The 230,686-nt window shown below is 43.8% G+C and carries 195 protein-coding genes, 9 tRNA genes, 3 rRNA genes, 1 riboswitch and 1 other annotated feature (2 of these 209 running past the window's edge); of the genes, 156 read left to right on the plus strand and 51 right to left on the minus strand.

Annotated features, from left to right (window positions below; translation table 11 throughout):
• The 4 genes from recJ to ACHZES_RS17990 all read left to right on the plus strand — a co-directional run.
• Positions 1-455, plus strand: the final stretch of a protein-coding gene (gene recJ, locus ACHZES_RS17975) for a single-stranded-DNA-specific exonuclease RecJ (protein WP_395549079.1). It extends 1,270 nt beyond the left edge of the window; only the last 455 of its 1,725 coding nucleotides appear in the window; its start codon lies beyond the left edge, outside the window; its stop codon occupies positions 453-455.
• Positions 456-559: 104 nt separating this feature from the next.
• Entirely contained in the window at positions 560-1,807 is a 1,248-nt protein-coding gene (glyA, locus tag ACHZES_RS17980) for a serine hydroxymethyltransferase (RefSeq protein ID WP_038277745.1), read from the plus strand.
• Between the two features lie 210 nt (positions 1,808-2,017).
• Positions 2,018-2,821 (plus strand): flagellar motor stator protein MotA, encoded by an 804-nt coding sequence (motA, locus tag ACHZES_RS17985; protein ID WP_395549078.1) that lies wholly within the window; start codon positions 2,018-2,020, stop codon positions 2,819-2,821.
• An 11-nt stretch (positions 2,822-2,832) separates the two neighbouring features.
• A complete protein-coding gene (locus ACHZES_RS17990; protein ID WP_038277747.1) occupies positions 2,833-3,618 on the plus strand; it encodes a flagellar motor protein MotB in 786 nt (261 codons plus the stop codon).
• An 89-nt stretch (positions 3,619-3,707) separates the two neighbouring features.
• Here ACHZES_RS17990 and ACHZES_RS17995 read toward each other — a convergent pair whose 3' ends face one another.
• Positions 3,708-3,878: a DUF1540 domain-containing protein gene (locus ACHZES_RS17995; protein ID WP_084719464.1), complete on the minus strand. Its 171-nt coding sequence runs from the start codon at positions 3,876-3,878 to the stop codon at positions 3,708-3,710.
• Between the two features lie 204 nt (positions 3,879-4,082).
• Here ACHZES_RS17995 and ACHZES_RS18000 point away from each other — a divergent pair, with 204 nt between their 5' ends.
• From ACHZES_RS18000 to ACHZES_RS18035, 8 genes are all read left to right on the plus strand, one after another.
• On the plus strand, positions 4,083-5,459 hold the full coding sequence (locus tag ACHZES_RS18000; RefSeq protein ID WP_395549077.1) for a uracil-xanthine permease family protein: 1,377 nt from the start codon (positions 4,083-4,085) through the stop codon (positions 5,457-5,459).
• A 118-nt stretch (positions 5,460-5,577) separates the two neighbouring features.
• Positions 5,578-6,480: an SDR family oxidoreductase gene (locus ACHZES_RS18005; RefSeq protein WP_395549076.1), complete on the plus strand. Its 903-nt coding sequence runs from the start codon at positions 5,578-5,580 to the stop codon at positions 6,478-6,480.
• Positions 6,481-6,672: 192 nt separating this feature from the next.
• Positions 6,673-7,449, plus strand: coding sequence for an FAD binding domain-containing protein (locus tag ACHZES_RS18010; RefSeq protein WP_395549075.1), 777 nt, complete (start codon positions 6,673-6,675; stop codon positions 7,447-7,449).
• A complete protein-coding gene (locus ACHZES_RS18015; protein ID WP_038277751.1) occupies positions 7,450-7,914 on the plus strand; it encodes a (2Fe-2S)-binding protein in 465 nt (154 codons plus the stop codon).
• 1 nt (position 7,915) lies between these two features.
• On the plus strand, positions 7,916-10,189 hold the full coding sequence (locus ACHZES_RS18020; protein WP_395549097.1) for a xanthine dehydrogenase family protein molybdopterin-binding subunit: 2,274 nt from the start codon (positions 7,916-7,918) through the stop codon (positions 10,187-10,189).
• Between the two features lie 193 nt (positions 10,190-10,382).
• A complete protein-coding gene (locus ACHZES_RS18025; RefSeq protein WP_395549074.1) occupies positions 10,383-11,087 on the plus strand; it encodes an ABC transporter ATP-binding protein in 705 nt (234 codons plus the stop codon).
• The gene (locus tag ACHZES_RS18030; RefSeq protein ID WP_395549073.1) at positions 11,087-13,432 is read left to right on the plus strand and encodes an ABC transporter permease; all 2,346 of its coding nucleotides are present in this window, start codon (positions 11,087-11,089) and stop codon (positions 13,430-13,432) included. Before ACHZES_RS18025 ends, ACHZES_RS18030 begins: the two co-directional genes overlap by 1 nt.
• Before the next feature lie 4 nt (positions 13,433-13,436).
• Positions 13,437-14,768 (plus strand): efflux RND transporter periplasmic adaptor subunit, encoded by a 1,332-nt coding sequence (locus tag ACHZES_RS18035; protein WP_395549072.1) that lies wholly within the window; start codon positions 13,437-13,439, stop codon positions 14,766-14,768.
• Positions 14,769-14,824: 56 nt separating this feature from the next.
• Here ACHZES_RS18035 and ACHZES_RS18040 read toward each other — a convergent pair whose 3' ends face one another.
• On the minus strand, positions 14,825-16,243 hold the full coding sequence (locus ACHZES_RS18040) for a cell wall-binding protein (protein ID WP_154525557.1): 1,419 nt from the start codon (positions 16,241-16,243) through the stop codon (positions 14,825-14,827).
• Between the two features lie 372 nt (positions 16,244-16,615).
• Between ACHZES_RS18040 and ACHZES_RS18045 the strand changes: the two genes are divergently transcribed.
• Together ACHZES_RS18045 and ACHZES_RS18050 are read left to right on the plus strand one after the other, a co-directional pair.
• Positions 16,616-17,074, plus strand: coding sequence for a DUF6323 family protein (locus tag ACHZES_RS18045; RefSeq protein WP_038277759.1), 459 nt, complete (start codon positions 16,616-16,618; stop codon positions 17,072-17,074).
• The gene (locus ACHZES_RS18050) at positions 17,064-17,912 is read left to right on the plus strand and encodes a DUF6179 domain-containing protein (RefSeq protein ID WP_395549071.1); all 849 of its coding nucleotides are present in this window, start codon (positions 17,064-17,066) and stop codon (positions 17,910-17,912) included. The genes ACHZES_RS18045 and ACHZES_RS18050 overlap by 11 nt, the downstream gene beginning before the upstream one ends.
• 87 nt (positions 17,913-17,999) lie before the next feature.
• On the opposite strand, the gene ACHZES_RS18055 is transcribed toward ACHZES_RS18050, so the two are convergent.
• On the minus strand, positions 18,000-22,262 hold the full coding sequence (locus tag ACHZES_RS18055; RefSeq protein ID WP_395549070.1) for an acyl-CoA dehydratase activase-related protein: 4,263 nt from the start codon (positions 22,260-22,262) through the stop codon (positions 18,000-18,002).
• 253 nt (positions 22,263-22,515) lie between these two features.
• Here ACHZES_RS18055 and ACHZES_RS18060 point away from each other — a divergent pair, with 253 nt between their 5' ends.
• The 4 genes from ACHZES_RS18060 (at position 22,516) to ACHZES_RS18075 (ending at position 27,184) form a co-directional block, all read left to right on the plus strand.
• Positions 22,516-23,457 (plus strand): magnesium transporter CorA family protein, encoded by a 942-nt coding sequence (locus ACHZES_RS18060; RefSeq protein WP_038277762.1) that lies wholly within the window; start codon positions 22,516-22,518, stop codon positions 23,455-23,457.
• Positions 23,458-23,484: 27 nt separating this feature from the next.
• The gene (locus tag ACHZES_RS18065; protein ID WP_038277763.1) at positions 23,485-24,330 is read left to right on the plus strand and encodes a rhomboid family intramembrane serine protease; all 846 of its coding nucleotides are present in this window, start codon (positions 23,485-23,487) and stop codon (positions 24,328-24,330) included.
• A 15-nt stretch (positions 24,331-24,345) separates the two neighbouring features.
• A complete protein-coding gene (pyk, locus tag ACHZES_RS18070; protein ID WP_038277765.1) occupies positions 24,346-25,782 on the plus strand; it encodes a pyruvate kinase in 1,437 nt (478 codons plus the stop codon).
• Positions 25,783-25,912: 130 nt separating this feature from the next.
• Positions 25,913-27,184, plus strand: coding sequence for a diaminopimelate decarboxylase (locus ACHZES_RS18075; RefSeq protein WP_395549069.1), 1,272 nt, complete (start codon positions 25,913-25,915; stop codon positions 27,182-27,184).
• Positions 27,185-27,692: 508 nt separating this feature from the next.
• On the opposite strand, the gene ACHZES_RS18080 is transcribed toward ACHZES_RS18075, so the two are convergent.
• Entirely contained in the window at positions 27,693-27,839 is a 147-nt protein-coding gene (locus ACHZES_RS18080) for a hypothetical protein (protein WP_395549068.1), read from the minus strand.
• Positions 27,840-28,028: 189 nt separating this feature from the next.
• Here ACHZES_RS18080 and ACHZES_RS18085 point away from each other — a divergent pair, with 189 nt between their 5' ends.
• Positions 28,029-28,307: a hypothetical protein gene (locus ACHZES_RS18085; protein ID WP_038277768.1), complete on the plus strand. Its 279-nt coding sequence runs from the start codon at positions 28,029-28,031 to the stop codon at positions 28,305-28,307.
• Positions 28,308-28,425: 118 nt separating this feature from the next.
• Here ACHZES_RS18085 and ACHZES_RS18090 read toward each other — a convergent pair whose 3' ends face one another.
• Positions 28,426-29,586: a M20 family metallopeptidase gene (locus tag ACHZES_RS18090; protein WP_154525551.1), complete on the minus strand. Its 1,161-nt coding sequence runs from the start codon at positions 29,584-29,586 to the stop codon at positions 28,426-28,428.
• A gap of 157 nt (positions 29,587-29,743) precedes the next feature.
• Here ACHZES_RS18090 and ACHZES_RS18095 point away from each other — a divergent pair, with 157 nt between their 5' ends.
• The 11 genes from ACHZES_RS18095 to ACHZES_RS18145 all read left to right on the plus strand — a co-directional run bounded on the left by ACHZES_RS18095 (position 29,744) and on the right by ACHZES_RS18145 (position 44,934).
• Positions 29,744-30,634 carry a S8 family peptidase gene (locus ACHZES_RS18095; protein ID WP_353655242.1) on the plus strand — a complete coding sequence of 297 codons (891 nt, stop codon included), beginning with the start codon at positions 29,744-29,746 and terminating at the stop codon, positions 30,632-30,634.
• Between the two features lie 215 nt (positions 30,635-30,849).
• Entirely contained in the window at positions 30,850-32,202 is a 1,353-nt protein-coding gene (locus ACHZES_RS18100) for an FAD-binding oxidoreductase (RefSeq protein WP_395549067.1), read from the plus strand.
• A gap of 408 nt (positions 32,203-32,610) precedes the next feature.
• Complete coding sequence (gene recA, locus ACHZES_RS18105; RefSeq protein WP_038277772.1) at positions 32,611-33,705, plus strand: recombinase RecA; 1,095 nt, start codon at positions 32,611-32,613, stop codon at positions 33,703-33,705.
• 64 nt (positions 33,706-33,769) lie between these two features.
• A complete protein-coding gene (locus ACHZES_RS18110) occupies positions 33,770-34,378 on the plus strand; it encodes a regulatory protein RecX (protein WP_038277774.1) in 609 nt (202 codons plus the stop codon).
• Between the two features lie 143 nt (positions 34,379-34,521).
• Positions 34,522-36,063 carry a ribonuclease Y gene (gene rny / locus ACHZES_RS18115; RefSeq protein ID WP_154525613.1) on the plus strand — a complete coding sequence of 514 codons (1,542 nt, stop codon included), beginning with the start codon at positions 34,522-34,524 and terminating at the stop codon, positions 36,061-36,063.
• Between the two features lie 453 nt (positions 36,064-36,516).
• Positions 36,517-37,947 carry a D-alanyl-D-alanine carboxypeptidase family protein gene (locus ACHZES_RS18120; RefSeq protein WP_038277778.1) on the plus strand — a complete coding sequence of 477 codons (1,431 nt, stop codon included), beginning with the start codon at positions 36,517-36,519 and terminating at the stop codon, positions 37,945-37,947.
• 453 nt (positions 37,948-38,400) lie between these two features.
• Positions 38,401-39,918 carry an alpha-N-arabinofuranosidase gene (locus tag ACHZES_RS18125; protein ID WP_395549066.1) on the plus strand — a complete coding sequence of 506 codons (1,518 nt, stop codon included), beginning with the start codon at positions 38,401-38,403 and terminating at the stop codon, positions 39,916-39,918.
• A 22-nt stretch (positions 39,919-39,940) separates the two neighbouring features.
• The gene (gene araA / locus ACHZES_RS18130; RefSeq protein ID WP_395549065.1) at positions 39,941-41,434 is read left to right on the plus strand and encodes an L-arabinose isomerase; all 1,494 of its coding nucleotides are present in this window, start codon (positions 39,941-39,943) and stop codon (positions 41,432-41,434) included.
• Between the two features lie 63 nt (positions 41,435-41,497).
• Positions 41,498-43,096 (plus strand): xylulokinase, encoded by a 1,599-nt coding sequence (locus ACHZES_RS18135; RefSeq protein ID WP_395549064.1) that lies wholly within the window; start codon positions 41,498-41,500, stop codon positions 43,094-43,096.
• Positions 43,097-43,124: 28 nt separating this feature from the next.
• Complete coding sequence (locus ACHZES_RS18140) at positions 43,125-43,823, plus strand: L-ribulose-5-phosphate 4-epimerase (RefSeq protein WP_038277784.1); 699 nt, start codon at positions 43,125-43,127, stop codon at positions 43,821-43,823.
• Between the two features lie 10 nt (positions 43,824-43,833).
• Entirely contained in the window at positions 43,834-44,934 is a 1,101-nt protein-coding gene (locus ACHZES_RS18145; RefSeq protein WP_395549063.1) for a GntR family transcriptional regulator, read from the plus strand.
• On the opposite strand, the gene ACHZES_RS18150 is transcribed toward ACHZES_RS18145, so the two are convergent.
• On the minus strand, positions 44,931-46,244 hold the full coding sequence (locus ACHZES_RS18150) for an MFS transporter (protein ID WP_051835009.1): 1,314 nt from the start codon (positions 46,242-46,244) through the stop codon (positions 44,931-44,933). The genes ACHZES_RS18145 and ACHZES_RS18150 overlap by 4 nt on opposite strands.
• A 174-nt stretch (positions 46,245-46,418) precedes the next feature.
• Here ACHZES_RS18150 and ACHZES_RS18155 point away from each other — a divergent pair, with 174 nt between their 5' ends.
• Positions 46,419-47,234, plus strand: coding sequence for an AraC family transcriptional regulator (locus ACHZES_RS18155; RefSeq protein ID WP_038277788.1), 816 nt, complete (start codon positions 46,419-46,421; stop codon positions 47,232-47,234).
• Between the two features lie 23 nt (positions 47,235-47,257).
• On the opposite strand, the gene ACHZES_RS18160 is transcribed toward ACHZES_RS18155, so the two are convergent.
• Together ACHZES_RS18160 and ACHZES_RS18165 are read right to left on the minus strand one after the other, a co-directional pair.
• Positions 47,258-48,103: an AraC family transcriptional regulator gene (locus ACHZES_RS18160; protein WP_154525543.1), complete on the minus strand. Its 846-nt coding sequence runs from the start codon at positions 48,101-48,103 to the stop codon at positions 47,258-47,260.
• A 475-nt stretch (positions 48,104-48,578) separates the two neighbouring features.
• The gene (locus tag ACHZES_RS18165; protein ID WP_038277793.1) at positions 48,579-48,779 is read right to left on the minus strand and encodes a cold-shock protein; all 201 of its coding nucleotides are present in this window, start codon (positions 48,777-48,779) and stop codon (positions 48,579-48,581) included.
• Positions 48,780-49,078: 299 nt separating this feature from the next.
• On the opposite strand from ACHZES_RS18165, the gene ACHZES_RS18170 reads away from it, so the two are divergent.
• A complete protein-coding gene (locus ACHZES_RS18170) occupies positions 49,079-52,150 on the plus strand; it encodes a glycoside hydrolase family 2 TIM barrel-domain containing protein (protein WP_395549062.1) in 3,072 nt (1,023 codons plus the stop codon).
• 85 nt (positions 52,151-52,235) lie between these two features.
• Here ACHZES_RS18170 and ACHZES_RS18175 read toward each other — a convergent pair whose 3' ends face one another.
• The gene (locus ACHZES_RS18175) at positions 52,236-52,847 is read right to left on the minus strand and encodes a recombinase family protein (protein WP_395549061.1); all 612 of its coding nucleotides are present in this window, start codon (positions 52,845-52,847) and stop codon (positions 52,236-52,238) included.
• 682 nt (positions 52,848-53,529) lie between these two features.
• Here ACHZES_RS18175 and ACHZES_RS18180 point away from each other — a divergent pair.
• Positions 53,530-55,749, plus strand: coding sequence for a methyl-accepting chemotaxis protein (locus tag ACHZES_RS18180; protein ID WP_395549060.1), 2,220 nt, complete (start codon positions 53,530-53,532; stop codon positions 55,747-55,749).
• Between the two features lie 112 nt (positions 55,750-55,861).
• Here the strand turns inward: ACHZES_RS18180 and thiD are convergent, their stop codons facing one another.
• The 13 genes from thiD to ACHZES_RS18245 all read right to left on the minus strand — a co-directional run bounded on the left by thiD (position 55,862) and on the right by ACHZES_RS18245 (position 67,688).
• Positions 55,862-56,662 carry a bifunctional hydroxymethylpyrimidine kinase/phosphomethylpyrimidine kinase gene (gene thiD / locus ACHZES_RS18185; protein WP_395549059.1) on the minus strand — a complete coding sequence of 267 codons (801 nt, stop codon included), beginning with the start codon at positions 56,660-56,662 and terminating at the stop codon, positions 55,862-55,864.
• Positions 56,659-57,300 (minus strand): thiamine phosphate synthase, encoded by a 642-nt coding sequence (gene thiE, locus ACHZES_RS18190; RefSeq protein ID WP_395549058.1) that lies wholly within the window; start codon positions 57,298-57,300, stop codon positions 56,659-56,661. Before thiE ends, thiD begins: the two co-directional genes overlap by 4 nt.
• Complete coding sequence (gene thiM / locus ACHZES_RS18195; RefSeq protein WP_395549057.1) at positions 57,287-58,174, minus strand: hydroxyethylthiazole kinase; 888 nt, start codon at positions 58,172-58,174, stop codon at positions 57,287-57,289. Before thiM ends, thiE begins: the two co-directional genes overlap by 14 nt.
• A gap of 15 nt (positions 58,175-58,189) precedes the next feature.
• Positions 58,190-58,744, minus strand: a complete 555-nt coding sequence (thiW, locus tag ACHZES_RS18200; RefSeq protein ID WP_395549056.1) for an energy coupling factor transporter S component ThiW — start codon at positions 58,742-58,744, stop codon at positions 58,190-58,192.
• Positions 58,745-58,826: 82 nt separating this feature from the next.
• Positions 58,827-60,134: a phosphomethylpyrimidine synthase ThiC gene (thiC, locus tag ACHZES_RS18205; protein WP_395549055.1), complete on the minus strand. Its 1,308-nt coding sequence runs from the start codon at positions 60,132-60,134 to the stop codon at positions 58,827-58,829.
• Between the two features lie 101 nt (positions 60,135-60,235).
• Positions 60,236-60,342, minus strand: a riboswitch (TPP riboswitch).
• Between the two features lie 51 nt (positions 60,343-60,393).
• On the minus strand, positions 60,394-61,167 hold the full coding sequence (gene trpA / locus ACHZES_RS18210; protein ID WP_395549054.1) for a tryptophan synthase subunit alpha: 774 nt from the start codon (positions 61,165-61,167) through the stop codon (positions 60,394-60,396).
• Entirely contained in the window at positions 61,160-62,344 is a 1,185-nt protein-coding gene (gene trpB / locus ACHZES_RS18215; RefSeq protein WP_154525525.1) for a tryptophan synthase subunit beta, read from the minus strand. Before trpB ends, trpA begins: the two co-directional genes overlap by 8 nt.
• Entirely contained in the window at positions 62,290-62,973 is a 684-nt protein-coding gene (locus ACHZES_RS18220; RefSeq protein ID WP_395549053.1) for a phosphoribosylanthranilate isomerase, read from the minus strand. The genes trpB and ACHZES_RS18220 overlap by 55 nt, the downstream gene beginning before the upstream one ends.
• Positions 62,970-63,764 carry an indole-3-glycerol phosphate synthase TrpC gene (trpC, locus tag ACHZES_RS18225; protein WP_154525521.1) on the minus strand — a complete coding sequence of 265 codons (795 nt, stop codon included), beginning with the start codon at positions 63,762-63,764 and terminating at the stop codon, positions 62,970-62,972. The genes ACHZES_RS18220 and trpC overlap by 4 nt, the downstream gene beginning before the upstream one ends.
• Positions 63,761-64,780, minus strand: coding sequence for an anthranilate phosphoribosyltransferase (gene trpD / locus ACHZES_RS18230; protein ID WP_089988677.1), 1,020 nt, complete (start codon positions 64,778-64,780; stop codon positions 63,761-63,763). Before trpD ends, trpC begins: the two co-directional genes overlap by 4 nt.
• Positions 64,781-65,365, minus strand: a complete 585-nt coding sequence (locus ACHZES_RS18235; RefSeq protein ID WP_395549052.1) for an anthranilate synthase component II — start codon at positions 65,363-65,365, stop codon at positions 64,781-64,783.
• Positions 65,365-66,837 (minus strand): anthranilate synthase component I family protein, encoded by a 1,473-nt coding sequence (locus tag ACHZES_RS18240; protein WP_395549051.1) that lies wholly within the window; start codon positions 66,835-66,837, stop codon positions 65,365-65,367. The genes ACHZES_RS18235 and ACHZES_RS18240 overlap by 1 nt, the downstream gene beginning before the upstream one ends.
• A gap of 118 nt (positions 66,838-66,955) precedes the next feature.
• Positions 66,956-67,220 (minus strand) — a binding site (T-box leader).
• Positions 67,194-67,688, minus strand: coding sequence for a GNAT family N-acetyltransferase (locus tag ACHZES_RS18245; protein ID WP_154525515.1), 495 nt, complete (start codon positions 67,686-67,688; stop codon positions 67,194-67,196). Its footprint overlaps the feature before it by 27 nt.
• 362 nt (positions 67,689-68,050) lie before the next feature.
• On the opposite strand from ACHZES_RS18245, the gene ACHZES_RS18250 reads away from it, so the two are divergent.
• The 92 genes from ACHZES_RS18250 to ACHZES_RS18705 all read left to right on the plus strand — a co-directional run bounded on the left by ACHZES_RS18250 (position 68,051) and on the right by ACHZES_RS18705 (position 175,589).
• Positions 68,051-69,358, plus strand: coding sequence for a four-carbon acid sugar kinase family protein (locus tag ACHZES_RS18250; RefSeq protein ID WP_154525513.1), 1,308 nt, complete (start codon positions 68,051-68,053; stop codon positions 69,356-69,358).
• Between the two features lie 33 nt (positions 69,359-69,391).
• Positions 69,392-70,393: a 4-hydroxythreonine-4-phosphate dehydrogenase PdxA gene (pdxA, locus tag ACHZES_RS18255; protein WP_038283893.1), complete on the plus strand. Its 1,002-nt coding sequence runs from the start codon at positions 69,392-69,394 to the stop codon at positions 70,391-70,393.
• 33 nt (positions 70,394-70,426) lie between these two features.
• Positions 70,427-71,827 carry a GntP family permease gene (locus tag ACHZES_RS18260; protein WP_154525511.1) on the plus strand — a complete coding sequence of 467 codons (1,401 nt, stop codon included), beginning with the start codon at positions 70,427-70,429 and terminating at the stop codon, positions 71,825-71,827.
• Positions 71,828-71,947: 120 nt separating this feature from the next.
• On the plus strand, positions 71,948-72,715 hold the full coding sequence (locus ACHZES_RS18265; protein WP_038283891.1) for a DeoR/GlpR family DNA-binding transcription regulator: 768 nt from the start codon (positions 71,948-71,950) through the stop codon (positions 72,713-72,715).
• A 50-nt stretch (positions 72,716-72,765) separates the two neighbouring features.
• Positions 72,766-73,560, plus strand: coding sequence for a pyrroline-5-carboxylate reductase (proC, locus tag ACHZES_RS18270; RefSeq protein WP_395549050.1), 795 nt, complete (start codon positions 72,766-72,768; stop codon positions 73,558-73,560).
• 22 nt (positions 73,561-73,582) lie between these two features.
• The gene (locus ACHZES_RS18275; protein ID WP_395549049.1) at positions 73,583-74,131 is read left to right on the plus strand and encodes an NUDIX hydrolase; all 549 of its coding nucleotides are present in this window, start codon (positions 73,583-73,585) and stop codon (positions 74,129-74,131) included.
• Positions 74,132-74,242: 111 nt separating this feature from the next.
• Positions 74,243-74,845, plus strand: coding sequence for a stage II sporulation protein M (locus ACHZES_RS18280; RefSeq protein WP_395549048.1), 603 nt, complete (start codon positions 74,243-74,245; stop codon positions 74,843-74,845).
• 219 nt (positions 74,846-75,064) lie between these two features.
• Complete coding sequence (locus tag ACHZES_RS18285; protein ID WP_038283888.1) at positions 75,065-75,952, plus strand: site-specific tyrosine recombinase; 888 nt, start codon at positions 75,065-75,067, stop codon at positions 75,950-75,952.
• A gap of 51 nt (positions 75,953-76,003) precedes the next feature.
• On the plus strand, positions 76,004-76,528 hold the full coding sequence (locus ACHZES_RS18290; protein WP_154525503.1) for an adenine phosphoribosyltransferase: 525 nt from the start codon (positions 76,004-76,006) through the stop codon (positions 76,526-76,528).
• Positions 76,529-76,847: 319 nt separating this feature from the next.
• Positions 76,848-78,074, plus strand: a complete 1,227-nt coding sequence (locus ACHZES_RS18295) for an NAD(P)-dependent oxidoreductase (protein ID WP_038283886.1) — start codon at positions 76,848-76,850, stop codon at positions 78,072-78,074.
• Positions 78,075-78,076: 2 nt separating this feature from the next.
• The gene (locus ACHZES_RS18300; RefSeq protein ID WP_154525501.1) at positions 78,077-78,985 is read left to right on the plus strand and encodes an AEC family transporter; all 909 of its coding nucleotides are present in this window, start codon (positions 78,077-78,079) and stop codon (positions 78,983-78,985) included.
• A 328-nt stretch (positions 78,986-79,313) separates the two neighbouring features.
• Positions 79,314-80,516, plus strand: coding sequence for a YibE/F family protein (locus ACHZES_RS18305; protein ID WP_395549047.1), 1,203 nt, complete (start codon positions 79,314-79,316; stop codon positions 80,514-80,516).
• 112 nt (positions 80,517-80,628) lie between these two features.
• Positions 80,629-86,391, plus strand: a complete 5,763-nt coding sequence (locus tag ACHZES_RS18310) for a lamin tail domain-containing protein (RefSeq protein WP_395549046.1) — start codon at positions 80,629-80,631, stop codon at positions 86,389-86,391.
• Between the two features lie 419 nt (positions 86,392-86,810).
• Positions 86,811-88,226: an ABC transporter substrate-binding protein gene (locus ACHZES_RS18315; RefSeq protein WP_395549045.1), complete on the plus strand. Its 1,416-nt coding sequence runs from the start codon at positions 86,811-86,813 to the stop codon at positions 88,224-88,226.
• A gap of 6 nt (positions 88,227-88,232) precedes the next feature.
• Positions 88,233-89,243 carry a carbohydrate ABC transporter permease gene (locus tag ACHZES_RS18320; RefSeq protein WP_395549044.1) on the plus strand — a complete coding sequence of 337 codons (1,011 nt, stop codon included), beginning with the start codon at positions 88,233-88,235 and terminating at the stop codon, positions 89,241-89,243.
• 14 nt (positions 89,244-89,257) lie between these two features.
• Positions 89,258-90,121 carry a carbohydrate ABC transporter permease gene (locus tag ACHZES_RS18325; RefSeq protein ID WP_038283879.1) on the plus strand — a complete coding sequence of 288 codons (864 nt, stop codon included), beginning with the start codon at positions 89,258-89,260 and terminating at the stop codon, positions 90,119-90,121.
• 24 nt (positions 90,122-90,145) lie between these two features.
• Positions 90,146-91,093: a BadF/BadG/BcrA/BcrD ATPase family protein gene (locus tag ACHZES_RS18330; protein WP_395549043.1), complete on the plus strand. Its 948-nt coding sequence runs from the start codon at positions 90,146-90,148 to the stop codon at positions 91,091-91,093.
• A complete protein-coding gene (locus ACHZES_RS18335; RefSeq protein WP_395549042.1) occupies positions 91,071-91,952 on the plus strand; it encodes an ROK family protein in 882 nt (293 codons plus the stop codon). Before ACHZES_RS18330 ends, ACHZES_RS18335 begins: the two co-directional genes overlap by 23 nt.
• Positions 91,949-93,265, plus strand: a complete 1,317-nt coding sequence (locus ACHZES_RS18340) for a 6-phospho-beta-glucosidase (protein WP_395549041.1) — start codon at positions 91,949-91,951, stop codon at positions 93,263-93,265. The genes ACHZES_RS18335 and ACHZES_RS18340 overlap by 4 nt, the downstream gene beginning before the upstream one ends.
• Positions 93,266-93,270: 5 nt before the next feature.
• A complete protein-coding gene (locus ACHZES_RS18345; protein WP_395549040.1) occupies positions 93,271-94,251 on the plus strand; it encodes a GNAT family N-acetyltransferase in 981 nt (326 codons plus the stop codon).
• Entirely contained in the window at positions 94,236-94,952 is a 717-nt protein-coding gene (locus ACHZES_RS18350) for a PIG-L deacetylase family protein (RefSeq protein WP_395549039.1), read from the plus strand. Before ACHZES_RS18345 ends, ACHZES_RS18350 begins: the two co-directional genes overlap by 16 nt.
• An 11-nt stretch (positions 94,953-94,963) precedes the next feature.
• Positions 94,964-96,106: an exo-beta-N-acetylmuramidase NamZ domain-containing protein gene (locus ACHZES_RS18355; RefSeq protein WP_395549038.1), complete on the plus strand. Its 1,143-nt coding sequence runs from the start codon at positions 94,964-94,966 to the stop codon at positions 96,104-96,106.
• Positions 96,099-97,649 carry a beta-N-acetylhexosaminidase gene (gene nagZ / locus ACHZES_RS18360; protein ID WP_395549037.1) on the plus strand — a complete coding sequence of 517 codons (1,551 nt, stop codon included), beginning with the start codon at positions 96,099-96,101 and terminating at the stop codon, positions 97,647-97,649. Before ACHZES_RS18355 ends, nagZ begins: the two co-directional genes overlap by 8 nt.
• A 292-nt stretch (positions 97,650-97,941) precedes the next feature.
• On the plus strand, positions 97,942-98,934 hold the full coding sequence (gene add, locus ACHZES_RS18365) for an adenosine deaminase (protein ID WP_395549036.1): 993 nt from the start codon (positions 97,942-97,944) through the stop codon (positions 98,932-98,934).
• 73 nt (positions 98,935-99,007) lie between these two features.
• A complete protein-coding gene (locus ACHZES_RS18370; RefSeq protein WP_051835313.1) occupies positions 99,008-101,314 on the plus strand; it encodes a bifunctional (p)ppGpp synthetase/guanosine-3',5'-bis(diphosphate) 3'-pyrophosphohydrolase in 2,307 nt (768 codons plus the stop codon).
• Positions 101,315-101,410: 96 nt separating this feature from the next.
• Positions 101,411-102,055, plus strand: a complete 645-nt coding sequence (locus tag ACHZES_RS18375; RefSeq protein ID WP_154525477.1) for an MBL fold metallo-hydrolase — start codon at positions 101,411-101,413, stop codon at positions 102,053-102,055.
• Positions 102,056-102,076: 21 nt separating this feature from the next.
• Positions 102,077-103,531 (plus strand): coproporphyrinogen dehydrogenase HemZ, encoded by a 1,455-nt coding sequence (gene hemZ / locus ACHZES_RS18380; RefSeq protein ID WP_395549035.1) that lies wholly within the window; start codon positions 102,077-102,079, stop codon positions 103,529-103,531.
• 49 nt (positions 103,532-103,580) lie between these two features.
• The gene (gene hisS / locus ACHZES_RS18385) at positions 103,581-104,840 is read left to right on the plus strand and encodes a histidine--tRNA ligase (protein ID WP_395549034.1); all 1,260 of its coding nucleotides are present in this window, start codon (positions 103,581-103,583) and stop codon (positions 104,838-104,840) included.
• A gap of 68 nt (positions 104,841-104,908) precedes the next feature.
• On the plus strand, positions 104,909-106,699 hold the full coding sequence (gene aspS / locus ACHZES_RS18390; RefSeq protein WP_395549033.1) for an aspartate--tRNA ligase: 1,791 nt from the start codon (positions 104,909-104,911) through the stop codon (positions 106,697-106,699).
• Between the two features lie 204 nt (positions 106,700-106,903).
• The gene (locus ACHZES_RS18395) at positions 106,904-108,733 is read left to right on the plus strand and encodes a bifunctional UDP-sugar hydrolase/5'-nucleotidase (protein WP_038283870.1); all 1,830 of its coding nucleotides are present in this window, start codon (positions 106,904-106,906) and stop codon (positions 108,731-108,733) included.
• A gap of 117 nt (positions 108,734-108,850) precedes the next feature.
• Complete coding sequence (locus ACHZES_RS18400) at positions 108,851-109,381, plus strand: GNAT family N-acetyltransferase (RefSeq protein ID WP_038283869.1); 531 nt, start codon at positions 108,851-108,853, stop codon at positions 109,379-109,381.
• A gap of 71 nt (positions 109,382-109,452) precedes the next feature.
• Positions 109,453-110,058 carry a CDP-alcohol phosphatidyltransferase family protein gene (locus tag ACHZES_RS18405; RefSeq protein ID WP_242843176.1) on the plus strand — a complete coding sequence of 202 codons (606 nt, stop codon included), beginning with the start codon at positions 109,453-109,455 and terminating at the stop codon, positions 110,056-110,058.
• 86 nt (positions 110,059-110,144) lie between these two features.
• The gene (locus ACHZES_RS18410) at positions 110,145-110,666 is read left to right on the plus strand and encodes a hypothetical protein (protein WP_038283867.1); all 522 of its coding nucleotides are present in this window, start codon (positions 110,145-110,147) and stop codon (positions 110,664-110,666) included.
• Between the two features lie 321 nt (positions 110,667-110,987).
• Positions 110,988-112,100, plus strand: a complete 1,113-nt coding sequence (locus ACHZES_RS18415; protein WP_395549032.1) for a glycosyltransferase — start codon at positions 110,988-110,990, stop codon at positions 112,098-112,100.
• Positions 112,097-113,215, plus strand: a complete 1,119-nt coding sequence (locus ACHZES_RS18420; protein WP_395549031.1) for a glycosyltransferase — start codon at positions 112,097-112,099, stop codon at positions 113,213-113,215. Before ACHZES_RS18415 ends, ACHZES_RS18420 begins: the two co-directional genes overlap by 4 nt.
• Before the next feature lie 2,139 nt (positions 113,216-115,354).
• Entirely contained in the window at positions 115,355-117,463 is a 2,109-nt protein-coding gene (locus tag ACHZES_RS18425; protein ID WP_404820395.1) for a collagen-like protein, read from the plus strand.
• A 344-nt stretch (positions 117,464-117,807) separates the two neighbouring features.
• Complete coding sequence (locus ACHZES_RS18430) at positions 117,808-118,776, plus strand: helix-turn-helix transcriptional regulator (protein ID WP_038283799.1); 969 nt, start codon at positions 117,808-117,810, stop codon at positions 118,774-118,776.
• 295 nt (positions 118,777-119,071) lie between these two features.
• Entirely contained in the window at positions 119,072-119,914 is an 843-nt protein-coding gene (kduI, locus tag ACHZES_RS18435) for a 5-dehydro-4-deoxy-D-glucuronate isomerase (RefSeq protein WP_038283800.1), read from the plus strand.
• 224 nt (positions 119,915-120,138) lie between these two features.
• Complete coding sequence (locus ACHZES_RS18440) at positions 120,139-120,810, plus strand: response regulator transcription factor (RefSeq protein WP_038283801.1); 672 nt, start codon at positions 120,139-120,141, stop codon at positions 120,808-120,810.
• A 27-nt stretch (positions 120,811-120,837) separates the two neighbouring features.
• Positions 120,838-122,376, plus strand: a complete 1,539-nt coding sequence (locus ACHZES_RS18445) for a sensor histidine kinase (RefSeq protein ID WP_395549029.1) — start codon at positions 120,838-120,840, stop codon at positions 122,374-122,376.
• A gap of 94 nt (positions 122,377-122,470) precedes the next feature.
• Positions 122,471-122,662 (plus strand): YjfB family protein, encoded by a 192-nt coding sequence (locus ACHZES_RS18450; protein WP_395549028.1) that lies wholly within the window; start codon positions 122,471-122,473, stop codon positions 122,660-122,662.
• Positions 122,663-123,166: 504 nt separating this feature from the next.
• Positions 123,167-123,985, plus strand: coding sequence for a flagellin (locus tag ACHZES_RS18455; RefSeq protein WP_395549027.1), 819 nt, complete (start codon positions 123,167-123,169; stop codon positions 123,983-123,985).
• A gap of 86 nt (positions 123,986-124,071) precedes the next feature.
• Positions 124,072-125,406 (plus strand): glycosyltransferase family 2 protein, encoded by a 1,335-nt coding sequence (locus ACHZES_RS18460; RefSeq protein WP_154525449.1) that lies wholly within the window; start codon positions 124,072-124,074, stop codon positions 125,404-125,406.
• A gap of 21 nt (positions 125,407-125,427) precedes the next feature.
• On the plus strand, positions 125,428-126,633 hold the full coding sequence (locus ACHZES_RS18465; protein WP_395549026.1) for a sugar phosphate isomerase/epimerase family protein: 1,206 nt from the start codon (positions 125,428-125,430) through the stop codon (positions 126,631-126,633).
• A gap of 31 nt (positions 126,634-126,664) precedes the next feature.
• Positions 126,665-127,606 (plus strand): sugar phosphate isomerase/epimerase family protein, encoded by a 942-nt coding sequence (locus ACHZES_RS18470; protein ID WP_395549025.1) that lies wholly within the window; start codon positions 126,665-126,667, stop codon positions 127,604-127,606.
• A 1-nt stretch (position 127,607) separates the two neighbouring features.
• Positions 127,608-128,942 (plus strand): Gfo/Idh/MocA family oxidoreductase, encoded by a 1,335-nt coding sequence (locus ACHZES_RS18475; RefSeq protein ID WP_395549024.1) that lies wholly within the window; start codon positions 127,608-127,610, stop codon positions 128,940-128,942.
• A gap of 182 nt (positions 128,943-129,124) precedes the next feature.
• Entirely contained in the window at positions 129,125-130,318 is a 1,194-nt protein-coding gene (locus ACHZES_RS18480) for a CDP-glycerol glycerophosphotransferase family protein (RefSeq protein WP_395549023.1), read from the plus strand.
• 86 nt (positions 130,319-130,404) lie between these two features.
• Positions 130,405-131,292, plus strand: a complete 888-nt coding sequence (locus ACHZES_RS18485; protein ID WP_395549022.1) for a TylF/MycF/NovP-related O-methyltransferase — start codon at positions 130,405-130,407, stop codon at positions 131,290-131,292.
• A gap of 142 nt (positions 131,293-131,434) precedes the next feature.
• Entirely contained in the window at positions 131,435-132,601 is a 1,167-nt protein-coding gene (locus ACHZES_RS18490) for a glycosyltransferase (protein ID WP_395549021.1), read from the plus strand.
• Positions 132,602-132,649: 48 nt separating this feature from the next.
• Entirely contained in the window at positions 132,650-134,008 is a 1,359-nt protein-coding gene (locus ACHZES_RS18495; protein WP_395549020.1) for a glycosyltransferase family 2 protein, read from the plus strand.
• The gene (locus ACHZES_RS18500) at positions 134,001-135,455 is read left to right on the plus strand and encodes a polysaccharide pyruvyl transferase family protein (RefSeq protein WP_395549019.1); all 1,455 of its coding nucleotides are present in this window, start codon (positions 134,001-134,003) and stop codon (positions 135,453-135,455) included. Before ACHZES_RS18495 ends, ACHZES_RS18500 begins: the two co-directional genes overlap by 8 nt.
• A complete protein-coding gene (locus ACHZES_RS18505) occupies positions 135,445-136,446 on the plus strand; it encodes a radical SAM protein (RefSeq protein WP_395549018.1) in 1,002 nt (333 codons plus the stop codon). Before ACHZES_RS18500 ends, ACHZES_RS18505 begins: the two co-directional genes overlap by 11 nt.
• Positions 136,447-136,453: 7 nt before the next feature.
• Entirely contained in the window at positions 136,454-137,251 is a 798-nt protein-coding gene (locus ACHZES_RS18510) for a polysaccharide deacetylase family protein (protein ID WP_395549017.1), read from the plus strand.
• 54 nt (positions 137,252-137,305) lie between these two features.
• Positions 137,306-138,511 (plus strand): hypothetical protein, encoded by a 1,206-nt coding sequence (locus tag ACHZES_RS18515; RefSeq protein ID WP_404820257.1) that lies wholly within the window; start codon positions 137,306-137,308, stop codon positions 138,509-138,511.
• 63 nt (positions 138,512-138,574) lie between these two features.
• Complete coding sequence (locus ACHZES_RS18520) at positions 138,575-139,642, plus strand: glycosyltransferase family 2 protein (protein WP_404820258.1); 1,068 nt, start codon at positions 138,575-138,577, stop codon at positions 139,640-139,642.
• 83 nt (positions 139,643-139,725) lie between these two features.
• The gene (locus tag ACHZES_RS18525) at positions 139,726-140,745 is read left to right on the plus strand and encodes a polysaccharide biosynthesis protein (RefSeq protein WP_395549014.1); all 1,020 of its coding nucleotides are present in this window, start codon (positions 139,726-139,728) and stop codon (positions 140,743-140,745) included.
• Positions 140,746-141,600 carry an SDR family oxidoreductase gene (locus ACHZES_RS18530; protein WP_395549013.1) on the plus strand — a complete coding sequence of 285 codons (855 nt, stop codon included), beginning with the start codon at positions 140,746-140,748 and terminating at the stop codon, positions 141,598-141,600. It abuts the gene before it with no gap.
• Between the two features lie 17 nt (positions 141,601-141,617).
• The gene (gene wecB, locus ACHZES_RS18535) at positions 141,618-142,742 is read left to right on the plus strand and encodes a non-hydrolyzing UDP-N-acetylglucosamine 2-epimerase (protein ID WP_395549095.1); all 1,125 of its coding nucleotides are present in this window, start codon (positions 141,618-141,620) and stop codon (positions 142,740-142,742) included.
• Between the two features lie 59 nt (positions 142,743-142,801).
• Entirely contained in the window at positions 142,802-144,067 is a 1,266-nt protein-coding gene (locus ACHZES_RS18540; RefSeq protein ID WP_404820259.1) for a hypothetical protein, read from the plus strand.
• A gap of 128 nt (positions 144,068-144,195) precedes the next feature.
• Positions 144,196-146,736 (plus strand): hypothetical protein, encoded by a 2,541-nt coding sequence (locus ACHZES_RS18545; protein WP_154525414.1) that lies wholly within the window; start codon positions 144,196-144,198, stop codon positions 146,734-146,736.
• Positions 146,737-146,760: 24 nt separating this feature from the next.
• Positions 146,761-148,998, plus strand: coding sequence for an adenylyltransferase/cytidyltransferase family protein (locus ACHZES_RS18550; protein ID WP_286173511.1), 2,238 nt, complete (start codon positions 146,761-146,763; stop codon positions 148,996-148,998).
• Between the two features lie 290 nt (positions 148,999-149,288).
• Entirely contained in the window at positions 149,289-149,669 is a 381-nt protein-coding gene (gene flgB / locus ACHZES_RS18555; RefSeq protein WP_092243337.1) for a flagellar basal body rod protein FlgB, read from the plus strand.
• 17 nt (positions 149,670-149,686) lie between these two features.
• Positions 149,687-149,998, plus strand: coding sequence for a flagellar hook-basal body complex protein FliE (locus ACHZES_RS18560; protein WP_092243339.1), 312 nt, complete (start codon positions 149,687-149,689; stop codon positions 149,996-149,998).
• Between the two features lie 25 nt (positions 149,999-150,023).
• Positions 150,024-151,622 carry a flagellar basal-body MS-ring/collar protein FliF gene (fliF, locus tag ACHZES_RS18565; RefSeq protein ID WP_154525412.1) on the plus strand — a complete coding sequence of 533 codons (1,599 nt, stop codon included), beginning with the start codon at positions 150,024-150,026 and terminating at the stop codon, positions 151,620-151,622.
• Positions 151,615-152,616, plus strand: coding sequence for a flagellar motor switch protein FliG (gene fliG, locus ACHZES_RS18570; protein WP_395549012.1), 1,002 nt, complete (start codon positions 151,615-151,617; stop codon positions 152,614-152,616). The genes fliF and fliG overlap by 8 nt, the downstream gene beginning before the upstream one ends.
• Positions 152,609-153,412: a FliH/SctL family protein gene (locus tag ACHZES_RS18575; RefSeq protein ID WP_395549011.1), complete on the plus strand. Its 804-nt coding sequence runs from the start codon at positions 152,609-152,611 to the stop codon at positions 153,410-153,412. Before fliG ends, ACHZES_RS18575 begins: the two co-directional genes overlap by 8 nt.
• A gap of 14 nt (positions 153,413-153,426) precedes the next feature.
• Positions 153,427-154,728: a flagellar protein export ATPase FliI gene (fliI, locus tag ACHZES_RS18580; RefSeq protein WP_092243349.1), complete on the plus strand. Its 1,302-nt coding sequence runs from the start codon at positions 153,427-153,429 to the stop codon at positions 154,726-154,728.
• Between the two features lie 22 nt (positions 154,729-154,750).
• The gene (gene fliJ / locus ACHZES_RS18585) at positions 154,751-155,200 is read left to right on the plus strand and encodes a flagellar export protein FliJ (RefSeq protein WP_092243352.1); all 450 of its coding nucleotides are present in this window, start codon (positions 154,751-154,753) and stop codon (positions 155,198-155,200) included.
• 72 nt (positions 155,201-155,272) lie between these two features.
• Complete coding sequence (locus tag ACHZES_RS18590; protein WP_395549010.1) at positions 155,273-156,520, plus strand: flagellar hook-length control protein FliK; 1,248 nt, start codon at positions 155,273-155,275, stop codon at positions 156,518-156,520.
• 11 nt (positions 156,521-156,531) lie between these two features.
• A complete protein-coding gene (locus tag ACHZES_RS18595) occupies positions 156,532-157,122 on the plus strand; it encodes a flagellar hook capping FlgD N-terminal domain-containing protein (protein WP_395549009.1) in 591 nt (196 codons plus the stop codon).
• Positions 157,123-157,142: 20 nt separating this feature from the next.
• The gene (locus tag ACHZES_RS18600) at positions 157,143-157,517 is read left to right on the plus strand and encodes a TIGR02530 family flagellar biosynthesis protein (protein ID WP_092243361.1); all 375 of its coding nucleotides are present in this window, start codon (positions 157,143-157,145) and stop codon (positions 157,515-157,517) included.
• Between the two features lie 81 nt (positions 157,518-157,598).
• A complete protein-coding gene (locus tag ACHZES_RS18605; protein WP_395549008.1) occupies positions 157,599-159,209 on the plus strand; it encodes a flagellar hook-basal body complex protein in 1,611 nt (536 codons plus the stop codon).
• 62 nt (positions 159,210-159,271) lie between these two features.
• Positions 159,272-159,475 carry a flagellar FlbD family protein gene (locus ACHZES_RS18610; protein WP_154525398.1) on the plus strand — a complete coding sequence of 68 codons (204 nt, stop codon included), beginning with the start codon at positions 159,272-159,274 and terminating at the stop codon, positions 159,473-159,475.
• A gap of 33 nt (positions 159,476-159,508) precedes the next feature.
• A complete protein-coding gene (locus ACHZES_RS18615; RefSeq protein ID WP_395549007.1) occupies positions 159,509-160,318 on the plus strand; it encodes a motility protein A in 810 nt (269 codons plus the stop codon).
• Between the two features lie 83 nt (positions 160,319-160,401).
• A complete protein-coding gene (locus ACHZES_RS18620; RefSeq protein ID WP_154525394.1) occupies positions 160,402-161,169 on the plus strand; it encodes a flagellar motor protein MotB in 768 nt (255 codons plus the stop codon).
• A gap of 23 nt (positions 161,170-161,192) precedes the next feature.
• Entirely contained in the window at positions 161,193-162,212 is a 1,020-nt protein-coding gene (locus ACHZES_RS18625; RefSeq protein WP_154525392.1) for a flagellar motor switch protein FliM, read from the plus strand.
• Positions 162,213-162,260: 48 nt separating this feature from the next.
• Entirely contained in the window at positions 162,261-162,620 is a 360-nt protein-coding gene (locus ACHZES_RS18630) for a response regulator (protein ID WP_092243379.1), read from the plus strand.
• 23 nt (positions 162,621-162,643) lie between these two features.
• Positions 162,644-163,090, plus strand: coding sequence for a flagellar basal body rod protein FlgC (gene flgC / locus ACHZES_RS18635; protein ID WP_092243382.1), 447 nt, complete (start codon positions 162,644-162,646; stop codon positions 163,088-163,090).
• A gap of 49 nt (positions 163,091-163,139) precedes the next feature.
• A complete protein-coding gene (fliN, locus tag ACHZES_RS18640; RefSeq protein WP_395549006.1) occupies positions 163,140-164,435 on the plus strand; it encodes a flagellar motor switch protein FliN in 1,296 nt (431 codons plus the stop codon).
• Positions 164,436-164,461: 26 nt separating this feature from the next.
• A complete protein-coding gene (locus ACHZES_RS18645) occupies positions 164,462-164,812 on the plus strand; it encodes a flagellar biosynthetic protein FliO (RefSeq protein ID WP_395549094.1) in 351 nt (116 codons plus the stop codon).
• Positions 164,813-164,821: 9 nt separating this feature from the next.
• A complete protein-coding gene (fliP, locus tag ACHZES_RS18650) occupies positions 164,822-165,484 on the plus strand; it encodes a flagellar type III secretion system pore protein FliP (protein ID WP_154525386.1) in 663 nt (220 codons plus the stop codon).
• Between the two features lie 20 nt (positions 165,485-165,504).
• Entirely contained in the window at positions 165,505-165,765 is a 261-nt protein-coding gene (locus tag ACHZES_RS18655; protein WP_092243395.1) for a flagellar biosynthetic protein FliQ, read from the plus strand.
• A 34-nt stretch (positions 165,766-165,799) separates the two neighbouring features.
• On the plus strand, positions 165,800-166,561 hold the full coding sequence (fliR, locus tag ACHZES_RS18660; RefSeq protein ID WP_395549005.1) for a flagellar biosynthetic protein FliR: 762 nt from the start codon (positions 165,800-165,802) through the stop codon (positions 166,559-166,561).
• 24 nt (positions 166,562-166,585) lie between these two features.
• A complete protein-coding gene (gene flhB / locus ACHZES_RS18665) occupies positions 166,586-167,647 on the plus strand; it encodes a flagellar biosynthesis protein FlhB (RefSeq protein WP_395549004.1) in 1,062 nt (353 codons plus the stop codon).
• Between the two features lie 40 nt (positions 167,648-167,687).
• A complete protein-coding gene (gene flhA / locus ACHZES_RS18670) occupies positions 167,688-169,760 on the plus strand; it encodes a flagellar biosynthesis protein FlhA (protein ID WP_395549003.1) in 2,073 nt (690 codons plus the stop codon).
• A gap of 35 nt (positions 169,761-169,795) precedes the next feature.
• Positions 169,796-170,572 carry a sigma-70 family RNA polymerase sigma factor gene (locus ACHZES_RS18675; protein ID WP_154525603.1) on the plus strand — a complete coding sequence of 259 codons (777 nt, stop codon included), beginning with the start codon at positions 169,796-169,798 and terminating at the stop codon, positions 170,570-170,572.
• A gap of 15 nt (positions 170,573-170,587) precedes the next feature.
• Entirely contained in the window at positions 170,588-171,388 is an 801-nt protein-coding gene (locus ACHZES_RS18680; RefSeq protein WP_154525376.1) for a flagellar hook-basal body protein, read from the plus strand.
• A 13-nt stretch (positions 171,389-171,401) separates the two neighbouring features.
• Positions 171,402-172,178 carry a flagellar hook-basal body protein gene (locus tag ACHZES_RS18685; RefSeq protein ID WP_154525374.1) on the plus strand — a complete coding sequence of 259 codons (777 nt, stop codon included), beginning with the start codon at positions 171,402-171,404 and terminating at the stop codon, positions 172,176-172,178.
• Between the two features lie 30 nt (positions 172,179-172,208).
• Positions 172,209-172,835, plus strand: a complete 627-nt coding sequence (locus ACHZES_RS18690) for a chemotaxis protein CheC (protein ID WP_154525372.1) — start codon at positions 172,209-172,211, stop codon at positions 172,833-172,835.
• A complete protein-coding gene (locus ACHZES_RS18695) occupies positions 172,828-173,310 on the plus strand; it encodes a chemotaxis protein CheD (RefSeq protein WP_154525370.1) in 483 nt (160 codons plus the stop codon). The genes ACHZES_RS18690 and ACHZES_RS18695 overlap by 8 nt, the downstream gene beginning before the upstream one ends.
• 82 nt (positions 173,311-173,392) lie before the next feature.
• A complete protein-coding gene (locus ACHZES_RS18700) occupies positions 173,393-174,301 on the plus strand; it encodes a chemotaxis protein (protein ID WP_154525368.1) in 909 nt (302 codons plus the stop codon).
• A gap of 4 nt (positions 174,302-174,305) precedes the next feature.
• Complete coding sequence (locus tag ACHZES_RS18705) at positions 174,306-175,589, plus strand: EAL and HDOD domain-containing protein (protein WP_154525366.1); 1,284 nt, start codon at positions 174,306-174,308, stop codon at positions 175,587-175,589.
• On the opposite strand, the gene ACHZES_RS18710 is transcribed toward ACHZES_RS18705, so the two are convergent.
• Together ACHZES_RS18710 and ACHZES_RS18715 are read right to left on the minus strand one after the other, a co-directional pair.
• The gene (locus ACHZES_RS18710) at positions 175,586-176,185 is read right to left on the minus strand and encodes a late competence development ComFB family protein (protein ID WP_154525364.1); all 600 of its coding nucleotides are present in this window, start codon (positions 176,183-176,185) and stop codon (positions 175,586-175,588) included. The two genes, ACHZES_RS18705 and ACHZES_RS18710, sit on opposite strands and share 4 nt — an antisense overlap.
• Positions 176,186-176,207: 22 nt before the next feature.
• Positions 176,208-176,981 (minus strand): ParA family protein, encoded by a 774-nt coding sequence (locus ACHZES_RS18715; RefSeq protein WP_154525362.1) that lies wholly within the window; start codon positions 176,979-176,981, stop codon positions 176,208-176,210.
• A 144-nt stretch (positions 176,982-177,125) separates the two neighbouring features.
• Here ACHZES_RS18715 and fliD point away from each other — a divergent pair, with 144 nt between their 5' ends.
• From fliD to ACHZES_RS18730, 3 genes are all read left to right on the plus strand, one after another.
• Positions 177,126-179,555: a flagellar filament capping protein FliD gene (fliD, locus tag ACHZES_RS18720; protein ID WP_195841169.1), complete on the plus strand. Its 2,430-nt coding sequence runs from the start codon at positions 177,126-177,128 to the stop codon at positions 179,553-179,555.
• A gap of 18 nt (positions 179,556-179,573) precedes the next feature.
• Positions 179,574-179,942, plus strand: coding sequence for a flagellar export chaperone FliS (gene fliS / locus ACHZES_RS18725; protein WP_154525358.1), 369 nt, complete (start codon positions 179,574-179,576; stop codon positions 179,940-179,942).
• A gap of 72 nt (positions 179,943-180,014) precedes the next feature.
• On the plus strand, positions 180,015-180,410 hold the full coding sequence (locus ACHZES_RS18730; RefSeq protein ID WP_154525356.1) for a hypothetical protein: 396 nt from the start codon (positions 180,015-180,017) through the stop codon (positions 180,408-180,410).
• 21 nt (positions 180,411-180,431) lie between these two features.
• On the opposite strand, the gene ACHZES_RS18735 is transcribed toward ACHZES_RS18730, so the two are convergent.
• Positions 180,432-181,187 carry a C39 family peptidase gene (locus tag ACHZES_RS18735; protein WP_154525354.1) on the minus strand — a complete coding sequence of 252 codons (756 nt, stop codon included), beginning with the start codon at positions 181,185-181,187 and terminating at the stop codon, positions 180,432-180,434.
• 145 nt (positions 181,188-181,332) lie between these two features.
• Between ACHZES_RS18735 and ACHZES_RS18740 the strand changes: the two genes are divergently transcribed.
• Positions 181,333-182,613 carry a nucleotidyltransferase family protein gene (locus tag ACHZES_RS18740; RefSeq protein ID WP_154525352.1) on the plus strand — a complete coding sequence of 427 codons (1,281 nt, stop codon included), beginning with the start codon at positions 181,333-181,335 and terminating at the stop codon, positions 182,611-182,613.
• Positions 182,614-182,615: 2 nt separating this feature from the next.
• Here ACHZES_RS18740 and ACHZES_RS18745 read toward each other — a convergent pair whose 3' ends face one another.
• From ACHZES_RS18745 to ACHZES_RS18795, 11 genes are all read right to left on the minus strand, one after another.
• On the minus strand, positions 182,616-182,867 hold the full coding sequence (locus ACHZES_RS18745) for a carbon storage regulator (RefSeq protein ID WP_092243433.1): 252 nt from the start codon (positions 182,865-182,867) through the stop codon (positions 182,616-182,618).
• Positions 182,842-183,315 carry a flagellar assembly protein FliW gene (gene fliW, locus ACHZES_RS18750; RefSeq protein ID WP_154525350.1) on the minus strand — a complete coding sequence of 158 codons (474 nt, stop codon included), beginning with the start codon at positions 183,313-183,315 and terminating at the stop codon, positions 182,842-182,844. The genes ACHZES_RS18745 and fliW overlap by 26 nt, the downstream gene beginning before the upstream one ends.
• Before the next feature lie 21 nt (positions 183,316-183,336).
• Positions 183,337-183,945 (minus strand): DUF6470 family protein, encoded by a 609-nt coding sequence (locus tag ACHZES_RS18755; RefSeq protein ID WP_092243435.1) that lies wholly within the window; start codon positions 183,943-183,945, stop codon positions 183,337-183,339.
• A 21-nt stretch (positions 183,946-183,966) separates the two neighbouring features.
• Positions 183,967-184,980, minus strand: coding sequence for a hypothetical protein (locus ACHZES_RS18760; RefSeq protein ID WP_154525348.1), 1,014 nt, complete (start codon positions 184,978-184,980; stop codon positions 183,967-183,969).
• Positions 184,981-184,990: 10 nt separating this feature from the next.
• On the minus strand, positions 184,991-187,012 hold the full coding sequence (locus ACHZES_RS18765) for a flagellar hook-associated protein FlgK (protein WP_195841167.1): 2,022 nt from the start codon (positions 187,010-187,012) through the stop codon (positions 184,991-184,993).
• Positions 187,009-187,437, minus strand: a complete 429-nt coding sequence (gene flgN, locus ACHZES_RS18770; RefSeq protein ID WP_195841166.1) for a flagellar export chaperone FlgN — start codon at positions 187,435-187,437, stop codon at positions 187,009-187,011. Before flgN ends, ACHZES_RS18765 begins: the two co-directional genes overlap by 4 nt.
• Positions 187,430-187,753 (minus strand): flagellar biosynthesis anti-sigma factor FlgM, encoded by a 324-nt coding sequence (locus tag ACHZES_RS18775; protein WP_154525342.1) that lies wholly within the window; start codon positions 187,751-187,753, stop codon positions 187,430-187,432. Before ACHZES_RS18775 ends, flgN begins: the two co-directional genes overlap by 8 nt.
• A gap of 133 nt (positions 187,754-187,886) precedes the next feature.
• A complete protein-coding gene (locus ACHZES_RS18780; protein WP_154525340.1) occupies positions 187,887-188,933 on the minus strand; it encodes a chemotaxis response regulator protein-glutamate methylesterase in 1,047 nt (348 codons plus the stop codon).
• A 147-nt stretch (positions 188,934-189,080) separates the two neighbouring features.
• Positions 189,081-189,893 carry a protein-glutamate O-methyltransferase CheR gene (locus ACHZES_RS18785; protein WP_154525338.1) on the minus strand — a complete coding sequence of 271 codons (813 nt, stop codon included), beginning with the start codon at positions 189,891-189,893 and terminating at the stop codon, positions 189,081-189,083.
• Between the two features lie 14 nt (positions 189,894-189,907).
• Positions 189,908-190,378: a chemotaxis protein CheW gene (locus tag ACHZES_RS18790; protein WP_154525336.1), complete on the minus strand. Its 471-nt coding sequence runs from the start codon at positions 190,376-190,378 to the stop codon at positions 189,908-189,910.
• 29 nt (positions 190,379-190,407) lie between these two features.
• The gene (locus tag ACHZES_RS18795; RefSeq protein WP_195841165.1) at positions 190,408-192,546 is read right to left on the minus strand and encodes a chemotaxis protein CheA; all 2,139 of its coding nucleotides are present in this window, start codon (positions 192,544-192,546) and stop codon (positions 190,408-190,410) included.
• 125 nt (positions 192,547-192,671) lie between these two features.
• On the opposite strand from ACHZES_RS18795, the gene ACHZES_RS18800 reads away from it, so the two are divergent.
• From ACHZES_RS18800 to ACHZES_RS18825, 6 genes are all read left to right on the plus strand, one after another.
• Positions 192,672-194,093, plus strand: a complete 1,422-nt coding sequence (locus tag ACHZES_RS18800) for a hypothetical protein (RefSeq protein WP_395549002.1) — start codon at positions 192,672-192,674, stop codon at positions 194,091-194,093.
• Entirely contained in the window at positions 194,080-194,442 is a 363-nt protein-coding gene (locus tag ACHZES_RS18805) for an EscU/YscU/HrcU family type III secretion system export apparatus switch protein (protein ID WP_154525332.1), read from the plus strand. Before ACHZES_RS18800 ends, ACHZES_RS18805 begins: the two co-directional genes overlap by 14 nt.
• Positions 194,443-194,445: 3 nt before the next feature.
• Complete coding sequence (locus ACHZES_RS18810; RefSeq protein WP_154525330.1) at positions 194,446-195,093, plus strand: PilZ domain-containing protein; 648 nt, start codon at positions 194,446-194,448, stop codon at positions 195,091-195,093.
• A gap of 95 nt (positions 195,094-195,188) precedes the next feature.
• Complete coding sequence (locus ACHZES_RS18815) at positions 195,189-196,553, plus strand: N-acetylmuramoyl-L-alanine amidase family protein (RefSeq protein ID WP_154525328.1); 1,365 nt, start codon at positions 195,189-195,191, stop codon at positions 196,551-196,553.
• The gene (locus ACHZES_RS18820; RefSeq protein WP_154525326.1) at positions 196,541-197,608 is read left to right on the plus strand and encodes an N-acetylmuramoyl-L-alanine amidase family protein; all 1,068 of its coding nucleotides are present in this window, start codon (positions 196,541-196,543) and stop codon (positions 197,606-197,608) included. The genes ACHZES_RS18815 and ACHZES_RS18820 overlap by 13 nt, the downstream gene beginning before the upstream one ends.
• 29 nt (positions 197,609-197,637) lie before the next feature.
• Positions 197,638-198,372 carry a lytic transglycosylase domain-containing protein gene (locus ACHZES_RS18825; RefSeq protein ID WP_353655238.1) on the plus strand — a complete coding sequence of 245 codons (735 nt, stop codon included), beginning with the start codon at positions 197,638-197,640 and terminating at the stop codon, positions 198,370-198,372.
• A 105-nt stretch (positions 198,373-198,477) separates the two neighbouring features.
• Here ACHZES_RS18825 and ACHZES_RS18830 read toward each other — a convergent pair whose 3' ends face one another.
• Positions 198,478-198,858 (minus strand): response regulator transcription factor, encoded by a 381-nt coding sequence (locus ACHZES_RS18830; protein ID WP_038283847.1) that lies wholly within the window; start codon positions 198,856-198,858, stop codon positions 198,478-198,480.
• 21 nt (positions 198,859-198,879) lie between these two features.
• On the minus strand, positions 198,880-200,607 hold the full coding sequence (locus ACHZES_RS18835) for a DUF342 domain-containing protein (protein ID WP_154525324.1): 1,728 nt from the start codon (positions 200,605-200,607) through the stop codon (positions 198,880-198,882).
• Between the two features lie 1,009 nt (positions 200,608-201,616).
• Here ACHZES_RS18835 and ACHZES_RS18840 point away from each other — a divergent pair.
• From ACHZES_RS18840 to ACHZES_RS18880, 9 genes are all read left to right on the plus strand, one after another.
• Positions 201,617-203,148, plus strand: a 16S ribosomal RNA gene (locus tag ACHZES_RS18840).
• 223 nt (positions 203,149-203,371) lie between these two features.
• Positions 203,372-203,489, plus strand: a 5S ribosomal RNA gene (gene rrf, locus ACHZES_RS18845).
• A 7-nt stretch (positions 203,490-203,496) separates the two neighbouring features.
• Positions 203,497-203,570, plus strand: a tRNA-Ile gene (locus ACHZES_RS18850).
• A gap of 76 nt (positions 203,571-203,646) precedes the next feature.
• Positions 203,647-203,719 (plus strand) — tRNA-Ala (locus ACHZES_RS18855).
• Positions 203,720-203,988: 269 nt separating this feature from the next.
• Positions 203,989-206,881, plus strand: a 23S ribosomal RNA gene (locus ACHZES_RS18860).
• Together the 16S, 23S and 5S rRNA genes with 3 tRNA genes alongside form the textbook arrangement of a ribosomal RNA operon.
• Before the next feature lie 92 nt (positions 206,882-206,973).
• A tRNA-Gly gene (locus ACHZES_RS18865) sits at positions 206,974-207,046 on the plus strand.
• A 599-nt stretch (positions 207,047-207,645) separates the two neighbouring features.
• Positions 207,646-209,067 (plus strand): MBOAT family O-acyltransferase, encoded by a 1,422-nt coding sequence (locus ACHZES_RS18870; protein WP_395546238.1) that lies wholly within the window; start codon positions 207,646-207,648, stop codon positions 209,065-209,067.
• A 17-nt stretch (positions 209,068-209,084) separates the two neighbouring features.
• Positions 209,085-210,053 carry a GDSL-type esterase/lipase family protein gene (locus tag ACHZES_RS18875; protein ID WP_395546239.1) on the plus strand — a complete coding sequence of 323 codons (969 nt, stop codon included), beginning with the start codon at positions 209,085-209,087 and terminating at the stop codon, positions 210,051-210,053.
• Between the two features lie 609 nt (positions 210,054-210,662).
• Entirely contained in the window at positions 210,663-211,535 is an 873-nt protein-coding gene (locus ACHZES_RS18880; protein WP_395546240.1) for a damage-control phosphatase ARMT1 family protein, read from the plus strand.
• A 33-nt stretch (positions 211,536-211,568) separates the two neighbouring features.
• Here the strand turns inward: ACHZES_RS18880 and ACHZES_RS18885 are convergent, their stop codons facing one another.
• A complete protein-coding gene (locus ACHZES_RS18885) occupies positions 211,569-212,465 on the minus strand; it encodes an AraC family transcriptional regulator (protein WP_038278723.1) in 897 nt (298 codons plus the stop codon).
• A gap of 285 nt (positions 212,466-212,750) precedes the next feature.
• On the opposite strand from ACHZES_RS18885, the gene ACHZES_RS18890 reads away from it, so the two are divergent.
• The 5 genes from ACHZES_RS18890 (at position 212,751) to ACHZES_RS18910 (ending at position 217,009) form a co-directional block, all read left to right on the plus strand.
• Entirely contained in the window at positions 212,751-213,770 is a 1,020-nt protein-coding gene (locus ACHZES_RS18890; RefSeq protein WP_395546241.1) for an ABC transporter substrate-binding protein, read from the plus strand.
• An 82-nt stretch (positions 213,771-213,852) separates the two neighbouring features.
• Positions 213,853-214,812, plus strand: a complete 960-nt coding sequence (locus ACHZES_RS18895; RefSeq protein ID WP_395546242.1) for a FecCD family ABC transporter permease — start codon at positions 213,853-213,855, stop codon at positions 214,810-214,812.
• Positions 214,809-215,807 (plus strand): FecCD family ABC transporter permease, encoded by a 999-nt coding sequence (locus tag ACHZES_RS18900; RefSeq protein ID WP_395546244.1) that lies wholly within the window; start codon positions 214,809-214,811, stop codon positions 215,805-215,807. The genes ACHZES_RS18895 and ACHZES_RS18900 overlap by 4 nt, the downstream gene beginning before the upstream one ends.
• A gap of 15 nt (positions 215,808-215,822) precedes the next feature.
• On the plus strand, positions 215,823-216,626 hold the full coding sequence (locus ACHZES_RS18905) for an ABC transporter ATP-binding protein (protein WP_395546245.1): 804 nt from the start codon (positions 215,823-215,825) through the stop codon (positions 216,624-216,626).
• 32 nt (positions 216,627-216,658) lie between these two features.
• A complete protein-coding gene (locus ACHZES_RS18910; RefSeq protein ID WP_038278631.1) occupies positions 216,659-217,009 on the plus strand; it encodes an FMN-binding protein in 351 nt (116 codons plus the stop codon).
• A 491-nt stretch (positions 217,010-217,500) separates the two neighbouring features.
• On the opposite strand, the gene ACHZES_RS18915 is transcribed toward ACHZES_RS18910, so the two are convergent.
• Entirely contained in the window at positions 217,501-217,758 is a 258-nt protein-coding gene (locus tag ACHZES_RS18915; RefSeq protein ID WP_395546246.1) for a CD3324 family protein, read from the minus strand.
• A gap of 17 nt (positions 217,759-217,775) precedes the next feature.
• Entirely contained in the window at positions 217,776-218,819 is a 1,044-nt protein-coding gene (locus tag ACHZES_RS18920) for a hypothetical protein (protein ID WP_395546247.1), read from the minus strand.
• Between the two features lie 171 nt (positions 218,820-218,990).
• Between ACHZES_RS18920 and ACHZES_RS18925 the strand changes: the two genes are divergently transcribed.
• The 4 genes from ACHZES_RS18925 to ACHZES_RS18940 all read left to right on the plus strand — a co-directional run bounded on the left by ACHZES_RS18925 (position 218,991) and on the right by ACHZES_RS18940 (position 223,906).
• A complete protein-coding gene (locus ACHZES_RS18925) occupies positions 218,991-219,614 on the plus strand; it encodes a hypothetical protein (RefSeq protein WP_395546248.1) in 624 nt (207 codons plus the stop codon).
• A gap of 199 nt (positions 219,615-219,813) precedes the next feature.
• Positions 219,814-221,544, plus strand: coding sequence for an ABC transporter ATP-binding protein (locus ACHZES_RS18930; RefSeq protein ID WP_395546249.1), 1,731 nt, complete (start codon positions 219,814-219,816; stop codon positions 221,542-221,544).
• On the plus strand, positions 221,541-223,397 hold the full coding sequence (locus ACHZES_RS18935; protein WP_154522765.1) for an ABC transporter ATP-binding protein: 1,857 nt from the start codon (positions 221,541-221,543) through the stop codon (positions 223,395-223,397). Before ACHZES_RS18930 ends, ACHZES_RS18935 begins: the two co-directional genes overlap by 4 nt.
• Positions 223,398-223,477: 80 nt before the next feature.
• Positions 223,478-223,906, plus strand: a complete 429-nt coding sequence (locus ACHZES_RS18940; protein WP_038278622.1) for a MarR family winged helix-turn-helix transcriptional regulator — start codon at positions 223,478-223,480, stop codon at positions 223,904-223,906.
• Positions 223,907-224,054: 148 nt separating this feature from the next.
• On the opposite strand, the gene ACHZES_RS18945 is transcribed toward ACHZES_RS18940, so the two are convergent.
• From ACHZES_RS18945 to ACHZES_RS18975, 7 genes are all read right to left on the minus strand, one after another.
• Positions 224,055-224,906 carry an effector binding domain-containing protein gene (locus ACHZES_RS18945; RefSeq protein ID WP_395546250.1) on the minus strand — a complete coding sequence of 284 codons (852 nt, stop codon included), beginning with the start codon at positions 224,904-224,906 and terminating at the stop codon, positions 224,055-224,057.
• Between the two features lie 211 nt (positions 224,907-225,117).
• A tRNA-Lys gene (locus ACHZES_RS18950) sits at positions 225,118-225,190 on the minus strand.
• Between the two features lie 3 nt (positions 225,191-225,193).
• Positions 225,194-225,265 (minus strand) — tRNA-Gln (locus ACHZES_RS18955).
• Between the two features lie 38 nt (positions 225,266-225,303).
• Positions 225,304-225,379: transfer RNA gene (locus ACHZES_RS18960), tRNA-His, on the minus strand.
• 32 nt (positions 225,380-225,411) lie between these two features.
• Positions 225,412-225,485 (minus strand) — tRNA-Arg (locus tag ACHZES_RS18965).
• Positions 225,486-225,488: 3 nt separating this feature from the next.
• A tRNA-Gly gene (locus tag ACHZES_RS18970) sits at positions 225,489-225,559 on the minus strand.
• A gap of 47 nt (positions 225,560-225,606) precedes the next feature.
• A tRNA-Pro gene (locus tag ACHZES_RS18975) sits at positions 225,607-225,681 on the minus strand.
• A 472-nt stretch (positions 225,682-226,153) separates the two neighbouring features.
• Between ACHZES_RS18975 and ACHZES_RS18980 the strand changes: the two genes are divergently transcribed.
• Positions 226,154-226,633, plus strand: a complete 480-nt coding sequence (locus ACHZES_RS18980; protein ID WP_038278620.1) for a methylated-DNA--[protein]-cysteine S-methyltransferase — start codon at positions 226,154-226,156, stop codon at positions 226,631-226,633.
• A gap of 110 nt (positions 226,634-226,743) precedes the next feature.
• Positions 226,744-227,451, plus strand: a complete 708-nt coding sequence (locus ACHZES_RS18985) for a hypothetical protein (RefSeq protein ID WP_038278619.1) — start codon at positions 226,744-226,746, stop codon at positions 227,449-227,451.
• Positions 227,452-227,513: 62 nt separating this feature from the next.
• Here ACHZES_RS18985 and ACHZES_RS18990 read toward each other — a convergent pair whose 3' ends face one another.
• From ACHZES_RS18990 to ACHZES_RS19000, 3 genes are read right to left on the minus strand one after another with little or no spacing between them, the layout of a single operon-like run.
• On the minus strand, positions 227,514-228,092 hold the full coding sequence (locus ACHZES_RS18990) for an ATP-binding cassette domain-containing protein (protein ID WP_038278617.1): 579 nt from the start codon (positions 228,090-228,092) through the stop codon (positions 227,514-227,516).
• A 3-nt stretch (positions 228,093-228,095) separates the two neighbouring features.
• Positions 228,096-228,839, minus strand: a complete 744-nt coding sequence (locus ACHZES_RS18995; protein WP_395546251.1) for an ABC transporter permease — start codon at positions 228,837-228,839, stop codon at positions 228,096-228,098.
• A gap of 32 nt (positions 228,840-228,871) precedes the next feature.
• On the minus strand, positions 228,872-229,936 hold the full coding sequence (locus ACHZES_RS19000; protein ID WP_154522780.1) for an ABC transporter substrate-binding protein: 1,065 nt from the start codon (positions 229,934-229,936) through the stop codon (positions 228,872-228,874).
• Between the two features lie 325 nt (positions 229,937-230,261).
• On the opposite strand from ACHZES_RS19000, the gene ACHZES_RS19005 reads away from it, so the two are divergent.
• Positions 230,262-230,686, plus strand: partial view of a purine-nucleoside phosphorylase gene (locus ACHZES_RS19005; RefSeq protein ID WP_154522783.1) — the 5' portion only. 406 nt of this gene lie beyond the right edge of the window; the window shows 425 of its 831 coding nt (coding positions 1-425); it begins with the start codon at positions 230,262-230,264; its stop codon lies beyond the right edge, outside the window.

Raw genomic sequence — 230,686 nt, forward strand, 5'->3', positions numbered from 1 at the left:
CCGGCTTATCCCTTCCCAAAGAGAATGTGGATAAATTCAGGAAATGTTTAAATGAACAGGCAAGGCTGACGTATGAGGATTTCATACGAAAGGTATGGATCGATGTTCCCATGCCTCTGGAGTACATAAATGAGCCATTAATCGAAGAGTTGGAGCTCTTAGAGCCATTTGGCCAGGGCAATGAAAAGCCTTTGTTTGCCCAGAAGGGGCTTAATATCCGAAGTGTTCGTGTTTTAGGGAAAAACAGAAATGCCGTGAAGTTTTCACTTGCCACGGATCAGGGGACGCCAATGGATGCCATGATGTTCGCTGACGGAGATTCCTTTTTGGAAGAGCTGGGAGACAGCCGGGTACTGGATGTAATCTATTATCCTGCGGTAAATGAATATAACGGGAATAAGAACCTGCAAATTGTAATAAGGAATTATAAGATTCCAAAGAGTCTTGCAAAATGATTCACTATGAATTAAACTTGTGACAGGAAGTGCAGCATTCAGTCGCAGTTCTAATACAAAACTGCGGTGATTAAATAAACATAAGGAAAGGCGAGGAAGTGGACATGGTAAATGAAGTAATGAAGTTTATCACCGGCTATGACAAGGAAGTGGGAGAAGCCATTGAAAAGGAGTGCGCAAGACAGAGAAGAAATCTGGAATTGATCGCATCGGAAAATATTGTTTCAGAACCGGTTATGATGGCAATGGGTACTGTGCTTACCAACAAGTATGCAGAAGGTTATCCAGGAAAGCGTTATTATGGCGGCTGCGAGGATGTGGATATTGTTGAGACCATTGCCATAGAGCGTGCGAAAGAAATATTTGGCTGTGATTATGCCAACGTCCAGCCTCATTCCGGGGCTCAGGCCAACATGGCGGTTTTTCTTGCCATGCTTCAGCCAGGGGATACGGTTATGGGTATGGACTTAAACCATGGCGGTCATTTAACCCATGGAAGCCCCGTTAACTTTTCCGGCTTGTATTTTAATATTATCCCATACGGAGTAAATGATGAGGGATATCTTGATTATGATGAGATGGAAAGGCTTGCCATCTTGCACAAACCCAAATTAATTGTTGCAGGTGCCAGTGCCTATGGAAGAGCCATTGATTTTAAGAGATTCCGGGAGGCAGCTGACAAGGCGGGGGCTTATCTTATGGTAGATATGGCACACATTGCAGGTCTTGTTGCTGCAGGAGTTCATGAAAGTCCTATCCCTTATGCGGATGTTGTGACTACGACCACTCATAAGACTCTTCGGGGGCCGAGAGGCGGAATGATTTTAGCAAATCAGGAAGCTGCGGATAAATTTAACTTCAATAAGGCTATTTTCCCCGGAACTCAGGGAGGGCCTCTGGAGCATGTGATCGCCGGTAAAGCCGTCTGCTTTGGTGAAGCTTTAAAGCCCGAGTTTAAGACCTATCAGGAGCAGGTGGTGAAAAACGCCAAGGCCCTGGCTGCTGCCTTGATCAAGCAGGGCTTTAACATTCTGACAGGCGGTACGGATAATCATCTGATGTTAATTGACTTAAGAGGGCTTGAGGTAACCGGTAAGGAACTGCAGAACCGCTGTGATGAGGTTTATATTACCCTGAACAAAAATGCAGTGCCAAACGATCCAAGAAGTCCATTCGTAACTTCCGGTGTCCGCGTGGGAACTCCGGCTATTACCTCAAGAGGTTTAAAGGAAGAAGATATGGAAAAAATCGCAGAGTGCATCTGGTTGGCTGCTACTGATTTTGAAAATAAAGCTGATTACATTCGTGATGAAGTAACAAAGATCTGCGAGAAATATCCGCTGTATGAATAAAAGAATATAAAAAAGAGGCTGCGATGAGAGAGGTCACATCGGATTTTGTGCAAGAAATGGATTATTATGCTCAGTATCTGATAAGAACTTTTTCATGGCAGCCTTTTTTATTTTTAACAATTATTTAATACTCCATCAGTAACAAATATATTATACTATAACGGGTTGAGCGCATTGCTCAACCAATATGGATCATACAAAGGAGAAACTATGGAAATAACCACCATCTTAGGAGTTATAGTCGGCGTTATCGCCGTTGTCGGCGCTATGATTTTTAAGCACATTAATTTTTCAGTCCTCATTAACCCAGCTGCCTTTTTTGTTATTATTGTCGGCACTGTTGCTACAATTTTGAATTCTTTTCCCAGCCAGAATATTAAATCCATCGGTTCGCTGTTTCGAGTCCTTTTTACTAAACAAAAAAGATCCTCTGAAGCAGAAATGATTGAATTAATGTATGAACTATCCAAACAAGCCCGCTCAGAGGGCCTTTTATCTCTGGAGGTTAAAGCAGAAGAACTACAAGACCCTTTTTTAAAAAAAGGAATTCGTTTGCTTGTTGACGGTGCTGGAGAAGAACTGATCGAGGAGATTTTGGAAACGGAAATCGCTGCAATGGAAAAAAGACATGAAATCAATGCCAGTATTTTTTCATCAGCAGGTACCTATGCTCCTACCCTGGGTGTTTTGGGCGCAGTATTCGGTTTGATTGCAGCGATGTCATCAATCAACGATACGGAACGAATGGCAGAAGCAATTGCTGCGGCATTTATTGCAACGATTCTCGGTATTTTCACCGGCTATGTTCTATGGAACCCATTCGCCAAAAAGCTTAAAGTAAAAAGCCAGCAGGAAGTCATGGCAAAAGAAATTATTATAAAAGGTGTATTATCCATGCATAATGGGGATTCCCCCTTTATACTTAGAGAAAAGTTACTTGCTGCCCTTCCGAAATCCATGCAGAAAAAAATAACTGAGCAGGACCATGCATCGGATCAGGGCAAAAAGGGATAAGGTGATCACGTATGTCAAAAAAAAGAGAGCATGTACACCAGGAAGAAGAAGCCGGCGAAGCATGGCTGTTGCCATATTCAGATCTAATGACCCTACTGCTGGCAGTTTTTATTGTACTATTTGCTGTCAGTAAGATCGATGCCGAAAAAGCGCAGCAGATTTCCGAACAGTTTTCAGGAACAATGATGAATAAAGGCTATGAAACCGGGGTATCATCGGGAGCTGGTTCAAACGGAAACGGTGCACAGACAGGCGGTCCGTTAAATATTGAGACACAAAGCGAGCTGGAGAGTTTTATGGGAGAGTATGAACTCAGAAAGCTGGAAAATTTAAAAGCCGAACTAGATACAAAACTACATAATCAAGGCATGGATCAGTCCGTATCAACTATGATTGATATGCGCGGCCTTGTAATCAGGCTTAATAATGCCATATTCTTTGATTCAGGAAGTGCGGAGATTAAAAAACAAAGCGAGGATACTTTAGTTGAAGTAGCAGGTCTACTGAATACGATTGATAATTATATACGTGTTGAGGGGCATACCGACAACGTTCCGATTAGACGAAGTAACTATCCTTCGAACTGGGAATTATCTACAGCGAGAGCGGTCAATGTTGTAAAGCTTTTTATTGATAAATGTAATTTTTCGCCGGATAAGCTAATCGCTGTCGGCTATGGAGAATTTAAACCTGTGGCAGACAATGCGACAGCTGAGGGGAGAGCAAAAAACAGGCGTATTGATGTGATTGTCCTAAGTTCAAAATACGACAATCTGGAAGAACAGCTTGTGAAGTGAGAATGAAATTTACCCAATGTAAGATTATATAAAAAAACTGCGCGGCTATATGCCGCGCAGTTTTTTTAGGAGGAAATTAAATTATGCTGTTATGCCTGGTTCTTGAAAGATTCGCAGTCAGTGCATTCTTTTTTAGTGGGATTTTGTTCATGTGTTCCCACTTTAATTTTCTCCAGTGTGCAATAATCTTCGCTTTTTGCATGATAAGCGCAATTATCGATGGAGCATTGGATACATTCGTTTTTTCCGTTTACTAACATGGGTAAACCTCCTTATTGATTATTACATCTATATTGTTGTCAAAATTAACGGAATTATTTTGGCAATTTTTTCTTAAACGGAGTGTGTTATATTTTTGTTAAACAAAAAGTTTTTTAGTTGACCAAAAAAATAATTTGTGTTAATCTTTTTTTCGTCAAAACAGTACAAAATTCGACTGTTTACTAATTATGGAGGTGTAGTATATGGATAATTCAAAGCAATACAATCTGATTTACCAGCTAGATGGCAGGCCACCATTAAAAGTTGCGGTTCCTTTAGGTCTTCAGCATGTTATGGCAATGTTCGTTGGAAACCTGGCCCCAATCTTTATCCTTACCGGTGCTATGAGCACACAGGATGCACCTTTTCCTCCGGAATTACGGATCATGATGATTCAGTGCGCCATGTTCGTATCTGGGCTTGCCACCCTTCTTCAGCTTTATCCACTGAAGCTGGGAATCATCCAGGTGGGAGCACGCCTTCCCATCGTTATGGGAACTGCTTTTGCTTTCGTTCCGACTATGCAGGGGCTAGGGGCAAAGCTGTTGGCGGAACAGATCGCTCCGGTTGAGGCCATGGGCTACGTATTGGGCGGTGTAATCGCAGGAAGCTTGATCGAACTGATCATGGGTATTTTCTTAAAACCGCTGAAAAGATTTTTCCCGCCGCTAGTAATCGGCTCGGTTCTCATTACCATTGGTATCAAACTGCTTACGACTGGCGCTACATACTTTGTAGGAGGTGCAGGCGCAAAGGATATCGGCGCAGGAAAGTACTGGCTTGTTGGCGGCATCGTGCTTTTAGTCATTGTTCTGCTTAACCGTTTTGCGACCGGCATGTTGAAAGCGACTGCTATTTTAATCGGTATCATCGTCGGCTACATTGTAGCTGCCCTTATGGGAATGGTTAACTTTGGAACTGTTTCCAGTGCAGCATGGTTCAGCGTTCCAATGCCATTTATGATTAAGCCTCTGTTCCGTTCCGATATCGTTTTCCCCTTCTTTGCGGTATACGTGGTTGCAGGTCTTGAGACCATGGGGAATGCAAATGGTATCACGATTTCCGCTTTTGGACGTGAAGCCACTGCGGAAGAGATTTCCGGCGGAATTATATCTGATGCTGTCAGCTGTGCATTTGCAGGCATCTTCAATGTTCTTCCAAACACGGCTTTCGGCCAGAATGTGGGTATCATTGCAATGACTAAGGTTATTAACCGGTTCTGTATCGCTATCGGCGCCATAGTTCTGATACTTGCAGGCTTGTTCCCTAAAATCGGTGCGATTTTCAATGCTATGCCTAACTGCGTTATGGGTGGTGCGGTAATTACTGTTTTCGCCATGATTTTCTTAAATGGTGTAAAGATGGTATTAAAAGAAGGTTTAGATGACAAAAACAGCCTGATCCTTGCCATTACTCTTGGCCTTGGTTTTGGTGTGGGGAGTTTAAGCGATTCAGTGAAGGAAAACTTCCCCGCAGTACTCCGCTTTATCTTTGCGGAGCCAGTTGCTGCAGTCTGTATCGTCAGTGTTCTGGCGTGTATCTTTTTAAGACCGGAAGCTTCCAAAGCAACAAAGAAGTAAACTGCATTTAAGCAATTATCATAGATAGAAAAACCCCGTTCGGATGAGATCCGGTCGGGGTTTTTCTTGGAGCCGGGAAGGAGATATGGTATACTGTAAAAAAAGGGGAGGGAAAAGAATGAAGAAAAAAATAATGGTCACAGGTTCTGAGGGTTTCCTTGGAGGAAGAATTGCCGCATATTATGAAAAGGATTATGATGTGATCCGGGTGGGACATAAGAGCCTGGACATCACGGATGAAAAAGCGGTGGTTGAATATATAAAGGATAAAAGCCCTGACGCAGTAATCCATTGCGCTGCAATATCAAACACCAGGGTATGCGAGGAAAATCCTGCACTTTCTGAGGCAGTTAACCGGAGAGGATCCGTCAACATTGCCAAAGCATGCAGGGAGATTGGCAGCAGGCTGCTATTTATGAGCTCGGATCAGATTTATGGGGGCAGCAGGCAAATGGCACCGAATAAGGAATCTGATATAATCCCTCTTATCAATGTTTATGGGGCTCACAAAAAGCAGGCAGAGGATGAGATTCTGGAGATTTTACCAGAGGGGATCTGCCTTCGCCTCACATGGCTGTATGATTTCCCGGTCAGAGGCCTTAAAAGCAACTCAAACCTCCTGGTCAACTTATTAAGATCCATGGTACAGAACCGCCCTATTAAGCTTTCGGTTTCCGATTACCGCGGCATTACCTGGGTACAGGAAGTGGTGAAAAATATGGAGCCTGCCATGGACCTGCCTGGCGGAGTTTATAATTTTGGCAGTGAAAGTACCCTTTCCGCTTATGAAATAGGAAGCAGAGTCTTTCAAATGCTTGATAAAAACGGTAACAGGGGGAACTTTGTGAGCCCGAATGAAACAGTGGACGGGAACAATCCCAGAAACTTAACCATGGATATGGGAAAGCTTAAGGCCTATGGGATCAGTTTTTCTGAAACAGTAACGGGATTTTCAAAATGCCTTGAGGCAAATCCTGAATATGTTTGTGCCTTAATTGGAGAATCTATTGTCGAAATTTGACGAATTTAATAAAAAAACCTTAAAGCCATTGTCAAAACCGGAAGGAGTATGATATACTCTTTTCGGTTTTTCTAATATATAATATGATAATTATAAGTCATACTAATTAATGAAGCGGTGTTTTACTGATAGATAAGGGAAAAACGGATAGCAGACAACGATGAGAGCTTGGGAGCCAGGAGGACAGTTCCAATGATTCGATTTAAAAATTATGTAAAAGCAGAAAACCTGGAGGAGGCCTTTGCACTGAATCAGAAGAAGAGCAGTGTAATAGGCGGAGGCATGATGTGGCTGAAGGTACAGAGCCGGGTGAAAATGACACTGGTGGATTTATCCGGGCTTGGGCTTGATGGGATTGAAGAAAAGGAAGATGAGTTTTCCATAGGTGCCATGTGTACCCTGCGCCAGCTGGAAACCCATGAAGGGCTGAACGCATGCTTTAACGGTGTTTTTAAAGAGTGCACCCGTTCCATTGTTGGAGTTCAGTTCCGAAACGGAGCAACCGTAGGTGGAAGCGTATTCGGCAGGTTTGGATTTTCTGATATCATCACCTGTCTTTTGGCCCTTGATACCTATGTGGAGCTGTACAAGGGAGGCCTGGTTCCTTTGGAAGAATTTTGCCGGATGAAGAGTAACAGAGATATTCTGGTCCGTATCCATATAAAAAAGGATGGAAGAAGAGCAGTTTATGCTTCCCAGCGTATGTCGAAAACAGATTTTCCTGTAATTGCCTGCTGTGCGGCCCAAAAAGCCGGAAAACTCTATATCTCGGTGGGAGCAAGGCCAGCAAAGGCGGAGCTGGTTGTGCTTGAAGAAAACCAGGATTGTCTTAAAGAAGAACTTGCCAAAAGAGCATCGGAACGCTTCACCTATGGTACCAATATGAGGGGAAGCGGTGCTTATCGGAAGAATTTGGCTGAAATATATATAAAAAGGCTTTTAGAAGCGCTGGAACAGGAGGAACGGTAAATGGAGATCGAATTTACACTGAATGGAAAAATGACGTATGAGGAAATCGCAGATGATACCACTTTATTCCATCTCCTTAGAAGAAAGGGCTGCTACAGCGTAAAATGCGGATGCGAAACGGAAAACTGTGGACTTTGCACGGTGTTGGTCAATGGAAAATCAAGGCTATCCTGCTCATTTTTAGCTGCAAGGGCTAATGGCTGTGATGTGGTGACCTTAGAAGGCGTGGAAAAGGAAGCGAAACTGTTTGGATCCTATCTGGCGGCAGAAGGTGCGGAGCAGTGCGGTTTCTGCAGTCCGGGACTTATTATGAATGTGCTGGCAATGGAAAGAGAAGAAATCCTTGATGATGAGGGGATAAAAGAATATCTGGCCGGGAATTTATGCCGGTGCAGCGGCTATATGGGACAGCTTCGGGCCATAAAGAACTATTTAAGCAGAGGAGAAAAAAGGGATGAATTATAAAATGCGTACGGTAAATACTTCTGTGGTAAAGAAGGATGCCATGGCCCTGGTAACCGGAAAGCCTGTGTATACCGATGATCTGGCTCCCGGAGACTGTCTCATTGTTAAGGTCCTAAGAAGTCCTCATGCCCATGCGCTGATCAAGGAAATCCATAAGGAAAAGGCGGAAAAGGTGGCTGGAATTGCCTGTATCCTGACCTATCAGGATGTTCCTCAGAAGAGATTCACCATGGCGGGACAGTCCTACCCGGAACCAAGTCCCTATGACAGGCTGATTTTGGACCAGAGAATGCGTTTTGTGGGAGATGCGGCGGCCATTGTAGCCGGTGAGACGGAAGATGCGGTGGACCATGCCCTGCGGCTTTTAAAGGTGGAATATGAGGTTTTGGAACCGGTATTGGACTTTAAGCAGGCAAAGGATCATCCGGTGTTAATCCATCCGGAGGAGGACTGGCTGAGTCTCTGTCCGGTAGGTGCGGATAATAAAAGAAATTTATGTGCTGCCGGCAGGGAAGAGCAAGGTAACGTAGATGAAGTATTAAAGCAGTGTGATTATGTGGTGGAACAGGTTTACCATACAAAGGCGAATCAGCAGGCAATGATGGAGACCTTCCGGGCCTATTCTTATCTGGATGCTTATGGGCGTCTTAATATGGTGGCCTCCACACAGGTCACCTTTCATGTGAGAAGAATCCTGGCTCATGCACTGGATATTCCCAAATCACGGATCCGTGTGATCAAGCCGCGGATCGGTGGCGGCTTCGGGGCAAAGCAGACGGTGGTGGCAGAGGTATATCCGGCAATCGTGACGATGAAGACCGGCAGGCCGGCCAAGATGATCTACAGCCGCTATGAGTCTCAGATCGCTTCTTCTCCCCGTCATGAGATGGAAGTTCATGTGAGAGTGGGAGCGGATAAGAACGGAATCCTTCAGGCAATCGATGTGTATACTCTGTCAAATACAGGAGCTTACGGGGAACACGGCCCTACTACGGTAGGCTTATCCGGTCATAAGACGATACCACTTTACCGGACAGCCAAAGCCTTCCGGTTTGCATATGATGTAGTTTATACAAACTGCATGTCTTCAGGGGCTTACAGGGGTTACGGGGCTACCCAGGGAATCTTTGCGGTGGAATCTGCGGTAAATGAGCTGGCGGAAAAGATCGGAATGGATTCTGTAAAATTAAGGGAATTAAACATGGTAAAAGAAGGCGACATCATGCCTGCCTATTATGGGGAAACTCTAAATAGCTGTGCCCTGGACCGGTGTATGGCCCGTGCTAAGGAGATGATCCGCTGGGATGAGAAGTATCCCAGAGTTGACATGGGAAATGGAAAGGTGCGAGGCGTAGGTGTAGCTATGTCTATGCAGGGCTCCGGCATTTCCGGCCTGGATGTGGCGTCCGTGGAGCTGCGCCTGAATGATGACGGTTTTTATACACTTATGATCGGCGCTTCCGACATGGGAACAGGTTGTGATACGACCCTGGCTCAGGTTGCGGCTGATTGCCTGGAATGTGATTTAGATGAGATCGTGGTTCATGGAACGGATACGGATGTATCCCCTTATGATTCAGGTTCCTATGCTTCCAGTACCATGTACTTAACTGGAATGGCTGTGGTAAAGGCCAGTGAAGAAATGCGGGAAAAGATCTTAAAAAAAGGTGCCCAGTATCTTAACTGTCCGGAGGATTCCCTGGAATTTGACGGAAAGCGGGTCTACCAGCCATCGGGAGAGCTGGAAATATCCTTAAAAGATATAGGAAACAAAGTTATGTGCTTTAATGAAGACATGCTCACTGCCGGTGCCTGTCATACCTCTCCGGTATCTCCGCCACCTTTTATGGTGGGAATGGCTGAAGTTGAAGTGGATAAGGAGACCGGTGAGGTAGAGCTTTTGGATTATGTGGCGGTTGTGGACTGCGGAACAACCATTAATCCCAATATGGCCAGGATCCAGACTGAGGGCGGAATCGCTCAGGGTATTGGTATGGCCATGTATGAAGAGATTACCTATTCCTCCAAGGGGCAGATGCTGCAGAATTCCTTCATGCAGTACAAGCTTCCAACCAGGCAGGATGTGGGTAATATCCGGGTGGAATTTGAAAGCAGTTATGAGCCTACCGGGCCTTTTGGGGCTAAATCCATTGGTGAGATCGTGATCAATACACCGTCTCCTGCTATAGCAGATGCAGTAGCCAATGCAGTAGGAGTGAGAGTAAGAGAATTGCCTGTTACAGCTGAAAAAGTGTATTGGGGAATGAATCGGTAATAGTTGGCTTGAAGGAAGAAGAATAAAAAAGAGCGCTGGATGCTTGGATTCCGGCGCTCTTTTTTGATTCCATTTTTTCTGGACATATCGATCAAGTCTGTTGATAAAAACAATCATGTTGTGATATAAACAGATGATTGCATTGATAATGGCAAGGGTGTATGATTGGGAAAGAGAAAGGAGGGAGGGATCTATGGAAGCTTTGATAAGGGCGGAAAAGATCTGCAAGGATTATGATGCAGGTGAGGTCAAGGTCCAGGCGTTAAAGCATGTGTCGTTTGAGATTCTCCGTGGGGAATTTATCGTGATTCTGGGGCCGAGTGGGTCTGGGAAAAGCACCCTTTTAAATATATTAGGAGGGATAGAAACGGTTACCAGCGGAGCTGTTTATTATGATGGTACGCCACTCTCCTGGGGAGATTTAAAGAGCCTTACGGCCTATCGCCGTGCCCATGCCGGGTTTATTTTTCAGTTTTATAATTTGATGCCGGGACTGACTGCCCTGGAGAATGTGCAGTTGGCGGCAGAACTTTCTAAAGAACCTCTGGATCCGGAAACGCTGCTTGGGCAGGTGGGACTTTTAGACAGGGCAAATCATTTTCCAAGCAGGCTGTCAGGAGGGCAGCAGCAGAGGGTTGCCATTGCCAGGGCCTTGTGCAAGAATCCAGATATCCTTCTCTGTGATGAGCCCACGGGGGCATTGGACAGCAGCACAGGAAGCCAGATATTAAAGCTGCTGTCAGAGTTTAACAGACAGTATGAAAAGACGGTTCTTCTGATCACCCATAATGAAAATATTGCGGGGATTGCTGACCGGGTTTTTTATTTTAAGGATGGCTGTCTGGAAAGGATTCGTGTCAATGAAAGACCCTTAAAGCCGGAGGAGGTGGTCTGGTAGTGAAAAGCTTCCGCAAGAATGTAGTCCGGTGCGCCAGGCAAAATCCAGGGTCTTTTATGGGGGCGGTTTTCATCATTGCCATCGGTATCTTTGTTTATGTGGCTATGATGGACACATTGAGAAACTTAGGAGACCAGGTGCAGCGTTACTATGACAGCAGTGCCATAGCAGACGTATTCGCCCAGGTCTCAGGAATCTCTGAAGTAGAACTGGAACGGTTAAAGGAGATTCCGGGAATTGAAGAGGTCTCTGGGAAAATGGCCGTTGATGTAAGGCTGTTTGCCCCTTCCCAGACAGAAATCGTAACAGTGCATCTGTTGTCTTATGATTCCTCAGATTCTTTAAACAAACTGATGTTAAACGGGACGGGGACGAGAAAAGACAGCATTTATCTGGGGAACCGTATGGCTGGATTATATGGATACGGAAACGGAATACCTCTCACCCTCATGATTAATGGAAAAAGCGTGCGATGCGAGCTGGCCGGAACCTGTTACGGGCCGGAATATATATACGCCATTCCTCCCGGTGGAGCGATGATCCCCGATGGGGAGATTTATGACATTGCCTGTATAGAAAAAAACAGGATGGAAGAATTAACTGGGAAAAAGGATTCCATGAATGAGCTTGGATTTCGGTTAGCAAAAGGTTATACCTATGAAGACGTGCGTTATCAGCTGATGGACCGTCTTTCCGGGTATGGTCTCATTTCTCTCACTTCCAAGGAAAAACAGGCCAGTTATAATATGGTAAAGGGAGAGATCAATGAGCTGTATTCCATGGGAACGGTGCTTCCCATCCTGTTTATGTCGATTTCTGTGTTCATGCTTTATGTAGTATTAAAAAAGATGATAGACAGGGATCAAAGTCTGATTGGCACTATGAAATCCTTTGGAATGCGAGATGGGGAATTAATCTTGGCATACCTTTATCAGGGGGCTGAGGTGGGGGTTTTAGGTGCTCTGGCCGGAAGTGTTCTGGCGGTTCCTTTTGGCCGGTATATGTTTCTCATGTATGTGGACTTTTTTAATCTGCCTGACACGGTTTATCACAGCTATATGAATACAAGGGTAAGCGGAATGGGGATCGCAGTGGGAACCGGGCTCCTGGCGGTTTATTTAGGGGTCAGGGGAATCTTAAAGATCACTCCGGCTCAGGCCATGAGGGCAAAAACTCCAGCTTCTGCAGGGAATTTAAGGCTTCCCCGTTTCTTGGCCTCCAGGCTTGGGGCCATGGAAAAAATGGGACTGCGCTCCGTGGTGAGGAACCCTTTTCGCGGCTTTCTAATTATTTTAGCCATAGCATTTCCTTTTTCCATGTCTTCCGTGCTTTTTTCCTTTAAAGGAGTAGCGGATCAGATGTATTTTGACCAGTTCAGCAAGGTGCAGACTTATGATATACAGATTTCCCTGGACCGCTATGTGTCAAGCATCCGCGGGAAATCGGCAGGGGAAGAAATCATAGGAGTGGAGAAAAGCGAAGCAGTCATCCAGAAGGCAGTGGAATTAAAACACGAAAACTTATCGGAATTTGCCATGATTTACGGGCTGAACCGTGAGTCCAGCATGTGGAGGATCATGGATCTCTACGGCCGATTTTATGATCCGCCGGAGGATGGGATTATCATAAACAGCCGGATTGCTGAAAAGCTCCATCTGGAGGAAGGGGATGTTATGGAAGTATCCGTTCCCGGCCTGACTGCGGAAGCGGTAAAGGTTCCGGTAAAAGCTGTCATAAAAGAGAGTCTTGGAGGAGGCTGCTATATTTCGGCAAAGGGTTTTTCCCGTTTTTTTGATTCCGTTCCAATGGCTGGAACCATACTTTTAAAGGTGGAACATGGCAAGCTTGACGCCGTCCGGGAGGCGCTTTTAAAAACCAGCCGGGTGACTTGGATGGTGGATACCGGGCGCATCACCCAGAGTTACCGGGATATGATGGGCAGCATGATGGCAATGATCCAGATGTTTTCCTTTATGGCTGTGGCGGCGGGAGGGATTCTTATTTATAATATTTCCATGATCAATATCAGAGAGCGGATCTCGGAGCTTGGAACGTTTATCATCATGGGAGGAACGGATAAGGAGATCGGAAGAATTCTCCTGTTTGAACAGGTGGTCTACTTCATTCTGGGAATTGTCTTAGGAGTGTTTGGGAGCCTTGGGGTAAAATATCTCATGGAGCATCTGGTCATATCGGATTCCTATACCATTGAACTGGCTATACGGCCATCCTGCTATGGGATAGCATTTCTTATCTGTCTTGCAATGGCAGGGGCTTCTTTGCTGGCCCAGACGCGGTTTGTAAGAAGGATAAGACTCACGGATATTTTAAAGGAAAGGGAGTAAGCTTATGAAGATCCGAATGGATGGCAGAAAAAAGAAAATATGTTTTTTGGCTGCAGGAATTATCCTTGTACTGGTCATAGGAATTAATGTAGTTAAAAGTTCCAAGGGGACCCCGGTGCAAACGGTAGCAGCTTCTTATGAAACGGTAGAAGACCGCTATACGGAGGAAGGGATCCTTACGGCCGGAGGGGAGTACCGCCTGGTTTCAGAAGTATCAGGTCCGGTAAAAGAGGTTATGGTTAAGGAGAATGATGGAGTCAAGGCAGGAGATATCCTGTTTACTATTGATGACAGGGATTTATTGCACGAAAAATCCCTTTGTGAAAGCGCTCTGGCGGGGTTTAATGCTAAGTTGGAAGAGAGCCTGATCGGGCAGGTGATGACGTCATCGCCTCAGGAATATCTGGATTCCATAAGATCGGAAGTGTTGGCAAAGGAGGCGGATTATCAGGCTGCAAAGACTCTTATTGACGCTTCCCAGTCTCTGTATTCAGCCGGCAGCATTTCCAGAATCGAATGGGAGAAGGACAGGGCATCTTATGAAAACGCCTCATTAGCATGGGAGCAGGCAAAGAGCCGATATGAGGAGAGCCGCCGGTTTTTAGAGAGCCTAAAGGCGGGGGGCATTGATGAAACAACCATTAACGGTAGGTTTTATGATAGCGTGGAGGAACAGCTAAGAGCCCAGATCAAATCCCAGGAAACGACGATGGAACAATTGGAAGACAGGTTAAAAAAATGTGTGGTAGCTGCAGACAGAGATGGAGTCATCACATCCCTTCCGGTCAAGGATATGTCTTACATACAGGCAGGAGAAACTGCCGTGACCATCAGCGGACGGGGAAAGATCCAGGCAGAGTCTGACGTGCTTACAAGCATTGCGCCCTATCTTTCTCCGGGAGATAAGGTGACGGTGATCCTGCAGCTTAGGAATCAGGACCAAATGTACACTGGAACCATAAACCAGGTCTATGACTATGCGGCCAAAGGGACCTCAGCCCTGGGAATGGATGAATATAGGGTGCATGTGAAGATCGATATGGATGAGGACCAAACTCTGGAAGGAAAGGAAGGATACGGAGCCAACATTCGTTTTACCCTGTATCAGGGAGAACATAAGCTGGTGATCCCTTCAAGCGCCGTTTTTGACCTGAATGACCAAAAGTACGTTTTTGTAATTAATAACGGAAAGGCGGAAAAGCAGCCCGTGGAGGTCGAATACAGGACAGCATCCCAGGCGGTCATAAAAGAAGGGCTGACAGAGGGGCAGAAAATCATTGACCATGTAGATTCAGAAGTGATCTATGAAGGGGCAAAGGTGTATGCAGGTTCGTAAAGAAATAAAAGGGCGGCAGCATGGAAATTCCAATGCTGCCGCCTTATTATTTGATATTATTTAATCTTATCATAGCTGGATTCCTTGATGGTTCCGTCGCTGTTGGTCTTGTAGTATTTACCGTCGCCATCCTGAACGTTATTCTTGCTCTTTGCAAGCTTTCCGCTTGTACCGACTAAGTACTCTTTATCATTGTATTCTACTACTTTATATTTTTCATCTTTGTCAGCTTTGATCAGTCTTCCCTGTACGTAGATGCTGTCATCGGTAATGGAATTGTAGCCGGCTCCCTTGTTGCTTCCAGCCTTGCGGAAGTTGTAGGTGTATTTCTCACCGTCAATGTCAATGGTTGTCTTGCCGGTTGTCATAGCGCCTTCCTTAGGAGATGTACCGAAGTAGTAAACCTCTGCGGCATCATCGGCTGCAGGGAAATCGCTTTCTGTTTCGATCTCGCTGTAGGATGCGATGGTTCTGCCTGATTCAAAGGTCAGCTTATAGAGACCCTGAAGCATTTCGCCCTTTTCGTTGAATGCGTAGCTTAAACCATTAATGGACTTAATCTGGCTTGTTGTCAGCTGTCCGTTGGTGGAAGCGTAGAACCAGTATTCTGTACCGTCATCATAAGCTTCTGCATCAACCTCTTCACTTGGAACGGTCTTGAACCAGCCCTTTGCAAGCCAGCACTGTTCTGGGAGATTGTAATATTGGTTTGCAGAGCTTGCTGTTGAAGGGGTGCCTGATTCATACCATTCGGATTCAGCGGCTCCGTTTTCATTGAAGAGGTATTTTAAACCGTTAATGGTCTTGGTAGTATCCTTTAATTTCTTGCCGTTGGTACCGAAATAGAACCAGTAAGCTCCGTTAAAGTTATCTTTTTCATTTTCAGAATCCTCAACTTCGATGGATTTCCAGCCGATAGACTGAGCACCGTCAGAGGAATCTCCTAAGTAATACATTCCATCTTTCCAAGCGTCGTCTCCGGTCTGGCGTGTGGATTCTTCATTAACCCAGCCAAACAGCATCTTTCCTTCGGAATCAAAGGCATAGTCATGGAATTGTCCATCGGCAACCTTTATGGATTTAAAGGAAGTCTTACCGGAAGTAGGAGCTTTATAGGCTTTTCCGTTGCTTCCAAAGTAGTACCAGTAAGTATCAGGAGCATCTTCTTCATCCTGGTCGGCAGTAATTTCACGCCATTCATTTGTAACCATAGCGCCTGATGAATTTACATAATAGTAATTGTCATCGGATTCGATTAAGCTGCTGGTAGCCAACTCGCCATCTTCGTTAAGATAGAACCAGTTGTCTCCGGATTTGCGCCAGGATTCGGTAGTTACATCTCCATTGGAGTCGTAGTATACCCAGGTGTCATTTTCCTGTGACCAACCCTGTGCGGCGAAGGAGGTCATGGATGCACCTATGGTAAAAATCGCTGCAGCGCAGGGAATAAGCCATCTAAGTTTCTGTTTTCTCATGTTTGTTCTCCTTTCAATAAGAACCCTTTTTGTTAACTTTGTCAGCAGGTCTTGCTGATGGAATGACTTTAAACCATGGAGTAAGTCTAAGGTCAAGCGATGTAAAAAAGGCGTAAGAATGCGTAAGAAAAGCAGGAGAATTTAAGAAAACTGTAATCTCACCATATTCTGGAAGCGGTTCCAGCGGCTGCCACCAGGTTAGAATTGGAATTGCAATTCATATTAGTAATAGGGCAAAAAAAAATAAAAAAGAGACAGGAATCCCTATCTCTTATGCAATAATAATACCACAAAATTTACTTTTTTTCAAGTCTTGTAATTTGGCTCTGCCTGGAGTAGACTTTGTATTTATCAAAGGAATGGAGGGTTTTTATGGATAACGGGAAGTGGTTACAGACTGCAAACGACAGCCTTCAGATTGCTAAAGTAAAGGCGGCCAATGATTATACAAAAAAGTTTGGTCTAGCTTTAACGGATGAGGAGACAGCTTTGCTTATCAGGGAGAGAAAAGATGCGTTAAAGGAACAGGAACGGGTGGAATTTGGTGAAGGTATTCTTCCGAAACTGATTTTTGCGTTTTGTGATTCCCCGTATATTTATCAGGATAATTACGTGGATTCCCTGGGAAGACTTCAGGATATGTTCTACCTATATAAAAATGAATCATTAGATGAAATTACTGATGACGAACTGATTGAATTCATGAAGGACCAGTTTGACGGACCGTGCCAGGGCTCTCTGGATCATCTGGAGGATACTGGATTGGAGGCGTTTGCAAGGCGTGTCCGCCTTGGACTAGATTTATATGAGGAAGAAGACGATGAGTTTTGAGACGGAAGAGTTATTGCCAATCGTGGCGGAATTAGCAGATAAATATACGGGAAAGGAAAGTTCCTCCATTACCTATGAAAAAGCAAGACAGCTCATGGAAGCCGTCCTTTATTGCATCCATGAGTACGAAGATTATCCGTCGGAAAGGCAGGAGCTTCTTCTTACGGATAGAAAGATGGTTGCAAAAATGATTTATGGGCTGGGATATGAGAAAGTGCTTAGGAATGTGAAGGAAACTCAGGTCCTGTATAACAAAACAATACCGGATTTTAAGTATTATGAGAACCGGTGTTATTACGATACCTTTGTTAAAGGCATTCCATCTTTTTTCCTGTATTATGATCCTCGTTTCCAGCCCCAGAATCACATTCTAACGCTGGATTATCCGGTTCTGCATCCAATATACTCATTAAGGGGAATTGATGCCATAAGCGCCTTTGTGAAATGTATTAGTCTGGAACAAGTTTTTTTAAGAAAATTGCCGGATGAATATATCCTTCATGTGCTGAGGGCTTATTCCCCGGATCATGAGGAACTGATCATCAACCTAACAGGCATTGTGCTGCGGAATGTTCTTGGCTGCCGTATGGCAGGTAAAAGGATTAATACACAGGGATATACCCCCGGAGAACTGGGAAGGTTAATAGATTATGTAAATCATAACGATAGTGCCGAATTGGAACAGGATATGGAGGGGCTGGTTGATGAATTGGTAAGGTCCGGATATGATGGCCTGGAAGAATTGGGTGATTACCTGAAGGCAGACCTGCATGATTACTGCTTTGAACTGAAGAATGCTGTGGAGAATCAGTGCCTGGATTCCATTCTCGCTATATAGAATGAACAACAGGGTGATTTTTTGTAAATATTGATAACGTGAAATAAAAAAACCGGGAAGATCGTAGGATTCTTCCCGGTTTCTTTTTTACACCGTTTCCGAGGGATTTTCCCCTCTGCGCATATTTTTCTGGGCAGTGGAGAGCATCAGCTTGATTCGGTTTAACTGGTTTACTTCGCTTGCGCCGGGATCATAATCCACGGCAATGATATTGGAATCAGGATAAGCTTTCCGCAGCTCCTTGATGACGCCCTTTCCAACGATGTGATTGGGGAGGCAGCCAAAGGGCTGGGTGCACACAATATTGTTGGTACCGCTGTGGATCAGCTCCAGCATCTCTCCGGTTAAAAACCAACCTTCGCCGGTCTGGTTTCCGATGGATACAAATTCCTTTGCCATATCCGCCAGATTTCCGATGTAGGCCGGGGCTGTGAAGTGTTTGCTCTTTAACAGCTCCTTCTTTGCAGTCCTGCGGAAATATTCCAACAGGGAGATTACCATATTGGATAAAGCTGCGGTAGTTTTCTTACCGCCTAAATTCTGGGCCTTAAAGTTATTGTTGTAGAAGCAGTATAACAGGAAGTCCATCAGGTCCGGCATAACAGCTTCCGCGCCCTCTGATTCCAAAAGCTCTACAATGTGATTGTTGGCCAGAGGAGAAAACTTAACAAGGATTTCTCCTACGATTCCTACCTTGGGCTTCTGAACGGCATTTCTTGGAAGATTATCAAAATCCCTGATAATTCCCTTAATGTTACGGGAGAAGGTCATCATGTCCGGGGATTTCCTGGACAGGGATTCAATGCACTTTTCTTTCCATTTCTCATGAAGGGAATTGGCTGAGCCGGGCACCTTCTCATAAGGGCGGGTCGCATATAAAACTCTCATAAAGACGTCGCCGTATACGACTGCCTGCATAGCCTTTGTCAGCATAGGCAGGGTGATGGTAAATCCCGGGTTTGTCTCCATGTTGTTTGCATTGACGGAAATAACCGGTATATGGCCCATATCTGCTTTCTCCAAGGCGCGCCTGATGAAGCCGATGTAGTTGGACGCCCGGCATCCGCCTCCGGTCTGACTCATGAACACCGCAGTGCGATCTAAGTCATATTTGCCGGAAAGAAGTGCATCCATGATCTGGCCCACCACGATAAGAGACGGGTAGCAGGCATCGTTGTTAACGTATTTTAATCCGGTATCAATGGAAGAGCGGTTGTCGTTTTGAAGGACCTCCACCCGGTAGCCAAAGGAACGGATAGCTGGTTCAATTAAATCAAAATGAAGGGGTGACATCTGAGGGCACAGGATGGTGTAATCCTTTTTCATCTCTTTGGTAAACATAATCCTGTGATAAGCGCTGGAAACCACCTTCTGTTCGTAATGGCGTTTGTCACGCACCCGCAGTGCCGCAATCAGAGAGCGTATACGGATTCTGGCAGCTCCCAGGTTATTGACCTCATCGATCTTTAAAACGGTATAGATCTTACCGGAGCCGGTTAAGATGTCATTAACCTGGTCCGTAGTAACAGCATCCAGCCCGCAGCCAAAGGAATTCAGCTGGATCAAGTCCAGACGGCTCTCCTTTTTAACGAGAGCTGCGGCCCGGTAAAGCCTGGTGTGGTACATCCACTGGTCAGTAACCACCAGAGGGCGTTCGATTTCAGCCAGATGGGAAATGGAATCCTCCGTGAGCACGGCAAATCCATAGGAGGTAATAAGCTCCGGAATACCGTGGTTGATTTCCGGATCCACGTGATAAGGGCGGCCCGCCAGCACGATGCCATGGCGGTCGTTTTCCTCCAGCCACTTTAAAGTTTCCTCGCCCTTTTTCTCCATATCGGCCCTGGAAGCCATAAGCTCCGCCCAGCCCTTCCCGGCAGCTGCAGCAACCTCAGACGCCGGAATCTGGAATTCCTTTGCAAATACCTCTGTTAAGCGTCCGGTAAGGATTTCTTCGTTGGTAAAGGCCATGAATGGGTTCAAAAAGCGGATATTTTCTGTTTTGATACCTTCCACGTTGTTCTTGATGTTTTCTGCGTAGGAGGTGACAATGGGGCAGTTAAAATGGTTTCCTGCCTCAGGGGTTTCATTCCGCTCATAGGGAATGCAGGGATAAAAAATGGTTTTAATTCCCTGCTTAATCAGCCATTCAATGTGTCCGTGAGCGATTTTTGCCGGATAGCATTCCGATTCGCTGGGTATGGATTCAATGCCCAGCTCATAAATCTTTCTGGTGGACTGAGGGGAGAGCACGGTCCGGAATTTCAGTTCCTTAAAGAAAACAGCCCAGAAGGGGTAGTTTTCATACATGTTTAAGACTCTTGGAATGCCGATGGTGCCACGCTCCGCAAGATCCGGGCTAAGAGGCTCGTAATCAAACATACGGCGGTTTTTATAATCAAAGAGGTTTGGTATTTCTCTCTTTGCTTTTTCCTTACCAAGGCCTCGTTCACAGCGGTTTCCCGTAATAAACTGGCGGCCACCGTCAAAACGGTTAACGGTAAGTACACAGTTGTTGGTGCAGCCCTTGCAGCGGGCCATGGAGGTTTCATAATGCAGCCCCAGAATCTTATCAAGGCTCAGCATAGAGGTGGTTTTGGATTCCTCATAGCGTTCCCTTGCGATAAGAGCGGCGCCGAAAGCTCCCATGATGCCTGCAATATCAGGCCTGATGGCTTCGCAGCCTGAAATCTTTTCAAAGCTTCTTAAAACGGCATTGTTATAGAAGGTACCACCCTGGACTACCACATGCTGACCCAGATCAGAAGCATTTGTAATTTTAATTACTTTAAACAGGGCATTTTTAATGACTGAATAAGCTAGCCCTGCAGAAATATCGGATACCTCTGCCCCTTCCTTTTGGGCCTGCTTTACGTTGGAATTCATGAATACCGTGCATCTGGTCCCTAAATCGGTGGGATTCTTGGCAAATATGGCTTCCTGTGCGAAATTCTCCACCTGGTAATTTAAGGAGTTTGCAAAGGTTTCGATAAAGGAGCCGCAGCCCGAGGAACAGGCTTCGTTTAACTGAACGCTGTCCACGGTACCATTTTTGATGCGGATGCATTTCATGTCCTGACCGCCGATGTCCAGGATGCAGTCTACCTCAGGTTCAAAAAAAGCTGCCGCATAGTAGTGGGAGATGGTCTCCACCTCGCCCTCATCAAGCAGGAAAGCTGATTTTAAAAGGGCCTCTCCGTATCCTGTGGAGCAGGACCATACGATCTGGCTGTCCTTTGGCATCTGTTCCTTGATCTCACCCATGGCCCGGATCGCCGTTGCAAGAGGACTTCCGTTGTTGTTGCTGTAAAATTTATATAGCAGGGTGCCGTCTTCACCTACAAGGGCTACCTTTGTGGTGGTGGAGCCTGCGTCGATCCCTAAAAAGCATTTTCCGTGGTAGGAGGATAAATCACCCTTTTTTACGCAGTGGCTGTTGTGACGGTCTATAAATGCATCAAAATCAGCCTGATCCGAAAACAGGGGCTCCATGCGCTTTACTTCGAATTCCATCCGGATGCCGGATGATAAGCGGTTTATCATTTCCTCCAGAGAGATATCCCCTCCCTGCATTTCCTCTGCATTCATAGCCGCGCCGATGGCAGCAAATAAGTGGGAATGCTCCGGAGCGATGATCTCATCCCCGGATAAATGGAGGGTACGGACAAATGCCTTCTGAAGCTCCGGAAGGAAGTGGAGAGGGCCGCCAAGGAATGCCACATGGCCCCTGATCGGCTTTCCGCATGCCAGGCCGCTGATGGTCTGATTGACCACTGCCTGAAAAATAGAAGCCGCAAGATCTTCCCTGGTCGCTCCTTCATTGATGAGTGGTTGAATGTCCGTTTTTGCAAATACGCCGCAGCGTGCGGCAATTGGGTAAATGGCCTTATAATTGGCCGCATATTCATTTAAACCGGAGGCATCGGTCTGTAAAAGAGCTGCCATCTGATCAATAAAGGACCCGGTGCCACCGGCACAAATCCCGTTCATACGCTGGTCAATGCCACCGGTGAAGTAAATAATTTTTGCATCTTCTCCGCCAAGTTCGATTGCCACGTCGGTCTGCGGGGCATAATCCTTAAGAGAGGTGGCAACTGATACTACCTCCTGGACAAAGGGAACCTTTAAATGGCTGGACAGAGTTAATCCGCCGGAGCCTGTGATGGCAGGACGTAAGTCCATAGGGCCCAACTTATCAAAGGCCTTCTTTAAAAGGCCTGCCAATGTTTCCTGTATGTTTGCATAATGTCGCTCATAATCAGCGAATAAGATCTCATGGTCTTCATTTAATACAGCTATTTTAACTGTTGTGGAACCGATATCGATTCCTAATGTGTGATATGTAATCATATGTGCGGGGTATCCCCTGCCTCCTTTTGTGTAAAAGTAAGTTGCTGACTCACCGAACATCAGTTTAACATAAAATAAGAAATAATACAATTGCCATAACATGCTAAAAAAATGTTAAATCTAGTAAAATTTGTTTAAGTTAACGAAAAGGGGTTCCTTTTCATTTGACAAAAATGGCCTGGGAAATTATAATGTATAAGTCAAAGTCTGCCAACGTTTTTATTTAGATTTTTCAGCGAAAGAGAGAAATGCTATGATTCAGATTTATAAAACAGAAGACGGCCTGATTCAGCAAAAGGATGAGCTTTCTCCTGGTTCCTGGATCGCCCTTACCAATCCGACTGCCACAGAGATCCTGGAAATCGCTAACACCTGTAAAATCGATCCCGATGATTTAAGGGCTCCTCTTGATGAGGAAGAACGTTCCCGTATCCAGACGGAGGATCATTACACGCTTATCCTGGTAGACGTTCCCACCATTGAGGAACGCGGCGGCAAGGACTGGTATGTTACCATACCAATGGGAATCATTACGACAGATGATGCCATTATTACGGTCTGTCTGGAGGAAACCACAGTTCTCAATGCATTTATGGATGGCAGGGTGAGGGATTTCCACACGTATATGAAAACCCGGTTTATCCTGCAGATTCTTTATAAGAATGCATCTTTGTACCTGCAATATTTAAGAATTATTGACAAAAAGAGCGGGGAGGTCGAAGAGAAGCTTCATAGATCCACAAAGAACCGGGAGCTTATTGAGCTTTTGCAGCTGGAAAAGAGCCTTGTATACTTTACCACATCCCTGCGCTCTAATGAGATGGTACTTGAAAAACTGATGAGAAATGAAAAAATCAAGAAGTACCCTGAGGATACGGAACTTTTGGAGGATGTCATCGTAGAGAATAAGCAGGCGATCGAGATGGCAAACATCTACAGCGGGATTTTAAGCGGAACCATGGATGCCTTTGCTTCCGTCATATCCAATAACTTAAATATTGTAATGAAGTTTCTGGCAACCATCACCATTGTTATGTCCATACCAACCATGGTGGCAAGCTTTTACGGAATGAATGTTAATTCCATAGGTATGCCTTTTGCAGATAATCCTCATGGCTTTATCATTGTTTTAGGTTTGACACTGGCCTTAACGCTGATTGTAGCGTGGATTTTTTCTAAAAAGGATCTGTTTTAGCTTTAGCATGGCAGAAAAGAGGAAAGCATGAATTTTTTTAATAATTTCGAACGCAGATTCAGAAAGTATGCAATTCCGAATCTGATGTACTATATCATCGGCATGTATGGTGTGGGACTCTTAATGGAGATGCTCGCACCGGGATTCTACTGGCAGTACTTATCTCTTGACGCAGGAAAAATACTTGGCGGTCAGGTGTGGAGGATTGTCACGTTTATGATTTACCCGCCGGGAGGCGGCACGTTCTTTAGCTTGATCGGCATGTATTTATACTACATGCTGGGAGTGAACCTTGAGAGAATCTGGGGAGCATTCCGTTTTAACGTCTATTTCTTCATGGGAGTCATCGGTCATGTGGCGGCGGCGCTGATCGTGTACATTTTCATGGGAAAGACCGTATACCTGACAACGGAATATCTCAATTATTCCCTGTTTTTTGCCTTTGCCGCCACATTTCCGGATTTGGAATTCCTTTTGTTTTTCGTGATACCTATAAAAGCCAAATGGCTGGCCACCTTTAACGGAATCTATTTCCTGTATGGCTTTATCACCGGCAATATAGCGACCAGAGTCACGATATTCATGTCCTTATTGAACTTTATCATTTTTTTCCTTTTGACACGGAATTTAAGCCGGTTCAATCCGAAAGAGATCAAAAGAAAGCAAGAGTTTCATAAGCAGACGAAGATAAAGCCCCAAGGATGGACACACCACCGGTGTGCCGTTTGCGGACGGACCGAAAAGGATGCCCCAAACCTGGAATTCCGTTATTGTTCAAAATGCGAAGGCAGTTATGAATACTGTTCTGAGCATTTGTATACACATAAACATGTAACACCGTCCAACCCCACAACCGGTGATACGACCAACTAGCTACGGAGGATAACGATGAAGAGAACCAAGATTATTTGCACTATGGGACCTAATACCAACGATTACGCAATGATGAAGGCACTTGCCGAGCACGGCATGGATGTTGCCAGATTTAACTTTTCACATGGTGATTACGAGGAGCAGAAGATGCGCCTTAATTTACTGAAGAGCATCCGTGAGGAACTTGACCTTCCGATTGCAGCGCTTCTTGATACAAAAGGACCGGAGATCCGTACCGGACTTTTAAAGGACGGCAAAAAGGTGAATCTGAAAGAGGGAGAAATCTATATCCTGACAACAGAGGAAATCGTTGGAGATGATACAAAAGGACATATTAACTATGATGGCCTGAATGAAGATGTGATCCCAGGAAACCGTATCCTCATTGACGATGGTCTGATTGAACTGGAAGTTCTTGAGGTAAAGGGTAAAGAAATTACATGTAAGATCATTAACGGCGGCGAGTTGGGAGAGAGAAAAGGCGTTAACGTTCCTAATGTTAAGGTAAAGCTTCCTGCGCTTACCGATAAGGATAAAATGGATATTAAATTCGGTATTGATCAGGGTTTTGATTTCATTGCAGCCTCCTTTGTACGTACAGCAGATGCCATTTACGAAATCAAGAAGATTTTGGATGAGCAAGGTTCCAATATGGCCGTTATCGCCAAGATCGAAAATGCAGAAGGCATTGAAAATCTGGATGATATCATTGAAGCCAGCGACGGCATCATGGTTGCCCGCGGCGATATGGGAGTTGAGATCCCGGCCCAGGAGGTTCCGTTTATTCAGAAGAGCATCATAGAAAAATGTAACGAGGCCTGCAAGCCTGTTATTACAGCTACCCAGATGTTAGATTCTATGATCCGCAATCCCCGCCCAACAAGAGCAGAGGTAACGGACGTAGCAAATGCAGTTTATGACGGAACAGATGCGGTAATGCTTTCCGGCGAAACCGCTATGGGTAAATATCCGGTTGAAGCCCTTTCCATGATGGCTTCCATCGTAGAGGAGACAGAAAAGCATCTGGATTACAGCGCATACAGAGAGCGCAAGGTTTCTGCTGTTAATGTGCATAATGTATCCAATGCCGTATGTTATTCTTCTGTAGCCACTGCTCATGATCTGGGAGCCAGAGTGATCGTAGCGCCAAGCATCACCGGCTTCACAACAAGACTGTTATCCAAATGGAGACCGGAAAGTCTGATCATCGGTCTGTCCCCAAGTGCTTCCGCTCTTCGTCAGATGCAGTTATACTGGGGTGTAAAGCCATTCCATGGAAAGCGTGCGGAGTCCACGGACGTTTTGATTTATTCCTCCATGGAACTGTTAAAATCAAAAGGCATTGTAAAGGAAAATGAAACGGTAGTGGTTACTGCTGGTGTGGTGAATCCGGTGAGAAAAAATGAGCCGGCAGCTCATACCAACATCATGAGGGTCGTAACCGTAGACTAACGTGCTATGAATATTTATACAAAATAAGTGTAGACAAAGGAGTCTATCCCCGGTACAATGTAGCTTACAGCAGATGTGCCGGAGACAGGCTCTTTTTGCATATGGTAAGCTACGAGAGGAGAGGAAAGCTATGGATAAGAGACCATTTGTTACCAAGGAGAAGTTAGAAGAAATCGTAAAAGAATATCCTACACCTTTTCATATATACGATGAAAAAGGGATCAGGGAGAATGCCCAGAAGTTAAAGGAGGCGTTTTCCTGGAATAAAGGATACCGGGAGTATTTTGCGGTAAAGGCCACGCCGAATCCATTTATCCTGAATATTCTAAAGGATTATGGGTGCGGAGCGGATTGTTCATCCATGACAGAGCTTATGATGTCTGATTGCCTTGGCTTTACCGGATCTGATATCATGTTTTCTTCCAATGATACGCCTGCTGAGGAATTTCAGTATGCGGACAAAATCGGCGGAATCATCAATCTGGACGACATTACTCATATCGATTATCTTAAAAAGGCCATCGGGCATATTCCGGAAACCATTAGCTGCCGTTATAATCCGGGCGGAATATTTAAGATCAGTAACGACATTATGGATAATCCGGGGGATTCCAAATATGGGATGACGACCGAGCAGATGTTTGAGGCGTTCCGGATATTAAAAAGCAATGGAGCCAAACACTTCGGTATCCATGCTTTTTTAGCCAGCAATACGGTGACCAATGAATATTATCCCCTTCTTGCAAAAGTGCTTTTTGAACTTGCAGTAAAGCTTAAAGATGAGACAGGAGCCCATATCTCTTTCATTAACTTATCAGGAGGGATCGGAATTCCTTACCGTCCGGGTGAAGAGTCTAATGACATCAAGGCCATCGGTGAAGGTGTCCGAAAGGTTTACGAAGAAATTCTGGTACCGGAAGGAATGGGAGATGTGGCAATTTACACAGAGCTTGGACGTTTCATGCTTGGGCCTTACGGCGGACTGGTAACAAGAGCCATTCATGAGAAGCATACCCACAAGGAATACATCGGCGTGGATGCCTGTGCAGTGAATTTGATGAGACCGGCCATGTATGGGGCTTATCATCATATCACCGTTATGGGAAAAGAGGGAGATGTGTGCGGCCATAAATATGATGTGGTGGGCTCACTCTGTGAAAATAATGACAAATTTGCCATTGACCGGAACCTGCCTGAGATATCCGTAGGCGATTTGCTTTTCATTCACGATACAGGAGCTCATGGCTATGCCATGGGATATAATTATAACGGGAAATTAAAATCTGCGGAGCTGCTCTTAAAAGAAGATGGATCCGTTCAGATGATCCGCAGGGCCGAGACTCCCAGGGATTATTTTGCCACCTTTGATTTTTGCGATGTGCTGAAGGATATGAAATATTAATAATTTTGTAAGGAATTATAAATATAGGAGAGATGGTTTCCGGAGTTTTGGGAAGCTTCTCTCCTGTTTTTTACTCAGAACTCCTGTTTTTTCTTAATTTGGGCAGAAAAATCCCTGTGCCACATGACACAGGGGTGATTTTTCTTAGGATTTTCGGATTTCAAAAAGGGTGAAAGGATAATTGATACATTGTGCATTTCTTATGGTCTTAGTATAACACACCGGCTCTAGAAAAGTTTGTATATTGTTTGAATAGATTATGAAGATTTTCTTAATTCAATCGTTACGTAGAAAATCAGATGTAATTAAAATAGCAAAAAAATCTGGACTCGCCCTCATGAGCTATTTGAAAAATTATAGCTATTACACAACTAGTGACATAAATCTAATCAATTAGTGGCATTATTCGGATGTCCATATCAATTAATTGGAAAAGAGTTTATCTGCATCGTGGGTTCCATATTTTTCATCATTTATACGCTCTTTTACAGGAATCCATGTTTCCAGATCAATAAGGAGTTGTGTTCTTGCGTATTGCTTGGGCGAGTTCTCCGACTTCTTCTGATAATTTTAGAAAATAATCTTTTTTGAGGTCTGGATGATAATCTTTTTCTTTAATATATTTTTGTAATTTTGATATTGTAATATTTTTCATTTTTGACCTCCGATATGCCTGGTTTTTTATTTATTATTTCATATATGACACAAAATAACAAGTGAAAGAAAGGGTGAGTGCTGATAGCGTAGCACTTTAGTGTAAGAAAATTATCGAAATTTGTAGGTAATATTTACTTTCTTTCGGCAAACCTTGGTATATAATATTAATATGGAGGTGAAAGATATAATGGGTAGAACATGGCATTTATTTCCTGGTATTTATAGAAATAAGAGTATAAGGAATTGTTTAAGGGGATTAGAAAGCAATGAAGATTATACAATATTTTATGATGATGGAATTTTTCAGTTTGAACGGAAAAGAGGAAGTAAAAAAATAGTTTGCGAGATTAGTGTAGGTGCGTTTTATGATATTTGTAATGGCTTATATGATAAAACCGAGATTAATAATCGAATAAATGATTTTATTCTGCAGCAATTATATCTAAAAGGTGTTGAATTAGAGTAGCCATTGGTCGGTGGGTGCTTATTTCCCGTTTCGATCCTATTACATAAAAATGAACCCACCATGTTGGTTTTATTCAACATATTGGGTTCATTTCAATTCTGGGCCCAGCAGAAGATATCTAGAAAAGAATGGAGCGTGCCAGTCTGGTGAGCACTTCCTCGCATCTTAAGATATCTTCACAGGGGACAAATTCATCCGGCTTATGGGCCAGTTCCAGATCACCGGGACCATAGGACATGCAGTTGGGGTTGTGAAGCTTTCCGGCGATGACGGCGGTGTCGGTATACCCGGGGAAATAGGAAACAGGGACCGTTTTTCCTGTGGTTTCTTCTGCTGCGGCTTTCAGGGCTTTTAATAAATAGGAGCTTTCATCCTTTTCAATAAAAGGCCTGTCTCCTGTGATCTCATAAGAAGCTGTGATCCCTGGAACTGCGACTGCAGCTTCCCGGATGGCCTGTTCCACAATGGAGATGGCAGCAGCTGTATCTGTGGGAGGTACCAGACGCATGTCGATCCAGACTTTGCATTGGTCAGGAACCACATACGGGCGGTATCCTCCTTCGATCTGGCCGAATGTGACGGTAGATATGCCCAGATCCTCATGGGAAGGGCATTCTCCGATCCGGCGGCGTATGGAAGAGATGATCTCGGCCATAGCGGCAATTGCATCGGCCCCTTTCCAGGGAGTGCTCGCATGGGCGGTTACTCCGGTAACGGTAACTTCAAACCAGGTACGCCCTTTATGAGCAACCTGGATCTGCCCGTTCGTTGGCTCTGTGTCCAGAATAAAGCTTTTTTCCGTCACCCAGCCTTCTCTTATCACATCCTCAACTCCCCGCATGAAATCTTCTTCATCAACAGTACCGATGAAAACAAAGGAATGCCTGGGAATTTTTCCGGAAGCCGCCTCCTTTGCCATAGCGGAAAAGGCGGAGAGGGCGCAGGCCAGTCCGGATTTCATATCACAGGCTCCCCGGCCATAGATCCTACCATTGATAACCTCCGCTCCGAGAGGGTCGGTTGTCCAGCCGTCTCCAATGGTCACCGTATCCATGTGGCAGATATAAACAAGGGCCGGGTCGTCGATTTCCCCTTTGATTTTTGCCATAATATTATAACGGCCCGGGAGGACCTCTTTTTTAATGACAGGGACAGGCAGGGAAGATAACCTGTTAAAAATATATTCGGCAATATTTTTTTCGTATGCACCGGGATCCGTACTGTCGATGCGGATCAGGTTCTGTGTCAGCAAAGTGGCATCGGATCGATGATTTTCCATAATAATCTCCTTACATGTTATTTTATATCCATTATAGGAATGGATTTGCAGAAAGTAAATGGTATTTGACTAAAATCTTCTTTTGTATTTCGGAGGAAAAGAAACCACATGAGCCAAACCGGAATATCCTAATAAAAAAGGAATCAGGTAATGGACTGTGAATCATGTGAGAGAAGCAATACACTGTGATGCTGCCCATCGTATGGGTTATACAGGACGTGGGATTGGAGTTGCAGTTCTCGATACGGGGATTTATCTTCATGAGGACTTTGAACATAGAATGGCGGCTTTTGTAGATATTGTACACCGCAGAAGGGACACCTATGACGATAACGGTCATGGGACCCATATATCAGGAATCATCGGAGGCAGCGGCATCGCTTCCGGAGGAATGTATATGGGCATTGCACCAGAGTGTCATATCATTATGCTTAAGGTATTGGATAAAAAAGGAAACGGCTATGCTTCTGATGTGTTAGCTGGACTTAAATGGATACGTGATAACAGAGAAAGGTATGGGATCAGGATTGTAAATATTTCTGTTGGTTCCTTTTCGAAAAAGGGGATGACAGAGAATTCTGTTCTTGTGCGTGGAGTAAATGCGGCATGGGATGACGGGCTGGTGGTCTGTGTGGCCGCAGGAAACATGGGACCGGGCATGAATACCATCACAACTCCGGGAATCAGCCGGAAGGTGATCACTGTGGGGTGCTCAGATGATTATAAAGAGGTCAATGTTATGGGAAACCGAATGATCGATTATTCCGGAAGAGGTCCCACCGGGGCCTGCATCTGCAAACCGGAAATCATCGCTCCGGGAGCAGGGATTATCAGCTGTGCCAATGAATCAGGGCAATACCTTGCCAAAAGCGGAACCTCAATGTCGACGCCCCTGGTTTCAGGGGCGATTGCGCTTCTCCTTCAAAAATATCCCTATTTAACCAATCGGGATGTGAAACTAATGTTAAGAGAGCGGGCAGTGGATCTGGGGCTTCCCATTAATCAGCAGGGCTGGGGGATGCTTGATGTGGAGAAGCTTTTGATGTAATAGAAAAACGTATAAATATTAACAGGGCTTCTGCGGGAAAGTTTGACCCGTGGAGGCCCTTATATTGTTTAGCACATGCCGGTTCTAATCTTCATGAAGAGGGGGGGACTGTTTGGCAGCGGTGTATGCGCACAGGAAATAAAACATTGTACGAGCCATATATTATAAGAGGAATATGCATAAATTTATGCGTCCAATTATTAAGGAGAGATACAATGAAATATAAAAAGGAACCTGAACTGACCGGACGGATTGTTTTGCCAAATGATCCGCTGTACAACTCCGCCCGTCAGGAATTCAATACGTTTTTTAATAAATTTCCACTGGTTATTGTTTTCGCAAAGGAAACACAGGATGTCATCAATGCAATACGCTGGGCGCGTTATAACGGAGTACCACTTCGAATGCGCTCTGGACGCCACAACTACGAGGGTGTGTCTGCGTTAAATGGCGGGCTTATCATCGATGTCAGCGAAATGAAACAACTGGAGATAAATCGAAAAAAAGGTACAGTCACACTCCAGACAGGGCTTCGGAATATTGAAATCATAGAAGAACTTGGTTCACAGGGTTTAGTCGTTCCACCGGGGCTATGCCCTACCCCTGGCATTGCTGGCGTTACCTTGGGCGGCGGGCATAGCAGCCTTTCCAGGCCTTGGGGGCTTGTTATTGACAATCTTCTGGAGGCAGAGTTGGTAGATGCAGATGGCTGTGTGCTGCATGCAAGTGCAGACCGCAACGCAGACCTGTTTTGGGCTCTGCGGGGTGGAGGCGGCGGTAACTTTGGCGTTTGCACTTCCTTCTGTTTTCGTACGCACGAAATCGATACGGTGGCTTATGCCGCAATCAACTGGGAACTTGAAGACTTGAAGCCGGTGCTAAAGGTCTGGCAGGAATATACGCTTCCCGACGCAGACATCAGGTTTACACCGCTGTTATCGATTATATCAGGAGAGCAGCCTCTTTTGCTTGCACAAGGGGTGTTTCTCGGCTCAGCCAAGGAATTGCGCGAATTGCTTCGTCCCTTACTCCGGACCGGTTCGCCGAGCAGCGTTTTTATTGAGGATATACCATGGGTAGAAGCCGCAGCCCGAATCGGCAGGACCCAGCCCGTCAGCCCGGAGCCATTTAAAAGCGTTGGGCCTTATGTAGATGCATTGCTGCCGGACGAGGCAATTGACATCATACAGCGTTTTATTACAAATCCTCCAACCTCTGCTGTGTCTCTCTTGTTTCATGGCCTGGGTGGGGCGGTAGCCGATATTCCCAGCAGAGCCACAGCGTATTTCCAGCGTAAGGCACTGTCAAATATGTCTATTTACGCCACATGGAATGAGCCTGAAGGCGCTGGCCCTGGTATTCATTGGGTGGATCAATTCCGAAGGGAAATGCTGCCATATACCAATGGTGTTTATATCAACACCCAGGATCTGTCCATTGAAAACTGGCCAAAGGCTTACTACGGCGGTAACTTTGAGCGCTTGACCAGAATCAAGGCGAAGTACGATCCGGAGAATTTTTTCCGTTTTCCGCAAAGCATTCCACCGACTTTCGGCTGCCGCGAATAACTGATAGAGAAATGCATAGGTTTTTAGTGGGAACAATTGCATGGTAATAAAAAACCGTGTTTATCCGGGTATTTTGAGAATAGCACGGTTTTTTTCTGAATGATGCTTATTGCAGGTCAGTTGATAAAGCAAATTCGGATTGATATTCTTGCAAAATAATACTTGCACCTCCATCCCTCCTATGCTATAGTAAATTAACAGTATGAAAGCAGTCTGTCTTTCTCTTCAACTTCCAGGCATTTCGCCGGAACATCCCTATTGAATTCATTAATACGAAATTTTTTGCTGTGTGGGTTAGGAGTGTGGTGCGTATTGAGCTCAGAAGTATAAAATTCTGGTTGACATTTGCCCCGAAGTATACTATGATTATAAACAGAAAAAGAACATTTGTTCGCATCGGAGGATAATATGAATAAAGATGATAAGCTAAAGGCGCTTGATGCCGCCCTTACTCAGATAGAAAAGGCATATGGAAAAGGCTCTGTTATGAAACTGGGCGACTCAGGCACAAATATGAATGTGGAGACCATACCAACGGGAGCATTAAGCCTTGATATTGCCCTTGGACTGGGCGGAATTCCAAAGGGAAGGGTTGTGGAGATCTACGGACCGGAATCCAGTGGTAAGACGACCGTTGCCCTTCATATGATCGCAGAAGTTCAAAAGAGAGGCGGCATCGCAGGATTTATTGACGCGGAGCATGCCCTTGATCCTGTTTACGCCAAGAACATAGGAGTGGATATTGATAACCTTTACATTTCCCAGCCGGATAACGGGGAGCAGGCATTGGAGATCACAGAGACCATGGTAAGATCCGGTGCCGTTGACATTGTAATCGTAGACTCGGTGGCAGCACTTGTGCCAAAGGCCGAGATCGAAGGAGATATGGGTGATTCCCATGTGGGTCTTCAGGCGCGTCTGATGTCCCAGGCTCTTAGAAAGCTGACGGCCATTATCAGCAAGTCTAACTGTATTGTTCTGTTTATTAATCAGCTCCGTGAGAAAGTGGGAGTGATGTTTGGAAGTCCCGAGACCACCACAGGAGGACGTGCCCTTAAGTTCTACGCGTCTGTCCGCCTGGATATCCGTAAGATCGAGACCTTAAAGCAGGGCGGCGACATGGTAGGAAACCGGGTCCGTGTCAAGGTAGTTAAGAATAAGATCGCACCGCCATTTAAGGAGGCGGAATTCGACATCATGTTCGGCAAAGGTATTTCCAAGGAAGGAGATATCCTGGATCTGGCGGTAAAAGAGAATATCGTGGAAAAAAGCGGTGCATGGTTTGCATATAATAACGTCAAGATCGGCCAGGGACGTGAAAATGCCAAAATTTATCTTCAGGACAATCCGGCCGTTTGTCTGGAGGTAGAGAACAAGGTCCGTATAAAATATGGGCTTCATGAAGAAAGCAGTATAGAGCCGGAGCGTGCTGGTGCAGCTGCTGCTAAGGAAAGCAAGAGAATCAAGGCAGAAGAAAGCAAGGACGAAACTTCCAAGGAGTAATCCCACAAGGTCTTGGCCGGCGGACTCATGGGCACCGGGTGAATAATTAAAATAAGGGGCATATATGATAGTTATGGAAATCGTGCCCGTTGATAAACGCAGGAGTAAAGTCATTCTGGATGAAGACTTTACTCTTGTCCTTTATCGAGGGGAACTTAGAAAATTTGGAATTGAGGAAGGAAAGCCGATTTCCGAAGAGACTTATGAGGAGATCCTACGGGAGGTTTTGTTTAAAAGGGCCAGGGAAAGGGTCCTTTTTCTTCTGAAATCCTCAGATAAGACAGAACAGGAACTGAGACGGAAATTAAAGGACGGAGGGTATCCGAAAGAGGCTGCCGATTACGCCATAGAATTTTTAAAAGAGCATCATTTTATTGATGATGAGAACTATGGCCGCAGATACGTAGAATTCAATTCGGAACGGAAAAGTCAAAGGCAGATTCAGTACGAGCTGCAGAAAAAAGGGCTGGACAAAGAGGTGATCCAGGAGATCCTAAGTGAACAGCCTGTGGATGAAGAAGCCCAGATACTAGCCTATCTGAAAAAAAAGTGCATAAAGGCGGAGGAAATGGACTTTAAGGAACGAGGAAAAGTGATGGCCGCCCTGGGTAGACGCGGTTTTTCCTATGATGCAATAAGTCATGTTTTAGGCGGCTTTTATAGTGAGGATTGACAACAAGGAAAATGTGTATAAGTATACCTGAAACACAGGCGAAATACTTGACATAATGTATAAAACAGTTTAAAATTGTAGTGTTGTATTGTTGTACAATGAAAATCTAATAAGGAGGTGCTCCTGTGTCAGTATCAGTATTCATGGCTATATTGATTGCAATTGTAGTATCAGTAGTAGTTGCTTTTATTGCCTGGTCTGCTGCCATCACGTATCGTAAGAACGCTTACGAGAGCAAGATTGGCACTGCAGAAGAAAAATCCCGGGAAATAATAGATGAAGCATTAAAGACCGCTGAGACAAAGAAGCGCGAAGCTCTCCTTGAGGCAAAAGAAGAGTCTTTAAAGACTAAGAATGAACTGGAGAAGGAAACCAGGGAAAGAAGAGCTGAGCTTCAACGTTATGAAAGAAGAGTACTAAGCAAGGAAGAAAACCTGGACAAGAAGTCCGAGGTTATGGAAAAACGAGAAGCAGGTCTGGCTGCTCGAGAGGACGCCCTGAATAAGAGAAATGCCGAAGTGGAATCTCTCTATGAAAAAGGCATTCAGGAACTGGAAAAAATTTCCGGACTTACCTCCGAACAGGCAAAAGAGTATCTTTTAAAATCTGTTGAAGATGATGTTAAACATGACACTGCGAAATTAATTAAGGAACTTGACAACAAAGCAAAAGAAGAAGCCGAGAAAAAGGCGAGGGAATACGTGGTTACAGCCATTCAAAGATGTGCTGCGGACCATGTAGCAGAAACTACTGTTTCTGTTGTGCAGCTACCTAACGATGAGATGAAAGGAAGAATCATCGGAAGAGAAGGCCGCAACATCCGTACGTTAGAGACCCTTACGGGCGTGGAACTCATTATTGATGACACCCCTGAGGCAGTTGTATTATCCGGATTCGATCCGGTTCGTAGAGAAGTAGCCAGAATCGCGTTGGAACGCCTTATTGTGGATGGACGTATTCATCCGGCCAGAATTGAAGAAATGGTAGAAAAGGCACAAAAAGAGGTAGAAACCAATATGCGTGAGGAAGGAGAAGCCGCTGCTCTTGAAGTGGGCATTCACGGACTTCATCCGGAACTCATCAGATTGCTTGGCAAACTGAGATACAGAACAAGCTACGGTCAGAATGCCTTAAAGCATTCCATTGAGGTAGCCCAATTATCGGGGCTATTAGCAGGAGAGATCGGCCTTGATATCCGCATGGCCAAACGTGCCGGTTTACTACATGACATCGGAAAAGCCGTTGACCATGAGATGGAAGGTTCTCATATTCAGCTGGGTGTGGAGTTGTGTAAGAAATATAAGGAATCTGCAATCGTGCTGAACACTGTGGAATCACATCATGGCGATGTTGAACCACAGAGCCTTATCGCTTGCATTGTCCAGGCAGCAGATACCATATCTGCCGCAAGACCTGGAGCAAGAAGAGAGACTCTGGAGACATATACAAACAGATTAAAACAGTTAGAAGATATCACCAATTCCTTTAAGGGAGTGGACAAGTCCTTTGCCATTCAGGCAGGACGCGAAGTTCGGATTATGGTAGTTCCGGAGCAAATCAACGATGATGATATGATTCTTTTAGCCCGTGATATTTCCAAGAAGATTGAAGAATCTCTGGAATACCCGGGACAGATCAAGGTCAACGTGATCCGGGAGTCCAGAGTTACAGATTACGCAAAATAAGATAATGCCCTAAAACCGTAGAAGTTTTTATTCTTACGGGATTAGGGCATTTTTTGTTAATTATGTGAGACTCAAAGTTATCTGGAATCCTTTAACAGAAGCATATCTTCGCCTGCATTTAATTCAAATCGATAGCAGCTGTTTTCCAAGGTATCATATTTCAACCCTTGATCTGACTCGATTACAAATTCTGTTTCGCGATCATTACGCCCTCACAGTATAGGAAAGAGCAAACAAAGACAATATAGTTTTAAATGTTTTTCTTGAATATAGTAAAGAATTGATGTATTATAATATAAATGCCCTTTTTCAGATCAGTCTAAGGTCAGAAAGATGCTTAAAGTTAAAAAATCTCGGGGCAGATTTAAACTATGCGAAGTAATATAATGCCTTAAAACCGTATAATAATCTGAATGCGGCTTTAAGGCTTATTTCATGTCAGGAGGATGATACGTGAATCGAAATATAAAAGTACTGATTAGCTGCATATTGGTCAGCCAGCTGTTTCTAATGACTGTATATGCGAAACCGGACTGGCCGTCTGATACGGGCATCCAGGCGGAAGCCGGGATCGTAATAGACGGGGATTCAGGTGCCGTCATATTTGGCCAGAATATCCATGCTCCTTACCCGCCGGCCAGCATAACGAAAATTTTGACTGCTCTTCTTGTTTTGGAGAACGCAAACCTTGACGACATGGTGACTTTTTCAAAGGATGCCGTTTATAATGTGGAAGATGGCAGCGGAAATAAATTAAATGTGGATACAGGTGACAAGCTTTCGGTAGAAGACTGCCTCTATTCTTTGATCCTCCATTCCTGCAACCAGGCAGCCAATGCTCTTGCGGAGCATGTGGCCGGCAGCAGAGATGGATTTGTAACCATGATGAATGAAAAGATACAGAGCCTTGGCTGTACAGAAAGCCATTTTGACAACCCGTCGGGACTTAATGGAGACAGCCAGTATGTGACTGCCTATGATATGGCGCTCATAGCAAAGGCTGCTTACAGCAATAAAAAGCTTGTGGAAATCAGCTCTGCAATCAGCCATAATATCCCTCCCACTAACAATAATCCGGAGGGGCTTACCATATATAACGAGCACCGTCTGGTAAAGACCAAGGATACAAAGAGTGAATTTTATTGCCCCTCAGCAGTGGCTGGAAAGACTGGATATCTAATTAAGGCCGGAAATACTGTTGTGACCTACGGGGAGCAGGATGGAAAAAGGCTTATTTCTGTTATTTTAAAAGGAAGCCCAAAGCAATATTTTATCGATAGTAAAACACTTTTGGAATTCGGCTTCAGCCGTTTTGAAAACTTCCCTGTCACAGGGAATGAAACCAACTATATATCAGGGGAAGAACCTGTAGAAATTAATGGGACATCTTATAAACCCTCTGATCTGGAATTGGAACCGGACAGCGTCATAACCCTTCCTAAGGGAGGCGAGTTCTCCCAGGCGGATAAGACTCTTGTAACAGAGCTTCCGAAAGGAAGCCCAAAAGGTGCGGTTGCCATGATCCAATATACTTACAATGACAGAAAGGTGGGCCAGGCCTACTTAATGGAAAAGAAGGCCCCGGAACCAACGAGCCAGGAATCAGAACAGGGTTCCACAGATGCAAAACCTGTGGAATCAGAAACAAATTCAGGCGGCAATAAAAAATCACCTGATAATAAGGGAAGCAGAGTGCTTACGATAGCAGGAATTGCTGCTTTTCTTGGACTGGCAGGCGGCGGAACCGGATTTTTCATTTATAAGAAAAAGAAAGAGGCCAGAGAGATTGCTCTCCGAAGAGAAGAGAGAAGGCGGCGTTTAAAAGCAGAAGGAGCAGAAGAAGCGTTTGATAAGATTCTAAAACAACGACGAAATAAAAAGTAAACAGTAGAATAAAAGAAAATGAAAAGGACCAGCTGGGGAAGCTGGTCCTTTTTCGGAGAAGGTATTTCGTTTCTTATGGGGTGTAGCAAAAACTATATAATGTATTGGGGGGGGTTACATTTATTAATATAACTCATTTTTCTGAAAAAGTGTCAACAAACATTCATAAATTTTAAAAATAAAATTGTGCATTTTCTCTTCGTTTATTGAAGGGGTTGTGGAAAAAATATAGAAATCCAGAAAGAACACATGCCTTCCTTGTGCGTTCTCTCCCCGGGCGCTTGAGGAATATTTTTGTAAAACCTGCCTTCTTGTGGTAAAATCTATAAAAACAACTTGTGCAATGGTGCGTACAAGTAATAGATTATAGTTAGAGGATATTTTGTCACTCTTATAAAAAGGTACTTGGAAAATAACATGTCTGGTATAAGACAGGAGGGCGGGATTATATCAATGGAGTATCACAAAGTAAAAATGGTAATTGACAGGGAGTATCCAATTGCACAGGTCGATGAAAGGATCTATGGGTCCTTTATAGAACATCTGGGGCGGGCTGTGTACGATGGGATTTACTGTCCGGAACATGGATCTGCTGATGAAGATGGCTTCCGGAATGATGTGAAGGAACTGATCCGGGAATTAAATGTTCCTATCATCCGGTATCCTGGAGGCAACTTTGTATCTAGCTTTAACTGGGAGGACAGCGTTGGGCCGTTCAATGAACGTCCCAGGCGTCTGGATCTGGCCTGGCGTAGTTTGGAAGAGAATAAGGTCGGTCTAAATGAATTTACCAAATGGGCCAGAAGTGCAGGCTCTGATGTAATGATGGCGGTAAACTTAGGAACCAGAGGAATTGCGGATGCATGCAATCTGCTGGAATACTGCAATCATCCCGGCAACAGCAAATACAGTGATCTAAGGATTAGCCACGGTTATAAGGAGCCTCACAACATAAAGACCTGGTGCCTGGGAAATGAGATGGATGGCACATGGCAGATCGGGCATAAGACCATGGAGGAGTACGGGCGTCTGGCAGAAGAGACGGCAAGGGCTATGAAGATCATTGACCCTGACATTGAGCTGGTTGCCTGCGGAAGTTCATACTTAACCATACCCACGTTCCCAGACTGGGAGGCAGTGACCCTTAAACATGCTTATGACTATGTGGATTACATATCCATGCACCAGTACTATGGGAACCAAAAGGGGGACAGCCAGGATTTTCTTGCTTCCTCCGATGATATGGATCAGTTTATCCGCACCGTCATTGCTACCTGCGATTTTGTAAAGGCCCAAAAGAGGAGTAAAAAGGACATTAAAATCAGCTTTGATGAATGGAATGTATGGTATCACTCCAATGCGGCAGATGATGACATCACGAAAAACCACCCCTGGCAGGTTGCGCCTCCTATGCTGGAGGACATTTACAACTTTGAAGATGCTCTTTTGGTAGGTCTTATGCTTATCACTCTTTTAAAGCACGCAGACCGGGTGAAGATGGCATGTCTGGCCCAGCTTGTAAACGTGATCGCGCCGATTATGACGGAAGCCAAAGGCGGAAAGGCATGGAGACAAACAATTTTTTATCCATTCATGCATGCTTCCCAATATGGACGGGGAACGGCCCTTGTTCCGGTCTTCAGTTCGCCGAAATTCGACACGTCTGGCCATGAAGACGTGACTGCGGTAGAAGCGGTATCCGTATATAATGAGGAACTTCATGAGGTGACTATTTTTGCGGTGAACAGGGATTTAAAAAAGGATGCAGAAATGACTGTGGATGTGAGGAGTTTTGAAGGATACCGGGTCCTGGAGCACGTGGTTTTAGAAAACGATGATTTAAAGGCTGAGAACGGGCCATTTTGCGAACGGGTTGCTCCAAAGCAGACCAGCCAGTCTGCATTAGATGGATATATCATGACAAGCACTTTGCACAAGGCGTCATGGAATGTGATTCGACTTGGAAAATAATAGAGGAGAGGGGTATTAAAACATGGTGAAAAAAGAATATAAATTTTGGTTTGCAACAGGTTCTCAGGATCTTTACGGTGAGGAATGCTTAAGGAATGTGGCGGAGCATTCCGGGATCATTACGGAAAGGCTGAATGCATCCGGAGCTCTTCCTTATGAGGTGATTTTAAAACCAGTCCTGATTGATAATACCTCCATACGCAGGCTGTTTCATGAGGCTAACAGCGATGAGTCCTGCGCCGGTGTGATTACCTGGATGCATACCTTTTCTCCTGCTAAGTCCTGGATTTTAGGGCTTCAGGAGTATCGGAAGCCTTTGCTTCATTTGCACACCCAGTTTAACAGGGAGATTCCCTATGATACCATTGATATGGATTTCATGAATGAGAACCAGTCCGCCCACGGCGACCGAGAATTCGGGCATATGGTTACCAGAATGGGGATTCCGAGAAAGGTGATCGCAGGTCATTGGGATGAGGAAGAAGTCCAGAGACGGATCGGTTCCTGGATGCGGACCGCAGTGGGAATCATGGAAAGCAGCCATATTCGCGTGGTCCGGGTTGCGGACAATATGAGAAACGTGGCGGTTACCGAAGGGGATAAGGTGGAAGCCCAGATGAAATTCGGTTGGGAGATCGATGCCTATCCTGTCAATGAAATTGCGGATTATGTAAAGGACGTGGCAGCAGGTGATATTTCTTCCCTCGTAGAGGAGTACTATAGCAGATACGAAATTTTAACGGAAGGCATGGACCATGCGGAGTTTAAGGCCCATGTGGCGGTCCAGGCTCAGATCGAGCTGGGCTTTGAGCGGTTTTTAAAGGATAAGGATTACCAGGCGATAGTCACTCATTTTGGGGATTTGGGCTCTTTAAAACAGCTTCCCGGTCTTGCCATCCAGCGCCTGATGGAAAAGGGCTATGGCTTCGGGGCGGAAGGAGACTGGAAGACAGCTGCTATGGTGCGACTGATGAAGATCATGACAGAAGGGGCAAAGGATGCAAAGGGAACTTCCTTTATGGAGGATTACACCTACAACCTGGTTCCCGGCAAAGAAGGGATCTTACAGGCCCATATGCTGGAGGTTTGCCCTACCATTGCGGATGGAACGGTAGGAATCAGGGTAAATCCGCTTTCCATGGGAGAGAGGGAAGCCCCTGCACGCCTTGTATTTACGGCGAAGGAGGGGAAAGGAATCGCAACATCTCTAATCGATCTGGGCAGCCGTTTTCGCTTGATTATCAACACCGTAAACTGTAAAAAGACGGAAAAGCCTATGCCAAAGCTTCCGGTCGCCACTGCGTTCTGGACACCTGAGCCAAACCTTACCACAGGAGCGGAGAGTTGGATTTTAGCCGGAGGTGCTCACCATACGGCCTTTACTTATGATCTGACAGCAGAACAGATGGGGGACTGGGCGGAAGCCATGGGAATTGAAGCCGTTTTCATTGATGAAAAAACTACCATCAGGGATTTGAAAAATGAGTTGAGATGGAATTCCATATCGTTTCGTTAATTAAATAACAAGGACTGTCCTTTAGGAAGGTAAGGGGCGGACATCATACAGGAGGGGGTTCAAATGATGGAAAAACAAATAGCAGCTGCGATCCGGGAAGGGAGAACCGCTCTGGGAATAGAGCTTGGCTCCACACGAATTAAGGCCGTACTGGTAGATGAAGAACATAATCCCATTGCTTCGGGCAGTCATGACTGGGAAAACCAGTATGTAGACGGCGTCTGGACCTATTCCATTCCGGATATCTGGGATGGAGTAAGGGAAAGTTATAGAAACATGGCAGAGGAGGTGAAAGAGCGGTATGGGGAGACTCTTACCACCATCGGGGCCATCTGTTTTTCTGCCATGATGCATGGGTATATGGCATTTGACAAAGAAGGGGAGCTGCTGGTGCCTTTTAGGACCTGGAGAAATACCATGACAGAAGAGGCTTCGGAAAAGCTGACAAAGCTGTTTTCCTTCCAAATTCCCCAGAGGTGGAGCGTTGCCCATCTATATCAGGCAATCCTTAACCAGGAAGAACATGTGCCGCAAATTGATTACCTGGTTACCTTAGAAGGCTATGTCCACTGGAAGCTGACGGGTGAACGGGTCCTTGGCATCGGAGACTGTGCAGGGATGTTTCCTGTAGACTGCGCCGCAAAGGATTTTCATAAGCGTATGATGGAGCAGTTTGATGAGCTGGTTGCACCCCGGCAGTTCCCCTGGAAGCTTCGGGATATTATGCCAAGAGTGCTGACGGCAGGAGAGAGGGCTGGGACTCTGACCGAGGAAGGGGCACGGCTTCTTGATGACAGTGGGAATTTAAAGTCTGGAATTCCTCTTTGTCCGCCGGAAGGTGATGCTGGGACGGGGATGACAGCTACCAACAGTGTGGCAAGAAGAACCGGCAATGTATCCGCAGGTACCAGTGTGTTCGCCATGGTGGTGCTGGAAAAGGAGCTTTCCAGAGTCTATCCGGAAATCGATATAGTCACCACTCCTGCCGGTGATGCGGTAGCAATGGTTCACTGTAATAACTGCACCTCGGATTTAAATGCCTGGGTTTCCCTTTTTGAGGAATTTGCGGTTACAATGGGAATGAAAGTCGATAAGAATACCCTGTTTTCCACTCTTTACCAGAAGGCTCTGGAAGGAGACAAAGATGGGGGAGGCATGCTTTCCTACGGCTACTTGTCCGGAGAGCATATTACCCATTTCGAAGAAGGAAGGCCTTTGTTTGTCCGGACGCCGGAAAGCCGGTTTAATCTTGCAAACTTTATGAGAGTCCATCTTTATACCGCTTTGGGAGCATTAAAAATGGGAATGGATATCCTCTTTGAGGAAGGGGTCCGGCTTAATGTGCTTTTAGGCCATGGAGGGCTTTTTAAGACGAAAGAAGTGGGGCAGAGGATCATGGCCGCCGCAATAGGTGTTCCGGTTTCTGTCATGGAAACAGCTGGTGAAGGAGGGGCCTGGGGAGCTGCACTTTTGGCCTCCTACATGCTTCAAAAGGAGGAGGGGGAATCTCTGGATCATTACCTGGCTGAAAAAGTATTTAAGGATGACAGGGGAACCAGGCTGGAGCCTGACCCGGAGGATGAAGCAGGCTTCCGGGCCTTTATGGAACGGTACAGAAGTGGACTTTCCATAGAGAGGTCTGCGGTAGACAACTTGAAATAGTACGGAAAGCAAAAAGGAGGAAGTTGGGATGCTGGAAGAACTGAAAAGGATTGTATACGAGGCAAACATGGAATTGCCCAAAAGGGGGCTTATCACTTATACCTGGGGAAATGTCAGCGGCATAGACCGGGATCAGGGGCTTTTCGTAATTAAGCCCAGCGGGGTGGATTATGAAGAGCTGAAGCCTGAGGATATGGTGGTTATGGATCTTGACGGAAATCAGGTAGAGGGGAAATTACGGCCCTCCTCCGATACTGCCACCCATCTGGAGCTCTATAAGGCATTTAAGGAAATAGGTGGGATCGTTCATACTCATTCACCCATTGCTACAGCCTGGGCCCAGGCAGGGAGGCCCCTTCCCTGCTATGGAACCACCCACGCAGATTACTTCTACGGGGAGATTCCCTGTGCCAGAAATCTCACGGAGAAAGAGACTCGGGACGGGTATGAGAAGAATACGGGAGCCGTGATCATCGAAACCTTTAAGGATAGGAATCCCATGCATGTTCCTGCAGTTTTGTGCAAAAATCATGGGCCCTTTACCTGGGGGACCGATGCGGCAAATGCGGTCCACAATGCCGTTGTACTAGAGGAAATCGCCAGGATGAACCTTATGACCGAACAGTTGAATCCTTCGGTCTTACCGGCACCCCAGTTTATGCAGGATAAACATTTTATGCGCAAGCATGGGCCGAATGCATATTACGGCCAGACTAAAGAATCATAAGGAGCCCAATATGGCGGAGGACAGCGGAAAAGCAAAGTATTATCTGTTGATGGAAGAACTGAAAAAGGATATTATTTCAGGTAAGCGAAAGCCTGGTGACCGGCTGCCTTCGGAAAATGAACTGTCGGCATCCTGTCATGTAAGCCGCCATACGGTGAGAAAAGCACTTTCCATTCTGGAGCAGGAAGGGTTTATTACGGCAGAGCATGGCCGGGGAACCTTTGTTTCCAAAAAGGCGGGAGGAAAAAAGGGATCTGGAAATATTGCAGTCATCACCACCTATTTGTCGGATTACATTTTTCCGCGGCTGATCCAGGGAATCGACAGTGTGCTAACGGCAAAGGGGTATAGCATTATACTGAAAAATACGGGGAACAGCAGGCTTAAGGAAAGCAGATGTCTGGAAGAAATCCTTGAAAAGGACGTTGACGGGCTCATCATAGAGCCAAGCAAAAGTGAGATCATGTGCGGTCATAAGGGGCTTTATGAGAAGCTGGATTTTTATCAGATCCCCTATGTATTCATTCAGGGTTGTTATGCCCATATGATGAGCAAACCTTATATCCTGATGGACGATTGTATGGGTGGGTATCTGGTGACAAAGCATCTGATTGAATTAGGACATCAGTGCATTTTGGGAATATTCAAGGCCGATGACAGCCAGGGAAGGGACCGGCACAAAGGCTATGTAAAAGCCCTGCAGGAGGCAGGATTTTCGTATGATCCGGATATGGTTGTCTGGTTCCATACGGAGGACCGGTCGTCTAAGCCATCTGGTGTGTTAAGGCTTAAGCTGGAAGAAGGAGTGTCCATTGACGGAATCGTATGCTACAATGACCAGATTGCCTTCGAGATTATGAAAACAATTGAAAAGTACGGACTTTCCGTACCTGAGGATATCTCTGTAACTGGCTATGACAATTCCTTTATTGCAGAAAATGGGATTGTGAAGCTAACCACCATCGCCCACCCCCAGGAACGTCTGGGGGCTATGGCGGCGGAGCTTCTTATAGAAAAGATGAACAATATTCCCGATGAAGAAAGCAGAGTGGAGCGGATCTTAAAACCGGAGCTGATAATCCGGGAGTCCTGCAAAGACCGTCGGATTTAAATGGAGACAGATCGGAGTCTTCCCATGTAAAGAACGCATCCAAGGATCAGGATCCCGGAAAGAAGGAAGAGCAGCTGCATTCCGGTTATGGGAAGTCCCCCTATTTCCAGGGAAGGGAAAACCCTAAGAAGAGAGGCCCCAAGCAGGGTGGAAAGAAAGCCGCAAAGCCCTGCATAGGAGGAATTGGCGCTTACATATAGCACTCGTTTCTCCGTTGGGGCATAGTGATACTGAAGGTTAAAGACGGATATGGCAATGCCTCCCCAGGCAGCGCCGGACAATGCCTGCAAAATTGGCTGAAGGGTATAACAGGTTTCCGGAGTCATGAAAAGCCAGCTGGCATGGACAAGTCCCAGCATTCCCATGGAACAGCGGGCTGCCAAAAGCCAGGAAGTAGCATCGGCCAGACGCCCCCAAAGCCAGGCAGCCAAAACCCGGACGGTTGAGGAAATGAGGCCCAAAAAGGTAATGTATGTATAATCTAACTTAAGTCCTGTAACCATGTATACGCTGAAAAATGGGCCTGCTATCTGAAGAGCCAGGTTCCAGAACATATAGGTGAGCATGACCTTCCTGTATTCTCTGTCGGCCAATGGCTTCCATAATGCATCCTGGAGCTTTTGGCGGTGGGGAAGGCTTTCCGGTTCACTGATCGAGGAGAGGCACCAGAAGTCCATACAGGCGACGAAAAAGACTACGGTCCCTACCACTAAAAATCCGGTCTGTTCCATGGAAAAGCTGCGGAACCGGTCCATGACCCAGCCCATGATAAGGCTTAAGATGGTGGAAAAGGCAAAAGCAAAGGAATCTTTTGTCCCCAGATAGTTTCCTCTCATATGCTGGGGAACAAGCTGCAGAATCCAGTTCCCGGTCCCGGTTCCGATAAAGGCTCCAAAAAAATGGGCAGTTCCATAAATACCGATTGCCGCTGCCAGGCGGAGCCCGGGATTTTTTATAAACAGGGGCACAAAAAAGACCGAAGCCAGAAGAAGCCTGTGAATAAACGAAAAACTGGAAATCAGGCATTTTTTCCGGCAGAGGCTTTCCAAAAGGATGGAGGAAAACATCTGAAGAGTACAGAGAAGGACCGGGATGGAACCGATGATCCCGTTTATGGAATCCGTGGCTCCCAGTGAATTGGCATAGCCGGAGAGGAATGCTCCGGTGGTCAGTGTAACGATTCCGTTGGCACAGCACCCTTCAGCTATAAAGAGTCTTCTGCCTTTGGAAAAATCTGCTTCTGTCATCGTGGTTCCGCTAAAATAGGTGCGGGACACTTTTTCTTTTAAGAGTAATACAGCTTCAATCATTGAACTTCCGTGGCATAACTGCCACAATCCCCTTTTCTTTTTGTTAGATATCTGATATTCTGTTTTTAAAGGTTTGTTTTTCCTCTCTCTATATTGCCAGCATAATGGAAGGGATACAAGAGGAAAAAGAAGCGAAAAACTGGAGGATTCCGACCGGGGTGACAGGAGGGAATTATGGAACATTATTTAAATTTAAAGGCCGTACTTCCGGTGAGAGCGTTAAATGCAGGATATCTGGTGACCCAAGGAAAGGGACGCCATGCGGATCGGGTCATGGATTCCTTTGAGATCATCTATGTAAATTCCGGGATTCTGGGGATTGCGGAAGAGGATATAACATATAACGTGGAGGAAGGGGAAGCACTGATCCTTTTTCCTGGAAGGCATCATTGGGGAACAAGAGAGTTTGAGGAAGATTTAAATTTTTACTGGCTTCATTTTCATCTAGAAGAAGAGGCTGTGAGGATCGGACGTGATATTATGTCCCTGCCTCAGCTCATCCGGATCAGGAAACCGGAGCAGTTTGAGGAACTTTTCCGCCGTTTCATTAAGCGGCAGAATGTTTGCAGGGGGGACCGGACCATCTTAAATCTGGTGCTTTTAGAGTTGCTGTGCGAGCTCAGTGACTCCCTTTCTCCAATGGAAGTGAACGGGCAGAAGGTGCTTTTGGCAAATCAGGCGGGACAGTATATCAGAAATCATTTTGAAGAGCCTTTATCCTCTTCCATACTGGCCGATAAGCTGGATTGCAGCCCGGATTACTTAGGACGCGTATACAATGCGGTTTATGGGAAAACTCTTACGGAGGGGATCCACGAGGCACGGCTTAATAAAGCGTGCAGAATGCTCATTGAGACAAACCAGACTGGAAATGAAATTGCCTACCAGTGCGGATATCAGGATGTGGATTATTTCAGAAGGATTTTTAAGAGATATATGGGAATAACACCAAAGGAATACCGACAGACTTATCGTCTGGTGGGAAGATAAAAAAAGCAGCAGGGGAGGGAAGCTCACCTTGCTGCTTTTCTGTATTCTGCGGGAGAAGTACCGGTTGTTTTTTTGAATATGCGGCTAAAATATAAGGGATTGTCATAGCCGACGATGCTGCCGATTTCACCGATGCCGTAGTCCGTACTTTCAAGCAGCTCTTTAGCCTTTTTCACCCGGATGGAGGTTAAGTACCTGCGTGGAGGCATTCCTGCATACTGCTTAAAGCTACGGATAAACCAGCAGGTGCTCATATGGAGCTTTTTCGCATAATGGTCTATTTCAATATCCGTAGATAAGTTTTCATGAAAATAATGGACCGCTTTTTCCATTTCTTTCTGAATTTCCGTTTTTTGAAAACCTCCTTCTTCCCTTTGCCGCTTAACAAGCAGGAAAAGCTGCATGAGGTGGAGGGTCGCCAGTTCCACAAAACATGGTCGGGGAAGCTGGAGTTCGCGGATTATGGTAAGAAATAATTCCTGGTATTTGGAAGATACACCGGTGTATAAGATTCGGCTTTCATCAAAGCCTGCCTGTATGGTGAGTTCTCCGGCTTCTTTGCCTGTAAAATGCAGCCAGTATACCTCTGGCTTATCTTCAAGGTAATAGGCGTATTTCTGGGGTTCGCCAGGTTTATAGAGCACCATATTTCCGGCAGGGACTTCTACGGTCTCATTTTGGAAGGAAAAACATGCCTTTCCTGATGCAATGTATAAAATCTGGTAATCAGGACGTCCGAATGGCCGTATGGTGGACATGACGGGGTGAGTAATCAGGCGGTAGACGCCGCAGCAGTTTACCTTTAGAGGAACAGAGCTGTCCTCCAGCTCATCGTCTGTCAGGTTCATATAACCTGTATTGGTGTACATAGGTAGTCTCCTTTTTTATTTATGGGAAGACAATGGGACAATGTCGTTTGAGTATGACTATAACGTGAGCCCGAGGTGCGCGAGTGAATCTCAAGTTTCACTTGTTAATGCTTTCGTGTACAGTTTATATGTTATTGACTAAAAGTTCAATGATAATTTTGTTATTATATTTGTATATGGGATGTTATTCCGAATAAGAGGAGGAACCCTTTGATAAATATTGAGAGTTTTGTATGCAGAGGGAGATGGGGGTGAAAGATTTTTTTGATAGGTAAATATCATAAGATAATAAATAGATATTTTAGGTTGAGCCAGCAGGGAATATTAAAATAAACCCCGCTGACTTAGCTGTAATAATTAAACATTGCTCTGACTTTTTAATATACAGATTTTTGGTACATATTCACTTTATCAATTTGGTATTTGAAGAAAATGGATAGGCTAGATGTGGGTAATTAATGCGGTGTGAGATTGATTATGCGATGTGAACATTAACAGCCTGAAGGCCACGATTGCCGTTGGTTGTTTCAAAGGTGACTGACTGGCCATCTTCTAAAGATTTATAACCTTCCATAGCAAGACCGGAGAAATGAACGAATATATCGTTACCCTCTTCATCGCAAATAAAACCGAATCCTTTTTGTGCATTAAACCATTTTACTGTACCTTTTTTCATGAAAGATACCTCCTTAATTAAATTTTGTATTTTCCTAAAATCAAAAATCGCATATACTTGTAAATCATCAATAGAATAATGACTTACAAATATATGCGAAATCAAAACTTTATTTAAAATACTGACTCAGTGTAACATGGTATTACAAGGAAGTCAAGCGAAAGATAATAAATGGTAGTACTAAAGGGAAGTCGAAAAACTAACAGTATCATTTTGTGCATAGTTTGTTTAATTGGTGATATGGATTTTCTTACCGTTAATTTTATAATAAATGGTAAGAAAAGAAGGAGGAATCAACCATGATCGTACCCAAACATTATGAAAATCTCCACTTGCTTCATGAAAATACCATGCCAAACAGAGCCTACTACGTTCCGGCTTCCCAGGCGCGGTTTGATCTGGTGGAGCACAGGGAAAATTCCGACCGTTTTAAGCTTTTAAACGGGATGTGGAAGTTCCGTTATTATGATAGTATTTATGATGTGAAAGAGGAATTTTTTAAAGAAGGCTATGATACGGGAAATTATGACGATATCCCTGTTCCGGGCTGTTTCCAGAACTATGGATATGACAAGCACCAGTATACCAATGTCCGCTACCCCTTCCCCATGGACCCGCCTTATGTTCCGTCTGAAAATCCATGCGGGGCTTATGTCCGGCATTTTATCTATGAAAGGGACGAAAATGCTCCCAGGACTTACTTAAACTTTGAAGGCGTGGATTCCTGCTTCTATGTGTGGCTGAACGGAAGCTATGTGGGATACAGCCAGGTTTCCCATTCCACCAGTGAATTTGATGTGACAGGACTGATTCGTGAGGGGGAAAATACCCTTGCTGTTCTTGTCTTAAAATGGTGCGACGGAAGCTATTTAGAAGATCAGGACAAATTCCGCATGACAGGCATTTTCCGGGATGTATATCTTTTAAAGAGACCGGAAGAGGGAATCTTTGATTATTTTTTCACAACCATACAGCAAGAGAACCTGGCTCATATCCAGGCAGCGATCACCTTTTTTGGGAAAGAGGTTCCGATAAAGGCGCTGGTATATGATACCAATGGAAAACTGGTAGCCAGCCAGGAAGGATTCCCGCAAGATGGCAAGCTTCATTTGACCATAGAAAATCCGGTGCTCTGGAATGCAGAGCAGCCCTATCTTTATACCATTGTTCTGGAATGCCAGAATGAGGTGATCGTGGACCGTCTGGGAATTCGGGAAATCACCATAAAGGATGGAGTGGTTTATTTTAACGGGGAAAAGATTAAATTCCATGGAGTCAACCGCCATGACAGTGATCCAGTGACAGGCTTTGTTATCAGCCTGGAACAAATGAAAAAAGATTTAAGGCTCATGAAGGAGCATAATGTCAATGCTATCCGCACCAGTCATTATCCTGATGGACCACAGTTCTACCAGCTGTGTGATGAGTACGGCTTCTATGTCATTGATGAGGCTGATAATGAAAGTCACGGAACAAATAGTATCTACATGGAAGACCATTCCATAGAGGCGATACATGGCCGCTGGAACCGGGCCATTGCAGATAATCCGGAGTTTACCAAGGCCACGGTTGACCGCACGCAGCTTCTGGTGCAACGGGATAAGAACCGCCCAAGCGTTGTGATCTGGTCCATGGGAAATGAATGCGCCTATGGCTGCACCTTTGAAGCAGCTTTGGCCTGGACCAAAGCCTTTGATCCCTCCAGGCTCACCCATTATGAATCAGCTCGTTACCGTGACCACAGCAAGACCTATGATTTTTCCAATCTGGATTTATACAGCCGCATGTATCCGAAGCTGGAAGATATTCATGAATACATTGGAAGAAATGCAGGAAAGCCTTTTATCCTATGTGAGTACAGCCATGCCATGGGCAATGGACCTGGCGATCTGGAAGATTATTTTCAAGTCTTTGACCAGTATGACCAGGTCTGCGGCGGTTTTGTATGGGAGTGGTGTGATCATGCCATCTATCAGGGAAGGACCTTGGCTGGAAAACCCATGTACCTTTATGGAGGAGATCATGGCGAATATCCTCATGACGGAAACTTCTGCATGGATGGTCTTGTATACCCGGACAGAAGGCCCCACACCGGGTTAATGGAATTTAAAAATGTTTACCGCCCGGCAAGGCTGCTTTCCTTTGACCAGAAAAAGAAGGAACTGGTGCTTCAAAACCGCATGGATTTTATCGAACTGAGGGATTATGTGGTGATTGAGTATGAGGTGACTTGTGACGGAGCAATCACCGGTAGAGGCATCCTTGGTGATGGGGATTTACCCGAAATAAAGCCTCATGGAAAAGGCAGCCTGATTCTGGACCTTGAGGTTCCACCAAAGGGAAAATGTTATCTGAAGATTCAGTATTTATTAAAGCAGAATACCGCCCTTTTAAAGGCAGGAAGCCTTTTAGGCTTTGATGAAATACTCCTTGAAAATGAAGATATGAGAAATCAGACCGGGGTTTGTCTGTTAGGGGAAGAGGAATCAAAAGAGGGGGAGCATGGGCACCTTGCAGTCTGCGAGGATGACCGTTACCTTTTTATAGACGGAACAAATTTTGCTTATACCTACAACAAGCTGACCGGCTGCTTTGAGGATATGGCGTTTGAGAACAGAACCCTTCTGGAGCGTCCCATGGAGTATAACATCTGGAGAGCACCTACGGATAATGACAGATATATAAAGAATAAGTGGATGGCGGCTCATTATGACCGGGCCATTTCCAGAGCTTATGAAACCTCTTGCGAGGTAAAGGATGGGCGGGTGGAAATAAGGACTGTACTGTCTGTCACTGCGGCTGTGATCCAGAGGATTTTGATGATTGAAGCCTTGTGGACCATAGGAAAAGATGGGGTTTTAGATGGAAAGCTTCATGTAAAAAAGGATATGGAATTCCCGGAGCTTCCAAGGTTCGGCCTTCGCCTTTTCCTTCCAAAGACCATGGATCAGGTGACTTATTATGGCCTGGGTCCAGTAGAAAATTATATGGATAAGAGAAGGGCTAGCTATCATGGATTATTTACCGCCACGGTAAAGGAAATGCATGAGGACTATTTAAGGCCTCAGGAGAACGGAAGCAGAAGCGATTGTGATTTTGTAACGATAAATGGCGGAGGAGCCTCCCTCTCGGCAGTTTCAAAACAGGCATTTTCCTTTCAGGCATCGGTTTATACCCAGGAAGAATTGACGGAAAGGGCCCATAATTATGAACTGACACCATCGGGATTCACGGTTCTTTGCCTGGATTACCGCCAGGATGGCATCGGTTCCGCAAGCTGCGGACCGGATCTTTTGAACCAATACCGTTTCAATGAAGAGGAGTTTGTTTTTGAAGTGAGATTGGTTCCTATTGCCACTAAGCATATATAAAATAAAATCTGTGTTTGTCTTACCAGGCAGGATCGTTGATGAAAATAAACGGTTCTGCCTGCTTTATGTTATATAGGATTATGGTTTACAGGGGCGTTGTTTTTGATTTGTGTTTTTTAATCATTGTCCGGAACTGGCTGACTGTGATACCTAACTCATTGCTGGCGGTTTCCAGGGTATAGATGCGTTTCTGCCATTTTTCGTAGACCGGGTAAAATTCCTGGGGAATTGGGCTGGGAAAGCGCCCCAGATGCTTTCCCTGTGCTTTTGCAAGGGCAATTCCCTCCGCCTGACGTTGTTTAATGTTTTCACGCTCCGCCTGTGCCACATAAGAAAGAAGCTGCAGGACAATGTCAGAGATCAGGGTGCCGATCAGATCTTTATTTGTTCTTGTGTCCAGAATGGGCATATCCAGGATCACAATATCAGCTTTTTTTGTTTTTACGATTTCCCGCCATTCTTCCTGTATGTCATCGTAATTTCTTCCCAGACGGTCAATGCTTTTAACAACAAGAACATCTCCTTCTTTCAATTTTCTCTTTAACTTTTGATATTGGGGTCTGTTAAAATCTTTTCCCGACAATTTATCGCAGAATATGTTCTTGTCAATAATCCCCCAGCGCAGAAGTTCTACTTTCTGCCGTTCCGTATTTTGCTCCAATGAGGAGACCCTCATGTATCCGTAAAAGCTTTTCATTAAAATAACCTCCTGTCATTCTTAATTATGGCATGAGGTCAAGGGATTATTCTACTATATTAGCATTTGTAAAAAAAATAGTGATAACAATAGTCTTCAAGTCAAAATATAAAAATGATACCTAGATAAGTAAGCGATGCTTATTTGGCTGGAATCTTTGCATACAAAATAATAATTATATCATCAGATTATTTGATAAAAAGGTACACCTTTTTATCAAATGTAAATCTCACAAAAATGCTACATATATTATAAGCACTATTACGACAAAATACAACATATTTCGCACATTTTATTCTTATTTTCTTTACATTTCGCCAGTGATACCAAGGTGTACCTTTTTATTATTAAGGTGTAACCGCAAGAAAAACCAGTATTGCCTACTTCTGGCAGACCGGGATTTCAGAGCGGACTTCATTGATATGGTGATTACAGAGATGGGAAAGTTATAAGATAAGCATGGTAGATTATGGGGGTGGAGATGTAAAGGTGGAAGTATTTTATAATATTAGCAGCAAAAAGAAGATATGTGTTTCAATAATCAAAGGTGTTAAAACGCTTATGGATCGAAAACCATAAAACGGTCCCGTTCATTAATGACTGGCATTTCAATGATACTTAGAAATCCGTTTCATTGAAAGCATCTGAATTTTACGAAAATAATGATACGAGGAAAATACACATGAAAATAGGAAAAGGAAACACGCGGCGAAACAAATACAGGAAAATTTCAGAGAAAATTGCAATCGTGATCACAGCCGCGTTGCTTATGGTTTTTGCCGTTTTAAGTATAGTAACCATCTATTTGTCAGGTCAGACAACCAGTACGGCTGTCAGCGCCGAGCTTACAAATCTGGCTCATGCAAATGGAAACCAGGTACAAGCGATTCTGGATGCCGCGTCCAAAGAGGCATCAGCAATGCAGGATTATCTTGAAAAGTCATTTGACCAGGGAACTGCGGTCATTTCTTCTCCCGAAAACGTTAAGGTAAAAAGCGCAGTATATCACAAGGAAATGTCTGATTTAGATATTGAAGTGGAAAATTATTTAATTAACAGTATGTGTTCTGCTGTTATGGGCGATGAGGATATTGTTGGGTTGGGAATATTTTTTGAGCCGGGCAAGTTTGATAAAAATATCGAGGATTATACGTTGTATGTAAGCGGTGAGGATGCTGCCAAGAATAAAGCACAGTCCTTTGGCGCCTACAGTGATTACAGCAATAAGGAATATTATAAGCCTGTGAAAGAAACCGGGAAGCCTTATTTCACAAAGCCTATCAAATATCAGGGAGTCACCATGATCACTGCTGCATATCCCGTCATATGTAATAATGAGTTTCAGGGGGTAATAGTAGCTGATATTGATGTTGGTAAGTTTAGTAAAATAACCACTTCTTCCGAAGAATATAAAACACTTTATGTCGGTATTCTAACCGATGATTTTACCACGGTATATGACAGCGAATATGCTGATGACATTGGCCATAATTTGGCTGAATTTTTAAAAGATCCAAAGGATATGCAGAAGATTACTGATGGAGCAGCTTTGGGAAAGGCTTTTTCCTGTACCACTGTCCGGGAGGATGGACATAAAGTAGCCCGGTATTTCTACCCCATCGATGTGGAGGGGACCCATTGGTGGGCACAGACGGTGTTGGAAACTTCTGATTTAAATAAAAATACCAAAATATTAACGGCTGCTATTGGGATTGTGTCTGCATTGTCACTGATTGCTGTGGTCGCCATCGTTATCATTGTTTTAAGAAAAGCACTGAAGCCGATTAACGGCGTGGTTTCTGCTGCTGCTTTAATTGCTTCCGGTAACCTGGCGATCCAGGTGGATACAAAAAGCAATGATGAGATCGGGGTTCTTTCCAGAACCTTTACGGAAATGGCGGGGAATTTACGGTTCATCATTCAGGATATTAAATACTTATTGGAGGAAATGAGCAGGGGCAATTTCAGGATCAATACGGAATATGAAGAAAAATACATTGGCGATTATCAGGAGATATTAATTGCCATGCGAACCATTAACCGTAATTTAAGCGATACTCTTGCGGAAATTAATACGGCCTCTGATCAGGTATCGGCAGGAGCGGGGCAGATGTCAGACAGTGCACAGACCTTAAGCCAGGGAGCGGCGGAGCAGGCAAGCTCCGTGGAAGAGCTTACGTCTACCATCACGGAAATTTCGGAAAGAATCAAAAACAACGCAGACAATGCGCAGCAGGCCAGCCGCTTATCAGAGGAATCAGGAGAAGAGGTTGGGGAAAGCAACCAGCAAATGCAGCTGCTCATGAAGGCAATGGAGGAAATCACCGATACTTCCCAGGAAATCGGTAAAATTATCAGATCCATTGATGACATTGCTTTCCAGACGAACATCCTGGCTTTAAATGCTGCTGTGGAAGCAGCCCGTGCCGGTGAGGCAGGCAAGGGATTTTCTGTGGTGGCAGATGAGGTGCGAAACCTTGCAGGAAAGTCGGCCGAAGCTGCCAAAAACACTACGGCATTGATTGAAAGTACTGTAGATGCAATTGAGAAGGGCAGGCTGCTGGCAGATAAAGCAGCCGGATCACTTCTTATGGTTGTAGAAACGTCCAGGAGCGTGGATGAAAGAATCCGGCAGATAGCGAAAGCTTCCGATGAAGAATCTTATGCGGTTACACAGATTGCAGCAGGACTTGAACAGATTTCATCAGTTGTACAAACCAATTCCGCAACATCAGAAGAAAGTGCGGCGGCAAGTGAAGAACTTTCGGGACAGGCGCAGATGTTAAAGAGTCTGGTAAACCGATTTAAGCTAAGAGATGCAGGGGAAAGGATTGTAAGTCATGAGGCCTCAATCTCAGCCATAGAACCAGCTGATGATTATGGCGCTGGCAGTAAATATTAATAGAAACACGGACGGCGGTGCCGGTACCTGAGGTTTTGAATGAAAATACCGGTTATGGCGGGAGCATGTAATGCTTCCCGCCATAACCGGTTAATAAGCCTATTGGTGATTTTTAAGTTCTCCATCCATGCCATAAAGGCCCCCGTCCTTTTCCCAGATTTAATCCGGCTTTTAATGCACCGTTTAGATAGGACTTTGCCATCCGAATGCTTTCTTCTAATTCCATGCCTAAAGCCAGTCCGCAGGCAATGGCAGAAGATAGGGTGCATCCGGTTCCATGGGTATTTGGATTGTCGATCCGTTCTCCTGGAAACCAGGTGACAGTTCCGTTACAGCATAGAACATCGTCAGCTCCCATGGAACTATGGCCTCCTTTTAACAGAAAAGATACTTGAAAGATATGGAAAAGCTTCATTGCGGCTTCTTCCATATCTTTTCTGCTGTATATCCGGCTCCCTTTTGTGGATAAAAGTGCTTCTGCCTCCGGGATATTGGGGGTAACTAAAGCTGCCAGGGGAAACAGCCGGCTTGTTAAAGTCTTAACATCCTGTGGCTTTAAAAGCGAATGCCCGCTGGTGGATATCATGACAGGGTCCACGATCACAGGAGAACGGTTATATTTTCCCAGTTTTTCCGCAATGATTTCTATAGAAGTAGAAGTCCCGGCCATGCCGATCTTTACTGCTTTTGGCGGAATGTCCGTAAATACGGCCTCCAGTTGGGCGGCAAGCATTTCCTGACTAACCGTTTCCGTCATAAAAACCCCTGTAGTATTTTGGGCGACCAGGGCGGTAATAACGCTTGAGCCGTAGACACCCAAAGCCGCGGCAGTCTTTAAATCTGCCTGTATTCCGGCTCCGCCGCTGGGATCGGTGCCTGCAATGGTAAGGAAAGAAGGAAGAATCAGACTCATGGGCTCACCACCTTTAAAAGCTGTTCTTTTAAGTGATGGACGGCTGCGGTTATATCCTTTTGCCCAAAGATGCCGGAAACCACCGCAGCTCCGGCTACGCCTGTTCCTTTTAAGCTGGAAACATTTTCAACCGTAATTCCCCCGATGGCAACTACCGGAATAGGAACACTACGGCAGATCGCAGACAGCTGTTCCAGGGTTAAGGGAATGGCATCCTTTTTTGTAGTGCTTGGGAAGATAGCCCCGGATCCGATATAATCTGCGCCGTCCATAAATGCGTCTTTAGCTTGGCTTACGTTTTTGGCAGTAACGCCCAGGATACGGTCCGGCCCGATTAACCGGCGGACCTCGGAAGGTGATAAATCATCCTGTCCAACGTGCACACCGTCCGCCCCGCACTTAAGGGCAATCTCCACATCATCGTTGATGATTAACGGGACTCCATAATGCTTCGTAAGCTCACGGACAAGTAAGGCTTCTTCCAGGAAAGCACGTTTATCCAGGCCCTTTTCACGGAGCTGGAGAAGGGTCACTCCGGCAGAGAGCGCTTCTTCGATCTGCTCTGTTAAGGTTTTTTCTCCAGTAAATGCCTGGTCTGTTACCCCATAGAGAAAAAGCATGTCTTTATGAAATTTCAATATTGATCCCTCCTTTTAAGGTGCTTTCTTCTAAAAGGCTTACTTCGTCTAGTAAGCAGCAGCGGAAGCTTCCTGTCCCGCCGGAAATCGTTTCCACTCGTTTTGCCGCCCGCTCCCCGCAAAGACCGGCAGCAGCTGTGGCAAGAACAGCTGCCTGGAGTATGTCATTCTGTGAGAGAGTGGGGCCGATGGCGGCTATATAGGCGGCAATTATGCCATCCAGCATGCAGCCGCTTCCTGTAATGCGGGACATTTGAGGGCAACCGTTCCTGATAAGCCAGTCTTCCTTCCCGTTTGAAACAATATCAATGGCTCCTGTCATAACAGTCACGGCACCGGTAACAGCGCTTAATGCCCTGGCGGTTTCCTTAAGAGATTTAAGGGTATCTTCCCTTATCTCATCAGAAAAGGAAGCATCAACTCCCCGGGCGGGAGATACAGAGCCGTTTCCGTCCCCAGCGTTTTGTCCGGTCAGCTCCTTTAACAGAACCCGCAGCTCGGAGGCATTTCCCCTGATAACGGTTACCTTCACTTCCCTTAATAGGGAGAGAGCCGTTTCGGTCCGATAACGGGAAGCACCGATCCCCACCGGGTCAAAGATGACAGGGAGGTTGCGCCGGTTTGCTTCCAGCCCGGCTTTTATCATAGCGGATTTGGTCGTTTCTTTCGGAGTTCCAATGTTCAAAAGAAGGCAGTGGGATAAGGCGGTTATCTCCGAAACCTCTTCCGGCTGGTCTGCCATAATGGGAGAACCACCGCAGGCTAAAATGATATTTGCCACGTCTCCGGCCGTAACATAATTGGTGATACAGTGGATAACGGGCCGTTTTTCCCTGACCAATCCTGTCAGGGAATCATTGATCTTTATGCTCATATCCGGCGTCCCCCCCTATTCATTGATGAGCTGCTCAAAATAGGAAAAAAGCCCAAGGCGGCGCAGAATTGCCAGTAAAATTGCAGCCATAATGGTTCCAGCCAGAGTGCTCATGAAAAATGGAGCAACAAAGAAGAACACAGCTACCTCTTTTCCCATGAGAACGGCGGCCACTGGATAGCAGAGCAGTCCTCCGATCAGCCCGGTTCCGACCACTTCTCCAAGATAGGCGGGCAAAAGCTTCCTGGTTCTTTGATACAGATAAGCTCCAAGAAATGCGCCAGCCATGCTTCCCGGAAAGGCAAGCAGGCTCCCGGTTCCCATGAGATTTCGTATGAGAGAAGTACAAAACGCCATGGAAACACCATAGACAGGTCCTAAGAACACCCCGGCTATAACATTAGCCAGATGCTGTATCGGAAAGCATTTGGAAGATCCCACCGGGATGGAAAAACCTGAGAGTGCCACGGTAAGGGCTGTCAGCATTCCGCTGATCACCAGCTTTTTCACCCGTACTCTTGAACCAGCAGAAGATTTGCTATAAGTTGTTTGTGATATTTGATCTTTCATGAAAGTTCCTCCTATCTATGTAATTCCAACCTGACAAGCAGGGTTGCAGATTGCAAATATCTGATTGACTTTCCACAAAATATCATTCATCAAATATATCAACGATCTCTCCGTCTAGGATCCGGTTCATATTTTTCATGGCGCAGAAATTGCCGCACATGGAGCAGGTATCTTCTTTTTCCGGTTTTGATGCGGCACGGTAGCGTCTGGCCTTTTCCGGATCAATGGCAAGCTGAAACATGGTTTCCCAATCCAGCCGTTTTCTGGCATCGCTCATCTTATGATCCCATTCCTTAGCACCTTGGATGCCTTTTGCAATATCCGCTGCATGGGCTGCAATCCGGGCCGCAATGATACCTTCCTTCACATCTGCTTCATCCGGCAGTCTTAAATGCTCCGCAGGAGTTACATAGCAGAGAAACGCTGCTCCGGCAGCAGCGGCCACTGCTCCGCCGATTGCTGCGGTAATATGGTCATATCCGGGCGCAATATCAGTGACAAGAGGCCCGAGGACATAAAAAGGGGCTCCCTTGCAGATTGTCTGCTGTATTTTCATATTGGCTGCAATCTGATCCAGGGGCATGTGGCCGGGGCCTTCAATAATGATCTGTACATCCTTCTCCCAGGCCCTTCTTGTCAGTTCCCCAAGAGTCACCAGCTCCTCCACCTGGGAAATATCCGACGCATCTTCAATACACCCTGGACGGCAGGCATCTCCAAGGCTTAAGGTCACGTCATGCTTCTGGCAGATTTCCAGTATGCGGTCATAGTGCTCATAAAAGGGGTTCTCCTCCCCGGTCATTTCCATCCAGGCAAAGATGATGGACCCGCCTCTTGAAACAATGTTAGTCAGCCTTTTTGCTTCCTTGAATCTTTTGGCAGTCTGCTTGTTGATCCCAACGTGAATGGTCATGAAGTCCACCCCGTCTTCCGCATGCATCTCCACGATCTTTATCCATTCCTCGGCGGTGATTTCCCGAAGGGGTTTGTGATAATAAACCACAGCATCGTAGATCGGAACCGTACCAATCATAGCCGGACATTCTCCTGTCAGCTTCTTGCGGAATTTCCGGGTATCTCCAAAGGAGCTTAAATCCATAATGGACTCTGCCCCCATGAGAACTGCGTCCTTTACTTTCAAAAGCTCCATATCCAGATCATTCAAATCCCTGGACGTACCCAGATTCACATTGATCTTTGTTCTCAGCATGGAGCCGATCCCGCTGGGCTTTAAGCAGCTGTGGTTTTTATTAGCCGGAATGGCGACTTTTCCTTCCGCTACCAGTTCCCGCAGCTTTTCCGGCTCCCATTGTTCGTGTTCAGCAACTGCCATCAGTTCCTTTGTCAGAATGCCTTTTCTTGCGGCATCCATTTGTGTGGTGTAATTCATGTTTATTCCTCCTTTTTTCTCGCAAACGGAGGGATTGTAAGGGCTTTTGGTAAAGAACAAGAAAAAGAGCCCATACCAACAGGTATAGGCTCGGAAATATGCAATCATCCCATATGAATCCCTACGTTGGCATTACCCAAATCAGGTTATAAAGGTCGAAGTTGATTACTTCCTCTCAGCCCGCCTACGAGCTCCCTCTTGTGGCACTAGTGTAGCATTCCCCCTCCTCCTTGTCAAGGAAAACATCCCTTACCGGCAATCAGCCGGATATGGCGGACTTCATTTCCCTTACGTAGTCGCAGACAGGCTCAACACAGTCTTTTCCATACTTTGCGGCAATTTTTACAATGGCGCTGCCCACAATGACGCCGTCCGCATGCCTACTCATCTCCCTGGCCTGCTCTTTGGTGGAGATCCCAAAGCCGATGGCGCAGGGAATATCTTTTGCCTCCTTTACGAAGGAAATCATTTCGCCAATGTCGGTATTGATTTCTGATCTCACTCCTGTCACGCCCATGGAGGAAACGCAGTAAATAAATCCTTCCGATCCAGATGCAATGGTCCGTATCCGCTCCCTGGAAGTGGGTGCGATGAGGGAAATCAGTTCGATCCCGTACTTCCTGCAGTAGGGCAGCAGTTCCTCCCTTTCCTCAAAGGGCATATCCGGTACGATCAGGGCGTCAATGCCGCAGTCCGCCGCATTTTTTAAGAAACGTTCGCTGCCATATACGAAAACCGGATTGATATAAGTCATAAAAGCCAACGGAACATCGGTTTTTTTGCGTATCCGTTTTACGGTCTCGAAAAGCTTATCCGTGGTAGTTCCTGACGCCAGAGCCCGCATATCGGCTTCCTGGATTACGATGCCTTCTGCAATCGGGTCAGAAAAAGGGATTCCGAGCTCGATTAAATCCGCTCCGGCCTCGGCCATAGCAGGAACCAGCTCTTCGGTGGTGGCAAGGTCAGGATCCCCTGCTGTAATAAATGGAATGAATGCCTTCCCCTTAGAAAATACTTCGCTAATTCTACTCATAGATTTCAACCCCCTTGTAACGGGCAATGGCTGCCACATCCTTGTCACCACGCCCTGATAGATTAATAACAATGACCTCATCCTTTCCCATGGAAGGAGCAATCTTTCTGGCATAGGCTACGGCATGGGCGCTTTCTATTGCCGGAATGATTCCTTCCAGACGGGATAAGTATTCAAAGGCTTCCACGGATTCCTGATCCGTAATGGAAACGTAGCTGGCTCTTCCTGAGTCGTGAAGGGCCGCATGCTCCGGTCCGATGCCGGGATAATCAAGTCCTGCGGAAATGGAAAAAACAGGGGCGATCTGGCCGTACTCATCCTGGCAGAAATAGGACTTCATTCCGTGGAAGATTCCAAGGGAGCCGGTGGAAATGGTGGCTGCGTGCTTTCCTGTTTCAATGCCGTGTCCTGCGGCCTCGCAGCCCACCAGCTTTACGGAAGCCTCGTTTACAAATTCATGGAAGATTCCCATGGCATTGCTTCCGCCTCCCACGCAGGCAATCACCATATCAGGAAGCTTACCCTCTGCTTCCAGAAGCTGAGAACGGACCTCTTTTCCAATGATGCTCTGAAAATCCCTGACAATGGTAGGAAATGGGTGAGGGCCCATGACAGAGCCCAGAACATAATGGGTGTCAGCCACCCGGTTGGTCCATTCCCTCATGGTCTCATTGACTGCATCTTTTAAGGTCTGGGTACCGCTGGTGACCGCGTGAACCTTTGTGCCTAAAAGCTCCATGCGGAAGACATTTAAGGCCTGACGGTCCGTATCCTCCTTGCCCATGAAAACTTCGCATTCCATTCCCATGAGAGCAGCGGCGGTAGCGGTAGCAACACCATGCTGTCCAGCTCCTGTTTCAGCGATGACACGGGTCTTCCCCATCTTCTTTGCAAGAAGAACCTGGCCCAGGGCATTGTTAATCTTGTGGGAGCCGGTATGGTTTAGATCTTCCCTCTTTAAATAGATCTTTGCGCCTCCTAAATCCTCTGTCATCCGCTCTGCATAATAGAGCAGAGAGGGCCTTCCGGTATATTTTTTGTGGAGGTCTGAAAGTTCTGCTAAAAACTCCTGGTCATGGCTGTACTTCTCATAAGCTTCTTCCAGTTCATTCACTGCATTCATCAGTGTTTCGGGGACAAATTGTCCGCCGTGCTGTCCAAATTTTCCTTTTGACATGGCTGTTCACTCCTTACTATTTGTATGATTTCTTTTATTTTTTGCGGGTCTTTTTTACCCTCTGTTTCCACGGAACTGCTTAGATCCAGGCAAATGGCGTTTGTTTTCATCGCCTGCTTTATGTTTGAAATGCTTACGCCTCCGGCTAGAAACCAGGGTTTTTTTATGTCCGGTATCATGGACCAGTCAAAGGTTTTCCCGCTGCCTCCGTAAAGCCCTTTGGTATAAGTATCAAAAAGCAGGAAATCTGCGGGAAGGTGCTCAGCCTCCTTCATATCCTCTGCCTTCCGGACCCGTATGGCCTTTATGACAGGAATGCCGGGGACCAGACGGCTTTTTAATTCCATCATATAATCCCGGTCCTCATCACCGTGAAGCTGGACAACGTCTATGGTACCAGTTTCTGTAAGGGACAGGAGCTCCTCGATGGGGCTGTTTACGAAAACACCCACCGCCGGTATCTCCGGCAGCAGCAGCTCTCTAAGTTCCTGTGCCTTCGGTCCTGTAAGACAGCGCTTTCCAGGGGCAAATACAAAGCCTGCATAATCCGGTTTTAAGATGTTTACTGCCAGGATATCTTCCCTGCGGGTCAGCCCGCATATTTTGATCTGTTTTTCTTTTGGATTCATTGTGCAGCCCTCTTAAATCCGTTTAAGATTTCCTTCTTGTCAGGGGAACGCATCAGGCTTTCCCCGATCAGGACGGCATTGACCCCGGCTTCTGACAGGAACTTAATGTCTGTTTCTGTTTTGATTCCGCTTTCGGCCACGAAAAGCACATCAGAGGGAACCAGGCTCCTTAAGCGGAGGGAATTGTTAAAATCCACTTCAAAGGTTTTTAAATTCCGGTTATTTACACCGATGATCCTGGCTCCCGCGGAAAGAGCGGAGTGGATTTCCTTTTCGTCATGGGCTTCTACAAGGGCGCTTAAGCCAAGGCTCTGGCAAAGCATCAAGCCTTCTTCCAGGGCTTTTGTATTCAGAAGGGCGCAAATGAGGAGAACTGCTGATGCACCTATGGCCTTTGCCTCGTAGATCTGATAAGGGTCCACCGTAAAATCCTTTCTGAGAAGGGGAATTTTTACCTCATGGCTGATTTCTGTCAGGTAGCTGTTGCTTCCTAGAAAGTATTCCGGTTCTGTGAGGACGGATATGGCATCCGCCCCTGCAGTTTCGTAATTCTTCGCGATCTCCACATAGGGAAATTCGCGGGCAATGATGCCCTTGGAAGGAGAGGCGCGTTTTATTTCACAAATAAATGAAATGCCTGGAGAGGAGAGACTGCGTTCAAAGGAAAGCTCTCTTTCTTTTGTTCTTTCCAAGGTTTCAAATGCCAGCCTTTCCATGTCCTTCATTGGGATTTTATCTTTTGCTGCCTTTACCCGTTTTCTGGAGGCAGCAGCAAGTACGTCAAGTATCATAAGCCCACCTCATTAGTCATCGTTACAAACTCTTCAAGTTTTGAGGCGGCTTTTCCCGAATCAATGAGATGGGCCGCTTGTTCAATGCACTGGGAAATGGTACAGTCATCGATTCCCAGGTACAGGCTTAAGGCAGAGTTTAGTATGACGATATCCCGCTTTGGCCCGTGAAGCTTTCCGTTTAAAATATCCCGGGTGATCTGGGCATTTTCTGCCGGTGTGCCGCCCACCAGCTCAGGAAGGGTGCAGCGGTTTAAGGAAAACTGCTCCGGTGTGATCTCATAGGGAGTCAGTTCCCCGAAACGGATCTCGCATACGTGGCTGGGACCGGTGACCGTGGCTTCATCAAGCCCGTCGTCTCCGCAGACCACCAGTCCCCGCTTAACTCCCAGATTGCTTAGTACCTGGGCCAGGGGTTCTACCAGCTTCCGGTCATAGACCCCCAAAAGCTGCATGGTGGCTCCGGCAGGATTGGAAAGGGGGCCTAAGATATTAAAGATGGTTCGAACTCCAAGCTCTTTCCGCACAGGTCCGGCGTATTTCATAGAGGAATGGTATGCCTGGGCAAATAGGAAGCACATGCCCGTTTCTTTTAGTATGGTCCCAGACTGTTCCGCCGTAAGATTTAAATTCGCACCAAGGTGCTCCAACACATCGGCAGCCCCGCTTTTGCTGGAAACGCTGCGGTTGCCGTGCTTTGCCACCGGAACTCCTCCTGCAGCCACTACAAATGCGCTGGTTGTTGAAATGTTAAAGGTTCCTGCCTCATCACCGCCGGTTCCTACGATATCAATGACAGGAAAATCCGGCTCCAGCTTTAATGCTTTTTCCCGCATGACCGTGGCACAGGCGGTGATCTCGTCAATGGTCTCGCCCTTCATACGAAGACCTGTTAAAAATGCGGCCATCTGAGCCGGGGTGGTTTCTCCGCTCATAATTTCATTCATAACCTCTTTTGCTGCTTCAAAGCTTAAATCCTGCCCTGAGATAACTTCATGGATTGCCTGCCTGATCATTTAATCTGCCTCCTTTATATGAATGGATAAAAAATTCTTAAGTATGGTCATTCCATCTGGGGTCAGGATAGATTCCGGATGGAACTGAAGTCCGTAAAGGGGATATTCCTTATGCTTTACCGCCATGATTTCCCCCATATCATCAGTTCCGATGACAGTCATGCAATGAGGAAGAGAATCTTTTGCGGCAATGAGAGAGTGGTACCTGGCTGCCAGGATCTGTTTTGGAAGCCCATGGAAGATGGGATCAGAAACGTCGATGGTAAGAAGGCTCTGTTTTCCGTGCATCAGCTTCCTTGCATGGGTGATCTCTGCCCCGAATACTTCGCAGATTCCCTGATGACCCAGGCATACCCCAAGAATGGGGATCGTTCCTGAAAGCTTTTTCACCACGTCCTCGCACACTCCTGCGTCTTTCGGATAGCCGGGACCAGGGGAGAGGATGATGTGGCTGGGAGATAGCTCCCCTATTTCTTCCGCTGTCATTGCGTCATTTCGTATGACCCTGATATCCGGATTTAAGCTGCCAAACATCTGGACTAAGTTGTAGGAAAAGCTGTCGTAATTATCAATCAATAGAATCATCAGTCATTTACCTCCCTTGCGGTTTCAATGGCCCGGATCACGGCCTTCGCCTTGTTTTCCGATTCATCGTACTCCCGTTCCGGAACGCTGTCAGCCACAATACCGCCGCCTGCCTGAACGTATACCTTTCCATGACTCTTTACCGCCATGCGAATGGCGATGCAGGTATCCATGTTTCCGGCGAAATCAATGTAACCCAGGGCCCCTCCGTAAATGCCCCTTGGCTCAGTTTCCAGCTCTTCGATGATCTCGCAGGCCCGGATTTTTGGAGCCCCGGAAAGGGTGCCTGCCGGGAGAACCGCCTCTATGGCATGGAAGGCATCCCGGTCAGGGGTGATATTAGCTTCCACCTGAGAACAGATGTGCATGATTCTGGAATAACGGTGGATCATTTGATAGCCTGTCACCTCTACCGTGGAAAACGCTGCGATTTTCCCCAAATCATTTCTTCCCAAGTCCACCAGCATGTTGTGCTCTGCAAGCTCCTTTTCATCTGCCAGAAGCTCTTTTGAAAGCCGTTTGTCTTCCTCTTCATCCTTTCCCCTGGGCCTGGACCCTGCTACCGGAAAGGTGGTGAGCCGCCCGTTCTTTAGACGGACCAGGGTTTCCGGGGAGGTGCTTATGATTTCGGTATCATCCATGTGGAGATATACCATGTAGGGGGAGGGATTGGTGGTCCTTAAGACCCGGTAGGCATTGAGAAGACTGTCCTGGTAATCACTTGTAAACTGTCTGGAAAGCACCGCCTGGAAAATGTCTCCGTCCACGATATAATCCTTTGCCCGCTCCACCATGGAACAGTATTCCTCTTTGGTCACGTTGCAGCTGAAGTTTGGCTGGCTGGTGACCGCTGACTTCTTTAGGGGGATATTTTCTCCGATCATGGCTGCAATGCTTTCCAGCTTTGTGCAGGCCTTCCCGTAATTTTCCATGACCCGGTCGGTTTTCATGTTGACCACAAGACTGATTTTCTGCTTTAAATGGTCGTAGGCTATGACCGTATCAAAAAGCATTAAGTCAAAGTCATTGCAGGTTCCCTTTTTGATGGATAGGACCGGTTCCGCATAGCCAACCATGCTGTAGGCAAAATACCCAACAAATCCCCCGGTAAAGGGTGGAAGTCCGGGAAGCTTTGGGGAGCGGTAATCCTTTAAGATATTCCGCAGCACATCATAGGGCTCCCTGGTAAGGATCACCTGATCCTCCTCCGGCAGGCTGTAATGATGTACCCTAACCACATGATCCTTTAAAGTCACCTTAAGGACCGGGTCATAGCCAAGAAAGGAGTAGCGTCCCCATTTTTCGCCTCCCTCAATGCTTTCAAGCAGATAATAACGGCTGCTTTTGGCTGCGATTTTTCGCAGCAGGGTAATTGGTGTGACAATGTCTGCAAAGATCTCTCTGCAGACCGGGATGACGGGATAGGAAGCGGCAAGCGCTTCGATTTCCTTACAGTCCGGCGTGATGTTCATGATTTATTACGCTCCTTTCCTGGTTAATACTCATGTCTTTTGTAGTCGGTAAACACCCTATAGCAGGTGGAGAGTAACATAAAAAAGGCCTCCGTCCCTCCTCCATACTGCTATGGATAAGAGGGACGAAAGCCTGTAAATTACGGTTCCGTGGTACCACCCTGATTGGAGAAGATAGACTTCTCCCGCTTTATAACACACTAACATGTGCCTCCCCTTGATAACGGATAGGAAACCCGTCGACACCTACTCCCGATTATAAAACCGGTTTCAAGCCGCCCTCGCAGGTCCATTCAGACCAGACATCAACGCTTCCTCCCACCAACCGGAAGCTCTCTGTGCATGATGTTAAAATCTTACTTACTCCTGCTCAACAGTTTTTCACTTTGATTTGTTACAGTATATGAGATTAAAATTAAAATGTCAACACTTTTTTTGCGGACGTTGTTTACAAATCCAGCTGCATGAAAACTGCTGTATAAAGTGTCTAAGCGCATATGCTTATATCCGATCTGTCTGGCATCTGCAATCATTTGCTCAATCAGTGCATTTCCTATATGTTTTCCCCGATATCCAGGTCTGACATATAAACGCTTCATTTCACAAAAACGAACATCCAGCTGTCTCAAAGCAACACATCCAACAATATCACGGTTCAGATAAGCAAGATAGAGCCGTCCATTGGGCAAACCATATTTTTCATTCAATTCTTTCACTTCATCATCATAGTGCTGAGAATTAAGGCACTTTGCTACTTCGGTATCTTTAGCAATAATACTATCCGTGTATTCAGTGAACAAGCGGATAATTTCCTGCGGCCGGTCATATGCCAGTTCAATTCTTACTTCCACCTGTATTCACCTTATAAATTTTGATTTATCACCCTGTAAGGATATATGGTTTTGCTGCGTTTCCGGCTTTACTTCCAATGAGAAAATTATACCATACGTCCAGGCTTATTTCCATATCACTTTATATTTTGTATCATTGGACCCATGTTACAAAATACAGGGATTCAGGGGATTACCAACATGCACTTTTTATATTTTATTAATAATTATTAAAAGAAAATAAAAATTATATTGACAATATTAAACAGACAATGTAAGATTTAGAACATAAATGAACATCATTAATGAACATAATCAAACACGAACGATATCGGCACCAATGTATCTCAAGCCGGTACTGGTACAGAGAAGGGAGAGGAATTATGCCTCAATGTATTGTGGTGGCAGATGATCTGACAGGAGCAAATGCCACAGGGGTTCTGCTTAAGAAGATGAACTACAGGACCTACACCGTAATGAATTCAGAACGGTTGAAGCTGTCCCTGTTCGATCAGTGCGATTGTATCATGTATCCAACAGACAGCAGAGCGGTAAGCAGCGAGACCGCTTATAACCGGGTATTTAACGTGACCAATCTTTTGAAAAATGAAGAGGTTAAGGTATATGCAAAGCGCATTGACAGCACTCTCAGAGGAAATGTTGGGAGGGAGACGGATGCTTTTTTAGATGCTTTGGGCCCGGACTATACTGCTATCTGTGCGCCGTGCTTTCCGGCTTCAGGAAGAATCGTGATCGGCGGGTACATGATGGTAAAGGGGCTTCCCCTTCACAAGACGGAGGCAGCCTTAGACCCCAAGACGCCTGTGTTCACATCGGATGTGAAGAAAATTTTTGAAGGTCAAAGCAGATACAAAGTGGGTAGCATCCAGATGAACGGCATGATGGAAGGAAAGCATGCCCTGGCGGAACGGATCAAAGGGCTTATAAAAGATGGGTGCAGGATCATTGTAATGGATTGTGTGACCCAGGAGGATTTAGACTTAATCGCTGACGCAGCCATTACAAGCGGGATCAAATTTGCTGCAGTGGATCCGGGCGTGTTTACTTCCACAATTGCGAGAAAGCGGATTGTTCCGCCGGACAGGGGGAAGGGGAACAAGATATTGGCCGTGGTGGGAAGTGTAAATCCTGTGACAAGAAAACAGATGGAAGAGCTTTGGCTGACCCAGCGGACCGCCCATAACATTTTTGTTTCCGCTGCCAGGTTCCTGGAGAGTGAAGAATGCCGGGAGGAGGAAATCAAACGGACCGTAAAAGAGGTTTTGGAAGCCAGCGAGTCTTATGAGATCCTTACTGTTACAGGGGATGGGATCTATCCGGAAAACAGGGTGGATTTTAACCGATACGAATCCGGCTATCCAGGGGGAGTGGATGAGATGACCAGGCTGATCTGCGATTCCTTTGCGGAAATTACCCGCCGGGTATTTACATATAACGGCGGCTTTCAAGGGATCTACAGCAGCGGGGGAGATATTACGGTGGCTATCTGCCAGAAGTTCCATACCGCCGGCTTATGCCTCCTTGATGAGGTTCTTCCCCTTGCGGCCTACGGGAAGTTTTTAAAAGGGGATTTCGAAGGGGTGTCAATCATAACAAAGGGAGGGATGGTAGGAGAACCTGATGCTGCCAACCGGTGCATCACCTACTTAAAAGAGAAGCTATTTATGTAAACCTTATGCAAACTAAGAAATGGAGGAACAAATATGAGCAAACCACTAATCGTAATACCCATAGGAGACCCGGCAGGCATTGGCCCGGAGATCGTGGCAAAGGCGCTGGCAGAGCCAAGGGTCATAGAGGCGGCCGACTGCATTGCAGTGGGAGATAAAAAAATCATGGAGCAGGCCATCAGGATCACAGGGGTGGATTTAAGGATCAAGACGGTAAAGGGGCCGGAAGAGGGGGAATTTGAAAAAGGAATATTAAACCTCATCAATCTGGATAACGTGGATATGGACCAGTTTGCATTCGGAGAAGTCAGCGGAATGTGCGGCAGAGCAGCCTATGAATACATTGAGGAAAGCATCAGGCTGGCAAACGAGGGAAGGGCGGATGCGGTGGCAACCACTCCCATTAACAAAGAGGCCTTAAGGGAGGCAGGTATACCTTTTATCGGTCATACCGAGATATTCAGCGCTCTGACGGAGACAGAGGATCCGCTTACCATGTTTGAGACCAACGGGCTGAGGGTTTTCTTCCTTACAAGGCATGTATCCTTAAGAGATATGCTTGATATGGTGACCAGGGAGAGGATCAAAGATTATGTGAAGCGCTGCCTTGAGGCTTTAAAGCGGCTTGGAGTAGAGGAGGGGACCATGGCGGTTGCAGGACTGAACCCTCACTGTGGGGAACATGGCCTGTTCGGTGACGAAGAGGTGAGGGAAATCATCCCAGCCGTATTGGAATTACAGGAAGAAGGGTATCCGGTTGCAGGGCCGATCGGGGCGGATTCCGTGTTCCATCAGGCAGCCCAGGGGCGGTTTAACAGCGTGCTTTCCCTGTATCATGACCAGGGCCATATTGCTACAAAAACCCTGGATTTTGACCGGACCATCGCAATTACCAACGGGATGCCCATCCTGCGCACCTCGGTGGACCATGGCACGGCCTTTGACATTGCAGGAACTGGAAAAGCAGGCGCTGTCAGCATGATCGAGGCTATTTTGCTTGCAGCAAAGTATTCCCCCCGTTTTAAAAAAGCGTAACGGGGCAGTTAAAAATTTGAGGAGGGTTTCTTTATGGTAGGAGGACTTAGCGGCGAAAGAATGATGATTGCTCTTGGAATCGGTATTGTGATTCTGATAGTTTTGGTACTGAAAACAAAGATCCACGCATTTCTGGCACTGATCATGGCATCGGTTATCATTGGTGTGATAGGGGGTATGCCTCTTGTAAATATCACATTGGAAAATGGGAAGACCTTTGGCATTGTTAATTCTATAACAACCGGCTTTGGGGGAACGCTTGGGAGTATAGGAATCATCATCGGTTTTGGGGTGATGATGGGACAGATATTTGAACGGACCGGGGCAGCCAAGCGGATGGCCCAGACATTTTTAAAGCTTTTTGGGAAAAAGAGGGAAGAGGAAGCACTGGCACTGACGGGATTTCTGGTTTCCATCCCCATTTTCTGCGACTCCGGATTTGTGATCCTGGCACCCATTGCAAAGGCTATTTCAAGGGTGACGAAAAAATCGGTGATTTCCCTTGGGGCAGCTCTGGCAGCAGGGCTTGTGATTACCCATAGCCTTGTGCCGCCCACTCCCGGGCCTTTGGGCGTATGCGGAATCTTTGGAGTGGACGTAGGAAGATTCATTCTTTATGGCATTGTCATCGCTATTCCCATGACTGTGGCCTGTACGGTTTATGCAAGATGGGTCGGAAAAAGGATTTACCAGATTCCTGATGATAAGGAAGGTTTTGTGCGCCTCCCCTATCAGGAGCCGGATTATTCTCAGGATTTTTCCATTGGCTCTGAAAATCTTCCATCCACCCTGGAATCCTTTGCTCCTTTGTTTCTTCCCATCATCCTCATCCTGATCAGCACGGTTTCCAGTGCTTTGGGAAAAACCACCGGCTTTATGATGGTCTTTCAGTTTTTGGGAAGTCCAATCGTAGCTGTAGGGATCGGGCTGGTTCTGGCAATTTTTACCCTGGGTAGAAGCCTTACCAGAGAAGAAGCGATTAAGGAAATGGAAAAGGGTATGGCATCTGCAGGAATCATCATGCTGGTAACCGGAGGAGGCGGTGCCTTAGGACAGATCATTAAGGACAGCGGACTTGGAACCTATATGGCGGAAGCTCTTGCAGGCACCGCGGTTCCCATCGTCATCCTTCCGTTCCTCATTGCCACAGCCATGCGGTTTATCCAGGGTTCCGGCACGGTTGCCATGACAACGGCGGCCAGCATATCAGCCCCTATCATCCTGGCTGCGGGAGTGAATCCTATCCTTGGAGCCTTGGCGTGCTGTGTAGGCTCTCTGTTCTTTAGCTACTTTAATGACAGTTATTTCTGGGTGGTAAACCGGACACTTGGTGTTGGAGAAGTAAAAGACCAGATCCTTACCTATTCCATTACTTCCACCATTGCATGGGCTGTTGGATTTGTTGAAGTTTTAATATTGAGTATTTTCCTGTAATCATTTATGATATACATAGGGGAATTTGTGCGAAAAGCAGATACCCTGCCGCCGGAGCTTCCGGCGGCAGGGATTTTTATGCTGAAACTGGTACAGGCTCCATGACAGGAGGAATTGTTCATGATGATGGCGGAAAGGCAGATTAAAATTCTGAACATGATACAGGAAGATGGAAGCGTCCAGGTTGAGGAATTGGCAAAAGAGCTAGACGTCAGTCCTATGACCATCCGCAGGGATTTGGAAAAACTCCAGAAGGAGGGACTGATCGAACGCTGCCACGGAGGAGCTGTAAGCAAGACTGAGGTGGCTTATGCAGATAAAAGCGTGAAAAATCATGGGCAGAAGGTGCTGATCGCAGAAAAATGTGTGGAATTCATCAGAGAAGGAACTACCGTATATCTGGATGCCGGAACCACCACCTACGAGATTGCGAAACGTATCATGGACATGGAAAATATGACGGTCATTACCAACGACTTAGAGATCGCCCTTCTCATGAAAAACAGCAAGGCAGAGCTGATCCTGTGCGGTGGTTATGTCCAGAAGTCAACAGGAAGCACCTTGGGCTATTACACCACTCAGATGATAGAGGATTTCCGGTTTGATACGGGATTTTTCGGGGCAGCCGCCATAAGCGGAGAATATTATGTTCTGACGCCTACCACAGATAAAGCATTTTTAAAACGACAGCTTGTAAAGCAATGCCGGCAGTCTTTTCTGGCAGTGGATGATTCCAAATTCAACCGGCAGGGGATGAACCGGATCAACTGTCTGGCTGATTATACGGGAATCATAACAGATCATGAATTTAAGGAGCAGGAAAATGCAGCCCTTCAAAAGAAGGGGGTTCGGATCATTTCCGTTAATCAGGAAGATTTCCAAGATTGACATTCAATGATTCATTGCAGATGTTAAAGCAAAAGCAGGAGGAAGAGATTATGGCGAAAATAGGAATCATCGGAATCGGAAATATGGGTTTTGCAATCTTAAAGGGATTATTAAAGACATACGAAAAGGAAGACATCATTTTTACCGATGTGAATAAAGAGCGGTGCACGCAGATCACTTCAGAGATGGGAGTGGCTCATAGGGAAAGCAATGCCCAGTGTGCGGGTCAGGCAAAATACGTGGTACTGGCTGTAAAGCCTCAGTACTTTGATCCGGTGCTGTCTGATATCCGTAAGGAAGTGACAGAGAACCATGTGATCATTTCTATAGCACCCGGTATCACAACGGCCCAGCTAAAAGAAAAGCTGGGAGAGAAGACCCGGGTGGTCCGTGCCATGCCCAACACCCCTGCTCTCCTTGGGGAGGGAATGACAGGAGTCTGCTACGATGAGAAGGATTTTTCTCAAGAGGAGAAGGAGACAATCGGTGATATCTTCCGTTCTCTGGGAAGGATGCGGATTGTAGAAGAGCGTCTTATGAATGCGGTGGTCTGTGCCAGCGGGAGCTCTCCTGCTTATGTATATATGTTTATAGAGGCTTTGGCAGACGGCGCGGTGAAGTATGGCCTTCCCAGGGATGCTGCCTACGAGATGGCAGCTCAGACAGTCCTTGGCAGTGCCAGGATGGTCCTGGAAACAGGGGAGCATCCGGGAGTCTTAAAAGATAAGGTATGTTCGCCGGGAGGCACTACCATTGAGGGAGTATCAGCCCTGGAGGAATTCGGATTCCGCAATGCGGTTATAAAGGCGGCGGATGCCTGCTTTAAAAAGTGCGAGAAACTATAGTTACGGACATGGAGGAAAGATAATGGAACAAAAGCCTGTAAAACGACTTAACAGAGAATTAAAGTATGAGGGAAATATTTTAAAAATATATGAGGACACCGTGGATGCCAATGGTCATCTGGCTCACTGGGATTTCATTCATCATAACGGAGCTGCGGCAGTGGTCCCTGTAACAAAAAGCGGGAAGCTGCTTATGGTGCGCCAGTACCGCAATGCCTTAGACCGCTATACCTTAGAGATCCCAGCCGGAGCCCTTGACAGCCCTGATGAACCAAAGCTTGACTGTGCCCACAGGGAACTGGAGGAAGAGACCGGTTATAAGACAGATAAGGAAAAATTGGAATATTTGCTCAGCGTCAATACAACGGTAGCTTTCTGTGATGAAGCCATCGATATTTTTGTTGCAAGGGAATTAGAGCCTTCCAAGCAGAACCTTGATGAAGATGAATACATTGAGGTGGAGGAATGGGAGGTAAGTGACTTAGAGCAGAAGATCTACCGGGGGGAGATTACCGACGGGAAGACCATTGCGGCAATCCTTGCATATGCAAGAAAGTACGACGTGAAGTAGGAAAAAGACTGTAGAACGGCATATAGAATAAATGTCCCCTTTCAGGCATAAGGTTGAAAAAAGATGTCTTTCAACCTTGAGTTTATGACAAGACCTGTAGGGGGATTTTTGATGGCCAGTTTATTTCGTACGCTTAGATACCGTTTGAGAAGAAGTCCGAGACCAGGGGGAATGTATGTTTCACTGGAACGAAACATAAGGGCAGAGGACCGCTATCTCCTTTGCTTTTTTGTCGGGCTTATCGCCGGTACGGTTATGGCAAATTTCTGGTACCTGTTATTTATGGAGGAAGCAGGATATTATTTAAGTCTTTTGGACAGAAATATAAATCTGAACAAAGGGGAACGGATTCAGCTTTTTTATCAGGTCTTAAGACAGCGGGGGATTGAGGTTTGGATCGCATGGCTTATCGGCCTGACTGCCTATGCAGTTCCAATGTATTGCCTGCTGACAGCTGGAATTGGTTTTTCCATGGGATTTGTCCTTTCCGTCATAACAGTCCAAAAAGGACTTATGGGACTTCCTGTGTTCCTTATGACAGTCATGCCTCAGGGAGTGTGTTACCTTTTCCTTTGGAGCATCCTTCTTTTGTGGGGAATGCAAAATGGACGGCGGTTTCGGATTCCGGCTTTTTTGGTACTTTTGTTTCTGGTTGCCCTTGGGAGCGCCTGCGAGGCCTGGATCAACCCATTTTTCTTAAAAATGGTTCTTTAACGAGAAAGAATTAAAAAAAAATAATTTGATTCAATTCCCCATATCTTGCGAAAAAATGTCACGCATTACCAATATCTTGTACATGTTATGTAAAGTAACCCTAAAATGTATTGATAGTGGGAAAAATGTGTTTGATTTTATCGAAAATAGTCTATATAATGTTAGGAAGAAGCCTTATTTTAAGGCATTTTTAAAGCCGAAAGGTCAGGGGATATTGAAATGGTAGCAGATATTAATCATTTTATCATTTATTTAAGAGAGATAAAAAAAACTTCAAAAAATACAGAGGTATCTTATCAGAGGGATTTGATGCAGCTGGCCTCTTTTTTAGAGCGGCAGGGAATCACTGAAGTGGACAAGGTGACAAAGACCAGTCTGACTTCCTATGTCCTGTACCTGGAAAAAGAGGGGAAGGCTACCACTACCATTTCACGTTGTCTGGCTTCCATGAAGGCTTTTTTTCATTTTGAATGCCAAGAAGGGCGAATACGGAAGGATCCGGCAGAGCTGTTAAAAGCGCCTAAGGTGGAAAAAAAGGCGCCTACCATATTAACGGTAGATGAAGTGAACAGCCTGTTAAGCCAGCCAAACGGTGAATCTCCCAAAGAACTTCGGGACCGTGCCATGCTGGAACTGCTTTATGCCACCGGAATCCGTGTATCGGAGCTGATTCATCTAAAAAGGACCGACATGAACCTGTCCATTGGATATATCACTTGCCGGGATGAACATAAGGAACGTATGGTTCCTTTTGGAAAAGTGGCCAAGCTGGCTCTTTCCGCTTATATGGAACGGGGCCGGGGATATTTATTGAGAGATCAGGAATCTGAGTGGCTGTTTACCAATTGCAACGGGAAATCCATGAGCCGTCAGGGATTTTGGAAGATTATAAAATTCTATGGAGATAAGGCGGGGATCAAGGCTGACATTACGCCTCATACCCTTCGCCACTCGTTTGCGGCGCATTTGCTCCGCAACGGAGCGGATATTCATGCGGTACAAGCCATGCTTGGCCATTCCGATATGGCTACAACACAGATGTATATGAACTACACTCAGGGGGAAGATCTACGCCGTGCCTATACGGGCGCACATCCAAGAGGATAGGGGAACACCCCCGGACCTGGGTTAGAAACTAAAATAATACGAGGTACGACAATGAAAAAATTAGAAGATTATGTCACAAGCATTCCGGATTTTCCAGAGGAAGGAATCATTTTCCGGGATGTTACTACCATTTTGGAGGATCCGGACGGGCTTTCCATTGCGGTAGATGGCATAAGGGATATGTTAAAAGGGGTAGAATATGATTCCGTAGTGGGACCGGAGTCAAGAGGCTTCATCTTTGGAGTTCCGGTGGCCTATGCAGAGCATAAGAGCTTTATCCCGGTGAGAAAGAAGGGAAAGCTTCCAAGGGAAGTCCTATCTGCTGATTACGAGCTGGAATATGGCACAGCGACCATTGAGATCCATAAAGATTCTATTAAACCGGGACAAAAGGTAGTCATCATTGATGATTTGATCGCTACAGGCGGCACCATTGAAGCCATCATAAAACTGGTCGAGGAGCTTGGCGGTGAAGTGGTGAAAATCTGCTTTATCATGGAGCTTGCAGGATTAAATGGCAGGGACAAGCTTGCAGGCTACGATGTGGAAGCCATGATTACCTACGAGGGAAAATAATCCTAAAAATAGAGAATCCGGGATAGCGGAGTTTGGAGATGTTTTTCCACCCGTATCCGCCGGATTCTTTTTTTATGTAAATGACAAAACACCCATAATTCGATATATTTTTGACAAAATTTATTTTTTTCTGTACATAAATGCTGCCTATTGATTTTATTAATTTGAGTATGATATGATGTGAAAAACAAAACTGTATACAATATGCAAATGCAGATTTATTCAAAGATAAAATCCAGAAGAGAAGAACGTTCGATGTGCCTTCGGCTCATAGAATTCAGGCGGCGTTATGCCACAGAAAGAGAGAGGAAAATAAATTATGGCTGTTCATGTAATTGATGAAGCAAATAGATGCTTAAATTGTAAAAAACCATTGTGCCGGCAGGGTTGTCCCGTCCATACCCCTATCCCCCAGATGATCGCGGCTTTTAAAGAAGGCGGTTTAAACAAAGCCGGGGAAATGCTGTTTGAAAACAATCCCATGTCCCTGGTTTGTTCCCTTGTGTGCGACCATGAAAAGCAGTGCGAGGGTCATTGCATTCTGGGTAGAAAAGGACAGCCGGTGCATATCAGCAGCATAGAAAATTATATTTCTGATACCATCTTTAACAAGATGAATGTGGAGTGCAAACCGAAAAACGGGAAGAAAGTGGCGGTTATCGGTGCAGGTCCGGCTGGAATCACCATTGCTTTTCTTTTGACCAAGGAAGGCTACAGCGTGACAATTTTCGATGCAAAGGATAAGGTGGGAGGCGTTCTCCAGTACGGGATACCGGAATTCCGACTTCCAAAGACTATTTTAGAACGCTACAAAAAGAAGCTTCTGGAAATCGGTGTGAAGATCCGCCCGAATACGGCAATCGGAACTGCTCTGGAAATTAAAGATCTCATCCGTGACGGCTATCAGAGCATCTTTATCGGAACCGGAGTCTGGAGGCCGAAAACCCTGGGCGTAAAAGGAGAATCCCTGGGAAATGTCCATTATGCCATCGATTATCTGGCAAATCCCGATGCCTATGATCTGGGAGATACGGTTGCCATCATTGGCGTTGGGAATTCTGCCATGGATGTGGCAAGGACCGTGATCCGCCACGGAGCCAGGAAGGTAACTCTTTATGCCAGAGGCTTATCCAGCAATGCAAGCGAACATGAAACAGCCTATGCTAAGCTTGATGGGGCTGACTTCCAGTTTGGGAAGCAGATCGTGGAGATTACGGATGATGGTCCGGTGTTTGAAACTATCCGATATGATGGGGAAGGAAAACAGATCGGCGTTGATGAAGAGCGGGAACAGGTTTTTGCAGATTCCACCATCATTTCCATCAGTCAGGGACCAAAAAGCAAGCTGGTGAATACCACTAAGGGCTTACTGGCCAGTCAGAATGGTCTGTTGATGACGGATGAAAAAGGCCAGACAACCATTCCGGGCATATTCGCTTCCGGAGACGTGGTTCTGGGAGCAAGAACCGTGGTAGAAGCAGTTGCCTACTCAAAGACAGTTGCTTTGGCCATGGATGAATATATGAAATCAAAAGAAGAGAGCTAAAAATGGACTATAGTCGTCTTTTAAATCTCCAGGGGATGCTGTTTCTCCTGGTAGCAGCTGGCGTTGTACTGAGAAAGAAAGGGATTCTGCCGGAAGGGGCAAAGGCCATTCTCACGGACCTTGTGATTTATTTAATCCTTCCCTGCAACATCATCAATTCATTTTTTATAGAGTTTAATCTGGAAATTTTAAAGGGTTTTGCTGTGATCCTTACCATCGCTTCCCTGATCCAGATTGGCTGCCTCATGTTCGCAAAGGTTTTCTATAACAGGGAACCGGAAAGCCGTAAAAAAGTGCTTCAGTATGGTACGGTCTGTTCCAATGCGGGCTTTATGGGAAATCCCATTGCAGAAGGGGTTTATGGGGCTGAAGGACTCATGTATGCTTCCATATTTTTGATCCCACAAAGGATTGTTATGTGGTCTGCCGGGGTTTCTTATTTTACAGAAAGTCCGGACCGGAAAACCGTTGTAAAAAAGGTTTTGACTCATCCCTGCATCATAGCGGTCTATATTGGTCTTGCTCTTATGATCACCCGGCTGCCTCTGCCTGCATTCCTTCAAAATACCATCAGAAGCGTTGGTAGCTGTACCACCACCGTGTCCATGGTCTTGATCGGTGCCATTCTGGCGGAGGTGGAACCAGGAAGCATATTAGATTGGGGGATTGTAAAATATGCCGCTATACGACTGTTTTTGCTTCCTCTTCTGGTTTACGTAAGCTGCCGGGCCTTCCATGTAAAACCCCTTTTGGCGGGAGTATCCGTCCTTTTGACCGGAATGCCCGCAGGAAGCACGACCGCCATATTGGCGTCCAAATATGATGGAGATTATATTTTTGCCACAAAATGTGTGGTAGTTACCACCCTGTTATCACTTGTGACCATTCCCCTTTGGTGCATGGTCCTTTAATATACTCTGTTGCCTTTGCAGGTCAGAAATGTCTATATTTACAGACTTTCTGACCTGCTTTTTTTTGATAATTGATGTGTGCCAATCATTTTATTCATAAGGAGTACTTAAGTAGTAGAAGCCGGAATAGAATAATATTGAATGCTATATTTCCAGGAACTTAACGTTTTTTCACTTCCAAAGCTGTATTTGCGAATAATTTTGGACATGTTATCGGCTTTACGGGCTTTGCGGTGTGTCGGTAATGCAACTTAAGTATAAAAACAGGACGAAGGGTGCAGGGGTTGTAACCACATTGGTGCCTTTCGCAGAAAGGTGTACTGTAAAAATGAAAAATCAAAAAACATTCTGCATAAAACTTATCGCTTCATTCCTTTTTTTCGTAGTATTTATTGCAATTCTTATATGGATCAATCAGCCATTGCCAGGGGATGTGCCGACGGCGGCAAGCCAGATAAAATTTGCCAAGGCTCATGTGACTAAACTCATCAGCGACGAGGCGAAAGCAGAAGACTGGACAGAGGGGCTGCGTATAGGCGTGCAGGAAGTCTATCTGCAGATAGACAGCGGTGAGGACAGAGGTAAGATATTGCCGGCAGTTAATTATATGAGTGTATACAACAATGTGGACTTAAAAGTAGGTACGAAGGTAATTGCCAGGCTGGATATAGATGCCAATGGACGTACATATATCGCATCCATACCAAACTATAACAGGGGTCCGGCATTGCTTGGACTGACAGTGATATTCGTGCTGTTTTTAGCTGTATTCGGAGGGAAAAAGGGAATAGCCGCTATACTGGGGCTTGCTTTTGCTATTGTGGATATCTGGTTCTTGCTCATACCCATGATAAGGCATGGCATCAATCCGATCTTGTCTTCCATTGTCATATCAGCTGTTACCACAGCCATTTCATTGGTACTGTTAAATGGCTTTTCAATGAAAACGTTCTGTGCAACCATTGGGTGCGTGGGCGGCGTAGCGATGGCAGGTGCCGCCGCAGCTCTCACGGCAGTTGCTACGCCTATAAACGGTTTTAATATGTCGGAGGCGGAAGAATTGGTTCTTCGTACAGGAGGGACAAGCCTGAATGTCAGCGGATTGCTCATCAGTGCCATACTCATAGCTGCACTTGGCGCAGTTATGGATGTGGCTATGACTATTACGTCTGCAGTTTTTGAGGTACATCAGCTGAATCCAGAGCTAAACAGACAAAAATTGATTCAGTCGGGTATCAATATAGGCAGGGATGCTATGGGAACTATGGCTAACACGCTGATATTAGCATTTGCTGGTTCAGCACTCAATATGTTGATACTGTTCAGGATCTTTGATTATCCGTATCTGCAGATTTTTAACAGTGACATGATGGCGTTGGAGATTATACAGGGGATCTCAGGTTCTATCGGTATTGTTATGACCGTGCCGTTGGTAGCATTCCTAAGTGCATTTCTGTGCAGCAGAAAGAATACGGTGGACAGGACGGTCATGCAGGTGAATGAAAAGCATAGAAAATTGAAGAAGAATTGACGATATTCACATATTTTGTATTAAAATCATCTTTAGAATTGGTACTTATTTATAATTCTATATAATAAAGTTTAAATAGGTGGTATCAAAAAAAGGAAGGAGAGGAAAAGTTATGAACTTAAGGAAGCTGTTAAGTTTGTTTCTGTCAGTTGCCTTGTGTATGAATCTGCTAGTCGTACCTGGTTTTGCTATGAAGACAGATTCGAACCTGACAAACAAGTATGAGGCAGAAAGTTCCAGTGGGGGAGAGAATAAAGCAAGCCCCAGTGAGGCAGACAAGGACACGGATGCAGACATTCCCGAAAAGGTGGAAGAAGATAAGGGAGATAAGGGCGATACAGACGATAAGGGCGATAAGGGCGATACGGGCGAAGTGAAAGAGGAAGCCAGTGCGTTGGATCCAGTAGAAGATAAATCCACACTCAGTGACAGCAGTCTGGCAGACCACATCGTGATCAGTCAGGTATACGGTGGGGGTGGCAATAATGGCTGCATATGGAAGAGTGATTTTATTGAATTGTACAATCCTACGGATGAAGCTGTGGACATAGATGGGTGGTCAATCCAGTGGTTGGCTGGCAACGAGTTTGGTTCTTCAAAAATTCAGTTAACAAACCTTTCAGGGACCATCGAAGCTGGCGGCTACTACCTGATAAAGGAAGCAGATGGGAGTAATAAAGATGCGCCAGAACTTCCAGAGCCTGATGCTGAGGGAAGTATCAACATGTCTGGAACAGGCGGGGCAGCAGCATTGTCCAAAAGCAGTGTGAGGTTAACAGGCAAAGACGATGAGAATTTCGTTGATTTAGTAGGAATTAGTACCACGGCGAAGGAATATGAGACCGAAGCTACCAGTGCAATGTCAAATTCTACCGCCGCAATCCGCAAGGACCCGGCAGTGGATACCGACAACAATAAAGCTGACTTTAAGATTGGAAAGCCTGAGCCGCACAACAGTTCCTATGAGGAAGGCGGCGGGACTTTGCCGGGAGAGACGAAATGCAAGACGCCTACAGCAACACCAGCTGCCGGACCGGTACTGAAAGATACGCCGCTCACGTTTTCTACGGAAACATCAGATGCTGTGATCGAGTATAATACAGAGTCTAAGGATGCTGATGAATGGATAACCTATTCAAGCGATAGCGGGCTGATGATTGATGAACCGGTTACATATTATGTACGTGCAGTTAAGGAAGGGCTTGAGGCCAGTGAAATAGCTGAGTTTTCCTATACAATCCGTGAAGCCGGCAAAGTGATGACGATTAAAGATGTGTTGGAATTAGGACAAAACACAAAAGATGTAACTGTTACAGGGGAACTGTCATATCTGGCCACAACATATGGAAATCCGGTGCTTCAGTCCGAGATAGATGGCAGCCAGTACAGTATCTATATTTATGGAGCAGCCCCTGATGGAGCCAGGGTAGGTGATATACTGGAAATCTCGGGAGATTACCAGATTCGTTATGGTATGCCTCAGATAACATCCACGAAAGATAAAGCAAAAATCGCTGTTAAACAGGATGAGGCGACGATACCGCCTGTGAAGTATACCATCAGTCAGATAAAAGCTATGGCTGGTACTGCTGATATAGAGAAAAGCGGACTTATTAACAGAGTTGTTCTGATAGAGGATGTCAAGCTTGGTAAGCTGAATACATCAGGCAGTACTCCGGTCACTGATGCAACCGGTAAAATTGACATTTATCAGGCAACTCCATATCCGGAAGGTGTCGAAGAAGGAGAAACCGTGGATCTGACTGCCATGATAGGCAGATATAATCAGACGATTCAGCTATACACCGGCACAGAAGAAAAAAATGGTTTTCCTGTTTATTATGTGAAAAATGACAACAAACCGCCGGTTATTACTTTAGGGACCTATATTGATGCAAGACCGGAACAGGCGTATCCCATATCCGTCCAGGTCAGGGACAATGTGGGCGTGGCAAGTGTAGAGGTTCTTTTCGGGCCATCTGAGGATGTACAAGAAAAGTCACTGTCCATGACATTTAATCAGGATACCAATAACTATGAGGCTGTTATTCCGGCAGAAAATTTTGCGAAAGGACAGAAGGCCTTATACATTAAATTCAAAGCAAAAGATAAAACCGGTCTGGAAACAGTGAGTGGGATTGTGACGATCGCTATCAATGACAAGCCACAGGTACTGGCGGTCACTCCTGATAGAAATAAAGCGACTGGGGACGTGAAAGCGCCTGAGATTTCCATCAAGATGGCGAATATTGGAAATAACCCATCGGTAAGCCTCACTCTTAATAAGGCAAATGGCACTGCTATTTATACAGACCAGCCTATGAGTCTTAAAGAGTCAGCCTCTGACGGCACAACTTATGCTTTTTCGCCCAAAGTGTTGGAAGACGGCAATTATAATGCGCAGGTGACGGTTGTTCGGGGAGATAAAGTGTCTCATACCGAAAGCTGGAAATTTACCGTAGGTAAATCCTCTTTTACAGCATATTTCGGACAGCTTCATGGTCATACGAACTATTCGGATGGTTCCGGATCTGTGAAAGATGGTCTTAATTATCTTGCCAATATCCCGGAAGAAGACAATGTACAATTTGTATCATTTACAGATCATTCCAACTATTTTGATACAAAAGATGCACCTAATCCGAAAGAGGCACTTAATGACCCGTCTCTAATGACACCTGGGAGCAGGGCAATATGGGAGGAATACAGGGAGCAGACGAGAGCGTTTAACGAAACCAGTTCCAGAAAGGCGTTATCCGGTTTCGAGATGACATGGTCCGGCGGTCCCGGCCACATCAATACATTTGGCTCAGCAGGATTGGTCAGCCGAAACAATACCGCGCTCAATGACAAGAAAAATGATGCAGGTATGAAGGCGTATTATGACATTCTGACCGCTGATCCAGATCCGCTGGCAAATCTTTCACAGTTCAACCACCCTGGAAAGACGTTTGGTACTTTTTCAGATTTTGCATACTATACACCGGCAAGAGACGCTAAAATGGTCTTAGTAGAAGTAGGCAATGGCGAAGGTTCTATCGGTTCAGGCGGATATTTCCCAAGCTACAATGAATATACGAAAGCATTGGATAAGGGCTGGCATTTAGCACCCGCCAATAATCAGGATAACCACAAAGGGCGTTGGGGAAATGCGAATACGGCAAGAACAGTTATCCTCACAGATGATTTGTCAGAGACCGGGATTTTAAATGCGATGAAAGATATGCATGTATACGCGACAGAAGATAAGAATTTAAATATCATGTATACTTTAAATGATGAGCTTATGGGAAGTATCCTGGATGTGTCAGAGGACGTTAAAACGCTGAATATTTCTGTAAGCGTAGATGACCCGGATCCGACAGATGTCATAAAGAGTGTAGAGGTAGTGACAAATGGTGGCGCAATAGCAGGGAAAAAAGAAGGCACCGGAAATAGTGGAGAGTTCACCTTTGAGCTTCCTGCAAAGAAAGGATATTATTACATACGTGTTACCCAGGCTGATAAAAATATCGCCGTAACGGCTCCTGTGTGGTATGGTTCAGCTGCAAAAGCAGGCATATCTTCCTTTACTTGTGATACAGACGTACCAGTGACAGGCGAACCGGTGAAGTTTACAGTCACAGCTTTCAACAATGAAGAATCAGATGCAACACTTACCAGTCTGACATTTAAAACTGGTGATAAGGTGCTTGAAAGTAAAGATCTGAACGTGAATTTAAAATCATTAGAAACTTACACGGTTAACAAAGCGTTTATATTTGATAAGGTAGGAGTAAGTGAAATAGAAGTCACTGCCCAAATGGAACTGGAAGGCGATCGCAAGACATTCAGCTTTACGCTGCAAATTGATGTACGTGACAGTTCGAAGATGAAATTTTTTGGGATAGATGCCAGTCATTATAATGAATATGTGAATGGAAATTATAAGGTCAGTATGGGTAATTTCACTGCCTTAGCAGGGGATTACAATATCAGGATGGTCACGCTTAACACGGGCGAGGAACTGGTAGCCGCTTTAAAGGATGACAAATATACTGGAATTTTATTAAATGCGCCTTCCAGACGCGATGGTACGAAGCTACGGGAGGATTATAAGAACTACACAGAGGAAGAATTAGATGCTATCAGATCCTTTGCTAAAAAGGGCGGCAAGACGATTATGGTCTGTGCCTGGAGCGATACCTATGAGGCATATGATGGTTTCAAAGGTGATGTGTCCAAGGCAGGGGATCATATGTCAGCTCAGCAGAATAAGATCCTGGAAGCTCTTGGAAGTTCATTCCGGTTTGCAGATGATGAGTTACAGAGCGCTGGCTTTAATGACGGCAGAGTGATTGGAATCCTGAGCACGGATTATAATTTGCTGAACCCATATATGGCTGGAGTGGATGCAGGCCTTAAATTCAACACATATGGCAATGCGGATATTTATGCTATAGATGAAAGTGGAAATCCAGTCCGTGACAGAGCCATGCTTCCATCAGGAGCAGAACCTCTAGTATACGCACCGGCAGATACGAAGAGTGTGGATCATGATGGTGTAGGATTATCAGGAGATGCATTGGCAAAATTAGACGGACGTTTTGTATTGGCAGCTACTCAGGAGCTTTATTTCAGTGATGGCGAATCATCTACCCTATATTTATCAGGATGTTCGACTATGAGTGATTTCCAGCTGACATTTGACAGTGCAGCCACCAATGATTACAGCAACTACCAGATCATGGCGAATCTATTAGAGAAGACGAATCAATTGCAGATTACGCCTATTAAGGAAGTACAGGCAGCAGGCGAGGGCGAGCGGTTTATTATTGAAGGCATAGCTACATCAAACGCCTCTGGTTATGATAAAGATACTGCTTTCTTCGATAGTATCTACGTGCAGGATCATACTGGCGGAATTAATCTTTTCCCTGTATCCGGAGATATAAGAGCGGGTCAGACCATCAGGGTATTTGGAAAAACTTCTTCTTATCAAGGAGAGAGACAACTGGCAGTAGAGAAGGTTATGGTTATTGATTCGAATATCAAGGAACTTCCAGAGCCTGTTAAGGAAACTACGAAAGAAGCTTATGAGGGCAAAAATCTGGGCAGTTTAGTCATGGTAAGCGGTAAGGTTATTTCCATTGATGCGCCGAATAATCTGGTAGAAACGATTATGCTGCAGGATCAGTCAGGTAAGCCCGCAAGAATATTCATTGACGGATATATTACGAAGGATAAGCTGATAAAGGATTTAAAAATCGGTGCATATATGTCGGCAGTAGGACTCTCGTCCAGAACTGTCATAGGTGACTCCGAGGATTCCGTGTCTCGTATACGTATTCGTGACAGAGACGATGTAAAACTAGCAAAAGAACCGGAAAACCCAGAAGGGCCAGAAAATCCGGAAGGACCAGAAAATCCGGGAGGGCCAGAAAATCCAGAAGGCCCGGAGAATCCCGAAAAGCCTGATCGTTCCAGTGACTCAGACAGAGATAAGGATTATGGCATGGCCATATGGAAACAGAATGCCAGAGGCTGGCAGGTTCTTAAGAATGATGGAACATATGCGAAAAATGAATGGTATCAGTGTTCTTATAATGGTCAGATGTCATGGTATCGCTTTGATGCAGAAGGGTATATGGTTTCAGGCTGGTATTTGGACGGAGATGGCAGCTGGTACTACTTAAGCGAAAATCATGATGGCTCATACGGCGCTATGGTCACAGGCTGGAGATGGATTAACGGAAAATGTTTCTTCTTCAATCCGGTTAATCAGGCAACGCAATACAAATATGGCGCAATGCTTAAGAGCACCATCACCCCAGATGGTTATGCTGTTAACGCAAATGGAGAGTGGGTAGTGGATGGAGTAGTACAAATCAGATAATACATAGCTTGACCACAGAATTCATTGCTTTTGCAGGTCAGAAATGTCTTGTATATACAGACTATCTGACCTGCTTCTTTTTACGAAACTATGGAGAGTGATGGAAAAAGATATTCTTAAAGAATGCAATGATAAAAATGCGTAAATAGAATGGGGTATTGTGGAAAAATATAAGAATAAATGTCGAAAATGATGGTGAAATTTGAAACATTATTTCAAGGTGTGAAATAATATTTCGTAATTATCTGAATTCTTTGACAAAAAGAATTCAGAAATATATAATGGAAACAGCCATGAGGAAATGGCAGCACTTGGGGCAGGGATCGCATTCCCATAAAGGCGAGGGAGAAGTTGGCAAAAGCACATAGACATGTGCATTACGCCATAGAGCAGATATAAAAAATAATGGAGGAGAAAACATGAAAAAAAGAAATCTATCCGTACTGTTGGCAGCAGCCATGATTGCCAGTACACTGGCGGGCTGCGGAACTACCGCAAAGGGCACTGCGGTGCAGCAAAACAATGGAAAAGACATTGTTAAGGCATTGCTTCCGCCTGTTTCTGCATCCTATCAGGAAAAACTGATGGAATATGCAAAGGAATTTAACGAAGCCAATCCCGATTTGGAGCTGCAGATCACAACGGCAAGCTGGGAAGACATTACGGAAAAACTGGATGTTCAGGTAAATGCCGGCTCTCCGCCTGATATTGCTTTCATCGGCTCTACCGGGGTTACGAAATATCTGGATACGGAAATGCTGGTAGACATTTCCAAATATGCGGACAAGGAAATGATAGAAGATTACAACGCAGATATTATCAACTATTTTAAAAATGGTGACGGGCTTTATGGATTCCCCGCCTATGTGGAGATACAGGCAATCGGCGGTAATAAGGCCATGCTGGAGGAAGCAGGGATCGACTGGCAGGGAATACAGAAGAATGGCTGGACCTATGAAGAATTTCGGGAAGCTATCAAAAAAGGAGTTGTAAAGGACGGAGATAACTATTCCCGGTACGGCTTTGTTTTTGCCTGTTCAGGCGTAGCGGCAAAGGATTACTTTTCAATCTTTGTAAAAAATGCAGGTATGTCAGCTGCATTTGACAAGGATTTAAAATATACATATACGAGCAGTCATATGGTTCCATTTTTAAAAGACATCAGAGCCTTAATTGATGATGGTTCCATGCCGAAAGAATTAAGCTCCGTGGATGCGGGAAAACGATGGAACATGTTCCTGACCGAGCAGACCATGATCACCGGCAAGGGACTGTCGGTTTTTGAAAAGTTAGCTACCGATAATAATAAAAAGCTGGCCGCAAATGACGGAAGTGCGGTAGAAGGAAGCCAGGAAGTGGAATACATCGTATTGCCGGTTCCTACGTTCCAGGGAAATAAGCAGCAGGCCCAGGGAGCGGTAGATGGATATGTGTGCTTCCGCGGCAAGGATGAACCAAGCCCGGATCATTTAAAGAACGTAGCAAAGGCTGCCTATTTCCTGGCAAGCGGTAAAAGAGCGGCAGAAACCTGTCAGGAGCTTTATATCAGCCCCATATGCAAATCCGGAGAAGAAGCATTTGCTTCCCTTCCTCCGATGGAAGGGAAAAATGAGAATAATACAAATGCAGTTAAAAATCTTGCCACCCAGGTGGCGGAAGCCAGACCTGACATCCCGGCTGATTTAGGAGCAAAGGCGATAAAAATTGAGGATGAGGTTATTCTGCCAAAATTCCAGGGGTTATTAGCAGGCGAAATTACCCCGGAGGAGATGCACGAAGCCATTAAAAAGGCTGCAGTGGAGGCGTTTGGTGAGGAAGGCTGTGTCATGGATTAATGGAATATGAGATCCATAGGTTTTCATGATTTACGGGCATTGGTAATCGTAACAGGTGCCAATGCCCATTTCTTATTTAGGGAATCATTATGCTTTTTAGAACGAAGGGAGAGGGGAAGGAGTATGCAGACAGCTAAAAAAAGAAAGCGGTTAAACAATGATGCCAAATGGGGGTATGTTTTCGTATTCGTGCCCATTGTGTCATTTATTATCTTTACATTGTATCCGGTAGTACAGGCGGCAATTGTAAGCTTTCAATCCTATAAGCCTTTAAAAACAGAGTTTGTGGGATTTTCCAATTACAGTAACACATTAAAAAACGGACTTTTCTTTAAATCCATCTGGAACACAGCCGTGTATACGGCCGTAACGGTGCCCATCTCCATCCTGGTGGCATTTATCATCTCCATTCTGCTGGTTCCCTTTAAGAAAAGAAGCCAGTCATTTTTTAAAGCAGTATTTTATCTGCCCGGGATTGCATCGGGAGTAGCTCTCTCCTTTGTATGGAAATGGATATTTGATCCTCTGCCAAGCGGCCTGTTAAATTCGGTGATCCGGGCATTTGGGATCCAGAATCAGAACTGGCTGGGCAGCTCTCAGACGGCCATGCTGTCACTGATTATCATGACAATATTTTCAGGCCTTGGTTCTACGGTCATTATTTATGTGGCAGCATTGCTTGGGATTGATCCCACCTATTATGAGGTTGCCAATATTGACGGAGCCACCTTTTTGCAGAGAATCAAATACGTCGTATGGCCTATGGTCAAACCGACCACTGTTTTTCTGACGATTACCGGAGTGATCAATGCGTTCCAGGCATTTCAGACGGCGTATTTAATGACAGGGGGAGGACCGGATCATGCCACAACTATGGTAGGACTGCTGATATTTAACAATGCTTTCAAATATTTTAACTATGGGGAAGCATGTGCACAGGCATTATTACTGGCAGGAATCATTGCGGTCTTTGCAGTCTTCCAGTTTAAGGTAATGGCTGCTGATGTTGAGTACTAGGAAGGAGGGCTGGTATGGGTTTATTCAGGCAATATGGGGACAATCAAAAATATAAATCAGTGTTAAGAAACGGGGCAATGACAGCCATCCTGCTATTTTTGGCCGTCCTGACTCTGTTTCCGATTTATTACATGGTCATCTCATCTTTTGGACCGCCAAATGAGATTGGGGCAGCCAGTTATACTCTGTTCCCCAAATATGTAACATTGGATTCCTATAAATTCTTTTTTGGATTCAGCAAAAGTTCATTCCGATGGATTGTAAATTCCATGATCGTTGCGGGCGTCGTCACATTAAGCAATGTGGTTTTTGCCGGGATGGCCGGATATGCATTTGCAAAAGTAAGGTTTCCGGGAAGTAAGTTCTTATTTTTCCTGCTGTTGTTTGCGATGATGGTGCCCTATCAGGTCACGCAGGTACCATTGTACATATTGGTAGCCAATGTGCTGAAGCTGACAGATACTTATACTGCATTGATCGTACCGTCTTTGGTCACCTTCTACAATGTTTTTATGGCGAAACAGTTCTTTTCTTCCCTTCCCACTTCGATTCTGGAAGCGGCAAGAACAGAAGGCTGCAACCAGTTTCAGATTCTGATAAAAATAGTTATTCCTATTTCTAAAACAATTTTATCCGTTATGGCGATCATGACCTTTATGGGCAGCTGGAATACCTTTTTCTGGCCGTTTCTGATATGCAACAATGAGCAGATGCAGACCATTCAGGTCGGGCTTAAAAACTTCAGTTTTGCTAATACCACTTATTTTTCGCCCATGATGGCAGGGGCAACGATTTCGGCATTGCCTATGTTTATACTGTTCTTTACCTTGCAGAAATATTTTCTGGAAGGAGTAACGGTGGGGGCGGTAAAGGGATAACAAAAGGAAAAAGGGGGAAATCAATTGAACGGACCGTTTGTAATAGGAATGGATGGGGGCGGGACCGCCACCACGGTAATGGCAGCCGGACTTCATGGTGATCTGGTGAAAAGTTTTCGTTTAGGACCTTTAAACATCAATGGACAGTCCCGGGAAGCGGCAGAACACACATTAACGGATTTAAAGAGGGAACTGGAAGCGTCAGGTATGAATATGAGTGAATGCAGAGGAATCTGCATTGGCGCCGCAGGAATCAGCAACCGGGATACCGCGGATTTGCTCACCCGGTATTTAAAAGAACAGGGGATGCAGGGAGTGATCAGGCTGGTGGGAGACCATGAAACTGCCCTGGCAGGGGCGCTTAAGGAGCCAGCCGGTGTCATACTCATTGCCGGGACCGGTTCGATTTGTTACGGAATCAATGAGTCCGGAGCTAAGTTCCGGGCAGGCGGCTACGGCCATATCATTGATGATGCCGGAAGTGCCTATGCCATCGGAAGGGATATTTTAAAAGCAGTGGTGAGGTCATCGGATGGGAGACAGGGGCAGACTGTATTGAAGGAAATAACATTCCGCTATCTGAAGATGGATTCTTTGGAGGATCTTATCACCTGGCTGTATCAGCCCGGGAGAAGCAAAAAAGAGATCGCCGCCCTGGCTCCCCTTCTGGAAGAAGGAATCAGGGAGAAGGATCCGGCTTCCGCCGGGATCTTGGATCATTGCGGGGAGGAACTTACGGAGCTTGCGGGAGCTGTACTGACTCATTTTCAGTCTCCAGTCCCCTTAGTTGTAAGCGGAAGCGTATTAATGAAAAACGACGAGATATACCGCCTGTTTTGTAAAAAGGCGAAAAATAAGTTTCCCCAGCTGGAGATCATGAAGATGAGGGGGGAAGCAGCCCAGGGAGCCGTCAGGATCATATTACGGGAGACAGCAGAAAGGAACGGATATGAAACAATACCTGGCAATTGATATAGGGGGTACTTATATAAAATACAGCCTTATGGATCCCGAATACCGGGTTCTTTATGAAGGAAGCACTCCTACGGAAAAACAGCCGGCCGAGTTTCTCCGGCAGTTCATGGGGATCGTTAAAACCTATGCAGATCAGATAAGCGGGGTTGCAATCTGCATGGGCGGATTTATCCATCCGGTAACAGGAGAGAATACGGATTTCAGCGTTGGGGCTAATTTCAGGGCGTATTGTTTAAAAGAAGAGATAATCAGGAACTATCCGATTCCCGTTGTGCTTGAAAATGACAGCAATTGTGCCGCACTGGGAGAAATGGTACGGGGAGCGGGAAGGGATTTCCGGGATATCTGCATGGTCACCTTTGGAACCGGGATTGGCGGTGCCATCATTATAAACCGGGAATTACACCGGGGCAGCCACTTTAAATCCGGGGAGGTAGGATTTACCAGAGTAGGACTGCGGGATGTGGACGGCAACCCGGCTGCAGAAGGAGCAGGGGCGACCTCTCTTCTGGTGAGAAAGGTATCGGAGATCCTTGGCAGGAAGGTGGATGGAACGTTTATATTCAACCATCTGGACCAGCCGGACATTGAACCGGTATACCGGGAATGGCTTTACAAGGGTGCAATGGTGATCGGCAACTTTGCTGTCACGGTGGATCCTGAAATACTGCTGATCGGCGGGGGAATCAGTGAAAATAAAATATTTATAAGGGATATGAAAGAAGCGGTATATGCCCTGTATCCCCATCTGGAACCATATACGGCCATTGAGGCCAGTGAGCAGGGAAATATGGCAGGGAGAATAGGGGCCCTGTATTTATTGCTGCAAAGCGGAGAAGGAGGCGTTCAGTCATGAAAAAAGGTGTGAAAATCGTGGCAATCGGAGGAGGGTCCAGTTACACACCGGAGCTGGTGGATGGATTTTTAAAAAGGTATAAAACCCTGCCTGTGAAGGAACTATGGCTGGTGGATATCCCTGAAGGTAAAGAAAAATTACAGATTGTATCTGAATTTGCAAAACGTATGGTAAAAAAAGCAGGAGTTCCAATGAAAATCCATACAACCCTGGACCGGAGAGAGGCTCTTTCCGGAGCTGATTTTGTCATAACCCAGCTGCGGGTGGGACAGCTGCAGGCAAGAGTGAAAGACGAAAGGATCCCCTTAAAGCATGGACTTCTGGGCCAGGAAACCAATGGTGCGGGCGGTCTGTTCAAGGGAATGAGAACCATACCGGTTATTTTGGATATCTGTAAAGACATGGAGGAACTGTGCCCCAAAGCATGGCTGATCAACTTTACAAATCCGGTGGGCATGGTCATGGAGGGAGTGAACCGCTACAGCGGCTTTAGGAAGTTCATCGGACTGTGCAACGTCCCTTACGGCATGCACAAAGCGGTGGCAGATCAGCTTGGCAGGCCCATGGAAGAGGTGAATGTCACCATGGGCGGACTGAATCATATGGTTTACGTAACCAGAGTGGAAGCAGATGGAAAGGACATAACGGAAGACGTGGTCAGCCATTGGGGAGAAGGCGGCGTTGTAAAGAATATTAAGGCAGTCAGCTGGGACAAAGATTTTGTAAAAGAGCTTGGAGTGCTGCCATGCTCCTATCACAGATATTATTATATGGCGAAAGAATATCTGGAAGAAGCCCTGGAAAAGTATGAAAAACATGAGACAAGAGCTGAGCTTGTGGAACAGGTGGAAAAAAAGCTGTTTGAGCTATACCAGGACCCCGGATTGGATGAAAAACCGGAGTTGCTTTCCCAACGGGGCGGTGCTTATTACAGTGATTCTGCATGTAATCTGATTAATTCCATTTATAATGACAAGGGTGATATTCAGGTGGTAAACACCGTTAACAGAGGTGCCATAAAAAATTTCAGGAATCATGAGATCGTGGAAGTCAGCTGCAGGATCACAAAGGATGGACCGGTTCCGGTAAACGGTGTGGAACTGCCATGGACGGTAAACGGTCTTTTGCAGCAGATCAAATCATTTGAAATAGCCGGGTGCAGGGCGGCCATAACCGGAAGCCCGCAGAAGGCCCTTCTGGCCCTTATGATCAATCCCCTGGTGGGATCCCAGAAAGAAGCAAAGGCCGTTCTTAACGAGCTGCTGGAAGCACATAAAGAGTATCTGCCTCAGTTTTTCAGTCATAAGGAGTGATTTGGATGATGTTTTTTGATCTGAACAGAGAGAATGCAGGAATCGCCTATGAATTGTTTGAAGATGCGATTCGGGCAAAAGAGGTATTATTCCGGCCCTTTGGAAACCAGAATGACTTTTGCAGGTTTTTTATGGAAAACCAGGCAGATGAGGTACACAAAATCACCATTCTGGAGGAACATGGCTGGGGATTTGCGTCAGGCTGCTTTTTAAGCGGAGAGAGCAGAGCCTACCTTTCCATGATTGTTGTGAAAAAGGAAATGCAGGGACAGGGAATCGGAAAAGCAATGCTTGCCTGTCTGGAAGACAGACTACGGAAGGAAAGCGGAGTTTCAAGGATAGAAATCGTCTTCTTTAATCCCATGACCATTCCCTGGTTGATTCCAGGGAAAAAGACGGCGGATCATCCCAATGCTCCGGGAGTTGACGTGGGAAGCAATGCCTACCTTTTCTTCAAAAACTGCAGGTACCGGGATTATTCCATGCAGAACAGCTATTATTTAGACCTTCATGATTATTCTGAGCCTGATTTTGCGGCAGATATCAAAGAGGGGTTGGAAAAAGAGAATATTACGATAGAAATTTATCATTCTGACAGGCATTACGGCATGGAAGAAATGATACATAAGTTTCAAAATCCTTTGTGGGAAAGAGAAATTCTCGGGGAGACGGCAAAGGGAGAAAACAGCCGCCCCATTCTGATCGCAGCATACAATGGCAAAGTGATCGGTTTTACAGGTCCGCTTGATGTAGAAAAGAGCGGAAGGGGATATTTTTGTGGTATTGGTGTGGATCCCGATTACCGGGGGAAAAGGATATCAACCATCCTGTTTTGCAGGTTATGCATAAGTCTGAAGGAAAAGGGTGCAGATTTTATGAGCCTTTTTACAGGAGAAAATAATCCGGCAAGAAATATTTATGAAGCAGCAGGTTTCCGGATCGTGAGGACCTGGGCGGACATGAGGAAGGAATGGAAAGACGGATGAATGAGGAAAGAAAGTGCATCATGGCCATAGGAGGTCATGTGGGAGATGCAGAGCTGACAAGCGGCGGATATCTGGCTACTATGGCACTTAAGGGTTACCGGATCGTTACCGTAGCATTGACCGGTGGAGAAAGAGGGAATCCGCCTGATCGGTCTGTGGAAGAATACAGGATACAAAAAGAAAAGGAAGCCGTTACCTTTGCAGGAATGCTTGGGGGAGAGGCAGTGGTATTCCCTTACACAGATGGAGAATTGCCGGACAATGAGGAGGTAAGGCTTCGGCTCTGTGATACGATCCGGCAATACCGGCCTGCTGCACTGCTGACCCATTGGAAGAACAGCATGCACAAAGATCATGAAACAACCCACAGGATCGTTAAGGATGCTCAGTTTTTCGCAGGACTTTCCGGACTTCAAAGAGAAAACAGCGCTCATTTTGCAAAAGGACCCTACTATGCGGAAAACTGGGAAGATTCCGCAGGTTTTGAAAAATATATTTATCTGGAAGTATCAAAAGAAGGATTTGAACTATGGAAAAAGGCCATTGACACCCATTGGTTTGCCGTGCACAGTCCATCGTTTCCTTATAAAGAATATTATGAGCATCTTATGAGGGTAAACGGCTGTCTGGCAAGAACCGGGTACGCAGAGGCTTTTGATGTGGATCAGGAACAAAAAAAGGTTATCTTATCAGAATTATAAAGAGGGTCAATATGGTGAAAAACGGAATCGATTGTGTGGAGCGCTGGCATAAGGTCTTTGACGGGAAACGTCTTGGTCTGATCACTTCAATTTCAGGCGTTGACAGGCATTTAAATTCTACCATTGACATACTTCATAAAAAATACCGGCTGACAGCTCTGTTTGGACCGGAGCACGGAGTCAGGGGAAATGTGGGCGCAGGAGGTGATGTTGAAGACTACATAGACACGGATACCGGATTGCCGGTATATAGCCTGTACCGGAAAAAGTCAAAGAGGCTTACTGGGGAAATGTTAGATAAAGTGGATGCTGTCGTATATGATATTCAGGATCTTGGAGTCAGATATTACACCTTTATATCAACGATGATCTATGCGCTGGAAGAGTGCGCAAGGTTTGAAAAAGAACTTATTATATTGGACCGCTATAATCCTTTGGGGGATTTAGCGGAGGGCAACTGCTTAAAGCCAGGATTTGAAAGCTTTGTAGGGGCTTATCCTCTGTGTATGCGCTATGGGCTTACAGTGGGAGAACTGGCCTTTATGGTAAATAAGGAGAAAAACCTTGGCTGCAGGCTGACGGTAATTCCCTGTGAGGGCTGGAACAGGCATACCATGCATCCGGAAACCGGTCATGTGTGGGTGATGCCAAGCTCGGGAATTCCAAGATATGAGACTGCCCTGGTATATGCGGGAACCTGTCTTTTTGAAGGAACAAATATATCAGAAGGAAGGGGAACTACGGCACCTTTTGAAATAATCGGTGCGCCATTTGTAGATGCAGGTAAGCTTGTAAAGCATATGACAGAAAAACGACTTCCAGGTGTGTTGTTTTCCCCGGCTTATTTTACACCCTATTTTTCCAAGTTTCAGGGAGAAGCCTGCGAAGGAATCCATATTCATGTTACGGACAGCCGGGCCTTCCGGTCCACGATCTGCGGTCTGGAGCTTCTTGATGCAATAAAAACCATTTACGAAGACCGCTTTGCTTTTCTGAATCCTTATGAGGGAAGCACCAGGCGAATGGAAGATCTTTTGTTCGGATCAGATCAGATGACAAAGAAAACATCATCAAAAGAAGAATTGCTGGCCGGATTTGAGAGGGATGCAAAAGCGTTTTCAGAGCGTAAAAAAGCTTATCATCTTTATGAATGAAAGAGGTGACTGGAGTATGGGGGAAATGACTTTAAAACAAAAGATCGGACAAATGATCGTGGCCGGTTTTCCAACCGGGGAATTAAGTGAAGACATGATACGGCTGATAAGAGAGTATAAAGTTGGGAACGTTATCTTGTTTTCCCATAACATAGAAAGCAGGAAACAGTTGAAGGGACTTTGTGATTCCATTCAAAGGCTGGTAAAAGAAGAAACCGGAGAATATGCTTTTATCACCATTGACCAGGAGGGGGGAGTTGTAAGAAGACTTCCGGAAGGATCGGTCAGCATACCGGGAGCAATGGCTCTTGCACAGACCGGAGATAAGAAACATGCATATGAGGCGGCACTTCTTACGGGGCAGGAATTAAGAGAACTGGGAATCAATTTCAATCTGGCTCCGGTACTCGATATTAATAACAATCCGGATAATCCAGTGATCGGTGTGCGAAGCTTTGGACCGGATAAGGCTGTGGTGACCGAATTTGGCTGTGCAATGGTAAAAGGATATTTAGATGCCGGAATCATGTGTTCGGTGAAGCATTTTCCAGGCCATGGCGATACGGCAGTGGATTCTCATCTTTCTCTGCCCAGCATCCGGAAATCCTATGAAGAGCTGGAACAGGAGGAACTGATTCCGTTTATAGAAGCCTTTCGGCAGGGAGCCACAGCCGTAACTCTTGCCCACATTTTGTTTCCAAGAATCGAAAAAGAGCATTTACCGGTGACCATGTCTGAAACCATGATCCAGGAAATCTTAAGAAACAGGCTGGGATTTAAAGGGCTGGTGATTTCCGATTGCCTGGAAATGAATGCCATTAAAGAATATTTCGGCACTGCTTCCGGAGCTAAAAAGGCCATTAAGGCAGGCGTGGATCTGGTATTCATTTCTCATACTGCAGGACTTGCAGCGGAAGCGGCCAGGGAAATAGAGAGAGCAGTGGAATCCGGCGAGATTCCCATTTCCAGGATAGACGATGCAGTGGAACGGATCCTCGCATACAAAAGAAGATATGCAGCACCCAATACAGCCACGGGAAAGAAATCCCTTAAGGAACCGGGAGAGTTCATAAAATCACTGTTTCGCGACAGCATAAGGTTTACGAACCGGGAAATGGGATATTGCCATCTGCTGGGAGAAAATCCTGTATTTTTAAGCTGTTTTGCCTATCGTTCCACTTTGGCATCCAGCCGTGTGATGGAGGATCTGCTGTTTGCTGCATATATGCAGGAAAGGTTTGGAGGAGCTTCGTATTCTTTTTCCATAGATCCGGATTCAAAGGAAATAAACGAAATACTGGAAAAGATAAAGGATAAGGGGTATACCAACCTTGTACTTGGCACTTACAATGGACATTTAAACCGTGGTCAGAGTTCTCTTGCAAAAGAACTGGAAAAGTTAAAGATACCGATGGCTATGGTGGCATTTCGAAATCCCTATGATCTGGCTGAGGTCGGTGATGAGGTAGATAAAATTGTGGCTTATGAATACAGCATACAATCCTTTGAGGCGGTGGTGTCATTGTTTAAGCAGTGCGGATGAAGACTAGGAAATTCTATAGAACCGCACATGATATTATAATGGCTGACACCGTGCTACTTCTTTTAATGTATGGTTTACGTGCCCTTCTTTTATAGGGCACGTTTTTTATTTTTATGAGAGCTCTTAATTTTGAGCAGGATAATAAAATGAACTGCCCCAAAAGGCTTCCTCTTCAGATTAAACCATCCGACTTATATCAATGCAGCATATACAGCAGGAGTAAATCACGAAATATTTGTTACTTTTCTTATAATATGATAAGATATTTTTATAGAATAAAGGAGGAAACGTTATGAAACTACTGGAAACAGACCTCCATCTGCATTTGGACGGCTCCTTAACCATTGAAACGGTAAGGATGCTTGCAGAGCAGATCGGATATGATTTTGAAGGACAGGGCGGAAGAGAGAGCCTCGTAGCAGGGGAAACCTGTGAGAGCCTTGTGGATTATTTAAAGTGCTTTGACTTACCGGGACAGCTGCTTCAGACGGAAGAAGCACTGGAACTGGCGGCCTTTCATTTAACAGAACGGCTGGCAGCCCAGGGCCTTATCCTCAGTGAGATCCGCTTTGCACCCCAGCTTCATATGAGAAAAGGACTGACCATGGAAAAGGCAGTTGAAGCGGTAATCAGGGGAATAAATAAGGGGACGGCCAAATCCCCTATGAAGGCGGGGGTCCTGCTTTGCGCCATGGTTAACGGGCCCGACCGGGAAAATGAGCAAACCTTTGAAATTGCAAAGGCTTACTTAGGAAAGGGCGTTGTTGGGGTAGATTTAGCAGGGCCGGAAGGAATGATTCCCATGGGACATTTTGATCCCCTATTTAAGGAGGCGGACCGGAACTGCGTACCCTTTACCATACACGCGGGAGAGTGCGGAGATTATGAAAATATTATAAAAGCGGTTCATTACGGAGCAAAAAGGATCGGACACGGATGTGCCGCAATCAAGTCAGAGGCATGTATGGACCTCCTAAAAAAGGAAAAGATTACCTTAGAGATGTGTGTGATCAGCAACCTTCAGACAAAGGCTGTTTCCTCCATAGAAGAGCATCCGTTAAAGGCATTTTATGACAGAGGAATCCGTGTTACCTACAATACGGATAACATGACTGTTTCAGATACCACACTGGAAAAGGAAGCAGAGCTCATTAAGAAACATATGGGATTTACGGAGGCGGATCTAAGGCAGATGAACCGATATGCACTGGAGGGTGCTTTCCTTGAAAAAAGGGAGAAAGAAAAAATAATTGCATTTTTCGACAATAATAATTATAATGAATGATAACTACGTTTAAAAATAGGTGAAAACCAGAAATGCAACAAAAGGGTGACGGCATATGGCAGATAATCCAATAATGGAAAAGAATAATTTGGCGGCTTTGGAAAAGGAACGTCCGGAACAGCGGAAGGTGGATGTGGATCTGGAAGCTCCGGCTGATTTTACCAGCCCGGATGTACTTTATGAAGAACTGGTCCGCAGTATAAGGAGATATCACCCTTCCGATGATATCACCATGATAGAAAAGGCATATCATATTGCGGATGATGCGCATAAGGACCAAAGGCGTAAATCGGGTGAACCGTATATCATTCACCCTCTTTGTGTTGCCATTATTCTGGCTGATCTAGAGATGGATAAAGAAACCATTGCCGCCGGGATCCTTCATGATGTGGTCGAGGACACGATTATGTCCTTAGACGAGCTGAAGGCGGAATTCGGGGAAGAAGTGGCCCTTTTAGTGGACGGCGTCACCAAACTGACCCAGATATCCTGGTCCATGGATAAGATGGAGATCCAGGCTGAGAACTTAAGGAAGATGTTTTTAGCCATGGCAAAGGATATCCGCGTTATTATCATCAAGCTGGCTGACCGCCTCCACAATATGCGGACGCTGCAGTACATGAAACCGGAAAAACAAAAGGAAAAAGCAAAAGAGACCATGGAAATCTATGCTCCCATTGCCCACCGCCTTGGTATTTCCAAAATTAAGATTGAGCTTGACGATCTGTCCTTAAGATATCTGCAGCCGGAAATATATTACGAGCTGGCTGAGAAGATATCTTTAAAAAAAGATGCCAGGGAAACCTTTGTAAAGAGTATTGTAGATGAGGTACAGGAACATTTACGGACCGGCGGGATCGAGGCCAGAGTAGATGGCCGCGTAAAACATTTTTTCAGCATCTATAAAAAGATGGTGAACCAGAACAAGACTCTGGACCAGATTTATGACCTGTTTGCAGTGCGCATTATCGTTGACAGCGTAAAGGACTGTTATGCCGCCCTTGGTGTGATCCACGAGATGTATAAGCCCATTCCTGGCCGCTTCAAGGATTATATTGCAATGCCGAAACCTAACATGTACCAGTCTCTTCATACTACTTTGATCGGAAACAATGGGCAGCCCTTTGAGATCCAGATCCGTACTTATGATATGCACCGTACCGCAGAATACGGTATTGCCGCTCACTGGAAGTATAAAGAGAGCGGAAGCGGACAGGTGGCAGCAGGCAAAGAGGAAGAGAAGTTAAGCTGGCTGCGTCAGATTCTGGAATGGCAGAAGGACATGTCCGATAACAAGGAATTCTTAAACATGGTAAAGGGAGATTTAGATTTATTCTCCGACAGTGTTTACTGCTTTACCCCTTCCGGGGATGTGAAGAATCTTCCCGCAGGCTCTACGCCCATTGATTTTGCATACTCCATACACAGTGCGGTAGGCAATAAGATGGTGGGATCCAGGGTCAATGGAAAACTGGTGAACATTGATTATGTGATTGAGAACGGCGACCAGGTGGAGATCATTACTTCCCAGAACAGCAGGGGGCCCAGCCGGGACTGGCTGAATATAGTGAAAAGCACTCAGGCCAAGAATAAGATCAACCAATGGTTTAAAACAGAGCTGAAAGAAGATAACATCCTTCGCGGCAAGGAAATGGTGGACCGTTACTGTAAGACAAAGGGAATCAATTATTCTGAGATCAGTAAGCCGGAATACCAGGAAAAGGTCATGAAGCGCTATGCGTTCCGTGACTGGGAGTCCGTTCTTGCATCCATCGGACACGGTGGCCTAAAAGAGGGCCAGGTCATCAATAAGATGGTAGATGAGCGGAATAAGAAGCTTAAGAAAGATGTTACGGACAATAGCATCTTAAATGACATTGAGGATATGAGCAATAGGCTGCCGGTTAAGAGACGATCGGGCAGCGGAATCGTGGTAAAGGGAATCCACGACCTTGCAGTCCGTTTTTCCAAGTGCTGCAGCCCGGTGCCGGGAGATGAGATCGTAGGTTTTGTAACCCGTGGACGGGGAATTTCGATCCACAGGACAGACTGCGTTAACGTCTTAAACCTGCCTGAGGACGAGCGGAATCGTCTGATTGATGCGGAATGGCAGGAATCGGAGGGCGATGACACCAAGGAACGGTATTCCTCGGAGATCAAGATATTTGCCAATAACCGGATCGGGATGTTTGTCGACATATCCAAGGTGTTTACAGAGAGGCAGATCGATATCACCTCCATGAACTCCAGAACCAACAAGCAGGGCAAGGCGACTATTACCATGACTTTTGATATTCATGGTGTGGAAGAACTGGGTAAGCTTGTTGATAAGCTGAGACAAATCGAAGGAGTCATAGACATTGAGAGGACTGCGGGATAACGCAGTTTTCTCTTTTTGCGCAAGCAATGGGAAAGGCGAATTCAGCTGAGCTTGTATCAGGATCACATAAAGATAATTTTGTAAGGAGATAGTAATATGAGTGATTTCAGAATAAAGACTTGTCCTGTGGGCCAGCTTGGAACCAATTGCTATATCATATACCGGGAATCCCTTAAAAAGGCTGTAATCGTGGATCCGGGCGCAGACGGGGCATACATCCTGGATATGTGCCGGGAACTTTCCCTGGTTCCGGAGGCGATTTTATTAACTCATGGGCATTTTGATCACATTCTGGCGGTGAAGGATTTGAAAGAGGCATTTCCTGAGGTTAAGATTTATGCCGGAGAAAAGGAAAAAGAGATGTTAGCAGAACCGTCTGTCAATTTGTCTTCCTCTTTTGGAAGGGCTTATACGGTTCATGCAGATGGCTATGAGGAGGATGGAGCCATCCTCTCCCTTGCAGGAATGACTTTTAAGGTTATATTTACCCCAGGCCATACCGCAGGTTCGGTCTGCTATCTGGTGGAATCGGAAGACATACTCATAAGCGGAGATACCCTATTTATGGAGTCTTTAGGGAGAACGGATTTTCCTACGGGAAGTCAGTCTCAGATTTTAAGCTCCATAAAGGAACGGCTTTTTACTCTGCCTGATGATACTCTTGTTTATCCAGGCCATGGGGAGGCGACTACGATTGGTCATGAGAAAGCATACAACCCGGTGGCATTATACAGAGGATAGGAAGCATTAAGAGGAAAACACATGATAGGATTAATATTAGACGACCAGTCCTTTGAGCAGGATATAAGAGAACTTTTAATGGCATTTTATCCGGGAGAGGGATTTGTTCACAAGGAAAGCCAGTCAGAGGAGTACCGTCTTCTTGTCCGGGGCAGGACAGGGGAGGCCGAATTTGAGCTGAAGATCCAGGATTTTGAGAAGGGTATTGTAAATTCCTCCTCTACGGAAGTGGATTTTGCGGACCGTTTTGAAACCAAGAACCGGATCAAACGGATGCTTTACGGTATGGTTAAAGAGCTTACAGGGATAGAACTTCCATGGGGAACTTTAACGGGAATCCGGCCAACCAAAATAGCCATGACAAAGCTTATGGAAGGTTATAAGGATGAGGAAGTCCGAAGATACATGAAAGATACCTATTTAACCAGTGATGGAAAAGTGGATCTAAGCCTGGAGATTGCCAGGCGGGAGATGGAACTCATTTCCGCCATTGATTACAGCCATGGCTATAGCTTGTATATAGGCATTCCTTTCTGCCCAACAACCTGCCTTTACTGTTCCTTTACTTCTTTCCCCATCGGACAATGGGAAAAACGCATGGAACAGTATCTGGAAGCTATATTTAAGGAAATGGATTATACGGCGGAGAAAATGGCAGGAAGGACTCTGGATACGGTTTATATCGGCGGAGGTACCCCTACCTCCCTTTCCGCCCTTCATCTGGATAAACTGATAAGCAGGCTGAAAGCAACCTTTGATTTTACCGGGGTAAAGGAATTTACCGTGGAGGCCGGGCGCCCGGACAGTATCACCATAGAAAAGCTTCAGGTTCTAAAAAATCATGGCGTGACACGAATATCCATTAATCCCCAGACCATGAAGCAGGAAACCCTGGATATCATCGGCCGCCGCCACACCGTAGATATGGTAAAGGACCGGTATTCCATGGCAAGGTCTTTGGGCTTTGATAATATCAACATGGACTTAATCATCGGCCTGCCAGAAGAGGATATGGAAGATGTGACCCATACCATGGAGGAGATAAAGGCTCTTGGGCCGGATGGCATTACTGTTCATTCCCTTGCCATAAAGCGAGCGGCTCGCCTTAACATGTTTAAGGAAAAGTACGGGGATTTAAAGATCACCAATACCCAGGAAATGATAGATTTGACTGCCGACTATGCAAGAAGCATGGGGCAGGAGCCTTACTACCTCTACCGCCAGAAAAATATGGCCGGAAACTTTGAGAACGTCGGCTATTCCCTTCCAGGCAAAGCCTGTATCTATAATATTTTAATTATGGAAGAAAAGCAGACCATTATAGCCTGCGGGGCAGGAACTACCACAAAGGTGGTATTCCCTTCAGAGAACCGTCTGGAACGGGTGGAAAATGTCAAAGATGTAGAACAGTATATTGCAAGAATCGACGAAATGCTGGAAAGAAAAGAAAAAATGCTTGCAAAATTGGAAATGTAATTTACAATAGAGGCATGTTTAAAATTAAGAAAATAACGGAGTGAACGAAATGGCATTGAAAAAGAAACCGGTTACCGGAATGAAGGATATTCTTCCCGCCGAGATGCAGGTACGGGAATATGTGATGAACCAGATACGTGAAACCTATGGCGGCTTCGGCTTTCATTCCATCGAAACTCCCTGTGTGGAGCACATCGAGAACCTTACCAGCAAACAGGGTGGAGACAATGAAAAGCTGATTTTCAAGATCATGAAGCGGGGAGAAAAGCTAAATCTGGAGACAGCACAGGCTGAAAACGATCTGGTTGACAGCGGTCTCCGGTATGACTTAACCGTTCCCTTATCCAGATATTATTCGAATAATGCGGCGTCCCTGACCGCTCCCTTTAAATCTCTTCAGATGGGAAGCGTATGGAGGGCAGATCGTCCCCAGAAAGGGCGCTTCAGACAGTTTGTCCAGTGCGACATTGACATACTGGGAGATTCCACTAGGCTTGCAGAGATCGAGCTGATCCTTGCTACCACAACCTTACTTGGAAAGATTGGCTTTAAGGGATATACCGTAAGGATCAATGACCGGAATATCTTAAAGGGAATGGCTGCCTTCTGCGGCTTTCCGGAAGAAGCTTACGACCAGGTGTTCATCATACTGGATAAGATGGACAAGATCGGTATGGACGGTGTGGCAAGGGAACTGGCAGAAGCAGGTTATGAAGAGGAAAAAATTAAAAAATATTTATCCCTTTTTGAGTCGGTGTCAAACGATGCTGCCGGAGTGCGCAGTTTGGGCAGCGTCTTAAAGGAAGCGATGGATAAGGAGCAGGCGGAGAACCTGGCGGCTATCATTGACAGCGTGAGCCAGATTACCACCAGCCAGTTTCACATCGTGTTTGACCCTACCCTCGTGAGAGGAATGTCTTATTACACCGGAACCATATTTGAGATCCAGGTGGATGGTTTTCCTGGTTCCGTAGGTGGCGGCGGCCGCTATGATAAGATGATTGGGAAATTCACCGGTATGGATACACCTGCCTGTGGTTTTTCTATTGGATTTGAACGGATCATCACGATCCTGATGGATGAGGGCTTCACGGTTCCTGGAAAGGAAGACAAGGTGGCCTTTCTGATCGAAAAGGGTGTAAGTGATGATGTGATGAATGGAGCCATCAAAGAGGCGATGGAAGAGCGTGCTAAGGGTGTGACCGTTTTGGTTTCCCAGATGAATAAAAATAAGAAGTTCCAGAAAGAGGGCCTTGAGAAGGAAGGCTATACACTGTTTAAGGAATTCTATAGGGATGCACTTAAGTAAATTTAACGGGAGGAACGCCCTGGTGGCATACCTATATGCCAAAAAACATGGGCAGGAAAGAGGAAATTATGGCAGAATCAATGTTAGGCTTAAAAAGAACACATAGATGCACAGAGGTTACAAAAGCCAATGTGGGCAGTGAAGTAACAGTAATGGGTTGGGTACAGAAAAGCAGAAATAAGGGAGGAATCATTTTTGTTGATTTAAGAGACCGTTCCGGAATTCTGCAGATCATATTTGAGGAAAGTGATTGCGGAGTTGAAAGCTTTGCAAAGGCTGAAAAGTTAAGAAGCGAATTTGTTATCGCAGTGACCGGCGAAGTGGAAGCAAGGTCAGGAGGAGTAAATGAGAACCTGGCAACAGGTGCCATTGAACTTCGGGCAAAGAGTTTAAGAATCCTTTCCGAATCCGAAACACCTCCCTTCCCAATCGAAGAGAACAGCAAGACAAAAGAAGAACTGAGATTAAAATATCGTTTCCTTGATCTTAGAAGACCTGACATCCAGAAGAACATCAGGGTGAGAAGCCAGGTTGCTACCTTAACAAGGGCATTCTTGGCGGAAGAGGGATTTTTAGAGATTGAAACACCAACCCTTATTAAGAGCACTCCGGAAGGTGCCCGGGACTATTTGGTTCCAAGCCGTGTCCATCCAGGCTCTTTCTATGCTCTTCCCCAGTCTCCACAGCTTTTCAAACAGCTGCTGATGTGTTCTGGTTATGATCGTTATTTCCAGTTGGCCAGATGCTATCGTGATGAAGACCTGCGTGCAGACAGACAGCCGGAATTTACCCAGATCGACATGGAATTGTCCTTTGTGGATGTAGAGGACGTGCTGGAAGTCAATGAAAGGCTGTTAAAGAAATTGTTTAAAGAAATCTGTGGGTTTGAAGTTCAGCTTCCAATTACAAGAATGACCTGGAGAGAAGCCATGGACCGCTTTGGTTCTGACAAGCCGGATATGCGTTTTGGAATGGAACTTAAAAATGTTTCCGATGTAGTAAAAGATACGGAATTTGCAGTGTTCAAAGGCGCGCTTGAAAACGGCGGTTCTGTCCGCGGCATTAATGCCGAAGGACAGGGAGCTATGCCTCGTAAGAAGATAGACGCCCTGGTGGAATATGCAAAGGGCTTTGGTGCAAAGGGCCTGGCTTATCTTGCTGTGAATGAAGACGGAACCTATAAGTGCTCCTTTGCAAAATTCATGACAGAGGAAGAACTTCATACTCTGGCAGATGCAATGGGAGCAAAACCTGGAGACCTGCTTTTATTTGCAGCAGACCGGGATAAAGTGGTATTTGACGTATTAGGCAACTTAAGACTGGAGTTAGCAAGACAGCTTGATCTTTTGAAAAAGGATGACTTTAAGTTCTTATGGGTAACGGAATTCCCGCTTCTTGAGTATTCCGAAGAGCAGGGCCGTTTTACTGCAATGCATCACCCATTTACCATGCCTATGGATGAAGACTGGGCTCTTATCGACAGCAATCCTGGCGCTGTCCGTGCAAAAGCATATGACATTGTTTTAAACGGTACGGAGCTTGGCGGAGGTTCTGTTCGTATCCATCAGAGCGATATCCAGTCCAAGATGTTTGAAGTTCTTGGTTTTACAAAGGAACAGGCTCAGGATCAGTTCGGTTTCCTTTTGGATGCGTTTAAATATGGCGTTCCGCCTCACGCAGGACTTGCTTACGGTCTGGACCGTGTGGTCATGCTGATGGTAGGAGCAGACAGCATCCGCGATGTGATCGCATTCCCTAAGGTAAAAGATGCATCCTGCATGATGACTGAGGCGCCATCAACTGTAGATCCTAAGCAGCTAGTGGAGTTAGGAATAGAAATCAGTGAGGAAATTGAATAATTGATTGATGAGGGATGCCCTTCTGCTAAAAGTGTCAGCTTTTGGCGGATGGGGCATCCATTTTCTATGTTTATAATTCTCATGTCTAAAAGAAACCTGAGAAATAGAAGAAATAATTTTAAAATATGGAAAAATAATATACTATTTTTACATTTATCTGATATAATAGAGGAAAACGTACTTTTCAAAAGGAGGGTTTCAACAATGAAAGGAAGTAAGACAAGAAGGTTTCTGTCACTATGGCTGGCTTTACTCATGGTCCTGTCTCTGACGACAGGCATATCCTTTTCTTCTCTGGCGGCAGACCGGGATATCGTGGTTCTCTATACCAATGATGTCCACTGCGGGGTTGATGAAAACATAGGATATGCGGGACTTGCTCTCTATAAGAAAGAGATGCAGGCCCAGACTCCATATGTGACGCTGATTGACGCCGGAGATGCCATTCAGGGCGCGCCCATTGGGACATTGTCAGACGGAGGTTATTTGATCGACATTATGAATAAGGTCGGTTATGACTTTGCAGTGCCGGGCAACCATGAGTTCGATTATGGGATGCCCCGTTTTCTGGAATTGGCAGGAAAGTTAAGCTGCGGTTACTATTCAAGCAATTTTATGGATTTAAGGACTGGCTCCGCGGTATTTGCTCCCTATAAGATCTTTACATATGGGGATACTAAGGTCGCGTTTGTAGGTGCAACTACCCCGGAAAGCTTTACGAAATCCACCCCAGCTTATTTCCAGGATGGAAATGGAAATTATATTTACGGTTTTTGTGAAGATGAAAATGGACAAAAACTTTATGACCAGATCCAGTCATCTGTAAACAGTGCAAAAGCAGAGGGAGCTAATTATGTAATTTTGGTAGGCCATCTGGGCGAAAACGGGACAACAGACCGTTGGACCTCTGATAACGTGATCAAGAATACTACGGGCATTAATGTATTAATCGACGGCCATTCCCATGAGGAATATGGAAAGTACGTAAAGAATAAGGAAGGCCAGGATGTGCTTCTTACCCAGACAGGTACAAAGTTAAAGAATTTCGGAAAGCTGACACTTCATACGGATGGAACCTTTTCAAACGAACTGGTTTCCCAGGTTCCGGCAGGAGCGGGCACCAGCGCCTATACCGTAAAGAATGGGGATTCCTTAAGCCGGATCGCTAAGAGAGAATTAGGCTCCTATAACCGTTGGAATGAAATCTATGAAGCAAACAGAGATAAAATCAAGGATCCTAATGTCCTGACTGTAGGAGTACAGTTGGTGATTCCCGGAAAAAGCGCTGTCACAGCTGACGGAAAGGCCATTGACTATGATACAGACAAGTTCATTAAGGTGATTCAGGCTCAGTATAATGAGACACTGAAGACTGTGATCGGACATACGGATGTTGAACTTACGGTGAATGACCCGGCAACCGGAAAACGTGCGGTCAGAAGCGCAGAGACAAACCTTGGTGATCTGTCTGCGGACGCATACCGCTATGTGCTTGGAGCAGAAATCGGCCTTTCAAATGGCGGCGGTGTCAGAGCCAACATTAAGGCCGGAAATATAACCTACAATGATACCCTTACCGTGTTCCCATTCGGCAATATGGGATGTGTTGTAGAGGTAACTGGCCAGCAGATCAAGGATGCCCTGGAAATGGCTTCCCGGAATTGCCCAAAGGAGAATGGTGGTTTCCTTCATGTATCAGGTCTTACCTATACAATCGATACTTCCAAGGCCTCCAATGTTCAGGTAGATGAAAAAGATAATTTTATAAAAGTGAACGGAGCATACCGGGTATCCGATATTATGGTAGGCGGCGCTGCTCTTGATGTGAACAAGACTTATACCGTAGCCGCTCATAACTACATGTTAAAGTCTTCCGGTGATGGCATGACCATGTTTAAAGGAAGCAAGATAATCAGGGATGATGTCATGACTGATGTAGATTTACTTTCCACTTATATCCGCAGCAATTTAGGCGGCAATGTAGGTGCTGATTATGCAAATCCTGCAGGTCAGGGCAGAATTACCATTAAATAAAATGAAAAGCAGCCTGCCCCGGTAATTGGGGGCAGGCTTTTCCATTGCTTCTTTCCACTGGAAATGATACACTTAAAGACAGAAACAATTACAGATAAAGATTAGGAGATTGATATTATGTTGTTAATAAACCCGCAGACCCGTTTTGAGGAAATATACCAGATTTATGAGGAATCATTTCCTAACATTGAGCGCCGGACAAAAGACGATCAGAAAAGGGTTTTCGGTAATCCCTGTTATAAAGTCCGGATCATAGAAGAGGAAGGAAAGATTGTGGCCTTTCTGGGATACTGGGAACTGACTTCTTGTGTTTTTATGGAACATTTGGCTACAACGGAGATATGCAGGGGAAAAGGATATGGAAAGCAGTTGGTAGTAGAGGCTATGGAAGAAACGAAGAAGCCAGTGTTTCTGGAAATAGAACCAATCACAGAGAAGGACCCCATGACCAGAAGCAGGGCAGTATTTTATGAAAGGATGGGGTTTCATTCCAATTCCTTTTACTATGAGCAGTTGCCCTTGAAACCAGTGGACAAACCTATTCAGCTGTGGATTATGAGTTATGGAAAACCTGTGACGGAAGAGGATTTTCTGCCTTATAAGAAGGAAATCTATGAAATCGTATATGGCGTGGAAGATTTTGCATAATAATTTAAAGTGCAGCCACGGACTGTCAGAGGAGCCGGCATAATGCCGGCTTCGGCTGTTGAGTAATTGCAATGAACGGATACTTTGGCAAACTATCTGCAGGGAATTTTATTTTTAGAGTACCGGAGGCTCAGATGAAGAATATTCCTAACTTAATCACAATGGCAAGAGTGTTAGGAACCGTGGTTTTGTTTACCATGGAACCATTTTCCAGACAATTTCTCATTGTATACTTTTTATGCGGTATCAGTGATGTTTTGGACGGAATGATTGCGCGAAAGATGAATACCGTTAGCAAAAAAGGTCAGATGCTAGATAGTGTCGCAGATGCTTTCATGTTTATAGTTTTGTTATCCATATTTGTTTCCAGTTTTAAATTGCCTTTATGGGGCATCTATTGGATCGTTGCGATTGCCATTGTTCGCCTGATATCGTTAGGTGTTGGTTTTATTCGTTATAAGCAACTTGCCTTTTTACACACTTATGCGAATAAGTTAACTGGGATTGTTTTGTTCTCCTTTCCATTTCTATATATTGGATTAGGATTTTATGCGTCAGTTATTTTTGCCTGTTTGATTGCAAGCATTTCGGCGATAGAAGAATTAATCATCAATGCTGTTTCTATAGAATTATGGAGAGATATTAAATCCATATTTTCATTGAAAGATAGAAAATAACAAGTTTACCATATGTAAGTCATATGTATGGAGCGGATTTCCTATCATGATTATCGCACATATAATTTTTGAGAGGTGGTACTTGTATGGAAGAAATTTTATTAGTTAATATAATAACAGAGCAGACAACCCGTGCTTTATGGGAAGTGAAAAATATCATTGATTGTGTACCAGATGAGCTATGGAATAAAGAATATTGTGAGATGCCTTGTTGGAAACATATTTATCATATGCTTCACTCATTGGATTTATGGTTTATCAATCCAAGAGATAAGGAATATACAGAGCCTGATATTCATGAAATGGACTTGAATAGCTTAGATGTAATCCCTAGTAAAAGTCTTATAAGAGAAGAAATAAATGATTATTTTGTTAATATTGATATTAAGATAAAGAATTACCTTGCTCAATTAACAGATAAACAGCTATTAGATACTCCCCCGGATTGTGAATATAATAAATTCACTTTGATTTTAGCACAGTTTAGGCATTTACATAGCCACATGGGAATGATAATGGGCTTTATCATTGACGATACAGGCTTATGGCCAAGAGTACTGGGATTAGAGAATCCATTTCCTATTGGAGAATACAAAAGATATATTTAAATCCAAAGAATGGTTGTGGCCGGCATAAAGCTGGCTTTTTTTATTTGCCTGACACGGATATAGAGTTATGTTCTGCCCCTTATTATATCTTACAAACAAATATTGCTTAGTGATCCGGGACCATATAAAGTATGCAGCTAAGAGAAATCTTTTATTTAAAGAATAAGACTATGAATGATAAATAATCCATCAAAAAAGTTTAAGGCAGTGTTTCGTCAAGTATTCACTAAAACCGTTTCTTCACAGGATGGGCTGCAAGTTGCATATATTGATTTTAGTAGAATAAAAAAGCTATTAAAATGACTGGAGGAGTCAGTGGAAGTGAACCAATATAAAATATGTGTATATGCAATCAGTAAAAATGAAGAAGAATTTGTAGACCGCTGGATGGACGCAGTATCCGAAGCCGATGCTGTTATTGTGACGGATACAGGCTCAACCGATCATACGGTTGAAAAGCTCCGGGAAAGAGGAGCCATCGTTTATGAAGATACCATATTGCCATGGCGGTTTGACACTGCCCGTAATGTGGCATTAAGCCATGTCCCAGAGGACATGGATATCTGTGTGTCGAACGATTTAGATGAGGTCTTTGAACCAGGCTGGCGGCAAAAGCTGGAAGACCTATGGAGGCCGGAATACACCCGCGCACGATACTTATTTACATTTACCTTTAATGCTGACGGTACCCCCCAAAAGCAGTATCCCATGGAAAAAATCCACATCAGGCATGGCTATCACTGGGTACATCCGGTACATGAGGTTCTGGAATACAGCGGTACAGGTTCTGAGAAAATCTCATGGATCAATGGGCTGGTCCTCAATCACTATCCGGATTTATCAAAGCCAAGAAGCCAATACCTTCCACTTCTGGAACTATCCGTTCAGGAAAACCCGCTTGATGACAGGTCCATGTTCTGGCTTGGAAGAGAATATGTGTATTATGGAAATTTTGATAAAGGAATTGAAATACTGAAGAGACATCTTTCCCTTTCGACGGCAAAATGGAGTGAGGAACGAAGTGCCTCCATGCGCTTTATTGCTCAATGTTATGAAGAGAAGGGGAATATGAAAGAGGCCAGATCATGGCTCTTTCGGGCTTTGGCAGAATGTCCGGATGTTAGGGAACCTTATCTTGCTCTAGTAAAATTAGCCTATAAGGAAAAAAACTGGCCGTTGTCCTTTGCTATGGCTGAAAAAGGATTATCTATTACAAGAAATTCAGGAAGTTATCTGGTAGACCCAGAAGGCTGGGGATATGCCTTGTTTGATTATGGTGCCATTGGTGCTTACAATATGGGGATGTATGAGAAGGCCAGGGACTATGCCCGTAAAGCCGTGAGCATGGACTCCACCAATAAAAGGCTGCAAAATAATCTGCTATTGATTGAGGATAGGATCAAAAAACAGGAAAAGGCGGAGGTACCCTCATGAATCTAAAAATCTGTGTCTATGCCATTTGCAAAAACGAGGTCCAATTTGTAGATAAGTGGATGGACTCCATGAGTGAAGCTGACTTAATTGTGGTCACGGACACCGGTTCTGATGATGGGACCGTTGAAAAGCTGAAAGAACGTGGTGCGGTTGTATATGTGGACATAGTTAAGCCGTGGAGGTTCGATGTGGCACGGAATATATCTTTGGATCATGTCCCGGAGGATATAGATATCTGCGTCTGTACGGACCTGGATGAATTGTTTAATCCAGGCTGGCGTAACAAGCTGGAGGAAGCATGGCTTAATCATAGACCGGAAGGTTCCATGCCTAGTGCAATAATGGGAAGATACCCTTATAACTGGAGTCTTAAGGAAGATGGGACTCCTTACATTCAATTTTATTATTTTAAAGTGCATAGCCGGCAGGGGTTCCGTTGGAAATGTCCTATCCATGAATATCTCCAATATATGGGAAATTTACCCATTGAAACCATATATATCGAAGAAATGATTCTCAGCCATTACCCGGACCCTGATAAATCCCGCGGTTCATATCTTCCCCTTTTGGAACTTGCTGTGAAGGAAGCTCCGGAGGATGAGAGGATGCGCTACTACCTTGGAAGAGAATATATGTATAAAAGCCAGTGGCAAAAATGTTTAGAGACACTTAAGGAATATCTTGCTTTGCCGGCTGCAGTATGGAGCGATGAGCGGTGCGCTGCAATGCGCTGGATTGCAAAATCCCACTATAAATTAGGAGACTTAAAAGGAGCATTTGCCTGGTATTATAAAGCCATTGCTGAAGTGCCGGATATGCGTGATTCCTATGTAGAGTTCTCTAAAATGTGCTATGAAATAAAAGATTGGGCGATGACGTACTTTTTAACTAAAGAAGCTTTAAAGATAAAGGAAAAATCGAGAACCTTTGTTAATATGGGATATTCCTGGGATTATACACTGGATGATTTTTGCGCCATAGCTGCCTATTGGCTGGGTATGCCGAAGGAATCCCTGGAACACGTAAAGAGTGCTCTTAAATATGCACCCGATAATGAACGGCTAAAAAGCAATTTTAACATCATTGCTGCCGTACAAAAATCAAATAATCCTTAAAAATGGAACGTTTATTGCAGTCATTCTAAAATGTTCCTTTAGGGATTTTAGAAAGGGTGTCATAATATGCAATATGCCAGTGATGGCCATGAAATTAACCCGGCGGCGACAATACAGGAATGTTCAGGAAAAGTTTGCAGATGTAACAGGGGATGCTGTTCTATGGGGCCTACAGGTCCAACGGGTCCCAAAGGTCTTCAGGGAGTAAGAGGTAACACAGGGCCGGAAGGACCGCCTGGCAGCCAGGGTCCCAGGGGGTTAAGAGGCTGTCCTGGTCCAACTGGTCCGACAGGTCCGACAGGTCCACGGGGAGTAACCGGTCCAATGGGCCCAAGAGGAGTAGTGGGCCCAATGGGTCCAACAGGTCCAACGGGTTTGCAGGGAGATACAGGCCCGACCGGCCCACAAGGGATAACAGGTCCGACTGGCCTGCAAGGAGTAACAGGCCCAACGGGTCCACAGGGATTAATGGGCCCAGCCGGCATACAAGGAGTTACCGGTCCGACGGGTCCACAAGGAGATGCAGGTCCAACCGGCTCGCAAGGAGACACAGGCCCAACGGGTCCACAAGGAGTAACTGGTGCAACAGGCCCACGGGGAGCCATAGGCCCACAGGGAATCACAGGCCCAACAGGCCCACAGGGATTCACAGGTCCACAAGGAGATACAGGTCCAACCGGCCAGCAAGGAATAACGGGTCCAGCAGGCCCACAAGGAGTCACGGGTCCACAGGGGGGTATAGGTCCAGCAGGCCCACAAGGAGATACTGGTCCAACAGGCTCGCAAGGATTCATAGGACCGATAGGTCCGACTGGCCCGCAAGGGGACACCGGTCCCACAGGCCCACAAGGAGATGCAGGCCCAACAGGCCCACAGGGAATCATAGGCCCAACAGGTCCACAAGGAGATATTGGACCAACAGGCCCGCAAGGAGTCACAGGTCCAACCGGCCCAACTGGCCTGCAAGGAATAACGGGTCCGACAGGTCCACAGGGGGATACCGGCCCAGCTGGTCCACAAGGAATAACGGGTCCAACAGGCCCGCAAGGAGTTACAGGGCCAACCGGCCCTACTGGCTCACAAGGGGTCACTGGTCCAACGGGTCCACAGGGAGATATCGGTCCAACAGGTTCGCAAGGAGACACAGGTCCAACAGGTCCACAAGGGGACACAGGCCCAACAGGTCCACAAGGAATAATGGGCCCAACAGGCCCACAGGGAATCACAGGCTCAACAGGTCCACAAGGAGATATTGGTCCAATCGGCCCGCAAGGGATAACCGGTCCAACGGGCCCACAAGGAGTTACAGGGCCAACGGGTCCACAGGGAGATACCGGTCCAACAGGCCCGCAGGGGGACACAGGCCCAACCGGTTCGCAAGGAATCACAGGCCCAACCGGTTCACAAGGAGACACAGGATCAACAGGCCCAACCGGCCCACAAGGAGTCACAGGACCAACGGGTTTACAGGGAGATACCGGTCCAACAGGTCTGCAAGGATTCACAGGCCCAACAGGTCCACTGGGGGATATCGGTCCAATCGGCCCGCAAGGGGATACAGGCCCAATTGGTCCGCAAGGAGTCACAGGACCAACAGGTTCACAAGGAGACACAGGATTAACAGGACCAACAGGCCCGCAAGGAGCCATCGGCCCAACAGGCCCACAGGGAGTCACCGGTCCAACGGGTCCACAGGGAGATACCGGTCCAACAGGTCCGCAGGGGGACACAGGCCCAACCGGTTCGCAAGGAATCACAGGACCAACCGGTCCAACAGGCCCACAAGGGGTCACCGGTCCAACGGGTCCACAGGGAGATACCGGTCCAACAGGTCCGCATGGAGACACAGGGCCAACGGGTCCACAAGGAATAACGGGTCCAACCGGCCCACAGGGAGAGGTGGGTCCAACTGGCCCACAAGGAGCCACCGGCCCAACAGGCCCACAAGGAGTCACAGGAGCAACGGGTCAACAGGGAGATACCGGTCCAACAGGTCTGCAAGGAGTCACAGGACCAACCGGTCAACAGGGAGATACCGGTCCAACAGGCCCACAAGGGGTCACCGGTCCAACGGGTCCACAGGGAGATACCGGTCCAACAGGCCTGCAGGGGGACACAGGCCCAACCGGTTCGCAAGGAATCACAGGACCAACAGGCCCGCAAGGAGCCATCGGGCCAACAGGCCCACAGGGAGTCACCGGTCCAACGGGTCCACAGGGGGATACCGGTCCAACAGGCCTGCAAGGATTCACAGGACCAACAGGTCCACAGGGGGATACCGGTCCAACCGGCCCACAAGGAGACACAGGGCCAACGGGTCCACAAGGAATAACGGGTCCAACAGGCCCACAAGGGGTCACCGGTCCAACAGGTCCACAGGGGGATACCGGTCCAACCGGCCCGCAAGGAGACACCGGTCCAACGGGTCCACAAGGAATAACGGGACCAACCGGCCCACAAGGGGTCACCGGTCCAACGGGTCCACAGGGGGAAACCGGCCCAACGGGTTCACAGGGGGATACCGGTCCAACCGGCCCGCAAGGAGACACCGGTCCAACGGGTCCACAAGGAATAACGGGACCAACCGGTCCACAGGGTATCATAGGACCAACAGGTCCGCAAGGAGTTACCGGTCCAACCGGCCCACAAGGAGTCACAGGTCCAACGGGTCCACAGGGGGAAACCGGCCCAACAGGTTCACAGGGGGATACCGGTCCAACAGGTCCACAGGGAGAGGTAGGTCCAACAGGCCCACAAGGAGCCACCGGCCCAACAGGCCCACAAGGAGTCACAGGTCCAACGGGCCCACAGGGAGATACCGGTCCGACAGGTCTGCAAGGAGTCACAGGACCAACAGGTCCACAGGGGGAAACCGGTCCAACCGGCCCGCAAGGGGATACAGGTCCAACGGGTCCACAGGGAATTACGGGCCCACAAGGAGATATTGGCCCAACCGGCCCGCAAGGAGATACCGGTCCAACCGGCCCGCAAGGGATAACCGGTCCAACCGGCCCACAAGGAGTCACAGGACCAACCGGCCCGCAAGGGGATATAGGCCCAACGGGTCCACAGGGAATTACAGGCCCACAAGGAGATATTGGTCCAACTGGCCCGCAAGGAGATACCGGTCCAACAGGCCCGCAAGGGATAACCGGTCCAACTGGCCCACAAGGAGTCACAGGACCAACCGGTCCACAGGGGGAAACCGGTCCTACCGGCCCGCAAGGAGATACAGGCCCAACGGGTCTACAAGGGATAACGGGTCCAACAGGCCCACAGGGAATCACAGGACCAACCGGTCCGCAAGGAATCGCCGGTCCAACAGGCCCGCAAGGAGATACAGGCCCAACGGGTCCACAAGGTATAACGGGTCCAACCGGTCCGCAAGGATTCACAGGCCCAATAGGTCCACAAGGAGCCACCGGTCCAACAGGCCCGCAAGGAGTCACAGGGCCAACCGGCCTGCAAGGAATAACGGGTCCGACGGGTCCACAGGGGGATACAGGACCAACGGGTCCACAAGGAATAACGGGTCCAACAGGCCCACAGGGAATCACAGGCCCAACAGGTCCACAAGGAGCCACCGGTCCAACAGGCCCGCAAGGAGTCACCGGTCCGACAGGTCCACAAGGAGCCACCGGTCCAACAGGCCCGCAAGGAGCCACCGGCCCAACCGGCCCGCAAGGGATAACCGGCCCAACAGGCCCACAAGGAGTCACCGGCCCAACAGGCCCACAAGGAGCTACCGGACCAACCGGCCCGAACTTTGCTACAAATGGCTTTTCCGCGTTCGTGTCTTCCCTGTCAGTATCAACGGATACACAAATAGCAAACTGGACAACAACCGCTCCTTATTATGGAAATGCAAATTTTAATGCTACAACAGGAAACTTTACGGTATCTACGACAGGAAGATATTCTATAAAGGCAACTATTAACTACTCCACAACGGCATCGATAACGGGTTCTATAGGTAACACGGTTAATCCGTCCTTTGCAGTTTCAAGGACATCACCTACAACTACTACGATCGTGAGCGGGCTATTCCCGGTTTTAAACATTAACGTGACTCTCCTGACGTTAAGGGCCATATTGGGTAATGGAACGGTTACTCTGGCTTGCGATGCAGCATTGAACAGTGGTGATGTTATTGGTTTGTTTTATGTATCAAGCGGTTTAACCTTAAATCTCAATCTGGGAGGTGCTAATACTGGAGGAATCATATGGTCTGTTTACCAGATTGCTTAGCATAATAGAATGGCAATCTCCCATTTAATTATTTAATAAAGTTATCTCGAAGTTTAGCCAAATGCTTTATGTAATGAAAGAATACGCAAAAACTTCGGGATAACTTGTTTTGTGTAAATTCTTCAATTTTCATATTAGAAAATGTAATCTTGAATAGTACAGTTAAAGCTTTAGAAACAAAAAGTATAAAAATATAGTATAATAAAATAGGTGGTTTTAGATTCGACTTTGGGTTACAGTACGAATATAATTTTTTTCGGAGTTTTCAGCAAGTAAAATCAAGCAATGCAGGTTCCATTACTCTATAATGACTATAGGGTGGTTGAAACGAGGTGAGCAGACGAATGTACGAGTGGCAGAAGCAAATTCAAATAGTTGTTGATGAAATTGACAAATGTATTAAAAATTACAATGATGAAGCCTTGACACTACGCTTTCTTTCTCGCAGATTGGGTTATTCTGAATTTTATACAACGAGAAAATTCAAAGAAATATCGGGTATGCAATTTAGGGATTATCTGAGGCATAGAAAATTAGCCTTTGCACTAAAAGAGGTTCGGGATAGTGAAAAAAGTATTTTGGATATTGCTTTTGATTATGGTTTTTCATCACATGAAGCTTTTACCAGAGCTTTCAAGGGAACATATGGCGTAACTCCAAGTGAATACCGAAAAAGGCCTAAACCTGTCGTTCTTCGTACAAAAATTAACCCTTTCGACCGCTACTTTTTGGGATTTGGAGAGATTGGCATGATGAAATCTACAGATGATGTTAAAATTTATTTTGTAACCATACCCGCACACAAATTTTTGCACATTAAAAACTATGAGAGTAATGGGTATTGGGATTTTTGGCAGAAGCAAAGTCTTATTCCGGGACAGGATTGCGAAACAATCTGCGGTTTACTCGATAGTATCAAGGGCAAATTGGATGACGATGGTGGGAGCGAATCGAACAGCGGCAGCGGTCAGATCATGGCATACATTAATGACCCGGACGGCAGACTCTGTGATTGGAGAATTCCACGTACAGAGTGTTATGGTGTACGCCTACCTTTTGATTATGAAGGCGAAGTACCACCACAAATGCTTATGATTGATGTTCCCGAAGCCGAGTATATAGTTTTTGAACATGGGCCATTCGATTATGAACAGGAAAATCGTAGTGTAGAGGAAAAGATTGAAAAGGTAATGGCAACATTTGATTTTGAAGGCACAGGTTATTGCTTTGATACTTCACCTGGTAGAATGATTTACTTTTATCATAATCCGGAGCAGTTCTGGAAGTATATTAGGCCGGTACGGAAATTATAATTGATTTATTTACAGGCTTCCAACCATCATCAGTCAGGTGGATAAGGTTCGTAAATCCGTCAACCTGTATTTGCTGCTGCCGAAATGCGTCTAGTTGAGTGTGGCACACTTGATATAGTTACAAATATTTCCGAAAATAATTTTACTAACTATCGTTCATTTTTTAGGCTATAAACAGGATTTTATGTTCTTTTTGACGATTTATCCAAGAAGATATTGAATTAAAAATCTCCTTATGATACGATGAAGCTGGTCAGTTATTTCTAAATTAATTATATAAGGAGGTTTTTTATAAATGGATATCCGCTATTCAGCAAACCAGAAAGATTTCAAACGTTACACAACAGAAGAAACCAGAAATGAGTTTTTAATTGAAAATTTATACGTTGCCAATGAGGTAGTTGCAGTATATTCTCACGTAGACCGTATGGTAACTTTAGGCTGTATGCCAACAACAGAGACAGTTTCCATTGACAAGGGTATTGATATTTGGAAAAATTTCGGTACAAGCTATTTCCTTGAGAGACGTGAGGTTGGTATCTTCAACATTGGTGGTGCTGGAAAGATCGTTGCTGATGGGGAAGAATTTAAGATGGGATATAAGGACTGCTTATATATTACCAAGGGAACAAAGGAAGTGACTTTCTCCAGCGAGGATGGATCCAATCCTGCTAAATTCTACATGGTGAGTGCTCCGGCTCATAAGGCTTGCAAGACCACCTTTATTCCTATTGAAAAGGCAGCTAAGAAGCCTTTGGGCGCTATGGAAACATCCAACAAGCGTGTGATCAATCAGTTTATTCATCCGGACGTACTGGAGACCTGCCAGCTGTCTATGGGTATGACTGTTCTGGATCCGGGCAGCGTTTGGAACACCATGCCTTCTCATACCCATGAAAGACGTATGGAGATTTACATGTATTTCGAAATTCCGGAGAACAATGTAGTATTCCATATGATGGGCGAAGGCAATGAGACAAGACACATTGTTATGCAGAATGAGCAGGCTGTAATCAGCCCATCCTGGAGCATCCATTCCGGTGCAGGTACCAGCAACTATACCTTCATCTGGGCAATGGGTGGAGAAAACCAGGCATTTGATGATATGGATACCATTCCTACAACAGAATTAAGATAGTTTTTTATTTATGATAAGGCAGATGCACTCATTTCAGTGCATCTGCCTTTTGCTTTCCTGAATCGGAATATCATTTCAAGGTCAGGGGAATAATCTGGTGATCAGCTATTTCTTTTCGAATCGTGTGAAATCTCTGTGAAAATGTAGAAATTCGCTTTTTCATTTGATACAATAACACTAATAAATACTTGTGAATTAAAGGATCTGATTTCAGGAGGTTATATATGGAACAGTTAAAGATATTAGTAGTGGATGATGAAACAAGAATGAGAAAACTGGTAAAGGATTTTTTGAGTGTAAAAGGTTTTTCAGTGGTCGAGGCTTCCAACGGTGAAGAAGCAGTGGATGTCTTTTTTGAGCAAAAGGATATTGTGCTTATTATTCTAGACGTGATGATGCCTAAAATGGATGGGTGGGAGACCTGCAAAACAATTCGTAAATATTCTCAGGTTCCCATCATCATGCTGACTGCCAGAAGTGAAGAACGTGACGAGCTCCAGGGCTTTGATCTGGGAGTAGATGAATACATTTCAAAACCCTTCAGCCCTAAGATTCTGGTAGCCCGTGTGGAGGCCATATTAAGACGCAGCAATGCCGTTCCTGCAGATGCAGTAGAAATAGGGGGAATCTGCATTGACAAAGCGGCCCATCAGGTCACCATTGACGGTAAAGACATTGATCTAAGCTACAAGGAGTTTGAGCTTTTGGCTTATTTTCTGGAAAATCAGGGAATTGCTCTATCCAGGGAAAAGATACTAAACAATGTCTGGAACTATGATTACTTCGGAGATGCCCGGACCATAGATACCCATGTGAAAAAGTTGAGAAACAAGATGGGAGATAAGGGAGATTATATAAAGACCATATGGGGAATGGGATATAAATTCGAAGTATAAGGAAAGGATACCATTAGAGGTGAATACATGAAGCAATCCATCAGGGCGCGTTTTGCTATAATTTTTGTATGTTTGATGGCCTTGGTCCTAATTTCTACATGGTTTGTAAATAACTGTTTTCTGGAGAGCTTTTACACCAGCGATAAAGTTCATACTCTGGAGAGAGCCTATACGCAGATCGATAAGTTAGTAGCACAGGCGAATGAGAGCGGGAAAGGGATCATTGATTATTACAAGGATTCCTATGACCCGGATTTTAAAAATGAAGGTCCGGCTCAGAAGCTGTTCCGTACCATGGGAGAAAAATATAATCTGATGGTGGTGTTAATCGACAGCAGCACAGATGAAGCCCTCATGTTCACAAACGGGGATCAGCTGTTTTTGAAGAACAGGGTCGAGGCGTATATATTCGGAAAGAACGTACCGGAAGCCAATATTTTAAAAAAACACGACAATTACATTGTGCAGAAGACATATGACAGGCGTTCGGATTCTAATTATTTGGAAAGCTGGGGGTATTTTTCTGATAATAAAACTATTTTCCTCATATCCGTCCCTCTTGCCAGTATTACGGAAAGTGTGGATCTGGCGAACCGATTTCTAGCTTATGTAGGGGTGGTAGCTCTGCTCATAGGAAGCATAGTTATATATTTTACAACAAAAAGAATTACTTCTCCTATCCTACAGCTTGCCAACTTGTCTGAAAAGATGTCGGCGCTGGACTTTGATGCCAAATACACCGGAAAAGAGGAAGATGAAATCGGAGTACTTGGAAACAGTATGAACCAACTGTCCAACACCTTAAAGGATACCATCGGGCAGTTGCGGGCTGCCAATGAAAAGCTGCAGAATGATATTGATGAAAAGATAAAAATTGATGAAATGCGAAAGGATTTTATCGCCAATGTATCCCACGAATTAAAGACACCCATTGCACTCATCCAAGGATATGCAGAGGGCCTTACGGAGGGAATGGCGGAGGATCCGGACAGCAGAGATTATTACTGTGGGGTCATCATGGATGAGGCAGGTAAAATGAATACCATGGTTCGCCAGCTCCTTAATCTTACTGCCATTGAATTTGGCAATGACAGCATTCAGTTGGAACGCTTTGATCTGACAGAACTGATACGTGGCGTTATTAATTCGGCAGGGATTCTGATCCAACAGAAAGGGGCAGAGGTAAAACTAGAGGATTGCGGTCCGATTTATGTATCTGCTGATGAATTTAAAATAGAAGAAGTCATTACAAACTACTTAAATAATGCGTTGAACCATTTGGAAGGAGAGCGTAAGATCGTATTTACGGCAGAGAAGAATGGAGGGGAAGCCCTTGTAACCGTATTTAACACTGGTCAGAATATACCGGATGAGGACTTGCCAAATATTTGGACCAAGTTTTTTAAAGTGGATAAGGCACATACCAGGGGTTATGGGGGGAGCGGTATTGGCCTTTCCATTGTAAAGGCTATTATGGATTCCCACAATAAGTCATGTGGAGTTCGGAATGTGAAGGGTGGCGTGGAATTTTGGTTTACTTTGGATTGTTGTAAAGAAAATTCGTAGTTTGTTATCTAAGAGAGGAACATTGCCGATATAATAAGAAGAAAGTAGACCAGGAATTACCAAAAGGTCATTCTTTGAAAGGAGAGTGAAAGGAATGGATATTGGTGCAATGAGCATGGAGATGAGTCTTGCAAGAGTACAACAGAGTGCAGGAATCAGCGTTGCAAAGAAAGCTATGGACTCTCAGGAAGTTGCAGCGGAGGGATTACTTAAGATGGCGGAGACGGCGATTCCTAAACATATGCCCAGGAATGGGATTGGGCAGTTTGTGAATACAAGGGCCTAAAAAGAAAGAAGTTAACTATACTCTAATAGTAAGACACAGGGGCAGTTAATTGTGGACGGTAGTAAACCTATTACAGCATATAATTGTCGAAAAGATGGCGCTTTTTATTTTGCTTTGAGGTAAGAGGTGTTTTTTTGGACTTTCTTTATTATGGCAATGAAGACTACTGGCAATAGCCCATCACAACACTGAAGTAACACTGGAAAGCTATAGTATTCAATGAAAAATAGAAATATAATAAAAAAATTAAAAAAAGACTTATCTTTTATTCTCATTAGTACGATAAAGTATGTGAAAGGAAGTTATAAAGAACATATACTTAAATTCATCTGAATTTTATGTTTCGTACGCTTCCAGAAGATACATGTATCAAATATCAGGAATCACTCCTGCGGTCGGTACCCCGCAAGATTCCACAGCAGTATTTTTACTTCCTAATACAGGAAAACACACTAAACAGGGAAAAGGAATTCCCTGAAAACACATTCAAGGAGGAAATTTAATATGAGAATTCAGCACAATATCGCAGCATTAAACTCTCACAGACAGTTAGGAACCAACAATACATCAGTAGGCAAGAACCTTGAGAAATTATCTTCTGGTTACAGAGTTAACCGCGCAGGTGATGACGCTGCAGGTCTGGCTATTTCTGAGAAGATGAGAGCACAGATCACAGGTCTTGAAGTTGCTCAGAAGAATGCTAATGACGGTATCTCTCTGGTTCAGACCGCTGAAGGTGCTTTAACAGAAGTTCATTCCATGTTAAACCGTATGGTTGAGCTGGCTAGCCAGTCTGCTAACGGAATTTATGATACGAAAGACCGTGCCAATCTTCAGGCAGAAGTTAAGGCTTTAAGTTCAGAAATTGACAGAATCGCTACAGAGACTAATTTTAACGGACAGAAGCTGTTGGATGGCTCTGCTGACTATGATCTTCAGATCAGTGATGATGTAGGAGCTACTGGCCAGATCAACGTGAAAATTGGTACTGCAATGAATACTACAGGTCTTGGAATTAATAACGTTGATATCTCAGATCAGACCAAAGCAAAAGCTGCTGTTACAGCTGTTAAATCTGCAATTGAAACCGTATCTACTACACGTGGTAACCTTGGCGCAATCCAGAACCGTCTGGAGCACACTATCAACAACCTTGGTGTAGCTCAGGAGAACATGACAGCTGCTGAAAGCCGTATCCGTGACGTTGACATGGCTAAGGAAATGATGGCATATACAAAGAACAACATTCTTGTTCAGGCATCTCAGGCTATGCTTGCTCAGGCAAATCAGCTTCCTCAGGGAGTATTACAGTTATTAAAATAATCACCAATTATTAAGTATTAACAATACTTCCCTCGGAAGAACATTCTTCCGGGGGAATTTTATCATAAATCAGGAGGAGTTTTAGTATGAAGATTGTGACTCGGCTTTCCCAATGTATGATTGTTAAAAATGAGGAGAAGAATATTCGCCGCGCTTTGAGCTGGGGAAAAGGTATTGTATTTGAGCAAATCGTTGTGGACACCGGCTCTTCCGACAATACTGTTGAGATTGCAAAAGAGATGGGAGCAAAGGTTTTTCATTATGCTTGGAATGATGACTTTTCTGCAGCCAAGAATTTTGCCTTGGAGCAGGCGAAAGGAAACTGGATTGCATTTCTGGATGCGGATGAATATTTTTCTGACGAAGAGACGAAAAATCTCCTGCCCCTATTAAAAAGACTGGATAAAACTCTTTCCCCCACCTTACGGGCCGTTGCAATAAATTGTACAATGGCTAACCTCGATGATTCGGGAGGAGTAATTAACCTGTTTTCTCAATGCCGGATTTTCAGGAACATTCCGGAACTTCGCTTTAAAAACAGGGTACATGAAAGGTTATCCCTGTCTGCTGATATAAAATTAACAACTCTTGATGCATCAGAAGAACTAACAATTTACCATACCGGCTATGCTGAATCTGTCTATGAAGAGACAGGGAAGATAGATCGGAATATTACTCTTTTGAAACGAGAATTAGAAGAAAATCTTTCAAACGGTGATACATGGTCCTATCTGGCAGATTCTTTTTATGCAGCCAATCGGCTTGATGAAGCGGAAGAGGCTTGTTTAAGGGCCATAGAGCGGGAAGCGTCTTCTATTGACAAAAATAGAAAGAGGGAAGACATTACAAAGCTGATTAAGATAAAATATAGAAAGAATTCTGGACAGGAAGAAGATATCGTATCCATTTATCAGGAGGCAAAGGATTACGCAGGTTCCACCCCTGATCTAGAATATTGGACAGGATTGTGGTTTTATCAGCGGGGAGAGATGCAAAAGGCTAGGTATTATCTGGAACAGGCTTTGAATCTGCTTGATCAGAAAAAAGGTGATGGCAAGGTAGCAATGGTGGGGAATCTCGCTGAAATATATCAGATACTTTTTGGAATCTGTAAAGCATACGGTACTCCGTCTGATGTGATCCGATATGGAGTCCTGGCTCTTAGAATGAATCCGTATCTCTTCCCTGTATTACTGGACATGCTGTTGCTTTTGAAACAGGAACCGGGTGAAGAAGAGACTGCTGGTGCTACCTTTGGCTTTTTGTCAAAGTTATATGACCTTTCTTCTTTTAAGAATAAGACTTTTTTATTAAAAGTAGCAGAAAAAGTTCCCTTTCCAGCGTTGGAAAAACAGATTTATCCTTTGATGTCCAAGGAAGAACAGGAAGTTTTTGCTGGAGTTGGTGAAATTTTTGGATAAAATTCAAATAAAGGAAAAAACATGTTGGAAATTGGCGTACAGTCCAGAGGGATTATCAGAGAAAGTGTAATAGAAGAAGGATATAAGAAAATTAAGCAGGCCGGAATCACTTGCGTGGATTACAATATTGTAAGTCCTGAAGACAGCACTGAGAAATTGGATATTAACTATTTTAAAAAACATCGGGAATGCGCGGAAAGGTATGGGCTAAGATTTTCACAAGTTCATGCGCCTATATTCAAGTATGATCTAAACAGACAAGATAAGATGGAATATATTCTGGAGGAAATGAAGAAAAGTATTGCCATATGCAACCTTCTCGGAAGCCCCTATTTGGTAATGCATCCGTTAGAACTGGCATTTGTACTGGGGAGTGCGGATGAGAAAAAAATAAATCTGGAATATTTTGAATCACTGGCAGAAGAAGCCAGACGGCATGATGTAATGATATGCATTGAAAATATGCCTTATCGAAGAGCTGGAAGGGTATGGGAAGGTGCTTGCTCGGAGGCTCGGAAGACAGTGGAATATATTGATATATTGAATAAGAAAGCTGGAGAAGAACGGTTTGGGGCTTGTTTTGACGTAGGACATGCCAATGTGCTTGGGAAAAATCTTAGAGAAGAAGTGAGGGAACTTGGCTCTCATTTAAAAGTACTGCATATTCACGATAATGATGGAGTCACGGATTCTCACCAATTACCGTATAGCTTTTCTGATGCCAGAACCGGGCTTTGTTCTACAGATTGGAGTGGCTTTTTATTAGGACTTAGAGAGATAAGTTTTGAGGGTGTGCTTAGCTTTGAAACTCACCGAAGTTTTACAAGTTTTCCGGGAGTACTGCAAGATTCGCTGCTTCAATTCCTTTACAGAATAGGAGCTAATTTTTCCTATGTCATATGTTTTAATCAACTATTAGATCAGATGGGTTCTAAAAAAAAGATATTGTTTGGAGCAGGCAGAATGTTTGATGTATACATGGGGGAAAATGGAAAAAAACATCCTCCTGTTTTTGCTGTAGATAATAATGCTAGCCTTTGGGGAACTGAAAAGCTGGGGATTCCTATTTGTAATCCGGAAACTATATTGGAGGTTCCAGAAGATGAGAGGATTGTAATTTTATGCAATGCATATTATGAAGAAATAGCTAAACAATTAAATGATATGGGGATCAATCATTACGAATTGACAGAAGAAATAATGAGAATGAACGGCAAACCGATTTAAATGTGGAAAAAAGCATTCAAAGGGAGAATCTATGTTGAAGATAGGAATACAGTCCCGGCTTCTATTCGGGGATAAAGCGGAAGAAAAAGATTTTCACAGGATAAGGGTCGCCGGTTTTGACTGTATCGATTTTAATCTTGACCGTTTTTTGCCTAATAACCTTATTTATCAGGGGAAAATAAATCATTTCTTCGATCAGCCAGAAGAAATGCTATCTGCACATTTTGATGAATACTACCGAATGGCAAAAAGAGAGGGATTGGAGTTTTCTCAGGCGCATGCTCCATATCCTCTGTATGTGTATGGCAGAGAAGAAGACAAGGAATATTTACATATGGTAGTGGAGAAAAGTATTCTTGTCTGTGCTGCACTTCATGCGCCATATCTGGTCGTACATCCTTTTAAATTATCTTATCCTTTGGGAAGAATGGAAGAATATAAGAAAAATATGGCCTTTTTTCAAAGCCTGATTCCTTCATGTAAGAAATATGGTGTAAAAATTTGCCTGGAAAATTTGTATGATGGTTTCGGCGGAAGAATCTGCGAAGGTGTGTGCGCAGATCCTTATCAAGCGGCTGAATATTTGGACAAACTGAATCAAATAGCAGGGGAAGAGTGTTTTGCTTTTTGTTTTGATACAGGCCATGCCAATATTCTGGGTAAAAATATGAAGGAGACGATCCTTACCTTGGGGAACCGAATACAGGCGCTTCACATTCACGATAATGATGGAATCCGTGACTTGCATCAATTGCCGTTTACTTTCACGAAAGAATTGGCTGGTGAAGTGAGTACTGATTGGAACGGTTTCCTATACGGACTGAAAGAAATAGGATTCCGTGGTGTACTGAGCTTTGAGACCTTTGGGGCATTGAAGTGTTTTCCTGAAGAGTTACAGGACAGTGTGCTCAGGCTAGTTGCAGATATTGGAAGGTACTGGACAAAGCGGTTAGAGGAGGGAACAGGGCGATAAAATGAAAAAGGTAATTACATATGGTTCTTTTGACTTATTTCATGAAGGACACTACAAGCTGCTTAAGAGAGCGAAGGCTTTGGGAGATTATTTGATTGTGGGAGTAACCACTGAACAATATGATGAATCCCGGGGAAAATTAAACGTAGTTGATTCCATTATAGATCGGATTGAGAATGTGAAAAAAACTGGATTTGCAGATAAAATCATAGTGGAAGACCACGTGGGGCAAAAAGTGGAGGATATTCATAAATACGGTGTGGATACATTCGCCATTGGCTCAGATTGGACAGGTGAATTTGATTATCTGAAAGATTTTTGTGAAGTAGTGTATCTGGAAAGAACAAAGGAAATATCCAGTACCTTAATAAGAAAACAAAAGTATCCCATTATAAAAATGGGAATCGTGGGAACCGGACGTATTGCAGCGCGATTTATACCTGAAGCGAAGTTTGTCAGCGGTATTGAAGCGGTCAGCGTTTTCAATCCTCGCAGGGAAAGTGCGGAACGGTTTGCTAAGCGTTTCGAGGTTCAGGCAAATTGGGAGAGCTTTGAGGAATTTTTAAATCCGTTAGATGCAGTATATATTGCCTCTTTGCATCAGACACATTATGAATATGCAAAAGCAGCTTTAAGACAGGGAAAGCATGTATTGTGTGAAAAGCCCATGGCCTTATCTAAGGTACAGGCGCAGGAACTGTTTGCAACGGCAAAAACAAACGACTGTTTGCTTCTGGAGGCTATTAAAACAGCGTATTGTCCCGGGTTTAGTCAGCTGCTTGGAGTAGCGAGAAGTGGGATTATCGGGAACATTGTGGATGTGGAAGCATGTTTTACCAGAATTGCGGATACGGATTCCAGGGAAAGTAAGGACCCAAATTACGGCGGCGGTTTTTTAGAATATGGAAACCATACGATGCTTCCTATTTTCAAACTGTTAGGAACGCAATATAAAAGTGTGAGTTTTGACAGTATAAAGAATGAGTTTGGTATTGATTTATATACAAAAGCCTCCTTTTCTTTTGAGAGAGGGCTGGCATTGTCTAAAACCGGTGTTGCTGTAAAATCAGAGGGGCAGTTGATAATTGCAGGAACCAAAGGATATATTCTCGCAGAGTCACCTTGGTGGCTGACAAAATCCTTTGAAGTTCGTTTCGAAGATCCTTACAAGAAGGAACAGTATACTGCCAGATTTTTAGGAGACGGTCTTCGCTATGAATTAAGTGAATTCGTGTCGTTGATTCACAATGGAGAGAGAAAATCCTATAAGTTCACAGAAGAGGAATCCGTTGCTATGGCAGGAGTTGTGGAAAAATTCATGGAGACGAGAAGATGAGGTTATAGTGTTCATCCGGCATGGTACCTTTTAGATAGAGAAGGTACGCTTGCTTCTTTGCATGATAAAGGGATAGAGATAAATATTGGATAGTTACAGTAGGAAAGAAATCGGGCGATTATGCGATATGGGTTTGGCTGGAATTATTAACAATCGACCTGATTTGGGAAGCGAGATAAGAGATGACGGAAGAGAAGTATATAAATAAGAGGAAAAGAAAGGCTTTTTTAACAAGTTTTGCTTATCATTTATTATGGATATTCCCAGTATGTAAGAAAAAGATTGTCTTTACTACTTTTGAGGGGGATGGAGGATATTGCTGTAATCCACGCTATGTTGCGGAAGCATTGCTAAGAAAAGATGAGAACTTTGAACTAGTATGGCTGGTAAATGATATAGAAAAGCAATTTCCTCAAGGAATCAGAAAAATAAAAAATACATTTTGGAATAGAGCATATCATTTAGCAACAGCAAAGGTATGGGTAGACAATAGTAGAAAAGCGTATGGTACAAGAAAAAGAAAAAGTCAGTTATACATACAAGTCTGGCATGCGGCAATCGGATTTAAACCTTTAGGCTTATTTAGAGGAAATCTGTTTCCTAAGATGGCATATTTGGTTAGTGAGCATGATTCAAAACTTGCGGATTATGTAATATCCAATTCAGAGTGGTGTACAAAACTGATTCCGGATCAACTTATCTATACCGGAAGAATCATAAAGACAGGTTCTCCTCGCTGTGATATATTCCTTACAAGGCGGGAAGAGGTATATAGAGAGCTACGTAAACGGTATGAGATTCCACAGGATGCTAGGATTGCCCTATTTGCTCCTACCTTTAGGGGGGGGAGCCAAAAAGGAAATCGGCAGGTATTTGTAGAAGAACCTACTCTCGATTTTGCCCGAATGATAAATGTGATGGAACAGAAATTTGGTGGTACATGGTTTGTATTCCTGCGGCTGCATCCGCAGTTGGCTGCACAGCTTGAGCAGTTTCCTTTAAAAAATGCAATTGCAAATATGATAGATGTAAGCCAAGCCGATGATATGAATGAATTGGCTGCGGCATCAGATGTACTAATAACGGACTATTCCAGTTCGGTGTTTGATGTTATCAATATGTATATGCCGGTTTTCATTTATGCTGATGATCTGGAGGAGTATGTAAGAGAACGGGGACAGCTGATGTGGGATATGTACTCCTTACCGTTTTCGGTGGCCAGAGATAATAATGAATTGGTTAAGAATATAGCAAGTTTTGATGCTGATGAGTATAAAAAAAGAGTTGATGATTTTTCGAAGGAGAACGAGGTACTGGAAGACGGACGTGCCAGTGAGAGAGTTGTGGGAGTGATTGAGAGGTTTATGGGGAAATAGGACAAATATGAAACAGGAGCTTTTTGGGTAATTATAATATCTTAGTAGTTCCTAAAATAACTATGAAGTGAAAGTAGGTTACACTTATGAAGGAAATTATATTTGGAGCAGGGGAAATGGGCGAAAAATATCTAATGGAATGTAAAGATGATACGCAGATTGTTGCTTTTGTCGATAACAATCCTCGAAAGTGGGGAGAACGAATATTGGAGTATCCTATAATGAAACCAGAAGCCCTTCTGCAAGAGGATTATGATAGAGTTGTAATCGCAATCAATGATATGATAACAGGCGGATGTAATATGATAACCGACATATTGACACAACTATATCACATGAATATCTCAATGTCAAAAATAGTATTGTCTGACTGTATACATTACCCGGGGGATCGCAGAATAAATTTTTTACAAAAATTGGCAAATATACTTTTGGAAAGTGGAGTAAATGGGGCGATAGCCGAGTGCGGTGTGTATCGTGGACATTTTGGTGGTCACATGAACGAGTGTTTTCCAGAGAAGATACTGTATCTATTTGATACTTTTGATGGGTTTGATGAACGTGATGTGAAACTGGAAGTGCATCCTGAAAGCCTGGCATGGTATAAAGATGAATCTAATCCATGGAAAGCACATAGTAATGCCGAGATTGCATTGCTGCGTTGTCCACATAGGGAAAAAGTCATCGTTAAAAAAGGGTATGTTCCTGAAACTTTTTCTGGGTTGGAAAACGAACGTTTTGCTTTCGTTAATTTGGACATGGATTTATATGCCCCGATGTTAGCAGCATTGAGATTCTTTGCTCCGCGATTAGAGACGGGTGGTGTGATTCTTTTGCATGATTATTATTATCCTTCTCTCCATGGTGTAAAGCAAGCTGTGGACGAGTTTGCACAAGAGTGGCAGTTTACGATAATGCCTATTGGGGATGACTGTTCTATTGCACTGATTCCGGATAGTCCCATTCTGAGGTGAATCAAATAATATTCAGGCAACATAAGATAGCAGGTTTTATTGGAGAAAGTGCCGAGCTTTCATGCGGTAGACAGGGAAAACAACTGTTGCAAGATAACTATGGAAGGAAAGTATGATTATAATTATTAATCATGTATAAAATATGAGATATAAGGAAAATCCATTAATCAGTGTCATTATCCCCATTTATAATGTAGAAGAGTATTTAAGGGAGTGTTTAAATTCTATTATTAATCAAACATATAGGAATTTGGAAATAATTCTTGTTAATGATGGTTCAACTGACGATTCTCCTTCTATATGTGATGAATATGTAAGTATGGATAATCGAATAAGAGTAATTCATCAGAACAATAAGGGATTGGTTGGTGCTAGAAAATCAGGAATTTCTGTTGCAACAGGTGATATAGCAACTTTTGTGGATTCAGATGATTGGATAGATTTGAATATGTATGAAGTTATGGTTGAGAAAATGATTGAATCAGAGGCCGATATTGTAACTTCTGGACTGATACGGGAATATGGGAGACATTTCATTAATGATGTAGAAACGATAAAACCCGGAGTTTATTCAGGAGATAAATTAGAAAAGGTTATTAAAAGTAATTTAATAGATGAGGGAAAATTTTTTAGAAGCAATGTTTCTATGCACATTTATAATAAATTATTTGAAAGAGAATTATTGCTAAAAAATGAACTATTAATTATCGATGATATTAGTGTTGGAGAAGATGCAGCCTGTGTATATCCGTGTATATTAGATGCCAATAAGATAGCTGTTATAGACCGCTGCTTTTATCACTATAGGATAAGAAATAATTCGATTATGGGACAAACCAATGATGCGGACCTTATAAGTATTAAAAAATTATATCAATATTTATATCAGAGATTTAATAATTACTCCAATAAGCTAAAGTTGGAAAATCAATTACGTTTGTTAATAGTATTTTTCGTTATATTGGCATCTCCGCATCAGCTAATGAATGGTGAGAAAGAGTATTTTTACTATTATCCTCAAGTTAAAAAGGGGTCACGTATTATAATATATGGTGCTGGACGAGCAGGGAAAGCAGTAATGCAAATGTTAAAGGATAGCAAAGACTATAAGATCGTAGGGTGGCTAGATAAAAATAATTTAGAATGTGATTTTAATCAATTAGAATATGATTACATAATTATAGCTGCATATACATATTCTGCGCATGAAGATATATATAAGGATTTAATTAATAAGGGTGTTTCCAAAAGTAAAATTGCCGATTTGGATTTGAGTGAAATTTTAGATATTGATGAAATTTTTTTCTGACAGAAATATTGAATGAAGTGTTATTTGTCCATAGGAGGTTTCGATGTTATGCTAGGAAAGGTCAGCATGGTCATTCCATGTTATAATAAAGAACATTATATCGGCGATATGCTGAAATCTGTACTAGCACAGAAGTGGAATCATCTCGAAGTGATTCTTATCAATGATGGCAGTTCGGATGGCACTCGAAAGGTTATTGAACAGTGTATGCCGAAATTCTTAGCCAGAGGTTTTGAGATTGTTTTGATAGATCAGGAAAATCAAGGGGTGGCGTCAGCTATCAAAAACGGACTAATTCGAGTAACAGGAGAATATGTGTGTTTTCCCGATTGTGATGATCTGTTACATCTTGAATATGTATCGGCTTTGGTGGAGGCGTTGGAACGATTTCCAGAAGTTGACTGTGCTGTGTGCGATGATATGAGGAATCGCTGGAATCTTGGTTTTCCCCTTTTGGAAAAAGTAAGGGAGGAAAAAGGTTTATTACAGAATACAGAAGCTTTAATCCCTGAATGGATTTTGGGTAAAATCATGCCTAGTGTTTGTGTAATGATGATTCGTTCTTCTGTGATAAAAGAAGTGAACATGGTGGAACATTTTATCACAAACATCTGTACAACACAGGAGCCGCAAATCTGGTTGCCACTCTTGGCAGCGGGTAAAGTTATTTATCATATAGATCGACCGTTGTATAAGAGTATTGCACGTACTGGATCCATTACAACTTCTCAGACGACGGTGGAGAAGATTTATTATTATGCGGAAGCAAAAAGAAGGTTGATTCAGGCTACCTTGAAAAACAATGTGATTTCTGATATAAAACTGGAATATTATTGCAAACTGGCTGATCTCGCTTTTTTTGACTTGGTAGCACGGCGGTTAATCCAGACTAGAAGAGGGATACATTTGCAAGAGGAAAATGAGAAAGCATTTGTCACCACAGTAAATCATACAGGATTACTGTCCGATCCATTGGCTGTATCTTCTGCTGAACGTACAGGGTTTCGTATTACATATCGAGCTGTAAGTAATTATTTGTTGGGGTATGTGCCGGAAGAGAAAGGGACGTTGGATGCAATCTCTAATACCCAAGGGCGGTTGATTGCCTATGGAGCAGGAAATGTGGCGAAGCAGATACTTCCTACCTTTCTGCAATGCTATATCATACCTTCTTTTATATGGGACCAAAAAGCCGAGGAGGGAGATCAGTTGCTAGGAATCCCCCTTGAAGTACCCGATTACGTTTCCCTTTCAAAGGATGATACAATCATCCTTCTTCTAAATGGGAATCGAGATGTAGAGGAAGAATTAAAAAAATATGATACAGAGGTCATCTATTATGAGGAAGTGCTGGATGCATTGGCCATCAAGCATTTTCCGGAATTGGCTGTGGTGAAATATGATTAGAATGGAAGTAGGGCATTATGGAGAATATACGGCTTTCCTCTCGCCCCAGGGTTCATTTGATAAATTTGAATTTCCCCAATTTGTACAAGCTACAGCGGAGAGTGGAGCAGGCATTGCATTCTGTGGAGCGATACGGATGTTGCCGGATGGCTCTTTAAATAGGCCATATTTTACAGATGAAAATCTGTATCTTTCAGGGGAAGAAGCATATGAGCTCATGCAACGGGAGCGGTGGATTCCTCCACGATTTTTTGGAATGTTGGTTCGGAATGATTATTACGGGGACATAGATGCTGGAGAGAAAACGGAGGAGGATCGAGTGTTACAACTCGTTCGGAGTGTGGAAAAAGTGTTTGTTTACGGTGGTTACGCAACTTATTTAGACAGTAGATATGATATCACAAGTATCCACTGTGAAGAACCGTTATGGCTTTCCGAAAATTTAACGAAAGCCGTATTCAGGAAGCCATTTGTACAGTTGCCGCCATCAGGCAGCCGCCCACGGGTATGGATTCTTGGAACTCCGGAACACGGCAACCTTGGGGATCATGCAATCGTATATGCAATGCATCAGTTTGTAGCCCGTTCATTACCGGGTATGGACATTGTTGAAATTAGTGAAAGACAGTTAGAGGAACAAATTGATGAATTACGTTCGGCGGTATTACCGAAGGAACTTATCTTACTAGTAGGTGGTGGCAACTTAGGAGATTTATATTTAGGGCCTGAACGAGCAAGGAGAATCGCAATTGAAAACTTTCCTGACAATCGCATGATTCTGTTTCCCCAGTCTGTTTATTTTCAGAATCTGGAATCTATAAAAGAGACTGAGAGATTGTTGGCTTCGCATTCGAACCTAACGCTCTGTGCAAGGGAGCGATTTTCCTTTGATCAGATGAAAGATTATTTTCCTTATAATCATATCCTGCTGATGCCGGATATTGTGCTGTCTATTAATTTGAAAGCAAGTGCGAAGAAGCGTAAAGGAGCAATGTTTCTTATTCGTTTGGACAGGGAAAGTATCCTTTCCCAAGAAGATTTATACGAACTAAGAGCACAGATTTCTAAACGATTTGAAACGATTACCTTTGGAGATACGATAGTCCGGCATTCGTGCTGGGACAGCGAAGAGGAACTGGATAAAAAGTTGGAACAAATAAGGGAGGCAGAACTTGTAATAACTGATAGGCTGCATGGAGCAATTTTTGCGGCGATTACTGGTACGTCGTGTGTTCTCCTGCCCAATCATTATCATAAAGTCCAGGGTATATTTGAATGGCTCAAGCGACTACCATATTTGCGGTTCTGCCGAGAACTTTCGCAATTTGGTACGATGGTGGACGAGTTGCTTACAATGTCTTTTCCTCAATTTAATTGTAACTCATATGCTCGTGAGTTTGTGGAACTGGAATCTCTATTGAAAGGAAGTAATATAAATGTTAGCTAAATGTCATGTTGATTTGGGAATCCCCTTCCATGAATGCAATTTGAATTGTCATTACTGTTATGTAGGTCAGCGAGGAGATAAAGTAGGGCGAGGACATACCTCCGAAACAGAGTTGAGGTATCCCATTCCTCATATGGTGAAGGCATTATCTGTAGATCGTCTTGGAGGGAAAAGTATTATTAATCTATGTGCTTCAGGAGAGACACTGTTGCCTCCATATATATTGGAGCTGATTCAAGGGCTTCTAATGGAAGGGCATTATATAACAGTTGTGACGAATGCTACGCTTACAGAACGTTTTAGGGAAATTGCACTTATGGATGAGATGCTGCTGGAAAGACTATTTTTCAAATGCTCCTTTCATTTCTTAGAGCTAAAGAGAAAAAATTTAATGGATACGTTCTTTCGGAATTTAAAGAGTATCCGTGAGATGGGAGCTTCCTTCACTGTGGAACTTTGTGCTTCCGACGAGTTGGAACCGTATATTGATGAAATCAAGGAAATCTGTATGAGAGAGGTCGGTGCATATCCCCATGTGGTAATACCCCGAACCGATGACACAAAAGAGTTATTGTCAAAACACACTCTTGCCCAGTTCAAAGATATCTGGAAAGTATTCGATTCCACCTTATTTGACTTTAAAGCAAAATATTGGGGCGAAAAGCGGACAGAGTTCTGTCGGGCTGGAGAATATGAGTTCCTTGTGAACGGGGGAAATGGTAATTACTCAAAATGTTATAAACAAGGTGTGACACAAAATCTATTTGAAGATTTATCGAAACCGATCTTGTTTGAACCAGTCGGTTTCGAGTGTAAGATGACCCATTGCTTCAACGCTCATATTTTTTTGGGATTCGGTTGCATCGGTGAAATCCATGATGCAACTTATAAAGAAATGCGTGATCGAATTGATGTCAATACTGGAAAGCATTGGCTGAATCCCACCATGCGTGAAGTGTTTAACCATTTTTTTAGTGAATATGGAGGATAAACTACGAATGATACGTTTTGATCGGTTTCCAGAAGGAAAAACCCATGCGTTGGCATTTAGCTTTGACGATGGGCGAATCGAGGATGTTCGACTAGCTAAAATGTTTGAGCGCCATTCACTAAAGGCAACATTTCATCTTAATTCAGGGAGACTGGATAGGGAAGGATATCTTTCAAAGAGTCAAGCTATCCAGTTGTCCAGAACTCATGAATTAGCTTTACATAGTGAAAATCACGCCAGACTGGTTAACTGTCCTTCCTCGGCTATCGTACAGGAAGTTCTTAGGGACAGACTCTTTCTAGAAGAGAAAACGGGAGAGGTTCTTCAAGGTTTTTCTTATCCATATGGTGATGTAAATGGGGACATCCATAGCTCGGTTTCATCTTGTGGAATTAAATATTCAAGAACGACAAACAGTACTCATTGTTTCGGACTACCCGATGATTTTCTGTTGTGGCATCCTACATGCCATATGTATGAGATGCCTCAAGATGTGCCGCGGTTTTTGGAAAAACTGCCCAGATTAGGACAAGCCCCGCTATTTCTAATTTGGGGGCATTCATATGAATTAGAAAGAGATAACCGTTGGGACGAGGTTGAAACATTTTTCCGTGGAGTTGCAGGTCGAGAGGATATATGGTATGCAACTTGTGGAGATATCTACTCTTATATACAGGCGGTACACAGGCTTCGTGTCTCTGCCGATGAGACGATGGTGGTGAACCCAAGCTTTCAGTCTGTTTGGATATCCTATGATAAAAATCCCTTGGAAATACATGGCGGAGAATTTGTAAAGATGAGGTGAGTTTATGAAATAATAAAAAGTGTAGAGAGTTATGAGATTGCAAAAGGAGATAATATGGAACTAAAGAAAATACTTAATGCATATTTCAGCGAAACGCAGCATGAAGACTCAGAAATAATATGGGTTATATTTGGAGCGGGAAAAAGAGGACAGCGTTTATTATATATGCTTAAAAATAATAATATAGAAGTTAAGTGTTTCTGTGATAATGATATTAAAAAACAAGGAAGTTTTATTTGTGACATTCCAGTTGTAGGTATTGAACAACTTATAGAAAATAAAGACAACTACCATATATTAGTTTCTCCGTATAAGGGTTGGGAAATTGCAACAAGTTTAGAGGAAAAAGGTTTCATATATGTTTTAACACCTGATGTCGTGGAATTGATTGTATATTGGGAAAATATGAGGTGTTCTGCAGATAAATTAAATTTTTTTCCATATGGACATTTTTATTCCCTATATCCAGACTTAGAGGAGATAAAAAATAAAGAAGAATTAATATTTTTCAAGGAGAAAGACATAAGGGATATAGATTTTAATGAAGAGACCCAGATTGAAATACTATATAAAATGAGTCTTCTCTATAATTCTATACCTCAATGGGAAGATATCACAGCATCTGCGGGTACAAGTATGCTGCGCTATAGGTATAATAACCCGAATCTAAGTCCAGGAGACACAATTGGTTTGCACTGTATGTTACGTATTTTAGCTCCCAAGAGAGTCATTGAGGTTGGATCAGGATATACTTCTGCAGTTATGCTTGATACGAACGAATTTTATTTAAACAATCAAGTTAAATTTAAATTCATTGAACCCTATCCGAGTTTATTAAAAACATTGTTAAAGCCAAATGATGAGATTGAATTACTGCCAGTGGGATTACAGGATGTTTCGCTCAGTGTATTTGAAGAATTGGAAGAAGGAGATATCTTATTTATTGATTCAACGCATGTGTCTAAAGTTGGGTCAGACGTTAATTATTTATTTTTTGATATATTTCCAAGACTTGCCCATGGTGTTTATATACACTTGCATGATATTTTTTACCCATTTGAATATCCCAAGGAATGGATTTTTAGTGGAAAGATATGGAATGAACTATATCTATTAAGAGCATTCTTGCAAAATAATAATAATTATAAAATTTTGTTTTTTCAAAATATGATGGAAAAAAGACATAAGGATAGGTTTTTGGAAGGTTGGCCGCTAGATGCCCCTATTCATGGGGGAAGTATTTGGTTACAAAAGAAGTAATAAATTCCCTTTTGTTATTCTACCATAATATTTATTTTTAAATTTAAGGGGAGTGATTTCAGCATGCCGATGTTTAGTATTATAATGCCAGTTTATAATAATGAGAGATACTTTCCGATGGCTGTACAAAGCGTTTTATCACAGGAATATAAAGATTTAGAATTAATTATTATAGACGATGGCTCCACAGATAAAACACCTGAAATAGCAGATTTAATTGCAAAAGAGGATAGGCGTGTACGTGTAGTCCACCAGAAAAACCAATGGATTTATGCAAGCCTTAATAACGGAATTCAAATTGCAAAAGGCAATTATATTTATATAGTTAATTCGGATGACAGATTAAGGCCGGGAAGTTTAAAAAATATGGCGGAAATAGTAGAATGCTTTTATCCGGATGTAATATGGACAAAGGTATTAACACATAAGTGCGATGATAATCAGAGAATCATCGAATATGATTATAGTAATTTTGATAATAAAATTGAAAGGGATATGCTTTTTGAGAATGCAGATGCCTTTCGGGATAATTGGATTTTTTTAAATAAGAGTAGCTTAATGAATAACCAAGTTAATTTATATAAAAGGAGCATAGCCCAAAAATATAAATTTAGAAATGATATTTACGGAGCAGATAGGCTATATAATATAAATATTGCTTCAGAAATAAGCTCGGCTTTTGTAATGAAAGAAGCTGTATATGACCATTTTAATTATGAGTCCGATGAAATGAATGTTTCTATTGGAAAGTATTATGGATATGAGCATGAAATGTTTAATCTATTTTATAATGAAAATAGATTGCTTTTAAGTGATTGGAATCGTTTGGATAATGAAGCACTGTCTTATTTAGCGTCTGCCAGGCTACGTGAGTTAAGTATTGAACTCCGTTCTTTAAATAATAAAGGTTGTGTCTTGAGTTTAGAAGAAAAAATAGAAAAAATTTTTAATTCATTTTTGGATAAAGATATCTATGAACTTGCTGAAGAATCGGGGAAATTAGAAGAATTAGAAGCAAGAGTTTTATCTGGAATGAGAGAGTTATTTATAAAGGAAACGTTAAGTCCTCAAAGTAATTTATACTTTTCATACGAGCTAATTGATTCATTATTAAAAAGAAGATTATGTTAAGATGAAAAATGCAATTTATCATCCTTTTAATAAATATCATATTGGACAATGTTTTTATAAAAAGTTAATAGGAGATATGAAAGATGTTTGAGGATAACATATTATTGATAACTGGTGGCACTGGTTCTTTTGGTAACGCAGTTTTAGAAAGGTTTTTATCTACAGATATCGGCGAAATCAGAATTTTTTCTCGTGACGAAAAGAAACAGGATGACATGAGAAAACTGTATAGAAATGAAAGGATTAAATTCCATATTGGCGATGTCAGGGATATTGCCAGTGTGAAAAATGCTATGTATGGTGTGGATTATATTTTTCATGCAGCAGCACTCAAACAAGTTCCTTCTTGTGAATTTTTCCCTTTAGAGGCAGTGAAAACCAATGTGCTTGGAACTGACAATGTATTGACTTCAGCCATTGATTTGGGAATTAAACGTATAATCTGTCTTTCTACTGACAAGGCTGCTTACCCTATAAACGCTATGGGTATCTCCAAAGCGATGATGGAAAAGGTTATAACGGCAAAGGCGAGAACCGTATCGGCTGATAAGACTACAATAGCATGTACCCGTTATGGTAATGTAATGTGCTCCAGAGGTAGTGTTATTCCATTATTCATTGATCAGATAAAAGCTCAAAAGCCATTGACGATTACTGATCCTAAAATGACTCGTTTCCTGATGAGTTTAGAAGAGGCAGTAGAGTTAGTGGTTTATGCATTCCAAAATGCTACTTCTGGAGATTTGTTTATTCAGAAAGCACCCGCTTGCACAATAGGTGTTTTAGCTCAGGCAATCATTGAATTATTTGATTCAAGCGCTGAAATTAAAAATATCGGCACTAGGCATGGAGAAAAGCTTTATGAAACGCTAATGACAACAGAAGAAAAAGTGAAGTGTGTTGATGAAGGCCAATATTACCGTGTACCAGCTGATAAACGTGATCTAAATTATGAAAAGTTTTTTGAAGAGGGAAATGCCGAGGTTGAAACGATTGAGCCATATACATCTCACAATACAACAAGGCTTAATGTTGAGCAGGTAAAAGAAATATTGCTAACTTTGAGTTATGTAAGAAGTGAATTGGAGGCATGGAAAAAATAGATGAAGATACTGGTATTGGGCGCATCTGGTATGGCAGGACACACGGTTTCTTTGTACTTTAAGGAGTGTGGTCATAGTGTTACAGCATTTTCTACAACACCATTTGTGCATTGTGAAAACATTGTGGGGAATGCTTTTGATACAGTCTTATTAAGAAAGGTTATTACTGAGGGGGAGTTTGATGGCATTATCAACTGTATAGGTATACTTAATCAAAGTGCGGAAGATAATAAGGCGTTAGCAGTATACTTAAATAGCTACTTACCCCATCAGTTGGTTGAACTGTCAAAAGGAACAAGAGCTAAATTGATACACATGAGTACTGATTGTGTTTTTTCAGGGAAGACAGGTAATTATACGGAAGAGAGCTTTAAAGATGGAGAGACTTTCTATGACCGATCAAAGGCTTTGGGGGAGGTTATAGATAATACAAACCTTACTTTTAGAAATTCTATTGTAGGGCCTGACATTAATGAAAATGGAATTGGACTATTTAACTGGTTCATGAAGCAACGTGGCACGATTAATGGATTTACAGGTGCAATGTGGACAGGTGTTACTACTTTGACATTGGCAAAAGCTATGGAGCGGGCATTTCAGGAGAATCTAACAGGGCTTTACAATCTGGTTAACAATATATCTATTTCTAAATACGATTTATTGAGTTTATTTAATAAATATTTTGGAAATGGTGAAATAGAGATTTTAACGAGTGACAAAATCAAGGTAAATAAACAATTAGTTAAAACAAGGGAAGATTTTTCCTTTGTTGTACCAAGTTATGAACAGATGGTAGCAGAAATGTATGACTGGGTAATAGCTCATAAGGAGTTATATCCCCACTATAGAAGATAGGTGTATTTATGAATAATGTGGTGAGATTAAAATTGATGACTATTGTTGGGACACGTCCAGAGATCATCAAGATGTCGGAGATTATTAAATCTTGTGATAAGTATTTTAATCATATATTGGTTCATACAGGTCAGAACTATGACTACACACTTAATGAAGTGTTTTTTAATGATTTGGGATTACGTGCTCCTAATTATTATTTAGGAGTAGTTGGTGACAATTTGGGAGAGACCATGGGGAATATAATATCTCAGTCTTATAGATTGATGCAAGAAGTGAAACCAGATGCGTTGATTGTTTTAGGTGATACTAATTCGTGTTTATCAGTGATTTCTGCAAAGAGACTTAAAATACCGATATTTCATATGGAAGCAGGTAACCGATGTTTTGATGAAAATCTTCCAGAGGAGATTAATAGAAGAATTGTTGATGTTACAAGCGATGTTAATTTATGTTATACTGAACACGCACGCAGAAATTTGGAAAACGCTGGTGTCAAAAAGGAATTTACTTATGTTGTAGGTTCTCCTATGGCTGAAGTTTTAGCAAAATATATCGATCAAATTGAAAATAGTAATGTGTTGGAGCAAATAGGATTAACGAAAGGAAACTATGTCCTACTTTCTGCACACCGTGAAGAAAATATTGATAATGAAGAAAACTTTTTACAATTAATGAGTTCTGTTAATGCAATAGCAGAGAAGTATAATATTCCAGTAATTTATAGTGCTCATCCTCGTAGTGCAAAATATATTGAAAAGAGAAACTTTAAGTTCCATCCTAATGTGAGAACCTTAAAGCCATTTGGATTCTTTGATTATAACAATCTGCAGAAAAATGCCTTTTGCGTGGTTTCAGATAGTGGCACTGTACCAGAGGAGGCCTCTTTTTTTAAATTTCCTGCTATTTCAATAAGAACTAGTACCGAAAGACCAGAAGCTTTAGATAAGGGAAATTTTGTGATTGGAAATATTACTACGGAGCAGGTAGTACAGGCTGTTGAGCTTGTTAGGGGAATGCAGGAGAATAATGAGTTGGGTGTCAATGTACCAGATTATATGGACCTAAATGTGTCAACTAAAGTAGTAAAGCTTATCCAAAGCTATACCGGAATTGTGAATAGAATAATCTGGAGGAAGTAGAAGATATAATGGATAGGTACAAACTTGCTTTCTGCATAGTAACATATGACAGAAGCATAATGATAGAGGAATTTTTGGAACAGTTTTTAGGATTATTCTTTGACTTAGGTATTGATATTTACTATTATGATTCCAGCGAAAATGAAAAGTCCAGACTAGTGGTAGAAAAATGGATGATGCTATATAAGAATCTTCACTACATCCGCATACCAACTACTTGGCATGCCAATAAAAAGGTACTGCACATTATTGAGCAATATGGAATGGAGCAGAAATATGATTATCTCTGGGTCTGTGGAGATTCTGTACGTTTTTCAGAATTAGCAATAAGAAAGATTCTTCCATTGCTTGATCGTAAGTACGATATGTTAATCGTTAGTGGTACTGATGATGGGCAGCTTGGAACACGAGAGTATATAGATAAAAATGAATTGTTTCAGAATTGTGCCTGGTATATGACTCTTTTTGGGGCTGTGATTTTGAATGTAAGTACTATGCTCAAAGGAATTCCGTGGGTGAGCATAAAAGAAAAGTATGAGATTCCTGATCGTATTAATTACTCTCATGTTGGATATTACTTTGAAATGATATGTAATCTTGACAAATTCTGTGCGTATCATCTTACCGTGGACCGAGGGGTATGGACATCTCGGTTTAAGCTTGCAGGAGGATGGTATCATGATACCTTTAAAATTTTATGTGAATATTGGCCGTCAACAATAGATGCATTGCCTCAGTGTTACACAAATAAAAAGGATGTAATTAATAAATTAGGGTATTACTCGTGCCTGACTCCAAGGTCTTTTTTACACTATCGGAGTGGGAATGTTTATAATGTACATACGTTTCTTAGATATAGGAAAGTTTTAAAGGATATGTCCCGTTTAAACACCTTCCAGTTATGGAGCCTGGCTTGTCTGAATCCGAAGTTGGCATATTATATCGCAGTTAATGATTTAAAAGCATGTATGAAGGATACAAAAAAAATCCACCGGCTTCGCAGTTTCTGTAAAAAATATCACACTATATACATTTATGGCGCAGGTAGAATGGCCGAACAGTATGGTAGATATATGCTGAGAAATGGAATCGCTTTTCAGGGCTTTTTGGTAACTCAAAAAGGGATGAACCCGGAAGAACTCCAGAATCATCCAGTTATACCACTGCTAGATTTTAAAGATTCATGGGAAGGTACCGGAATCATTATTGGTTTAAACCAACAAAATATGAAAGAGATCCAGTCTATTTTAAAGAAACAGGGCTTATGGGAAAATACATTTCAAGAATATATTTTGCCGGTTATGCTGGAAGACTGGAAGAAATAGATTTGATCACAAAGACAACCCTAGATGGATTGAAGACAAAAAAGTACGCAGTATCATTATGAGAATGCGTATGGGTAGATATTTTTATCTAGTGAATAGGTATAGAAATGCAAGGGGAGCAGAGAATTATGCGTACAATTATTAAAGAACAGCTCTTGAATCTGCTGGATTCTATGAAGCAATTACAAGGTTCACTATCTTCAATATCGAACAAAGAACAAATAATTCAGATGCTTGCGGATTGTCAAGATGCCGCAATAGCGATAGGTGAAGCACTGGAGAGGGATTCATCAGATCATGAGCTAATCGTCTCTCTTCTTGAAGAATACTGTGAGGAATCCTTTTATCTGTCGGAATTGCAGGAAGAAACTATTAGCAAGGAGAAAACATCGATATTAAATAATTTCACGGATAGGATCAAGGTTCTTCTAACTGACATTCCTTCCACTTATCAAGTGGTTTTTATGCCTTATAAGGCTTCTATGTGGGATAGCCTGGAGAGTATCTGGAGAGCCTGCAGAGAGGACGAGCGGTGCGAATGCTATGTGGTTCCCATACCATATTATGAATTTAATTCACAGGCTAACAGGTGGATATATCACTATGATGGAGATCAATATTCTGAGGAAGTTCCAGTTGTCCATTACAATGACTATTCCTTAGAACAGAGTCATCCTGATTTAGCCTATGTACATAATCCATATGATGATTGCAATTTGGTAACAAGGGTAGATTCGAGATTTTATTCTGGAGAATTGAAACGGCATGTTAGAAAATTAGTATATGTACCTTACTATATTACTAGTGGTCTTGTTCCCAAAGAGCATCTAGCATTTCCTGTATACCAACATATGGATTACATGGTAGCGCAGTCAGAATATAGCAAGCATTCTTGTACGGGCATGTACTACTATGATAAAATATTACCTTTTGGATCACCTAAGCTGGACCAGGTGATTAGGCTTTGTAGGGAAGGAATCATTATTCCTGAAACATGGAAGCCATTGTTGAATGGAAAAAAAATATTGATGCTGAATACCAGTATTGGGTGTTTTTTGCAAGAGGGAAGCGTATATTTGCAAAAAATCAAGAGGCTTTGTGAGGTTATAAGCTCCCATAACCAAGTGGCACTTATATGGAGACCCCATCCTCTTCTAGCCGCAACGATCAGATCAATGAGGCCTCACTTGCTGGCTGAGTATGATAGCCTAAAAGAATATTTTATCGAAAATAAGATTGGTGTACTGGATGAAACACCGGATATCTCAAGGGCAGTCGCCATATCTGATGCTTACATAGGAGAGGAAGGTACATCGGTAATCTATTTATTTGGAGCGGCAGGGAAACCGATTTTCATACTAAATAATCACATTACAAATGCTTTTATGGATGAGGAGAAAAGAAAGGTCCATATTTCCGATATGGTAAAGCTGGAGGATAAAATATGGTTAACAACTAACCGTTATAATGCCCTTTTCTATGCGGATGCCAGTATAAATCTGGTGCATTATGTGGGCCGTGTGAAAGAGCAGCTCAAATGGCATAGTGCATATCCTTTCCTTACGACAATAGGTAAGAGCATTTTTCTTTCCCCATATTTTGCCGGACGTCCTGCAGTATATGATATGAATTCCCAAGAGATGAAGTTGATTGGGGAAGAGGATATAGAGGAAGGCGCAATGCGAAGGTGCATTATACCTTATGGCAACCGGATATTTTATTTACCTTTGATAGATGACTACATCGCAGAACTTAATTCAGAAACGGGAGAATGGAGCTACCATACGGAATGCATGCAAGAACTATGGAAAGAAGTGGGTAAAAATGAAGCTACTAAGCAAGGAACGATTTATGGATATGCAGTAAGTGGCAAAGATATGTGGCTCACTGCGACTTATACCAATCGCATACTACGGTTTAATATGGAGGATGGAACGTATACGATTTATTCTGTAGGAAGCATGGAAAGCGGCTACTCAGGAATCATAGTGGAGGAACGTTACTTATGGCTAGCTGAGGTAAATAGTGGCAATGTAGTCAGATGGGATAGGCGTTCAGGGAAGGTTAAAACGTTCCCCATGCCTGAGGGCTTTCGATGTTGGCATAATGTAATGGGTAGGAGTTTGGCCCACTTATCCTTGATAGATATGGAAAATTGGGTGGTGACTGTACCGGGATTTTCCAACTGCATGGTGAAATTGGACAAGAAAACAGGAAAGTCATCTCTATTATTAGAAGATTTCTGGAAGAAGGCAGAGGAAAAGGCCAATGGCTATAATCCTGAATTTTTCTTATCTTGTGAATTTGGTGCAAAGATAGATCGGGATGTTATTATAGTCCAGAGACATTATGATGATGCCACAGCATTGATCCGTGTGGAGGATGAAACATATGAGATGTACTATCCTGCCCTTGACGAAGAGAACTTCGTAAAACTGACAGAAGGCGAGGATGGTTTTGAAAAGATAGAAAAAAAGTGTGGCTTTTTCCGAAGAGAAAGTAAGATATTCTCATTTGAAGGATTTGTGGAGGATTTGATTAATAATAGATTGGGGGAAGTTAGAGGAAGGCAGTTGGAGGAATTATCCACTTTGGCCGCTAATCTGGATGGAACTTGTGGAGTCAAAGTACATGAATATATGATGAATGTCTTGGAAAATAAAGAATAATCAGAATTTTATACGGAGGCAGCTATGGATGTGGATAAAATGATTTGGGATATGCCTAAAGGATTGCTTAACTGGTATGATTTTTGTGTGGAAGGAGAGGTTCTTTGTATTGAGGACAGGGAGAGCAGTATCAAAGAGCTTTTGCAAAAAAAATGCAAGAAGGTCATCTGCGTAGATAGAACTGCCGCTTTGTGCGAAGGTTTTTTAAACCAACATAAGGAAGCCTTTGATTATATTGTCGTAATTGGTGTCGCAGAGCGTCTTACCGATCCGGTTCAGGCTCTTTCTGCATGGAGAGGTTTGCTGAATAGTAAAGGAAGGCTACTTCTTGGCATGGATAACCGTTTGGGATTGCGTTATTTTTGTGGTGATAGAGACTCCTTCACTAATAGAAGCTTTGATGGAATAGAGAATTACCGCACCCTTTTAAATGGGGATATAAAGAATTTTAAGGGACGGAATTATTCCAAGGAGGAAATATGCAGTATATTGGATTCATCGGGGTGGTCGAATAGGAAATTCTATTCGGTCTTGCCAAACTTGGATCTGCCTCAGTTGATTTATTCAGAAGACTATCTTCCTGTTGAAGAATTAGATATCAGGCTTTTTCCCATGTATCGTTACCCAGATTCTATATTTCTTGAAGAGGAATATCTATATAAGAGTATTATTAAGAATGGAATGTTCCATACGATGGCTAATTCTTTTTTAATAGAATGTTCTATAGACAATACATTTGAAAATGTGAATCATGTAACTGTTTCTATGGATCGGGGCAGGGAGAATGCCATGGCAACGATTATCAGGAACAATCATATGGTAGAAAAACGGGCATTGTTTGAGGAAGGAATACATAAGCTGCGAGAAATCAAAGAGAATGAGGTAGATTTAAGGAATCATGGGCTGAATGTATTGGAAGGAGAATGCTATTGTAATTCCTATCATATGCCTTATGTGGAAAGTGAAACAGCAGTGTCCCACCTTCGTAGGTTGGCGAGAGAAGATCTGGAGTTGTTTAAAGAAGAAGTAGAGAGGTTTCGGGGATTCATCTTGCAGTCTTCGGAGCATGTAGAAGCAGAAGAATCTAAGGAAGAGATGGGGATTCTCTTACGAAGAGGGTATTTGGATCTGCTCCCTCTTAATTGCTTTTATGATAAAGGGAAATATGTTTTTTATGATCAGGAATTCTATGAAGAAAATTATCCGGCCAATGTTATTATTCTCAGGATGATTGAAACAATTTATACTGGTGATTTGGATATAGAAGCAATACTTCCAAGGAAATATTTTTTTGAAAAGTATGGCCTGGAAGAGAAAATGGCATTATGGTATCGTATGTCCTGGGAGTTCATGACAAAACTGAGAAATCAAAGAGAATTAAGAAGCTTTAATGAAAAATTCCAGAGAAATAAGGATGTTGTACATACCAACAGACAGAGAATCAATTATTCTGCCCCAGAGTATCAAAAGATTTTTGTAGATATATTCCGAAATGCAGAAAAGAAGAAGCTGATTCTATTTGGTTCGGGAAATTTTACAAAGAGTTTTCTTGCTCAATTTAAAAACCAGTATGAAATTTATGCTATCGTTGATAATGACCTATCAAAGTGGGGAAGCAGATTGGAAGGTATTGAGATTCAGTCGCCTCATATCATTGAGGAAATACCAAAAGAGGAAAGCAGGATTATTATATGCATTAAAAATTATGTTGCCATTGTTCATCAGCTGCAGCAAATGGGGGTGACGGATTATTGTATCTATGATACGAATTCAGAAATTCCTGGAAAACAGGAAGTGATGCCGGTTACTGTAAAAGATATGGATTCATTGCCAAAAAAGTATCATACCGGATATATTGCTGGAGTATTCGATTTATTTCATATAGGGCATCTGAATATGTTCAAAAGGGCAAAAGAGCAGTGTGATTATCTGATTGTAGGAGTAGTAACGGATGAAGGTGTTAGGAATTATAAAAAAGCGGATCCGTATATTCCATTTCATGAAAGAATAGAGTTAGTCCGTTCTTGTAAATATGTGGATAAAGCTGTTGAGATACCGTTTCATTATAGCGGAACTAGAAATGCTTATCGAATGTATCACTTCGACTGCCAGTTTTCAGGAAGCGATTATATAGATAACCCGGACTGGTTAGGAGAGAAAACCTTTTTGGAAAAGCAGGGAGCTGACCTGGTGTTTTTTCCATATACGGAAGAAACAAGCTCTACAAAAATAAAAAAATTGATAGAAAAATCATTGTTATAAATTTAATTTCCTGATTTCGGATGAGCGACCTGTCTGACATTTTTGAGACAAGATTATCATTTCCGAAATCAGGATTTATTTTTTTTGACATTATCTTAAGATTTAAAGAAAATTTCCTGACAACTTTCTTGACAAAATCTGTAAATAAATGTAGAATATAGTAAGAAAAATTACAGAAAAATTAAAAAAAAAGGAAAATCCTGTTGAATTTAACTGGAGAAGGTAATTTTCTTGTGGTGAAATACAATTCCCATGTATCTTCAAGGGGAATGAAAGTGAGGAGCAATAGGATGGTTGGGATATTTGGAAATAACATTTCCATGGCGGAAAAAACTTTGGATTACCTGTGGTCCAAGCAATCGGTAACATTGGATAATATTGCCAATGGTGAAACCCCAGGTTATAAGGCCCGTTATGTTACTTTTGAGGATGAATTCCGTAAACGCTTAATGGCCAGCAGAGAGGGCACATCAAAGGATATAGGAAGAATCATAGGCAACTCCAGACATTTTATCCATGAAACTAAAGATGAATCAGCGAGAATGGACGGAAACAATGTCAACATGGATGTAGAGAATGTGGAACTGGCTAGGACAACTCTTCAGTATCAGTATCAGCTGAACGCGTTGAATAGTGAAGTAAGCAGGCTTCGCACGGTTATTAAAGGCTAAAACGGGAGGTAAATGAGATGGAGCAGATGTTTATAAGGCCTATGATCCCCATGGAGTCCATTGGGAATATAGGAAGCGAAAAGAAAGTGACAACCGGACAGGATGGAAGTTCGGTATTTCGGGATATATTTAAAGAAGCCATTCAGAACGTAAAAACCACGGATGCGGATTTAACGGTACAAGAATATTTACTGTCAACAGGTCAGATTGACGATGCGCATACCGTGCCGGCAGCGGCAGCAAAAGCCCAGTTATCTGTAGAACTCTTAACATCTCTTCGGAATAAGGCACTGGAAGCCTACAATGAGATTATAAGAATCGGCGTTTAAGTAGATAACAGGGCGGACAGGTACAATGGAGAAGATAAAGGAACTTTTAGAAAAGCTAAATGATAAAGTAAAAAAAGCCATAATCATCGGCGCTGTGGGCGTTACGGTTGTGGTGGGAGCGATTGTGATCGCGTTGTCCATGCGGGAAAAGCCTTACGAGGTGATGTTTCCAAGTGTCAGCAGTGATGAAGCCAAACAGATCATTGGTAAATTACAGGAAGACGGAATCGATTATCAGTATCAAAACGGTGACATTCTGGTGCCTACACCCCAGTTAGACACAACCAGGGCAAAGTTAGTTTCAGAAGGGTATCCAAAAAGTGGTTTTACATATGATGTATTCAGAAGTAATGTAAACTTGATGACGACTGATTCAGACCGGCGTAGGTTTGAACTATATGATTTGGAAACCAGAATTGGTTCTACGATTAAGGTCTTTGATGGCGTGCAGGAGGCATATGTAACCATAGCTCTGGGAGAACCTTCCAGATATGCACTGTCTGATGATAAGACGCAGGAGTCCAGTGCCCAGGCTGTTGTGGTTATGAAAGATGGAGGATCGCCTACGCAAGAGCAGGCAAAGTCCATCCAGCTTCTTATATCCAGAAGTATCCCAGGAATGGTCATTGACAATGTTTCTGTATTTGATGGAAACGGACGAGAAGTTTCCACTAGTTCAGACGACGAGGATATCAACAACGGCAAGGCCGCAGAAGAGATCACCAGGGTAATCGAAGATCAGATTTCAGCAAAGGTCTTAAATGTCCTTAGCCCTGTATACGGAAACGGTAATGTTCGAGTATCCGTAAAAGGCACGGTCAATATGGAAAAGCTGATTCGGGAGAGCATTGTTTACAATACGCCCGAAAAGATAGATGAAAAAGATAAGACGGGTCTTACTTCCGAGGAATCCATCTTTAAAGAATATTCAGGAAGTGGGCAGAACGCTTCCGGTGTGGCCGGTTCAGAGGCCAATGCGGACATCCCACAGTATAATGCGGGAGGAACTGCTGCAGAGAATGCATACGGCTCCAGCAGTCTTACTAGAAAATATCTTTTAAACCAGATAAAAGAACAGGGTCAAGTCAATCCGGGAACTTTGGAAAACCTGACTGTTTCTGTAGTGGTAAATGGGACCGGCTTCGGAAGTATGACGATTGATGACATACGAGATCTGGCTGGAAATGCGGCTGGAATCCCTCAGACAGATCGTGCAGAAAAGATAACCGCCGTAGCGGCACCCTTCTATACTGTAGATGTACCCAAGGCACCTGAAACTCCTGTGGAAGCAAATACCAACGGTATTTTGATTAATCAGTGGATTCTGATTGCAGCTCTGGCGGGAGTCGTTCTTCTCGTTCTGATTATCATTTTGGCAGTAAGACACAGACGGAAGAAAAATGATCTTATGGAAGCCATGGAGATCAGCCAGGAAGATGTACCGGAACTGGCGGTTACGGCGGAATTGCAGGATGAAGATGAAAGAGAACAGGTGATTCTGGAACCTGAAGAAGACAGGGGAGCAGAGCTGCGCCAGTCCGTCCGCGAGTTTGCTGAGCAAAACCCAGAGATATCAGCTCAGCTGCTAAAAACATGGTTGAATGGAGGCGGTAACAATGGTTAATCTAACCCCCGAACAAAAAGCAGCGACAGTGGTTGTTTCACTGGGAGTGGATAAGGCTTCTAAAGTATACAAGTACCTAAGTGAAGACGAGATTGAGAAATTAACTCTTGAAGTAGCTAAGCTTGGACATGTGGAAGCAGAGCAGACAGAAGCCATTTTAGATGAATTTTACAAGACATGCCTGACTCAAAAGGTAGTGACTGACGGTGGCTTGGAGTATGCAAGAACTGTTCTGGAAAAAGCATTCGGTGAAAGTACGGCCAACAGCCTGCTTCAAAAGGTTACGCAGTCTTTGAAATCCAGATCTTTTGGATTTATCCGGAAGAGCGACGTAAAGAACTTGCTTTCCGTTCTGCAGCATGAAAGAGCCCAGATTATTGCTCTGGTTCTCTCTTATACAAATGAAGAGATGGCGGCTAATATTATTTCAGAGCTTGCTCCTGAAAAGCGTATGCAGGTAGTGGAGGCCATTGCCAGAATGGAAAGCGCTTCGCCTGAAGGAATTAAAATTGTGGAAGAGGAGATCAAGAAGCGGTTCTCCGGCATTCTTACTACCGATTATACCAGCGTGGGAGGCGTTGATTACATAGCAAACGTCATGAATCATATAGACCGTGGCAACGAAAAGCTTATCTTCGACGAACTGGGAAGAAAAGATGCAGAGCTGGCAGATACCATCCGCAAGAAGATGTTCGTATTCGAGGATATCATTACCATGGACAATCGCTCCATTCAGCGCTTTATCAGAGAGTGCGATATGCGTGACATGGTTTATGCCCTTAAGAATGCAAACGAGCAGATTACATCTGTTATTTTCTCCAATATGTCAACTCGTATGAAAGAAAGCATCCAGTCCGATATGGAAGTTACGGTTAATGTACGCTTGAAAGATGTGGAAGAGGCTCAGCAGAGGATTGTCGGTATCATCAGGCGTCTGGAAGAAGAGGGCGAGCTGATCATCAGCAAGGGCGGAAAGGATGATGTCATTGTCTAATATTATAAAGTCTGTGCAGATGGCGGAACGTGTTCTGGAATACGGATTTACCAGGGAATTTGAAGATATCATGGTAAGAAGAAACGAGAACCCGGAGAATGAATGGGGGCAGGAGGAATCTGCGGACCAAGGATATGACGGGTATCTTCAAACTACTGAAATGTACGAAGATTCTTTAAAGAAGTCCCAGGCGATTCTGGACCAGGCCAAGGCAGAGGCGGAAGATATCCTCAACCAGGCCATGTCGGACGGCGAAGAACTCCGTGCTCAGGCAATGGAAGAAGGACATCAGGCCGGATATGACGCTGGATATGAGGAGGGCTTCCGTAAAGCCTACGAAGCTCATAAAGAGGTTCTTGATGCACGCCAGGAAGAATTTCTGGAAGCCATGAAAAATGCGATTGAAAGCGTTACGGAAGAGAAAGAGAAGATACTGGATAAATATATTGATGATTTAAAAAGAGTCACTCTGACCATTGCGGAGAAGGTGATTCAGACCAGTCTGCGCTCCAGCGGAGAGATTATCAAGCGCATGATCGTAGCTGCTGCGGGAAAGCTTAAGAAAACCCAGTGGATGAAAATTTATGTATCCCAAAGGGATGCGGGAATGATGATACAGGGAGATGTGGGACTGCTAAGTGAATTGTCCCACATTTCCGGTAATATTAAGATTATTGCTATGGATCATGAGGAAGACGGAGCCTGCATCATTGAGCTTCCGGAGGAGATTATTGATGTCAGCGTGAATACACAGCTGGAAAATATAAAGGGAATACTTAATAACGCCAGACTGTAACAGGAGGAGCCTGCATGTTTAAGGAATTGACGGATCTCATTACTAAGACTGAGACAATCGACCATATCGGGAAGATTGAAAACATTGTGGGGATGTCCATGGAAGCCTCCGGAGGAAGGGCCAGTATTGGAGACATAGCCTATATTTATAATGAAGACCGGCAGGAGCAGATACCGGTTGAAGTGGTAGGCTTTAAAGATGACAAAATACAGCTTATGGCCTATGAAAATATGAATGGAATTGCAGCGGGCAGCTTTGTTCGGAATACAAAACGCAGGTTGAAGGTACCGGTAGGAGATTTTTTAAGGGGTCGAATCATCGATGCAAAGGGAGAACCAATGGATGGAAAAGGACCTTTTGAATCTCCCCGGTACTATTACGTAGAAAATCCTTATATTAATCCCATGACCCGTCCGCCCATTACGGAAAAGCTGGAATTTGGTGTCAAAGCCATTGATGGCTTAAATACGATTGGAAAAGGCCAGCGTATCGGAATTTTTGCAGGTAGTGGAGTTGGAAAAAGTACTTTGCTAGGCATGATTGCCAGGAATGTAAAGGCTGATATTAACGTAGTGGCCCTGGTAGGGGAGCGTGGAAGAGAGGTCCGAGAATTTATAGAAAAAGACTTAGGGCCGGAAGGTATGAAACGTTCTGTGCTGGTGGTAGCTACATCAGACCAGCCGGCCATGCTTCGCATGAAGTGTCCATTGGTTGCCACTACCATAGCTGAATACTTTAAGAATCAGGGCAAGGATGTATTGCTTATGATGGACTCCTTAACCCGTTTTGCTATGGCACAGAGAGAGATAGGGCTTGCAATCGGAGAGCCTCCGGTGGCAAGAGGCTATACTCCCTCTATTTATGCGGAGTTTCCAAAGCTGTTGGAACGGAGCGGTAACTTTGGACAAGGTTCCATTACAGGAATCTACACGGTTTTGGTGGAGGGTGATGACACCAATGAGCCTATTGCCGATACAGTAAGGGGTATTGTGGATGGCCATATTGTACTGAGCCGAAAGCTGGCCAATGCCAACCATTTCCCGGCTATTGACGTCAGCGCCAGTATTTCTCGTCTGATGACAAACATCGTTTCAGAGGAACACCGGAAATTAGCTTCCCAAATCCGGGATATGTTAAGCCTTTATGAGAAAAATGAGGATCTTATCTCCATTGGAGCTTATAAAAGCGGCAGCAACCCAAAGCTTGATATGGCTATATCTAAAATTGATAAGATCAATCAGTTCCTGTGTCAGGGAATACAGGAACAAGCCAGTTATGAAGAGGTCTTAAAGAAAATCAAGATGATCATATCATAAATGCTGAAAGGGGAAGGGGAGCATGAAGAAGTTTAATTTTCCACTTAATACAGTATTAAATTATAAGGACCAGGTACTTGATAATTTAAAAAGCGAACACGCCCAGATCGTGGATAAGGTGGTCAGGCAGGAAAAAAAGGTTGAGGATTTGTCAGACCTAAGAAGAGATGCCTGTGACCGGCTTCAGGAAGAGATCGGCCAGGGTATCGCTGTTAATATGATGAAGGAATATGGAACCTACATAACCTTTATGCAGCAGAAAATTCTTACCGAACAAGGAGTTCTTCAGAAATTGCAAAGAAGAGAGGAACAAAAACGGGAGGAAGTGGTGGAGGCCAGAAAAGAAGTGGTTTCCATTGAAAAGCTGAAGGAAAAGAAGCTTTTGCAGTATAACAAAGAGGTTTTGCGTAGTGAGGAACTGTTCATTGAGGAGTTCGTTTCCAACACAACCTCAGTACATGGAAGCAGGTAATCCTGCCGTAAAACGTTCGGCAGTTACCATACAATCAAATGCTTAACAGCATGAAAAGAAAGGAGTGAGAAGATGACAGAGGTAAAGAACAGTAGTGTTGATTTGTTATCCAGACAGATGACTGGCAGTAAGAAAAAGGAAGAAAAGGCTGTTAACGGTCAATCCGAGTTTAAGGCTATGCTGAAAAGCGGCAATCAGAAGAAGGATGGAAAAAGCCCGGAATCAGGGGAGTCCTCTGAAGATAAGATGTCTGCGTCAGAAGCTGCGGCTCTAGTTGCTGCGGCCGGTATGGCGGGAATTCAGGAACCGGAGGAAAAGTTCCAAATGGCTGGACAGGAACCGACGGATCAGATTATGGAAACCATCGGAGAGGCTGAAGCAACGGTTTTGGCACCGGAAGAGAGTGGAAAAATCCAGACAATGGATTCGTTTAGTACTTTAGATCGGTTCCGTTTTAACCAGCTGACAGAAAACAGTATGGGAACAGATAGCCTTGCAGATGGAAAATTGGGAACCTTGACGGATAATTCAAAAGAAATTCCAGACCCCCTATTCTCGAAGACAATGATGCAAAAAGCAGGAGAGAAAAACCCTGTTATTGAGGATATTGGCGGACAGAATCCGGAAACAGCTGTAAACTCAAAAGAGAAGAATGATACTTTATCGTTACAGCAGCTAATGAAGGCAGCAGAGACCGTTTCAGATTCAGTGGAAGAGGAACCGATGGTAAATCTTCAAAGGAGTGGTTCACAGGAAAAACCAAGCCCTTGGGAAGAAGATCAGGACAAAATCCAGAAAAGCCTTCCGGAAAAACCTTTTGAGCCTGTACGTTTCTGGAATAGTTCTTCTGCAAAGCCAGAGGAAGTCCATATGTCTGTAAGAGCAGATAATTCGGAAGAATTGGAAGCGAAGCTGTCGGAACAGATTTTAAAACAGATTCACGAAGGAAATGGGGAATTGGATATCCAATTGGAACCCCATAACCTGGGAAAAATCAGGATCAGAATTTCCTATGAGGATAATCAGATCAGCGTTTCCCTTCTGTGTACGGAAAGCAGAACTTTAAAGCTTTTATCCCAGTCAGCAGGCGATTTAGGTACCATTCTGGAATCTAATTTAGAACGGCCCTTCCAAGTTTTGGTAGACAAGCAGGAACCAGATTACTTAAACCAGCAGCAGGAACAGGGCAGCAGACAGGAACAGCGTGGACAGCATCAGGAAAGTCAGAGGGAAGAAAACAGCGGGGACTTTTTACAAAAGCTGAGACTTGGGATTTTTGAATCGGAAAGCACTGAAGAAAGCGGCGTTGGTTACAGATAAGGAGAGAAACGATGGCAAATGTAAATGGAGTTGATTCGACTAAATATCTGGAGGCTTTTAAGGAAAGGGCGAAATCCACCAGTAACAGTGAATTAACAACAGAGGGATTTTTTAAGCTTTTGGCAGCACAGCTTCAAAATCAGGACATGTCAAACCCAATGGATAACTCAGAGATGATGACTCAGATGACTCAGATCGCTATGATGCAGGCTATGAACAACTTCTCCACTGCAATGGGAGATTTTGCCCAGGTCAATACAATCAATTATGGAACCTCCATGATGGGAAAAGAAGTTATGCTTGGAGTCCAGGAGAAGAATGGGTCAATTAAAAAAATCACAGGAACTGTGACGAGAGTCGATATTTTTGGAGGTGTGCCAACTCTTTTCATCGACGACGATGATAAGACAGGCTATCCGGTTTCCAGTATCATGTCTGTGTATGAAAAAGGGCATAAACCTTCAGATGGGACAGAAAAGGATGACGGAGTTAAGGATCCAGATACAGATAATAATACTGATGGAGCCAAGGAGCCTGATAAAGGTAATAATGTCGATGGAGCCGAGGATCCGGATGCAGATAACAAAACCAGTACCGATTAGAATGCGGAAGGTGATGATTAATGCTAGGCAAAATAAATCAGCATGAGGAATTAAGGCAGCTAAAGCTGCGGAATGCTGCCGCAATATCAAAACCGGCAGGCAGCTTTAATGAAATCCTTCAAAGCAGGATTGATAAAACGGAAGAACTCCAGTTTTCTCGCCATGCTGCAGAGAGGGTCAATCAGCGCGGAATTGAAATGTCGGATTCATTTATACAAGATCTGCAGTCCGCAGTGGAAAAGGCCCGTTCCAAAGGTGCAAAGGACGTGGTGATCATAAGTGACAGGGGAGCATTTATTGTCAATGTACCCAATAATACTGTGGTAACAACGATGTCCGGCAGTGAAATGAAAGAAAATATTTTTACAAATATTGACAGCGCCGTCCTATTATAGCTGGACCATTTATGGAGGCTTTTCCTGTGTGTCCGATTGACGGCAGGAGGAAGGCGTAAAAAAACAAAGGAGAATAAAGCTATGGTCAAATCAATGTTTGCCGGTGTGGCAGGTCTCAGAACTCACCAGGCCAAAATGGATGTTATCGGTAATAATATAGCTAACGTAAATACATGGGGATTTAAGGCGGGCAGCATGTCATTTAAAGACACCATGTACCAGAATACTTCATCTGGTTCAAAAGGCAGCACAGCTGCCGGCGGCTATGGCGGCACCAATGCCAATCAGGTAGGATATGGCGTGACTACTGGAGTCATTTCCTATGATTTTTCTATGGGAAGCCCTTCACCATCTCCCAGAGGCCTTGACTGCTATATTGACGGTACAGGGTTTTATATTGTAGGTCCTATGGTTGGGGACGGAGGGGGATTTACCCTGGAGGAATCAGATGTCATTGCCTCCAAAGGCCTGTTTCTTTCTAGAGTAGGACAATTTACAGTGGATAATGAGGGATATCTGGTTGATGATTCTGGAAATTATGTATATGGATTTTCAAATACCAGCAGCGATTATTCAGGCAGTGATAGTTTTGATACCACATCATTAAAACCGCTGAGGGTTCCCATGGAATCAGATATGGCAGCGATAGGTAATAAGACTGCAGCGGAAAGGGTAAATGATGCCAGAAAGGCACTGGAGGAAGCAAGGGCAAATTTAAGCAATCTGAATTTGGATCTGGGAAAAGCAAGAGAAGAGTATATTGCAGCAGATAAGGCGTATACGACTGAGGCTGCAGATAATAAGCAGAATATAAAAGGTTTAACGACTGCTCGTGACGATGCAAAGAAAGCAATGGAAAAGGCATACGCCGATTGGATTGATGGTAAAAATGATACGACCAAGGAACCAGGCCTAAAATTGGGTTATGATACGGCAAGAAAGACTTATGAGAAGGCGGTATTTGATCTGACTATAGCCCAGGCGAACCTTCGGGCGCCAAAAGCGCTGGATACTGCAAAGGGTGCTATTAAGAAACCAGACGACATCTGGAAAGCCTATGCAGATGCTCTTGATGATTATAACAATGGTACTGTAACAGATAAGACTGTTTTGGATGCAGCCCGGAAAGATTTGGATGATCTTCAGGCGGCTTTAAGCAAAATCGAACCTGATTCTCTGGAAGGCAAACGGGACTCCGCTAACCAGGCCGCAAAAAAGGCTGAAGCCATGGTGACAGCAGCCGAAAATGCGGTGACAAAAGCAGAAAATAATCTGGCAGCAGCTCAGAAAGATTCTACGGGCACAGAAGTGGGCAATGCCGGTGCAGGCGAAGGACTTGCCAAACTGACAAACTATACAGTTCAACAAGATGGTACCTTAACCGCTAGTACCGAGTTCGGCGCTACAGTTATCATCGGTAAAATTGCATTAGCTGGTGTTCAGAATGTCAACGGTCTGGAAAAGACCACGGGCTATTATTATGTCCCAGGCGGTAATGCTGGTAACATAAGCATTTATGAAGCCGGAGGAACTCAGGGCCGAATCATGTCAAATTATCTGGAAATGGCAAAGGTGGATCTTGCGACAGAGATGACAGATATGATCACTACGCAGAGAGGATTCCAAGCTAACTCAAAGATCATTACAGTTACAGATCAGATGCTGGAAGAACTGGTTAACATTAAGCGGTAATAAGCTTATGTAGATTAAGGGAGGCGGTAACTGCCACTTCCCTTAATGAGAGGAGTTGAGCCATGATTCGTCTTACAAGACTGAATGATGAGGAATTTATAATCAATTGCAGTCAGATTGAGCGGGTTGAAACCATACCGGAATCCAATGTAATAATGGTTAATGGGAAGCATTATGTGGTAAAAGAAAGTGTTGATGAGATCCTTGACCGGGTGATTGAATTCCATGCTCAAATATATGCGCGTGCGCAGAAAAAGAATGTTTAACCCAGGTACTGCCTGGAATATAGGAGGTTACTTATGGATGTATCATTGATCGTTGGCTGGGTGCTGGGATTCGCATTGATTATCTACGGAATCGGTATGGATAAGCTGGTGAACTTCTTGGACATATCCAGCGTTATCATTGTTGTGGGAGGTACAGTGGCAGCATTGATAGCCAGCTTTCCGTTTAAAACCCTGGCACAGATTCCAAAACATATCGGAATAATGATCAGTTCCAATCGGTACAATTCGGAAGACGTCATTCATACCCTGGTAGATATGGCGAAAACGGCAAGAAAAAAGGGACTTTTGGTTCTGGAAGAGCAAGCCTCTACCATCAAAGATCCTTTTCTGAAACAAAGCGTTATGCTGATTGTAGACGCCATGGATGCGGAGAAGATCAGGGAGATGCTGGAGAGTGAAGTGGCAGCCATGATGGACCGCCACGAGCAGGATGTCAGCATCTATGACAGGGGATCAGGAGTGGCTCCGGCTTTCGGTATGATTGGCACATTGGTAGGATTGGTTAACATGTTAAAAAGTATGGATATGTCAGGAAACGGATCAAACAGCCTTGGAGCTGACATGTCAGTAGCCTTGATCACCACTTTTTACGGCTGTATTCTGGCTCATTTAATGTTCAATCCCATGGGCAAGAAACTCCGTATCCGGAATGAGGAAGAAGTCTTATACAAGCAGATTATTATAGAAGGCGTTTTGTCCATTCAGGCAGGAGATAATCCCAAGTACCTGGAGGAAAAGCTGTTATCTTACCTGTCTCAGAAGCAGCAGGGAAAAATCACAAAGAAAAAGCCCGGTAATGAAGGAAGCGTTAATGCTGACTAATTAGATTGCGAAAGAGGAACGCCCTATGGGCATACCTTGATGCTAAAAGAACATGGGTAGGAAAGTGAAAAACAGGTGGTTGTATGATTAAGAGAAATAAGCAGCCGGAGGAATCTGGAAGCTGGATGGATACATATGGAGACATGGTTACATTGCTGCTGTGCTTTTTCGTTCTTCTGTATTCCATGTCCTCCATGGATCAGACCAAATGGAAGAAGCTGGTGCAGAGCTTTAATCCAAGTGCTTTGGAAAGCATTGAGTCCAATGTTAACGAAAGCGAGGGGGAATTCCGTGGAGACCAGACAAAAGAAGAGGTCTCGGATTTTGACGCACTATATACGGCTCTGAAACAGATGGTTGAAGAGAGAGGAATGCAGGATTCCGTAGAGATTACCCGCGGAGATGGTTTCACCTTTATTTCATTCCGCGATAAAGTATTTTTTGACGGGGACAGTTCTGTGCTCCGGCAGGAGGGCAAGGACATCCTTGAGCAGTTTGCTGCCGCAATGACGCAGGTGGATTCTTCCATAAAAGAAGTGCAGGTTTTGGGACATACCTCCCAGGGAGACCCAAACAGGCCCAACAATATCCGTAATGACAGGATGCTTTCCGCTCAGCGTTCCGCAGAGGTTGTTATCTTTCTCCAAAGCAGACATGCTGTTTCACCGGAAAAACTGGTGAGCGCCAGCTATGGCCAGTTCCGTCCTATTGCGCCTTTTGATACGGAGGATGGGAGAGCGCAGAACCGCCGCGTGGAAATATTGATAACCAAGAGTGATACGGTAGAAAAATCCTTGGAAGAGTATTACAACCAGATATATCAGGATTATCAGAACGTGCCGGTTAATTAAAAAATGAAGCGGGAGTGAAACAAATGGCTGAAGTATTATCCCAAAGTCAAATTGATGCGCTGCTCAATTCCCTGCAGGGAACAGATGAGCTAAGCCAGGATATTGATAAAAAAGAAGATGAAATAAAATATAGGAAATATGATTTTTACAGTCCTAAAAAATTTACAAAGGACAGGCTAAAAGTTTTAGGAAGTATATTCGACAATTTTTCCAGAATTGCGGGATCCCAGATAAACAGTCTGTTTAGGACTTCCAGTGAACTATCAGTCGTTACGGTAGAGGAGCAGCGTTATTATGAATTCAGTAACGCCCTCAGCGATAATGATGTCCTTACCCTTGTCAATGTGTCTTTGCCGGATCATTCCAAGAATCCACCGCTTTTAATCAATGCAAGCATGCCATTAATGCTTAGCTTAATCGACCGCATGTTGGGGGGCTTGGGGAAGGAAACCAGTGTTGGCCTGTCTTATTCCTATACGGAAATAGAGATGGCTTTATACCGCAGAGTGATCCAATATGTGATAGCGCCATTAAAGGATTCCTGGTCAAGTTATATTAATCTTAATTTTGAACTGGAGAGGTTGGAAGAAAACCCCAGCATGTTCCAGGAAATCGGTGTGGATGAAACCATAGTAATCGTCGTCATTGATGTGGAAATGGAAGGATGCTCTGGGAGACTAAGTCTCTGTATCCCAGGAAATCTCCTGATAAATATATTCAGTATTATAGACAAGCGAAGAGCCAGTGCTATGGGAGATGAAGAAAATAGTCAGGATACAAAACTTGAAATCCTAAACAACATCAGGGCCACTGACTTAATGGTTCGTGCTAAGGTAGGAGAGTCTGTCATTACTCTGGATGATGTTTATAATCTTCATATAGGAGATGTTATCAACTTAGGTACGCCTAAGGAATCCGACATCAAGCTGTATGTGGAAGACCAGCCATGGTTTAAGGGACAGCTAGGTGTTCACAAAAGGAATACAGCGGTTCGGATTGAAAGTCTTGTAGAAGAAGGAAATTACCAGGCTGGTGAAAACTGAGTCAGGGATTATATAAAGAATTAAGGATAATAAAGGAGATGCAAAAGAATGGCTAAAATATTATTGGTAGATGATGCGGCATTTATGAGAATGATGATTAAGGATACGTTATCTAAAAACGGATATACCGATTTATACGAGGCGTCTGACGGAGCTCAGGCTGTGCAGATGTTTTCTGAAATTACTCCGGATCTTGTAATCATGGACATTACAATGCCTAACATGGATGGACTGGAAGCGTTAAAATTGATAAAGTCAAAATCTCCAGATGCAGCGGTTGTTATGTGCTCTGCCATGGGACAGGAGAGCATGGTAATCGAAGCGATCAAATCAGGTGCTAAAGATTTTATTGTAAAGCCCTTTAAACCGGACAGAATTCTTAAAACTGTCACAGGCATTATCGGTTAGTTTTACCGTAGAGGAGGGGTCAAATGTCATTTTTAAGTTCCATGAACATTAGTGCGTCGGCAATGACCGCCCAGCGACTTCGACTGGATATTGCATCGGAGAACATTGCTAATATTGATACGACAAGGACGGAAGCAGGCGGGCCATACCAAAGAAAAATGGTGGTACTTGAATCCAGGAATGAAAATAACTTCCGAAGAATTATGATGAATGCAGCCGGCATAAGCAGGCAGCAGAGCACAGGTGGCGTCAAAGTTTCACAGATAGTGCAAGACACCAGTCCCTTTAAGTCCGTTTACAATCCGGAACATCCAGATGCGGATGAAAATGGCTATGTGCAGATGCCTAATGTGGATTTGCTAAAAGAAACAGTAGACAGTATGTCTGCATACCGGTCCTATGAGGCCAACATAACAGCATTTAATGCCATAAAGATGATGGCCTCCAAGGCATTGGAAATTGGAAAGTAAAGCGTGACTTGGCATAGAGGGCTAATGAGTATAAAGGGAGAAAAGTTGTATGGATTCAAAGAATTTTAGCGCATTTGAAATTGATGCCATAGGTGAAATACTGAATATAAGCCTTGGTGCCTCGGCCACTGCAGTATCTACCATGCTCAATGCCAGAGTTGATATTACCACACCCGTGGTAAAGGTATTGTCAAAGGAAGAATTTGAAATTTCTAACTTAGAGCCGGCAGTAGGAGTGGAGATTACATATATTGCAGGACTTAGCGGAAGCAACATTATGCTTTTAAAGAGGCATGATGTAAAAGTGATTGTTGACATGCTCATGGGCATGGAAACGCCGGAGGAAGAATTTGAATTAAATGAACTGAACATCAGCGCCATTTGTGAAGTTATGAATCAGATGATGGGGGCTTCTGCGACGGCACTGTCAGAGTTTTTAGGCAAGGTTGTTAATATTTCGACCCCCAGTTCTTTTGAGATCGGCGATGTAAATGATTTCAAAGAAAAATATTATGACAATGATGATTACATGGTTGTGGTCGGATTTACTTTAAAAATTGCGGACCAGTTGGAAAGTGAATTTATTAACGTAATGACCCCCGATCTTGCAAAAGAACTGGTTAGAGGATTTTTACCACAGGAAATGCTGGAACCGATTTCGGAGCCTGAACCAATTCCGGAACCAGTGCAAATTCCGGAACCAGTGCAAATTCCGGAACCAGTCATAGAGACAAGAACGGAACTAAGTGAACCGGCTTCAGGCGGAATCTTATCTCAAGAAGAGATTGAAAAAATGTTGTCAGGCAGCTTTTTAGGTGAGGAGCCTATGAATGCTGAACAGCCTGCCGACAGAGAGATGGCTGGGGGAAGTCAGGAAATACCGCAGATGACAGGAGATAATCAGATGGCAGTACAGCAGATGATGGATCAAATACAGACGCAGCAGCAGATGATGAGTCAAATGCAGCAGATGATATCACAGCTCCAAAGCGAACAGCAAAACATGAAAAAAACAGGGTCTCCGGAGCCTAAGACCATAAATGTGAAGCCTATTCCTCAAAATAGCTTAAAAGACGGAGACATTCGCTATGAGGAGCAGGAGGAAAACCGGGAACTGATTATGGGAGTACCCCTTGAGGTTTCTGTTGAAATTGGCAGAACCAGAAAGTTGGTAAAGGAGATTCTTGAATTTACCAAAGGATCCCTTGTTATCCTTGACAAGCTGGCGGGAGAGCAGGTTGATTTATATGTAAATGGCCGCTGCATTGCAAAAGGCGATGTGGTAGTTGTAGATGACAATTTTGGCATCCGTATTACAGAGATTACTAAAAAAAGCGGAGAATAGAGAGGAAGTGGCTGTATTTGAATAGCGTGATTAGTCTGTTTACTGCGCTGCTCCTAACCGTTGTAATTCTGTATTTGAGTTATGTATTTACCAGAAGCCTTGGAAAAGGAGTCGGGCTGAGACGGGGAGGGACCTGTATGCAGATGTTGGACAGGCTTCCCCTGGGGCAGGATAAAGCAGTGGCGATCGTACGTGTAGGAAATCACTATTTTCTTATCGGCATTGCTTCTTCTCAGATAACCCTTCTTTCTGAACTTTCGGAGGAGGACATTCCAGAGGGTGTTTCTACCCAGACCCAATTGACAGGTGCAGAAGGGTATGAAAGCTTTAAGAAATTATTGAAAAAATATACTGACAGACACAGGGATGATGTGTAAGGAGGAACCATGAATACAGATGCCTTGATTAATATTAATGGCGGCCGGGTGCCGACTCTGGAGCTTTTCCTCATACTGACCATCATTTCCCTGCTGCCATCCATTTTGGTGATGATGACTTCTTTTACAAGGATCATCATTGTCTTATCTTTTACCAGAAATGCATTGGGAGTTCAGCAGAGCCCTCCCAATATGGTGTTGGTTGGAATTGCATTATTTCTAACACTGTTCATTATGGATCCGGTGATAAAGGATGTGAATACCAATGCATACCAACCTTACGTCAGGGAGGAGATAAACCAGCAGGAGGCACTTAACAGGGCGACGGTTCCCATGAAACGGTTTATGCTCAAGCAGACGAAGACGGACACATTGAATCTGTTTATAGATATGTCCAAAACCGAAAAGCCGGAGAACATTGAGGAACTTCCGATGACAGTAGTGATTCCGTCTTTTATGACCTCAGAGTTAGAGCGGGCCTTTACGGCGGGATTTATGATTTATCTGCCGTTTTTACTGGTAGATATCATTGTGTCCAGTACCTTGATGTCCATGGGTATGGTCATGCTGCCGCCGGCTATGATTTCCCTTCCATTTAAATTACTGCTGTTTGTAACAGTTAATGGCTGGGAGCTGCTGTTTTCTAATTTGGTTAACAGCTTCCATTACTGACAGGATTTAGGAGGCAAAATATGACGGATGTAGCAGTGAACAGCTTAATGTATGAGTTGTTCGGATTGGTGGTTAAGATGGCTGGTCCCGTGCTGATCGTCAGCATGGTCATCGGTATCATTATTTCCATTATACAGGCGGCAACCCAGATCCATGAACAAACCATTACCTTTGTTCCAAAGCTGATTGTTATTGGCCTGATGCTTTTGATGATGGGGGATCATATGATGACCACTATCAGTGATTTTACTATCAATATTTTTAATACCATGCTCAGATGAGAGGGCAGATAAAGAAGAGGAAAGGAAGATTTAGATGCCGGAAATAGGACAGATGATGCTGTTTTCCCTTATTCTTATGAGAATGTCAGGCTTTATTCTTTTGAACCCTATTTGGGGCAGAAAAAATATTCCGGCACAGGTCAAGGGCGGCATGATCATGGTATTTACGCTGCTTATTTATTCTTTTTCCTCGGCCCAGGTGCCCGAGCCTGTGAATTCCATTGAATTTGCTGTGCTTTTGTTAAAAGAATTTGCCGTTGGGTTTGTCATTGGCTTTGTTATGGAATTATTTCTTATGGTCATTACTTTTGCGGGGTCAATTATGGATTTCCAGATGGGATTGTCCATGGCAATGATCTATGACCCCCAGACCAACGCTCAGATCGCTCTTACGGGAACGCTTTATCAGGCGTATTTCATTCTATTGTTCTTTGCGGTGGATGGCCATCTGGCACTGTTTCGGCTTCTTATAAAGTCAGCAGAAATAGTTCCTTACGGTCAAGTCACATTGGGAAGCCGTGCCGCGTGGGCAATATTGGAAGTTTTTATTCAGTGTATCATTATGGCTGTTAAATTTGCATTTCCTTTAATTGCCATTGAATTTATAACGGAAATTGCAGTCGGGGTTTTAATGAAAATAATTCCTCAGATTAATGTGTTTATCGTGAACATACAGGCTAAGATCACAATTGGTTTCATTATGCTTATTTTTCTATTTTCTCCTATGTCGGATTACGTAAGCGGCGTGATAAGCCAAATGCTATTAGCGGTTCAAGATATAATCAGACTTTTATAAATGCAAAGGATGTGATGAACGGCAATGCAGGATCCTTCAAAAACCGAAAAAGCCACACCGAAAAAACGGCGGGATGAACGAAAAAAGGGTCACGTTGCCGTCAGTAAGGATGTGGTTATGATAGCTTCCCTTCTTGGGACCTTCGTGCTGCTGAAAATTTTATTTCCTTTCATGTACCGGACCATACGGGATTTTATGATAAAATATGTGAGCCTGGCTCCCGGAGTAGAGAATCTGTCTGATTATATTACCAGAATTTTTGGAGATATAGTGTGGGCGGTTTTAAAAGCTGCTCTCCCCATTCTTTTGGCAGGGATCGCACTGTCTGTACTGGGTACCGGGGTACAAACAAGATTTTTGTTTGCAAAAAGCAATTTAGCCCCTAAGTTCAGCAGACTCAATCCCATTCAGGGAATTAAAAATATACTATCTTTAAAAAGCTTGATAGAGCTTTTGAAAAATATGCTTAAGATTACCATACTGGGAATCATCCTATATCAAATCATAAAAGGGGATTTAATACCTATAGCAAGAACCATTGATATGGACTTAAAAGATTCTTCTGTGTATGTGCTGAATGCCATTATGGATATGGTTCTCAGGGTTAGTCTTGTGTTCCTGGCTGTAGCCGGTTTTGACTTCTTTTATCAGCGGTGGGATTATGAACGCCAGATTAGAATGTCAAAGCAGGAATTAAAAGAGGAATTCAAGCAGACGGAAGGAAATCCTGAAATTAAGGGGCGTATCCGCAGCCTTCAAAGAGAAAGGTCCCGTTCGAGAATGATGCAGTCAATACCGGAAGCGGACGTAATCATACGTAACCCCACCCATTATGCGGTGGCACTTCGTTATGACATAGAGAAGGATAATGCTCCCGTTCTGTTGGCAAAGGGTCAGGATGAACTTGCCTTGAGGATTGTAGCCAAGGGCGAGGAACATGGGGTATATGTGATTGAAAATAAGCCTTTGGCAAGAGGTATTTATGCCGCTACCCAGGTAGGAGCTGAGATTCCTTCAGAATACTACGGTATGGTCGCTGAAATTCTGGTGTATGTATACCGCATGAATAATAAGATCATAGAATAAAGAAAAACAGCAGAGAAACTGAAAGAAATGGTGTAAAAGAATGAAGACTTTACTGAAAAATTCTGTAGTAGTATTTGTAATTATGATCGTACTTCTATTGATTATTCCATTACCCCCGTTTTTGGTGGATGTAATGATTATCATAAATATTTCTCTTTCCATGATTATCTTACTGATAACCATGAACATAAAAGAACCTTTGGAATTTTCTATTTTCCCGGCCCTGCTTTTGGTGACCACGTTGCTGCGTCTTGGGCTGAATGTGTCTTCCACGAGAAATATTTTGTCAAATCAGGGGTCTTCGGGTCAGGTGATCAAAGCCTTCGGTGATTTCGTATTACAGGGAAATGTTGTTGTCGGTTTTATCATATTCCTTATTATCGTTCTGGTAAACTTCCTGGTTATTACAAAAGGAACGGAACGTGTATCAGAGGTTGCGGCCAGATTTACCTTAGACGCTATGCCTGGTAAGCAGATGGCCATTGACGCAGATTTAAGTTCTGGTTTGATAAATGAGCAGGAAGCAAAGCTGAGACGTTATAAGGTTCAGAAAGAAGCAGATTTCTACGGAGCCATGGATGGTGCGACTAAGTTCGTTAAGGGAGATGCCATCATGTCCATGATCACCACTGCCATTAACTTTATTGGCGGTGCCATTATCGGAATGGTGCAGTCGAATCTGGATTTTGGCCAGGTAATGTCCATTTATTCCATTGCTACAGTCGGTGATGGGCTTGTTTCCCAGGTTCCTGCTCTTTTGATTGCCACGGCCACCGGTATGGTAGTAACCAGAGCAGTATCAGAAGGCAGTTTAAATGACGACGTATCCAGCCAGTTTATGGCCCAGCCAAGGGCTATTATGCTCACTGGTTTTGTCATGATCGTATTAATGCTGGTGCCTGGAATGCCTAAGATCCAGCTGGCAATCATGGCAGCGGTGCTTATTATAGCCGGTTATCAGTTAGGACATAGGGTTCGTCAGTCGGCCTCTAGTCTTCAGGAAATGACGGCAGCCGCATCTATGCCTGAACAGGCGACGCAGGCGGCAGCCGATGAAGAGTCTTACTACCGGGATGTGAACAATGTTTATGCTCTTATTAACGTAGAACCTATTGAAATGGAATTTGGCTATAGTCTGATTCCGCTGATCGATGAGAGCAGCGGCGGGAAGATGATCAACCGAATTGTTATTTTCAGAAGACAATATGCTCAGGATATGGGACTTGTTATCCCCTCTGTCAGGCTCAGAGACAGTTCCAGTTTAAATACCAATCAGTATGTTATAAAGATCAGAGGCGAAGAAGTATCCAGGGGAGAGATTCTGGTAGATTATTATCTGGCATTGGAACCACCTGCTGTTTCCGGTGAAGTTGATGGAATTGAAACGGTGGAGCCGGCTTATGGAATTCCCAGTAAATGGATCAGGCCTGAAAATAAAGAAATGGCTGAAATTTATGGCTATACCGTAATTGATCCACTTTCTGTTATGCTGACTCACTTGTCTGAAACCATCAGGCAGCACGCTTATGAGCTGTTAGGACGGCAGGAAGTAATGCAGTTACTGGATAATGTGAAGAAGCACACTCCAGAGCTTGTGGACGAGCTATTCCCGAGCCAGTTTACATATGGCGGTATTCAGAAAATCCTCATTAACCTTTTGAAGGAAGGGGTTCCAGTCAAAGACATGGAAACGATTCTGGCAACGATAGCAGATTCTCTTCCGACCACCAGGGATATGGATGTGATTACAGAGAACATCAGAATTGCTCTAAAGAGGACCATAACCAGAATGTTCTGCGAAGGAGGACAGATGAAGGTAGTCACCCTGGATGCAGAGCTGGAGAAAAATATTATAGGCAGTATGGCAAAAGGAGAACAGGGCATCTATCTGGCCCTCAGCCCGGATGTGATGCAGTCTGTGATTGGACAAATGGGAGAACAGATGAAGAAGTTCACGGACCTGGAGCAGAAGCCGGTGATTCTTACAAGCCAGGTTGTAAGGCTCTATTTCTACCGATTGATCGAGCAGTTTTATCCCAATGCATATGTCCTTTCCTTTAATGAGATTGCAAACAATATTCAGATTCAGGCAATCGGGAATATTACCCTTTGACCGGATTTTGTTACAGAAAGGCAGTGTTAGTCGGAATGGAACAGGATTTAAGCCAATATACCAATGAGGATTTATTAATTAAATACAAACGAACAAAAGACATCAGGATCAAGCATGAACTGGTGATGCGGTATATAAATATGGTCAGGAGCATATCACTCCAAATGCGAGATGTATATTTAAGTTTTGCACAGGTGGAGGATATTGTCAATGAAGGCGTATTGACGATTATGAACGGAATCGAAAAGTTTGATCCGGAATTAAATGTTAAGTTTGAAACTTATATTTCTAAGCGGATTCGTGGAATGGTTATTGATATGGCAAGGAAGCAGGACTGGATTCCAAGAAGCGTAAGAAAAAATGCTAAGGTCATGGACAATGCGGTTGTAGAATTGTGTAATCGTCTGGGACGTTTTCCTACTTCAAAGGAAACAGCGGATTACATGGACGTTACCATGGAAAAATACCAGGAGACTCTAGGCAAGACAAATGTTTACAGCATCATTTCCCTGGACATGGTTCTGGAGGCAGGAAGTGAAGAGAAAAAGTCAATGCAGCTTCCGTCAATGAATGAACATGATCAGCCTGAAAATCATTATCTCCAGAAGGAATTTAAAGAAATTTTGGTTTCTGCCATAAATGGTTTAAAAGAAAATGAACAAAAGGTTATCTCATTGTACTATATGGACGAATTAAATATGAGGGAGATTGCGCAGATCATGAAAGTCAGTGAACCAAGGATCTCCCAGATTCATTCCAATGCGCTTCAAAAGCTCAGATTGAATCTGACTAATTTCATAAATGAGAAGTAGGAAGGGAGATAAAAAATGTTTCAGGGATTCTACAATCTGGCATCAGGAATGCTGTATCAGACCAGGAATTTAAATGTAATCGGAAATAATATGGTCAATAGTGCAACACCGGGGTTTAAGCCTGACCGCATGGTCAGCACCACGTTTCGGGAAGAAATGCTTTACCGGAATGGAAATCGTGACAAAAGCAATCCTGTTCAGATTGGGTCCGTATCAATGATACGTGCATCCAGAAGTACAGTGACCAACTATAATCAGGGAGTGCTTGAGGAAACCGGAGGAAACCTGGATTTTGCTTTGACAAAGCCAGGATTCTTTGCAATTCAGGATTCCGCAGGAAATCAGGTTTATACCAGAAATGGGTCGTTTACTATTGATGAAGAAGGATACCTTTCTTCCCCTTCCCGGGGTAGAGTAATCGGGGAAGATGGAAACCCCATTGAGCTTCCATCAGACCATATTACGGTGGATCAGTTAGGCAATATTTATGAAATGCCTTTAAAAGGACTGAGGACCGAAGAGGACGGTAATGCGGAAGATCAGGAACCGGTTCTTTTAGGAAAACTTCGTGTTGTAGATTTTAATGATTATACCCAGCTTGTAAAAGGAGATAATGGTGTATTCACCACGACGGCCGAGGGCAATGAGGTGGATGGAGGGGTCCATTGGAAGTCACTGGAAAGCTCCAATATCGATCCCATTGAAGAGATGACTCAAATGATGACCAGTCAGAGGGCAACTCAAAGTGCTGCCCAGGTACTTCGAATATATGACCAGCTCATGGGTAAGGTATCCAACGAGATAGGAAGAGTATAAGGGGGAAGAATAGATGAACCAGTCTTTTTATATTGGAGCTTTGGGGGCCTTAAACCAGCAGACAAAGCTTAATGTGGTATCCAATAATATTGCTAATGTAAATACAACAGGCTTCAAACCTCAGTATAGTGTGTTTTCTGATCTTATTTATGCCCAGACGAGAAGTACTCAGGGCGGCGATGCAGCGAAGATGGGCAGTGGGACCAGGGTAGACCTTGTCAAGTCAGATATGACCGATATGCCTTATAAAGAGACCGGTTATGAGAACGACCACGCGATTGAGGGAGAGGGCTTTTTCATGTTAAAGGATCCGGCTACAGGGGACATTACTTATTCCAGGGATGGACGCTTTCAGCTTTCCATGCTGGAGGATCGGTTCTATTTGGTGAATTCTTCTGGAAAGAGAGTCCTTAACATGGACCAGCAGGAAATTTCCTATCCTGTTAAGCCGGCCGTTTATCCCGGAGAAGAGGTAGATACGGAAGAGGAAGAAGACGTACAGGAAGAAGACGGGCATGATCCGAAAGCCATTGGCGTGTATACCTTTGCAAGAAGAGATGGAATTTCCGAAATGGGAAATAACGAATACGCTGTAACGGATAAAAACGGAGCTCCCATTCTCCTTGAAAATGCTAAAGTTATCAAAGGCGCCTCAGAGGTGTCCGGTACGGATTTTGCGAAAGAGATGACAAGAATGATGGAGGCCCAGAGGGCTTATTCTTACTCTTTAAAAATGGTGCAAACCTCCGATGAGATTGAAACAACTATAAATACACTTCGGCAAAGCTGAGAATAGCAGGTAAGGAAGGAGGGTGATATCATGAAGATAACACGTTACGATGAAATGAGCGGATTGGGGCTGGACTTGATTCGGGAGATAGGCAGCATAGGCACAGGCAATTCGGCTACGGCACTGTCCTCCATGTTGGGAAAGACCGTGCGCATGACTCTTCCGGATGTGCAGATTCTCGGTTATAATGAAGCCATTAAATTCTTGGGAGATCCGGAAGAAATTGTGGCGGCTATATTGGTAAAAATGTCAGGAGAAATTAATGGTCTGATGCTGTTTGTCCTGAAGCTGGATTTTATCAACCAGGTCTTATCCATTCTTATGAAGGAGGAAATAGAAGACTATTACCAGTTAAATGTTTTGGAAACCTCTGCACTTGAGGAGGTGGGAAATATTATTATTTCTTCTTACGTCAATGCAATTTCCTCTCTCAGTGACGTCTCCATTAATCTGTCTGTTCCTGATACAGCGGTTAATATGCTGGGTGGAATATTAAGCGTACCCATGGTGGAGTTTGGCTATCAGACGGATAAAATGATGATGATCAGCGGCCAGTTTATCATAGGGGGCAAGGAGCTACATAGCGATCTTCTAATGATGCCGGAGATTCAGTCATTGAACTTTTTAATGGAAAAGTTGGGGATAATCAATGGATAAAAATCTGACGGTTGGAATCGCAGACATGAAGTTTGCCAGGCAGGAGGGGATTTTGATCACTTATGCCCTTGGTTCCTGTATTGGGATAAGTTTGTATGACCCAATGATTAAGCTGGGAGCTTTGGTACATATTATGCTTCCGGAGGTTTTCGGTTCAGGTGATGGGAATATTTTTAAGTACGCAGATACTGCACTGGCTGAAACGCTGCGCAAGATAGAGATCATGGGAGCGAGAAAGCCCAGATTGATTGCTAAGATTGCCGGAGGAGCCAAGATGTTTGAATTACAGGGAAACAGTACTCTTGGTAATATCGGCGCCCGTAATATAGTCAGCGTGAAACAGATTCTTCGCTCAGAGGGGATCCGCCTCGTGGCTGAGGATGTGGGAGAAAACTACGCACGGACCATGACGTTTGATGTCAGTACGGGGGGAGTCCGAATCAGGACTTACGGTAGAGCGGAAATTGATTTGTAAACATTATGAACCGGAGGAATTATGCCGATATTTTATTAGGCAATGTTTTTGCCGGATTATATTGAGATAAAGGAGAAGAAGTATGGCAGAAACAGAAATTTTGTTAGAGTCAGGAACCAATGAGATTGAAATAATGGAATTTACCATTTACGGTGAATTATATGGCATCAATGTGGCAAAAGTACGTGAAATCATGATGTCAGATAAAGTAAAGCCCATTCCTCATGCTCACCCTTCTGTGGAGGGAATATTCAAGCCCAGAGAAATCCTTCTCACTGTAATTGACCTTCCTCATTATCTGACAGGAAGCAAAACAGAGCAGCAACCGAAAGATTTATTTATTATTACTAACTTTAACAAGCTGCACATTGCGTTCCGTGTTCACAGCGTGGTTGGAATCAGCCGCATTTCATGGAAGGATATACAGAAGCCGGACAATACCATCAGCCGGGGGGAAGAAGGAGTAGCAACAGGCATTGCCCAGTGCGGGAAGGATTTGGTGACAATCCTGGATTTCGAAAAAATCGTAGCAGAGATTGCTCCGGAAACAGGGATTCAGATAAATGAGATTAACAAATTTGAAGACAGGGAAAAAAATGGAAGTCCAATTCTGATTGCAGAAGATTCCATATTATTGACCAGGATGATAGAAGCCTCACTTAGGAAGGCAGGCTACCATAACCTGACTTTTAAGAATAACGGACAGGAAGCATGGGATTACTTAAATCAGATTCGAAATGATTCGGACTTTACTAGTAAAGTAAGTCTGATTATTACAGATATCGAAATGCCGGAAATGGATGGTCACCATCTGACAAAGCTTGTGAAGGATGATAAAATATTACAGCACATCCCGGTTGTTATTTTTTCTTCCATGATCAATCAGGAATTAATGATCAAAGGAAAGCAGCTGGGCGCAGATGAGCAGTTGTCCAAACCGGAAATCGGACATCTGGTGGAAGTAATTGACCATTTGCTTCAAAGGAGGTAAAACAATGGATAGATATGTCACCCGGCAGCCTATTAAGGCACTTAAGGAGGACAAGATCATTGGCTACGAGGTGCTGTTTCAAAAGGATTATGACGCACTCTATAATAGTACCGATGTGGCGGCGGCAGATACCATCGCAGGTTTTCTTATGCAGAACACGGAAAGGATTTTCCAGGATAAACTTACGTTTGTAACATTTACTCCTTCTTTATTGTTCCGGAATATGCCGAAAATTTTTGACAAGGATAAATTAATCATACAAATTGAAGATCATGTGATGATTCATCCTTTATCGCCTGCTATAATCAAAAGATACCGCACGGAAGGCTACATATTTGCAATCAATGATTTCCAGTTTTCTCCCAAGTATTTTACCATGCTGGATTATGTTACCTACATAAAAGTGGATATCAGCAGTAAGCACGAAGGAAGAGAACGGACTTCCTTAAATAATCTTATCAACACCATGAAGGGCTTTGATAAGAAATGTATCGCAACCGGTGTCAATACCAAGGAAGACTATGAGCTTGCCATGGAAGTCGGCGCTGACTATGCGGAAGGCAGCTATGTGGCGGAAGCTATGGCCAAGAAAGTGAAACGGATGGAATTCCTGGAAGGGAACTTCTTCCAACTTGTTGTGGAAGTGTCTAAAGACGAACCGGATATTGAACAGATAGAAAAGGTTATAAGCCATGATGCAGCATTAAGTTACGCTCTTCTTAAAATAGTAAATTCTGCTTATTTTGCTCTTCGCAGACGAGTGTCCTCCATCCGCCAGGCTCTGGTTACTATGGGTATCAGTCAGTTAAAGCAATGGGTATACCTTTTAAGCTTTAACAGTGAATTCGAAAATGATGAGTCCCGTGAAGCCATGATGAAGCTGTCTTTCCTTCGGGCTAATTATGCTATGGTTCTTTCTGATAATATCAAGGATCTGCCCATTATCCGATCAGAGGTTTATATGATGGGAATGTTCTCGACCTTGCAGTACATGATTGATGCACCTTTGGAAGAAATTCTGGAAGAAGTACCTGTGGCCCAGGAGATCAAGGATGCGCTGCTTAAGCAGGAAGGAATATGTGGAGCGCTCTATAAACTCATTCTTAGCTATGAAAACGCGGACTGGAAAGCTGTAAAGTCTCTATCAAATGAATTAGGAATCCCTTCTTCTCTTCTAGCACAAACCTATATGGATTGTGTGGAAACCGTAAATGAGATATGGGAAGGCGTTGTAAGTAGTGTTGTAGATCGGGAAACAGAGAATATAATAAAAGAAGCCCACACCTAATGGTGTGGGTTTTCTTTTACAGTAGAACAGGCTTTGGTCAATTCTACAACTACTTGTTGGGTAAAACGGGTGTTATAAAAATTTAAAAGAGGAGACGCGGTGGAATTCTCCGCAACTATGTATTTGGGGGGCAGATGGGACAAAGCCAGGGCCGTGACATCGGCAGTGCACCGATCACAGTCGCAAACATCGAATTTATCCATGTATTCTGATACTGCATTCTTTACGATGTGTTCCATAACATTTAGATATTGAAATGATGGAATCAATTTTTTCGGAGCCTCAGGCTCCGTATCCCGGTCAAGGGGAAGAGCTTCCGGTTCAGGAGTATTATCCACTCCTTCTGCCTCTTCCAACTGCTCCCTGATCAATTCTGCCACCGGGTCGGGGGCAGAAGAAGACATATCTATAATGGAAATAGGAGTTGGTGGAGAAGGTGGCTGATTTGAATCCGTAAGTTCCCTGATTTTTTCTGTGGAATCGGAGGTTTGCCGGGCTGCAAGATTTTCTTTGGCAGCCTCTTCTTTAGAAGATTCAGAATCTTCTCCTGCTAACAGATTCATAACATGAGCTGTTTTACTGCTTTTTCTGGCCATAATTGAAACTCCCTTCGGGTAATTAATTTCTACGTTGTTTAATCAGTTCCAGAACCTCGGAAATCAATTCCTTATAGTCCTGGGCAGGATTGGATCTGGGAGCATAATCCAGAAGATTTACTCCCTGGGCAGGGGCTTCCGCCACGCTGACGCTGGATCGGATATGGGTGTTAAATACCGTAGAGTTGATCTGCAGTGCGATTTTCTGAGCCATTTCCTTAACCTCTTTGGAAAGAAGGGTTCTGGGATTATATTTGTTAAGCAATATTCCAAGGACCACCAAATCCGGATTGACGGAGGAACGGACGGTGTTGATGGTATCTTTAATCTGGGAGACACCCAAAAGGCTTAGGATTTCCGGAATCATGGGGATGATCAGATAGTCAGCAGCCGCATAAGCATTTACAGTGAGAATATTTAATGCAGGGGGAGTATCAATAATTATGTAATCGTAATATCCGGCTACAGTAGAGAGAATATTCTTTAAAATACATTCCCGCTGCTTTCCCGTAAACTCCAGTTCAGCTCCGCTTAACAGAATATTGGAGGCAATTACATCACAGCGCTTTGTAGTCTGGATAGCCTCCTGCAGGGAAGCGGTTCCCTTTAAAACTTCGTAAATGGTTGCGCCGGATTCGATCTGCAGTCCAAGGCTGAAGCCTAAGTTACCTTGAGGGTCTAAATCCACCGCCAAAACTCTTTTATTATTCATGGCGAGACCGCAGGCAAGAGCACAGGAAGTGGTTGTTTTGCCTACGCCGCCTTTTTGATTTGTAATTGCAATGACAGTTGACAACTTCTATTCCTCCAATCGTAAATTGAAATAATGCTATTATCTTTAGTATACAATATGTCGATAAATAAGTATAGTGAAAAACAATAAAAAAGCTGTATTTTAGAGAATCATGTAGATATGTGTCGTTTAGAAAGGAGCTTCAATATGGCATCAGTATACAATAATGTGGCTAGTAATAGTTTATCTTCTTCTGTTCGTGGCTATGGCGGCCTTGCAAGCGGCTTAGACCGTGACAATCTGATTAAAGGAATGACCGCCGCCACAAGAGCGAAGATTGCAAAGCAGGAAAAGAGCAAACAGTCCTTGCTGTGGAAACAGGATGCTTACCGCTCGATCAGTTCCAAGCTGGTTGAGTTTTCAAGAAAATATACTTCCTATTCCTATTCAAGTACCAATCTTTCAAGTCCTGCTTTTTGGGCATCGAACAACGTTACGGCAATAGGGGCAAACAGCAAGTATGTACAGGTTTCAGGAAGTTCTTCTGTAGCAGATTCCATTTCCATTGTAGGAGTGAAACAGCTTGCCCAGAAAGCCTCTGTGATTTCCAATGATAGGGTTTCTGATGGAGCACTGGAAACTGGAATGATTGATTTAAATGAAAACAAAATGATGAGTACTCTGGAGGGGCAGTCTTTAACCTTTCAGTATGGGAACAAAACTTTTTCTGTTTCTTTACAAAGTGGTGTGGATAAGAATGGCGATCCATACGATTATTCCACTGAAGCCAGTACGGTAGACGCTATCAATAGGTCTCTGAAAGAGGTTGCCATTGGGGACGGCAAGACTTTGGCAGATGTTCTGGAGGCAACATATTCTTCTAAGCTGGATTTTAAGTCCGTTGATCCTAATAAAAATGAAATCCGCCTCGCAGGTGGAAGTAAAGGAGCGATGGAAGCCCTTGGTATCAGTGACAGCAATGTGTGGTCGCAGCTGGTAAAGGATGGTAAGACAGTGATTGGTGAGGCCGGAATGTCGGCAGAAATAATGGAGAAGGATCAAACTCTTTATAAAAATAAGTCCTTTGAAGAGCTAGTAAATGAGAAAAGCATGAGCTTTACTTATAATGGGGTTACGAAATCCATAGTCCTATCCAGCCAAGGCAGTATGGCGGAGTTGGCGAAAGACATCAATACTAAGCTGGAAAAAGAATTTGGAAAGGGAAGAATTAATGTGACGGTGGTTCCGGAGCTGGATGCTAATGGTGATCCGAAGGATCCTGCAAGGGGAATGCTTAAGTTTGAAACAATAAAGCCTGATGGAACAACTGATGACTCTTCCAACTTAATGATCAACTATGGCGATGCAGAGGTGAGAGCAGCCTTACAAGTAGTAAACGGGGAATCAAACCGTCTGAACTTGGATGCAGCGGTCGGGGAATCTGGCTTAAAAATCACCGATTCGCTAAGTAATCCGCTAAAAATTGTAATCAATGGTGTAAACATTAATGAGGACGGAACCCTTACTGATAAAAGTACCTTGAATCAAATCATGGAAAAAATCAATCGCTCCGATGCTGGCGTGACTGTGAGCTATATGAGAGATGCTGATAAATTCTCTTTCGTAGCGAAAGAAGAAGGAGCGTCAGGAGAAATTAAATTTGATCTTGAGGGGGCGGATAATGAAAAGCTGTTTGGAGCCATAGCCAAGCCTATCACAAATCCTGATGACAGCCAATCTGCTGCGAAGTATTCTGGTAAGGATGCCATAGTATTAGTCAAATATGCCGGCTCACCGGATCAGGTCGAATTGACCAGAGGAAGTAACACCTTTGATCTGAATGGGTTAAATGTCACCGTAAGCGGAACCTTCAATGAGTCAGGAACGGGAGGGGCAGATCAGGCTGTCACCTTTAACGCTAAAACAGATTCCGATAAGATTACAAAAGCAGTTTCCGAGATGATTAAGGATTACAATGATATCATCAAGCTGGTTAACGATCAGATTTCCACTAAACCAAACCGCAAATATGAACCATTGACTGATGAGCAGAAGGCGGAGATGTCGGAAAAACAGATTGAGCAATGGGAGGCAAAGGCCAAAGAAGGCCTGTTGTTCAATGATCCTGACTTAAGAGGTCTGTCTGACAGTATGCGCTTTATCTTTGAAGGTGGCTCTGAAAAGAAAGCCCTTCTGGAGTCTTATGGAATTTCCACAAGCAATAAATACCAAGAGAACGGAGCGTTGGTATTTGACGAGGTAAAGTTCCGGGCAGCCCTTGAGAAGTCTGGAGAAGACTTACAGAAGCTGTTCACCGATGGTGCGGATACTCTTACTGGAGATAAGGGTGGCGTTATGACCCGTTTAACTGCAATTACAGATAAATACGCTTCTGAAACAGGTGCCACAAAGGGTATCCTGATTGAAAAAGCAGGTTCCTCCTATGCTCCTGTCAGCATTCTCAACAATAATATCAAGAAGTCCGTGGACAGAATTGATGATTATATCGAGCGTCTCCAGTCTCAGCTTAAGTCGGAGACAGACCGCTATATTAAGCAGTTTACCTCTCTGGAAACATTGATTTCTCAAATGAACTCCCAAAGCAGCTGGCTGCAGAGTTCATTCGGCGGTCAATAAAGAATGGCGGTGTAGAACATGAATGCCTATGGTTATCAGAATTACAAAACGCAGGCGGTAAATACCATGACTCCTGGAGAGATGCTTGGTCTCCTGTATGATGAGTTATTAAAGCGTCTGACTAGAGCGGAGCTTGCCCTGGAGAAAAAGGATTATGTGCTTTTTGACCAATCCATGCAGCGTTCCGTTGAAATTGTAAATTATTTAAAAAATACTTTGAATCATAAATATGAAATAAGCTCCGAGCTGAATCGGTTGTATGATTTCTTTCTTTATGAGTTCAGCCGGATTAGCGCGGGAAGAAATCCAAAGGTGATTGAAGAAGTCAGACCCTTGATAGTAGAATTGAGAGATGCCTTCAAAGAAGCGCAGAAGTTAAGCAGTTAAAGAGTGGTGCCGGAGGGAAGATTTTCTCTCCGGCTATTTGATATTCATTTATGAGAATGAGGGAGGATGCACATGGAAGAATCCATTCTGTTTGAAATTCTTAAAGAGATGCAGAAAAAATATACGTTTATTGTCGAAATTGAGCGCATTACCCGGGAGATGGGAGATGCCCTATCTCGAAATGACAGGGAATCGGTTCAACTACTGTTGGGTATGCGCCAGGATGAAATGAACAAAGCAGATGTATGTACCAGGAACGTAGATTGCCTCGTATCCGCCCTATCACCGGAAGACGGCAGTCAGGTTAGAGAATGGCTTAACGGCGATGGAGGCAGGAATCCTGACAGTCCTATGGCAGGGATGTTGGTGGAGAAGAGAAAGAGCATTCAGCTGGCGCTGAAACGGACCATTGAGGCGGATCGCTACATAAGCATGCGGTTATCAGGAAAGGACTCTTTCTATCAATAAAGATCGTAGAAGTACGATTCGTTAATTCGGAGGGCCGATCATCCAAAGAGGCCCTCCATTTGAAGCATGATAGTTTAATTCTTTCAATATAAGTGCGGGGTCCCAGTCTAATTGACAATTATTGTATTGATTGGCATCAGCAATTTTTATCTGGCCCTCTTCTGTAAAGCGGGTAAGAATAATAAAATGCCCATTCTGAGTAAAATGCCCTTTCTTCATAAGGGCTACAATCACATGGCCGGAATTTAATGCATTCTCCAGCCCTTGGACCGTATAATCCTTAACTGGCGCGGCATTTAGGCCATAAGCCAGGGCGCTGTCTAAAATCAGACGGTGATAAGAACCTTGGCCGGGCGCCCAGGACTTATTTGCTGCCGCCCACGCAGCTATATCAGGAGGAAGCACCTGATTACCGGTAAGGCTTGTGACAACCATAGCCATAACGGTAGGGCCGCAGCCATAGGTGGAAAGAGGATCCTTTCCCCCATATAGAAAGCCGCCCCACCTCGCATCATTCTGGTTATAGTAGGTAAGAGGGCCGCATACGCTGTCCAGCATAAGGTCATACCTTCCCTCTTGGGGAAAATCAGCTGCAGCCGCTTCAAGGCTTTCATTTTGAGAATAGTCTGAAACAACTTCTGTTCCACTTCCTGCCGGGATCGTCTGATCGAAGGAAGGAGAGGCCATAAAAGGTATTACAGTCATAAACAGAGTTCGAAACAGGATATATTGGATGGTATTCAACACATTCACCTTTTCTTTATTAATATTATTCATTTCTATTTTATTTATCGAACTACTGTCTGATAAAGTTAAGATTGCTTCAAAAAAACCGATATATAATATAAGAGGTATTATTTTACAGCGGTAAATGATAGGCCGTCTGCAGGAAACCGTATATTGATTAAAGGTGGAATCGTGAATGAGTAAAGGATACGAAGAACGGTATTTAATAACACTGCTGTCATCTGTGATGAACCAGAAGGAATCGCCGGCACCGCTGAGGAACTTAAATTGGGATAAGATGTTTCGGCTTGCTGATTATCATCGTGTGGCTCATGTTGTATATTACGGAATTATGGGATTAGATGAAGAGATACCTCAGTCTATCCGTCAGCGATTTTTTGGGAAATATTTAGAATCCGTTCATCGGGTTGAACGTTTGCGTTCAACAGAAAAGCAGGTACAAGCTCTTCTGGAAAGGAACGGGATTAACTGCTTTTTTTTAAACTATTCTGATTTTGTTAAATGCTATCCCATTGAAGAAATGTGCTGCAGGGAATTTATAGAGATTGGCACGGAAAAGAAGTATGCCCAGACCATCAGAACACTTCTCTGGGAAGCGGATTTTGAAGATCGATATACAGAAATTCGAGGGGAGCTGTACTATCGAGTTCCAGGGAACAAGGTATTGTGCTTCAACCAAACCATGTTTTTCAGCAGGTTAATGCAAAAGTTTTATACCAATTTACTTCATTCCTTACCAAATAAAAAGGGTATGAAATATATTCGGGATATGAATGCCAGTGAGATATATTTATTCCTTATGTGCAGGCTGACAGATTCTTACGCCAGAGGGGATATCAGCTTAAGCCAGATTATGGACTTTTGGGTATTTTATAAAAATCAAGGGGAATTCTTTTTATGGCCTTATATTTACGAACGTTTAAAGGAGCTTAAAATAGAGGAATTTGCGGAACGTCTGGAATATCTCATCCTCCGCTGGTTTGGCACTGGAGCAGGAATTGAAAATGTGGAAATATATGATGCCATGGAATCCTACATCTTCAGCAAAGGAACAGAAGGGCGTGAAATCAGTTCTCAGTTCCTGCCTTTGATCAAAACGGTTGCCGACTGCTATTCCAGAGACAGGAAAAGAGAAGAACTCCTAAGACTGGTAGCTTGGCTTTTTCCAGACCGGGAGTATATGGAGACTATATATCCTGCATTGGAGAACTTCAGCATACTTCTTCCATATTTTTGGCTTATCCGCCTTGGAAGATATTTCGTTAGGATGATTGGAAGCAAAATAGGAGAGAAGTTTAGGATCTCAAAAAAGACAGTTTTTCTGCATATGATGAAAAGATATCAGAAAGTAAATGCGAAAGAAAAAATAGAAGCGGAAGAAGATACAAAAGAAGATACTAGAGAAGATACAAGAGAAGAAGATACAAAAGAAAAAACAGCGGAAATACCTAAATAATATCAGGTATTTCCGCTGTTTTTTGACTGACTCATCAAGTCCTTGATTTTAGAAATAGAGTCTTCGTTTAGGCTGGAGGAAGCGGCCTCCTGATTAGCTGAGGCAGCCTCCAATAGCTCTGTTCGAAGAATTGAAATTTCTTTTGGTGCATCAATTGCTAACTTAACCCAATCATTTCCAATTTCAACAATTGAAACAGTTATGTTGTCACCAATTGTAAGGGACTGATTATTTTTTCTTTGAAGAATCAGCATACGACTCCCCCTTTTTTATAAAATCCTTAAGTGGATGACGGAAGCGGTAAAGAGGATTGTCCAAAATTACCTGTCTGCCTTCCCGGGTTTCCGTATTTACCGCAATGGGAGCCTTTAAGTTTACCGTACTGCTCTCCATTGGATCATGGATTACGCTGATAACATAATAAGAAATCTTATCTTCGCCGTCAGAAACTTTTAGAAGTTTTTGATCCTCCTGAGATAATTCCGGTTCGTATTTTTCATAAAACTGGAATGGATTCATAAGAATAAAGGAAACGCTTAAATCATCTATAGACTGCAGACAGATCAACGCATCGCTATTCTCCTGAAAGGCCAGAGGAACATAATTTTTCAAGTCGGTAAAACCAAACAATCCATCAGAAAAATGTATAAATTCTTTTTCTGAGCAAGTAATCTTGCCAAAATATTGTGTACTAATTTCCATAAATACCTCCAGAGTACAGGATTAAGCGATAAGATCTACCGAAGTATGCTCGAATAAATCGGCTGCGCTAGGCGGAACATAAAGAGGCTTTCCAATATATTCAATATTCACATCAGGCATTTGGGTGATTGACAGCTCAACGTTTCCAGGTATAAATTCAAATTGTCCATTTGCTATTTTTATGTCAAAACTCATTCTATCCATTTCGTATTGCATAGAAAAGTCAGGTTCGGACCATTCAATATTAGGCCCTGTATTAGGAAGGAATTGTAATCCGAATTCTCCTGTAGGCATTTGGGCACGCTGACTGAATATTAAGTCAAGGGGATTTGAAATGTTAGGGTCTAACAATATAGCACCTTCTTCTGCGTATGCAGCAGTAGCCTCCATGGCGGCTGATTTACCCATGGCAGCAGATTGCCTCACACTTTCCATTGTAGTGGGACAGACTGAATTACGTGCATCGAACGTATCCAGATACAATTTAGTAGGGCGGTTTTTTACAGTCAGGCCGCCCTTGTTTCTGTCGGTTATCAGGTCAGACTTAGAACTGGAATATTCCAATTTTGCTCTCTGAATTTTCAGTTCGTATTTAATCGGTATGGTCGTAATTCTAAGCAATGGTTCCATTATATCACACCTCCATCAACTTTACTTCATGAAATCAATAAAAGATGGAGATAAGATACTTGTTCCTACCTTTAGGGCTGCATTGTATGCATACTGATTCCACATATAATCGGTAATAGCATCAGCAGGGTCTATTCCTTCCACCTTTAACATTTGTTCCTGTAGAGAAATATCGTTATTTTCAAGACGGTCTTTTGTAGTAGTTAAAAACTCAGATTTAACACCCAGATTCGTGACTTCATTTAATACGTTGGAACCTAAGTCTTTAAACTTGTTTGCAAGTTTTCCATAAGCGTCTGCATCAAAGTTACCTGCCTCCAGGGCATCAGCCAACTGGCCGGCTAAAACAATGACATTATTGCTCACACCAGCTGCATCTTGTCCGTATCCAATGGCCTTTATACCGGGAAGAGAAAGATTAAATGCGCTGGAAGGCACGACACGGTCAGCTCCGTCGAGAGAAAGCCCCAGCCCTAAATCAACATAAAGGGTTTCTTTGGACAAATTTGCAAGAGTTTTATAATCTTGACTTCCGGGTGCGGCATTCACATCAATGCCCCGGTAAGTAAGGGTCTTTCCATCTTCAGAGAGCGCAAAGGGAGGATTCTTACCGTCTGCTCCGGCAAATAAAAATGTATCCTCATAGGTGGAGTTAAGGCTTAAGACCATGGATTTTTGAAACTGACGGATTGCAGTTGCAAAGGTTTGTCGCGTTTCCGGTGTCTGCTTGTCACCGCTCATAGCCTGTAGGTTATATTCAGCACTAATTGTTTTTATAGCATTGGATACCTGCATGAGCGCATCTTCCTGCCCATCCTGACGGGACTGAACGTCCGATAGTGTGTTCAAATTATCCAGATTCTTGTAGTATTTGCGGTGAAGCTGAGATGCACGGGCTGCAGATGCAGGGTTCTCCGAGACGCTGTTAAAGCTACGTTGTGTCATAACATGGTTTCTAGATATATTTAAGTTGCCTATGGAAGCTGCAAGATTGCTTTTATAATTCCGTATAATCGCATTAGTTGAAATTCTCATTGGAAACCTCCTATCTTCCTACAATGCCTGTATTGTTTATTAATGTATTCAGCGCTTCGTCAAGGGTTGTCATAAGACGGGCGGCAGCTGAAAAGGATCTTTGGTACTGCATCAGGCTAATACCTTCCTCATCTAAAGAGACACCTGATACGGCATCCTTGCTGTCTGCAGTCTGCTGAAGCACAGATATGTGGTTATTAAGAATCGCTTTGTTGGCAGAGCTGTCAATACCCTGGGTGTTTTCCAGGTTAGAATAGCACTGGGAAAAGTTTCCGGTATAGTGGGTAATATATCCGGTTTGAGCAACTCCGTTGGTGTCCATGTAGGTGTATTCATATTTGAAAACCCGTTCATCAGTCAGGGATTTCAGCATTTTTATAATGTTGTCATTGGCAGTGGAACCAGCATCATCTTTATGAGAAGCAATGATGTGAATGGTGTTGTTCATCCAGTCATCGGATATTTTAATGTTGCTGGCGGTAAAGCGATTGCTTCCATCGGAAGTCTGGAACAAATCAAAGTTTCTAACATTGAGAGGATTTGCTTTATAGACAATTGACATATCCTTATCACCGGGGGTTTTGATGCTGTCCACATTCGTTGGTACAGGATTAGTACTGCGCCATTCCAGCTTTCCGGAATTATAGGACCATTCGCCTGCTTCACTGTTTCCATCTACAAGCATTGATGGAGTTGTGCCATTATTCAATTTATCAGTCAGGTTTTTTAAACTTTCTTCAAGAGTTGCTCCAATGGATATATCGTTTATACCGTTTCCGTCGCCAAATGTATAAGTCTCACCATTGATCGTAATTTTTTCTCCCGTTAGGAAGTTTCCGGTCGCCTTTGAGTAATCCATTCTGAAAACTGCTTTTCCATCAGTGTCCTTTAATGCCGTACCTATAGTCGGCAGCAGAGTCACGCCGGTATAAGGCTTCGTATTGCCATTCAATTCATTAAAGGTATTAGCAAAAGTCTGTACAAATGCTTCAAAGGATTTTTCGTAATATCCAATTCCTCTGTAATCTGAAGAAGGATGGTCCAGTTCTCCCGATTTATTCAATACATCTACAGTTCCTTTTAAACTTCCCTCTTTCAAATAATTGGTAATATCCGTCTTTAGGGAGCTTACATCCGCATCGTTGGAGAAATTGCTGGCAGGAATCAATGATATGGAAACCTTACCGTCAGGCTCACCGTTGAATCCTTTGTTTCGTGTCATAGAAATTGATGCGACATTTTCGCCATGTTCTCCTGCTGTAAGAGGAAAGGTCATTCCATCGCTGCCTCTGAAATTTACAACCGGATACTCAAATTTAGCTCCTGAAGCGACAACCACATCCTTGTAAGTAACAGTGATGGGAAGGTAGCCGGCAAGCTCATCAAACTTTTCATTTCTCTTATCCAAAAGCTCCAGAGCTGGGTTACCTTGTACCTGGCTCTTCCAGATGGCATCGTTTAACTCTCCGATGTCAGATAGAAGACCGTTAATGGCAGGTATATCCGTATTCTCCAGGCCATTGATGGTTTCCTCCCGAACGCTTTTTAAGTCAGCGGCCTTTTGATGTATGTAATTTACAATGACCTGAACCCTGGAACGGACTATGCTGTCAAACTCGCTATCATTTGCATTGGCGGACAACTGATCAAGGCTGGAACTTAAATCACTGAGAGCCTTTTTTAATGCTTCCTTATCGGTTTCATCAAAAATATCGGCTAATTGATCTAAGGTAGTCTGTCTTGCATCTGCCGTTCCCACCTTGGCAATTTGATTTCGGAACTGAACATCTAAAAATGGATCTCTTATCTGTGAAATGCCGGTAATCTCAACACCATAACCGATTTTTGAACCAGGTCCGGTACTCATAGAATCGGCGCCTCTTGTATTAAAGCTTGCAAGATCCACCCTCTGTCTGGTATAGCCTTTTGTGTTAATATTTGCTATATTCTGTCCGGTTACGTCAATGGCCCGCTGGCTGGCAGTCATGGCCAGTTGGGCAATGGTAAAGCCGGAGAAAGTAGAGCGTGTCATAATAATCCCTCCCATTTTGCATTGTCTGGAGCCATTTTCCCTTGGGAATTCTGAATGGCTTTGTTTATCATGTGAAGATTGATTTCTATCATGGTTCGTGCACCGTCACTTATTTCCTGAAACAGCCTGACCTGATTGGAAAGCCTGTCAAACAGTTCTTTCAGCTTATCACGTTCCTCGTCCTCTGAGACTTTTGAAAGTATCTGCTGAAAGGTATCACCCTTCATGCCAAGCTGTTCCTGGCAATCCTCACGCTTTTTATCAAGGCCTCTCATCTTTAAAATGGCGGCCTGTTCTTTGTTCATGCAATCTTCCACATAAGTGACCCGATTTTTTTTAGCGGCTTCCAGTTTTACCTGTTCTACTTTAACCAGGTCTTCAAAAAGCTGGATCATATCCTCAATTACTGCGATAAAATTATTCATGGAAATCGGCTCCTTTGTATAAGAGAATTCTTTCGGCAATCTTGTTGGCATCTACTTGATAGGTTCCGTCTTCAATCTTTTGTCTTAAGAGATTCAGCTTTTCTTCTGATGTGGTCTGCTTTACTTCTTTCATAAGAGCATCTTTTAGGTTTGAGATGAACTTGGTATCCATTGCTTCCTGAGGAACGGAACGGATCGTGATTTCATCGTAATTGTTCTTGCCGGATTCAGAAGGGGTGATATCATTTTGATCCTGGTTTTGCCGTATCATGGAGGTATTATACAACGTACCGTAATAGTTCTGTGAAATACGCATTTATTTACTCCTTTCTAAGAATTTTATAAGGAAATTCGATTTGCCTGGTGGCTCATCAAAGGCTGCTTTTTCTTTACATTTATAATATCGTCAGTTTTGAGAAAATATTAACTTCAGGAATAGAATTTCTCAATTAAAGAGAACTTAAATGCTTCATCAGGACGCCTGCAATATTTCCACAGGATACCTGTCTGGTGACAGCTCCTATATTATAGGCTACCATAGGCATTCCGTAAACAACGCAGCTTTCTTCATCCTGACCGATGGTAAAAGCTCCCTTTTTTTTCATATTGAGAAGTCCTTCGGCCCCGTCACGTCCCATACCGGTCATGATGATCCCCACGGAGGAGGCTCCGGCTGTATCGGCTACGGATTGGAATAGAACATCCACGGAAGGACGGTGTCCGCTTACTTTTTCACCGGGGTAGCAGTTTACTGTGTAACGGCTTCCCATTTTAACTACCTTCATCTGTAAGTCACCGGGAGCAATCAGTACTTGGCCCCTTTCAATGGTATCCCCGCTTTGGGCTTCTTTTACATTCATGGCGCAAAGCCGGTTTAAACGGTCTGCATACATTTTGGTAAAACCCTCCGGCATATGTTGTGTGACCACAATTCCGGGTGTGTCCGCAGGAAGATCTTTTAACACCTGAAGAGTTGCTTCTGTTCCACCCGTAGAAGCGCCTATGGCAATTATGGTATTAGAGGCATTCATGGAGAGAGCCGCTTTTCCCATGGCAGACGTCCCTGGTTCTATGAGAGGATGGGGAGAAACTGGGACTTTAATGGCAGCACGGGAAGCAATAAAAATTTTGCTGATTAAGGTATTTAAGAATGTGCTGGCAGTATTACTGCTGGACATGTCAGGTTTTCTTACAAAGTCCACGGCGCCTGCGGAAAGGGCATCAAACACGTTTATATTAAGAGAAGAGACTAAAATGACTGGAACCGGATGTTTAGGAAGAAGTTTTTTTACAAATTCAATGCCATTGACCATGGGCATTTCTACATCAACTGTCACTACGTCAGGTTTAAGTAAAGGAATCTTACGTTCGGCATCAAATGCATCGACCGCATATCCTATCACTTCTATATTGGGGTTTTGAGAGAGAGTATCAATTAATACCTTGCGAAACAGCAGGGAATCATCTACTATGAAAACTCGGATTTTTTTTGCCATAATTTATTCCTCCTGTTATTTCTTCTTATCTGCCCACGCTTTATTGGCAGAGCCCATACCGCAGTCATACTGCAATTCTAAATCCGTGTAATATAAAATCCATTTACTGAAATGGAGAGACAGTAAATAGATTTTATATTACGCAGATCATTCTTTTCGGTAAGTAGCCGGCATTAAGTACCGGTAAGGCGTTTTTTCTTTGTTAATTGTTTCGGAGTGCCCGATAAATAAGTATCCGCCTGGAGCTGTTGCATCATAGAATCGCTGAATCAGCCCGTCTTTGGTATTCTGATCAAAATAAATCATGACATTTCTGCAAAAAATAATATCAAATTTTAACCGGAACCGAATGGGGTCCATAAGATTAAAGGTTTGGAAAATAACATTTGATTTAATTGCCGGAGCTACGGAATATAATCCCTGCTCCGGTGTTTTAACAAAGTATTTGGATCTCCACTCAGGAGATAAGTTCTTTAAGGATTCTTCATCATATACCGCTTCCTTTGCGGCCCTTAGTGCATTCTGGGAAATATCCGTGGCAAGGACTCTGGTGTCCCAGAGGGCGGCTTGGGCCCCCAGGGTATCCTTGATAATCATGGAAATGGTATATGGTTCTTCGCCGGATGAACATCCGGCGCTCCAAATGCTTAAAACTTTATTCTTTTTTGTACTTATAAGATAAGGAAGAACGGTATCTCTAAAAAAATTAAAATGTGCTTCTTCCCTCATAAAGTAAGTATAGTTGGTTGTAAGTTTGTTGAGCATTATTTCCAGATCAGCCTGATTCTTTGAAGAAAGAATGTGATCTACATAATCTGTGAAGGAAGTGTATCCCATGGAAATGATAGTGTTTGACAATCTTCCCATTATGAGCTGCATCTTTTTGGACAGGTCGATTCCATAATTTTTTTTCATGAAGTCCACCAGCCGTATGAAATCATGCTGCGAAATTGTTAACATAGGGTAGCCGTCCTTTATGAATTATTGACTAAGGTTTCGCAGTCCAGTAGAAGGACAATGTGGTTATCTGCAACTGATATCATGCCGCTGACCAGTTCTTCCCGGTTATTGGCCGGAACTGGTGAGATTCTGGAATAATCAATATCAAGAACCTGCTCCACGGAATCCACGATGATTCCTATAAAAACAGAATCTACATTCAGAACAATGATACAGCTTGAGCTGGTATATTCAATGTCCGGCTTGCCAAGTCTTGATCGGATATCCATGATGGGAACGATCTGACCTCTTAAGTTGATGATTCCTTTTACATATCCTGGTACCATGGGCATAGCAGTAATGGTATGGTTGGTAATGATTTCAATGATATAATTGGTGCTCACACCAAAGGTTAAGTTCTCTGTGCGGAAGGTTAAATAGCGTTCCGTGGTTTCTGTCCGTGCGGAAGTAAAAACTTCGGATGTAGCTGTATTTTCTGCTGGCATTTGTATTCCTCCGATTTCAATTTGCTTGTCTAGTACTGGTTTTGTGATGCGGCATACAGGTTTAAAACGTCTAATATGATGCTGATATTACCATCACCAAGAATGGTACAGCCGCTAATACCTGAATCCTTAACATTGAAGCTGTTTAAGAATACCGGAAGCGGTTTTACAACGACCTGCTGTTCTCCTAAAAGCTCATCGACAAAGAGACAGTAAGATTTATCACCGGATTCTACCCAAACCAGAATTCCGTCTTCAATGCTTGTAATTTCTGTTTCAATGTTATAAAGTCTATGAATGCGGATAATGGGATAGAATTGGTTCATGCACCTGACGATCTCATTGCCTTCCGTATCGTAGATCACTTCTTCATTCTTCACCTTAAAGGACTGGCGGATATTCGCAATGGGGATGGTAAAGACTGATTTACCCACTGAGATCTCCATACCATCCACAATTGCCATGGTGAGAGGGATTTTCAAAGTAGTGCACATTCCCTTACCTAATTCACTGGAAATGCTTATGGTACCTCCGATATTCTCAACATTTTTCTTGACCACATCCATGCCAACTCCACGTCCGGAAAATTCAGTGACAACTTCATTGGTAGAAAAGCCGGGAGCCAGAAGAAGGTTTAAGATCTCCTTTTGTGAGTATTCGCTTTCCGGTTTGGTAAGAATGCCGTTTCTCTTTGCTTTTGCAAGAACTCCAGCCGGATTCACACCCTTTCCGTCATCGCTGATGGTAATGACGACTTCGTTGGTTGTATGGCTTGCAGAGAGAGTTAGTTCTCCCTGAGGATTTTTCCCGGCAGCAATGCGTTCCTCTGCAGTCTCTTCAATTCCATGGTCCATGGAATTGCGGACAATATGCATGATGGGATCCCCGATGTTGTCTACGATGGACTTGTCAACTTCCGTATTTTCACCGATAATGGTTAAGCGCACGTCTTTTTTAAGCTTTTGCTTCATATCCCGGACAATGCGGTTCATTTTCTGGAATACGCCGGAAACAGGAACCATGCGCAGGGACATTACAATGTCCTGTAAGTCATCGGTCAGCTTGCGAAGCTGTCTTGTGGCTTTTAAAAAGCTGTCAAGGTTCTTTAAATTCTGAATATCAGGTGAGGAAGTCACCATGGATTCCGTAATAACAATCTCACCGACGATTGCAACCAGGTTGTCCAACTTCGCCAGATTTACGCTGATCAGATTCTGTTTGCTTGGCATCTGATGAACGTTACTAGGGGCAGGAGAGCCTGTTACCGGGGTGCTTTCACTGGCAGATGGGACGGAAACAGCCGCAGCAGTCTCCTTTTCTGCACTGGGAGCAGCCTTGGCACGAGGATTCTCAATCAGTTCATAGGAACGGATGTTGTTCATATTGTTGACCTGTGATATAGCTGAGTCAGCTTCCTCACGGGATTGGAAGGTCAGGAAAAAGCCTTTTTCAATAATTGACACGCTGCTCTGGCTGTTGGTCTCCACATCGGCGGGATAAAAGTTAAACTCAAGTCCGGATTCTTTTAATGCACTGATCAGCATGAAAGCACGAAGGTTTTCCATTCCGCAGCCTTCATCAAAAAAGATGCGAAGGAAAAAGGCAGCTGAATCCTCTGGGCATTCGGCAACGTCCAGACGGATTTCTTCCAGGCTGGTGGCAGAAAGGAGAGAGGAAACGTCCGGTGCTGGCTGGGAAGCTTCTTTGGGACGGGAAGTTGCCGAATGTTCTTTCTCCCCGGCAGCGGTTGGATTATCATCGCTGATTTTTTTCAGGAAGCTATTAATTTCTTGAGTAAGATGGTCGACATTATCACTAAGTGGTTCATTGTTTTCTACTTTTGAAACTTCAGCACGAAGCATATCAGTAGATCGGAACATTAAGTCAAAAAGAGTGCTTTTGTGGGAACTGTCAAAGGAATCCAGACCATTCTCACGGATAAAAAAGAATAAATCTTCAATACGATGAGCAATCTGCATCAGGGAGGAAAATTCCATCATAGCGGAAGATCCTTTGACAGTGTGCATGATGCGGAAGATTTCATTTACGTCGTCTACTGTAAAATCTCCTGCTTTTTCGGCTTCTATCAGAAGCTCGTCTAATTGCTCCAGGAGGGAATTGGTTTCAAAGAGGTACATTTCAAGCATATTATCCATGCCGTTATCCATAGTATTTACACCGCCTTGTTTAGTTTAGTATATATCTATTTATCGGTATGGTTGGATAAAAAATAATAGCAAATTAAATAACCTTTCGAAAAATATATAAAATACCAGTAAAATGGAGGCATAGTATGGCAGATATTTTGAAAGTTTCAACACCCCTTTCCGGTTATGATAATTCCTCGATCAAAAACAACCCCCAGGCTGGCCAGGGAGTCCAGATACAGAACCCCGTAGACCCCTCAAAGGTGATGAGAGCGGATAACCGGTCTGACTCCGGAGGAAGCGGAGAACAGCAGCTGGCATTCCAGTACGGTTCAAATTTCGGTTCATTTTTAAATCAGGTAAAAAACATACCTGATCTTTCCAAAATTATGACTGATATTTTCTTTCAGAGCGAAGAAATGTTGACGGGTGGAGTCATGGGAGAGGAAGCAGCGCAGAAAATCGCTTCTTTTTTTGAGGCGGCACAGATGCAGTTAGAAGATATACTGCCCTTTTTAAAGGAACAGGCCGAATCAGCGGTCCGCTTTAACGGAGGCATTTTTGACCAGCTGCGTCATGTGATGGCAGAAACAACTTCTGTGGATTTAAAAGCAGAGATTTTAAATTTTATTAGGAAATTCAATGATATGTCTTCCGGAAAGCATATACTTCATGATATATTTAATACAGTAAAGGACATGGAGGCGTATGTTTTTAAGCAGACAAGAGAGCAGATAGAAGCTATGCTTAAGGAGCTTGACTTATCAGCTCCCGAAGGGCAGACTTCCCAAAACAGCGCACTCTTAAAGGAGAAAATCCTTCCCTTTCTGGGCCGTTATATCGCAATGAATCACGATATGGGTACGATAAGGGACAAGATATCACTCTTAACAGTATTAATAGCCAGGTATGAAAATGGGGACAGAGAAGAGGTTTTGCAGTCCTTTTCAAAGCTGGCAGGTTATCAGGGCTTCCGTAAATTTTTTGGAGCCATGACTACAGAGCAGTTTGGTGATCTGCTTGATCAGGTCGACATGGAGCAGGCAGCAGGGAAAAACCAATGGGCGGATAAGTTTGTTGATTTCCTAAGGACCGGTGCGAATGGAGGTATTGGCCTTGAGAATAAGCAAATGTTTCAGAATATGCTTCAATCCCTGGTTTTGAATGAAAGTGTTTATATGCCCCTTTTACATCTGGCATTCCCCATGGAGATTGACGGGCGGAAATTATTTTCCGAAATGTGGATTGATCCAGACGAGGAGGGCAGCAGCACCCAGGCGGGGGCAAAGCATAAGACCAGAATTTTCGTTAAATTTGATATCAGAGAATTGGGCCAGTTTAAGCTTCTGCTTCTTTATGGAAATAATGCAGCCTCCCTACAGCTTTTCTATCCGGAAAAGATGCAAAAAACAGAGGCAAATATTTATAAGGAAATTAAAAATATCCTTGAGCGATATCATTTCCGAGCAGACAGCTTATATCTTCAGGCAGGGGGCGGTCCTTCCTCGCCAGTAGAGGTATTTCCCAAAATCCATGAAAGGAAAAATTCAGTTGATGTCAGAATTTAAAAATACGTTAAATAAAAAGGCGGTTGCGATTAAATATGACGATGCAAAGAATTCTGCACCAGTTATCGTGGCCTCCGGCATGGGATATATGGCAGAAAAAATAATAGAAACTGCCAATGAAAGCGGTGTACCCGTTTATGAGGATAATTCTCTGGCAACCATCTTGACCCAGCTTGAACTGGGGAGCCAGGTGCCGCAGGAATTATATCAGGCTATTGTGGATATTTACCTTTATTTCTTGAATTGTGTACCTGGTTCGGTAGAAAAACCGGCACCTGAGCCTATAAAGGAAATAGGGGAAGAGGATTTAACTAATGAGGAAATAATAAAAGAGGAAACGGTGGAGTAGTTTATGTTTACTGAATGTGAAAAAGCAAGTGTTTTTTCTTTAACGGGTGTCTTTATTGCAGAGGTAAAGGTAGTTGATTCCCATACGGACAGTATGGGACTAATCTTTAATGAGGAAGATATGGATAAGGTGAGCACAGAATCCGTGATCGTATTTCATGACGGTGTTCAAGGGCTTGTTACATGCAAATGCCGATTGTCAGGCAGGGTAAAGATTAGTGGCGAGGAAGTTGGAGAGATCGGTAATGCGATCTATAAGGTTCCATGTGTAATCGATGAATTGATCGGTACAGAACAAAGGCGTCGTGATCTTAAGGTCAAAGTCTCATTTCCGGTTACCCTGGAGACGGCGGATTCAGACGGAAAAGTCACACATATAGCCGCTAAGATAAAAGATTTAAGTGCAGGCGGGGTTGGGCTTGAATCGGCTGTTGAATTAAGTGTAGAGCAGATCTTTTCCTTTCTGTTTGAAACGGACAGCGACTGTACAAGGCTCAAAGGCAGTATTCTATGGGTAAAGAAATTGTCAGGTGAGAACGAACCGCCACGCTACCGATATGGCAGCCGTTTCTTTGATATGACATCTTATCAGGAGTCCATGGTCAGGAAGTTCGCTTTTCTGGAACAGCTGAAAAAAAGAAAAACTCAGTAATGCCGTGGTTGTGAAACTATAGTATTGCTATATGTAACTTAACGATAAAAACTTACAAACTGTAGAGTAAGGACTTATTTAAAAGGAGCGATTTCATGAAACAACAAAAGAGGGGATTGGCAATAGCAGTTTTAGTTGCTTTTTGCCTGTGTCTCTTCCCTGAAAAAGCGATGGCAACAGAGGCAATCAATTCAATCAGTATTAAGGTGGTACTTAATATCGAGGCAGGTGACCGTTTGCCTGATATAAATATTAATCAAACTAGTGGAGAGTGCTATGTGACTTCCGGTGATAAAAAGTACACTGTCAGGGATGCAAAGTGGGTGACCTCCACCTCAAAGGATATATCGGTGGGGGAAGAACCCAGGATGAATGTTACCCTTACCCCTTCCGATGAATACGATGCTTATTTTAAATCTTCTTATGAGGCTACCAAGATGAAAATCACGGGAGGTTCCTATGTCAGCGCAAAGCGAAATGGCAGTGACATGGTTGTCACCTTAAGGACGAAACCTATTAAAGGCTTGTACGCGGAACCGGAAGACGTGGGCTGGAAGGATACAAGGCTTGGCCAGGCTGTCTGGTCCAAAGGGGATAACACATCAGGTGCTTATGAATTATGGCTTTACTGTGGTAAAAAAATAATTATAAAAAAGGAACAGGTAAAGGCTACCTCCTATAATTTCTATCCGTATATGACAGAGGAAGGGACCTATTCTTACAAAATCCGTTCCGTTCCCTACAAACAGGATGAGCTCAAAAATGGAAAGAAAAGCGGCTGGGTCGAATCTGACGAACTGGTTATCAGGGACCGGGATGTATCCGATGGAACAGGAAAAGACTCCGATACAATCGCGGGCTCTGGAAATGGTACAGGGGTAAAGGAGGGCTGGGATCAGCAATCCGGAGTTTGGTATTACCGGTATGCCGATGGAACAGTTCAGGCTAATTCCTGGCTGGAACTTGATAATGTATGGTACCGCTTTGACCAGCAAGGAAAGATGGTAACCGGCTGGTTTATTCAGGACCCAGATATCTATTATACAAATTCCAAAGGGGCAATGGTGACCGGTTGGAATAAAATTAACAATACATGGTATTATTTTTATCCGGACAGAGGCTACGAGGCCCCAATGGGAGCCGCTGCAACGAATTGGCAGGTCATAGACGGCTATTATTATTATTTTAACAGTCAGGGTGCTATGCAGAAGGATTGGATTAACCAGGCAGGAAGATGGTATTACTTAAATACCATACAAGGGAACTTAGAGGGAGCCATGCTAAAGGGCTGGATTACCCGCAATGGGTATACTTATTTTACCGGGGAAGACGGAGTCATGGTAACTGGCTGGCAGAAGATCGACGGACTGTGGCGTTACTTTAATCAGAATGGAACTATGGCTGTTAATACGGTAATCAATGGATTTCCGGTGAATGAGGATGGGGTATGGGTGCAATGATGAGAGAGAAGAAAAGAAAATTGTTTTCTATGTGTTTTGCTGTGTTTGTAGCGGCATTTACATGCTTACCGGCCATAACGTCTTATGCCGCTGATTCTGTGGTGATCCGAAGCTTAAATCTTAAGTTTGACAGCCAGTATGGGAATGAAGAAATACTGATGCCTGGAATTTCCGCTACCACTGCCGGCGTATCAGTAAAAGATGTTGTTTGGAAACGGGATATCAGCAAATGGAAGGCAGCAAATAATGAACGGGTCAGTGTATTTTTAACATCAGACACCATGATATTTGCAGAAAGCTACAACCGGTCAGAGTGTAAGCTCACAGGAGCGAAGTTCGTATCAGCCAAAGCTGTGGATAATCATACTCTGGAAGTAAAAGTGGATTATGTTCCTGTAGTAATCTTGGGAAGGACAACCAAAGCCGGCTGGAGCGACAGCAAAAAGACAAAGGCCGTGTGGCAGAAGGTTGAATTTGCTACGGGTTATCAGGTTGCTCTATATGCAGATGATAAGTTGAAAACACGTATTTCCGTAGAAACTAATACGGTTGACCTTTCTAAGTACATGGATAAGGAGGCAGTTTATTACTATGAAGTCCGGGCAATCGGTTTTACTTCCGATGACCGGAAATATATGAAGGACGGGTCTTATGTCACTTCCGAAGACGTCATTATGGAATATGACGGTGATACAACAGGTACATGGAAGGGAAACACCTACAAGCAAGAGGATGGCGGAGTCCCTAGGAATTCCTGGAAGCAGATACTAAACGACTGGTATTATTTTGATGGAAATGGAATTTATCAGACAGGCTGGATTCAGTCAGGTCAAAGGTGGTATTATCTGGATCCAAAGGATGGAAAATTACTCACGGGCTGGCAGTTTGTCAATGGAAAGTGGTATTATTTAAATACAGGCGGAGGAGAGATGCTGACAGGTTGGATACAGCCCCAGCCAGGGATTTGGTATTACATGAATCCAGACGGCAGCATGGTAAGCAGCGCGAATGTCGGCAATTATTGGGTAGATGCTTCAGGAAGATGGGTTCCGTAACAATCGGAAATTGACGGGAGGATAAAATTTTGGCAATAATAGACCAGTTAAAACTGTCTGCACTTACTAGTGCAAAGGCGGGGCAGGCGGGATATACGGCAGCTTCATCTGCCAAAGGGAATTTTAAACAAATTTTAAAATCAGTAGCAAAGGCTCCGGAAAACCTTGAGGCCATTTTCAAAGAGGCGTCTAAAAAATATGGTGTTTCCGAAAAACTGTTAAAGGCGGTTGCTAAGGCAGAATCAAACTTTAACCCATCTGCTACTTCAAAGAAGGGAGCTGCCGGTGTAATGCAGCTGATGCCTACCACTGCCAGATCCTTAGGAGTGGACGATCCTTATGATGCTAGAAGCAATATCATGGGAGGAGCTAAATATTTAAAAGAAAATCTGGAACGGTATAATGGAAATGTAGATCTCACTCTGGCGGCCTATAATGCCGGCAGCAATAATGTAAGCAAATATGGAGGAATCCCACCTTTTAAGGAAACCCAGGAATATGTAAAGAAGGTTAAGAATTATATGGGAGATTCCGAACCATCAGGATATTCCGACACATCAGGATATTCAACGGATATCTCAAGTGCTTTGCAATATCTGTCAAGTTCATCGTTGGAAGGAGATAGCGGAAGCCTTGTACCGGCTAAGTCTGATTATCTTTATTTAATCGAACTGATGAAGATTCGGATGCAGATGGCTTCCTACAGCATTTCCAATCAGTTTGGCTCTGATGATTCACTGTCTGGGTCGATCTATAATTTATAAATATAAAGCCTAATGGAAGATTGAAAGAAATAGATTTTCCATTAGGCTTTTTGTATGTAATAATAATTAACATATTATTTTAGTCATAAAAGAACTGTCCATCGTTTACTTTTCGGAAAGTGCATCACTTACTTTTACCAATGCCTCGATAAAATATGATTTCTTAACAGGCTTGAAAACGAAAGGAACAGAGGGACCCAACTCTTTAACCATCTGCTGTGTTTTATCATAGACAAGAGAGCTGATGATGATAATCCCTGCATCCGGATGATGCTTCAATAGGCGTTTGGAAGCTTCGATGCCATCAATTCCAGGCATTAAAATATCCATGGTCACAATATCTGGTCTTTCTCTTTCATAGGCTTCCAATGCCTCTTCCCCGCTTCTGCACTGATAGATTACATCAAAATCTGTTCCTTTAAGTAATTGTTCTATCTCATTGCGTGTTACAATTGAATCATCGACAATCATAATTGTTTTTCTCATAATAGCTTCCCTCCTTCTGATTTAATTACTTCCGATCGTAACTTCACCTTCATTATTTTTATAAATAATACTTCTGGAGTATTCCTCCTGAACCAACAGACTGGAAGAACCAATCCGGATGCGAACCACGGGCAGCAGCTGCTGGCATTGAATAATTCCGGACTGTTCTTTGTCAATTGTGTTTATTGCCTCCAAACGGTTTGTGATCTCCTGTTCCCGGAGGTTTAAATAAGTGGAAGCCTGTTTTAAATTTTCTAACAGCTGCTGTTTATCCTGCCTTTGGGTAGTCTCAAGGTAGGTAATATTTTTCCTTACTTCCGACATGTTATGGTGAAGCTGTTCCAGCTCTCTGGTAAGCCGAGCAGATTCTTCCACGTTTTTAGGAACATTTGCAATGATTAATTCAGTGACAAGCCGCCGTACTTTAGAACCAATAATACGTGCATTGATGCTGTTTGCGGCCAAAAGGGTACCGCCGATAATAACTCCCATACCGGAGGTTACATTAATATCCTGACCGCTCTCTATTTTTGAGTTAATAATGCTTTCCGCATAAACATTGCCTTTGGCAGTGACCGTGCAATGTTCCAGGTATCGGCACTTGACATCTGAGTCAGAAGTCAGAGTACCACGGCCATTTCCAGACATGCCGCTGGCAATCGTAATGGATCCCTGGGCGGCAATCTGAGCGCCTTCCACGGAGCCACGGATGTCAATCCTTCCGGTAGCTTTCACCGAAAAGCCATTTCTCACATCTCCAGTAATCAATATATCACCGTCATAATCCAGGTTACCTGTACTATTATCAATATTACCATTTATCTTTAGGATAGGATCTACCTGAAATTTTCCATTAGCAAATGTTACATGGCCTGTTTTTTGGGAAATAAGTAGGGTCCGGTCTTCCGTAAGCACAGTATTGCGGCCAGCAGGTACGAGAACATCAGATCCTTGAATGGTGCAGGGATAAGGGTTCCCGTTTATGGTCATACCATTTTTCCCCGGCACAGCAAGTGCAATACTGCAGATGATTTCCCCTTCTTTAACAGACTGAATATTATTTAAATTTTTATAATCAACAGATCCGTTTTCATCTTCTATAAATTCAAGCTTAAGATCCCGTTTAAAATGGTCTTTAATAGAGCCATCGATTCCGTTTCGTGCCAGAATTCCCTTTGCAACCAGCACGGCTTGACCATAGATTTGATTTTCAATAATTGAGTTCAAAGACTCCTCCATGATTCCAGTGGATACATGCTCCTGATTGAGGATTGTTTTTAAGTCTTCTTCCTTTATATCCTGACCGTCATTAAATGGAGGGATCACATAAATCCATGCAGCCATGCGGTCTTTTGAAACATGAAGATAGGCCTGAGCCGCCCTTGGCTGAGGAACCTGCTCCTGTGTAGTTTCGGATGTCCGTTTAAAAACATTGGATAATGATTGCATTTTACTGGAAAACTGTGCGCATTCACTGTATAATGCTTCTTCATCTATCCGTACAATAAGCGGATCATCGGATGGCTCCCATATTGAAGAGGATGGAGCTTCATTTTCAATTTCGTGAAAAGCGATTGTTGCGGCTGAACTTTTTTGCTCGGCTGGTTCGGATACTGTCTTATTAAGATCTTCATTTTGGGATTCTTCAGGTGAAACGACAGATGTTGCACTGATATTTTCTGAGGTTTCCGCAGAACGTCTTACATTTTGGAAAAGGCTAAAGAATCCTTTTTTAGTTTTATCTTTCATTTTCTTCCCCTAACATTAAAAAATACCTGCTACTCTGATGCAAGTAATTGGCTGATTTCGATTTGCTTCTTTGGCTGGAGTTAATAAACATCAACGCTATTCAGCTTTACAATCAAAGATGCTGGCTCTGGTTTTTGGTCATTTCATTCCTATGTATATACAGTCAGATGAAATGAGTCTAGAGCTTTTGCAGATCAGATTACCTGGACTGAGCCATGAGAATCTATTTTGTTGAATGTTGTATTTAATTCTTTTTGGTTGATCCATTATTGAAAATAATCTGTCATGCAGATTACCCGGCATTGAATCACGGGGTACTGGGATTCTTGAATCAAGATGCGGCATAGGAACACCTCCTTCTTATTACAAATCAACTATATTTTATATCGGCAAACTATACTATTAATATAACATAAGAGTTGCCCTTTTGGTTACTTAATTTCAAAAAAATATATATGGTAACATAGAATAGTTACTAAAAGCCAAAGCTGTGTAACTGAATTCTGTTTTTATCTAAGATTGTTTGAAGGTTTGTAGATATACTTGGTTCCTGGTCAGGGGATAGAACATAGCTGGCGCATTCTATCAGAGGTATTATTCGCAATAAAACAAATTATAAAAACAATTCAAAATAATTGTTGACATTTGTCGAATGCTTTGGTATGATATAACTCGCCGCTGAAAACGGCGGCAAAAACTTCTTCTAAAACACATCGATGAGCGATGAGAAAGTTTTGAAGAAAAATAAAAAAATGGTTGACAAAAACAACCGGTTATGATATCCTTTAAAAGTTGCTGCTGAGACAGTAACACGGAAAAAGCACTTTGAAAACAGAAGATTGAACAGTATGTAAAACCCTGAAAATTCTAATAAAATAAGTCATGTTTGATGGCTTTGAATGAGAAAATTTCAGAACGAATACAAGTAATTGTATACGAACCAAACAACAAGTAAAACGGGAAATAAATTAGCTAGTTAGTTGATTTTGACCCCGGATTGAACACCATTTAATTTGAGAGTTCGATCCTGGCTCAGGATGAACGCTGGCGGCGTGCTTAACACATGCAAGTCGAGCGAAGCGATTTCAAGGAAGTTTTCGGATGGAATTGAAATTGACTTAGCGGCGGACGGGTGAGTAACGCGTGGGTAACCTGCCTCATACAGGGGGATAACAGTTGGAAACGGCTGCTAATACCGCATAAGCACACAGTGCCGCATGGTACGGTGTGAAAAACTCCGGTGGTATGAGATGGACCCGCGTCTGATTAGGTAGTTGGTGAGGTAACGGCCCACCAAGCCGACGATCAGTAGCCGACCTGAGAGGGTGACCGGCCACATTGGGACTGAGACACGGCCCAAACTCCTACGGGAGGCAGCAGTGGGGAATATTGGACAATGGGGGAAACCCTGATCCAGCGACGCCGCGTGAGTGAAGAAGTATTTCGGTATGTAAAGCTCTATCAGCAGGGAAGAAAATGACGGTACCTGACTAAGAAGCCCCGGCTAACTACGTGCCAGCAGCCGCGGTAATACGTAGGGGGCAAGCGTTATCCGGATTTACTGGGTGTAAAGGGAGCGTAGACGGCACTGCAAGTCTGGAGTGAAAGCCCGGGGCTCAACCCCGGGACTGCTTTGGAAACTGTGGTGCTAGAGTGCAGGAGAGGTAAGTGGAATTCCTAGTGTAGCGGTGAAATGCGTAGATATTAGGAGGAACACCAGTGGCGAAGGCGGCTTACTGGACTGTAACTGACGTTGAGGCTCGAAAGCGTGGGGAGCAAACAGGATTAGATACCCTGGTAGTCCACGCCGTAAACGATGAATACTAGGTGTTGGGGAGCAAAGCTCTTCGGTGCCGCCGCTAACGCAATAAGTATTCCACCTGGGGAGTACGTTCGCAAGAATGAAACTCAAAGGAATTGACGGGGACCCGCACAAGCGGTGGAGCATGTGGTTTAATTCGAAGCAACGCGAAGAACCTTACCAAGTCTTGACATCGGAATGACCGGGATGTAACGATCCCTTCCCTTCGGGGCATTCTAGACAGGTGGTGCATGGTTGTCGTCAGCTCGTGTCGTGAGATGTTGGGTTAAGTCCCGCAACGAGCGCAACCCTTATCCTTAGTAGCCAGCAGGTCAAGCTGGGCACTCTGGGGAGACTGCCAGGGATAACCTGGAGGAAGGTGGGGATGACGTCAAATCATCATGCCCCTTATGATTTGGGCTACACACGTGCTACAATGGCGTAAACAAAGGGAAGCAAAGGAGCGATCTGGAGCAAACCCCAAAAATAACGTCTCAGTTCGGATTGTAGTCTGCAACTCGACTACATGAAGCTGGAATCGCTAGTAATCGCGGATCAGAATGCCGCGGTGAATACGTTCCCGGGTCTTGTACACACCGCCCGTCACACCATGGGAGTTGGTAACGCCCGAAGTCAGTGACCCAACCGTAAGGAGGGAGCTGCCGAAGGCGGGACTGATAACTGGGGTGAAGTCGTAACAAGGTAGCCGTATCGGAAGGTGCGGCTGGATCACCTCCTTTCTAAGGAAGAAGAAGTAAGGGTTTTATATACTGTTGAGTCTTATGTTTCAAAGTTTCGTAATGTGTAACTTCGCGAACAAGTTCGCTCGGTCGCGGCTGCGCCGTTTATACAACAGAATACAAATGTGCTTATGAAAGCAAGCTTTCAACACACATTTCCATTCCGCTGTACACGCATTACTAGTTAGACGAAAATATGGAAACACCAAGAAGACAAAAGATTTCTGGTGCCGATGCGCTTAGGGGAGACACCCGTTTCCATCCCGAACACGATGGTTAAGACTTAAGCGGCCGATGGTACTATGCTGGAGACGGCATGGGAGAGCAGGTGGGTGCCAGATTATTTATGGGCTTATAGCTCAGCTGGTTAGAGCGCACGCCTGATAAGCGTGAGGTCGGTGGTTCGAGTCCACTTAAGCCCATTGGTTTACAAAACCAGGTGATTATAATAGAATATAGGGATAGCCTTTACAGGGTAGACCCACATCCAAGTTTTTCGGGGGTGTAGCTCAGTTGGGAGAGCACCTGCCTTGCAAGCAGGGGGTCAAGAGTTCGAATCTCTCCATCTCCATTTGGTGTAATTGCGAAGTTTATTATAACTAATAGCGCTTCAGATTGCATCACGCATGTACCTTGAAAACCACATATTGAAATATATCTAGATAAAGTCTTTATTAAAAAGACGATATCAAGACATCCGAGGTGTTACATCTAACGATGTAACCAAACAAAACTCGTTAAAGTAACCGTAACGTACGGTGAAATAACAAACCTAAGACCAGAGATACAACGCTATGTATCTTAGATAAGTAGCCCGCACCCGCAGGTGAACATCGAATTGGTTAAGCTAATAAGAGCGCAGGGTGGATGCCTTGGCACTAAGAGCCGATGAAAGACGTGATAAGCTGCGAAAAGCTTCGGGGAGGAGCAAATATCCTTTGATCCGGAGATATCTGAATGGGGAAACCCAACTGAGCAAACCTCAGTTGTCGTATGGTGAATACATAGCCATACGTCGGGAACCCGGGGAACTGAAACATCTAAGTACCCGGAGGAAAAGAAAGAAAACTCGATTTCCAAAGTAGCGGCGAGCGAAATGGAAGGAGCCTAAACCAGTATGCGTGCATACTGGGGTTATGGACTGCAATAAGTGAGACGATTTGTTACCAGAACGGTCCTGGAAAGACCGGCCATAGAAAGTGAAAGCCTTGTATGGGAAAGCAATAGTCAGCGAGCAGGATCCAAAGTACCACGAGACACGAGAAACCTTGTGGGAATTCGGGGGGACCACCCCCCAAGGCTAAATACTACTTAGTGACCGATAGCGCATAGTACTGTGAAGGAAAGGTGAAAAGGACCCCGGGAGGGGAGTGAAAAAGAACCTGAAACCCTGTGTTTACAAGCTGTGGAACCACGTTTAAAGTGGAACCGCGTACTTTTTGTAGAACGGTCCGGCGAGTTACCGTTACTGGCAAGGTTAAGCACTTAAGGTGTGGAGCCGAAGGGAAACCAAGTCTTAATAGGGCGAATAAGTCAGTAAAGGTAGACCCGAAACCGGGTGATCTACCCATGTCCAGGTTGAAGTTTCCGTAAAAGGAAATGGAGGACCGAACGCACATCCGTTGAAAAGGGTGGCGATGAGGTGTGGGTAGGGGAGAAATTCCAATCGAACCCGGAGATAGCTGGTTCTCCTCGAAATAGCTTTAGGGCTAGCCTCGTATTAGTCTGCCGGAGGTAGAGCACTGAATTTCCTAGGGGGCGTCAAAGCTTACCAAAGAATATCAAACTCCGAATGCCGGCCAGATGATGTACGGGAGTCAGACTGCACGAGATAAGTTGGGTAGTCAAAAGGGAAAGAGCCCAGACCACCAGCTAAGGTCCCAAAGTGCGTGTTAAGTGGAAAAGGATGTGGGATTTCACAGACAACTAGGATGTTGGCTTAGAAGCAGCCACACATTCAAAGAGTGCGTAATAGCTCACTAGTCGAGAGGTCCTGCGCCGAAAATGTCCGGGGCTAAAACACGACACCGAAGCTGTGGAATGTATAGTAATATACATTGGTAGAGGAGCATTCTTAACGCACAGAAGCATTACCGTAAGGAGATGTGGAGTGTTAAGAAGAGAGAATGCCGGAATGAGTAGCGAGATGGAGGTGAGAATCCTCCAGGCCGAATATCTAAGGTTTCCAGAGTAAAGCTGATCTGCTCTGGGTAAGTCGGGGCCTAAGGCGAGGTCGAAAGACGTAGTCGATGGACAACAGGTTGAAATTCCTGTACCGCATATTATCAGAACTGTGGGGACACAGAACCGAAGAAGAACCCGGGAATGAAAAGACCGGGGCAAGCACTGGACTGGCTGGAATGGCAAATCCACCCAGCAACAGGAAGGTGTGACGCGTACCGAACATAAGTAGGGAAGTCTTCGTAGGGGCTGTCAAGAAAAGCCGCTATTGTGTAATATGTGCCCGTACCGTAAACCGACACAGGTGGATGAGGAGAGAATCCTAAGGCCGGCGGGAGAAGCATTGTTAAGGAACTCGGCAAAATGACCCCGTAACTTCGGGATAAGGGGTGCCTGGGAAACCAGGCCGCAGAGAATAGGCTCAAGCAACTGTTTAGCAAAAACACAGGTCTATGCAAAACCGAAAGGTGAGGTATATGGGCTGACGCCTGCCCGGTGCTGGAAGGTTACGAGGAGGGGTTAGCGGCAACGCGAAGCTCTGAATTTAAGCCCCAGTAAACGGCGGCCGTAACTATAACGGTCCTAAGGTAGCGAAATTCCTTGTCGGGTAAGTTCCGACCCGCACGAAAGGCGTAATGATTTGAGCGCTGTCTCAACAATGCACCCGGTGAAATTGAAATACCAGTGAAGATGCTGGTTACCTGCGCCAGGACGGAAAGACCCCATGGAGCTTTACTCCAGCTTGATACTGGGATTCGGTACTGCATGTACAGGATAGGTGGGAGGCAGTGAAGATAGGACGCCAGTCTTATCAGAGCCGATGTTGGGATACCACCCTTGCGGTATTGGATTTCTAACCTGCAGCCATGACCTGGCTGGGGGACAATGTCAGGCGGGGAGTTTGACTGGGGCGGTCGCCTCCGAAAGGGTATCGGAGGCGCTCAAAGGTTCCCTCAGAATGGACGGAAACCATTCGAAGAGTGCAAAGGCATAAGGGAGCTTGACTGCGACACCGACGGGTGGAGCAGGTAGGAAACTAGGACTTAGTGATCCGGTGGTATAAAGTGGGATTGCCATCGCTCAACGGATAAAAGCTACCCTGGGGATAACAGGCTTATCACTCCCAAGAGTTCACATCGACGGAGTGGTTTGGCACCTCGATGTCGGCTCATCGCATCCTGGGGCTGTAGTAGGTCCCAAGGGTTGGGCTGTTCGCCCATTAAAGCGGTACGCGAGCTGGGTTCAGAACGTCGTGAGACAGTTCGGTCCCTATCCGGCGTGGGCGTAGGATATTTGAGAGGAGCTGTCCTTAGTACGAGAGGACCGGGATGGACTGACCTCTGGTGTATCTGTTGGCTATCAAAGCCATGGCAGAGTAGCCAAGTCGGGAAGGGATAAACGCTGAAGGCATCTAAGCGTGAAGCCCCCCTCAAGATGAGATATCCCATCGCAAGAGTAAGACCCCTTGAAGACGACGAGGTAGATAGGGCAGAGGTGGAAGCATGGCAACATGTGCAGCTGACTGTCACTAATAGGTCGAGGGCTTAACCAGGTTGGTTTAGGTAAGAGGAAGAACGGATGAAGATAGATATGTAACAATGTGTGGTTTTGAGGGTATATGTCTCAAAAGTAAAGAAGAGATATGCGCGAGTGGCTCAGTTGGTGGAGTACGACCTTGCCAAGGTCGGGGTCGCGGGTTCGAGTCCCGTCTCGCGCTCTTAAGAAAAGCTAGGGTTTATGAGGGTTTCCGAGTTTCGGGAATCCTCTTTTTGTTTACATAATACAATTTCATTAAAGTTTTTACTTAAAGTTTTTAAGTTTATCTGATATATCATGATATAGTTCTTTCAAGATTAACATAATTATTAATCAATTCTTTTTACATTTCTGTATCTGATTGCGTATAAAATTGAATCAGTGTCTTTGGACTATTTCTCATAGCAGAAGAAATCAAAGCAGCATTTGGACAACGGCGCATATTGTTTGTTGCAAAGCTATCATCGTTACAAGCTTCTCTCCCTTCAAATTTTACAAATTATCGCTGATGCTGTACTAGGAAAAAACCAAGAAATATTACCCTTAGTGGATATTATTGCAGAAATAACATTAGTGAATTTCGTGGTAATGGTATTTCTACTTTACTTACGCATCATCTCCCGTTGTAAGATGATAACGTCAGCACCAGCTATATCCTTAATCTGATACTTTAAATTATAGCTTGATTTATAAAAAATATAAAATTTTACAAAAATCTGCAACTTTCCGGTCTCCTTTTTCGTCTATATAATAAATACAAATGTTAGGAATAAATATCAAATGATTTTTAGTAGCCTGGAGTTTCTATTTAAATTTTTGCCGGTGTTTCTGTTTCTTTATTTTGTGTGCCCGGATAGAGCAAAAAATATTTGCCTGCTTGCAGGAAGCCTGCTTTTTTATTTTTACGGAGTTGTGGGCCATCCGGCCTATATGATGCTTTTGTTGTTATCTGTCTGCGTCAATTACTGTATTGGAAGGAAAATGGAACGATACAAATCTCGTTTCAGACGCAGGAAATGGTTTCGCCTGGGAATAGCCTACAACCTGTTTTGGCTGATTCTGTTTAAATATTCCGGTTTTCTGATCGAACAGATCAGTTTATTGCTTCAAAATGGAGGGCTGGAGAAAGCAGCCCTTTCGATTCCTAATCTGGCTCTTCCGCTGGGAATCAGCTTTTATACCTTCCAGGCGATTTCTTATCTGGCCGACGTATATCGGAAGGATGTGGCACCAGAAAAGTCATTTCTGGACTTTTCCCTGTATATGACCATGTTTTCCCAGCTCATTTCTGGACCGATTGTAACCTATGCTTCTCTCAGGGAGTTGATTAAAAAGCGGGTCCACACCCTGGAACAAGTGGAAGTAGGACTCCGGGAATTTACAATCGGACTAGGATTGAAGGTGCTGCTTTCAAACCAGATAGGCGGACTGTGGAGCCAGATTGGAGCAGTAGGATATGAAAGTATTTCAACGCCCCTTGCGTGGATGGGACTGGCAGCTTTCAGCCTACGGCTGTATTTTGATTTCTATGGTTATTCCCTAATGGCTAGGGGACTGGGAAGAATGTTGGGAATTCCACTTCCTGATAATTTCAACCATCCCTATATGGCTTTGACCATGACAGATTTTTGGCGCAGATGGCACATGACTCTGGGCGGCTGGTTTCGGAATTATGTATATATTCCGCTGGGCGGAAACCGTGAGGGGGTCTTAAAAACCTTTCGAAACATGCTTGTCGTATGGCTCCTGACCGGACTGTGGCATGGAACAAGCTCAAATTTTCTCTTATGGGGTATTGTACTGTTTGCACTGATTTCATTGGAGAAGCTGGGACTGGGAAAACTGCTGGAACGCTGGAAAGTTGTGGGACATGTATATATGCTGTTTGCAATACCTCTTACATGGATGTTATTTGCAATAACGGATTTTACACAGTTGGGAATTTATATTCAGCGGCTGTTCCCCTTTCTGGCGCCTGCCGGGAAGTATACATATTTTGCCAGAGATTTCCTGAAATACGGAAGGATCTACGGACTGTCCTTATGCGCCGGTCTCATTTTCATGACTGGTCTTCCGCGAAGACTGTATGACCGAAAACGGGAAAGCCTATGTACAGCAATCGCCCTTCTGATCATATTCTGGCTTTGTGTCTATTGTATGAAGATTGGTGCAAATGATCCGTTTATGTATTTCAATTTTTAAAATGTGAGGAATAAGCGATGAGAAAATACTGGTTTACCTCTCTTTTATCCGTCAGTCTGGTACTGATTGCCGTTCTGCATGCATCAACTGGAAGCATGGATCAGTTAACAGCCCTACGGCTGAACCTGGCAGGAAGCAAATGGTCGAATGGGCACAGTATAGATACAACTGATAGTTTAGACGATACTAACAGTACAGATGAAACGGAAAGTTCAGACGAAACTGCTGATGAGAGTGCAATTGACGGTGTGAGCGAAGCAAGTGGTGCAGACACGACTGATAGTTCAGGCGAAACTGCTGATGAGAGCGCTATAGATGGTGCAAGCGAAGCAATAGATGCAACAGAAAGTTCGAGCGGGACAAAAGATAGGAATGCAGAATTTGCGCCGTCTATAATGTTGCTGCAGCCAGGACAAAGGCCGGAGCCACCGGAAAATTTCGAAGGCGTACTTTTTGTTGGAGATTCAAGAACCATGGGACTATCCGAGTATGGAGATTTGGGGAATGCCTCAGTATTTGCCAACTCAGGCATGAGCGTTTTCAATGTATTAACTGCCCGTGTCTCATCAGGAGGTGAGAAACTAACTCTGGATGAGGTTCTTTCGAGCAAACAATACCAGATGATTTACCTGATGCTGGGTATCAATGAACTGGGATATGATATGTCCCAGACTACAAAACAATATGAAGAGGTTTTGGACAAAATCAAAGAAATGCAGCCAGAAGCAATAATGGTCCTGGAAGCAAATCTCCACATTACCAGTGAAAAATCAGAGAAAAGTCCTGTTTACAGTAACAGTAAAATTAATCGGTTGAATCAGGAAATACAGAAGATAGCGGAAGAAAATAGCTGCTATTATATTGATGTTAACGAAATATTTGACGATGACGGAGGTAGCCTGAATCAGGCATACTCAACAGACGGTTCCCATGTACTGGGAAGATATTATGCTGAGTGGGTAAAATGGCTGAAGGAAGAAATATAATTACAATGAGACTGTCACCACTCGCCGTACGGTTTGTAGAGGCTATCCCAAATTTTGTGTAAACATAGTAGACATAATTCTGGCATGATGTCTTGTATAATTAACTTAAGATACCTGAAACGCAGTCAAAGCAAATTTTCCAGTCTTTACTGCGTTTTCGCTATCTTATATTATAAAATAGCCATTATGTCAATCAAACACAAAATTTGAAACAGTCTCAGTAAAAGAGAAAAGAAACAATAAATTGCTATTTGCATGATAAGTATCCTGCCCGGTAAACCGAGCAGGAAGAACGAAAAACACTTCGGGGGCGCGGGTTCGAGTCCCGTCTCGAGCTCTTTTTATTTATAGCGGAAACCTAGATTTTATCATGGTTTTCACTATTTTTGTGTGTCTGTCAGCTTGTAGACAGTTGCAGACAGCTTACAAAGCCTTTGATGTGAGGTATAAGTTTCCCGTACTGTTAGGGGATTGTAGATTCAAGAGTGTTATTCATGTTGTAAATTCCTTGAAATTTATAAGATTTTTTGTTACGCTGATATGTATAAGGTACGATATTATGGTATTTGAAATTAATAAATAAAAAATATAAACGAAAGAGGTATCATTATGAGATTACATGATAAATGTTTACCATGTGTTGTTAACCAGGTTATTAAAGTGGCGAATATCACCGGAATTACTAAAAAGGAAGAGTTATTAAGAGAAGTTTTTACTTATCTTAGCAAAATGAATTTTGATGAAACGACTCCAGAAATTATAGGAGAAATCTTTGACATGATAAAAAGACATACGAATAATCCGGACCCATATAAAGAAACCAGAAATTATTACAATACTTTGTTTATGGAATTGTTACCTGAATTTGAGAGGAAAATTGATCAGGCTGAAGATTCGTTTATGTTAGCAGTTCGATATGCTATCGTTGGTAATATCATAGACTTCAATCCTATACACAATACGTTATTAGAGGATATTTATGGTTGCTTTGAAAAAATGGAACAATTGGAATTAGCAATTGATGATTCTTCTGCACTAATGAAAAATATTTTAAATGCAGGGACTTTGTTATATTTAGGTGATAATTGTGGAGAAATCTGTATGGATAAGCTTCTTTTAAAAAAAATCAAAGAACTGAATCCTAATATAAAATTGTTATTTGGAGTGCGAGGGAAACCTGTGGTAAACGATTCTATATCTGAAGACGCATATTCTGTAGGGATTGATGAATATGCAGAGGTTATAGATAATGGGGATGGTTCTCTTGGGACTGTCCTTAATCGGACGAGTCCTGTATTCAAAGAAGTTTATAATAAGGCTGATGTAGTTATTGCCAAAGGTCAAGCAAACTATGAATGCTTGAGTGAAGAAGATAAAAACATCTATTTCCTTCTGATGACCAAATGCGATGTAATTGCAAACGATATTGGTGTTGAGGAAAATAAATTGATTTGTATGAAAAACAAAGCTTGGAAAAACTAATGCAGCCTTTTTAAAAGCTATTTTTGTATATAATTATCTTATCAGGACGCGCGGAAGAATTCCGAATTTCTTTTGGAACGCTTCCGAGAAATGGCTTACATTTGTATACCCCACGGCAAAGGCCGATTCACTCACATTATGTTCCCCTTGTTCTAACAACGCAAACGCTTTTTCAAGCCGCTGCTCCCGGATAAACTCATAAACGGTTTTTCCAAAATATTGCTTAAAAGAACGTTTTAACTTACAATCATTCATATGGATTATCCGGGATAATTCAAACAATGTTGGAGGTGACTCCAACTGATTAAGGAGAAGCTCACGTGCATAAGTCAAACGATCTATATCTGTTCTGGATAGCCGGTTCACATATTCTTTGCTGTTATCTTCGCCAATCAGCCTTTCTATATTAATGGATAACAGTTCTAAAATATAGCTTTCTAACAGTAGCCTGTTTATTTGATTCGCTTCTTTTATAAAACACATATCCAATTTATTTATAATGCTTTCTTCCCGTGCATCGCTTTTAAAGCCACAGTGAGAATAGGTATCCTTTTGGAAAGAGCGGAACCCAATATTGCTTTTACCGCAAACCGCTTCACAAAAACCGTCAAACGTATGAGGACTAACCCAAATAGAGTATAGCTGAACTTCTTCGCCACTGTTGTATTCTGAATGTGCGCAAGCCTCTCCTAAAAAACCCAGCATCGAATATCCGGGCCGAAGCTCCACAGGTACACGATTTACCTCGCCGTATATGATATTTTTTCGGGTATAGCTTAGTTCAAATACAGGGGCGGTGGTGCCAGATTGTCTCTTCGTATTATTGGAAAATACACCAGAGGATACCATGACATGTAAATCTGGACGTAATGCAATTGTTTTTTTAGGAAATATATCTGATGATTCATATTTCAACGGTAAGTATGACATTCTATCAAGTCCTTTGTAATGTCCGTCTTCGGACAAAAAATCCGCCTGGGGCAGAAAACATTGTATCAATCTACTATATTATAGTTAGTTTCACCTAACTAGTCAATAATTACTTTCTGAAACAAACAGCCAACGTGTACTGAAAGAATTCGATTGACTCATAAAATTCCGGCAAGGGGCAGAAAAATTCCGTCTAAGGGCAGAAGATAAACCTTACCTTTTGTATACTTATCAAGGTTAGCCCAAGCTAACTAAAATACACGATATTCATTTAGGAGGTTTAAAGTGAAAAAACGACTTTTGATTCCAATTTGTCTTATGTTGGTGACGGCACTGGCCGCGTGCTCGCCTGCTTTAGATCACTCACAAACAGCAGGCCAAACAACACCTTCCCCTCAGACTGCAGAACCAGAAGGTCAAAATGGCGATACCATAACGGTTGAAGATATGAAAGGTCCAGTTGATATTCCCGCTAATCCGCAGCGCATTGTGGATGTTTCTGGTTTAGCAGATGAACTGATCATTTTGGACATGCCATTTATTGCATCGGCCAACACTAGTATGTATGATGGCATAACCGTTCCGGACTATCTTCAGGAGTATTTCGCCAATAACAAGATTGAAATCGTTGGCAACTATTCCGGAGCCACCGCAACGGGGGATTTGAACCTTGAAAAAATTGCTGAGCTAAAACCGGATCTTATTATTATGAATATCCGGCATGACAAGGTATATGAGCAGCTAAAAGGCATCGCTCCCACGGTGATGATTAACGATGACATCAGCTATGTCAACTGGAGGGGACGCTTTCAGCAGTTAGGCCAGTGGTTTGGGAAAGAGGACGTTGTGACACAGTGGCTTGCTGATTATGATGCAAAGGCCGCTGGGCTTTCCTCAAAGGTCAAAGAAACGGTTGGGGATGATACCTTTGCTGTTGTGGAAGCCAATTCGGTACATTTCGGTTCCTACTATGTTTATCGTACTGGGGGCCCGGGAGAACTGATATACGATGAATTAAAGCTGGCACCTTCCTCGGGAGTTCCGGAGAATGTCTGGGGAGAAGTGGTTGATGCAGAGTACTTTTCAAAAATTGATGCGGATCACATCTTCTTTTTCAGCGATGACGGCCAGATTGGAGATACAGGAAACACCCCTGTTTGGCAGAACCTAAAAGCCGTAAAGGCTGGAAATGTATATTATGGTAAGAATGAAGCGCAATATAATATGGCTTATACGGCAAACGGTAAACTGCTGTATATGGAAAAACTGGCAAACGCCATTCTCAATCACAGCAATGTTGAATAATCACAAAGCCCCGCCAGGCCCTTCGCCTATGCATGTGCGATGGCTTCAAACCAAAACAGGCTATGCATTATCTCTAGTTTTGATGGGTGTTGCATTGTTACTCTCACTCCTGATCTCAGTCAGCGTCGGTGTGGCAGGCGGGAATATTAGTATTTTAATAGATACACTTTTCCATCCTGCGGCATCTGCCGGCATGGGAAGAATTATGCTGGAAATGCGTATGCCCAGGGCATTAGCCGCCTGCGTCACCGGAGCAGCCCTTGCCCTTGCAGGTGGAGTGATGCAGGGGATTACCAGGAATCCTTTGGCAGATGCCGGGCTTTTAGGAGTCAATGCGGGTGCCGGATTTTTCATTGCTCTTACCGCGGTCCTTTTACCGCCCTTGTCGAGCTTCGGTACGATGATTTTCGCATTTATGGGAGCGGCACTGGCCGTGCTCATGGTATATGGAATAGGAATGGGCAAGCATAAATCAGGATCGATTCGGCTTATCTTGGCCGGCAGTGCTGTCTCCGCCCTGTTAACTGCATTGAGTCAGGGGATATCTCTCACCTTTGGACTTTCAAAATCGCTGTCATTTTGGACGGCTGGTAGCTTATCCGGTATTACATGGCAGAGCCTTCTCCTGACCGCTCCATGGATCGCGGGTGCAGGGCTTATTAGCCAGCTTCTTTCCGGAAGGTTATCCGTGCTTGCCCTGGGTGAGGAAAGTGCAGTGGGACTCGGTGTAAACGTATGGGCTGTTCGGCTGGCCGGCATTGGAGTGGTGTTGATTTTGGCAGGGGCCAGCGTATCCTTGGTAGGCGGTATCTCATTCCTGGGGCTGATCGTGCCGCATATTGCACGATTCCTTGCCGGTGAGGATTACTGCAGGCTTTTGCCGGTATCCGCACTGCTGGGGTCAATACTGCTTGTGCTGGCGGATATCGCCGCCCGCTCCATTAACGCTCCTTTTGATACGCCGGTAGGTGCGCTGGTATCAGCCATTGGCGTTCCGGTCTTTCTGGTGCTGACGTACCGGAAGAAAGGAGCAGTTTTATGAAAAAGAAACACAGGCAGAAGCTTATTCCATGGGTTCTTCTGTTGGCGGTAATCATGATTATTCTGTTATCAATCAACAGCGGCTATTCCAATATTCCTTATTCAGACGTAACTGCAAGCCTGCTCCATCCGGGCGGCCCGGATGCATCCGTCACTCTTTTGCAAATTCGCCTTCCACGCATTTTACTTGCCGTCTTATGCGGAATGGGGTTGGCACTGTCCGGCTGCGTACTGCAGTCTGTGACAGAAAATCCGCTGGCAGATCCGGGGGTATTGGGTATCAATGCGGGAGCTGGATTTACAGTCATGCTGTTTATGACTTTTTTTCCCGCCCTGCACGTCAAAACCATGGTCTATCAGCCGCTTTTCGCCATGGCGGGCGGGTTGGTGGCAGCGGGCATACTATACGGATTTTCCAAACGAAACGGGAAGATCATACCGTCATATCTCTTGCTTGGCGGCATAGGGATTTCGGCCGGTTTTTCGTCCTTGATGTTAATTATGGCTGCCGACATGGAAAACAGCAGTTATCAGCTGGCAGCCAGATGGCTGGCAGGTAATATCTGGGGCACCAGCTGGTATCAGGTGAAGGCACTGCTTCCTTACCTGCTAATTCTGATTCCGCTGCTTCTCGGGAAAGAGCGGATTTTGGATTTATTGCTTTTGGGAGAAGAGGCATCCCTCGCATTGGGGGTTCGCGTGGAGAGGGAGCGAAGAATCTTATTGGTTGTAGCAGTGGCATTGGCGGCCAGCTGCATATCCGTCAGCGGCGGAATCGGCTTCATCGGGTTGGTTGCACCCCATATGGCAAGAAAATTTGTAGGCGGACGGCACCATGTGCTTTTGCCTGTATCCATGTTGCTTGGAGGACTACTCCTGCTTATTGCGGACACCATAGGACGTTCTCTTTTTGGAATTATTGAATTACCGGCTGGAATTGTGATATCCGTTCTTGCCGCACCCTATTTTCTCATTCTGCTTCGCAGGCAGGCATAAGGAGGTGAAAAAATCGTGCAATCATGTATTATAGCTCATAAGCTATCCGCCGGGTATAATGGTAGGTCGGTTTTTCGTGACCTGGATATTGACATACCCGCTGGTAAAATAACAACACTGATTGGCTCCAATGGCTCCGGAAAATCCACCATTTTGAAAACCATGTCCCGCCTGCTCGTGCCGTCCGGCGGAACAGTCTATCTGGAAGGTCAGTCTATTCACAGCATGCCGACCAAGCTGGTGGCACAAAAGCTGGCACTCCTTCCCCAAGGAGCCCAGGCACCCACCGGTATCACTGTGAGAGACTTAGTGGAATACGGGCGATTTCCCCACCGCGCTAAGCTCTCAGGACTTACATCAAAAGATCAGGAAATCATCCGATGGGCTTTGTTCAGCACAGGCATGACGGCTCTTGCCGACCGGGAAATGGATCAGCTTTCCGGCGGACAGCGGCAGCGGGGATGGATTGCCATGGCGTTGGCTCAAAAAACAGATCTACTGTTTCTGGATGAGCCAACTACATATCTGGATATTTCGCACCAGCTGGAAATCCTGCAGCTTTTGCGGAAATTAAATGAGGAACAGGGTGTAACTGTTGTTATGGTTCTCCATGACTTAAATCACGCCATTATGTTTTCCGATTATTTAGTGGCAATTAAGGAAGGAAAAAAACACAGCGCCGGTTCGCCGGAGAACGTGATTACACCCCAAACGCTCCGGGAGGTTTTCAATGTGGAGGCGGAGGTGATTTATCATCCGGTTCTGGAGGTTCCCGTATGTCTGCCTTACGGCGTAAGAGGACAGGTATTTCAAAAATAGAATCAGAAAAAGGGAAACGGAGGAAATGGACAATGAAAAGAGTGACGTTAGCGATAGCTACGGCATTGTGTATACTGGCGCTTCTCAGCGGATGCGGCGGCTCGGCGGATACCTATAAAGCCGGAACTTATACGGCTGCCGCCGAAGGGTATGCAGGTGGTGTGGATGTGGAGGTGGAATTTGATCAGGATTCCCTCCTTTCTGTTAAAATAACTGATCACAATGAAACCGTTGGAATTGGCGACAGAGCGATTGAAGAATTACCTGACAAAATTGTGGAGGAGTTAACCTGGGAGGTAGATGCGGTTGCCTCTGCTACGGTGACCAGTGATGCGATCAAGGCTGCAGTAAAAGACTGTATAGAACAGGCTAAGAGTAAATAGGTGATCGAAGGTGAGAGAAACAGTAGTTACAAAGATTTTAAAATAAATTCTTGTACTTGTAATATTTCATAGAGTATGTATAATATAATAAAGAAAGGCAATCGCCACAGGGTGGTTGGCTAATTAGAAAAGCAAAGACTTTCCCGACCGGCCAAAGTACAGGGAAGGTCTTTTGCATTTAGCGACATGTCATGACGACGAATGTCAGCAGTGCTAGAAGGAACATGCCAAAAGACATTAAGTCCTTAAAGTCAAAATTCTTCATGAGCAACACCTCCATTCTATGTAGAATCGAGGCCTACCACCCTATACACGATTGCCAGCAGTTTGTACCTGCCAGTATAATTATATGTTACAACTTGCAAATATACCAATAAAAAATGAAAAAATCTGAAAAAACCCTCTTGGACAAAGTAATTGTCTAAGAGGGTTTCTTAGTTACTAGTTAAGATGATTGGTATGGCGCTTTGCCAGGTTTACCTTAGATCACATCATTTATAAACGATTTTTCGGATTGTTTCTACGGAAAGGCAGTATTCCTCGGCAAGCTGCTCTATACTTACTTCGTGAAAAAATTTGTATTGAATTTCTTCATTTCTTAGCTTATAAAAAGCTCTTGCTCCGGAACCATCACCCCATTCTTTCCTTTTCTTGTCCGATGGAACGTACAACGCTTCACCGAAAATATACTTTTGCAGTTCTCGCAGAAGTTCGTCAGGCAAAATGTCAGAGGCGTTTTTATATTTCATGGAACGACCTCCATTTTCTATAGATTGTTTTCTATAAATTCTTCGACTGTCGCATAAGAATTTATTTTAATATGATGGTCCTGCAGCTTTTCCAGGATGTATTTCTCCAACTTTTCAGCATTTTTGCGAAATGGTATTAAATCTTTTGCGTTGTAAACGTCGAGCAGGTCCATTTTATCCAAACTGAATTCTTCTTTTACGACATTTAACTCTTGCTGCAACATGCAGCCCCAAATAAATGCTCTCGGCGCATCGTTGGTATCACATGCATGGTATATACGTCTCCAGGTGTAGCATAGCTCTTGATACCAATCGGCCAAGTTTTGGAAATCAGCAGATACATTGTTGGAACTTTTCGCTTTTCGTGCGCTCAGAAATTTGCGAGTTGAAGAAATCATTAGATGGCTCCATTTTTTCAACTCTTCAATTGTATTAGCATTAATTATTTCCTGGTAATATTCAATAAAATTCTCAGGTACAAGAGGTAGAGCAGACAGCTCTTCAATTTGCTCTATCTGGCTTTTCTTAAAAAATGTCTGGTTTGTGAAAGCTACAGAAACAGACAGGTAATCGGCTATAAACCCAGCTGCCATCCTCACCTCACCTAGCTTCTCATCAAACATCATTGTCTGGTAAATCTCCATGGCGACATTGAGCCTTTCAAGCGCCTTTTTGAACATAAACTCAGGATTTTGCAGGTTTTCATACAGCTTATTTCTCAGCGAGAGAAAACGTTGTTTATCTTCTTCAGTACGGTAATATAGAATTTGGTATTCCATAAGGGTCGTGTTATAGTCATCCAAGTTTGCCATTTTTTCAATTCGATCCCAAGTCCGGGGATAAAGGTCATAACCGATGCCATCAACGATAAAAGTTTTTGCCAGACTGTTTGCATTCTCATTTGCCGGAATATAGAAGTCAAAGCAATCAAATCCTTCCCCATCACAGTCCTTTTCAAGCTTTAACCTGCTTCCGCCTATCAGCAGGCATACATCGTCTTTGTAATCTTTATTTATTTTGTTTATTGCCCATTCAAGCAATCTTTCAATTGTCGTTTTCATTATAAATCCACCCTTCGGATAACGTTAAGTAACGGCCGTTTGCTTACAATTAGAGTGTATATCATTAAGCATAGTTTAACAATGCCAAGATTTATTTTAATAATTCATTACTCAGATTTTGCCATTTAAATGAGTCAGTACTGCATTCTCCAATTTTGCGTTGCGTATTAATTGTATTCATATTACTCCGTCATTATTGATACCACAAGGCATGAGGACTTAACTCTGAGTGAGTTCGGCGAGGAGCTTACGGAGAGATGTGCCGTATTGCCAAAGAATGATACGTTTAGCATCGAGGCCGCCAATCTCGATCCATCTCATGAATTGGTTTTTAGCATTTATTGTCCCATCACTTCTGATGTGAATGGTCAGGCACGCCTGGTTTGGGAAGAGAGAATGTTAGTGAAGACAGAAAAGCTAGTGCTTGGTAAGGAGTATAGTTTATATAGTGATGAAGTAAAGGCAATGATAGATGATCTGCAAAGCACCTCTCATGTGAATGATCCCTATATTGTTATATATGTAACTGACTTTGATATTAATAATACATGGAGATGGATTGCTCATTTAACAGATAGCTGGACGGCGCCTAACGCTAGTGGGGCTGTTGCTCAAAGCGGAACTGCCACTCAGAAATGGGCAAGCGATGAAAAGGGCTGGTGGATACAAAATTCAGATGGTACCTATCTGAAGGACACCTGGTATCAGTCTCCGGAAAGCGGTTTATGGTATTATAATGGGTCCGATAATTGTCGGACAGACATTATTAGATCAATAAATAATTCAATAATATAGAACAGAATAAAATCAGTGAATAAGAGGTTGGTAGAGAATTACGTCTATCAGCCTTTTTTATGTTGGGGAACAAGAATCAGGGGGCGTTGTCATGGTACTATAAAATCTATTGACAATTCAAAGAATCACGTTATAATAGTTATGTGTGCAATTGTTGTAAATGCAACTGTTGCCATAACAACTAATACGGGAGCCTGATATGAAAAATTTAATTCACTATGCAAAAAAGTACAAAAAAGAATTCATTCTTGCGATCATCTGTATTGAGGCGGAAACCATTTTTGAATTAGTTATTCCCATGATTATGGCTGATATCATTGATGTGGGAGTTGCAAACGGCGATAGAAATTACATATTTCTAAAAGGATTTCAAATGGTATTCTTTGCCGTAATTTCTCTTTTTCTGGGGCATGCATGTGCCCGGTATACTGCGATCTGCGGAAATGGCGTGGGAGCCCAGATCCGAATGGCAGAGTTTCAAAAGATGCAGACTTATTCTTTTGCTAACACCGACCGATTCAGCACCCCTTCTCTGGTAACGAGGCTTACAAGCGATATTACCACAATCCAGAATTCCATTACAAACGGAATGCGTCCCGGTTTCCGTTCACCAGTGATGATGATGACGGCATTGATCGTTTCCTTCCGGTTGAATGCAGAACTGGCTGTGGTATTTTTAATTGCAGCCCCCGTACTGGCCGTCATTTTATTTACAATTATCAAAAATGTAAGACCATTATACTCCAAAATGCAGGGAGCCGTTGATCTTGTGAACCGGATCATTCAGGAGAATTTAATAGCCATCCGTGTCGTGAAGGCTTATGTCCGGGGCGATCATGAGATAAGCAAATTTAAAGAAGGAAACATGAATTTACAGAATTCATCCGAAAGGTCCTTTTCCCTGGCGGCCTTAAATATGCCTGCCTTACAGTTTGTTATGTACGGGACCATATTAAGTATCCTGTGGTTCGGCGGAAACTTAGTTATGATAGGAAACATGAAGGTAGGTGCCCTGACAAGCTTTCTTAGCTACGTATTGCAGGTGCTTAATTCCCTTATGATGTTTTCCAATGTATTCCTACTGTTTACCCGTTCCTTAACGTCATGGAAGAGGATTTCAGAAGTCTTAGAGGAGGAACCGACTATCAATGATGACCGTGCAAAGGATATCACCATCAAAGAAGGAAGAATCCGGTTTGAAAATGTATATTTCAAATATAAGGAAGATGCAAAGGAATATGTGCTTTCCGATATCTCCTTTGAGATTGGACCTGGTGAGACGGTTGGAATCATTGGTCAGACAGGCGCTGCCAAAAGCACCCTGGTACAGCTGATTCCCAGGCTCTACGAGGTGACAGCCGGCAATATTATCATAGATGGCCATCCCATATACGAATATACCCAGGACCATCTAAGGGATTCCATTGCCATGGTGTTACAGAAGAACACCCTTTTCTCCGGATCAGTGAAGGAAAATCTTTACTGGGGGAAAGAGGATGCAACGGATGAAGAAATAGAAAGAGCATGTAGCATTGCCTGTGTTAAAGAATTTATCGGCCGACTGTATCATGGATATGATACGGAGCTGGGGCAGGGGGGTGTTAACGTCTCAGGGGGACAGAAACAGCGGCTCTGCATTGCGAGGGCGATCTTAAAAGCGCCAAAGGTACTTATTCTGGATGATTCTACAAGCGCTCTTGATACCGAGACAGAAGCAAAGATAAAAGAGGGTCTGGAAAAGTCCCTTCCCGGTATGACAAAGATTATTATCAGCCAACGGATCTCCTCGATCATGGATGCCGATCAGATCATAATTCTTGATGACGGAAAAATAAATGCCATTGGAACTCATGATCAGCTGCTGGCAGACAATGAAATATATCAGGATATTTATTTTTCCCAGCAGAAAGGAGGTGGCCAGTCCTTATGAAGAATACCGGACATGTAAGACCCAAAAACACAAAAAAGGCTCTGGTAAAGCTATTAGGATACATCGGCCATTATAAGCTTTCCATGCTGGTTATAGCAATCCTGGTCAGCATCAGTGCATTTTCCGGAATCCTGGGAACCTATTTGCTGAAACCGGTCATAAACGAATATATTCTGCCGGGAAATATACCCGGTCTTGTGAGAATGATTGTTATCATGGGACTGATCTATCTGGCAGGAGCTATTTCCTGTCTGCTTTATAACCGAATGATGGTCCACGTTTCCCAACGGGTGGTCAGTGAGATAAGGATAGACTTATTCCGTCATACCCAGAAGCTGCCTTTGGAATTTTTTGATACACATACACACGGGGATTTGATGAGTCATTTTACAAACGACGTGGACACCATCTCAGAAGCCCTTAATAATAGCTTTACATTGCTGATCCAGAGCTTTATTACTTCCACAGGTACCGTTATCATGTTAATACTCCTGGACTGGAAGCTGTCATTAATCGTTGTATTTTTTCTCTTGATTATGTTAATATATATTCGTCATAATGGAACGCTGAGCAAAAAATACTTTGTAGAACAACAGAAGAATCTGGGAAATATTAATGGTTATGTAGAAGAAATGGTGGAAGGCCAGAAAGTAGAAAAGATATTTCGCCATGAAAAGCAGGATCTTAAAAAGTTTTGTGAGTTAAATGAGAAATTGAGGATTTCCTCTACAATGGCCGCCACTTATACGGGGATTACCGTTCCTACGATAGTTTCTCTTTCTTACATTAATTATGCCATTTCTGCCTGCGTAGGCGGATTGTTCGCTTTGTCCGGTTTGATTAATATGGGAACTCTGGCCTCTTATCTGGTTTATGTAAGGCAGAGTGCTATGCCTATGAATCAGTTTACCATGCAGATTAATTTTCTCATGGTGGCGCTGGCCAGTGCGGAAAAGATCTTTAATATGATGGAGGAAGAACCTGAATCCGATGAAGGAACCGTCACCTTAAAGAGGGTGGTACAGGAGGCCGATGGAAGCCTTAAGGAAACGGATCGTTATACCGGTTCCTTTGCCTGGAAAGTTCCTGACGGAGATCATGGATATATTCTGGTCCCTTTAAAGGGAGATGTACGATTTCACGATGTGGTTTTCGGTTATACGGGCGGGAACACTATTTTAAACAGGATCAGCTTGTATGCGAAGCCTGGTCAGAAGATCGCATTTGTTGGTTCCACCGGTGCGGGCAAAACGACCATCATCAACCTTATCAACCGATTTTATGAATTAAATGGAGGCACCATAACGTACGATGGAATCGATATCCGAAACATAAAAAAGGATGATTTGAGGCGTTCGATCTCTCTGGTCATTCAGGACACCCACTTATTTACCGGAAGCATCGCCGATAATATCCGGTATGGAAGGCTGAATGCCTCCCACGAAGACGTACTGGCTGCTGCAAAAATTGCAAATGCGGATTCCTTTATAAGGCGTCTTCCCAATGGATATGATACAATGTTAGAAAGTGACGGCAGCAATTTATCACAGGGACAGAGGCAGCTGATTGCCATTGCCAGGGCTGCCATATCACAGCCACCTGTTCTTGTTATGGATGAAGCCACCAGCTCCATTGATACACGAACGGAAAAACTCATTGAAAAGGGAATGGATGCCCTCATGAAAGACCGGACGGTATTCGTCATTGCCCACAGGCTTTCCACGGTAAGAAACTCAGATGCCATCTTGGTTCTTGAAAAAGGAGAGATTATTGAGCGGGGCAGCCATGACGAACTGCTGCAGGAAAAAGGGAAGTATTATCAACTGCATACAGGGCAGTTTGAATTAGAATGATGTGATGAAAGCGCAGAAGGGCACAACCGTATTCGTGGCTTAATTGTGCCCTTTGCGAAGGGAAAGGAGTGATAAAATATATGAAGCAACATAATGTAAGAGAACTATTGGTTCGTGAAGAAAAGGCCAGGAAACAGATTATTTCTCCGCTTCTGTCAAATATTGGATTGACGCCCGGACAGGGACATGCAAGGATCTTATATCATCTTTTACAAAAAGACCATATCACCCAAAAAGAGCTGGCAGACCGATGCCATTTCGATGCGGCTACCATGTCAAGAAATATAGACAAACTGCAGGATATGGGGTTTCTTCTCAGGGAAAATAATCCGGACTGCAGACGTTCCGTTCTGATTAGTCTTACAGAAAAAGGGGCTGCTGAAGCAGAAGAGGTAAGAAAAGTTTTTAAACAGTTTGAAGAACTTATCTGCGACCATATACCAGAAGACGAAATCGCCGTATTCTGTAAAGTATTAATGAAAATGTGCGAAAATCTGGAAGCTTATTAAATTCGATAAGCACGAAAAAAGAAGTGTTCAGCACAATGTCATGAAATCAGCGGCCAATTCGCGCAGAATCTGCCTTTTGGGATATCCTATAGCAGTTACTGCTGAATGATTGACCGCTGTTATTTTCCTATCTAAGATGCCTTACTGATTATTTTTGAATAACGGGTATCCACACTTCAAACCTTGAATTTTGAGGGTCAGGATTTAAATAGACTTCAATATCCGGTCCATTATCGTATTCGTATCCAGAAGTGGGAAGCCACTCGGTGACAATTCGCTTTTCTAAATCTTGTATTGCTTGGGGGCATTGGCCTTCTCCGGAGAATATGGCCCATGTGAAAGAGGGAACCGTACATTCTTCCAAAGTATCATCAATTTCTTTCGAAGTGGCTGCGGCAATAAAGTACCGCCATTCTTCCAGGTCATTGCAGATGCTGACTCCTAATATTCCTTCAGGGGATCCATCTGCCATGGAGGCTAGTTTAGGAATGGTTCCGTCCATAGCTGCCTTGCCCCACATCTGAGGTACAATTTCAAAATTCTTTTCAATTTCCCGGTGCAGGGGGTGTGAAATGCCTGCAATCCGGAATGATTCCTTCTTTTCAATTCGATAATTCAATTCATCCACTCCTTTTATTGTGATTTTAAAACTAATGGGTGGATATGATTTTACGGAAACACCGCTTTCTTTTATGCGAGACGGTGCTATTCCATGGATGCTTTGAAATGCCCGGTTAAATGCAGTGGGAGATTGATATCCATATTTAAGAGCAACATCAATAATTTTATTATTCCCGTTCTGCAGATCCACTGCTGCCAGGGACATACGCCTGCGCCGAATATATTCAGATAAAGGTACATTTGCCATATATGCGAACATTCTCTGATAATGGTAAACAGAACAACAAGCGATTTTCCCTAACTGCTCATAGTCAATGTTTTCCGTTAAATGTTCCTCGATATAGTTCATTGATCTGTTAATTCCCTCAATCCATTCCATAAAATCAACCCTTTCATTTGTATTATATTTGTTATCGATTTGCTCGTCCTCTCTTTTTATGTACAAATAGGAGAGGGGAGTGGAGTGAATCCCATGATCCTATTATAGTTTTTTTGGGGCAGAGAAACAATCATCTTTTAGAAAGGCATGGGGGAAATGAAAAAAAAGACCGGGAAATCTTTTGATTTCCCGGTCTTTTCCGATGCATTCATGAGACACCGGGGACTCGAACCCCGGACAACTTGATTAAAAGTCAAGTGCTCTACCACCTGAGCTAGTATCCCATACTGGGCTAGTTGGATTCGAACCAACGAGTGCAGGAGTCAAAGTCCTGTGCCTTACCGCTTGGCGATAGCCCATTAAAACTTGTGATAAAAAAAAATTCCCTAAAAGGGAAAGGTGAGTACAGGGATTCGAACCCTGGGCCTCCAGAGCCACAATCTGGCGCGATAACCAACTTCGCCATACCCACCATAATTTTCACACCTTGGTTAGAGATGTGAAACGAGCCTGAAGGGATTCGAACCCCCGACCCACGGCTTAGAAGGCCGTTGCTCTATCCAACTGAGCTACAGACTCAAAAGCGGGTGATGGGAATCGAACCCACGTATCCAGCTTGGAAGGCTGGTGTTCTACCATTGAACTACACCCGCAAAAGGTAAGAGAAACTAAAACTACCATTGACGGTTTTTCTCTTGAATCGGGGTGACAGGATTCGAACCTGCGACCCCCTGGTCCCAAACCAGGTACTCTAGCCAAACTGAGCCACACCCCGATAGTGAAAGTATTTTCCATCTTTCTCTTAGTTGCTTTTCCGCAACGCAAGAGTTATTATATATGATGGATATCATTTTGTCAACATTATTTTAGAAAAAATTTCAAATTTGTTTTTAAGCCTGTATTTATGCGGTTTTTTAAGGAAAATAGCCCTGAAATGGGAGGAACCGGCAGGTACATAAAATGTTCCTGCCGGTTGAGTATGAAAAATAAAAAGTCAATGTTAAAAGGGTGGGGTTCCTTTTCACTATTTAGTATAAGCGGAAAATATGACGGAAGTTTGACTAAGCCATAAACATTTCATAAAAAGACTAAAAGAATTATGAGGAATATTTGAAAAAACAGAAAGTTTGCTTATTTCGGCCCTGGAACATTTAATGAAAGAAGAAGTCGTCTCTTTACTTTGTATATGATATAATGGATTCAGAGGAAAACATGGTACAGTTCATAAGAGAAAGAAGGAATTGGGAATGAAGTACTGGGAAGTTTATGAAAGCAAGATAGGACCTCTTACCATCCTATGTGACGATGAAGCCCTTCTGCGCATCGATTTTGGAACGGTGGAGCATGAGAATGCCGTGAGGGAGCGGTCGGAGTTGATCTGTAGAACAGAAGGCCAATTGGAAGAATACATGGCTGGAACAAGGACGGAGTTTGATCTGCCACTAAAGCCGGAGGGAACGGAATTTCAAAAAAAGGTTTGGAATGCTCTGTTACTGATACCATATGGAGAGACGAAAAGCTATAAGGGTATTGCAGTTCTGATTGATAATCCCAAAGGCTGTCGCGCGGTTGGCATGGCGAACAACCGCAATCCCATTCCCATCATCATTCCTTGTCACCGGGTAATTGGGGCCAATGGAAGCCTGATAGGATATGGCGGAGGCCTGGATATTAAAGTGAAATTACTGGAGCTGGAGCGCTCAGAAACTTACCAATATAATTATTAAGAATTCTTTGTGATTCTTTCAGTTCCTTTAATCCCCTATACTTTTGATACGGATAATGTTATAATCCTCATCGTCACCAGGAATGAAATTGATGATGAGGAGTGATTAAAATGAGAAAAAACAAAATGCTGGCAGTAATAGCCATCGCCATGGCAGTTATGATGGCGGCTACAGGCTGTGGATCAAAAGATAATGGGAAATCTTCGCAGGATAATCCTACAGAAGTCAGTGCTGCCGAGACGAATGTAACAGGAGACGAATCAAAAGGTACGGACGAGACTACATTAGGTGAGGATGAAACTGATGGTGAGGAAGACGGAAGCACCGAAACCACCGAAACAACTGCTTCTGATGCAGGCAACTTGTCTTCCGGCGTCTTTACATCTAAATCCGGAAAATACCAGATCACGCCGCCACAGGGCTGGACCATTGAAGATGACGGAGATGAAAGCTCAGTCGCATTCACCTCTCCCAATGGCAGCGATATGCTGGAAGTTGTCTATGTAGAAGGCGATGATGCCGACGGTGCCAGAGAGATCTATCCGGATACTATGGAAGAATACAAGGAATTTGTCAGCCGTGGCGAGGATATGGAATTTGTCCGTTATAATGTAGAAAACGGCAGCGACGGAAGCCAGACGTTCCGCTATGCGATCCGGTATAAGACTGCTCAGGATGGAGTCCGCTATTATGCAATTTCCGGTTCCTACAATGCTGCTACAAAGAAGTACATCAGTGCGGCAGGAACAGTTGAATCACCAGACAGTGCGGTAGAAGGCCAGATTGAGGCAGCTCTGGATACCTTGAAACTGAAATAAAATTGGAATAAGATATGAATGGAACAGGGGCAAAAGCAGAATATCTGCTTTTGCCCCTGTTTTTACAGGTTTATAAGGGTGCCGTTAAGAAGTGCCACATCCTCTTCCTGGTGGGTGCTTATGATGACCAGCTTGCCACGGGTCTTTTTTTTGATGTATTGAATTACGGTTCGTTTTGTGTTCTCATCAAGACCGGTAAAGGGCTCATCCATTAAAATCATGTCACAAGGGATCGACAAGGCTCTTACAATGGCAACCCTGCGCTTCATTCCGCCGCTTAAGGTGGACACGGGACGGGATAAGGCCTCTTCCGGAAGCAGCCTTAAAAGCTCTTCTTTGGCCTGTTTCCTGCTTCGGGAGGAACGGCCGGGAATTACCATGGTAATGTTGTCGACCGGGGTAAATGACTCACACAGACGGTTCTCCTGAAACACGGCGGAGGCTCTTTGGCCTTTCAGTCCTTCCATGGAGCCGGAGTCGGCCTCTTCAAGTCCAAGTAGGATCCGGAAGAATGTTGTTTTCCCGGAACCTGAGGATCCCATGAGACAGTAGACCTGGCCGGAATGAAGGGAAAGATTTAACTGCGTGAATACGTTAAGCGTTCCAAAGGATTTGGACAGTTGATTTACCTTTAGTTCCATGGATCAAACCTCCTGTGCAAGGCTTAAAAGCCATAAAAAGAATTTTTCAAAAAGGGCGCTGATTACGATAATAACCAGAGTCCAGGCAAAAAGGTCCGCCGTACTTAAATAAATTTTTGCCATATAGAGTTTTTCACCGATGGAATGGCTTGGGACTCCGATTACCTCAGCGGCAACCCCGGATTTCCAGCCCATGCCCAGAGCCACCCTGCAGCCGCTTATGAGGTAGGGGCGAAGGGCGGGGCGGTAAATATAAAGGAGCTTCTTTTTGCCTTGCATGCGGAAAACCCGGGCCATTTCCAAAAGCTTTGGATCGGTGCTCATAAATCCAGCTATGGTATTTATGTAAATGATGGGGAATACCACAAGAAAGGCAATAAAAACGGACAAATTTTCAGAACCTACCCAGATCAGGGCCAGTATAACAAAGGAAGCTACCGGAACCGACTTAATCAGGGATATAAGCGGTTCCAGCAAATCCTTTAAAAGGGGGAAACGCCATGCGGCTCCCCCAGCCAGGATTCCTGACCCAAAGGCCAGAAGGAATCCCAGGCTTATCTTTCCAAAGGAGAGGGCAATGGTTTTCCAGAAGTCGGCCATGGCCGACTGAACCCATAAAGCCCGGATTACCTCCAAAGGGCCAACCAGTATGATGCTGTTATGCACGGACAGGCTTATTGCCTGCCATGCAAGGAGCCAGAGAAAGATGATACCGGCCTTTTTAGCCGGGAGGGCTGTTGGTTTCATAATGGGAATCTCCTTACAAAGCGTTACCTTATTTATGGCATATAGTAGAAATCATCAGCTGGCAGCGTACCGCCTACGGAAGATGGTTCCATATCGAAAAGAACTTTTAAATATCCGCTTAACAGAGATTTCATCCGGTCCCCGTCTACATAGGTGATACTGCAGTATGGGATGGCTTTTTCTGCAACCGGGGCTTTTTCAATAATTCCGGCAGCAGCCACCAGGGCCGCGGTTTCTGCTACATTGGCATTGGCAAATTCAGCGGATTCCTTATGTTCCGCTAAAAAGGTATTAATGGCGTCCCCATGATCTTTGATTACGTCATTCCGGCAGATGGTAACTCCGGTTACCAGACTGCCGCCGTTTTCACCGGCTGTGGCATCCCACTCCTTAGTTAAGTCAAGAACCATTTTTAAGGAGTCATTCTGAGCCATGGCAGCTGTTACAAATGGCTGGGGAAGAAGGCCCACTGCATCAGGCTTTTCCTTTAGGATAGAAACGACCTCAGCGGCTTCAGATTTATATTCCAGGGTTACGTCGTCAGAAGTTAAACCGCTGGCTTTAAGCACATGCTGAAGGGCATAGTCCGGTGTGGTTCCTTTGCCGGTTAAGTAAACGGTCTTTCCCTTTAAGTCTGCGGCTGTTTTAATGGAATCATCGGCGGATACCCCGTAAAGAACACCAAGGGTGTTAATATCCAGAACGGTCACCTCATGATTGGTTTTATTGTAAATAATAGAGGCCATATTGGCTGGAACAAGTGCGACATCAAGTTCTTTGCTTACAATTTTTCCAAGAAGCTCGTCGGCAGCGGTTACCATGGTAAAATCATAGGAACCTTTTGCATTGCCTTTTTCAGACTGGTCCATCAGCTTAACAAGGCCCATGGAGGTAGGCCCTTTTAACGAACCGATCTTTAGTGTATAGTTGTCGGCAGGTTTTTGAGCTTCAGATGTCTCTTTTGCTGTCTCAGAGGTGGATTCCGTTTCAGAAGCAGAAGTTGTTGCCTGGGTGCTTTCGGCGCCGCCCTTTGCACAGCCGGAGAGTACGGCAGCCGTTACGGCAAACGCCATCAATAGGGATAATGTTTTTTTCATAATAATCCTCGCTTTCTGTCCGTACCTGTTATGGTTCCTTTTTCTTTACGTCCATCAAAAAAATCCCACACCAACAGGCATGGGATTTCCGGTTTACGTATTCTCCTCGCCTTCGCCGTCAGGGATCCTTCCGGGTTAGTACGAACACCTTCAGTATATCATTATTCCCCCATATTTGTCAAAATATAGATACAGATATATAAGCAAATGTGGTATACTGTATATACCTTTGTCCAACAAGTCTGACGGGATTGTGGAACACCCTGCGGGTATACCTTTACGTCCAGAAAGCATGGACATAAACATTGAAAGGAGAAAATGGTATATGAATGAAGTATATGCAAAGCTTAAGAATTGTTTGGAAAGTGTGCGGGAGAAGACTGACTTTGTCCCGGAAATAGCGCTGATCCTGGGGTCCGGCCTTGGGGAATATGCAGAGGAGATAAAGGTAGAGGCCTCCATTGATTATAAAGACATTGAAGGATTTCCGATCTCAACGGTGGCAGGCCATAAAGGAAGATTTGTATTCGGATATGTTAACGATGTTCCGGTGGTCATCATGCAGGGACGGGTTCATTTCTATGAGGGATATCCAATGACCGATGTGGTGCTTCCTGCCAGACTCATGGGCCTTATGGGCGCGAAGGTTTTGTTTCTGACCAATGCTTGCGGCGGTGTAAATAAGGAGTTTAAGCCAGGGGATTTCATGCTCTTAAGGGATCATATTGCAAGCTTTGTTCCGTCTCCGTT

The organism is Lacrimispora sanguinis (assembly GCF_044987295.1).
Lineage (GTDB): Bacteria > Bacillota > Clostridia > Lachnospirales > Lachnospiraceae > Lacrimispora > Lacrimispora celerecrescens_B.

What these genes read in the sequence shown, in the direction of transcription:
- glyA (WP_038277745.1), top strand. Translation starts at nt 560, where the DNA reads ATGGTAAATGAAGTAATGAAGTTTATCACCGGCTATGACAAGGAAGTG.
- motA (WP_395549078.1), top strand. Translation starts at nt 2,018, where the DNA reads ATGGAAATAACCACCATCTTAGGAGTTATAGTCGGCGTTATCGCCGTT.
- ACHZES_RS17990 (WP_038277747.1), top strand. Translation starts at nt 2,833, where the DNA reads ATGTCAAAAAAAAGAGAGCATGTACACCAGGAAGAAGAAGCCGGCGAA.
- ACHZES_RS17995 (WP_084719464.1), bottom strand. Translation starts at nt 3,878, where the DNA reads ATGTTAGTAAACGGAAAAAACGAATGTATCCAATGCTCCATCGATAAT.
- ACHZES_RS18000 (WP_395549077.1), top strand. Translation starts at nt 4,083, where the DNA reads ATGGATAATTCAAAGCAATACAATCTGATTTACCAGCTAGATGGCAGG.
- ACHZES_RS18005 (WP_395549076.1), top strand. Translation starts at nt 5,578, where the DNA reads ATGAAGAAAAAAATAATGGTCACAGGTTCTGAGGGTTTCCTTGGAGGA.
- ACHZES_RS18010 (WP_395549075.1), top strand. Translation starts at nt 6,673, where the DNA reads ATGATTCGATTTAAAAATTATGTAAAAGCAGAAAACCTGGAGGAGGCC.
- ACHZES_RS18015 (WP_038277751.1), top strand. Translation starts at nt 7,450, where the DNA reads ATGGAGATCGAATTTACACTGAATGGAAAAATGACGTATGAGGAAATC.
- ACHZES_RS18020 (WP_395549097.1), top strand. Translation starts at nt 7,916, where the DNA reads ATGCGTACGGTAAATACTTCTGTGGTAAAGAAGGATGCCATGGCCCTG.
- ACHZES_RS18025 (WP_395549074.1), top strand. Translation starts at nt 10,383, where the DNA reads ATGGAAGCTTTGATAAGGGCGGAAAAGATCTGCAAGGATTATGATGCA.
- ACHZES_RS18035 (WP_395549072.1), top strand. Translation starts at nt 13,437, where the DNA reads ATGAAGATCCGAATGGATGGCAGAAAAAAGAAAATATGTTTTTTGGCT.
- ACHZES_RS18040 (WP_154525557.1), bottom strand. Translation starts at nt 16,243, where the DNA reads ATGAGAAAACAGAAACTTAGATGGCTTATTCCCTGCGCTGCAGCGATT.
- ACHZES_RS18045 (WP_038277759.1), top strand. Translation starts at nt 16,616, where the DNA reads ATGGATAACGGGAAGTGGTTACAGACTGCAAACGACAGCCTTCAGATT.
- ACHZES_RS18050 (WP_395549071.1), top strand. Translation starts at nt 17,064, where the DNA reads ATGAGTTTTGAGACGGAAGAGTTATTGCCAATCGTGGCGGAATTAGCA.
- ACHZES_RS18055 (WP_395549070.1), bottom strand. Translation starts at nt 22,262, where the DNA reads ATGATTACATATCACACATTAGGAATCGATATCGGTTCCACAACAGTT.
- ACHZES_RS18060 (WP_038277762.1), top strand. Translation starts at nt 22,516, where the DNA reads ATGATTCAGATTTATAAAACAGAAGACGGCCTGATTCAGCAAAAGGAT.
- ACHZES_RS18065 (WP_038277763.1), top strand. Translation starts at nt 23,485, where the DNA reads ATGAATTTTTTTAATAATTTCGAACGCAGATTCAGAAAGTATGCAATT.
- pyk (WP_038277765.1), top strand. Translation starts at nt 24,346, where the DNA reads ATGAAGAGAACCAAGATTATTTGCACTATGGGACCTAATACCAACGAT.
- ACHZES_RS18075 (WP_395549069.1), top strand. Translation starts at nt 25,913, where the DNA reads ATGGATAAGAGACCATTTGTTACCAAGGAGAAGTTAGAAGAAATCGTA.
- ACHZES_RS18080 (WP_395549068.1), bottom strand. Translation starts at nt 27,839, where the DNA reads ATGAAAAATATTACAATATCAAAATTACAAAAATATATTAAAGAAAAA.
- ACHZES_RS18085 (WP_038277768.1), top strand. Translation starts at nt 28,029, where the DNA reads ATGGGTAGAACATGGCATTTATTTCCTGGTATTTATAGAAATAAGAGT.
- ACHZES_RS18090 (WP_154525551.1), bottom strand. Translation starts at nt 29,586, where the DNA reads ATGGAAAATCATCGATCCGATGCCACTTTGCTGACACAGAACCTGATC.
- ACHZES_RS18100 (WP_395549067.1), top strand. Translation starts at nt 30,850, where the DNA reads ATGAAATATAAAAAGGAACCTGAACTGACCGGACGGATTGTTTTGCCA.
- recA (WP_038277772.1), top strand. Translation starts at nt 32,611, where the DNA reads ATGAATAAAGATGATAAGCTAAAGGCGCTTGATGCCGCCCTTACTCAG.
- ACHZES_RS18110 (WP_038277774.1), top strand. Translation starts at nt 33,770, where the DNA reads ATGATAGTTATGGAAATCGTGCCCGTTGATAAACGCAGGAGTAAAGTC.
- rny (WP_154525613.1), top strand. Translation starts at nt 34,522, where the DNA reads ATGGCTATATTGATTGCAATTGTAGTATCAGTAGTAGTTGCTTTTATT.
- ACHZES_RS18125 (WP_395549066.1), top strand. Translation starts at nt 38,401, where the DNA reads ATGGAGTATCACAAAGTAAAAATGGTAATTGACAGGGAGTATCCAATT.
- araA (WP_395549065.1), top strand. Translation starts at nt 39,941, where the DNA reads ATGGTGAAAAAAGAATATAAATTTTGGTTTGCAACAGGTTCTCAGGAT.
- ACHZES_RS18135 (WP_395549064.1), top strand. Translation starts at nt 41,498, where the DNA reads ATGATGGAAAAACAAATAGCAGCTGCGATCCGGGAAGGGAGAACCGCT.
- ACHZES_RS18140 (WP_038277784.1), top strand. Translation starts at nt 43,125, where the DNA reads ATGCTGGAAGAACTGAAAAGGATTGTATACGAGGCAAACATGGAATTG.
- ACHZES_RS18145 (WP_395549063.1), top strand. Translation starts at nt 43,834, where the DNA reads ATGGCGGAGGACAGCGGAAAAGCAAAGTATTATCTGTTGATGGAAGAA.
- ACHZES_RS18150 (WP_051835009.1), bottom strand. Translation starts at nt 46,244, where the DNA reads ATGATTGAAGCTGTATTACTCTTAAAAGAAAAAGTGTCCCGCACCTAT.
- ACHZES_RS18155 (WP_038277788.1), top strand. Translation starts at nt 46,419, where the DNA reads ATGGAACATTATTTAAATTTAAAGGCCGTACTTCCGGTGAGAGCGTTA.
- ACHZES_RS18160 (WP_154525543.1), bottom strand. Translation starts at nt 48,103, where the DNA reads ATGTACACCAATACAGGTTATATGAACCTGACAGACGATGAGCTGGAG.
- ACHZES_RS18165 (WP_038277793.1), bottom strand. Translation starts at nt 48,779, where the DNA reads ATGAAAAAAGGTACAGTAAAATGGTTTAATGCACAAAAAGGATTCGGT.
- ACHZES_RS18170 (WP_395549062.1), top strand. Translation starts at nt 49,079, where the DNA reads ATGATCGTACCCAAACATTATGAAAATCTCCACTTGCTTCATGAAAAT.
- ACHZES_RS18175 (WP_395549061.1), bottom strand. Translation starts at nt 52,847, where the DNA reads ATGAAAAGCTTTTACGGATACATGAGGGTCTCCTCATTGGAGCAAAAT.
- ACHZES_RS18180 (WP_395549060.1), top strand. Translation starts at nt 53,530, where the DNA reads ATGAAAATAGGAAAAGGAAACACGCGGCGAAACAAATACAGGAAAATT.
- thiD (WP_395549059.1), bottom strand. Translation starts at nt 56,662, where the DNA reads ATGAGTCTGATTCTTCCTTCTTTCCTTACCATTGCAGGCACCGATCCC.
- thiM (WP_395549057.1), bottom strand. Translation starts at nt 58,174, where the DNA reads ATGAGCATAAAGATCAATGATTCCCTGACAGGATTGGTCAGGGAAAAA.
- thiW (WP_395549056.1), bottom strand. Translation starts at nt 58,744, where the DNA reads ATGAAAGATCAAATATCACAAACAACTTATAGCAAATCTTCTGCTGGT.
- thiC (WP_395549055.1), bottom strand. Translation starts at nt 60,134, where the DNA reads ATGAATTACACCACACAAATGGATGCCGCAAGAAAAGGCATTCTGACA.
- trpA (WP_395549054.1), bottom strand. Translation starts at nt 61,167, where the DNA reads ATGAGTAGAATTAGCGAAGTATTTTCTAAGGGGAAGGCATTCATTCCA.
- trpB (WP_154525525.1), bottom strand. Translation starts at nt 62,344, where the DNA reads ATGTCAAAAGGAAAATTTGGACAGCACGGCGGACAATTTGTCCCCGAA.
- ACHZES_RS18220 (WP_395549053.1), bottom strand. Translation starts at nt 62,973, where the DNA reads ATGAATCCAAAAGAAAAACAGATCAAAATATGCGGGCTGACCCGCAGG.
- trpC (WP_154525521.1), bottom strand. Translation starts at nt 63,764, where the DNA reads ATGATACTTGACGTACTTGCTGCTGCCTCCAGAAAACGGGTAAAGGCA.
- trpD (WP_089988677.1), bottom strand. Translation starts at nt 64,780, where the DNA reads ATGATCAGGCAGGCAATCCATGAAGTTATCTCAGGGCAGGATTTAAGC.
- ACHZES_RS18235 (WP_395549052.1), bottom strand. Translation starts at nt 65,365, where the DNA reads ATGATTCTATTGATTGATAATTACGACAGCTTTTCCTACAACTTAGTC.
- ACHZES_RS18240 (WP_395549051.1), bottom strand. Translation starts at nt 66,837, where the DNA reads ATGAACATCACGCCGGACTGTAAGGAAATCGAAGCGCTTGCCGCTTCC.
- ACHZES_RS18250 (WP_154525513.1), top strand. Translation starts at nt 68,051, where the DNA reads ATGCCTCAATGTATTGTGGTGGCAGATGATCTGACAGGAGCAAATGCC.
- pdxA (WP_038283893.1), top strand. Translation starts at nt 69,392, where the DNA reads ATGAGCAAACCACTAATCGTAATACCCATAGGAGACCCGGCAGGCATT.
- ACHZES_RS18260 (WP_154525511.1), top strand. Translation starts at nt 70,427, where the DNA reads ATGGTAGGAGGACTTAGCGGCGAAAGAATGATGATTGCTCTTGGAATC.
- ACHZES_RS18265 (WP_038283891.1), top strand. Translation starts at nt 71,948, where the DNA reads ATGATGATGGCGGAAAGGCAGATTAAAATTCTGAACATGATACAGGAA.
- proC (WP_395549050.1), top strand. Translation starts at nt 72,766, where the DNA reads ATGGCGAAAATAGGAATCATCGGAATCGGAAATATGGGTTTTGCAATC.
- ACHZES_RS18275 (WP_395549049.1), top strand. Translation starts at nt 73,583, where the DNA reads ATGGAACAAAAGCCTGTAAAACGACTTAACAGAGAATTAAAGTATGAG.
- ACHZES_RS18280 (WP_395549048.1), top strand. Translation starts at nt 74,243, where the DNA reads ATGGCCAGTTTATTTCGTACGCTTAGATACCGTTTGAGAAGAAGTCCG.
- ACHZES_RS18285 (WP_038283888.1), top strand. Translation starts at nt 75,065, where the DNA reads ATGGTAGCAGATATTAATCATTTTATCATTTATTTAAGAGAGATAAAA.
- ACHZES_RS18290 (WP_154525503.1), top strand. Translation starts at nt 76,004, where the DNA reads ATGAAAAAATTAGAAGATTATGTCACAAGCATTCCGGATTTTCCAGAG.
- ACHZES_RS18295 (WP_038283886.1), top strand. Translation starts at nt 76,848, where the DNA reads ATGGCTGTTCATGTAATTGATGAAGCAAATAGATGCTTAAATTGTAAA.
- ACHZES_RS18300 (WP_154525501.1), top strand. Translation starts at nt 78,077, where the DNA reads ATGGACTATAGTCGTCTTTTAAATCTCCAGGGGATGCTGTTTCTCCTG.
- ACHZES_RS18305 (WP_395549047.1), top strand. Translation starts at nt 79,314, where the DNA reads ATGAAAAATCAAAAAACATTCTGCATAAAACTTATCGCTTCATTCCTT.
- ACHZES_RS18310 (WP_395549046.1), top strand. Translation starts at nt 80,629, where the DNA reads ATGAACTTAAGGAAGCTGTTAAGTTTGTTTCTGTCAGTTGCCTTGTGT.
- ACHZES_RS18315 (WP_395549045.1), top strand. Translation starts at nt 86,811, where the DNA reads ATGAAAAAAAGAAATCTATCCGTACTGTTGGCAGCAGCCATGATTGCC.
- ACHZES_RS18320 (WP_395549044.1), top strand. Translation starts at nt 88,233, where the DNA reads ATGAGATCCATAGGTTTTCATGATTTACGGGCATTGGTAATCGTAACA.
- ACHZES_RS18325 (WP_038283879.1), top strand. Translation starts at nt 89,258, where the DNA reads ATGGGTTTATTCAGGCAATATGGGGACAATCAAAAATATAAATCAGTG.
- ACHZES_RS18335 (WP_395549042.1), top strand. Translation starts at nt 91,071, where the DNA reads ATGAAACAATACCTGGCAATTGATATAGGGGGTACTTATATAAAATAC.
- ACHZES_RS18340 (WP_395549041.1), top strand. Translation starts at nt 91,949, where the DNA reads ATGAAAAAAGGTGTGAAAATCGTGGCAATCGGAGGAGGGTCCAGTTAC.
- ACHZES_RS18345 (WP_395549040.1), top strand. Translation starts at nt 93,271, where the DNA reads ATGATGTTTTTTGATCTGAACAGAGAGAATGCAGGAATCGCCTATGAA.
- ACHZES_RS18350 (WP_395549039.1), top strand. Translation starts at nt 94,236, where the DNA reads ATGGAAAGACGGATGAATGAGGAAAGAAAGTGCATCATGGCCATAGGA.
- ACHZES_RS18355 (WP_395549038.1), top strand. Translation starts at nt 94,964, where the DNA reads ATGGTGAAAAACGGAATCGATTGTGTGGAGCGCTGGCATAAGGTCTTT.
- nagZ (WP_395549037.1), top strand. Translation starts at nt 96,099, where the DNA reads ATGAATGAAAGAGGTGACTGGAGTATGGGGGAAATGACTTTAAAACAA.
- add (WP_395549036.1), top strand. Translation starts at nt 97,942, where the DNA reads ATGAAACTACTGGAAACAGACCTCCATCTGCATTTGGACGGCTCCTTA.
- ACHZES_RS18370 (WP_051835313.1), top strand. Translation starts at nt 99,008, where the DNA reads ATGGAAAAGAATAATTTGGCGGCTTTGGAAAAGGAACGTCCGGAACAG.
- ACHZES_RS18375 (WP_154525477.1), top strand. Translation starts at nt 101,411, where the DNA reads ATGAGTGATTTCAGAATAAAGACTTGTCCTGTGGGCCAGCTTGGAACC.
- hemZ (WP_395549035.1), top strand. Translation starts at nt 102,077, where the DNA reads ATGATAGGATTAATATTAGACGACCAGTCCTTTGAGCAGGATATAAGA.
- hisS (WP_395549034.1), top strand. Translation starts at nt 103,581, where the DNA reads ATGGCATTGAAAAAGAAACCGGTTACCGGAATGAAGGATATTCTTCCC.
- aspS (WP_395549033.1), top strand. Translation starts at nt 104,909, where the DNA reads ATGGCAGAATCAATGTTAGGCTTAAAAAGAACACATAGATGCACAGAG.
- ACHZES_RS18395 (WP_038283870.1), top strand. Translation starts at nt 106,904, where the DNA reads ATGAAAGGAAGTAAGACAAGAAGGTTTCTGTCACTATGGCTGGCTTTA.
- ACHZES_RS18400 (WP_038283869.1), top strand. Translation starts at nt 108,851, where the DNA reads ATGTTGTTAATAAACCCGCAGACCCGTTTTGAGGAAATATACCAGATT.
- ACHZES_RS18405 (WP_242843176.1), top strand. Translation starts at nt 109,453, where the DNA reads ATGAACGGATACTTTGGCAAACTATCTGCAGGGAATTTTATTTTTAGA.
- ACHZES_RS18410 (WP_038283867.1), top strand. Translation starts at nt 110,145, where the DNA reads ATGGAAGAAATTTTATTAGTTAATATAATAACAGAGCAGACAACCCGT.
- ACHZES_RS18420 (WP_395549031.1), top strand. Translation starts at nt 112,097, where the DNA reads ATGAATCTAAAAATCTGTGTCTATGCCATTTGCAAAAACGAGGTCCAA.
- ACHZES_RS18430 (WP_038283799.1), top strand. Translation starts at nt 117,808, where the DNA reads ATGTACGAGTGGCAGAAGCAAATTCAAATAGTTGTTGATGAAATTGAC.
- kduI (WP_038283800.1), top strand. Translation starts at nt 119,072, where the DNA reads ATGGATATCCGCTATTCAGCAAACCAGAAAGATTTCAAACGTTACACA.
- ACHZES_RS18440 (WP_038283801.1), top strand. Translation starts at nt 120,139, where the DNA reads ATGGAACAGTTAAAGATATTAGTAGTGGATGATGAAACAAGAATGAGA.
- ACHZES_RS18445 (WP_395549029.1), top strand. Translation starts at nt 120,838, where the DNA reads ATGAAGCAATCCATCAGGGCGCGTTTTGCTATAATTTTTGTATGTTTG.
- ACHZES_RS18450 (WP_395549028.1), top strand. Translation starts at nt 122,471, where the DNA reads ATGGATATTGGTGCAATGAGCATGGAGATGAGTCTTGCAAGAGTACAA.
- ACHZES_RS18455 (WP_395549027.1), top strand. Translation starts at nt 123,167, where the DNA reads ATGAGAATTCAGCACAATATCGCAGCATTAAACTCTCACAGACAGTTA.
- ACHZES_RS18460 (WP_154525449.1), top strand. Translation starts at nt 124,072, where the DNA reads ATGAAGATTGTGACTCGGCTTTCCCAATGTATGATTGTTAAAAATGAG.
- ACHZES_RS18465 (WP_395549026.1), top strand. Translation starts at nt 125,428, where the DNA reads ATGTTGGAAATTGGCGTACAGTCCAGAGGGATTATCAGAGAAAGTGTA.
- ACHZES_RS18470 (WP_395549025.1), top strand. Translation starts at nt 126,665, where the DNA reads ATGTTGAAGATAGGAATACAGTCCCGGCTTCTATTCGGGGATAAAGCG.
- ACHZES_RS18475 (WP_395549024.1), top strand. Translation starts at nt 127,608, where the DNA reads ATGAAAAAGGTAATTACATATGGTTCTTTTGACTTATTTCATGAAGGA.
- ACHZES_RS18480 (WP_395549023.1), top strand. Translation starts at nt 129,125, where the DNA reads ATGACGGAAGAGAAGTATATAAATAAGAGGAAAAGAAAGGCTTTTTTA.
- ACHZES_RS18485 (WP_395549022.1), top strand. Translation starts at nt 130,405, where the DNA reads ATGAAGGAAATTATATTTGGAGCAGGGGAAATGGGCGAAAAATATCTA.
- ACHZES_RS18490 (WP_395549021.1), top strand. Translation starts at nt 131,435, where the DNA reads ATGAGATATAAGGAAAATCCATTAATCAGTGTCATTATCCCCATTTAT.
- ACHZES_RS18495 (WP_395549020.1), top strand. Translation starts at nt 132,650, where the DNA reads ATGCTAGGAAAGGTCAGCATGGTCATTCCATGTTATAATAAAGAACAT.
- ACHZES_RS18500 (WP_395549019.1), top strand. Translation starts at nt 134,001, where the DNA reads ATGATTAGAATGGAAGTAGGGCATTATGGAGAATATACGGCTTTCCTC.
- ACHZES_RS18505 (WP_395549018.1), top strand. Translation starts at nt 135,445, where the DNA reads ATGTTAGCTAAATGTCATGTTGATTTGGGAATCCCCTTCCATGAATGC.
- ACHZES_RS18510 (WP_395549017.1), top strand. Translation starts at nt 136,454, where the DNA reads ATGATACGTTTTGATCGGTTTCCAGAAGGAAAAACCCATGCGTTGGCA.
- ACHZES_RS18515 (WP_404820257.1), top strand. Translation starts at nt 137,306, where the DNA reads ATGGAACTAAAGAAAATACTTAATGCATATTTCAGCGAAACGCAGCAT.
- ACHZES_RS18520 (WP_404820258.1), top strand. Translation starts at nt 138,575, where the DNA reads ATGCCGATGTTTAGTATTATAATGCCAGTTTATAATAATGAGAGATAC.
- ACHZES_RS18525 (WP_395549014.1), top strand. Translation starts at nt 139,726, where the DNA reads ATGTTTGAGGATAACATATTATTGATAACTGGTGGCACTGGTTCTTTT.
- ACHZES_RS18530 (WP_395549013.1), top strand. Translation starts at nt 140,746, where the DNA reads ATGAAGATACTGGTATTGGGCGCATCTGGTATGGCAGGACACACGGTT.
- ACHZES_RS18540 (WP_404820259.1), top strand. Translation starts at nt 142,802, where the DNA reads ATGATAGAGGAATTTTTGGAACAGTTTTTAGGATTATTCTTTGACTTA.
- ACHZES_RS18545 (WP_154525414.1), top strand. Translation starts at nt 144,196, where the DNA reads ATGCGTACAATTATTAAAGAACAGCTCTTGAATCTGCTGGATTCTATG.
- ACHZES_RS18550 (WP_286173511.1), top strand. Translation starts at nt 146,761, where the DNA reads ATGGATGTGGATAAAATGATTTGGGATATGCCTAAAGGATTGCTTAAC.
- flgB (WP_092243337.1), top strand. Translation starts at nt 149,289, where the DNA reads ATGGTTGGGATATTTGGAAATAACATTTCCATGGCGGAAAAAACTTTG.
- ACHZES_RS18560 (WP_092243339.1), top strand. Translation starts at nt 149,687, where the DNA reads ATGGAGCAGATGTTTATAAGGCCTATGATCCCCATGGAGTCCATTGGG.
- fliF (WP_154525412.1), top strand. Translation starts at nt 150,024, where the DNA reads ATGGAGAAGATAAAGGAACTTTTAGAAAAGCTAAATGATAAAGTAAAA.
- fliG (WP_395549012.1), top strand. Translation starts at nt 151,615, where the DNA reads ATGGTTAATCTAACCCCCGAACAAAAAGCAGCGACAGTGGTTGTTTCA.
- fliI (WP_092243349.1), top strand. Translation starts at nt 153,427, where the DNA reads ATGTTTAAGGAATTGACGGATCTCATTACTAAGACTGAGACAATCGAC.
- fliJ (WP_092243352.1), top strand. Translation starts at nt 154,751, where the DNA reads ATGAAGAAGTTTAATTTTCCACTTAATACAGTATTAAATTATAAGGAC.
- ACHZES_RS18590 (WP_395549010.1), top strand. Translation starts at nt 155,273, where the DNA reads ATGACAGAGGTAAAGAACAGTAGTGTTGATTTGTTATCCAGACAGATG.
- ACHZES_RS18595 (WP_395549009.1), top strand. Translation starts at nt 156,532, where the DNA reads ATGGCAAATGTAAATGGAGTTGATTCGACTAAATATCTGGAGGCTTTT.
- ACHZES_RS18600 (WP_092243361.1), top strand. Translation starts at nt 157,143, where the DNA reads ATGCTAGGCAAAATAAATCAGCATGAGGAATTAAGGCAGCTAAAGCTG.
- ACHZES_RS18605 (WP_395549008.1), top strand. Translation starts at nt 157,599, where the DNA reads ATGGTCAAATCAATGTTTGCCGGTGTGGCAGGTCTCAGAACTCACCAG.
- ACHZES_RS18610 (WP_154525398.1), top strand. Translation starts at nt 159,272, where the DNA reads ATGATTCGTCTTACAAGACTGAATGATGAGGAATTTATAATCAATTGC.
- ACHZES_RS18615 (WP_395549007.1), top strand. Translation starts at nt 159,509, where the DNA reads ATGGATGTATCATTGATCGTTGGCTGGGTGCTGGGATTCGCATTGATT.
- ACHZES_RS18620 (WP_154525394.1), top strand. Translation starts at nt 160,402, where the DNA reads ATGATTAAGAGAAATAAGCAGCCGGAGGAATCTGGAAGCTGGATGGAT.
- ACHZES_RS18625 (WP_154525392.1), top strand. Translation starts at nt 161,193, where the DNA reads ATGGCTGAAGTATTATCCCAAAGTCAAATTGATGCGCTGCTCAATTCC.
- ACHZES_RS18630 (WP_092243379.1), top strand. Translation starts at nt 162,261, where the DNA reads ATGGCTAAAATATTATTGGTAGATGATGCGGCATTTATGAGAATGATG.
- flgC (WP_092243382.1), top strand. Translation starts at nt 162,644, where the DNA reads ATGTCATTTTTAAGTTCCATGAACATTAGTGCGTCGGCAATGACCGCC.
- fliN (WP_395549006.1), top strand. Translation starts at nt 163,140, where the DNA reads ATGGATTCAAAGAATTTTAGCGCATTTGAAATTGATGCCATAGGTGAA.
- fliP (WP_154525386.1), top strand. Translation starts at nt 164,822, where the DNA reads ATGAATACAGATGCCTTGATTAATATTAATGGCGGCCGGGTGCCGACT.
- ACHZES_RS18655 (WP_092243395.1), top strand. Translation starts at nt 165,505, where the DNA reads ATGACGGATGTAGCAGTGAACAGCTTAATGTATGAGTTGTTCGGATTG.
- fliR (WP_395549005.1), top strand. Translation starts at nt 165,800, where the DNA reads ATGCCGGAAATAGGACAGATGATGCTGTTTTCCCTTATTCTTATGAGA.
- flhB (WP_395549004.1), top strand. Translation starts at nt 166,586, where the DNA reads ATGCAGGATCCTTCAAAAACCGAAAAAGCCACACCGAAAAAACGGCGG.
- flhA (WP_395549003.1), top strand. Translation starts at nt 167,688, where the DNA reads ATGAAGACTTTACTGAAAAATTCTGTAGTAGTATTTGTAATTATGATC.
- ACHZES_RS18675 (WP_154525603.1), top strand. Translation starts at nt 169,796, where the DNA reads ATGGAACAGGATTTAAGCCAATATACCAATGAGGATTTATTAATTAAA.
- ACHZES_RS18680 (WP_154525376.1), top strand. Translation starts at nt 170,588, where the DNA reads ATGTTTCAGGGATTCTACAATCTGGCATCAGGAATGCTGTATCAGACC.
- ACHZES_RS18685 (WP_154525374.1), top strand. Translation starts at nt 171,402, where the DNA reads ATGAACCAGTCTTTTTATATTGGAGCTTTGGGGGCCTTAAACCAGCAG.
- ACHZES_RS18690 (WP_154525372.1), top strand. Translation starts at nt 172,209, where the DNA reads ATGAAGATAACACGTTACGATGAAATGAGCGGATTGGGGCTGGACTTG.
- ACHZES_RS18695 (WP_154525370.1), top strand. Translation starts at nt 172,828, where the DNA reads ATGGATAAAAATCTGACGGTTGGAATCGCAGACATGAAGTTTGCCAGG.
- ACHZES_RS18700 (WP_154525368.1), top strand. Translation starts at nt 173,393, where the DNA reads ATGGCAGAAACAGAAATTTTGTTAGAGTCAGGAACCAATGAGATTGAA.
- ACHZES_RS18705 (WP_154525366.1), top strand. Translation starts at nt 174,306, where the DNA reads ATGGATAGATATGTCACCCGGCAGCCTATTAAGGCACTTAAGGAGGAC.
- ACHZES_RS18710 (WP_154525364.1), bottom strand. Translation starts at nt 176,185, where the DNA reads ATGGCCAGAAAAAGCAGTAAAACAGCTCATGTTATGAATCTGTTAGCA.
- fliD (WP_195841169.1), top strand. Translation starts at nt 177,126, where the DNA reads ATGGCATCAGTATACAATAATGTGGCTAGTAATAGTTTATCTTCTTCT.
- fliS (WP_154525358.1), top strand. Translation starts at nt 179,574, where the DNA reads ATGAATGCCTATGGTTATCAGAATTACAAAACGCAGGCGGTAAATACC.
- ACHZES_RS18730 (WP_154525356.1), top strand. Translation starts at nt 180,015, where the DNA reads ATGGAAGAATCCATTCTGTTTGAAATTCTTAAAGAGATGCAGAAAAAA.
- ACHZES_RS18735 (WP_154525354.1), bottom strand. Translation starts at nt 181,187, where the DNA reads ATGAATAATATTAATAAAGAAAAGGTGAATGTGTTGAATACCATCCAA.
- ACHZES_RS18740 (WP_154525352.1), top strand. Translation starts at nt 181,333, where the DNA reads ATGAGTAAAGGATACGAAGAACGGTATTTAATAACACTGCTGTCATCT.
- ACHZES_RS18745 (WP_092243433.1), bottom strand. Translation starts at nt 182,867, where the DNA reads ATGCTGATTCTTCAAAGAAAAAATAATCAGTCCCTTACAATTGGTGAC.
- fliW (WP_154525350.1), bottom strand. Translation starts at nt 183,315, where the DNA reads ATGGAAATTAGTACACAATATTTTGGCAAGATTACTTGCTCAGAAAAA.
- ACHZES_RS18755 (WP_092243435.1), bottom strand. Translation starts at nt 183,945, where the DNA reads ATGGAACCATTGCTTAGAATTACGACCATACCGATTAAATACGAACTG.
- ACHZES_RS18760 (WP_154525348.1), bottom strand. Translation starts at nt 184,980, where the DNA reads ATGAGAATTTCAACTAATGCGATTATACGGAATTATAAAAGCAATCTT.
- ACHZES_RS18765 (WP_195841167.1), bottom strand. Translation starts at nt 187,012, where the DNA reads ATGACACGCTCTACTTTCTCCGGCTTTACCATTGCCCAACTGGCCATG.
- flgN (WP_195841166.1), bottom strand. Translation starts at nt 187,437, where the DNA reads ATGAATAATTTTATCGCAGTAATTGAGGATATGATCCAGCTTTTTGAA.
- ACHZES_RS18775 (WP_154525342.1), bottom strand. Translation starts at nt 187,753, where the DNA reads ATGCGTATTTCACAGAACTATTACGGTACGTTGTATAATACCTCCATG.
- ACHZES_RS18780 (WP_154525340.1), bottom strand. Translation starts at nt 188,933, where the DNA reads ATGGCAAAAAAAATCCGAGTTTTCATAGTAGATGATTCCCTGCTGTTT.
- ACHZES_RS18785 (WP_154525338.1), bottom strand. Translation starts at nt 189,893, where the DNA reads ATGTTAACAATTTCGCAGCATGATTTCATACGGCTGGTGGACTTCATG.
- ACHZES_RS18790 (WP_154525336.1), bottom strand. Translation starts at nt 190,378, where the DNA reads ATGCCAGCAGAAAATACAGCTACATCCGAAGTTTTTACTTCCGCACGG.
- ACHZES_RS18795 (WP_195841165.1), bottom strand. Translation starts at nt 192,546, where the DNA reads ATGGATAACGGCATGGATAATATGCTTGAAATGTACCTCTTTGAAACC.
- ACHZES_RS18800 (WP_395549002.1), top strand. Translation starts at nt 192,672, where the DNA reads ATGGCAGATATTTTGAAAGTTTCAACACCCCTTTCCGGTTATGATAAT.
- ACHZES_RS18805 (WP_154525332.1), top strand. Translation starts at nt 194,080, where the DNA reads ATGTCAGAATTTAAAAATACGTTAAATAAAAAGGCGGTTGCGATTAAA.
- ACHZES_RS18810 (WP_154525330.1), top strand. Translation starts at nt 194,446, where the DNA reads ATGTTTACTGAATGTGAAAAAGCAAGTGTTTTTTCTTTAACGGGTGTC.
- ACHZES_RS18815 (WP_154525328.1), top strand. Translation starts at nt 195,189, where the DNA reads ATGAAACAACAAAAGAGGGGATTGGCAATAGCAGTTTTAGTTGCTTTT.
- ACHZES_RS18820 (WP_154525326.1), top strand. Translation starts at nt 196,541, where the DNA reads ATGGGTGCAATGATGAGAGAGAAGAAAAGAAAATTGTTTTCTATGTGT.
- ACHZES_RS18830 (WP_038283847.1), bottom strand. Translation starts at nt 198,858, where the DNA reads ATGAGAAAAACAATTATGATTGTCGATGATTCAATTGTAACACGCAAT.
- ACHZES_RS18835 (WP_154525324.1), bottom strand. Translation starts at nt 200,607, where the DNA reads ATGAAAGATAAAACTAAAAAAGGATTCTTTAGCCTTTTCCAAAATGTA.
- ACHZES_RS18870 (WP_395546238.1), top strand. Translation starts at nt 207,646, where the DNA reads ATGATTTTTAGTAGCCTGGAGTTTCTATTTAAATTTTTGCCGGTGTTT.
- ACHZES_RS18875 (WP_395546239.1), top strand. Translation starts at nt 209,085, where the DNA reads ATGAGAAAATACTGGTTTACCTCTCTTTTATCCGTCAGTCTGGTACTG.
- ACHZES_RS18880 (WP_395546240.1), top strand. Translation starts at nt 210,663, where the DNA reads ATGAGATTACATGATAAATGTTTACCATGTGTTGTTAACCAGGTTATT.
- ACHZES_RS18885 (WP_038278723.1), bottom strand. Translation starts at nt 212,465, where the DNA reads ATGTCATACTTACCGTTGAAATATGAATCATCAGATATATTTCCTAAA.
- ACHZES_RS18895 (WP_395546242.1), top strand. Translation starts at nt 213,853, where the DNA reads ATGGGTGTTGCATTGTTACTCTCACTCCTGATCTCAGTCAGCGTCGGT.
- ACHZES_RS18900 (WP_395546244.1), top strand. Translation starts at nt 214,809, where the DNA reads ATGAAAAAGAAACACAGGCAGAAGCTTATTCCATGGGTTCTTCTGTTG.
- ACHZES_RS18910 (WP_038278631.1), top strand. Translation starts at nt 216,659, where the DNA reads ATGAAAAGAGTGACGTTAGCGATAGCTACGGCATTGTGTATACTGGCG.
- ACHZES_RS18915 (WP_395546246.1), bottom strand. Translation starts at nt 217,758, where the DNA reads ATGAAATATAAAAACGCCTCTGACATTTTGCCTGACGAACTTCTGCGA.
- ACHZES_RS18920 (WP_395546247.1), bottom strand. Translation starts at nt 218,819, where the DNA reads ATGAAAACGACAATTGAAAGATTGCTTGAATGGGCAATAAACAAAATA.
- ACHZES_RS18930 (WP_395546249.1), top strand. Translation starts at nt 219,814, where the DNA reads ATGAAAAATTTAATTCACTATGCAAAAAAGTACAAAAAAGAATTCATT.
- ACHZES_RS18935 (WP_154522765.1), top strand. Translation starts at nt 221,541, where the DNA reads ATGAAGAATACCGGACATGTAAGACCCAAAAACACAAAAAAGGCTCTG.
- ACHZES_RS18940 (WP_038278622.1), top strand. Translation starts at nt 223,478, where the DNA reads ATGAAGCAACATAATGTAAGAGAACTATTGGTTCGTGAAGAAAAGGCC.
- ACHZES_RS18945 (WP_395546250.1), bottom strand. Translation starts at nt 224,906, where the DNA reads ATGGAATGGATTGAGGGAATTAACAGATCAATGAACTATATCGAGGAA.
- ACHZES_RS18980 (WP_038278620.1), top strand. Translation starts at nt 226,154, where the DNA reads ATGAAGTACTGGGAAGTTTATGAAAGCAAGATAGGACCTCTTACCATC.
- ACHZES_RS18985 (WP_038278619.1), top strand. Translation starts at nt 226,744, where the DNA reads ATGAGAAAAAACAAAATGCTGGCAGTAATAGCCATCGCCATGGCAGTT.
- ACHZES_RS18990 (WP_038278617.1), bottom strand. Translation starts at nt 228,092, where the DNA reads ATGGAACTAAAGGTAAATCAACTGTCCAAATCCTTTGGAACGCTTAAC.
- ACHZES_RS18995 (WP_395546251.1), bottom strand. Translation starts at nt 228,839, where the DNA reads ATGAAACCAACAGCCCTCCCGGCTAAAAAGGCCGGTATCATCTTTCTC.
- ACHZES_RS19000 (WP_154522780.1), bottom strand. Translation starts at nt 229,936, where the DNA reads ATGAAAAAAACATTATCCCTATTGATGGCGTTTGCCGTAACGGCTGCC.